The organism is Nocardia sp. CS682 (assembly GCF_004634405.1).
Classification (GTDB): Bacteria; Actinomycetota; Actinomycetes; order Mycobacteriales; family Mycobacteriaceae; genus Nocardia; species Nocardia ninae.
The window spans coordinates 8,591,854-8,822,539 of sequence record NZ_CP029710.1 but is presented as its reverse complement, the minus strand read 5'-3'; the positions used below and the strand labels follow the sequence as shown (position 1 = coordinate 8,822,539).

General features: G+C 66.8%; 199 protein-coding genes, 3 rRNA genes, 3 pseudogenes and 1 riboswitch (2 of these 206 running past the window's edge). Of the genes and pseudogenes, 112 read left to right on the top strand and 93 right to left on the bottom strand.

Annotated features, from left to right (window positions below):
• The 6 genes from DMB37_RS39900 to DMB37_RS39875 form a co-directional block, all read right to left on the bottom strand.
• Positions 1 to 656, bottom strand: partial view of a hypothetical protein gene (locus tag DMB37_RS39900; RefSeq protein WP_135237162.1) — the 5' portion only. The gene continues 241 nt to the left of window position 1, outside the view; 656 of the gene's 897 nt are visible here — the first part of the coding sequence; its start codon is at positions 654 to 656; its stop codon lies beyond the left edge, outside the window.
• A 253-nt stretch (positions 657 to 909) separates the two neighbouring features.
• Positions 910 to 2,037, bottom strand: coding sequence for a glycosyltransferase (locus tag DMB37_RS39895; RefSeq protein ID WP_135237161.1), 1,128 nt, complete (start codon positions 2,035 to 2,037; stop codon positions 910 to 912).
• On the bottom strand, positions 2,034 to 2,855 hold the full coding sequence (locus tag DMB37_RS39890) for an alpha/beta fold hydrolase (protein ID WP_135237160.1): 822 nt from the start codon (positions 2,853 to 2,855) through the stop codon (positions 2,034 to 2,036). The genes DMB37_RS39895 and DMB37_RS39890 overlap by 4 nt, the downstream gene beginning before the upstream one ends.
• Positions 2,855 to 4,312, bottom strand: coding sequence for an NAD(P)/FAD-dependent oxidoreductase (locus tag DMB37_RS39885; RefSeq protein WP_135237159.1), 1,458 nt, complete (start codon positions 4,310 to 4,312; stop codon positions 2,855 to 2,857). Before DMB37_RS39885 ends, DMB37_RS39890 begins: the two co-directional genes overlap by 1 nt.
• Before the next feature lie 151 nt (positions 4,313 to 4,463).
• Positions 4,464 to 5,258, bottom strand: a complete 795-nt coding sequence (locus DMB37_RS39880; RefSeq protein WP_135237158.1) for an alpha/beta fold hydrolase — start codon at positions 5,256 to 5,258, stop codon at positions 4,464 to 4,466.
• Between the two features lie 49 nt (positions 5,259 to 5,307).
• Complete coding sequence (locus tag DMB37_RS39875; protein WP_135237157.1) at positions 5,308 to 6,132, bottom strand: alpha/beta fold hydrolase; 825 nt, start codon at positions 6,130 to 6,132, stop codon at positions 5,308 to 5,310.
• Between the two features lie 117 nt (positions 6,133 to 6,249).
• On the opposite strand from DMB37_RS39875, the gene DMB37_RS41840 reads away from it, so the two are divergent.
• The 3 genes from DMB37_RS41840 to DMB37_RS41650 all read left to right on the top strand — a co-directional run bounded on the left by DMB37_RS41840 (position 6,250) and on the right by DMB37_RS41650 (position 11,148).
• Entirely contained in the window at positions 6,250 to 9,039 is a 2,790-nt protein-coding gene (locus DMB37_RS41840) for an AAA family ATPase (protein WP_135237156.1), read from the top strand.
• A 199-nt stretch (positions 9,040 to 9,238) separates the two neighbouring features.
• Positions 9,239 to 9,868, top strand: a complete 630-nt coding sequence (locus DMB37_RS39865) for a LysE family translocator (protein ID WP_135237155.1) — start codon at positions 9,239 to 9,241, stop codon at positions 9,866 to 9,868.
• Between the two features lie 548 nt (positions 9,869 to 10,416).
• The gene (locus DMB37_RS41650) at positions 10,417 to 11,148 is read left to right on the top strand and encodes a hypothetical protein (protein ID WP_135237154.1); all 732 of its coding nucleotides are present in this window, start codon (positions 10,417 to 10,419) and stop codon (positions 11,146 to 11,148) included.
• 231 nt (positions 11,149 to 11,379) lie between these two features.
• On the opposite strand, the pseudogene DMB37_RS41645 reads toward DMB37_RS41650, so the two are convergent.
• Both DMB37_RS41645 and DMB37_RS39850 read right to left on the bottom strand, forming a co-directional pair.
• Positions 11,380 to 11,502, bottom strand: a pseudogene (locus tag DMB37_RS41645) (response regulator transcription factor); the annotation flags it as partial.
• Positions 11,503 to 11,827: 325 nt separating this feature from the next.
• Positions 11,828 to 13,186, bottom strand: coding sequence for a wax ester/triacylglycerol synthase family O-acyltransferase (locus DMB37_RS39850; RefSeq protein ID WP_135237153.1), 1,359 nt, complete (start codon positions 13,184 to 13,186; stop codon positions 11,828 to 11,830).
• Positions 13,187 to 13,560: 374 nt separating this feature from the next.
• Here DMB37_RS39850 and DMB37_RS39845 point away from each other — a divergent pair, with 374 nt between their 5' ends.
• The gene (locus DMB37_RS39845; RefSeq protein ID WP_206055136.1) at positions 13,561 to 14,559 is read left to right on the top strand and encodes a hypothetical protein; all 999 of its coding nucleotides are present in this window, start codon (positions 13,561 to 13,563) and stop codon (positions 14,557 to 14,559) included.
• Between the two features lie 41 nt (positions 14,560 to 14,600).
• On the opposite strand, the gene DMB37_RS39840 is transcribed toward DMB37_RS39845, so the two are convergent.
• Together DMB37_RS39840 and DMB37_RS39835 are read right to left on the bottom strand one after the other, a co-directional pair.
• Positions 14,601 to 15,056: a pyridoxamine 5'-phosphate oxidase family protein gene (locus DMB37_RS39840; RefSeq protein ID WP_135237152.1), complete on the bottom strand. Its 456-nt coding sequence runs from the start codon at positions 15,054 to 15,056 to the stop codon at positions 14,601 to 14,603.
• The gene (locus DMB37_RS39835; protein ID WP_240772151.1) at positions 15,053 to 15,925 is read right to left on the bottom strand and encodes a sigma 54 modulation/S30EA ribosomal C-terminal domain-containing protein; all 873 of its coding nucleotides are present in this window, start codon (positions 15,923 to 15,925) and stop codon (positions 15,053 to 15,055) included. The genes DMB37_RS39840 and DMB37_RS39835 overlap by 4 nt, the downstream gene beginning before the upstream one ends.
• A 282-nt stretch (positions 15,926 to 16,207) precedes the next feature.
• Here DMB37_RS39835 and DMB37_RS39830 point away from each other — a divergent pair, with 282 nt between their 5' ends.
• Positions 16,208 to 18,256, top strand: a complete 2,049-nt coding sequence (locus DMB37_RS39830) for an erythromycin esterase family protein (protein WP_135237151.1) — start codon at positions 16,208 to 16,210, stop codon at positions 18,254 to 18,256.
• 109 nt (positions 18,257 to 18,365) lie between these two features.
• On the opposite strand, the gene DMB37_RS41640 is transcribed toward DMB37_RS39830, so the two are convergent.
• The gene (locus DMB37_RS41640; RefSeq protein WP_240772150.1) at positions 18,366 to 19,445 is read right to left on the bottom strand and encodes a hypothetical protein; all 1,080 of its coding nucleotides are present in this window, start codon (positions 19,443 to 19,445) and stop codon (positions 18,366 to 18,368) included.
• A gap of 262 nt (positions 19,446 to 19,707) precedes the next feature.
• Here DMB37_RS41640 and DMB37_RS39820 point away from each other — a divergent pair, with 262 nt between their 5' ends.
• The 8 genes from DMB37_RS39820 to DMB37_RS39785 all read left to right on the top strand — a co-directional run bounded on the left by DMB37_RS39820 (position 19,708) and on the right by DMB37_RS39785 (position 31,321).
• Entirely contained in the window at positions 19,708 to 20,418 is a 711-nt protein-coding gene (locus DMB37_RS39820) for a phosphatase PAP2 family protein (protein WP_135237150.1), read from the top strand.
• Positions 20,419 to 20,516: 98 nt separating this feature from the next.
• Positions 20,517 to 22,814 (top strand): lysylphosphatidylglycerol synthase domain-containing protein, encoded by a 2,298-nt coding sequence (locus DMB37_RS39815; protein ID WP_240772149.1) that lies wholly within the window; start codon positions 20,517 to 20,519, stop codon positions 22,812 to 22,814.
• Positions 22,815 to 22,886: 72 nt separating this feature from the next.
• Positions 22,887 to 25,517 (top strand): cation-transporting P-type ATPase, encoded by a 2,631-nt coding sequence (locus DMB37_RS39810; RefSeq protein ID WP_135237148.1) that lies wholly within the window; start codon positions 22,887 to 22,889, stop codon positions 25,515 to 25,517.
• Between the two features lie 4 nt (positions 25,518 to 25,521).
• Positions 25,522 to 26,076 carry a flavodoxin domain-containing protein gene (locus DMB37_RS39805; RefSeq protein ID WP_135237147.1) on the top strand — a complete coding sequence of 185 codons (555 nt, stop codon included), beginning with the start codon at positions 25,522 to 25,524 and terminating at the stop codon, positions 26,074 to 26,076.
• 28 nt (positions 26,077 to 26,104) lie between these two features.
• Positions 26,105 to 28,390, top strand: coding sequence for a phosphoenolpyruvate synthase (ppsA, locus tag DMB37_RS39800; RefSeq protein ID WP_135237146.1), 2,286 nt, complete (start codon positions 26,105 to 26,107; stop codon positions 28,388 to 28,390).
• A 21-nt stretch (positions 28,391 to 28,411) separates the two neighbouring features.
• A complete protein-coding gene (locus DMB37_RS39795) occupies positions 28,412 to 29,752 on the top strand; it encodes a wax ester/triacylglycerol synthase domain-containing protein (protein ID WP_135237145.1) in 1,341 nt (446 codons plus the stop codon).
• A 79-nt stretch (positions 29,753 to 29,831) separates the two neighbouring features.
• Complete coding sequence (locus tag DMB37_RS39790; RefSeq protein WP_206055135.1) at positions 29,832 to 30,968, top strand: hypothetical protein; 1,137 nt, start codon at positions 29,832 to 29,834, stop codon at positions 30,966 to 30,968.
• Positions 30,969 to 31,030: 62 nt separating this feature from the next.
• Entirely contained in the window at positions 31,031 to 31,321 is a 291-nt protein-coding gene (locus DMB37_RS39785) for a hypothetical protein (protein WP_135237144.1), read from the top strand.
• Positions 31,322 to 31,392: 71 nt separating this feature from the next.
• Here the strand turns inward: DMB37_RS39785 and DMB37_RS39780 are convergent, their stop codons facing one another.
• The 4 genes from DMB37_RS39780 to DMB37_RS39765 form a co-directional block, all read right to left on the bottom strand.
• Positions 31,393 to 32,817, bottom strand: a complete 1,425-nt coding sequence (locus DMB37_RS39780; protein WP_135237143.1) for a serine hydrolase — start codon at positions 32,815 to 32,817, stop codon at positions 31,393 to 31,395.
• Between the two features lie 221 nt (positions 32,818 to 33,038).
• Positions 33,039 to 33,938 (bottom strand): universal stress protein, encoded by a 900-nt coding sequence (locus DMB37_RS39775; RefSeq protein ID WP_135237142.1) that lies wholly within the window; start codon positions 33,936 to 33,938, stop codon positions 33,039 to 33,041.
• Between the two features lie 26 nt (positions 33,939 to 33,964).
• Entirely contained in the window at positions 33,965 to 34,195 is a 231-nt protein-coding gene (locus DMB37_RS39770; RefSeq protein WP_206055134.1) for a hypothetical protein, read from the bottom strand.
• A gap of 56 nt (positions 34,196 to 34,251) precedes the next feature.
• Complete coding sequence (locus DMB37_RS39765) at positions 34,252 to 34,854, bottom strand: hypothetical protein (RefSeq protein ID WP_135237140.1); 603 nt, start codon at positions 34,852 to 34,854, stop codon at positions 34,252 to 34,254.
• A gap of 228 nt (positions 34,855 to 35,082) precedes the next feature.
• Between DMB37_RS39765 and DMB37_RS39760 the strand changes: the two genes are divergently transcribed.
• The 4 genes and pseudogenes from DMB37_RS39760 (at position 35,083) to DMB37_RS41630 (ending at position 37,043) form a co-directional block, all read left to right on the top strand.
• Positions 35,083 to 35,496, top strand: coding sequence for a hypothetical protein (locus DMB37_RS39760; RefSeq protein ID WP_135237139.1), 414 nt, complete (start codon positions 35,083 to 35,085; stop codon positions 35,494 to 35,496).
• Positions 35,497 to 35,622: 126 nt separating this feature from the next.
• The gene (locus DMB37_RS39755; protein ID WP_135237138.1) at positions 35,623 to 36,150 is read left to right on the top strand and encodes a flavodoxin domain-containing protein; all 528 of its coding nucleotides are present in this window, start codon (positions 35,623 to 35,625) and stop codon (positions 36,148 to 36,150) included.
• A 17-nt stretch (positions 36,151 to 36,167) separates the two neighbouring features.
• Positions 36,168 to 36,623 (top strand): annotated as a pseudogene (locus DMB37_RS41635) (GyrI-like domain-containing protein); the annotation flags it as partial.
• Positions 36,624 to 36,632: 9 nt separating this feature from the next.
• The gene (locus DMB37_RS41630; RefSeq protein WP_135238104.1) at positions 36,633 to 37,043 is read left to right on the top strand and encodes a DUF302 domain-containing protein; all 411 of its coding nucleotides are present in this window, start codon (positions 36,633 to 36,635) and stop codon (positions 37,041 to 37,043) included.
• A gap of 68 nt (positions 37,044 to 37,111) precedes the next feature.
• Here the strand turns inward: DMB37_RS41630 and DMB37_RS39745 are convergent, their stop codons facing one another.
• On the bottom strand, positions 37,112 to 37,594 hold the full coding sequence (locus DMB37_RS39745) for a nitroreductase family deazaflavin-dependent oxidoreductase (protein ID WP_135237137.1): 483 nt from the start codon (positions 37,592 to 37,594) through the stop codon (positions 37,112 to 37,114).
• 20 nt (positions 37,595 to 37,614) lie between these two features.
• The gene (locus DMB37_RS39740; protein ID WP_135237136.1) at positions 37,615 to 38,604 is read right to left on the bottom strand and encodes an NAD(P)H nitroreductase; all 990 of its coding nucleotides are present in this window, start codon (positions 38,602 to 38,604) and stop codon (positions 37,615 to 37,617) included.
• Between the two features lie 229 nt (positions 38,605 to 38,833).
• Between DMB37_RS39740 and DMB37_RS39735 the strand changes: the two genes are divergently transcribed.
• The 6 genes from DMB37_RS39735 to DMB37_RS39710 all read left to right on the top strand — a co-directional run bounded on the left by DMB37_RS39735 (position 38,834) and on the right by DMB37_RS39710 (position 45,595).
• A complete protein-coding gene (locus DMB37_RS39735; RefSeq protein ID WP_135237135.1) occupies positions 38,834 to 39,577 on the top strand; it encodes an SDR family NAD(P)-dependent oxidoreductase in 744 nt (247 codons plus the stop codon).
• A 14-nt stretch (positions 39,578 to 39,591) separates the two neighbouring features.
• Positions 39,592 to 41,169, top strand: coding sequence for an AAA family ATPase (locus tag DMB37_RS39730; RefSeq protein WP_135237134.1), 1,578 nt, complete (start codon positions 39,592 to 39,594; stop codon positions 41,167 to 41,169).
• Positions 41,170 to 41,193: 24 nt separating this feature from the next.
• The gene (locus DMB37_RS39725) at positions 41,194 to 41,847 is read left to right on the top strand and encodes a response regulator transcription factor (protein WP_135237133.1); all 654 of its coding nucleotides are present in this window, start codon (positions 41,194 to 41,196) and stop codon (positions 41,845 to 41,847) included.
• A 63-nt stretch (positions 41,848 to 41,910) separates the two neighbouring features.
• The gene (locus tag DMB37_RS39720) at positions 41,911 to 43,665 is read left to right on the top strand and encodes a GAF domain-containing sensor histidine kinase (protein WP_370465286.1); all 1,755 of its coding nucleotides are present in this window, start codon (positions 41,911 to 41,913) and stop codon (positions 43,663 to 43,665) included.
• A gap of 94 nt (positions 43,666 to 43,759) precedes the next feature.
• Positions 43,760 to 44,677: a universal stress protein gene (locus tag DMB37_RS39715; protein WP_135237131.1), complete on the top strand. Its 918-nt coding sequence runs from the start codon at positions 43,760 to 43,762 to the stop codon at positions 44,675 to 44,677.
• A 39-nt stretch (positions 44,678 to 44,716) separates the two neighbouring features.
• The gene (locus DMB37_RS39710) at positions 44,717 to 45,595 is read left to right on the top strand and encodes a universal stress protein (RefSeq protein WP_135237130.1); all 879 of its coding nucleotides are present in this window, start codon (positions 44,717 to 44,719) and stop codon (positions 45,593 to 45,595) included.
• A gap of 57 nt (positions 45,596 to 45,652) precedes the next feature.
• Here the strand turns inward: DMB37_RS39710 and DMB37_RS39705 are convergent, their stop codons facing one another.
• Positions 45,653 to 46,639 carry a CHAD domain-containing protein gene (locus DMB37_RS39705; RefSeq protein WP_135237129.1) on the bottom strand — a complete coding sequence of 329 codons (987 nt, stop codon included), beginning with the start codon at positions 46,637 to 46,639 and terminating at the stop codon, positions 45,653 to 45,655.
• A gap of 270 nt (positions 46,640 to 46,909) precedes the next feature.
• Here DMB37_RS39705 and DMB37_RS39700 point away from each other — a divergent pair, with 270 nt between their 5' ends.
• Together DMB37_RS39700 and DMB37_RS39695 are read left to right on the top strand one after the other, a co-directional pair.
• Positions 46,910 to 47,830, top strand: a complete 921-nt coding sequence (locus DMB37_RS39700; protein ID WP_135237128.1) for a universal stress protein — start codon at positions 46,910 to 46,912, stop codon at positions 47,828 to 47,830.
• Between the two features lie 26 nt (positions 47,831 to 47,856).
• Positions 47,857 to 48,555, top strand: coding sequence for an SRPBCC family protein (locus DMB37_RS39695; protein WP_240772148.1), 699 nt, complete (start codon positions 47,857 to 47,859; stop codon positions 48,553 to 48,555).
• Positions 48,556 to 48,935: 380 nt separating this feature from the next.
• Here DMB37_RS39695 and DMB37_RS39690 read toward each other — a convergent pair whose 3' ends face one another.
• From DMB37_RS39690 to DMB37_RS39670, 5 genes are all read right to left on the bottom strand, one after another.
• Positions 48,936 to 49,643 carry a universal stress protein gene (locus DMB37_RS39690; protein ID WP_167769088.1) on the bottom strand — a complete coding sequence of 236 codons (708 nt, stop codon included), beginning with the start codon at positions 49,641 to 49,643 and terminating at the stop codon, positions 48,936 to 48,938.
• Positions 49,636 to 51,636 (bottom strand): glycoside hydrolase family 65 protein, encoded by a 2,001-nt coding sequence (locus DMB37_RS39685; protein WP_167769087.1) that lies wholly within the window; start codon positions 51,634 to 51,636, stop codon positions 49,636 to 49,638. The genes DMB37_RS39690 and DMB37_RS39685 overlap by 8 nt, the downstream gene beginning before the upstream one ends.
• Positions 51,637 to 52,060: 424 nt before the next feature.
• Entirely contained in the window at positions 52,061 to 53,683 is a 1,623-nt protein-coding gene (locus tag DMB37_RS39680; protein ID WP_135237125.1) for an ABC transporter permease, read from the bottom strand.
• A complete protein-coding gene (locus DMB37_RS39675) occupies positions 53,680 to 54,597 on the bottom strand; it encodes an ABC transporter ATP-binding protein (protein WP_135237124.1) in 918 nt (305 codons plus the stop codon). The genes DMB37_RS39680 and DMB37_RS39675 overlap by 4 nt, the downstream gene beginning before the upstream one ends.
• 160 nt (positions 54,598 to 54,757) lie before the next feature.
• Positions 54,758 to 57,382 carry a cation-translocating P-type ATPase gene (locus DMB37_RS39670; protein WP_135237123.1) on the bottom strand — a complete coding sequence of 875 codons (2,625 nt, stop codon included), beginning with the start codon at positions 57,380 to 57,382 and terminating at the stop codon, positions 54,758 to 54,760.
• 324 nt (positions 57,383 to 57,706) lie between these two features.
• Here DMB37_RS39670 and DMB37_RS39665 point away from each other — a divergent pair, with 324 nt between their 5' ends.
• Genes DMB37_RS39665 through DMB37_RS39655 form a run of 3 tightly spaced genes read left to right on the top strand, consistent with a single transcriptional unit; the run spans position 57,707 to position 60,114 of the window.
• Positions 57,707 to 58,372, top strand: coding sequence for a DUF2267 domain-containing protein (locus tag DMB37_RS39665; RefSeq protein ID WP_135237122.1), 666 nt, complete (start codon positions 57,707 to 57,709; stop codon positions 58,370 to 58,372).
• A 1-nt stretch (position 58,373) separates the two neighbouring features.
• Positions 58,374 to 59,570 carry a site-2 protease family protein gene (locus DMB37_RS39660; protein ID WP_135237121.1) on the top strand — a complete coding sequence of 399 codons (1,197 nt, stop codon included), beginning with the start codon at positions 58,374 to 58,376 and terminating at the stop codon, positions 59,568 to 59,570.
• On the top strand, positions 59,563 to 60,114 hold the full coding sequence (locus DMB37_RS39655; RefSeq protein ID WP_135237120.1) for a flavodoxin domain-containing protein: 552 nt from the start codon (positions 59,563 to 59,565) through the stop codon (positions 60,112 to 60,114). Before DMB37_RS39660 ends, DMB37_RS39655 begins: the two co-directional genes overlap by 8 nt.
• A 59-nt stretch (positions 60,115 to 60,173) precedes the next feature.
• Here the strand turns inward: DMB37_RS39655 and DMB37_RS39650 are convergent, their stop codons facing one another.
• The 3 genes from DMB37_RS39650 to DMB37_RS39640 form a co-directional block, all read right to left on the bottom strand.
• Positions 60,174 to 61,214, bottom strand: a complete 1,041-nt coding sequence (locus tag DMB37_RS39650; protein WP_135237119.1) for a zinc-dependent alcohol dehydrogenase family protein — start codon at positions 61,212 to 61,214, stop codon at positions 60,174 to 60,176.
• A 30-nt stretch (positions 61,215 to 61,244) separates the two neighbouring features.
• Positions 61,245 to 62,243, bottom strand: a complete 999-nt coding sequence (locus tag DMB37_RS39645) for a 1-phosphofructokinase family hexose kinase (protein WP_135237118.1) — start codon at positions 62,241 to 62,243, stop codon at positions 61,245 to 61,247.
• A 109-nt stretch (positions 62,244 to 62,352) separates the two neighbouring features.
• Entirely contained in the window at positions 62,353 to 62,814 is a 462-nt protein-coding gene (locus tag DMB37_RS39640) for a DUF2267 domain-containing protein (protein WP_135237117.1), read from the bottom strand.
• A gap of 468 nt (positions 62,815 to 63,282) precedes the next feature.
• On the opposite strand from DMB37_RS39640, the gene DMB37_RS39635 reads away from it, so the two are divergent.
• From DMB37_RS39635 to DMB37_RS39595, 9 genes are all read left to right on the top strand, one after another.
• Positions 63,283 to 63,627: a sporulation protein gene (locus DMB37_RS39635; protein ID WP_135237116.1), complete on the top strand. Its 345-nt coding sequence runs from the start codon at positions 63,283 to 63,285 to the stop codon at positions 63,625 to 63,627.
• Positions 63,628 to 63,725: 98 nt separating this feature from the next.
• A complete protein-coding gene (locus DMB37_RS39630; RefSeq protein WP_135237115.1) occupies positions 63,726 to 64,643 on the top strand; it encodes a universal stress protein in 918 nt (305 codons plus the stop codon).
• Positions 64,644 to 65,461: 818 nt separating this feature from the next.
• A complete protein-coding gene (locus DMB37_RS39625) occupies positions 65,462 to 65,800 on the top strand; it encodes a metalloregulator ArsR/SmtB family transcription factor (protein WP_135237114.1) in 339 nt (112 codons plus the stop codon).
• Positions 65,797 to 66,555: a DUF2071 domain-containing protein gene (locus DMB37_RS39620; protein WP_135237113.1), complete on the top strand. Its 759-nt coding sequence runs from the start codon at positions 65,797 to 65,799 to the stop codon at positions 66,553 to 66,555. Before DMB37_RS39625 ends, DMB37_RS39620 begins: the two co-directional genes overlap by 4 nt.
• A 221-nt stretch (positions 66,556 to 66,776) precedes the next feature.
• A complete protein-coding gene (locus DMB37_RS39615; RefSeq protein WP_135237112.1) occupies positions 66,777 to 67,172 on the top strand; it encodes a MerR family transcriptional regulator in 396 nt (131 codons plus the stop codon).
• 106 nt (positions 67,173 to 67,278) lie between these two features.
• Positions 67,279 to 68,202: an NADP-dependent oxidoreductase gene (locus tag DMB37_RS39610; protein WP_135237111.1), complete on the top strand. Its 924-nt coding sequence runs from the start codon at positions 67,279 to 67,281 to the stop codon at positions 68,200 to 68,202.
• A 242-nt stretch (positions 68,203 to 68,444) separates the two neighbouring features.
• The gene (locus tag DMB37_RS39605) at positions 68,445 to 68,951 is read left to right on the top strand and encodes a LysR family transcriptional regulator (protein ID WP_240772132.1); all 507 of its coding nucleotides are present in this window, start codon (positions 68,445 to 68,447) and stop codon (positions 68,949 to 68,951) included.
• Between the two features lie 234 nt (positions 68,952 to 69,185).
• Positions 69,186 to 69,398, top strand: coding sequence for a hypothetical protein (locus tag DMB37_RS39600; protein WP_135237110.1), 213 nt, complete (start codon positions 69,186 to 69,188; stop codon positions 69,396 to 69,398).
• 698 nt (positions 69,399 to 70,096) lie between these two features.
• Positions 70,097 to 70,381: a transposase gene (locus DMB37_RS39595; RefSeq protein ID WP_135237109.1), complete on the top strand. Its 285-nt coding sequence runs from the start codon at positions 70,097 to 70,099 to the stop codon at positions 70,379 to 70,381.
• A gap of 156 nt (positions 70,382 to 70,537) precedes the next feature.
• On the opposite strand, the gene DMB37_RS39590 is transcribed toward DMB37_RS39595, so the two are convergent.
• Positions 70,538 to 71,149, bottom strand: coding sequence for a TetR/AcrR family transcriptional regulator (locus DMB37_RS39590; RefSeq protein ID WP_135237108.1), 612 nt, complete (start codon positions 71,147 to 71,149; stop codon positions 70,538 to 70,540).
• A 105-nt stretch (positions 71,150 to 71,254) separates the two neighbouring features.
• Here DMB37_RS39590 and DMB37_RS39585 point away from each other — a divergent pair, with 105 nt between their 5' ends.
• On the top strand, positions 71,255 to 71,446 hold the full coding sequence (locus DMB37_RS39585) for a hypothetical protein (RefSeq protein WP_135237107.1): 192 nt from the start codon (positions 71,255 to 71,257) through the stop codon (positions 71,444 to 71,446).
• 310 nt (positions 71,447 to 71,756) lie between these two features.
• Here DMB37_RS39585 and DMB37_RS39580 read toward each other — a convergent pair whose 3' ends face one another.
• Complete coding sequence (locus DMB37_RS39580) at positions 71,757 to 72,062, bottom strand: hypothetical protein (protein ID WP_135237106.1); 306 nt, start codon at positions 72,060 to 72,062, stop codon at positions 71,757 to 71,759.
• A 349-nt stretch (positions 72,063 to 72,411) separates the two neighbouring features.
• Here DMB37_RS39580 and DMB37_RS39575 point away from each other — a divergent pair, with 349 nt between their 5' ends.
• The 8 genes from DMB37_RS39575 to DMB37_RS39540 all read left to right on the top strand — a co-directional run bounded on the left by DMB37_RS39575 (position 72,412) and on the right by DMB37_RS39540 (position 81,334).
• Complete coding sequence (locus tag DMB37_RS39575; RefSeq protein WP_135237105.1) at positions 72,412 to 72,810, top strand: hypothetical protein; 399 nt, start codon at positions 72,412 to 72,414, stop codon at positions 72,808 to 72,810.
• Between the two features lie 590 nt (positions 72,811 to 73,400).
• Positions 73,401 to 73,667 carry a hypothetical protein gene (locus tag DMB37_RS39570; protein WP_135237104.1) on the top strand — a complete coding sequence of 89 codons (267 nt, stop codon included), beginning with the start codon at positions 73,401 to 73,403 and terminating at the stop codon, positions 73,665 to 73,667.
• A 180-nt stretch (positions 73,668 to 73,847) separates the two neighbouring features.
• Entirely contained in the window at positions 73,848 to 75,143 is a 1,296-nt protein-coding gene (locus DMB37_RS39565) for an oxygenase MpaB family protein (protein ID WP_135237103.1), read from the top strand.
• Positions 75,140 to 75,775: a TetR/AcrR family transcriptional regulator gene (locus DMB37_RS39560; protein ID WP_135237102.1), complete on the top strand. Its 636-nt coding sequence runs from the start codon at positions 75,140 to 75,142 to the stop codon at positions 75,773 to 75,775. Before DMB37_RS39565 ends, DMB37_RS39560 begins: the two co-directional genes overlap by 4 nt.
• Positions 75,776 to 75,882: 107 nt before the next feature.
• Positions 75,883 to 77,109 carry a CdaR family transcriptional regulator gene (locus DMB37_RS39555; protein WP_135237101.1) on the top strand — a complete coding sequence of 409 codons (1,227 nt, stop codon included), beginning with the start codon at positions 75,883 to 75,885 and terminating at the stop codon, positions 77,107 to 77,109.
• 512 nt (positions 77,110 to 77,621) lie between these two features.
• Positions 77,622 to 78,845 (top strand): CdaR family transcriptional regulator, encoded by a 1,224-nt coding sequence (locus tag DMB37_RS39550; RefSeq protein WP_135237100.1) that lies wholly within the window; start codon positions 77,622 to 77,624, stop codon positions 78,843 to 78,845.
• Between the two features lie 133 nt (positions 78,846 to 78,978).
• Positions 78,979 to 79,908, top strand: a complete 930-nt coding sequence (locus tag DMB37_RS39545) for a triacylglycerol lipase (protein ID WP_135237099.1) — start codon at positions 78,979 to 78,981, stop codon at positions 79,906 to 79,908.
• A gap of 82 nt (positions 79,909 to 79,990) precedes the next feature.
• Positions 79,991 to 81,334 (top strand): lipase family protein, encoded by a 1,344-nt coding sequence (locus tag DMB37_RS39540; protein WP_135238103.1) that lies wholly within the window; start codon positions 79,991 to 79,993, stop codon positions 81,332 to 81,334.
• Between the two features lie 280 nt (positions 81,335 to 81,614).
• On the opposite strand, the gene DMB37_RS39535 is transcribed toward DMB37_RS39540, so the two are convergent.
• Positions 81,615 to 81,818 carry a hypothetical protein gene (locus tag DMB37_RS39535; RefSeq protein ID WP_135237098.1) on the bottom strand — a complete coding sequence of 68 codons (204 nt, stop codon included), beginning with the start codon at positions 81,816 to 81,818 and terminating at the stop codon, positions 81,615 to 81,617.
• 692 nt (positions 81,819 to 82,510) lie between these two features.
• On the opposite strand from DMB37_RS39535, the gene DMB37_RS39530 reads away from it, so the two are divergent.
• Positions 82,511 to 82,711: a hypothetical protein gene (locus DMB37_RS39530; RefSeq protein WP_135237097.1), complete on the top strand. Its 201-nt coding sequence runs from the start codon at positions 82,511 to 82,513 to the stop codon at positions 82,709 to 82,711.
• Between the two features lie 287 nt (positions 82,712 to 82,998).
• Here the strand turns inward: DMB37_RS39530 and DMB37_RS39525 are convergent, their stop codons facing one another.
• From DMB37_RS39525 to DMB37_RS39505, 5 genes are all read right to left on the bottom strand, one after another.
• The gene (locus DMB37_RS39525; RefSeq protein ID WP_135237096.1) at positions 82,999 to 83,217 is read right to left on the bottom strand and encodes a hypothetical protein; all 219 of its coding nucleotides are present in this window, start codon (positions 83,215 to 83,217) and stop codon (positions 82,999 to 83,001) included.
• Between the two features lie 1,274 nt (positions 83,218 to 84,491).
• Positions 84,492 to 85,127: a hypothetical protein gene (locus tag DMB37_RS39520; protein ID WP_135237095.1), complete on the bottom strand. Its 636-nt coding sequence runs from the start codon at positions 85,125 to 85,127 to the stop codon at positions 84,492 to 84,494.
• A gap of 436 nt (positions 85,128 to 85,563) precedes the next feature.
• Positions 85,564 to 86,310 carry a GAF and ANTAR domain-containing protein gene (locus DMB37_RS39515; RefSeq protein ID WP_167769086.1) on the bottom strand — a complete coding sequence of 249 codons (747 nt, stop codon included), beginning with the start codon at positions 86,308 to 86,310 and terminating at the stop codon, positions 85,564 to 85,566.
• A gap of 46 nt (positions 86,311 to 86,356) precedes the next feature.
• Entirely contained in the window at positions 86,357 to 87,166 is an 810-nt protein-coding gene (locus DMB37_RS39510; protein ID WP_135237093.1) for an ANTAR domain-containing protein, read from the bottom strand.
• Entirely contained in the window at positions 87,166 to 87,555 is a 390-nt protein-coding gene (locus DMB37_RS39505) for a hypothetical protein (protein WP_135237092.1), read from the bottom strand. The genes DMB37_RS39510 and DMB37_RS39505 overlap by 1 nt, the downstream gene beginning before the upstream one ends.
• 460 nt (positions 87,556 to 88,015) lie before the next feature.
• Here DMB37_RS39505 and DMB37_RS39500 point away from each other — a divergent pair, with 460 nt between their 5' ends.
• Positions 88,016 to 88,648 (top strand): HEAT repeat domain-containing protein, encoded by a 633-nt coding sequence (locus tag DMB37_RS39500; protein ID WP_135235307.1) that lies wholly within the window; start codon positions 88,016 to 88,018, stop codon positions 88,646 to 88,648.
• A 120-nt stretch (positions 88,649 to 88,768) separates the two neighbouring features.
• A complete protein-coding gene (locus DMB37_RS39495; RefSeq protein WP_135235308.1) occupies positions 88,769 to 89,116 on the top strand; it encodes a hypothetical protein in 348 nt (115 codons plus the stop codon).
• Positions 89,117 to 89,209: 93 nt separating this feature from the next.
• Here the strand turns inward: DMB37_RS39495 and DMB37_RS39490 are convergent, their stop codons facing one another.
• From DMB37_RS39490 to DMB37_RS39480, 3 genes and pseudogenes are all read right to left on the bottom strand, one after another.
• Entirely contained in the window at positions 89,210 to 89,569 is a 360-nt protein-coding gene (locus DMB37_RS39490) for an ADP-ribosylation/crystallin J1 (protein ID WP_240771694.1), read from the bottom strand.
• 252 nt (positions 89,570 to 89,821) lie between these two features.
• Positions 89,822 to 90,030: pseudogene (locus DMB37_RS39485) on the bottom strand (transposase); the annotation flags it as partial.
• 914 nt (positions 90,031 to 90,944) lie between these two features.
• Positions 90,945 to 92,387, bottom strand: a complete 1,443-nt coding sequence (locus DMB37_RS39480) for an alpha/beta fold hydrolase (RefSeq protein WP_135237091.1) — start codon at positions 92,385 to 92,387, stop codon at positions 90,945 to 90,947.
• A 326-nt stretch (positions 92,388 to 92,713) separates the two neighbouring features.
• On the opposite strand from DMB37_RS39480, the gene DMB37_RS39475 reads away from it, so the two are divergent.
• Positions 92,714 to 93,283 carry a hypothetical protein gene (locus DMB37_RS39475; RefSeq protein WP_135237090.1) on the top strand — a complete coding sequence of 190 codons (570 nt, stop codon included), beginning with the start codon at positions 92,714 to 92,716 and terminating at the stop codon, positions 93,281 to 93,283.
• Positions 93,284 to 94,363: 1,080 nt separating this feature from the next.
• Here the strand turns inward: DMB37_RS39475 and DMB37_RS39470 are convergent.
• Positions 94,364 to 94,753, bottom strand: a complete 390-nt coding sequence (locus DMB37_RS39470) for a hypothetical protein (RefSeq protein ID WP_167768657.1) — start codon at positions 94,751 to 94,753, stop codon at positions 94,364 to 94,366.
• Between the two features lie 180 nt (positions 94,754 to 94,933).
• Between DMB37_RS39470 and DMB37_RS39465 the strand changes: the two genes are divergently transcribed.
• From DMB37_RS39465 to DMB37_RS39455, 3 genes are all read left to right on the top strand, one after another.
• Positions 94,934 to 95,428: a hypothetical protein gene (locus DMB37_RS39465; RefSeq protein WP_135237088.1), complete on the top strand. Its 495-nt coding sequence runs from the start codon at positions 94,934 to 94,936 to the stop codon at positions 95,426 to 95,428.
• Between the two features lie 229 nt (positions 95,429 to 95,657).
• Complete coding sequence (locus DMB37_RS39460) at positions 95,658 to 96,056, top strand: hypothetical protein (RefSeq protein WP_135237087.1); 399 nt, start codon at positions 95,658 to 95,660, stop codon at positions 96,054 to 96,056.
• 756 nt (positions 96,057 to 96,812) lie between these two features.
• A complete protein-coding gene (locus tag DMB37_RS39455) occupies positions 96,813 to 97,685 on the top strand; it encodes a hypothetical protein (RefSeq protein WP_135237086.1) in 873 nt (290 codons plus the stop codon).
• A gap of 204 nt (positions 97,686 to 97,889) precedes the next feature.
• Here the strand turns inward: DMB37_RS39455 and DMB37_RS39450 are convergent, their stop codons facing one another.
• The 3 genes from DMB37_RS39450 to DMB37_RS40885 form a co-directional block, all read right to left on the bottom strand.
• A complete protein-coding gene (locus tag DMB37_RS39450) occupies positions 97,890 to 98,180 on the bottom strand; it encodes a hypothetical protein (protein ID WP_135237085.1) in 291 nt (96 codons plus the stop codon).
• Positions 98,181 to 98,972: 792 nt separating this feature from the next.
• Positions 98,973 to 99,587, bottom strand: a complete 615-nt coding sequence (locus tag DMB37_RS39445; protein ID WP_135237084.1) for a dihydrofolate reductase family protein — start codon at positions 99,585 to 99,587, stop codon at positions 98,973 to 98,975.
• A 142-nt stretch (positions 99,588 to 99,729) separates the two neighbouring features.
• A complete protein-coding gene (locus DMB37_RS40885; protein ID WP_167769085.1) occupies positions 99,730 to 100,011 on the bottom strand; it encodes a hypothetical protein in 282 nt (93 codons plus the stop codon).
• Positions 100,012 to 100,525: 514 nt separating this feature from the next.
• Between DMB37_RS40885 and DMB37_RS39435 the strand changes: the two genes are divergently transcribed.
• Entirely contained in the window at positions 100,526 to 100,888 is a 363-nt protein-coding gene (locus DMB37_RS39435) for a hypothetical protein (RefSeq protein WP_135237083.1), read from the top strand.
• A 36-nt stretch (positions 100,889 to 100,924) separates the two neighbouring features.
• On the opposite strand, the gene DMB37_RS39430 is transcribed toward DMB37_RS39435, so the two are convergent.
• The 3 genes from DMB37_RS39430 to DMB37_RS39420 form a co-directional block, all read right to left on the bottom strand.
• A complete protein-coding gene (locus DMB37_RS39430) occupies positions 100,925 to 101,233 on the bottom strand; it encodes a hypothetical protein (protein WP_135237082.1) in 309 nt (102 codons plus the stop codon).
• A gap of 160 nt (positions 101,234 to 101,393) precedes the next feature.
• The gene (locus tag DMB37_RS39425) at positions 101,394 to 101,804 is read right to left on the bottom strand and encodes a hypothetical protein (RefSeq protein WP_167769084.1); all 411 of its coding nucleotides are present in this window, start codon (positions 101,802 to 101,804) and stop codon (positions 101,394 to 101,396) included.
• A gap of 547 nt (positions 101,805 to 102,351) precedes the next feature.
• On the bottom strand, positions 102,352 to 104,529 hold the full coding sequence (locus tag DMB37_RS39420; protein WP_135237080.1) for a malate synthase G: 2,178 nt from the start codon (positions 104,527 to 104,529) through the stop codon (positions 102,352 to 102,354).
• Between the two features lie 247 nt (positions 104,530 to 104,776).
• Between DMB37_RS39420 and DMB37_RS39415 the strand changes: the two genes are divergently transcribed.
• From DMB37_RS39415 to DMB37_RS39400, 4 genes are all read left to right on the top strand, one after another.
• Positions 104,777 to 105,517: an SDR family NAD(P)-dependent oxidoreductase gene (locus tag DMB37_RS39415; RefSeq protein WP_135237079.1), complete on the top strand. Its 741-nt coding sequence runs from the start codon at positions 104,777 to 104,779 to the stop codon at positions 105,515 to 105,517.
• The gene (locus DMB37_RS39410; protein WP_135237078.1) at positions 105,514 to 106,563 is read left to right on the top strand and encodes an alcohol dehydrogenase catalytic domain-containing protein; all 1,050 of its coding nucleotides are present in this window, start codon (positions 105,514 to 105,516) and stop codon (positions 106,561 to 106,563) included. Before DMB37_RS39415 ends, DMB37_RS39410 begins: the two co-directional genes overlap by 4 nt.
• A gap of 94 nt (positions 106,564 to 106,657) precedes the next feature.
• Positions 106,658 to 107,302, top strand: a complete 645-nt coding sequence (locus DMB37_RS39405; protein WP_370465441.1) for a TetR/AcrR family transcriptional regulator — start codon at positions 106,658 to 106,660, stop codon at positions 107,300 to 107,302.
• Positions 107,303 to 107,304: 2 nt separating this feature from the next.
• Positions 107,305 to 108,594, top strand: a complete 1,290-nt coding sequence (locus tag DMB37_RS39400; protein ID WP_135237076.1) for an acyl-CoA dehydrogenase family protein — start codon at positions 107,305 to 107,307, stop codon at positions 108,592 to 108,594.
• A 3-nt stretch (positions 108,595 to 108,597) separates the two neighbouring features.
• Here the strand turns inward: DMB37_RS39400 and DMB37_RS41790 are convergent, their stop codons facing one another.
• Positions 108,598 to 108,720 (bottom strand): hypothetical protein, encoded by a 123-nt coding sequence (locus DMB37_RS41790; RefSeq protein ID WP_255508354.1) that lies wholly within the window; start codon positions 108,718 to 108,720, stop codon positions 108,598 to 108,600.
• 128 nt (positions 108,721 to 108,848) lie between these two features.
• Here DMB37_RS41790 and DMB37_RS39395 point away from each other — a divergent pair, with 128 nt between their 5' ends.
• From DMB37_RS39395 to DMB37_RS39380, 4 genes are all read left to right on the top strand, one after another.
• Entirely contained in the window at positions 108,849 to 109,382 is a 534-nt protein-coding gene (locus DMB37_RS39395; protein ID WP_135237075.1) for a DM13 domain-containing protein, read from the top strand.
• A gap of 287 nt (positions 109,383 to 109,669) precedes the next feature.
• Positions 109,670 to 110,215 (top strand): HNH endonuclease, encoded by a 546-nt coding sequence (locus DMB37_RS39390; protein ID WP_135237074.1) that lies wholly within the window; start codon positions 109,670 to 109,672, stop codon positions 110,213 to 110,215.
• A gap of 23 nt (positions 110,216 to 110,238) precedes the next feature.
• Positions 110,239 to 110,514: a WhiB family transcriptional regulator gene (locus DMB37_RS39385; RefSeq protein WP_135237073.1), complete on the top strand. Its 276-nt coding sequence runs from the start codon at positions 110,239 to 110,241 to the stop codon at positions 110,512 to 110,514.
• A 101-nt stretch (positions 110,515 to 110,615) separates the two neighbouring features.
• The gene (locus tag DMB37_RS39380; RefSeq protein WP_206055130.1) at positions 110,616 to 112,283 is read left to right on the top strand and encodes a VWA domain-containing protein; all 1,668 of its coding nucleotides are present in this window, start codon (positions 110,616 to 110,618) and stop codon (positions 112,281 to 112,283) included.
• 176 nt (positions 112,284 to 112,459) lie between these two features.
• On the opposite strand, the gene gcvP is transcribed toward DMB37_RS39380, so the two are convergent.
• From gcvP to DMB37_RS39345, 7 genes are all read right to left on the bottom strand, one after another.
• Positions 112,460 to 115,282, bottom strand: a complete 2,823-nt coding sequence (gene gcvP, locus DMB37_RS39375) for an aminomethyl-transferring glycine dehydrogenase (protein ID WP_135237072.1) — start codon at positions 115,280 to 115,282, stop codon at positions 112,460 to 112,462.
• Between the two features lie 149 nt (positions 115,283 to 115,431).
• A riboswitch (glycine riboswitch) is annotated at positions 115,432 to 115,531 on the bottom strand.
• 266 nt (positions 115,532 to 115,797) lie between these two features.
• Positions 115,798 to 116,391, bottom strand: a complete 594-nt coding sequence (locus tag DMB37_RS39370) for a MerR family transcriptional regulator (RefSeq protein ID WP_135237071.1) — start codon at positions 116,389 to 116,391, stop codon at positions 115,798 to 115,800.
• Positions 116,392 to 116,592: 201 nt separating this feature from the next.
• On the bottom strand, positions 116,593 to 117,066 hold the full coding sequence (locus DMB37_RS39365; protein ID WP_069160942.1) for a bifunctional nuclease family protein: 474 nt from the start codon (positions 117,064 to 117,066) through the stop codon (positions 116,593 to 116,595).
• Positions 117,067 to 117,396: 330 nt separating this feature from the next.
• Positions 117,397 to 118,191: a MerR family transcriptional regulator gene (locus tag DMB37_RS39360; protein ID WP_135237070.1), complete on the bottom strand. Its 795-nt coding sequence runs from the start codon at positions 118,189 to 118,191 to the stop codon at positions 117,397 to 117,399.
• A 112-nt stretch (positions 118,192 to 118,303) separates the two neighbouring features.
• Positions 118,304 to 118,789 carry an FHA domain-containing protein gene (locus DMB37_RS39355; RefSeq protein WP_040734653.1) on the bottom strand — a complete coding sequence of 162 codons (486 nt, stop codon included), beginning with the start codon at positions 118,787 to 118,789 and terminating at the stop codon, positions 118,304 to 118,306.
• Positions 118,790 to 118,957: 168 nt separating this feature from the next.
• Positions 118,958 to 119,356, bottom strand: a complete 399-nt coding sequence (gene gcvH, locus DMB37_RS39350) for a glycine cleavage system protein GcvH (RefSeq protein WP_135237069.1) — start codon at positions 119,354 to 119,356, stop codon at positions 118,958 to 118,960.
• A gap of 82 nt (positions 119,357 to 119,438) precedes the next feature.
• The gene (locus DMB37_RS39345; protein ID WP_135238101.1) at positions 119,439 to 120,023 is read right to left on the bottom strand and encodes a CDP-alcohol phosphatidyltransferase family protein; all 585 of its coding nucleotides are present in this window, start codon (positions 120,021 to 120,023) and stop codon (positions 119,439 to 119,441) included.
• 245 nt (positions 120,024 to 120,268) lie between these two features.
• Between DMB37_RS39345 and DMB37_RS39340 the strand changes: the two genes are divergently transcribed.
• From DMB37_RS39340 to DMB37_RS39330, 3 genes are all read left to right on the top strand, one after another.
• Complete coding sequence (locus DMB37_RS39340) at positions 120,269 to 121,963, top strand: GMC oxidoreductase (RefSeq protein ID WP_135237068.1); 1,695 nt, start codon at positions 120,269 to 120,271, stop codon at positions 121,961 to 121,963.
• Positions 121,964 to 122,060: 97 nt separating this feature from the next.
• The gene (locus tag DMB37_RS39335) at positions 122,061 to 123,458 is read left to right on the top strand and encodes a DUF2252 domain-containing protein (protein ID WP_135237067.1); all 1,398 of its coding nucleotides are present in this window, start codon (positions 122,061 to 122,063) and stop codon (positions 123,456 to 123,458) included.
• Between the two features lie 102 nt (positions 123,459 to 123,560).
• Positions 123,561 to 124,454 carry a nuclease-related domain-containing protein gene (locus DMB37_RS39330; RefSeq protein ID WP_135237066.1) on the top strand — a complete coding sequence of 298 codons (894 nt, stop codon included), beginning with the start codon at positions 123,561 to 123,563 and terminating at the stop codon, positions 124,452 to 124,454.
• 69 nt (positions 124,455 to 124,523) lie between these two features.
• Here the strand turns inward: DMB37_RS39330 and DMB37_RS39325 are convergent, their stop codons facing one another.
• Entirely contained in the window at positions 124,524 to 126,926 is a 2,403-nt protein-coding gene (locus tag DMB37_RS39325; RefSeq protein WP_135237065.1) for a LuxR C-terminal-related transcriptional regulator, read from the bottom strand.
• Positions 126,927 to 127,215: 289 nt separating this feature from the next.
• On the opposite strand from DMB37_RS39325, the gene DMB37_RS39320 reads away from it, so the two are divergent.
• Both DMB37_RS39320 and DMB37_RS39315 read left to right on the top strand, forming a co-directional pair.
• Positions 127,216 to 127,839 carry a phosphatase PAP2 family protein gene (locus DMB37_RS39320; RefSeq protein ID WP_240772116.1) on the top strand — a complete coding sequence of 208 codons (624 nt, stop codon included), beginning with the start codon at positions 127,216 to 127,218 and terminating at the stop codon, positions 127,837 to 127,839.
• Between the two features lie 35 nt (positions 127,840 to 127,874).
• Positions 127,875 to 128,720 carry a TIGR03619 family F420-dependent LLM class oxidoreductase gene (locus DMB37_RS39315; RefSeq protein WP_135237064.1) on the top strand — a complete coding sequence of 282 codons (846 nt, stop codon included), beginning with the start codon at positions 127,875 to 127,877 and terminating at the stop codon, positions 128,718 to 128,720.
• 178 nt (positions 128,721 to 128,898) lie between these two features.
• Here the strand turns inward: DMB37_RS39315 and DMB37_RS39310 are convergent, their stop codons facing one another.
• From DMB37_RS39310 to DMB37_RS39300, 3 genes are read right to left on the bottom strand one after another with little or no spacing between them, the layout of a single operon-like run.
• The gene (locus DMB37_RS39310; protein ID WP_135237063.1) at positions 128,899 to 130,533 is read right to left on the bottom strand and encodes an ABC transporter permease; all 1,635 of its coding nucleotides are present in this window, start codon (positions 130,531 to 130,533) and stop codon (positions 128,899 to 128,901) included.
• The gene (locus DMB37_RS39305; RefSeq protein WP_135237062.1) at positions 130,530 to 131,462 is read right to left on the bottom strand and encodes an ABC transporter ATP-binding protein; all 933 of its coding nucleotides are present in this window, start codon (positions 131,460 to 131,462) and stop codon (positions 130,530 to 130,532) included. The genes DMB37_RS39310 and DMB37_RS39305 overlap by 4 nt, the downstream gene beginning before the upstream one ends.
• Positions 131,462 to 132,115, bottom strand: coding sequence for a TetR/AcrR family transcriptional regulator (locus DMB37_RS39300; RefSeq protein ID WP_135237061.1), 654 nt, complete (start codon positions 132,113 to 132,115; stop codon positions 131,462 to 131,464). The genes DMB37_RS39305 and DMB37_RS39300 overlap by 1 nt, the downstream gene beginning before the upstream one ends.
• A 106-nt stretch (positions 132,116 to 132,221) precedes the next feature.
• Between DMB37_RS39300 and DMB37_RS39295 the strand changes: the two genes are divergently transcribed.
• A complete protein-coding gene (locus tag DMB37_RS39295; RefSeq protein WP_135237060.1) occupies positions 132,222 to 134,153 on the top strand; it encodes an acyl-CoA dehydrogenase in 1,932 nt (643 codons plus the stop codon).
• Positions 134,154 to 134,254: 101 nt separating this feature from the next.
• Here DMB37_RS39295 and DMB37_RS39290 read toward each other — a convergent pair whose 3' ends face one another.
• Positions 134,255 to 135,610 (bottom strand): MFS transporter, encoded by a 1,356-nt coding sequence (locus DMB37_RS39290; protein ID WP_167769083.1) that lies wholly within the window; start codon positions 135,608 to 135,610, stop codon positions 134,255 to 134,257.
• A gap of 86 nt (positions 135,611 to 135,696) precedes the next feature.
• Positions 135,697 to 137,157 carry an ABC transporter substrate-binding protein gene (locus tag DMB37_RS39285; protein ID WP_167769082.1) on the bottom strand — a complete coding sequence of 487 codons (1,461 nt, stop codon included), beginning with the start codon at positions 137,155 to 137,157 and terminating at the stop codon, positions 135,697 to 135,699.
• A 252-nt stretch (positions 137,158 to 137,409) separates the two neighbouring features.
• Here DMB37_RS39285 and DMB37_RS39280 point away from each other — a divergent pair, with 252 nt between their 5' ends.
• The 3 genes from DMB37_RS39280 to DMB37_RS39270 all read left to right on the top strand — a co-directional run bounded on the left by DMB37_RS39280 (position 137,410) and on the right by DMB37_RS39270 (position 141,341).
• The gene (locus DMB37_RS39280) at positions 137,410 to 138,759 is read left to right on the top strand and encodes an LVIVD repeat-containing protein (protein ID WP_206055129.1); all 1,350 of its coding nucleotides are present in this window, start codon (positions 137,410 to 137,412) and stop codon (positions 138,757 to 138,759) included.
• Positions 138,760 to 139,118: 359 nt separating this feature from the next.
• Entirely contained in the window at positions 139,119 to 140,558 is a 1,440-nt protein-coding gene (locus DMB37_RS39275) for a threonine/serine exporter ThrE family protein (RefSeq protein ID WP_199856990.1), read from the top strand.
• A 126-nt stretch (positions 140,559 to 140,684) separates the two neighbouring features.
• Complete coding sequence (locus tag DMB37_RS39270) at positions 140,685 to 141,341, top strand: heme oxygenase (biliverdin-producing) (RefSeq protein WP_135237058.1); 657 nt, start codon at positions 140,685 to 140,687, stop codon at positions 141,339 to 141,341.
• On the opposite strand, the gene DMB37_RS39265 is transcribed toward DMB37_RS39270, so the two are convergent.
• Positions 141,335 to 142,846, bottom strand: coding sequence for a sugar transferase (locus DMB37_RS39265; protein ID WP_135237057.1), 1,512 nt, complete (start codon positions 142,844 to 142,846; stop codon positions 141,335 to 141,337). The genes DMB37_RS39270 and DMB37_RS39265 overlap by 7 nt on opposite strands.
• A 490-nt stretch (positions 142,847 to 143,336) precedes the next feature.
• On the opposite strand from DMB37_RS39265, the gene DMB37_RS39260 reads away from it, so the two are divergent.
• From DMB37_RS39260 to DMB37_RS39235, 6 genes are all read left to right on the top strand, one after another.
• Positions 143,337 to 144,623: a class I SAM-dependent methyltransferase gene (locus DMB37_RS39260; protein ID WP_135237056.1), complete on the top strand. Its 1,287-nt coding sequence runs from the start codon at positions 143,337 to 143,339 to the stop codon at positions 144,621 to 144,623.
• On the top strand, positions 144,620 to 145,396 hold the full coding sequence (locus DMB37_RS39255; RefSeq protein WP_135237055.1) for a glucose-1-phosphate cytidylyltransferase: 777 nt from the start codon (positions 144,620 to 144,622) through the stop codon (positions 145,394 to 145,396). The genes DMB37_RS39260 and DMB37_RS39255 overlap by 4 nt, the downstream gene beginning before the upstream one ends.
• Positions 145,393 to 146,043 carry a PIG-L deacetylase family protein gene (locus tag DMB37_RS39250; RefSeq protein WP_135237054.1) on the top strand — a complete coding sequence of 217 codons (651 nt, stop codon included), beginning with the start codon at positions 145,393 to 145,395 and terminating at the stop codon, positions 146,041 to 146,043. The genes DMB37_RS39255 and DMB37_RS39250 overlap by 4 nt, the downstream gene beginning before the upstream one ends.
• 3 nt (positions 146,044 to 146,046) lie before the next feature.
• Positions 146,047 to 147,093, top strand: a complete 1,047-nt coding sequence (locus DMB37_RS39245) for an NAD(P)-dependent oxidoreductase (RefSeq protein ID WP_107656367.1) — start codon at positions 146,047 to 146,049, stop codon at positions 147,091 to 147,093.
• Positions 147,094 to 147,180: 87 nt separating this feature from the next.
• Positions 147,181 to 148,293, top strand: coding sequence for a methyltransferase domain-containing protein (locus DMB37_RS39240; RefSeq protein ID WP_135237053.1), 1,113 nt, complete (start codon positions 147,181 to 147,183; stop codon positions 148,291 to 148,293).
• 233 nt (positions 148,294 to 148,526) lie between these two features.
• Positions 148,527 to 149,123: an MspA family porin gene (locus DMB37_RS39235; protein WP_240772109.1), complete on the top strand. Its 597-nt coding sequence runs from the start codon at positions 148,527 to 148,529 to the stop codon at positions 149,121 to 149,123.
• A gap of 69 nt (positions 149,124 to 149,192) precedes the next feature.
• Here the strand turns inward: DMB37_RS39235 and DMB37_RS39230 are convergent, their stop codons facing one another.
• From DMB37_RS39230 to DMB37_RS39220, 3 genes are all read right to left on the bottom strand, one after another.
• Positions 149,193 to 150,032, bottom strand: a complete 840-nt coding sequence (locus DMB37_RS39230; protein WP_206055128.1) for a glycosyltransferase — start codon at positions 150,030 to 150,032, stop codon at positions 149,193 to 149,195.
• 3 nt (positions 150,033 to 150,035) lie between these two features.
• The gene (locus tag DMB37_RS39225) at positions 150,036 to 151,415 is read right to left on the bottom strand and encodes a polysaccharide pyruvyl transferase family protein (protein WP_135237050.1); all 1,380 of its coding nucleotides are present in this window, start codon (positions 151,413 to 151,415) and stop codon (positions 150,036 to 150,038) included.
• 125 nt (positions 151,416 to 151,540) lie between these two features.
• Positions 151,541 to 152,236: a TetR/AcrR family transcriptional regulator gene (locus DMB37_RS39220; protein ID WP_135237049.1), complete on the bottom strand. Its 696-nt coding sequence runs from the start codon at positions 152,234 to 152,236 to the stop codon at positions 151,541 to 151,543.
• Positions 152,237 to 152,337: 101 nt separating this feature from the next.
• Here DMB37_RS39220 and DMB37_RS39215 point away from each other — a divergent pair, with 101 nt between their 5' ends.
• The 12 genes from DMB37_RS39215 to DMB37_RS39160 all read left to right on the top strand — a co-directional run bounded on the left by DMB37_RS39215 (position 152,338) and on the right by DMB37_RS39160 (position 167,703).
• On the top strand, positions 152,338 to 154,143 hold the full coding sequence (locus DMB37_RS39215) for an FAD-dependent oxidoreductase (RefSeq protein WP_240772107.1): 1,806 nt from the start codon (positions 152,338 to 152,340) through the stop codon (positions 154,141 to 154,143).
• Between the two features lie 149 nt (positions 154,144 to 154,292).
• Positions 154,293 to 155,354 (top strand): glycosyltransferase family 4 protein, encoded by a 1,062-nt coding sequence (locus tag DMB37_RS39210; protein ID WP_135238096.1) that lies wholly within the window; start codon positions 154,293 to 154,295, stop codon positions 155,352 to 155,354.
• The gene (locus DMB37_RS39205; RefSeq protein WP_135237048.1) at positions 155,351 to 156,532 is read left to right on the top strand and encodes a glycosyltransferase family 4 protein; all 1,182 of its coding nucleotides are present in this window, start codon (positions 155,351 to 155,353) and stop codon (positions 156,530 to 156,532) included. Before DMB37_RS39210 ends, DMB37_RS39205 begins: the two co-directional genes overlap by 4 nt.
• Positions 156,525 to 157,889: a lipopolysaccharide biosynthesis protein gene (locus DMB37_RS39200; RefSeq protein WP_135237047.1), complete on the top strand. Its 1,365-nt coding sequence runs from the start codon at positions 156,525 to 156,527 to the stop codon at positions 157,887 to 157,889. Before DMB37_RS39205 ends, DMB37_RS39200 begins: the two co-directional genes overlap by 8 nt.
• Positions 157,886 to 158,899 (top strand): glycosyltransferase, encoded by a 1,014-nt coding sequence (locus DMB37_RS39195; RefSeq protein WP_135237046.1) that lies wholly within the window; start codon positions 157,886 to 157,888, stop codon positions 158,897 to 158,899. Before DMB37_RS39200 ends, DMB37_RS39195 begins: the two co-directional genes overlap by 4 nt.
• On the top strand, positions 158,896 to 160,296 hold the full coding sequence (locus tag DMB37_RS39190) for a hypothetical protein (protein ID WP_135237045.1): 1,401 nt from the start codon (positions 158,896 to 158,898) through the stop codon (positions 160,294 to 160,296). Before DMB37_RS39195 ends, DMB37_RS39190 begins: the two co-directional genes overlap by 4 nt.
• A complete protein-coding gene (locus tag DMB37_RS39185; RefSeq protein WP_135237044.1) occupies positions 160,287 to 161,570 on the top strand; it encodes a GNVR domain-containing protein in 1,284 nt (427 codons plus the stop codon). Before DMB37_RS39190 ends, DMB37_RS39185 begins: the two co-directional genes overlap by 10 nt.
• On the top strand, positions 161,567 to 162,937 hold the full coding sequence (locus DMB37_RS39180; protein ID WP_135237043.1) for a glycosyl hydrolase family 28-related protein: 1,371 nt from the start codon (positions 161,567 to 161,569) through the stop codon (positions 162,935 to 162,937). Before DMB37_RS39185 ends, DMB37_RS39180 begins: the two co-directional genes overlap by 4 nt.
• A gap of 5 nt (positions 162,938 to 162,942) precedes the next feature.
• Positions 162,943 to 164,328, top strand: coding sequence for a GNAT family N-acetyltransferase (locus DMB37_RS39175; RefSeq protein ID WP_135237042.1), 1,386 nt, complete (start codon positions 162,943 to 162,945; stop codon positions 164,326 to 164,328).
• A gap of 29 nt (positions 164,329 to 164,357) precedes the next feature.
• Positions 164,358 to 165,725, top strand: coding sequence for a glutamate-1-semialdehyde 2,1-aminomutase (locus DMB37_RS39170; protein WP_135237041.1), 1,368 nt, complete (start codon positions 164,358 to 164,360; stop codon positions 165,723 to 165,725).
• Entirely contained in the window at positions 165,722 to 166,831 is a 1,110-nt protein-coding gene (locus DMB37_RS39165) for a glycosyltransferase (RefSeq protein WP_135237040.1), read from the top strand. Before DMB37_RS39170 ends, DMB37_RS39165 begins: the two co-directional genes overlap by 4 nt.
• Before the next feature lie 98 nt (positions 166,832 to 166,929).
• A complete protein-coding gene (locus tag DMB37_RS39160) occupies positions 166,930 to 167,703 on the top strand; it encodes an SDR family oxidoreductase (protein ID WP_135237039.1) in 774 nt (257 codons plus the stop codon).
• A gap of 62 nt (positions 167,704 to 167,765) precedes the next feature.
• Here the strand turns inward: DMB37_RS39160 and DMB37_RS39155 are convergent, their stop codons facing one another.
• Complete coding sequence (locus DMB37_RS39155) at positions 167,766 to 168,818, bottom strand: endonuclease/exonuclease/phosphatase family protein (protein WP_240772105.1); 1,053 nt, start codon at positions 168,816 to 168,818, stop codon at positions 167,766 to 167,768.
• 217 nt (positions 168,819 to 169,035) lie between these two features.
• Here DMB37_RS39155 and DMB37_RS39150 point away from each other — a divergent pair, with 217 nt between their 5' ends.
• Both DMB37_RS39150 and DMB37_RS39145 read left to right on the top strand, forming a co-directional pair.
• Complete coding sequence (locus DMB37_RS39150) at positions 169,036 to 170,697, top strand: bifunctional UDP-sugar hydrolase/5'-nucleotidase (protein ID WP_135237038.1); 1,662 nt, start codon at positions 169,036 to 169,038, stop codon at positions 170,695 to 170,697.
• A gap of 268 nt (positions 170,698 to 170,965) precedes the next feature.
• On the top strand, positions 170,966 to 172,978 hold the full coding sequence (locus DMB37_RS39145; RefSeq protein WP_135237037.1) for an SDR family oxidoreductase: 2,013 nt from the start codon (positions 170,966 to 170,968) through the stop codon (positions 172,976 to 172,978).
• A gap of 172 nt (positions 172,979 to 173,150) precedes the next feature.
• On the opposite strand, the gene DMB37_RS39140 is transcribed toward DMB37_RS39145, so the two are convergent.
• From DMB37_RS39140 to DMB37_RS39130, 3 genes are all read right to left on the bottom strand, one after another.
• Positions 173,151 to 173,369: a hypothetical protein gene (locus DMB37_RS39140; RefSeq protein ID WP_135237036.1), complete on the bottom strand. Its 219-nt coding sequence runs from the start codon at positions 173,367 to 173,369 to the stop codon at positions 173,151 to 173,153.
• Positions 173,370 to 173,595: 226 nt separating this feature from the next.
• Positions 173,596 to 174,252 (bottom strand): cutinase family protein, encoded by a 657-nt coding sequence (locus tag DMB37_RS39135; protein WP_167769079.1) that lies wholly within the window; start codon positions 174,250 to 174,252, stop codon positions 173,596 to 173,598.
• Between the two features lie 163 nt (positions 174,253 to 174,415).
• The gene (locus tag DMB37_RS39130) at positions 174,416 to 175,444 is read right to left on the bottom strand and encodes a zinc-binding alcohol dehydrogenase family protein (RefSeq protein ID WP_135238093.1); all 1,029 of its coding nucleotides are present in this window, start codon (positions 175,442 to 175,444) and stop codon (positions 174,416 to 174,418) included.
• 193 nt (positions 175,445 to 175,637) lie between these two features.
• On the opposite strand from DMB37_RS39130, the gene DMB37_RS39125 reads away from it, so the two are divergent.
• Both DMB37_RS39125 and DMB37_RS39120 read left to right on the top strand, forming a co-directional pair.
• Positions 175,638 to 176,273, top strand: a complete 636-nt coding sequence (locus DMB37_RS39125) for a TetR/AcrR family transcriptional regulator (RefSeq protein WP_135237035.1) — start codon at positions 175,638 to 175,640, stop codon at positions 176,271 to 176,273.
• Entirely contained in the window at positions 176,270 to 177,955 is a 1,686-nt protein-coding gene (locus tag DMB37_RS39120; RefSeq protein WP_135237034.1) for an FAD-binding dehydrogenase, read from the top strand. The genes DMB37_RS39125 and DMB37_RS39120 overlap by 4 nt, the downstream gene beginning before the upstream one ends.
• A gap of 14 nt (positions 177,956 to 177,969) precedes the next feature.
• On the opposite strand, the gene DMB37_RS39115 is transcribed toward DMB37_RS39120, so the two are convergent.
• The 3 genes from DMB37_RS39115 to DMB37_RS39105 form a co-directional block, all read right to left on the bottom strand.
• Complete coding sequence (locus tag DMB37_RS39115; protein WP_167769078.1) at positions 177,970 to 178,827, bottom strand: expansin EXLX1 family cellulose-binding protein; 858 nt, start codon at positions 178,825 to 178,827, stop codon at positions 177,970 to 177,972.
• A gap of 325 nt (positions 178,828 to 179,152) precedes the next feature.
• Positions 179,153 to 179,773: a PadR family transcriptional regulator gene (locus DMB37_RS39110; protein ID WP_206055127.1), complete on the bottom strand. Its 621-nt coding sequence runs from the start codon at positions 179,771 to 179,773 to the stop codon at positions 179,153 to 179,155.
• A 35-nt stretch (positions 179,774 to 179,808) separates the two neighbouring features.
• The gene (locus tag DMB37_RS39105) at positions 179,809 to 180,951 is read right to left on the bottom strand and encodes an acyl-CoA dehydrogenase family protein (RefSeq protein ID WP_135237032.1); all 1,143 of its coding nucleotides are present in this window, start codon (positions 180,949 to 180,951) and stop codon (positions 179,809 to 179,811) included.
• Between DMB37_RS39105 and hemC the strand changes: the two genes are divergently transcribed.
• Complete coding sequence (gene hemC, locus DMB37_RS39100; protein ID WP_370465281.1) at positions 180,950 to 181,978, top strand: hydroxymethylbilane synthase; 1,029 nt, start codon at positions 180,950 to 180,952, stop codon at positions 181,976 to 181,978. The two genes, DMB37_RS39105 and hemC, sit on opposite strands and share 2 nt — an antisense overlap.
• A gap of 9 nt (positions 181,979 to 181,987) precedes the next feature.
• Here hemC and DMB37_RS39095 read toward each other — a convergent pair whose 3' ends face one another.
• Together DMB37_RS39095 and DMB37_RS39090 are read right to left on the bottom strand one after the other, a co-directional pair.
• A complete protein-coding gene (locus tag DMB37_RS39095; RefSeq protein ID WP_135237030.1) occupies positions 181,988 to 182,830 on the bottom strand; it encodes an IclR family transcriptional regulator in 843 nt (280 codons plus the stop codon).
• A 138-nt stretch (positions 182,831 to 182,968) separates the two neighbouring features.
• The gene (locus DMB37_RS39090; protein ID WP_135237029.1) at positions 182,969 to 183,268 is read right to left on the bottom strand and encodes a three-helix bundle dimerization domain-containing protein; all 300 of its coding nucleotides are present in this window, start codon (positions 183,266 to 183,268) and stop codon (positions 182,969 to 182,971) included.
• 172 nt (positions 183,269 to 183,440) lie between these two features.
• On the opposite strand from DMB37_RS39090, the gene DMB37_RS39085 reads away from it, so the two are divergent.
• From DMB37_RS39085 to DMB37_RS39075, 3 genes are all read left to right on the top strand, one after another.
• Positions 183,441 to 183,923 (top strand): nuclear transport factor 2 family protein, encoded by a 483-nt coding sequence (locus DMB37_RS39085; protein WP_135237028.1) that lies wholly within the window; start codon positions 183,441 to 183,443, stop codon positions 183,921 to 183,923.
• A 30-nt stretch (positions 183,924 to 183,953) separates the two neighbouring features.
• Complete coding sequence (locus DMB37_RS39080; protein ID WP_135237027.1) at positions 183,954 to 187,046, top strand: AAA family ATPase; 3,093 nt, start codon at positions 183,954 to 183,956, stop codon at positions 187,044 to 187,046.
• A gap of 64 nt (positions 187,047 to 187,110) precedes the next feature.
• Positions 187,111 to 187,755 carry an MBL fold metallo-hydrolase gene (locus DMB37_RS39075; RefSeq protein ID WP_135237026.1) on the top strand — a complete coding sequence of 215 codons (645 nt, stop codon included), beginning with the start codon at positions 187,111 to 187,113 and terminating at the stop codon, positions 187,753 to 187,755.
• Positions 187,756 to 187,811: 56 nt separating this feature from the next.
• On the opposite strand, the gene DMB37_RS39070 is transcribed toward DMB37_RS39075, so the two are convergent.
• Complete coding sequence (locus DMB37_RS39070) at positions 187,812 to 188,282, bottom strand: hypothetical protein (protein ID WP_135237025.1); 471 nt, start codon at positions 188,280 to 188,282, stop codon at positions 187,812 to 187,814.
• A 299-nt stretch (positions 188,283 to 188,581) separates the two neighbouring features.
• On the opposite strand from DMB37_RS39070, the gene DMB37_RS39065 reads away from it, so the two are divergent.
• Positions 188,582 to 189,631 carry an aminotransferase class V-fold PLP-dependent enzyme gene (locus DMB37_RS39065; RefSeq protein ID WP_135237024.1) on the top strand — a complete coding sequence of 350 codons (1,050 nt, stop codon included), beginning with the start codon at positions 188,582 to 188,584 and terminating at the stop codon, positions 189,629 to 189,631.
• A 10-nt stretch (positions 189,632 to 189,641) separates the two neighbouring features.
• Here DMB37_RS39065 and DMB37_RS39060 read toward each other — a convergent pair whose 3' ends face one another.
• Entirely contained in the window at positions 189,642 to 190,526 is an 885-nt protein-coding gene (locus DMB37_RS39060) for a fumarylacetoacetate hydrolase family protein (RefSeq protein ID WP_135237023.1), read from the bottom strand.
• Entirely contained in the window at positions 190,523 to 191,404 is an 882-nt protein-coding gene (locus tag DMB37_RS39055; RefSeq protein ID WP_135237022.1) for an amidohydrolase, read from the bottom strand. The genes DMB37_RS39060 and DMB37_RS39055 overlap by 4 nt, the downstream gene beginning before the upstream one ends.
• A 40-nt stretch (positions 191,405 to 191,444) precedes the next feature.
• Between DMB37_RS39055 and DMB37_RS39050 the strand changes: the two genes are divergently transcribed.
• The gene (locus DMB37_RS39050; RefSeq protein ID WP_135237021.1) at positions 191,445 to 192,113 is read left to right on the top strand and encodes a FadR/GntR family transcriptional regulator; all 669 of its coding nucleotides are present in this window, start codon (positions 191,445 to 191,447) and stop codon (positions 192,111 to 192,113) included.
• A gap of 14 nt (positions 192,114 to 192,127) precedes the next feature.
• Here DMB37_RS39050 and DMB37_RS39045 read toward each other — a convergent pair whose 3' ends face one another.
• The 6 genes from DMB37_RS39045 to DMB37_RS39020 are packed head-to-tail and all read right to left on the bottom strand — an operon-like array spanning position 192,128 to position 198,325.
• Positions 192,128 to 193,042, bottom strand: a complete 915-nt coding sequence (locus DMB37_RS39045) for an aldo/keto reductase (protein WP_135237020.1) — start codon at positions 193,040 to 193,042, stop codon at positions 192,128 to 192,130.
• On the bottom strand, positions 193,035 to 193,370 hold the full coding sequence (locus tag DMB37_RS39040) for an L-rhamnose mutarotase (RefSeq protein WP_135237019.1): 336 nt from the start codon (positions 193,368 to 193,370) through the stop codon (positions 193,035 to 193,037). Before DMB37_RS39040 ends, DMB37_RS39045 begins: the two co-directional genes overlap by 8 nt.
• Positions 193,371 to 193,372: 2 nt before the next feature.
• On the bottom strand, positions 193,373 to 194,404 hold the full coding sequence (locus DMB37_RS39035) for an ABC transporter permease (protein WP_135237018.1): 1,032 nt from the start codon (positions 194,402 to 194,404) through the stop codon (positions 193,373 to 193,375).
• Positions 194,401 to 195,897, bottom strand: coding sequence for a sugar ABC transporter ATP-binding protein (locus tag DMB37_RS39030; protein WP_135237017.1), 1,497 nt, complete (start codon positions 195,895 to 195,897; stop codon positions 194,401 to 194,403). The genes DMB37_RS39035 and DMB37_RS39030 overlap by 4 nt, the downstream gene beginning before the upstream one ends.
• Positions 195,894 to 196,991 carry a sugar ABC transporter substrate-binding protein gene (locus DMB37_RS39025; protein ID WP_135237016.1) on the bottom strand — a complete coding sequence of 366 codons (1,098 nt, stop codon included), beginning with the start codon at positions 196,989 to 196,991 and terminating at the stop codon, positions 195,894 to 195,896. Before DMB37_RS39025 ends, DMB37_RS39030 begins: the two co-directional genes overlap by 4 nt.
• Positions 196,988 to 198,325, bottom strand: a complete 1,338-nt coding sequence (locus tag DMB37_RS39020) for an L-fuconate dehydratase (RefSeq protein ID WP_135237015.1) — start codon at positions 198,323 to 198,325, stop codon at positions 196,988 to 196,990. Before DMB37_RS39020 ends, DMB37_RS39025 begins: the two co-directional genes overlap by 4 nt.
• A 210-nt stretch (positions 198,326 to 198,535) precedes the next feature.
• Here DMB37_RS39020 and DMB37_RS39015 point away from each other — a divergent pair, with 210 nt between their 5' ends.
• On the top strand, positions 198,536 to 199,312 hold the full coding sequence (locus DMB37_RS39015; protein ID WP_135237014.1) for an SDR family NAD(P)-dependent oxidoreductase: 777 nt from the start codon (positions 198,536 to 198,538) through the stop codon (positions 199,310 to 199,312).
• Positions 199,309 to 200,547 (top strand): alpha-hydroxy acid oxidase, encoded by a 1,239-nt coding sequence (locus tag DMB37_RS39010; protein ID WP_135237013.1) that lies wholly within the window; start codon positions 199,309 to 199,311, stop codon positions 200,545 to 200,547. Before DMB37_RS39015 ends, DMB37_RS39010 begins: the two co-directional genes overlap by 4 nt.
• Here the strand turns inward: DMB37_RS39010 and DMB37_RS39005 are convergent.
• Both DMB37_RS39005 and DMB37_RS39000 read right to left on the bottom strand, forming a co-directional pair.
• Positions 200,544 to 201,611 (bottom strand): diacylglycerol kinase, encoded by a 1,068-nt coding sequence (locus DMB37_RS39005; RefSeq protein WP_135237012.1) that lies wholly within the window; start codon positions 201,609 to 201,611, stop codon positions 200,544 to 200,546. The two genes, DMB37_RS39010 and DMB37_RS39005, sit on opposite strands and share 4 nt — an antisense overlap.
• A 1-nt stretch (position 201,612) precedes the next feature.
• On the bottom strand, positions 201,613 to 202,404 hold the full coding sequence (locus tag DMB37_RS39000; protein WP_135237011.1) for an SDR family oxidoreductase: 792 nt from the start codon (positions 202,402 to 202,404) through the stop codon (positions 201,613 to 201,615).
• Positions 202,405 to 202,534: 130 nt separating this feature from the next.
• On the opposite strand from DMB37_RS39000, the gene DMB37_RS38995 reads away from it, so the two are divergent.
• The 3 genes from DMB37_RS38995 to DMB37_RS38990 all read left to right on the top strand — a co-directional run bounded on the left by DMB37_RS38995 (position 202,535) and on the right by DMB37_RS38990 (position 204,790).
• Positions 202,535 to 203,413, top strand: a complete 879-nt coding sequence (locus DMB37_RS38995) for a helix-turn-helix domain-containing protein (protein ID WP_135237010.1) — start codon at positions 202,535 to 202,537, stop codon at positions 203,411 to 203,413.
• A 165-nt stretch (positions 203,414 to 203,578) separates the two neighbouring features.
• The gene (locus DMB37_RS41125; protein WP_206055126.1) at positions 203,579 to 203,770 is read left to right on the top strand and encodes a hypothetical protein; all 192 of its coding nucleotides are present in this window, start codon (positions 203,579 to 203,581) and stop codon (positions 203,768 to 203,770) included.
• A gap of 12 nt (positions 203,771 to 203,782) precedes the next feature.
• Complete coding sequence (locus DMB37_RS38990; protein WP_206055125.1) at positions 203,783 to 204,790, top strand: DUF2786 domain-containing protein; 1,008 nt, start codon at positions 203,783 to 203,785, stop codon at positions 204,788 to 204,790.
• A gap of 91 nt (positions 204,791 to 204,881) precedes the next feature.
• On the opposite strand, the gene rrf is transcribed toward DMB37_RS38990, so the two are convergent.
• The 7 genes from rrf to DMB37_RS38955 all read right to left on the bottom strand — a co-directional run bounded on the left by rrf (position 204,882) and on the right by DMB37_RS38955 (position 215,948).
• A 5S ribosomal RNA gene (gene rrf, locus DMB37_RS38985) occupies positions 204,882 to 204,998 on the bottom strand.
• A 140-nt stretch (positions 204,999 to 205,138) separates the two neighbouring features.
• Positions 205,139 to 208,275 (bottom strand): 23S ribosomal RNA (locus tag DMB37_RS38980).
• Positions 208,276 to 208,611: 336 nt separating this feature from the next.
• Positions 208,612 to 210,130: ribosomal RNA gene (locus DMB37_RS38975) — 16S ribosomal RNA — on the bottom strand.
• The 16S, 23S and 5S rRNA genes sit together here, the layout of an rRNA operon.
• Before the next feature lie 574 nt (positions 210,131 to 210,704).
• A complete protein-coding gene (locus DMB37_RS38970; protein WP_135237009.1) occupies positions 210,705 to 211,700 on the bottom strand; it encodes a TAXI family TRAP transporter solute-binding subunit in 996 nt (331 codons plus the stop codon).
• Positions 211,701 to 211,844: 144 nt separating this feature from the next.
• Entirely contained in the window at positions 211,845 to 212,840 is a 996-nt protein-coding gene (locus DMB37_RS38965; protein ID WP_135237008.1) for a TAXI family TRAP transporter solute-binding subunit, read from the bottom strand.
• Positions 212,837 to 214,864, bottom strand: a complete 2,028-nt coding sequence (locus DMB37_RS38960) for a TRAP transporter fused permease subunit (RefSeq protein ID WP_135237007.1) — start codon at positions 214,862 to 214,864, stop codon at positions 212,837 to 212,839. Before DMB37_RS38960 ends, DMB37_RS38965 begins: the two co-directional genes overlap by 4 nt.
• A 100-nt stretch (positions 214,865 to 214,964) precedes the next feature.
• Complete coding sequence (locus DMB37_RS38955; RefSeq protein ID WP_135237006.1) at positions 214,965 to 215,948, bottom strand: YafY family protein; 984 nt, start codon at positions 215,946 to 215,948, stop codon at positions 214,965 to 214,967.
• Positions 215,949 to 216,010: 62 nt separating this feature from the next.
• On the opposite strand from DMB37_RS38955, the gene DMB37_RS38950 reads away from it, so the two are divergent.
• Positions 216,011 to 218,296: an excinuclease ABC subunit UvrA gene (locus tag DMB37_RS38950; protein WP_135237005.1), complete on the top strand. Its 2,286-nt coding sequence runs from the start codon at positions 216,011 to 216,013 to the stop codon at positions 218,294 to 218,296.
• A 33-nt stretch (positions 218,297 to 218,329) separates the two neighbouring features.
• On the opposite strand, the gene DMB37_RS38945 is transcribed toward DMB37_RS38950, so the two are convergent.
• The gene (locus tag DMB37_RS38945) at positions 218,330 to 219,094 is read right to left on the bottom strand and encodes a tyrosine-protein phosphatase (RefSeq protein WP_135237004.1); all 765 of its coding nucleotides are present in this window, start codon (positions 219,092 to 219,094) and stop codon (positions 218,330 to 218,332) included.
• 159 nt (positions 219,095 to 219,253) lie between these two features.
• Here DMB37_RS38945 and DMB37_RS38940 point away from each other — a divergent pair, with 159 nt between their 5' ends.
• Entirely contained in the window at positions 219,254 to 220,426 is a 1,173-nt protein-coding gene (locus tag DMB37_RS38940; RefSeq protein ID WP_370465440.1) for an MFS transporter, read from the top strand.
• A gap of 59 nt (positions 220,427 to 220,485) precedes the next feature.
• On the top strand, positions 220,486 to 221,373 hold the full coding sequence (locus tag DMB37_RS38935) for a glycosyl hydrolase family 32 (protein ID WP_240772063.1): 888 nt from the start codon (positions 220,486 to 220,488) through the stop codon (positions 221,371 to 221,373).
• 10 nt (positions 221,374 to 221,383) lie between these two features.
• On the opposite strand, the gene DMB37_RS38930 is transcribed toward DMB37_RS38935, so the two are convergent.
• Together DMB37_RS38930 and DMB37_RS38925 are read right to left on the bottom strand one after the other, a co-directional pair.
• Positions 221,384 to 223,540: a trehalose-6-phosphate synthase gene (locus DMB37_RS38930; RefSeq protein WP_206055124.1), complete on the bottom strand. Its 2,157-nt coding sequence runs from the start codon at positions 223,538 to 223,540 to the stop codon at positions 221,384 to 221,386.
• A gap of 45 nt (positions 223,541 to 223,585) precedes the next feature.
• Entirely contained in the window at positions 223,586 to 224,560 is a 975-nt protein-coding gene (locus DMB37_RS38925) for a carbohydrate kinase family protein (protein WP_135237002.1), read from the bottom strand.
• Between the two features lie 139 nt (positions 224,561 to 224,699).
• Here DMB37_RS38925 and DMB37_RS38920 point away from each other — a divergent pair, with 139 nt between their 5' ends.
• The 4 genes from DMB37_RS38920 to DMB37_RS38905 are packed head-to-tail and all read left to right on the top strand — an operon-like array spanning position 224,700 to position 229,144.
• The gene (locus DMB37_RS38920) at positions 224,700 to 226,112 is read left to right on the top strand and encodes an L-fucose/L-arabinose isomerase family protein (protein ID WP_135237001.1); all 1,413 of its coding nucleotides are present in this window, start codon (positions 224,700 to 224,702) and stop codon (positions 226,110 to 226,112) included.
• On the top strand, positions 226,112 to 227,596 hold the full coding sequence (locus DMB37_RS38915; protein WP_135238089.1) for an FGGY-family carbohydrate kinase: 1,485 nt from the start codon (positions 226,112 to 226,114) through the stop codon (positions 227,594 to 227,596). Before DMB37_RS38920 ends, DMB37_RS38915 begins: the two co-directional genes overlap by 1 nt.
• A 58-nt stretch (positions 227,597 to 227,654) precedes the next feature.
• Positions 227,655 to 228,122, top strand: coding sequence for a co-chaperone YbbN (locus DMB37_RS38910; RefSeq protein ID WP_135237000.1), 468 nt, complete (start codon positions 227,655 to 227,657; stop codon positions 228,120 to 228,122).
• Entirely contained in the window at positions 228,119 to 229,144 is a 1,026-nt protein-coding gene (locus DMB37_RS38905) for a glycoside hydrolase family 172 protein (RefSeq protein ID WP_135236999.1), read from the top strand. Before DMB37_RS38910 ends, DMB37_RS38905 begins: the two co-directional genes overlap by 4 nt.
• On the opposite strand, the gene DMB37_RS38900 is transcribed toward DMB37_RS38905, so the two are convergent.
• Entirely contained in the window at positions 229,123 to 229,638 is a 516-nt protein-coding gene (locus DMB37_RS38900; protein ID WP_135236998.1) for a hypothetical protein, read from the bottom strand. The two genes, DMB37_RS38905 and DMB37_RS38900, sit on opposite strands and share 22 nt — an antisense overlap.
• A gap of 77 nt (positions 229,639 to 229,715) precedes the next feature.
• On the opposite strand from DMB37_RS38900, the gene xylB reads away from it, so the two are divergent.
• Positions 229,716 to 230,686, top strand: partial view of a xylulokinase gene (gene xylB, locus DMB37_RS38895; protein ID WP_135236997.1) — the 5' portion only. 493 nt of this gene lie beyond the right edge of the window; only the first 971 of its 1,464 coding nucleotides appear in the window; the start codon lies at positions 229,716 to 229,718; its stop codon lies off the right edge, out of view.

Below are 230,686 nucleotides of genomic sequence, written 5' to 3'. Positions count from 1 at the left end.
GGCGCACCGGAGATCTTGGCGAAACTCTCGTACGCTTCCGCCGGCTCGCTGACCCCGTCTTCGGTGCCGTTGACGTACATCACCGGAATCCCGCCCACATCGACCGCCTCGACCTCGGTGCCGACGCTGGTGTTCGTCCCGTATCCGACAAACGCCTTCAGCTCCGGTGGACGTCGGTAGTCGGCAGCGGAGCAGAACGGCGGGCGGCAGCGGTCTGTAGTGGCGAACAGCGCCGCGGCGCCACCGTAGGAGTGCCCGGCCACTACCAGCGCGGTGGGGTCGATGCGGGCACCCACCGCCGAGGCCGGGTCCCCCGCCTGCTCGCGCGCCCAGGTGAGCGCCTCGACAAGCCCGTATCCGCGCGGCGCGTTATCGGCCGAGGTCAGGTCGCGCTCCGGCACCAGGACAACGAAACCGTATTCGGCGATCGCCGCGGCGAATCGGGAATAGTACCCCCGCCCAACATTCGCCCCGGGCAGTATCAGCGCCAGCGGAAGCCGGCGAGCGGACCGAGCCGGGTACCAGATCGTGGCCGCCTCCCTCGCGACCACCGTGTCCGCACGCCGGATCTGGTCCTCGGCGGCAGCGGTGGAACCGGGGACGACAAGCAGGGACAAGGCAACCGTCAGCAGGGTTTTCGTTCCGAACTGAGACAACCGGCGGAACATATCCGAAAACTCCTTCTAGCCAACCGATCCCGAACCGCTGGGCGGCGGATCACCCTATCGCGCCTGCGCTGACGGACTTCGCGCCGGTGCACGTCACCAGCGACGACCACGAACATCCGCGGCAGAACTCGTCGCCCGCTGCGACGAACGCCTGCCCACGTCGCTCGACGGCACAGCGAACAACACCACCGCAGGAACCGCCCCGTACCCGCACCGGTCGCTACCGGGCCGACCACCGACCTCAGGCCATCCGGTCCAGCAATAACGCAAGAACCTCATCGGCCGGCGTCATAGCGGCGATCCTGTCCGCTATCTCGGACGCGGCCACCGCGAACGACGGGTTACCCAGAATTCGCACAACGGCGGCGCCCGCCTGCCGGGGATCGTGGATGACCGCTGCGGCCCCCACCGCCGCGGCGCGTTCGGCATTGAGCGGCTTGTCCAAGCCCAGCGGCAGGATGACCATCGGAACGGCCGCACCCAACACCGAAAGCACCGTGCCCGCACCGCCGGAGCTGACCACCACGTCGACCCCGTCCAGCAGGTGCCGCATGGGCACGAAACCCGTCACGTGCACCCGGCTCGCGTCGACGACGAGATCCCGCGGATCCGACGCCGGGTGCACGGCCACAACGACATTCACCTCCTGCGCTAGCAGTGACTCGACAATCGCCGTGAGCGTGCCCGGCTCGTCGACGATCGTGCCGAGTGTCACCAGCACCCTCGGCAATTCCCTCCGCTCGGGAAAAGAAGGCGCGGTCCACGGCGCATCCAGTTCGGACTCCGGCGCTTCCGGCCGGATGTCGATGCGATCGAGGGAGGGCTCCCAGGTGTCGGATTGCAGCGAGTCGGGCCACGGGTCCACCGCCGCGATCGGGGGCGCCAACTCGATGTCTCGTTCCTTCATCCGCTGGGCAGCCACCGCGACCACCGCCTCGGCAATCGCCGCATCGACAGCGATGCCCACCGCGTGCGAAACCCACGGCACGCCGAGCTCGGACGCGACGAGCGGGCCCAGGAAATCGGCGGCCTCCGCGACAATCAGGTCCGGCGCGAAAGCCGCTGCCACAGCCAGCGACTCGTCGGCCCCGAGGTCGATCCGGACACCGCCGAAGAACTCCGCCACCGTCGCCGGACTCATGTCGGTGGTGGCGTCGGCTCCAGTACGGCGGTGCACCTCGGCCAGGGTCTCCCCCAGTGTCGCTCCGGCCGAGAGCACCTCGGCCGGAGCGACGACGTCAGCGACGGATCCGTTGGTCAGAAATGCGGTGACGTGCCCGGCCCGGCGGGCCGCCCTTTCGAGCGGCACCATCGGCAGCAGATGACCGTGAGCGGGCGTGCTGGAGAACAGAATTCGCAGCTGCGTCACTGCGTCGGTTCCGGTAGGAAGTCCAGGAGCAACTCGTTGACCTGGTTCGGTGCCTCGAGTTGCATCCAGTGTCCGATGCCGTCGAGCCGTTCATACCGCCACGACCCTTCGACGTACTTCTCGTTGCCGAGCATCGACTCCTCGGTGAGGTACGCATCGTCGCTGCTCCACACGCCCATCATCGGCGCGAGCACCGGTGGCAGCACGGGCGGATCGACGAGGAACTCCGGGCCCGCTCCGGTGCGGTACAGCCCAAGGCTGGTGCTGAGCGCCCGCGGGTCCCGCATCCGTTCGATGACCTCGAGCAAATCCGGGTGACTGGCCAGCCATCGCCTGGTGTTGGCGAAATCGTCCTGGGAGAGCCAGCGTTCGGCGATGCCCAGGGACTGGAACAGCAGGAAGTACCAGGACTTCTCGCGCTGCGGCAGGCCCGCGTCCACGACTGCCGCCGCAGTTCCGACCGACAGGGTGGTGAGGCTGTCGACCCGATCGGGGTGCAGCCCGGCGAGCAGTACCGACAGCGAGGCGCCCCAGTCGTGTCCGATGACGTGGGCGTGCTGCACGTCGAGGTCGTCCAGCACGCCCACCAGATCGGCGACGTACTCGGCGAGTTCGTACTGCGCCAGATCCGTGGGTTTGTCCGAGGCGCCGAAACCGCGCAGATCGGGTGCAATCGTGCGGTAACCGGCGGCGTTCAACGCAGGCACCTGGTGGCGCCACACGGCGTGGGTGTCCGGATAGCCGTGCACCAGCAGCACATCCGGGCCGGACCCGCTGACCTGGACCTGCAGTTCGATGCCGTTGGTTTCGATACGCATTACTTCGCTCCGATCACAGTGAGCAGTTCGGCACGGGAGGGGCCCGGTTCCGGGTATCCCGTTGCGCCGCCGCCGAGTTCGTTGATTCGATCGAGGACACCGGGGCGGCCCAGCGCTTCCTCGGGGCCGACCAGTCCGGAACCGACATCGCCGAACGCCCGCAGCACGTCGGGATCCCGCAGCTTCGCGGCCTCCACCGCTTGCCGCAGATTCCACTCCGGATCCTCGGTGCGGTAGGCGACGCTCTGCTGGTAGGGAATGGCCTCGATTTCCAGGTCGATCTGTGCGAGCCGGTGCAGATCCCAGGCGGCCGAGGCCTGCTGGGTGGGTCCGAGCGTGCCGTTGGTGAGCTCGTCGAAACGGCGCGCGAGCTTTTCCCGATCGTCGAAGCCGCTCTCGCGCAACACATCCCGCAGCAGCAGCGCGTGGGACATTCCCATGGTGAGGCCGAACCCGAAGGTGGGATTGGTTGTCGCCCAGGCATCTCCGATGCTGAGCAGCCCGGTCGCCACCGGCTTGCCACCGACGACGAAACTCCGATGCCGGGACTCCATCCCGGCCATCGCCAACACCCCGGTGATCGGCTCACCGTAGGAGGCCCAGTGCGCCATATTCGGATACAGCGCCGCGACCCGCTGCCAGACCTGCGCATCGCTCAGTGCCCGCATAGCGCGGTCCTCGGCCGAGACGAACAGGGCTATGGCCCAGGTGCCCGCATCGCCGGGCACGGTGGTCAGCCCCAGACTGTCGTGGTGTTCCAGCGGCCACGCCACCTGTTCGGGATAGGAACCGTCGGCCGAGCGGAAGTAGCGGCTGTAGGCCAGGAACCCGGTCTCGTGCTTGTCCAATACTGGTGCGGCCGCGCCGATGTCGGTGAGCATCTTGCTCGCGGGAGAATTGCGGCCCATGGCATCGATGACCAGATCGGCGGAGATATCCTCGCCCTGCGCGGTCCGCACGCCGGTGATGTGCGGGATCGCGGCCACCGCCTCGGTCAGCAACCCCGTGACCGGGGCGTCTCGGCGCACGGTGACCCCGGCCTTCGCCGCGGCGTTGCCGAGGCCCTGCTCGATGACGGGCCTGCGGGCGGAGAGGGTGTCGAACCGTTCGTCGCCCGGCCTGCGGCCGCCGATCGCGGGGAGTTCGAAGGCGGCGTCGAGCATGTTGTGTTCGCGCGCGCCCAGCGCCCGTAGTTCGGTGAGCACATCGGGTAGTTCGCGAGCGAGCACCTGATACCCGCCGGGCAGCAGGATGTGCGGATGCCGGAACTGATTGACACCCGGTCGGCGCCACTGGTCCCAGGCCTGCTCGGCCTCGGCGCCGGGCCCACCGGAATCCTTGTCCAGCAGGGTGACTCGATGACCTTCAGCGGCCAGCAGCAGCGCCGCGGTCGTGCCGGTCGGCCCGCCGCCGAGCACTACCACGTGCATCGGCCGGCCTTCCTTGGTGGTTCGCATGATGGATCCTTTCGACTTCGGAGCGGGTCTTGGTGCAACTCTCGGTGGGAACGGCGCTCACTTCCCAGACCGGAAACTGCTCAATCTCGCGAATGTCCGGCGGTGCCGCGTGGTCGTGCCCGCGGCACCGCATCGACTTCGCCCGGGGTGATCAGGAAACGGCGCTCGCGGCGTCGACGATGACCTTCGCCACGGCGTCGGGCTGGGAGACCGTGAGCGCGTGCGAGGCGCCCGGGATCTCCACGGTCGCGCGGGCCTTGGCGCGTTCGGCCATGAACCGATGCGCGGCGACCGGGATGTTGTTGTCGGCGTCGGGGTAGACGAACCAGGACGGCAGGTTCTTCCAGCTGGGTGCACCGGACTTGCCGTTGAGCGCGCGGTCGTTGAGCGGGCGCTGGGTGCGGGCGTCGAGTGCGGCTTGCGCGTTGGGGACGTCGGCGGCGAACTGCTTCTGGTACTTCTCGGGCTGGATGTAGAGGTCGGTACTGCCGTCGGCGAGGGGGACCTTGTCGAGGGTCTCGCCGAGGGTGCTGCCCGGGAACTTGCCGGAGAGTTCGCCGATGGTCTCGCCATCCTCGGGAGCGAACGCCGCGACGTAGACCAGTCCCTTGACCTTGGGGTCGTTGATCTGCGAAATGATTTGCCCGCCATAGGAATGCCCGACCAGCACGACCGGCCCGTCGATGGCGGCGACGACACTGCGGACGGTGTCGGCGTCGCCCTGGACGCTGCGCAGCGGGTTGCCCACCGCGATGTTGGCCAGGCCCTGCTGGTTCAGCCGGTCGATGACGCCGTTCCAGCTGGCGGATTCGGCGAAGGCGCCGTGCACCAGGACGATGGTCGGCTGTACCGCAGCGGGTTCGGCGGAGGCGCAGCCGGAGCCGGCGAGGGTGGCGGTCACTCCGAGCGCGGCGGCGGCGAGTTTGGCGGATTTGGCGATACGCATGACGGTTTCCTTTGCTGTGCAGTGTGTTCGGTGAGGTTTGGGAACTGGGTCAGTTCTTCAGGAACTCGAGCAGATCCGCTTCGAAGGCGGTCCGGAATTCGCCGTGCAGCCCGTGCGCGGCTCCGGGGTAGATGCGCAAGGTCGAGTTCTTGATCAGCGCAGCGGATTTCACCGCCGAGTCGTGTAGGGGGACGATCTGGTCGTCGTCGCCGTGGGCGACGAGCACCGGGACATCGATGCGCCGCAGATCGTCGGTGAAGTCGGTCTCGGAGAACTGGGTGATGCACTCGTAGGCGGCACGGACGCCGGCCTGCATGCTCAGCCGCCAGAACGCGCGGCGCATCCCCTCCGAAGCGGCCGCACCGGGCCGGTTGAAGCCGTAGAAGGTTTCGCTCAGCTCCCAATAGAACTGCGAGCGATCGGTGCTGACCCCGTGGCGAATGCCGTCGAACACCTCCATCGGGGTGCCCTCGGGATTGCTCGCCGACTTGACCATGACCGGCGGCACGGCGCCGAGCAGCACCGCCTTGGCGACCCGGCCGCTGCCGTGGCGGCTGAGGTAGCGGGCGACCTCGCCGCCGCCGGTGGAATGTCCGACGAGCACGGCGTCGCGCAGGTCGAGCGTTTCGATCAGCTCGGCCAGATCGTCGGCGTAGCGGTCCATGTGGTTGCCGTCCCAGGTTTGGGTGGATCGGCCGTGCCCGCGGCGGTCGTGGGCAATCGCGCGGTAACCGTGCTCGGCGACCAGGCGGGCCTGGTCGTCCCAGGCGTCGGCGTTGAGCGGCCAGCCGTGGCTGAAGACGACCGGCTGTCCGGTGCCCCAGTCCTTGAAGAAGATCTCGGCGCCGTCTGTGGTGGTGAATGTCGATGTCATGGCTATGAAATTACGAAGCGGGACACCCCCGCCGAATCCGTCGAGCGACTGCATCGGTGACTGAGTCGACGACTGAGTCACGTTGTCGAACCGCGCCGGTTCTGCCAGTCTTCGGGGATGGGAAGCGAGATTGCGGCACCGGCGTTCTTCACCAGAGATGTGCTGGCGACCACGCCTGCGGGTGGTCGCGGGCTGATCGGACGCGAGCAGTACCTGGCGGCGCTGGCGGACCTGCTCGACCGGGCGGCGGCGGGAAACGGCTCGGCGCTGGTGTTGCGCGGCGCGGCCGGTATCGGCAAGTCGGCGCTGCTGGCGGCGGTCCGGGACGCGGCGCTGGAACGGGATCTGACGGTTCTGTCGGCGGTCGGCGTGGAGAACGAAGCAGGTTTGTGTTTCGCCGCATTGCACCAGCTGCTGCATCCGCTGCTGCCCGAAGCCGTGAAACTGCCGCTGGCGCAACAGCGCACGCTGCGCGCGGCGTTCGGGCAGGAGGAGGGCGGCCCGGATCTGTTCAGTGTGGCGCTGGCAGCCTTGCAACTGATCGGCGAGGCGGCGGCGCAGCAGCCGATCGTGCTGATCATCGACGATCTGCACTGGCTCGACTCGGCCAGCGCCGACGCGCTGAGCTTCCTGGCGCGCCGCATCGGCAAGGACGCGGTCTTCGTGCTGGCCGCCACCCGCGCCGACCAGGGCGATCCGGCGGATCGCGCCGGACTGCCGGAGCTGGTGGTCGAACCGCTCGCCGAGGACGCCGCCGCCGAACTGCTGCAGACCCGAGCTCCGGCGTTGACGACCACCGCGCGCCAGCGGCTGCTCGCGCAAGCGTCCGGAAATCCCTTGGCACTGACCGAACTTCCCCGCGCACTGCGGCACAGCGGAGCCGATCGGGTGGCCGAGGAGTTCCCGCTCACCGCTCGGCTGGAGGTCGCGTTCGCGGCCCGATCCGCCGAACTCTGCCCCGCCGCGCGCACGCTGCTCGTCGTGCTCGCCGCCGATGTCGGTTGCGAGCTGCGTCGGCTACTGGCCGCGGCCACCGAACTCGCAGGCACCCCGGTGACCGCCGATCATCTGCAGGACGCACTCGACATCGGCCTGGTCGAATTGTCCGGCGCGGGAATGCGATTCCGGCATCCGATGATGCGCACGGCCATCTACGCGCGCGCACCGCTGACCCAGCGCCTCGGCGCACACTCCTGTCTGGCCGCGGCACTGGCGGATTTCCCGGACAAGCAGCTCTGGCATCGCGCCGCCGCGACCCTCGGCACCGACGACACCCTCGCCGCGGAGCTGGCGGAGTTCGCCGAACGGTCCCGTCGCCGCGGCGCGATCATGACGGCAGTGCACGCGCTGCACCGCGCCGCCGAACTCGCCGAACGCCCGGACCGCACCACCACGCTGTTGCTCAGCGCGGCGGAATTGGCCAGCGAAATCGGAGCCCGGCGGGAAGCGCAGGATCTCGTGGACCGCGCCAACCCGACCGCACTGGGACCCATCGATCGCGCCCGGCTCGCCACGGTGCAGGAGGTCATCGCCTTCAGCCAGTACGACCCGGAGCATCGGATGCTCGAACTGGTCGACCTCGCGGGGAACGCCCACGCGGCGGGCAATACCGATCTCGCGGCTGAGCTGTTGTGGCGGGCCGCCTCTCGCTGCTTCTTCCAGGATGCCTCCGCGCCGGCCCGGACCGCGATCGCCGAGCAACTCGACACCCTCGACCTGTCCGCGCACGATCCACGCCGCCTCGCCATCGAGGCGTACACGGTGCCCTGGGATCGCGGTCCCGCGGTGCTCGACCAGCTCGCCCGACTGGCCCCGGACCGCTCCGACGCCGACACCATGCGCTACCTCGGCTACGCCGCGCTCTTCCTCGGTGATCTCCGGCGCGGCTCGGCCTACATCGACGCCGCCGCGGGCGTCGGCCGCAATCAGGGGCGGCTCGGCCTGCTCGCGGGCATTCTGGGGGCGGGCAACTGGAGCCGCATCTGGCTCGGCGAGTGGGACACGGTGCGCACCGAAACCGAGGAATCCCGGGCCTTCGCCGCGGAGACCGGCGAGGAGTTCTACGCGGTCGCCGGACGCACCAACCTGGCCATGATCGCCGCCCTGCGCGGGGAAACCGAACTCGCCGAGGATCACTTGCGCGAGATCCACGCCAGCCCGATGGCGGTCGGCATGCGCTGCATTCAAGTCACCGCTCAGCAAACCCGCGGCATGATCCAGTTGCTGGCGGGCCGCGCCGAAGACGCCTTCGCGACATTGCGGCGCGTCTACGACCCGGCCGACCCGGTCAGTCATCCGATGCGGCGCTGGTGGATCGCGGCCGAACTCGCCGATGCCGCCGTCGCGGCCGGAAAGGTCGAGCAGGCAAGGCATTTGCTGGCCGAGCTGCCCGCGCTGGCGACCCGGCTACCGGCGCCCATGCTGCTGGTCGTCGACGAATACAGCCGTGCGGTCCTCGCCGCCGACGACGACGCGGAGGCTGGCTACGCCGCCGCGCTGGCCGGCCATGTCGGCAGCTGGCCGCTCTACCGGGCCCGGCTGCAGTTGCACCACGGCCGCCGCCTGCGCCGCCAGCGCCGGATGGCCGAGGCCCGCGAACCCCTGCGCGCGGCCCGCGACAGCTTCGATGCCCTCGGCGCCGCCCCCTGGGCCGAGTCCGCACGCCTCGAGTTGCGCGCCGCGGGCGAGACCAGCGCCCGCCGCGCCGCGAACGCTCGCGACCACCTCACCGCGCAGGAACTCCAGATCGCCACGCTGGCCGCCGAAGGACTCACCAACCGCCAGATCGCCGAGAAGCTCTATCTTTCGCACCGTACTGTCGGCTCGCATCTGTACCGGATCTTCCCGCGCCTGGGCATCACCGGCCGAGCCGAGTTGGCCGCGGCCCTGGAGGGTGCCGCAGCCTGACGCCCGAGTCGAACTCCACCACCGCGGATTCGAGCACTGCCCGACATCCGAATGGGCTGGCAAGTGAGCAGCTTTCACCGTGATCATCGGCTCCTACCCAGCGTGCGGAGTACGACGGCGCCGGACACGGAGATACCGAGATGATGTCCGATCCCGTACGTTCCTCCGGCCCCGCACAGCCTCGGAACGGAGCACAACTATGCATGCGATCAACTGGGTCGGATTCCTCCCGACCGCGCTACTCGTCTCACTCATCCCCGGCGCCAGCCAGATCCTGGGCCTGAACAACGCTGTGCGCCACGGCATTCCCTATGCCTTGGCGGGTGTAGGCGGACGACTCGCCGCCTTTGTCGTGCTGGTCGCGCTGGTGGTGGCCGGCCTCGGCGCGGCGCTCGCGGCCTCGGTGACCGCGCTCACCGTGATCAAGTGGGCGGGTGTGGCCTACCTCGCCTGGATCGGCATCCAGGCTTTACGGCGGGCCTGGCGACCAGCGGCCATCGAGGCGCCGACACAGTCTGCGAGCACCGTTCGGTGGCGGATCGTCGGGAACGAATTCGCGGTAGGGATCAGCAATCCGAAGGCGCTGCTGCTTTTCGCCGCGCTGCTACCCCAGTTCGCCGCGGCGTCGGCCGGCGGGTTCGGCACCCAGATCGCGCTGCTCGGCGCCGCGTACGCGGGTATCGAATTCGTGGTGGGCCTCGGCTATGTCGTCGTGGGTGGTCTGATCGGTGCGACCGGCTTCTCGGCCAGGACCTCGCGCCGAATCGATCTCGGCACCGCAGTGTGCTTCCTCGGCCTGGCCGGACTGCTCGCCGCGGACGGCGCCTGATCCGAAGTGGGGTCAGAGCAGCTCAGGTCGCGGCGGAGTGGTTCATCGCGATCCGTGACCGACAGTGGCAGCCTGAGCCGTAGAGTGCGGGAGGCCGATGGCGGTGGCTGCGGGGAAGGCCGCGGTGAGCCCAACCCAAACGGTGCATCAGGAGGAAGACGGCACCGCCGTCATAGTGATACCGATGCACACCACTGCGGCGTTGTTCGCATTCGGTCAGGAACAGCCAGCCCGAACCGGCACACATGCAATGAGTCCACCTACCGGTCATCGCCACATCTCGACAACGGTTGCGCCAGTTCACCATTCATCCGGATCAGGCGTCGGCTCGGACTGCCCCGACCGGCTCACCCTCAGTGAGGACGAACTGGCCGCATGCATGTTCGACGCGAGCTGGCCGACTGTGCTGGTCGCACTGACGGGCCTCGGATTCGGCGAGTTATGTTCTGCGAGTGCAGGTCACCACTGTATGGCCGGAGTTCGGGGTCGCCCATAGGGTCGTGGTACCACCATGTCGGCTCGGCTCGGGTGGCGAGACGCTGGCAAGCATGGTGGATGCAGGGTCGACCGAAGAGGTTGCGGCACAACGGTTCTTCTTGAAGTTGTCCGGGGTGTGCGCCCTGGTCGGCAGTATCGGTTTCGTTCTCGTGGGTACCGCGCACGGGGATCTGCCCGATGACGATGTGGCGGCCGCGCTGCGGTTCGTCGCCGATCATCCGCATTGGTATCTCACTCATTTCGCCGGGATAGTGTGCGTGCTGTTGTGGGTCGTGGCGCTGATGGGTTTAGCCTATTCGCTGGAGGGGATAGCCGCGTTCGCACTGGGCCGAACGGCGGTGGCGGCCATGGGGATCGGGGCGGCCGTTTTCGTCGTCGACTACACCATCGACGGTTACGCGTTCAAACGGATCGCCGACCAGTGGGCGGCCGCAGGACCAGGGGACGCGGAACAATTACCAGTGGCCGAAACCTTGTTCGCCATGCTGTACGGCACAGTCACGGCGTCGGCGACGTGGACCTTCGGATTGCCCTTCCTGCTCATCGGACTGGCGGTGGCGGTCGGCCGCGGCTATCCGCGGTGGCTCGGGTGGGTGGTCACCGTGACCGGCAGCGGCAGCGTGATCGGTGGCGTCGCCACCTATCTGGCTTGGCATCCGAGCGCCGGGTTCGTCGCCGCGCTGGGGTTCAACGCCGCGTCGACCATGTGGCTGGCGGTAATGGGAGTTCTCATGCTGCGCCGGGCGCGGCGCATGCTGCGATACGACGCGTCGATTTCCTGACCGCGCGGGTCTGAGTGACTCAGTGCTCCTCCCCCGCACGGATTTGCCATACATGCATGGGCGCCGCGAGCGAAGACTGACACTGCTGGCCAGGATCGGCTCAGGGCAGCTCGTGGGTAGCCCGGAGCCGCCAATGGCTTTCTGGATCTCGATCTGCGACGAGCGTCGTCGTCGAAATGCTTGTGCGACAACAGCTATGGAGCACCCAGCAATTGGCCTACGTCTTGCCGAGGTGATGAGCCCGGTCTCGTAGGCGACGACGACGGCTTGGGCTCGGCTGGTGAGGCCGAGATTGCTCATGACGCGGTAGAGGTGGGTTTTGACGGTGCCGTCACTGAGGAACAGGCGGGCGGCGAAGATTCCGGTGCCGACTTCTATTTGTTCGCTGATTACGTCGGCCCCTCGGTGGCCGAGAAGAAGCGTTTGAGCGGCTTATACGACACCAACCTCGACGATATTCTCCGCGCGGCCCCGCATCGCGGCAGCCGAGAGCATGTCGATCTCCGATCGTTGCAGAACATCTGGGGTTGCACGCTGCCCATTCCGGACAACTCGAACAGGGAGGGTGTGCGTGGAGTTGCGCGGTGTCCGCTCCACTGATACGTGGCGAACCGCTGGTGGCCCCAGGGAGTCCGCCAAAATTTTAATGGGCGCCGTTCACTATTCGCGGTGGGAGCGATCAAGAAAGGCACGCGGCGTCTCTGGCGCGCGCAAGCAGCTCATCGATGGCGTCCTGGATCCACCCTGCGACCAGGTGCAGATCGGGCGTACTGTCGAAATCCCCGGTGATGCCCAACGTCAACTGGTCGCTGTAGCTGAGGATGGCGATCCCCGTGCGTACCCGCATCGCGATCGGAGCATAGGCCAGGATTTCCAGTACCTCGTGGCCGTGTAGGTACAGCCGACGCCGCGGGCCGGGCACATTCGTTGCCAGGCCGGATATTCCGTGCTGCGGGAAGCGCGACACCAGCCGGACAGTCCACGCGATCGACGCGAACGGTAGTAAACGAGCCAGCGACAGCATCGAATTCGCGGCCGAAGCCTCGCCGCTCGCCTTGTGTGCGGACATCCTGGAGTGCACGATGCCCAATTGTTGGACCAGATCCGCCGATTCGATCGGCAGTAACGGCAATGTCGCCGAAACCCGATTGTCCAGAACGTATTTCGCATCCGCAGGTCGTACCGATACCGGCGCCAGGATTCGGACTTTGTCCGCTGTCGGCTCCTCGCCGCGCGCGAGCAGCAAGGCACGAAAGGCGGCGGCGACTGCCGCGAGTACGACGTCGTTGACCGTCGCCCCGAACACCGCGCCGATTTCCCGAACGGCAGGCAGCGATGCACGCGCCACCGCGTAGCGTCGTTGCCTGCCGATCGGGCCGTTGAGTGAGGACCCTGGCGCGGGCAACACCGCCGACAATGCCATGGGCACCACCGCGCGCAGCGTATCCACCGCCAACCGTGGACCGTCGATGGGGAGCCGCAGGCCCTTCATAACAAGGCTGCGCACACCAGAAGTTCCCTCGTCTCGGACTGGCTTCCAGACGGCAGGTTGCGGCACCGCCGCCTCGACGGCCGGGTCACAGAGCCGCTCGAACAGCGTAATCCCGGAGACACCGTCGACCATGCTGTGGTGCGCCTTCACGATCATCGCCCAGCGATCGTGCACGAGTCGCTCGACCACGACGCATTGCCACAGCGGATGATCGCGGTCGAGACGTTCCTCCATCACCTCGGCCACCAGTTCGTACAGCATGGACTCGTCCGCGGGTTCAGGCAATGCCATCCATCGAAGATGATGTGCCAGATCGAAATCGGGGTCGTCGACCCAGGCCGGTGCAGCGAGATCCCAAGGCGTCCTGCGTACTTTCTGCCGAAGCCGGTCGTCCACGGTGAGCCGCCGCGTCAGTTCGGCGGCGAACTGCGCACGTGGCGGCGGTGACCCGGCCACCACCGCGATGGCGCCGATCCCGACACTCACGTGTCGATCGCTGTCTTCCAATTCGATGAATCCCGAGTCCAGCGGGCTCAGTTCGGTCATCGCGGGCATCCATCTCGTCTAGGTTCCGACGAACTTCAGGGTGCTGCCTCGTTGGCAGCCACCGCATCTACCAGTACCCGCGGGGGTGGAATCCGCTCCCGGACACCGAGGATGCGGCTGAGATGCCATTCGGCGCCGCAGCTGTGACAACGAACGGAGCTGGCCTGCTGCCCATGTGCGGTACCGATATCGTCCGACCCGCAACTCGGGCAAGTCTGGGCCGGGCCGAAGATTCTGCTGAAATCGAGGGTGGCCGGGTAAGTCATGGTTTCAGGAAACCGTGTTGGACGTGCAGGCACCAGGGCCGGAGGTCCCCGCAGGAGCTGCGAAAAGGCCATATCGGTGCCGACGCCACACGGATCACACTCGGTGATATGAACGCCACAGAGCTTCCCACACCCGAGGTGCCGGATCACCCGACGATGCTGGCGGCGTTGCGACTCGCTTGCCGCGCGCCGTCGGTGCACAACACCCAGCCGTGGCGCTGGGTGTTCGACGGCACCCGCCTACACCTCTACAGCGACACAGACCGTCAGCTGCTGTCCGCGGATCCCCTCGGCCGCCAGCTGACGATCAGCTGCGGTGCCGCGTTGCATCGTGCCCGCACCGCCTTCGCAGCCCACAACTGGCACACCGACACAGTGCGTCTTCCCGATGCGCACAACCCACAGCACTTGGCGGCCATCGAATTCCGGCTATGGCCCGACCCGCCCGCCGGAGTCCGCACGCGCACCGACGCCATCGAGCATCGCTACACCGATCGGCTGCCGATGCTGGAACCGGTCGGCTGGGATGCGGTCGCGCACTTCCTCCGCATGCTGGTTTCGCCGCATGACATCGAGCTCGACGTGCTCGACGAGAGCGCGCGGGCGAGGCTCGCCGCTGCCTCCGCACAGACGGCCTCGATTCGGCGCTACGACATGCACTATCAGACCGAAATACATTGGTGGGCCGGCCATACCGAAATGCCGGAAGGGGTGCCGCCGTCCGCGATGACCTCCGCCGCCGAGTTCGCCCGCGTCGGTGTCGGGCGCACCTTCCCCTCGGTGCCGCATTCGATGCGCCGAGCCGACGTCGAAGACCGGTCTCGCCTCGTGGTACTCAGCTCGGCCGCCGACACCGCCCACCAATGGCTGCATACGGGCGAGGCACTGTCGGCAGTGCTGCTCGAGTGCACTGCCGCCGGGCTGAGCACCTGTGCCCTCACCCATATCACCGAACTGCCGGCCGGGCGCAAACTGCTCACCGGCCTGGTACCCCGCGTCGGTCTGCCGCAGGTAGTGCTTCGCGTCGGCACCGCACCCGAGCAGAACGAAACGCCGCCGACGCCGCGTCGACCGCTCACCGACGTCTTCACCGAGCAACGGGGGTAGGAGCTGGCGCGCCGGCGATCATCAACCCTGCTACACCGGAATCACCCGTCCCGGCGCGGCTTTCGCTTCTCGACGAGCCTGATGCCGGTGACCATCTCCGGTTCGATCGATATGACGCTGTCCATCACTCCGTCGACCCAGGGATGCAGCAGTTGCTCATAGCGGGCAACGAGCTCGGGGGTGGTGACGGTGCGCGCCAATCCGGTCACCGAGACCGACCAGCCAGTCCGCCGGACCGGGTCGATGTCGTCGGCCGCGTAGGTCACCACGACCGGGGAATTGCCACGCACGGCGCCGGTGAACTGAGCGCCGAGCCGAGTGCGGACCACGATGAATCCGTCATCGACCAGATGATTGACCGGGCGGATCGCGGGTAGCGCGTTGCGGGTGAACACAACTCGTCCGAGCGGAGTGCTCGCCAGCAGGCGCAACGCTTCGGCGCGGTCCAGTGCTACTACGTCGCGCTGTTCATCACCCCGAGTGCTGGGATCGATCATGCCGACACGCCGCCGAATGTCGCCTCGTCGGGCAGCACAATCGCAAGATCACCGTCGTGCCGCCGGTACAGTAGACGCCCACGCCCGCTGCGTGGTTCGGTGAAGAACACGAACGGCAGACCGTATCGGCACAACCTAGCCGCGGCCTCGCGATCGGTCAGCAAGGGAGCCGGCCGGGGATCGACCGTGAGCGGCACCGTTTGTGCCGGTTCCGATTGCGGCGGCGCCAGATGTTGACGCGCGAGACGCACTCCGAGTGGGCCCGCCCAGAAGATCACAGCATCGTGACCGGTCTGCGCATCTATGAACAGGTGTGCGTCGTAATCCATCGCGTCCATAGCCCGGGTCGCCGCAGCCGGGTCGCCGACCGCCAACGCGCACGCTTTGCGACGAACGATCGGTCGTTCCTCGGTTACCGCTGCTAACGGCGGCCGTGCCGGATCAGGCCAGTATCGCGGCTCCCCCGTGCCCGTTAGTCGGGCCAACTGTCGGTCGAGCCGTTCGGCCGTGAAGGTGGCCACGAATCCTCGCGGGCCCGCGACCTGCACTCTGGCCTGCGCACCACGGAACCGAATGTTGGCCTGTACCAACACCTGACCATCGCCGCATGGCGGCGCGGACACCCGGACCTGCGCCGCGCACGCGACATGATGCCGACGTAACACCCGAGTGATCGCCCGTTCCAGCCGCGTGACCTCCCTGTCCATCACCTCTCCTCGGGTGACGACGAGCATCGTCGGATCGGTGTCCGACGGCCACGGCTCTATCATTTTCACGGCGACGACCTCGCTTTCTGCATGCCCGGATGTCGCCCCCCATGCCACCAAGCACGCCCTTGCCGCAGACAGGGCCGAAAGTCCCATGATCATTGGACTCAACTCCTGAAAACGGCCCTACCGGATGCCGGCTACCCCGTTGGACAGTGGCGCGACCGGTGACCCGTGGAGTGCGTGACCATCGGCCCGCTGGGCACCGCCTTTCGGCTCTTGGGGTGGCGCCACAAGTGCCGAATGCTGAGTAGCGGCACATGGACCGGCTGCCTGAAGGCCGCACAGCAGTACGTACTGGCCTGCGACAGCTCCGCCCACCTGCAACGGCGGTCCCTTCGCAGGCCAAGCCTGTTCTGCGACAATGCAATCAGGAGATGCGTGATGAGCACAACGCAAGGCAAGCCGCTGACGCCCCCTCGGGTCTTCCGCGACCGGCACGAAGCCGGGCGAGTCCTGGCCGGGCTGCTCGAGCACTATCGCGGCGAGCCGGATGTGCTGGTGCTCGGCTTGCCCCGCGGTGGTATCCCGGTCGCCTGGGAGGTCGCGGCAGCGCTCGGCGCACCGCTGGACGCACTGGTCGTACGCAAGCTCGGCGCGCCGGGGCATCCCGAGTACGCCATCGGGGCATTGGCTACCGGCGGCCGCATCGTGCTCAACGACGACGTGGTACGCGCCCTCGACCTGTCCGCGGACCAGGTGCGCACCATCGCCCGCGCCGAGGCTGTCGAGCTGCATCGCCGCGAGGCCGCTTATCGCGGCCATCGTGGCCCACTCGAGGTGACCGGGCGGACCGTGATCGTGGTAGACGACGGATTGGCTACCGGCGCAAGCATGTTCGCGGCCATCGAGGCCGTTCGGGCGGGCGACCCGAGACGGATCGTGGTCGCCGTCCCCGCCGCACCGCAATCAACCTGCGCCGAGCTCGGTGCCGCCGTCGACGAAATGGTGTGCGCGACAATACCTGCACCGTTCCGCGCGGTCGGTGAGTCCTTCTGGGACTTCACCCAGGTGGCCGATGAGCAGGTACAGGTGCTGCTGGCCACCTCGACCACCGGCACCGCGGTACCGCCGATCAATGCCGCGGCAATAATCCGGGCTGCGGCCATCGACGCACCCGGCGGTGTCCCACCCGAGCAGGTGCTCGAAGACCTGATCGGCAACGCCCGAATCGTGCTGATCGGCGAAAGCTCGCACGGCACAGCCGAGTTCTACACGGCACGCGCGCAGATCACCCGATGGCTGATCGAGCAGAAGGGCTTCACCGCGATCGCCGTCGAGGCCGATTGGCCCGACGCCTTCCGGGTGAATCGCTACCTGCACGGGCACGGCACCGATGCCACGGTCGAAGAGGCCTTGCGCGGATTCCAGCGGTTCCCCGCCTGGATGTGGCGCAACACCGCGGTCCGCGATTTCCTCACCTGGCTGCGGGCGCACAACGCCGGGCAACTACGCGATGGCAAACCCCGCACCGGCTTCTATGGGCTGGACCTGTACAGCCTGCACCGATCGATGCAGGAGGTGGTGCGTTACCTCGAACGCATCGATCCGGTCGCGGCGCGGCGAGCCAGGGCACGCTACGGCTGTTTCGACCACACCGTCGGCGAGGACGACGGCCAGGCCTACGGTTTCGCCGCAGCCTTCGGCGCGGGTAAATCCTGTGAGACACAAGCCATCCGCCAACTGCTCGAACTGCAACGCGGTGCCATCGACAGCCGAGAGCTGACACGTTACGACGCGGACCGGCAATTCGACGCGCTGCGCAACGCCTGGTCGGTGCGCGACGCGGAGGCCTACTACCGCGCTATGTTCGACGATCTAGTGTCCTCGTGGAACCTGCGCGACCGGCACATGGCCGATACTCTCGACGCACTGGACAGCCACCTGTATCGCTACGGTGAGCAATCGGCCCTGGGCGCGGGTCCGGAGGCTCGAATCGTGGTGTGGGCCCACAACTCTCATATCGGCGATGCCCGCGCCACCGAACTGGGCGCGACCGGCCAGCTCACCCTCGGCCAGCTCGTCCGCGAACGCCACGGCGGACACTGCCGATCCATCGGGTTCAGCACCCACTCGGGCACGGTTACCGCCGCCGAGGAGTGGGGCGGGGCCGTCATCCGCGAAACCGTCCGTCCCGCACTGTCGTCCAGCACGGAGGAGCTCCTGCACGACACCGGCAATCCGGAATTCCTCCTTCGCCTCGACATTCCGAACGACGCCGTCGATATCCTCCGCCGACCACGCCTGCAACGCGCCATCGGCGTGATCTACCGCCCGGGCACCGAACGCCAGAGCCATTACTTCCACGCCCGGCCCGCCGACCAATTCGACGCCCTCATCCACATCGACCGGACCACCGCCCTGGAACCACTCGACCCGGTGAGCCGCTCGATCCCGGGCACCGTACCGGAGGCCTACCCGACCGGTCTCTAGCCGAGTCCCAGCGCGAACGTCAGCCCCGATACCGGGGCTGGCGTTCTTTGGATCGTGGGTACTCCGCGGACGATTCGGGGGCGGCCGAAGACGGACCGATATCCGGCGCTCAGCCGACTCTCGACTGCACCGAGTCCATCGGTGCGCGCAGAATACGCACGAGGAACGTGCCGGTGACGGCGGCCATCACCGCGGCCATCAGCAATCCACCCAACACCCCGATCAGCACCATCAGCACGGCGGATTGCCCTTCCTGCCACAGCGGGCTGGTGAACGCGGTGAAGGCGAGCAGTCCTGCCAGCCAGGCGAGAGCCGTAGCCCAAATCCACTGTCCTGCACCGGCTATCAGCCGCCGCAACACCAACCACTGGGCGACACCGATCGACAACAGCACGATCAGACCGCCACCCACCACCGCGGGCCAGAGCACGGCGGGCGACCATCGACCGATCCCCTCGGACGACGCGACCGGCACCACACCCACCGACCACGCGACCAAGGCTCCCAGCATGGTCGCGAAAACCCAAGTACGCGAACGAAACCCGGGCACGACCGGCCGAAGCACGCGTGCCTGGAACAGGCCGAGCACGCTCCCCTCGACCCCGCCCGCGATCAGCAGCGCTACTACCGCCGCCACCGGTGCGGCGTCGCGCACCAGCACGCCGGTGACGGCGGGCACCGCGAAGCCGAACAACTCCCCCACCGTGACGAACGCGAACCAGCGCCGCCACAATCCGTGCCGCCCGGTCGTGCCGGGCCGCTCGTGCAGCCCGAGCGGCGAGTGCGCGGTCGCCAATTCGATCACCACGAACGGGTCCGTCACCGACAGCTCCGCGCGCGGATGATCTGCCTGATAGATCGCCGCCACCTCTTCGTGTTCCAGCGATCCGACGGGTGCCACATGTCCCGTACCGATACGCCACCGACCGTCGATCCACAGGGATACGAGGCGGGGGGTCCGGAAGTTGCGCCACCACGTCTTTGTGTCGGCGCGAGCTACATAGACGACAACGTTGTCGCCCGTGCGGGAGTAGGACACCGGCAGCGCGATATGTCGACCGGAGCGCCTGGCTTGGTAGCGCAGTTCGCTCAGGTTGTGCCGCAGCCCGCGGCCGATCGGCGAATGCAATGCCGTCAGTACCGCTGATGCGCCGAGGCCTGCGGTTTCGTATCGAGTCGTGCCTGTCATGACTTCTATCGTGGTCCGCGTCACACCGGTAGCGGGAGGATCGAAAGCCCCCATTCGGGAGGACCTCCCGGCCCTACGGTCGGTGACCCACCGGCAGGGCGAGCCGCGCGCACCGAGGGGCTACGACCACCTCGCCAACTGACCGAAGGCCTCCGCCGCGGGGCACCAATTCCCCTACCCCCGGCGACCGCGCTGCGGCAATGGTGAGTGGCACCGGCACGGCCGGCGAGAAGGGTGGACATCGGTGAGCACGAGGAGAACGGTGACTGTGCGGCGGCGAGCCCTCGACGGATGGCTGGTCGTCGGCGGCGCGGTGGGCACCGGGCTGTGCGCCGTGGCCGCCGCGGCAGCGCTGACCGATCAGGGGGATCGCACTCTGTTCCTGCACATCAATGCACTGCCCGATGCGCTGTACCGACCGCTGTGGATCGTCCAGTTGATCGGCGTACTCGGCGCGCCGATAGCGGTCGCCGCACTCGCGGTCGGCACTCGGCGATTCCGCCTTGCCGCCGGACTGGTGCTGCTGGTGCCGACGAAACTCGTGGTGGAGCGGGATGTTTTGAAGCAACTCGTGCACCGGCCCCGGCCAGGAGCAATGGTTCCGGAGGCGATCCTGCGGGACGTGCCCACCGCCGGATCCGCGTTTCCGTCGGGTCACGCGATGATCGTGTTCGCGATGGTGGTTCTGCTGAGTCCATATGTGAACCGTCGCGCGCAACTGGCGCTCGCCGCGGCCGCACTGCTGGCCGCCGTCGCACGCATCTACCTGGGTGCGCACACGCCGCTCGACGTGCTGGGCGGGGCGGCTGCGGGTATCACCCTGGGAGCACTGCTCAATCTCGCTGTCGGCGTCGGGCCCGCAGCCTCCGGTCCGCGTGACGATGGACCCCCGCATCCGAGCCGAAGTCCCCTGCCCGGACGCGGCCGCCGTTGGGAGAGTACAGATTCGCCGACGAAAGACGAGAGACGATGACGGCCCAGGCAGCATGCACCGCAAGCCCGCAGACAACCGGGACCCCTGAACCATCCGCCCGCCCGGTCGTTCAACGCCACGTAGGTGACGCCGTTCGAGTGGCTCTCGGCATTGTGGCACTGACTATTTCGGCGCTCGTGGCCCGGCACACCGAAGTCCCCCGGCTGGAAATCGACCTGTTCCGGTTGATCAACGACTTGCCGTCGTGGGTCACCCCGGTCCTGTACGTCATCATGCAACTGGGCACGATCGGTGCCGTCGGCGCCGTCGCCGCCGGCGCATTGCTGGCACGGCAGGTCCGGCTCGCCCGCGACGTCGCGGCCGCGGGAGCCATCTCGTATTTCCTTGCCATAGAAGTGAAGTCGCTGATCGGCCGAGCACGACCCGACGCCCTGCTCGAGGAGTTGAACCTGCGGACCCAGCAGGGCGGGCTCGGTTTCGTCTCCGGGCACGCAGCGGTAGCGGCCGCCATGGCCGCGGCGGCCGCGCCGTGGCTGCCTCGGCCATGGCGCCGGGTCGTCTGGGCAGTTGCCGGAGTCGTCGCCTTGTCCCGGGTCTTCGTCGGCGCACATCTCGTCCTGGATGTTTTCGGCGGCGCGGCCCTGGGCTGGACGGTTGCCGCCGCCCTACACCTGCTGTGGGGCGCACCCGTGCACCGGACCGAGGCCCCGGCACTACAGCGAGCGCTGGCCGCCGCAGGGCTACGTCCGCTGCTGGTCACCCCGGTCGCCCTCGATGCGCGCGGTTCCCGGCCGTTCCTCGTCACCACCGACGGCGGCCCCGGCGACCTGTTCGTCAAAGTGATCGGCTACCACGAACGCAACGCCGACGTGCTCTTCAAGCTGTTCCGCCACCTCATCTTCCGCGAGGTAGAGGATGAAACACCGTTCACCACACCGAAACAGGAGGCCGAGCACGAAGCGTTCATCGCACTGCTGGCACAGCGAGCCGGCGTGCGTACCCCGCCGATAGTCTCGGTCGGTGTCGCCGAGAGCGGTGATGCGTGGCTCGCCGAAACCCGCGTACCCGGCCGCAATTTCGCCCGCTCGATGCCGGAGCCCATCTCCGATGAGTTGCTCTGCGACATCTGGTGCCAGCTCGCACTGCTGCGCGCGGCCCGAATCGCCCACCGCGATCTGCGCTTGGCCAACATCCTGATCGATGAGCAGGGCGCGCCATGGATCGTCGATTTCGGTTTCGGGGAATCCAGTGCTTCCGATCACCGGCTCGACGCCGATGTGGCCGAGTTGCTCACCTCGATGAGTCTGAAAGTCGGTGCGAAACGCGCGGTCGACAGCGCCCTACGCGTGCTCGGCGCCGATGCGCTGACCGGCGCGGCACCCCTGCTGCAGCCGCTGGCGCTCGCCTCGGCCACCCGCAGTGCGGCTCGGCAGCACCGCGGGCTCCTGAACCAATTGCGCACCGCCGTCGGCGATGTCACCGCAACGTCACCGGCACAACCGGAGGTCCTGTTGCGGTTCCGCTGGCGCACTCTCGGCTGGATCGCGGCGACAGTATTCGCGACCTATGTTTTGCTACCCCAGATCGGCCAGCTCGGCCAGACCATCACCGCGCTCGACGACGCGCAATGGCAATGGCTGGCGGGCACGCTCGCGATGTCGGCCGCGACCTACGCCGCGGCGGCGCTCGCCCTGATGGGTGCCAGTCCGCGCCCGCTGGCCTTCGGCCGCACCATGAATGTGCAGCTGGCGACCTCGTTCGCCAATCGGCTGATGCCGTACGGCATCGGCGGAACCGCCGTCAACGAGCGGTATCTGGAACGGTCGGGACTGCCCCGGGCCACTGCCGTCGCGGCCGTCGCGCTGACGATTACCTCTGGTGCGGTCATGCATCTGATCGAGCTCGCCGGTGCCGGGATCTGGCTCGGCCAGACCCGATTGCTGCTGGCCTCGGCACTGCCCTCCGCATGGAGTCTGCTCATCGGCTTCGTCGCCGCGATGACCGCACTCGGTGTCGCGATCACAGTACTGCTACGCCGCCCCGACTGGCTGGCCGCGATACGCACCGCCGCAAGTGCGATGGCCGATATTCTGCACCAACCGCGACGCGCCGCCATGTTGATCGGCGGACATGTCCTCACCAACGTCGGCTACATTGCGGCACTGGGCTTTTCGATCCACGCGTTCGGCGGGCACGCCTCGGCGGCCTTGGTGACCGCCGTCTTCCTCGGCGGGGCGGCACTGGGTGCGGCGAGCCCGACTCCAGCGGGCCTCGGCGTTGTCGAGGCCGCGCTGGTAGCCGGTCTGATGGTCGGCGGTGTGGCGAGCGCACCTGCCGTCGCAGGCGTACTCGCCTACCGGCTCGCCACCTTCTGGATCCCGGCCGCCGCGGGCTTCATCTCCTTCAAGTCCCTGCAACGCCAGCGGATTCTCTGAAAGGTCGTTGGTCCCACATCCCTGAGTACGACGACTCTGATCGGTACGACGGGGCACAGGCAGGCTGAAAACATGGATTCGTCACCCACTGAACTCGTGGCAGGCCGTCGCGGTCTCTCGCACCCCACGGCGGCCGAGCGCAGTCACCGCGACGGACCGAACACCCTGCCCACCCCGCCCAGAACGAATCCGGCCCTACTGCTGGTAGCTCAGCTGACCCACTTCTTCGCGGTGATGCTCTGGGTCGCAGCGGCATTGGCATTGCTCGCAGGCATGCCCGCGCTGGCGATAGCCATCGCGGTCGTGGTTGTGCTCAACGGGGTATTCGCGTTCGCCCAGGAGTATCAGGCCGATCGTGCCGCCGAGCGGTTGCGCGATCTGCTCCCGGTGCGCGCGCGGGTGCGCCGCGACGGTCGAATCGTCATGGTGGACTCCACCGACCTGGTCGTCGACGACCTCGTTGTGCTCGAGGCCGGAGACCGCGTGTGCGCCGACGCCGTGGTACTCGACGCGCAGCGCCTCGATGTCGACGAATCGATGCTGACCGGTGAGAGCAAGCCGGTGACCGTCGAGCCGGGGTGCGGCGTGCTCGCGGGCACCTATGTCGTTGCCGGACACGCAGAGGCCCGAGTGCGTGCGATCGGCGGGCAGACCAGGCTGGCCGGACTCGCGGCGGTGACTGTCCACGCCACCCGTCCGCCGAGTCCGCTGACCAGGCAGTTGCATCGCGTCGTCCGCATGGTGGCGATGATCGCGGTGGCCGTCGGTGGACTCTCGTTCGCCGTGTTCGCGCTGCTCGGCCGCGACACCACGCCGTCCCTGCTGTTTTCGATCGGCGTCACCGTCGCCCTGGTACCCGAGGGTCTGTTGCCCACGGTCACGTTGTCACTGGCGCGGGCCGCGCAACGGATGGCCGGTGCGAACGCCTTGGTGCGCAAGCTGGAGTCGGTCGAGACACTGGGCGCCACCACGTTCATCTGCACCGATAAGACAGGCACCCTCACCCGCAACGAGATGCAGGCCGTCGAAGTGTGGACTCCGCAGGGCACCACAACTGTTGAGGGCGCCGGGTACGGCCCCGCGGGCACCCTGATCGGCACCGAACAGGCGGTCGCCGAGGCGCGCGCTGTCGCGGATTCGGCCGCGCGCTGTTCACCGGATGCCCACGCGCGCGAACATCAAGGCCGATGGCTGGCGGTCGGCGACCCGATGGAGGTGGCTGTGCACGTGTTGGCCACCCGTGCGGGTGCCGCGGTGGCACCGGTCCCCCGGCATCGGGAACCGTTCGACACCCACACCCGCCGGGCTTCGGTCACCGATGTCGACGGCGTCCACATCACTGGTGCGTCCGAGGCCGTGTTTGCCCTGTGCGACAAAGGCGATCCCGGGACGGCCGAGGCCATTGCGGTCGCCACCACGCAGGTCGATGCCATGGCGGCTCGTGGTCTGCGCGTGATCGCGGTGGCCATGGCCGAGCACGCTGCCGGACCGGCGCGGCTACTCGGGCTGATCGGGCTGGAGGATCCGCCGCGTCCCGATGTCGCCGACGCGATCGCCGCCTGTCGCCGCGCCGGCATCAAGATTGCCATGGTCACCGGCGACCATCCGGGCACCGCAGCCGCGATCGCCGCCGAGGTCGGCTTGTTCGGCACCGACCGAATCGTAGTGGAGGGCAAGGATCTGCCGGCTGACGACGCTGAATTGGCGGCCCTGCTGGCGCGCGACGGCGTAGTCGTCGCCCGGGTGGCACCGGAGGAGAAATTGCGGATCGCGGTGGCCTTGCAGCGGCACGGGCATGTGGTCGCCATGACCGGCGACGGTGTCAACGACGGCCCGGCGCTGCGCACGGCCGACATCGGGATCGCCATGGGCGCGTCCGGCACCGATGTCGCCCGCGAGGCGGCGGATCTGGTGCTACTGGACGACCATTTCGGCACCATAGTGGCCGCCATCCAGCTCGGCCGTGCGACCTTCGCCAACATCCGCCGCTTCCTGACCTACCACCTCACCGACAATGTCGCCGAACTCGCGCCGTTCGCCGTGTGGGGCGCCTCCGGTGGCGCGATTCCCTTGGGATTCACCGTTTTACAGGTACTCGCCCTCGATATCGGTACCGATCTGCTGCCCGCGCTCGCCCTCGGTGCCGAGCCGCCCAACCCGCGCACGATGTCCGGGCCCGCCCGCACCGGCAACCTGCTGGACGCAAGACTGCTGCGCCGCGTTTTCGGTGTATTGGGGCCCGTCGAAGCCGGGGTGGGCATGGTCGCGTTCCTCACTGTCCTCTACGCCGGGGGTTGGCGAGTCGGGGCCGCCGCCGACCCTGGACTGGTCGCGGCGGCCTCCGGCGCGCTGTTCGCTGCCGTCGTGCTCGGGCAGTTGACCAACGCGTTCGCCTGCCGCAGCGAAACCCGCTGGTTCGGCGTGACCGGCTGGCGTGGCAATCCGCTGCTGCTGCTCGCGGTAGCCGCCGAACTCGTACTGCTTGTCCTCGCTTTGTGGCTGCCCCCGTTGCCGGGACTGCTCGGTGGCTCCGCACCGACCCTGCTGGGTTGGTCGATTGCCGCCGCGGCGATTCCCGCGCTGTTGTTGGCCGATACCGGATACAAGGTATATCGCCGCCGTCGCGTCCTGGCTGAGGCCGTTGGTCACCCCACAACGGGCATCACGGCTCTGACCGGCGCGGGCAGTCCTGGGTCACGCTGAAGACATGAATGCGAACACACCTCACATCGCTGTCGTCTACGCGACAGAACAGGGATCGACCCGCGATATCGCGGAATTCATCGCTGCCACACTGACCGAGCGTGGCGCCGTCGTAGAGTTGGCCGACGTCGAGCACGCACCCGACCTTTCCCGCTTCGGCACTGTCGTGCTCGGCAGTGCGATCCATAATATGGAATTGCTGCCCGCGGCCGCCGAATACGTGCGCACGCACCGCGCCGAACTTCGCAACACCGACGTGTGGTTGTTCAGCGTCGGCCTCGGCCCGGCACTGCGCGGGCCGATCGGGCGGTGGGTCGGCCGCACGGTGCCGAAGAAGATCGCCGCACTGCGTGATTCGATCGCGCCGCACGACTACCACGCCTTCGCCGGGCATTACGACCGCGCCGGTGTCTCGCTGAAAGCGCGAACGATATACCGCCTGATGGGCGGCGGCCGATATGGCGACCTGCGTGATTGGGCCGACATCCGCGCCTGGTCGGCGACCATCGCGCAATCGCTCGGCTTGCCGCAACCGCGTTCGACCACGGTCCACCCGTAGGCAAAACAAGAAAGCGATAGGAATCGACATGGGCGACTATCTGGCCGACTTCGGTGAGCTGCGGCTCGCCGATGCGGATCGAGCCGGTGGCAAAGGCGCGAACCTGGGTGAGCTGGTAGCGGCGAAGCTACCGGTACCACCGGGTTTCGTGATCCTGCGGTCGTGCTATGAGGAGGTGATCACCAACGGCCCCTACGGCGCCGAGCTCGACCAGCTGCACACCCAGGCCATCGACGCGAGCGACGACGGCCCGCGCGTAGCCGAATTGTGCCGCCGGATGCGCGAACTCGTCCACAAGTCCACCCTCGACGGCACGCTCCGCGACGCGATACTGGCCGCCTACCATGCCCTCGGCGACCAGGTTCCGGTCGCCGTCCGCTCCTCGGCGATCGGCGAGGACAGCGCTACCTCCTCGTTCGCGGGCATGAACGTCTCGCGCACCAACGTGCACGGCGACGACAAGCTGCTCACCACCGTCATCGACTGCTGGGCTTCACTTTTCACCCCGCGCGTGGTGACCTACCGCGCCCGGCGCGGCATGCGGCAGCGGCCGTTGATGGCCGTGGTGGTGCAGCGCATGGTGACCGCAAGACAGTCCGGAGTCGCGTTCACCGCCGATCCGGCGACCGGTCGCCGGGACCGCGTCGTGATCGACGCCGCCCGCGGACAGGGTGAGGTGGTGGTGTCCGGCGCGACCGAACCCGACACCTACCTGTTCGACGCGGCCGGACCTACGCTGCTGGAAAGCCGCCGGGGCAGACAGAGTTTCGAGATCGTGGCCGGCGCCGACGGAGACCGGAAAGTTGACCTGACCGGCACCGACACCCCCGTTTTGGCTGAGGCGCAAGCGCTGGCGGTCGCTCGGCTCGCGCTGGCCGTGCAACGGCACCATGGCGGCACACCGCAAGACGTCGAGTGGACCTTCGACGACGAGACCCTCTGGCTCGTCCAAGCCCGCCCCATCACTATGCTCCCCGACAATCCGGTCGAGCAGCACAGCGCCGCTCCCGCTTCCCGAATCCTGGTGCGCGGCTTGGCCGCCGCGCCCGGCCGGGCGAGCGGTGCCGTGCGCGTGCTCACCTCACCCGACCAGGGTCAATCACTGCGCGACGGCGAGGTACTCGTCGCGCCGATGACCAATCCTGATTGGCTGCCCACCCTCACCCGCGCGGTCGCCGTCGTCACCGACAGCGGCGGCATGACCTGCCACGCGGCGATCGTCGCGCGGGAACTCGGTATCCCCTGCATCGTCGGTGCTCGTATCGCAACCACCGCGCTGACCGACGGCCTCCTCGTCACCGTCGACGGCGCCGCCGGCGAAGTCCGTTCCGGGCGAACGGAATCGAGCACCACCGCCATAGCGGCCGAATCTCCCGCAGCGGTCGGAGTCGCGGCCGAGGTCACCGCCACCCGGATCTACGTCAACCTCGCGCTGCCCGAGGCCGCCGAGCGGGTGGCGCAGACCCAGGTCGACGGCGTCGGCCTGCTGCGCGCGGAAACCCTGCTGACCCAGGCACTGGACGGCCGTCATCCCCGCGATCTGATCGCCAGGGGCGAGCAGCACCTCTTCGTCGATCGGATGGCCGAGTCGCTGCACCGGATCACCGCGGCATTCCAGCCCCGGCCGGTCGTCTATCGGGCAACGGACCTGCGCAGCAACGAATTCCGCGCCCTCACCGGCGGAGATCGGTACGAGCCCGTCGAACACAACCCGATGATCGGTTATCGCGGCTGCTACCGCTACGTCCGCGAGCCCGAGACCTTCGCGCTCGAACTGGCTGCCCTGGCCCGGGTCCGCGAACAAACTCCCAACTTGCACTTGATGATTCCGTTCGTGCGCACTCGCTGGGAGCTGGAGGCATGCCTCGAACTCATCGATGCCAGCGCGCTCGGCCGCCAGCGCGGCCTGCACCGCTGGGTCATGGCCGAAGTACCGTCGGTGGTGCACTGGCTGCCCGAGTACGTCGGCCTCGGCATCGACGGTGTCTCCATCGGCAGCAACGATCTCACGCAACTGATGCTCGGTGTCGACCGCGATTCCGAAGAATGCGCCGAGCTGTTCGACGAATCCGACCCGGCCGTCCTCGACGCCATCACCCGCATCGTCGGCACCGCGCGCCGCCTCGGCATCACCTCCTCACTGTGCGGACAGGCCCCCTCGAATCACCCCGAGTTCGCCGAACACCTTGTCCGCATGGGTATTACGTCGATTTCGGTCACGCCGGACGCCGTGCCCGCGGCACGCCGTGCCGTGGCCGCCGCAGAACGGCGGTTGCTGCTCGACAGTGCACTGTCCGATGCCGTTTCGACCTGACCACGTCCCGGGCGTAAGAGCATGGTCAACCATCGGCACCCGAGCAGCACCAGGCCGCGTCCGGTCGTCATCGACCGGGCCGGCCCGATGGATCTCACGGTACTGGCCGCCGACCATGCACCGGTCCCGATGAACATGGGCGCGATACTGATGTTCCAGGACGGCATCGCGCCCAGCGCAATCCGGGAGCTGCTAACCGAGCGGCTGCCCCGGATCCCTCGGTTACGACAAGCATTGCGCCGCACGCCTTTCGGTTGCGGACGTCCCGTGTGGCTCGACGATCCCGACTTCGACCTGGACCGGCATATGGATGTCGTGTCCTGGGCGGAACCAGGCAGCCGGGAGCTGCTCGATACCGCAGCCGAGCTGCTGTGCCGTCCGCTGCGCACCGATCGCCCGCTGTGGCGGGCGACCCTCGTGACCGCTACCAGCCATGCGGCGCTGGTCGTCGTCGTGCATCACGTCCTCGCGGACGGCCTCGGCGGTTTGGCCGTCCTCGCCGCGCTGGCCGACGAGGGACCGGAGCAACCGGTCCCGGACTTTCCGCGACCGCCACCGGACTCTCGAACATTGCTTGCCGATGCGATGCGCGAGCGACTCCGCGCGGTCCGCGCGCTACCCACTGCGCTGCGACAGGGGATCGCGGGCTTGCGCGAACTCGGCTTCGGGTGGACGCGGATTCATCTGGTCGAGCCGACTTCGCTGAACCAGCCCACCTCGCCGCGCAGGCGCCTCACCAGAATCACTACCCCGTTGGACGAGATCGCCGCCGCGGCGCATCGGCACGGCGGCACGGTCAACGATGTTGTCCTCGCCGCTGTTACTGGTGCACTGCTCGAAATAATGAGTGAACGCGGCGAGCACCCACCCCGGTTGGTTGTTTCGGTGCCCATCTCCGGACGCCGCAGCACCACCGCGAACGAATTGGGCAACAACACCGGCGTGCGCCCCATCTCGGTGCCCGCGACCCTCGACGACTCTGCCAGGCTCACCGAAATCATCACCCGCACAAGGGATGCGAGCAGATCGACCGTCCGGGCGTCCTCGTCGGGCCCGTTGGGCGCCCTCTTCCGGATCCTGCACCGCACCGGCCTGTTTCAGCGGTTCATCGATCATCAACGCTTGGTGCACACCTTCGAAACGAATCTGCGCGGCCCCGCTGTGGCATTACACCTCGCCGGACACCGCGTCGACGCCCTGATTCCGTTGGTGGTAACTCCGGGAAACGTCGGCGTGACCTTCGCTGTTCTGTCGTATGCAGGCACCCTCGGGGTCACCGTGATCGCCGACCCCGATCTCGTGCCGGATCAGGACATTTTGACCAGCGCCATCCACACAAGGTTCATTCGTCTCGTTCATTAGGCCAGAAATGGCCTCAGGGGTCGCCATATAGGGCCGAAGGCCCTTTCGCGTTTTCGCCGGTCTCTGTTGTCATGGGGACTTGCACCCAACGGTTATTCACAAACCGGCGCCGTGCTACCCGTTTCAATCTTTGAACGACGATGACGAAAGGCGGTACCGGACCATGATAATCGCTGCGTCCGAAGCAGTTTCCGGAAATCCTGCTCCATTCACCTGGGTGACGGCCGTCTCCATGGCCGTGTTCTGTGCGATCCTGTGGGCGATCGTCGGCTATATGCAAACCCACCCGCGAGCATCCATGTGGGTGTGGGGTCTGTCGATGCTCACCTTCCCCTTGTGGATCTGGGGGCCGGGCCGCGATATCGGCCTGATCAACTGGTTTTCCTGGGCGAAGATCCTCTCGGTGCTCATCCCCCTCGTCATTGTCGGCGCCATGCGCGTCGCGGTGTCCGAACATCGGGACGGCCCGGTATGGCGCTTGTTGCGGAACCCGGAGTTCCTCTGGTTTCCCTACGCCATCCTGTTCCTGAACATCGCCGAGGCGACCCTGCGCGATGCACAGATCGGAAATTATTTGAATGCGGCGGTGGGCCTTGGCCTTTGCCTGACGATTCCCTACAGCCCCCGGTTCTGGGCCTTCACCGGTGGCCGCAACGCGGAGTTGGTCGCCTACACCACGGTCGCGTGGAATTTCCTCTACACATCATGGAATCTGTGCTTCACCTTCGGTGGCTACCCCAGCCAGGAGGAGCATTTCGCGGGCAGTATCTGCATTCTCGCGGTCGCCGAAATCTATCCGTTGATCAAGCGCAGGCCCGAGCTCTACATCATGGCGCGGATCTACACCCTGCCGGTGTTGATGCTGGTGATCGGGGTCTACAACATCTTCCCGACGGTCATGCCCTCCGACGGCTGGTTCGACAACACAGTCTGGATCGTCTGGGGCGCCGCCAATTTCGTCCTCATGGTCCCCTACCTGTTCTGGCACACCTGGCAGCTACAGACCGGCAAAGCCTTCACCAGCTTCCGCCGCGGCACGGCACGGCAGGAGTTCATCGACCGACACGGCGCTGCCGTCGAACAGTTCGTCGACCTCGGACGCTCGCTCGAACCGGGCGGCGGACGCGAGCGTGCCCGCCGCCTCCGAGACGACCTTGGTCCGGTCCCCGCAGGACCAAGGACCCTGACCGCGACCGCCGCTGACCAGGCATTGTGAACGAGCGGGCCGCGGCAACCGTCCAACCGCGGCCCGTTCGAACCGACAGCAAAGGAAACAGCATGAGCGCATCGACATCCGGCCAGCGCTACCACAGCAAGCCCGGCGAGAGCCTCGCCGACACCTACAACATCCCCGGTATCGTGCTCTTCCTCGCCGGGATCGTCGGCCTCGCCTGCACGCTGACCGCCGCAGGCTACGGATTCGCCGGGTGGGCCGCGCTCGGCGCGGGAGCCACCGCGCTGTCCTTCCTCGTCAGCGTCACGCTGTTCCTCCTCGAGCACGAACGCCTGCGCCGACTCGCCGAGCGGCGTCCGGTGCCGACTACCGGGCAGCCACCCGTACAGCGCTGATCCGAGCGTGCGGCAACCGCTCACCGGAGGTCGGCGGCGGATGACACCGTCGCCGACGCCCGAGCGGTAATCTACCGTCGCCTGTGCAGCGTCATCGGCAACAGATCGAGATGCATTGTCGGACAACCGGTTCCAGTGTCAGCGCCGAAAACGACACGGGCCGAGGCGATGCCGAACTCGGACAGATCGATACGGAAAACGTACGGGTCCTTGTCGTCGTCGGGGTGCAGCGGCAGACCTCGCAGCAGACCCGGCACCGGAGTCAATACCCGCAGTATCGGCCTGCCGTGACGTATCCGAACTTCGGCGCCGGCGCCGATCATCAACCGCGCGCGGACATCGGCGAGTGAGCCGAGGATGCGGTAACGACCGCAGATCTCGCGCCAGATTTCCGGGCGGTGCGGTATATCAGTGCGAATCGCGGCCTCCGGCACGCCGAGCACGGTGCCGAGCAGTCCGGACGTTTCGGCGGGTAGCCACAACATCGCACGGTGTGCGCCGTTGGTGAAGGCCATGACACCGACACCGTCATCGGGGGCCAGCCAGATCTGGGAGTTGAAGCCCGGCAGAATGCCTTGATGCTCGACGACCCGACGGCCCCCCAGTTCGGCGCGGAAAAAGGCCAATCCCATGCCGGGCAGTCGCGGATCAGGCTGGTAGTGCGGCGCGAACATCGCTGCGAGCGTGGCCGATTCGAGTACCCGGCCGTAGTCGTTGGCTCCGCCGGCCAGCAGCGCGGACATATAGCGTGCCATGTCGTGAGGTGTGGAGTACGCCGAGGAAGCGCCGGCAGTCACCATGTCCCGCTGGACCACGACTCGGGCGCCACGCGCCCCGAACGTGTAGCCGGTGGCCAGTCGTGACCGTGCGATGCCCGACGGGTCGAGATCGGTGTCGGCCATGCCGAGGGGCCGGAAGACGTGCTCGCGCAGATATGACGCCAGCGGCATCCCGCTGACATCCTCGACGATCTGTCCGACGGTCGCGAATCCGTGGTCGGTGTAGATCCACCGCGTACCAGGGTCGGCTTGAACGCGCAGCGCGCCCCCGTAGAACTCGGCCAGCGTGGGTAACGGCTGCCCCGGTGCGACACTCTCGCCGAAGTCGGGGCGCAGAAGCTGTGCGGGACGCACGGTCTCGCCGACACCAGCGGTGTGGGTCAGCAGGTGCCGCACCGTGACGGGGCCGAATTCGGGGTCGGCGGGCACCAGCTGATAGGCGCGCAAGTACTGGTTCACAGACGTGTCCAGGTCGATCCGCCCGCGCTCCCATAGCTGCATGACCGCAATGGCGGTGCAGGTCTTGGTGATCGAGGCGATGCGGAAGACCGTGTCCTCGGTGACGGGCCGATGCGACTCGATGTCGGCGACGCCGTCACCGGCGAAGAACTCGAGAGAACCGCCGCGCACCACACCAACGGCCAACCCGACCGCCGGCCACCGGTTCCGTATTCCGTCGATCCGCTCTGTTAATGCAATCTGATCAATTTCAGCCATGCTGCCTCCATCCGCTCGGCCGGCGATGGGAGGTTCACCGGCTCCTGCCGAACAGACTGCGCGACAACCACACTCGAGTGATGGAGCAGATCGGACGGATTCCGATGGACTTTGGTCCCAACTACGAAGCGGGCGGCTCGGCGCCGAGCTATCGGTGACCCGGTCAGCGCACGACTGCGGCGCGGGGCCGAGTGTTCTCGGCCCCGCGCCCGGCGGTGCGGTCAGCGTTCGCGCACGACGATCATCGGCACCTCGACCGAGTGCAGCAGTGCGTTGCTGGTCGAGCCCAAAACCATGCTGGTGAATCCCCCGCGACCGTGGCTGCCGACGACAACCAGTTGGGCGTTCGACGATTCGTCGAGCAACGATCGAACAGGCCGATCCGCCACCACGATTCGGCGCACCGCGACATCGGGATAACGATCCGCGTAACCCGCCAGGCTCTCCGCCAGCACCGCCTCCGCGGACTGCTGCGCGCCATCCCAGCCCGCGACCGGCAGATCGAAACCACTGGTGTCACTCCAGGCATGCAACGCGGTCAGCCCCACCTTCCGACGCGACGCCTCCTCGAACGCGAGCTCCACCGCAGCCACACTGTTATCGGTGCCATCCACACCCACCAGCACCGGCTGAGTCGCCGACACGGCATCGATCGCCGCACTCCCGTGGATGACCGCGACCGGACAATGCGCATGATGAGTGGTAGCGGTACTGACCGAACCCAACAACCCACGCTGGAACGCACCCATCCCCCGGCTACCGACCACCAGCATCCGCACCCGCGCCGAACGCTCGATCAACATCGGGATCACCAACTCGAACGACACCTCACTGGTGATGCGCGCCGCCGCACCCGGCGCCGCCGTGCGGGCCACCCTGCTGGCCTCGGTCAGGACTCGCTCCCCGTCGACACGCAACCATTCCAGATCCGTCTCCCCCAACCCCAGCCCCGGCCCGTACCCAGGCCGGATCGCCATCGAGGTGAGCAGGTGCAGTCGGCAGTTGTGCAGTACGGCTTCGACCGCCGCCCACGCCGCCGCCTGATACGAGCTCGCCGACCCGTCGACAGCGACCAGAATCGTCGGTTCTCGTGTTGCGTTCGAGGGACTTTCGGCTGCCATGATCCTATTTCCTTTCGGCACAGAGCTTACTGGTGGGGCTGGGTTGGGTTGCTCGGCCTCGACTTAGCAACATTCGGGTGCAGCACCGAAAGCCGGTGCAGGTATTCGGTCTCGTCGACGTCGCCACTGGCGAAGCGTTCGGCGAGCAAGGCTTCCGGCGAGAGCCGGACCGGTTCGCCCGGCGTCCTTTCATCGCGGCGATCGAGCCTGAGCACCGCGACGGCCGCCACAGCTACGCCGACCCACAGCGGGATCATGAACAAAATCGTGAGAACCAGCATCCACCAATGTGGTCCGCTCCCATGCCAATACATCATTGTCTGTCCTCTCTGATCGGGCGGCTGAGCTGCCGCCACTCGGTGTCCCATCGGGCACCGCGGTGCCGGTCCAATAGCCATCCGGTGCCGCGCACCAGACACCAGCCGCAGAGCCAGGTGCTGACGAGCACCACGACTCCGACCCCGATGCCGGTCATCGCGGCTTCGTCCGAGCGACGCGGTTCCGTGGTCGGCACGCCGTCGGGCCCCAGCCAGACTGTGACGTGATCACCGATCTGCGCGTTCCGGCGTACCGGCACCATCGCGGTGCCGGATCGGCCGTTCTCGCTCCACTGCGCCCGCGCCTCGAGCCGGTACGCGGAGGACTCCGTAGGTTCGGCCGTGATCACCGCACTGACACTCGATTTCGTTGCGTTCTGGATGCGGATATCCGCGGCCGCATCGATGTATGCCTCGGTGCCGAGCGCCCCGGCGACCGGCACCACTACCAGCACGGCGACCACGGCAAGGAGCCGGAGCAGCGCTTCGAATCGATCCGAGGGGCGCATCAGCGGACTCGGGCTCCATGGCTGTATCGACCACAGGTGCGCCAGCCGGGCTTGCCACCCGCGGATCGGAATCGTCGTACTCTGGGCCATCGCCAGTCACCTTCTTTCGGCGGCATCTGCCATCGAGCATCTCGCGTTACCCGATGTGGTGGCAGAGAAGAAGGTCACCCATCGGATGGGCCGAGAGGCCCCCGTCGCGATGCACACGCCACAGGGTCCGGCGAGACGGGCGACAGGCGCCGCTCGCGACTTCCGGCCCGAGCACAAAGGCCGTCGTGCCCTGCCGCGCACCTGTGTCCGTACGAGACAGTCGGGGACATGGTGTTAACAACGTATGCACGAAAGGTCGGCACCCGACAGGGCATGTTGTGTCTGCTGTCCGGTTTCCTCGCGATCTGGGCCTTCGCCGGAGCACTCGGCCTGATGACGGGGGTGCTCAGCCTCGGCGCGGCCATCGACGACCGAATTCCCTTCCACAGCGCCGTTTTCGGTGGTCTCATGCTCGCCGTGATTGTCGGGCTGCCGATGGCGGTTGCCGGAATGCTGGCCGCACGAGACGATGCACGGACGCCGCTCGTCGCGATGGCCGCCGGTGCTGCGCTCGTCGGCTGGATCGTGGTGCAGGTCTTGCTCATTCGCGAGTTCAGCTGGCTGCAACCGATCTGCGTCGTACTCGGCCTGGCCGTCCTTTTCCTTGGCGCCACCGCCCGCCGCGGCGACATACGGCGGTAGCACCGCCACGCGGCCGAGGCCGAAGGTCACTCGTCCTGCGTAGGTTCGGCACTGGTCGCCGCCCACCGTTCAACCGTACCGTCGAAGTATTGATACCGCAGGTAGAGAGCGTAGTAGGAGACCGAGATGCGGGCACGAGTCGTCTATGAATCGATGTTCGGCAACACCGCCGCCATCGCCGAGGCCATCGCTGAAGTGCTCGGCAAACACGGCACCGTCGAGGTGTTGAACGTCGACGCGGCCGCGAGCGTCGCCGCCCCCACGGTCGATCTGCTGGTCGTCGGCGGGCCTACCCACGCCTTCGGACTCAGCAGGGAACGCACTCGGCGAGATGCTGCCGAACACACCGAGAGTCCGATCGCGCTGGACATCGGCATCCGCGAATGGCTCGACGCCGCTCTGCCGGTACCTGCGGGCCGCCGCGCCGCGGCATTCGGCACCAAGGTCGCCAAACCGCCGTGGCTGCCGGGATCCGCCGCCCGCGGCGCCGCTAAACGGTTGCGGCGCTTGGGTTACGAGCTCGCCGACGATCCGGTGGACTTCCTCGTCGAGGGTATGACCGGCCCGCTGACCGAAGGCGAACTCGACCGCGCCCGCGCCTGGGCCGAGCTGCTCGCGCACACCGAACTCGACCGCATCGCCCACCGGGCCTGACACCGAAGGAACGCGAGATGACCTACCGAGTCACCGTCGAACGATCGACCCCGCAAACAGTCCTCGAACTGCGCCGTACCGTGCGCGCCGATTACGCGGGTGACGACATCGGCAGCGGGATGCAAGCGCTCTACGACGTGGCCGCCAAGACCGGTCTCGCACCGGTCGGGCCGCCATCTACGACCTACCTCGGCGAATTCGGTGCCGGCACAACGAGCGAGGTCGACTTCGGATTGCCGGTCACGGCTGGGCCGATCGACAACGCCACCGAACAGCTCACGGTGCGACGCACCGAACCCGGTCTCTTCGCGCACATCACCCATCACGGCGACTACCACCACATCGGCGACGCCTATCGCGCGCTCGACGACTGGGTAAGCACCTCCGACTTCCAACCGGTCGGACCGCCCACCGAGGTCTACTTGATCGCCCCCGACGAGGCGACGAACCCCGACGATCTATGCACCGAGATCCGGATTCCCGTGGCGCCCGCCGAGCTCGTGGTGCGTGTCCGCGCCCCGTTCGCCGACACCGTCGCTCTGGTACGAAAGGCGTTGGCTGAACAAGGATTCGGCGTACTGACCGAAATCGACGTATCCGCGACGCTGCAGGCGAAGCTCGGTGTGGCGATGGAGGACTATCTCATCCTGGGCGCATGCAATCCGAATCTCGCGCACCGCGCGCTGCAGATCGTCCGGCAGATCGGACTTCTACTGCCCTGCAATGTCGTGGTGCGCACCGACGGCGACGCCACCGTGGTCGAAGCAGTGGACCCGGATCTGCTGGTGCGCCACGCTCGGCGGCCGGGCATGGAACCGATCGCCAGGGAAGCCAGGGCGCTCTTGGCCACAGCCCTCGGTACTGTGGAAAAGACCTCTGCGCCAACGGAATAGGCCCCCCTGAGCGATCACTGCTTCCGGAGATATGTCGCAACACTGATCGGCGAAATTCACCCCGCCGATCAGTGTTGCGCTACCGGTCGGTCGTCGATCCGGAACACCGGGTAGTCCGGGGCAATGCGCTGGAACTCCTCGACAGTGCCGTCCGGCCCGACCGGTATGTGCGGACGCGCGCCGGGTGCCACCCGCAGGTAGCGCTGGAGAATCGGACCTCGATCGGCCGGGTCGACCTCGGTCAGCTGGATCTCCTCCCGCCGACCATGGCGCAGCACCGCCCTGCCCTCGGCAGCGGCGAGGTTGCGCACCCAGTTGGTGTCCTTACCCAGCATCGAAACCACATACCGCCGACCGTCGAGCTCGGCCACCGCCATCGGAAACCAGATCACGCGCCCGCTGCGCCGCCCCCGGATTCCGAGGGCGGCGACCCGGCGCGGTGCGACACCGGTGGCGAACAACCAGGCCGACATCCGATTCTGCAGCCGGGCAAACGCATTGGGCCGCCCGGTGCGATACAGCCAACGCAAATAGCTGTCGAAACCTCTCATGGCGTGTTCCTGAGTACGGCTCAACGACCGTCGGACGGGTCGAACGGGTCGAGGACGTCCTCGATTGCGCGGCGCGGCGTCGCGGGCAGCGGCGGGGCGCTGGTCGGGGCCCAGCCGATGCGAATGATCGCCTGCGGGAAGGCATTGTCGTCGAACACGCCGATGCGGACATCGCGGCGCAGGTCGGGGATTTCGAGGGGTTCGGTGAGCACGCAGGTGGCCAGGCCCACGTTGGTGGCGGTCAGCAGGACCGCGCTCATCGCCTCGCCGGCCCGTAGCCGGGACAACCGATCGTCGCCGGAGGTGCCGATGACCAACAGCTGAGCGGAATCGGGTTCCTGTGCCGTGTCGATCAATTGCGGGGCGACAAAGGTCCGGGCGGGTAGCTCATCGTCGGTTCGTGGGTCAGGAGTGCTCTTGGCCGGAATGCCGTCCGCTGAGCTGTGCCGACCACTCCAGCTCGCCAGTTCGAAGCGGTACTCGGGATCCATGGCATGCCGGACCGCAGCGGCACGGGTCGCCTCGATCAGATGTTCCCGCGATCGATCGGACACATGACACACGACCGCACCGAGTGCCGCGGCACGTTCTGTGGCCAGGCTCAGGTAGCCCGGCGGTATCTCCCAGGAGGTGAAGTGCCTGCGATCGGTGTGCCGATGCGAAATGGCCGCGCTCAGCGCGACTTCCACCGGAGTGGGCCGATGCCGCAACAATTCGACCGACGCCAGGTGAGTCGGGTCCGCCGGATTCGGCAGCCGATGCACCACCGCCGACCAGCCGAGGGCGGCGAGCGCTATCCGCAGATGATGCAGTGCAGCACCGCAACTCAGCACCAGGTCACGCTGATCAGGGTCGGTGAACGGCAGGGCTCGCTCGGGATCGAGGTACAGGTGAATGGAGCGGGGGCCGATTCGCCACCGCCACGGTTGGGTGTTGTGCACCGACGGCGCCCGCACCGCGAGCGCCAATGCTGTCTTGACGGTGTTGTCGTCGGGCAGTCCGTGGTCCATGATGTCGTACCTTCCTTTCGTTTCGATCCACAGTCGCACCGGGTGTGCGGCTCCGGTAAGAGCCGGACGGCCTCTGCCTGCGGGACTTCGGGGCATCTGGACAAGCTCCGGAATGGACCGTCGAGGTCGGACCGGATGGCCCTGCGGATCGAGGACCTTCGGCCATCACCTCGGGCCCGCTCATGCGCGACGCTGGGAGCATCCACCCCAGCGAAAGGATCTGGTCACCATGACCGATTTGCACGGACGCAGCGCCATCGTCACCGGTGGCGCCCGCGGTATCGGCGCGGCCATCGCGCGCACCCTCGTCAAGTCCGGTGTCGGTGTCGTCGTGGCCGACATCCTCGATGACACGGGCGAGGCGACTGCCGAATCCCTCGGTCCGACCGCGCTTTTCCGGCATCTCGACGTCACCGACGACGATCAGTGGCGTCGCGTGCTCGACGATGCCGAGGCAAACTTCGGACCGCTCGCAGTATTGGTCAACAACGCGGGCATCCTCGATTTCGGCAGCGTCGAGTCCGAGTCGCCCGCGATGTTCCGCCACGTCGTCGATGTCAACCTTTTCGGTGCCTGGCTCGGCATGCATCTGGCGGCACCGCGCCTGCGCGCCAACGGCGATGGCGTGATCGTCAATATCTCCTCGACCGCAGGGCTGATGGGCTACTCCGGGATCGCCGGTTATGTCGCCAGCAAGTGGGGGCTGCGCGGGTTGACCAAGGCCGCGGCGATCGAACTCGGCCCGGCAGGCGTGCGCGTGTGCTCGGTACATCCTGGCCCGATCCACACCCCGATGACCGTCGGCTTCGATGCGAGTATCGCTGCGGGACAGCCACTTCCGCGGTTCGGCGAACCGGAGGAAGTTGCCTCGATGGTCGGCTTCATCGTGACCGAGGCGACGTTCTCGACCGGTTCGGAGTTCATCATCGACGGCGGCGCTACGGCCGGCATGTCACTGACCGATCTCTCTTGATGGGTCCGCAAAACATGATTACAGCGCCACCTCAGCCCACCGCCGCACCCGCCCAGCTGCGCGAGACCCACACTGGGGTCGTCGTGCTGTGCGGGGATCGCGCGTACAAGACGAAAAAGCCGATTGCCACCGATTTCCTCGACTTCAGCACCGTTGATCTCCGCGAGCAGGCCTGTGCACGGGAGCTCGAGCTCAACCGGCGGATGGCGCCGGATGTATATCTCGGCGTTGCCCATTTGAGCGATCCCACCGGCGGCCCTGCCGAACCGGTTCTCGTCATGCACCGGATGCCGGAGAACCGCAGGTTGTCCAACGTGCTCGGTGACCCGGCTGCCGGCAGGTCGGAACTGTCGGCGCTTGTCCAGGTATTGGCGCTGTTTCATTTCGCGGCGGACCGCGGGCCCGACATCGACCGGGCCGGGTCGCCGGAAGCACTGCGCCGACGGTGGAACGCGCTGCTGGAGACCCTGCGCGAGCAGCCGTCGGATCTGGTCGAGCCCAGTCGACTCGACCAGATCGAGACACTGGCGACGCGCTACATCGACGGCCGTAACAGCCTGCTGGCCAACAGGATCGCCGAAGGACGCATCGTCGACGGGCACGGAGATCTGCTCGCCGAGGACATCTTCGATCTGCCCGACGGCTTCCGGGTGCTGGACTGCCTGGACTTCGACGACCAGTTGCGCTACGTCGACTGCATCGACGATATCGCCTTCCTGGCAATGGATCTCGAGTTCCTCGGACACCACGACCTGGGCGACCGTCTGCTCGACGACTATCAGCAGGCCACCGAGGACTCGGCGCCGATGTCACTGCGCGACCACTACATCGCCTACCGCGCCATGGTCCGGGCGAAGGTCGACGTCATTCGCTACCGGCAGGGCGACGCAGCGGCTCGCGAGCACGCACACCGGCATCTGCAGATCGCCCTGCGCCATGTGGAGCGGGGAGCGGTTCGCCTCGTGCTGATCGGCGGTCTGCCCGGAACCGGGAAATCCACTGTCGCCGCCCGTCTTTCGGCGGCCACGGGAGCGGTTGTCCTTTCCAGCGACCATACCCGCAAGCAACTGTCCGCAACCGGAGACGTCAGCGGTGCGGCCGGTGAGTACGGCACCGGAATGTACTCCCCCGCCGGCAAAGCACGGGTCTACGCTGAGCTGCTGGCCAGGGCCCGATCTCTGCTCGAATCCGGGGTTTCGGTGATCCTCGATGCGAGCTGGATCGACGCGGACGAACGACACCGCGCCGCAGCGCTCGCCGACCAGCTCGCCGCCGACCTGGTGCAGCTTCGGTGCGCCTGCTCGCAGGCCCTTGCCACCAGTCGGATACGCCAGCGCCGTGCCTGCGAGTCCGAAGCGACTCCGGCGATCGCCGAGGCGATGTCCGCCGCGGCGTCGTCCTGGCCGGACGCGGCGTCGTTGGATACCGGTCAGCCGCTCGACGACACGGTGGCCGAGGCCTACCGCGCCTGGCAAAGACGCGGAGAATGGGAGAAGCATTCAGAATCGGGCGACACGGGCTCGTCAAGGGACTTCGGTCACCAAACCGGGGTCCAACTCCGGCGCGTTCTGCCCCACCACTCCGTAGGCTGAGGAGATCGAAGAGGAGGTTCAGCCATGGTCAAGGTGTTCTTGGTCGACGACCACGAGATCGTCCGCCGCGGTATCGGCGACCTCATCGGCCTCGAGCCCGACCTCGAAGTCGTCGGCGAAGCAGGCAGCTACGCTCAGGCACTCGCCCGCATCCCCGCCCTACGCCCCGACGTCGCCGTACTCGATGTCCGACTACCCGATGGCAACGGCATCGAACTGTGCCGCGAACTGCTCACGGCCAACACCGGCCTGCGCTGCCTGATCCTCACCTCGTTCACCGACGAACAGGCCATGCTCAACGCCATCCTCGCCGGAGCCAGCGGATACGTCGTCAAAGACATCAAAAGCCTCGAACTCATCGAAGCCATCCGCGAGGTCGGCGCCGGTAAATCCCTGCTGGACAACCGAGCCGCCGCCGCGCTGATGGCCAAACTCCGCTCCGAAGCCGAGGCCAAGACCGGCCCGCTGGCCAGTCTGACCGACCAGGAACGCGTACTGCTCGCCTTGCTCGGCGAGGGCCTGACCAACCGGCAGATCGCAGGCCGGATGTTCCTGGCCGAGAAAACGGTCAAGAACTACGTCTCCCGATTGCTGACCAAGCTCGGCGTCGAACGACGCACCCAAGCCGCCGTCCTGGCCTCCAAACTCAACCCGTCGGAGCAAGAGAACGAGTCGTAGGCCGAACATCCAGTCGGTTTATTTACCCAGCGAAACGAGTCTGAAACCTCCGAGCATGGAAGAATGCTCGGTATGGGTATCCCGCCATCGGCTGCAACGTCGAGCGGCCGGACGCCGGTGACCGAGACGCTGTCGCAGCTACGGCTACGAGAGTTACTCATCGAAGTCCAGGACCGGATCGCCCAGATCGTGGACGTCCGCGACCGTATGGACCGGCTCATCGAGGCGATGCTGGTGGTCACGGCGGGTCTGGACCTCGACAACACCCTGCGCACGATCGTGCACGCCGCCATCGAGTTGGTCGACGCCGGCTACGGCGCGCTCGGCGTGCGCGAAACCGACAAGGCCAGCTTGCAGCTGTCGGAGTTCGTCTACGAGGGCATTGATGATCGCACCCGCGTCATGATCGGCGATCTGCCCCGGGGCCACGGCGTCCTCGGGCTGCTGATCCAACAGCCCAAACCCATTCGGCTGACCAAACTGTCCGACCACCCGTCGTCGGTCGGATTCCCGCCGCACCATCCGCCGATGAACACCTTCCTCGGCGTCCCGGTCCAGGTCCGCAACGAGGTCTTCGGCAACCTCTACCTCACCGAGAAGGCGGGCGGTCTCGAGTTCACCGAGGACGACGAGGTCGTCGTGCAGGCGTTGGCCGCGGCCGCGGGTATCGCCATCGAAAACGCGAGGCTCTATGAGCAGTCCCGGCTCCGCCAGCAGTGGCTGGAAGCCACCCGGGACGTGGCGACCGAGCTGCTGGCCGGCGGCGAGCCGAACGAAGTCCTGACGCTGGTCGCCGAACGTGCCTTGACCCTGACCGAGTCCGCCTGCACCTTCCTCGCACTCCCCGAGGATCCGGACGTTCCACCCGAGGAAGTGACCGAGTTGGTCGTGGTCACGGCCAAGGGTGTCGACGCCCAAGACCTCGCCGGCCAACGGATTCCGCTGGGAGAATCCCATTTCGGTGCGGCGTTTCAGCATGGCCGCGTGGTTGCGGTCGAGAAGCTGGTGCACAACGAATTGTTCGACTCCGACGCCGAGTTCGGTCCGGCGCTGATCCTTCCGCTGCGCGCGGGTCGTTCCGTCATCGGGGTACTCACCACGTTGCGTCCCGCAGGCAAACTCGCTCTGGACACCGCGGCGCAGTCGATGATGGCCGCCATCGCCGACCAAGCCGCACTCGCCCTGCAACTGTCGGACAACCAACGCCAACGCCGCGAACTCGACGTGCTCTCCGACCGCGACCGCATCGCCCGCGGCCTGCACGACCACGTCATCCAACGCCTCTTCGCCGTCGGTCTGTCGTTGCAAGGCACGATGCAACGCGCGCGGATGCCCGAGGTCAAATCACGTCTCGCCGAGACGATCGACGACGTGCAAGCGATCGTGCAGGATATCCGGCACTCGATCTTCGACCTGCAGAGCAACACCACCGCCGACTCCTCGAAATACCGAAAACACTTGCACGGCATCATCGTCGACATGACCGCCGACACCGGCCTGCGCACCACCGTCCGCCTGGCCGGCCCGGTCACCGTCCTCGCCCCACCCCTGTCCGACGACGTCGAAGCCGTCCTGCGCGAAGCGGTCAGCAACGTCGTCCGGCACGCCTCCGCCACCACCGTCGCGGTCGAACTCAAGATCCGCGACGACGTCACCATCGAGGTCACCGACGACGGCACCGGCGTCCCCGCCGACAGCACCCGCCGCAGCGGCCTGGCCAACCTCGCCGCCCGCGCCGAACAGGCAGGCGGCACCTTCAGCATCGACAACAACCCCGGCGGCGGCACCGTGCTGCGCTGGTCCGCCCCGCTGCCTTAAGACCTCCCGGTTCGGGACCAACGACAGCAGAGCCGGCGTGCGCTGAATTCCTAACCTACGAGTACCGCAACAACGGACTCGAAGGGCTAGGCGCATGACCACTCAGCACAACGATGACCCGCACCGACTGGCGTCGGCAGCAGTGGTGGTCGGCACCGACGGCTCCGAAGCCGCCGATCTCGCCGTCCGCTGGGCCGCCGAGACCGCGTCCCAGCGCCATCGCAGGCTACGCATCGTGTACGGCCTCGACCTCGCCGCGGCCCAGGCCGTCATGGGCAGCTACAACCTGATGGTGCCCGCGGTGATCGACGCCATGCGTGACCAAGGCGCGCACGCGGTCCGCACCGCCCGCAGACTCGCGCACGACATCGATCCCGGCCTCACGGTGGAAACCGAAGTGTCCGAAGAAAGTCCCGCCGCGCTGCTGATCAGACACTCGAAGTCGGCCTACCTGGTGGCGATCGGCGCTGCGGGCGAGGGCGGCACGATCAGCCACCTCGGCTCCACCCTGCTCGCGGTGGCCAGCCATGGCCATGGGGCCGTCGTGGTCGTCCGCGACACCGGCACCGAGCAGCAAACCCGGCATCTCGGTCCGGTCGTGGTCGGCGTCGATGGTAGTCCGGTGAGCGAGGCCGCGGTCGGTGCCGCGTTCGCCGAAGCGAGCGACCGTAAGACCCAACTCGTCGCCGTGCACGCGTGGAGTGACCTGCACTTCGATCGCTTCGCCGGTATGCCGAACGCTATTCCGGATCGCGACGTGGCGGCTCAGGCGGAGCAGACCTTGGCCGAGCAGCTCGCAGGCTGGCAGGAGAAGTATCCGGACGTCAAGGTGATCCGCAAGGTGTATCTATCCGGTCCGAGCCACCACCTGCTCGAGTGGTCGAGGTCGGCACAGTTGCTCGTCGTCGGCAGCCGCGGCCGCGGCGGTTTCCGCGGATTGCTGCTCGGCTCCACCAGCAACGGACTGGTCCAGTATGCGCATTGCCCAGTCATGGTCGTCCACTCGCACTGAGCCCACCCGGCTCCCCCACCCCAGAAAGACGTGATTCGTATGTCCGCCAACACCATTAATCTCCCCGTCCTGGTCGGCACCGACGGCTCCGCCTGCGGAACCGATGCCGTACGCTGGGCCGCCGTCGATGCGGCCAGGCACGGCGCGCCCTTGCACATCGTTTACGCCATCGGTGCGCCGGTGGACTTCGGTCCGGGCCTCGCCTTCAATCAATTCGACTACGACGGCTATCGGAAGGCCGGTGCCGCCGCGGTCGCCGCGGCGAAGGACATCGCAACAGCCGCAGCGGAACCCATCCATCCCATCGACATCACCACTTTCGTTGTCGAGGCACCACCGATCCCCGTACTGCGCGATCGATCCAAGGACGCGCGGCTGCTCGTGGTCGGCAGCCGCGGGCTCGGTGCCTTCCGCCGCGGCCTGCTCGGCTCGGTGAGCACCTCGCTGGCGCGGCACGCACACTGCCCGGTCGCCGTCATCCCCGAAAGCGAAGACACCGCACCGGACCGGGCACAGGGCGCGGTCGTGGTCGGCGTCGACGGCTCACCGGCCGGCGCTCGCGCCGTCGAGATCGCCTTCGATGAGGCATCTCGCCGCGGCGCCACGGTCCTCGCGGTGCTCACCTGGTCCGAATTCAATCGCTACATCCCCCGCTCCGACATGCAGAAGGAAGCCGAAGAACTGCTTGCCGAAAGCTTGGCGGGTTACGCGGAGAAGTATCCCGAGGTCCGCGTGTCACGGCTGGTTGTCGAGGAAAGGCCCGCCAAATGCCTTCTCGGCGCCGCCAAGCTCGCCCAGCTCATCGTCGTGGGCAGCCACGGTAGCGGCGGTTTCGCGGGCATGACCCTCGGATCGGTCAGCCAGGCCGTCCTGCACGGCGCCGACTGTCCCGTCATCATCGCCCGATCCGCAAGCTGACGAACCAGTGCCCTCGGAGATCAGCTCGTCTCCGAGGGCACTGATTCGTCGGGTAGCTCAATCGCCGACCTTTTCGGTCGATGCGCCGATCCCCTCGTCGGCGATGAACCGGACACTCCGTAGCGCGCGGCTGCATGCACCGGGGAGCACGTGTGTACAGCGGTCGGCGATGTCGAGTTCGCGCACGTAGAGCACACCGTAGGTGAACGTGGTTTCCTCGGCATCCTCTGCTTCCCTGGTCAACTCCAGCAAATGGTGTTTCGCGCCGACCGCGTCGTGATGCTCACCGAGGACATCCTGCAGTGCGGTCAGTTCGACGAGGGCACCGTCGCAGTGCCGCAGCGAGAGTTGCCGGATGGACTCGAGGTAGTAGCGCATGCGCCTGGCCGCCTTGCGCACCGCGTGCACGGCGGCGTCATGGGCGTCCTCGTCGGTGGCGGCGTCTACCGCGCGGATGCGGGCACGGACTCGGGTCAGCAGATCACGCAGGATCGCATCGACTCGTTCGGTCGCCGCAAAGGGGCTCGATCCGTCCCGCAGCGACGCTGCACACACTTCGAGATCGTCGAGGATCGTCAGATAGCGGGCAGAGCCGAGGAAATCCTTGGCCTCGGCCGCCGCCAGTTGAATTCGGGTGTCGAAATAGTCCGCGATCCGTGTGCGAACCGGCCCTCGGATGTATCGAGGGCCCAGCGCATCCACAGCGGCTGTGATCCGGGTTCGCTGCGTCTCGAGGTCGTGCGCCAAGTCCAGGCCGACGCCGAGCCACCGTAGTTCCTCGATCAACCGGCGCGTCTCGGCATGTCGGCCGGCCGCGGATCGGTGCGCGGCGAGCGCGCTACGAGCCCGGCGAGCGGCGATGATGATCGCGGCGACCGCACCGGGTTCACCCCGGCGGGCCGCTGTCTCTCCCTCCGTGATTGCCGTGCGCTGCTTGTCCAGGTAGTGGGCGAGCAGCATGTTCGGCGAATTACCTGGCGCTTCAGCAATATTCGCGGCTTGCACAGTCTCGGAAGCGGCGTCGGTAAGTGTTTCGGCGTTCATCGGGCCTGCCTCGGGTAGGAGTTCGCGTGGTGATCTCTCCACCCTGTCCCGGTTGCGATAACACCTGGTAGAGCCGTTCGGCCTCGATGCGCCCCCTCCCGCCGGGACCAAAGACACTTACCACCGTGCTGCTGGACAGGCACACAGAAATGTCCACGGCGCAGCCATCTTTCGGCCCGTCGATCGGTGACCAACGCCAGCAGTCGAACCGGTCCGCGAATTCGTACCGTACGAATAACCCACTAAGCGAGCGCTCGAAGGACAACCGACATGGACACCTATCAGAACGACAATCCGCACCAGTTGGCATCGGCGGCGGTGGTGGTCGGAGTCGACGGCTCCGAGGGCAGCGACCTCGCCGTCCGGTGGGCCGCGGAAACCGCGGCACGGCGCGAGCGCCCACTGCGAATCGTGCACGGCCTCGACATCACCGCGACACGCTCACTGCTCGGCAGCTACGACGTGATGGTGCCTTCGGTCATCGATGCCATCCGCACCCGCGGTATGAAGGTCGTTGCCGACGCGCGCCGACTGGCCCACGAAGTCGCGCCGAGTCTGGACATCGCCACCGAGATCTCCGAAACCAGCGCGGCGCGGGTACTGATCCACCACTCCAAGACCGCGAACCTGGTAGCGCTGGGCGCCACCGGCACTGCGGGAACCATCGCACACCTCGGCTCCACCCTGCTCGCGGTCGCCAGCCACGGTCACGGCAACGTCGTGGTAGTCCGCACGGCGGGCACCGAACAGCCCCTTCGACACGACGGACCCGTCGTCGTCGGCATCGACGGCAGCCCGGTGAGCGAAACTGCGATTGCCGCCGCCTTCGCCGAAGCGTCGAACCGCAAGACCGACCTGATCGCCGTCCACTCCTGGAGCGATTGGCATTTCGGGGAGTTCGCCGGCCACCTCAACGTAGGCCTCGTGGGGCCGGACCAGGAAACCGCGGAAGACGCCATCCTGGCCGAACGGCTCGCCGGTTGGTCGGAAAAGTACCCCGATGTCACAGTCACACCCGAGGTATGCGCGCCCAGTCCGCGCGACCAGTTGATGAGTCGGTCGAAATCCGCCCAGCTCATCGTGGTCGGCAGTCGCGGACGCGGCGGATTCACCGGCCTGCTGCTCGGCTCGACCAGCAATTTCCTTGTCCAGCATGCCCATTGCCCGGTCATGGTCACCCACCCGGCGTAGCCGACTTCCCTTCGAACGAGACATCGATGAACAAAACCACAACGGCCGCAACCGGATTGGCGACATTGTTGGCCGCCTATCCGCTGTTCCTGCGCAAGCAATGCCTGACTTGGGGCGCCGACGCCGACGAAGTGGCGCGCGCCATGCCCGGCGACGAACTGCTCCCCGCACCCGACATCCAGTCCACCAGGGCCATCACCATCGCTACCGGACCCGAAGCGATCTGGCCATGGCTGGTGCAACTCGGCCCTGGCCGCGGTGGGGCATACACCTACGACTGGATCGAGAATCTATTCGGCCTGAACATGCACAGCGCCGACACCATCCTGTCGCAGTTCCAGAACCTCACGCCAGGAGACACTCTCGCGCTCGGGCCCAACGGCCCACAGATGCGCGTAGCGATCATGGAACCTCCGCAAGTACTGGTTTTCGCCGCCCAGGACGGCAGCTGGGTCTGGGCGTTCGGCCTGTATCCGACCGACCACGGCACCCGGCTGGTCAGCCGCAATCGCATCGCCACCCCGAACGCACCACTTCCCGTCCGGCTGTTCAACACCCTCGTCATGGAGCCGGGCAGCTGGGTGATGGAACGTAAAATGCTGCTCGGCATCAAAGCACGCGCCGAACACTGGGCTGTGTCCACACGAGCCGACGAGCAGGATAGGACAGGCCGCGCAGCGCAAGCTGTCGAGCAGAGCTCGGCAGGCACGACAAACGTCACCTGATCCGAACGCGCGCGGAGTGCGGCGACAAGCGGGCCCCGCCCCTGAAAGGGACGGGGCCCGGTTGACGATGCTGGGCAGCAGACGACGGCATTCTAGATGTCACCGTGCTGCCGGAGCGTCGACAACCACATCCTCGGGTGTGTGCGGCGCCGAAAAACGCTCGCCGAGGACGGGGTATCGAACAAGGTGCAATTCGGAACCGCAACTGCGGCAACTAAACGATATATCGCGATCCGATTCCGAAATACCGATATCAGCGGACCCACAAGCCGGGCAGGCCTGTGCCGCACCGAAAATGGAATCGAAGTCGAGCTTGGCGGAGTAAGTCATACTTCAAGGAAACCGCGTAAGTGGTGTTGTGCCTTAGGGCCACAAGCCCTCTACTTCGAGGCCATCGGTATGAACAGCACTGGTACCGCGAGGTCGGTCATGGCCCGCCGGACGACTTCCGCATGTCCCGGCGGCATGCACTGCGACCAGCCGAGGATGACCAGATCCGCCTCATTGTCGGCGATCTCGACAACACTCTCGGCGGGTACACCATTGCGCAATGTCAATGCCGGGCCTGGACTGCCGAAATACGGTGTGCAGTACCGCGACAGGAATTCTTCCTCCCACGCAACGCGCTCATGTGCCGCTTGATCCCAATATGCCGGAACAGTCCGCCGATCGAACACATGCAACACGATCACCTCGACGTCGGCCGCGCGGAACAACTGCGCTGTCTCGGCGACGGCCGCAGCCGCTTCCACCGTCCCGTCCAACGGCACCAGCACTCTCTGGATGGTCGCACACCGAAATCCACTGGGCACCGCAACGATCGGAGTCCGAGAGTCCCGAGCGATCCGCCAGGCCTGCTCGCCGCGTCCGAATACCCCGAGCACGACATCCGGCTCCGCGAGCGACCGCAGGTACTCAGCGGTGGACTCAAACGGCTCGGCACGGACTAAGGCGCCGAACACCACTGCCAGGGCACCGGCGACGGAGTCGACCGACGCACCGCCCGCACTCAGCACGTATCGCGCAGGCCCGGCCGGGTCCGCCCGGACGGCCGGATTCTCGTGGGGTGCTCCATGACTCTTATTCATGACCGCTCTCCTCCCGTGGGAACCACAGTGCGCCGCCCAGCTCGATGGGCGCCCGGTCGTACACGCCGACCGCGATAGCGCCGTCCGCGCGGACAGCGATTCCATCGCCGGTGATGTCGAGCCGTACACACACGCCGAGGCAGCGGAACGAAAGCCCAAGCCGGTACCATCCGGCAGGCAGTACCGGGCGTACACGCAGCACCCCGCCGCGCACGCGGACCCCTGCGAAACCCGTGAGCATCGCCTGCCAGACTCCAGCCAGGGTCGCCAGATGCAGGCCGGCGGCGGTGGTCCCGGTGCGATCGTCGAGATCAAGGCGTAACGCGATGCGCAGCATCGCCAGCGCTTCGTCCGGCCGACCGGCCCGGGCCAGCAGGGCCGCCATAATCGCCGGAGACAGCGACGAACCATGTGTCGTGCGCGGGCCGTAGAAATCGAGATTCGGGATCAGTGAACCCGGTGCGACCTCGTCGGGCACCAGGTGATGCAACATGAGTACGTCCGGCTGCTTGATCAATTGGGAACCGGCGACCCGCGCCGGTCCGAGCAGCACATCCGCCGCGACGGGTGGCCGCGCGACATCCGCAGCCACTAGTGGTTCCAATCCGAAGTACCCGGTGAACTGCTCGTAGCGCCCGTCCGGCTGTCGTTGGTCCACGATCCGGTCGGCCAGCCACCGCCACGCCGCGAACTCACTCGCCTCGGCGGCATCGCGTGGTTGGAGCCGCGCCGCGCGGCGCAGATTCCACCGGGCCATCACATTGGTGTACGCGTTGTCGTCGACGGCCTCGTGGTATTCGTCGGGCCCGATCACCCGGTCGAGGTGGGCGCGGCCGGTCGGGTCGAGCCTGCACCGCGACACCCAGTACGCGGCGGTATCGGTCAACAACTCGCGCACCGTTTCACCGGTGAACTCGGGTTGGCCTGTCCACTCCGCGTAATAGTCTGCCGCCCAGGCGACATCGGCGGTGATGTGCTCCTCCATACGTCCGGTCAGGATGGTCACCGGCGTGCCGCCGAGGTGGCCGGCCGTCGGAGTAACATCGGTCCCGTCGGCAGCGGACTCCCACGGAAATCGCGCGCCTCGGCAATCGTTCGCGCGGGCGCGCTGCCGTGCGGCGGGCAAACGGCGCATCCGATAGGCCACCATCGCCGCCGCGGCGGCGGGATCGATGCTGACCATCGCGGGCAACACGAAGACATCGCTGTCCCAGAAGACGTGGCCGCGGTAGCCGGAACCGGAGACACCGCGAGCACCCACCGCCGATTCGCCGTGCGCATTCGCGTTGCACCACAGTTGGAACAGTGCGAACCGCACGGCAAGTTCGACATCCGGAGCGTCGGGCAAGTCGATGCCCACGGCGGACCACCGTTGTGCCCAGGCGGCTTCCTGGTCACGTAGTAACCGATCGACGCCGCGTGCGCGGACCTCCGAAAGCTCCCCCATCGCACGATGAGCCGTCCGTTCGCCGGGCTTCTCGGCGATGTAGACGGCTATCCGATCCACGGTGCGATGGCCGCCGTCGTTCACGATTCGTTGTGTCGCCGCGGCGACGACCGCACCCGCGACGTCGGATGTCGTCCGGATGCTTCGTGTCTCGTCGTGCGAGGACTCGGCCTCGCACCCTGAGGACGCGGCATCGCGCAGCGCGGCACCGGGTTCGAGCCGCGACTCCGCGGCCTCGGCGCGCAACACGAACACCCCTGGCCGATCCGCGCAAGCGAACCGGAAACTCCGGAAGTCCTTGTCCATCGTTGTTTCTCGGCGATGCAGCACACCGGTGCGCAGATCGAGAATGCGTTCGTCGGCGGCGATCGGCGGGTCGATGGACAGGCCGGTCCATTGTGGACACCCGAGTAGCTGTTGCTCCGGCCCGGAACCGGTATATATTCCGGCCACATAGACTGCGGGCACCGCATCTTGGCCGTCCTCCTCAACCGATCCCCGGGTCCCGATCCCACCCTCGCCCACCATGAACACCGACTCGGACACCCTGCGCCGCAACACATTTCCCGATATTTCTCGAATCGACCAGGAAGATTCGAGACCTCGGGCCGCCCCGTCGGGTATCCGAAGCTGCGGTGCAGCCGTCACATCGGCATGATCATCGGCGGCAGCATCCCCCACTTGTGGTGCAGGCAGATCATCAGCATGTGCAGCAAACCACCCGGATGTGTATCCATTCCCATCATCGTTCATCTCCCGACGTCCGTTCGACCGACATATTCACTCGCTGACGTCCTCCGACTGTGACATCGATGCGGGCCTCGGCAGGAGAGCCGAAAGTCTTTGCTCCGGGGTCTAATTCCCCTAAATCATGCATAGTCACTCGACGCCGCACAGGGCAGCGAAACCCCGTGCGGCGTCCGTCGATCGCCAACGGCGATCCCGTCCCGATTACCGAGCCAGGATCGCGTCACGATCCGAGATCACGACGGCGCAGGCCGGCGAACCCGACGGCCGACACCGCTGCTGCAATGCCGAGCAGGGCCAGCATCGGTGCTGCCGCAATGGTTTCGAGCGGAACCTGCGGGATATGTTCGAACGGGGCGGCGTCATCGAACCACGCCGGTAAATCGAAGGAATCAGCGAACAACAGGGCCACCGCGCAGTAGGCGAACGCCGTCCACGCTACCGCGACGGCAATCCGGGGAAACCAGCCGACGGCCAGTACGGCGACGGCCACGATGACCCACACCGCCGGCAGGTACCCGAGCGCCGCGCCGGTCATCCGCAACACCTGGCTCGGCTCGCCGACCTGAACCGCGTGTGCCAGTCCTTCACCTGAGCCACCGGCCGCCAAAATTATCGCGCTACCGGCGAGGGCAACCGTGAGATGGCTCGCCAGCCAGGAAGATCGGCTGATCGGTGCAGCCAGCAGCGGCTCGGCTCGACCGGCGATCTCCTCGCTGCGGGCCCGCAGCACGCTGGCGATGCCGTACGCGGACGTCAGCAAGGCCACCATCATGATGGTCAGCGCCAGGTAGGCGTCGACCGCCTCCGCCGCGCCGCCGGGCAGAAATGCGGCGATATCCGGATTATCTGCGATGAACTCCGCGATGCTGTCGGCGAACGATCCGTACGCGGCCCCCAGGCCGAAAATGCCTACGCCCCAGCCGAATAGCGAACCACGCTGCAATCGCCAGGCCAGGCCGAGGGGTGAGCCCAGAGCCCAGGACGCAGTCGCCCGACCGGATCCGTACGGCATCAGGCCCGCCCCGAAGTCGCGTTGCTCGAGCAACGCGAACGCCACCGCGATCAGCACCGCGCTCGCGGCGAAGAACAGCAAGATCGGCCACCACCGGTCGACGACGTAAGGGTAGGTCCGCTGTCCCCACCCGAGGGGTGAGGCCCACGCCGCGGCTCCGTTGCCGACGTCGCCGACCGCACGCAGCACGTAGGCGCCGGCCAGGGCGAGCGCGACGGAACCGTATACGCTGCGGGGGTTCTCGAACACTTGCGCCGCCACCGTGGTCAGCGCCGCGAACGTGAGACCGACACCCGAGATCGCCGCCCCGAGCAGCAGCGACCCGCCCACCGGCAGCCCGGTACCGACCGCCGTTGCGAATACCACCAGTGCGACGGCGACGTCCGCGAGCACGGCCAAGGCCAGCGCGGCCACCGCAGGGGCCCGCCTGCCCACCCGTGCGGAGCGGACCAGCTCGGCCCGCCCGGCCTCTTCGTCCGTGCGGGTATGCCTGCCGATCAGGAACATGTTCAGCAACGCGACCACGATCGCAAGATAGGCGAAGATCTCGAACAAGATCTCGCCACCGATCGTGTCCAGCAACCGGGTGGGTCCGCCCATTGCCACGGCCGCCGCATTGCTGCCCATCGTTTCGCGCAACTGCGCGAGCTTCACCGGCGAACTGTAGAAACGCTGGCTGCTCACCGACTGGAACGCCAGCAACAGCCCCACCCCGAGCAACCACCACGGCAGCCAGAACCGTTCGCGGCGCAACGCGAATCGCAGCAGTTCACCCGCCGCCGAGATGTTGTCCCGCAATGGAGGCCGCGCTCCGACGATGCCGCCGTTCATGAGGGCACCTCGACCTTCGACGCCGATCCGGCACCGTAGTGCCGTAGGAAGATGTCCTCCAACGTCGGCGGCGTGCTGCTGAGGCTGCGCACGCCGAGCGCCGCGACCATCGTCAGCACGCTGTCCAAATGCGAGCTCTCGACGTCGAATCGGGCACGGGAGCCGTCCACGACCAGGTTGTGCACACCGGTCTGTGCGCCGAGGGTCGTCGCCGGCTGGACGGTTTCCACGGTGATCGTGGTGTGGGTCAGATGGCGCAGTTCGGTGAGCGTGCCACTTTCCACGGTTCGCCCGTGCCGGATGATGGTCACCCGATCACACAACGCCTCGACCTCGGCGAGAATATGACTGGACAACAGCACCGTTCGGCCCTGCCGCTTCATTTCCTCGACGCAACGCTGAAATTCGGCTTCCATCAACGGGTCGAGGCCGACCGTCGGTTCATCGAACAGCAGCAGCTCGGCATCGGTGGCCAGTGCAGCGACCAGGGCAACCTTCTGCCGGTTGCCTTTCGAGTACGCGCGGGCTTTGACGCGGGGATCCAAGTCGAATCGTTCCAGCAGTTCGTCGCGGCGCCGCCGATCCACCCCGCCGCGCAGTTTGCCCAGCAGATCGATGACCTCGCCGCCGGTAATGCCTGGCCAGAGCGTCACCTCGCCCGGCACATACGCCAGCCGGGCGTGCAATGCGACCGCATCGAGCCACGGGTCGCCGCCGAGTAACCGCACCGTGCCCGCGTCCGCGCGCAGCAGTCCGAGCAGGACGCGGATGGTCGTAGTCTTCCCTGAGCCGTTGGGCCCGAGAAAGCCGTGTACCTCTCCGATGCGCACGGACAGGTCGAGCCCGTCCAGTGCCTTGCTCCGGCCGAACGATTTCGTCAGGCCGGCAATTGAAATCGCCAGGTCAGCCATCATCTGTCCATCGTCGCTAGCTCGCAGGCCCCCCGGGAGGGCCGAAAGACCCGACCGCGCGGGCGAATCGACACCCGCCTCGCGGCCGCGACTCCGGCGGCCGGCACTGCGATGATCCGACCTACTGCGTCCGATCGGTTCCGGCAGTGCAGACTCGGCCGCATCATCGACGGTCCTTACCGATATCGCGAGGGGTGTCGCCTGTCGGGTCGGGCTCGGCGAGCGTGGTGCGGCTGGGGTGCAGTATCCGATCGAGCCGTACGGCCGCGTAGCCGAGCACGGACAGACTCGCCACGATGAGCAGATCGCCCAGTCCGAGCGGTTCGGTGCCGAGCAGTGCGCGCAGCGGCGGTAGGTAGAGTCCGGCCAGTTGCAGCGTGAACGCGGCGGCAACGGCGGCGAGCAGCAGCGGGTTGGCCAGCGATCCCGGGCGCGAGCGGGAACCGAGCGCGACCCCGAGTTGCGTTGCGCCCAAAGCGAAGAAGGCCATGCTCTGCCAGGGACGGTCGGTGTGGTACGCCCATACGGCTACCCCCAGCGTGACGACGGTCAGCACCACCGCGATGCGCAGCACCCGCTGCCACAGTCCCGCACCGAGAATGCTCTCGGTGGGTCGGCGAGGCACTCGTCGCATGGTGTTCGGTTCCACGGGCTCGCCGCCGAGGGCGACGCCGGGTAGACCATGGGTCAGTAGATTTATCCAGAGGATCTGCGCCGGGAGCAGTGGCAGTGCCAGCCCGAAGAACGGCCCGCAGAGCATGACGGCGATCTCCGCGGCGCCCCCGGACAGCCCGTAGATGAGGAAGCGGCGGATGTTGGCGTACACCCGCCTGCCCTCCTCCACGGCGGCGACCACCGTGTCGAGGTCGTCGTCGGCCAGCACAAGGTCGGCAGCCTGACGAGCGACTTCGGTGCCTCGCCCGCCCATCGCCACTCCGATATCGGCGCGCCGCAGGGCGGGCCCGTCGTTGACGCCGTCGCCGTTCATTGCCACGACCTGACCGTCGTCGCGCAGGGCCTGAATGATGTCGAGCTTCTGCCCTGGCGTGGCGCGAGCGAACACGGTTCCTTCGGTCAGGTCAGGCTTGCGCAACTCCCGGCAGTCGATCACGCGATCACCCGCACCAATGATGCCGAGTTCGGTGGCGATCGCGCGGGCGGTGCCGGCATGGTCTCCGGTGATGAGTACCGGGCGGATCCCGGCCCGGCGGCTCGCCGCGATGGTCGCGGCAGCCGCGGTGCGGGGTGGGTCCACGATCGCGATCAGGCCGAGCAGCCGCAGGCCACGTTCGGGGTCTTCGGCGGGGGACGGTTCGGTCACCACATCGGCCCGCGCCACGGCCAGCACCCGGTATCCGGCGTGCGCCCAACGATCCGCTTGCGCTGTCGCCCTGCGCAGTAACGTCGGATCATCCTCTAGGACAACGTGGTTGAGCACAGCCTCCGGGGCACCCTTACAGATCACCCGATAGCCGCCGGTGCGGAGCCGGTGAATCGTCGTCATCCGCTTACGGTCGCTGTCGAAGGGCCGTTCCCCGGTACGCGGCATCTCGGCTGCTAATTCATGGCGGTCCATTCCGAGCTTCACGGCGGCGCACAGCAGTGCCGTCTCGGTCGGGTCGCCCAACGCTGTCCATTCCCCGTCGCCGGTGTCCCGCGCGGACAACCGTGCGTCGTTACACAACGCCGCCGCCGCGAGTAGTTCAGTGACAGCGGGCACATCGGATTGGTGCAGTATTCGATCTCCGGCGCGTACCTGTCCATCGGAGGGCTGCGCGGTCCCGGTGATCGTGGCTTCGGCAGCAGGTGTCCAGATCTCGCGGGCGACCATCCGGCCTTCGGTGAGTGTTCCGGTCTTATCGGTGGCCAGTACCGTCACCGATCCCAGCGTCTCCACTGCGGGAAGCTTGCGCACCAACGCATTGCGCTCCGCCATGCGACGCGCACCGAGCGCGAGGCTCAATGTCACTACCGCGGGCAGCGATTCGGGAACTGCGGCCACGGCCAGACTCAGCGCGGTCACCACCATCAACTCGACTGGCTGACCACGCAGCAGGCCGAGCGCGAGAACAACCACACACAGCGCGACCGTGACCCCGGCGATCAGCCTGCCGATATCCACCAATCGCCGTTGCAACGGCGTCGCACCGGAACCCTGATCGAGCAGTTGCGCGATCCGCCCGGTAGCGCTCGCCGCTCCGATCGCCGTAACCTCGGCACGCCCACGGCCTTTCACCACGACGGTGCCTGCCGACACTGCGGTGTCGCCGGATACCGACTTGTCCACCGGCACCGACTCCCCCGTCAGCGCGGATTCGTCCACCATGAGCGCCGCCGCTTCGGTCACCGTCGCGTCGGCAGGCACGATATCGCCTTCGGTCAGCACCAGCAGGTCACCGACCACGGTCTCAGCGACAGGCACCTGCCGCTGGATCCCGTCTCGGATCACTCGCGCCGCCGGGGCGGTGAGCTGCGACAGCGCGGAGATCGCGTGCTCGGCGCGCACCTCCTGCCCGACCCCCACACTGGTATTCACCACGATGACCAGCAGGATCACTGTCATATCGGTCCAGTCACCCGTCACCGCCGTCAGGACCGCCGCCACCTGCAGCACGATGATCAGCGGGTCCCGCAGCTGAGCGATCACCCGTCGCCAGAGCCGGACGGGCGAACGCTGCGGCAGAATGTTCGGACCATCGCGGCGCAACCGAGCGGCGGCTTCCTCCGATGACAGCCCCACAGCAGGAGATCCGGGTCCTGCCGCTACCTCCGAGGTGGAGTACTCCATCCGAACTCCCAACCTTTCGATAGAACAACGACCTCACTCCCAGTGCAACAGCGGACTGCTCCCATCGGAAAGGGAACAAAGTCCCCGGCGGTGCCGTCGCAAAGCCATCTGGGTGTCGCATCCGCTGCTGTTTCGCTCGCCACGACATCGACCGGATTCGCCTGTCCCATCTGGGATGACGCCGCCGGTCAGTGCGCACCGAGCGCGGGACCATCGCCCTATCGGACGGCAACCTTCGGCCCTTGGACTCGGCGGTATGCACCACGCAGGCTGAGCGGTGCGACATCCCGATTCGCACCGGGTGATCCACCAAGGAGGAACACCATGCCGCATCACGACGATCTCTTCGCGTCCGCCGTGCAGACAGCCCATGACTGGGTCCGCGCTATCGCCGACGGGCTCGATACCGACGACACCGCCTTCGCCTACCGTGCCTTGCGCGCGTGGATGCATACCGTGCGCGACCGCATCGGCGTTGCCAACTCCGCCCACCTGGCCGCACAACTGCCCGAGCTGTTGCGCGGCACCTACTACGAGGGTTGGGTACCCAGCCACGTGCCGGTCCGGCACGGCACCGCCGAATTCGTCACCCAATTCGCCAGGGAGGCGGGTATCGAGCGCAGTGAGGTCGGATTCATCACCGGATCCATCACCGCCGTGCTCTCGGAACTCTTCTCCCCCGGTCAGCTCGACAGAGTCTTCGCAGTCCTGCCGACGCACCTCTACGGCATACTGTGCGGCACGTCGCCCGTCACAGACCGTGATGTCGCCGAACCTGCCCCCGTTGCCGACGCTCCCGACACCGATCGGTTCGCGGGTCTCGAATACCGGATCAGAGCGCTCAGCGACGCCGTCGCCGTGCTCGCGCGCGGTCTCGAACAACTCCCTGTCGACGAATCCGACAGCGCGCGAACAACTTCGGCAGCTCAGCAGGCACACCGGATACTGCTTGCCGAGGGCCTCGTCGGCGCCTACGCACAGGAGCGCTGACATGCTACGCGGCATCATTCCACTCGGTCACGTCGCGGGCGTCCGGGTCGGCGCACACTGGTCCGTGCTGGCCACGCTGGGACTGTTCACGCTGCTGCTCGGGCAGTCGCTGGCCGATGCCAACGGGAGTTCAATAGCCGGATGGTTCATCGCCGCCCTCGGCGCGGCCGGGTTGCTCGCCGCGCTACTCGCCCATGAGCTGGCTCACTCGATTGTCGCGCGCCGCAACGGAGTACGCGTCGAGCGAGTTGTCCTGTGGCTGCTCGGTGGGGTATCCGAACTCGGTGCGGAGCCGAAGGATCCACGTTCGGATCTGCGGATCGCACTCGCCGGCCCGCTGACCAGTCTCGCGCTGGCGGTCGGCTTCTTCGGCGTCGCGGTCGTGCTCGGGACCGCGGGCGGGCAGTCGGTAACGTACGTGCTCGTCTGGCTTGCCGCGATGAATCTCGTACTGGCACTGTTCAATCTGCTGCCCGGAGCACCGTTGGATGGCGGGCGGGTACTGCGCGCGATCATCTGGCGGCGCACCGGCGACCAACTGCACGCGGCCGCGACGGCTGCCCGCAGCGGGCGCGGCGTCGGAATCGGCTTGCTCGTGCTGGGTGGGGCGGAGCTGGTTCTCATCGGCAACACCGGCGGTATCTGGTTGATGCTGCTCGGCTGGTTCGTCACGTCGACGGCCAACGCCGAGCTAGCAGTGGCTGGCCTCCGTCATCGACTGGGCGACATCACAATCCGCGATGCGATGACCCAAGAACCGGTCACCGTCCCGGCGACCTGGTCGGTCGCCGAGCTGCTCCGTTCACCGGTCGCCCGCACCTCCCACCACGCGTACCCTGTCGTGGACCCGATCGGGCGGCCTGTCGGCGTGTTGTCCTTGGCGGATCTCGCGGCCCTGCCGCAGTCCATGCGAGCCACCGCGATGGTGTCTGCGGTCGCCCGCCCACTGCCGGAGGGGGCCCGAGCGAACGAGGACGAATTGCTCAGCGCCGCCGCCACGCGCGCAGTACTGCGCCCCGACGCGGATCTCCTCGTCGCGGTGGATTCGCTGGGGCGCTCGACCGGTGTGATCACCGCAGCGGACTTGGTGCTCGCGTGCCATCGCAGCGCGCTCGGCCTGCCGCCACGTCCGGCGGATCCGGACGCGCGACCGGCACCCAATCCCCGACGAGCCGATCAAGAGGTGCGCTATGCCTAGCGTGCAGGCTGCTCGGGTGGCCGTAATCTACGCGGCGGCATCGGGAACGACCCGCGACGTCGCGGAGTTGATCGCGACGGATCTCACCGAGCACGGGGCAGTTGTCGAACTGAGCGACATCGAGCACGCGCCCGACCTCTCCCGGTTCGATGGCATCGTGCTGGGTAGTGCAGTGCGCGGTAGCGCCTTCCTGCCCGATGCCGCGACTTTCCTTCGGACACACCGCGATGAACTGCGCAGATCCGATGTCTGGATGTTCAGCGTCGGCCCGGCCCCACACGGGCCGATCGGCCGGCGTATCGGCCGTACCGTACCGAAACGTATTGCCGCCCTGTGCGAATCGATCAACCCCTGGGACTTCCGCGCCTTCGCGGGGCACTGCACACCTGCCGAGCTGCCGTGGCAGGCCAGGATAATCAACCGTCTGCTCGGCGACGCCGACTACGGCGACCAGCAGGACTCGTACACGATTCGCACCTGGTCGTCGATGATCGCGCAGGCGCTCGGCCTGGCTCCAGCGAAGAACACGCCGATCCACCGGTAGCGCAAACGAGGTTATGCGACACCCGCCGGGGTGCGAAGCACCAACGGCGGGTGTCGACTTCAGCGATTGAGCACCACCTTGAGCGCTCCGGTCTCGCCCGACCGGCTGAAAACATCGTAGGCGAGCTCGAATTCGTCGAGACCGAACCGATGGGTGACGATCTCGCTCGGCTGCAACCTGCCACCGCGCACGAGCTCGATCAGCGTCGGGGTGGAATGAGTGTCGACCAGACCGGTGGTGATCGTGAGGTTGCGAATCCAGATACGTTCCAGGTGCAGCATCGCGGGAGTGCCGTGCACGCCGATATTCGCGACGTGACCGCCCGCGCGTACCAGATCGACGGCGAGCTCGAAGGTTTCGGGTCGCCCGACCGCCTCCATGGTCACGTCCGCGCCCAGACCACCGGTCAGCTCGGCGACGACCACACGCACATCGGCGTTGCGACTGTCCACCACGACATCGGCACCGAGTTGCCGGGCTGCCACCAATCGCGACTCGACGACGTCGACCACGATGATTTTGCTCGGACTGTACAGGCGGGCGGTCATGATGGCCGCGAGGCCGATCGGGCCGGCGCCGATGATGACGACAACGTCACCGGGCCGGACCCGGCCGTTCCTGACCCCCACCTCATAGCTGGTCGGCAGGATATCGGCCAGCATCAGCATCTGTTCATCGCTGAGCCCGTCCGGGATCCGGTGGGTGGAGGTGTCGGCGAACGGCACGCGCACCAGCTCGGCCTGCGTGCCGTCGATCGTGTGCCCGAGAATCCAACCGCCGCCACCGAGACACTGCCCATACGCGCCTTCACGGCAGAACCGGCACACCCCGCATGCGGAGATGCAAGAAGTCAGCACCCGGTCACCGGATTTCAGGGTGTGCACGCCGCTGCCGACCTCCGTAACCGTACCGACAGCTTCGTGCCCCAGAATCCGACCCGAAGCCACTTCGGGCACATCACCTTTCAGAATGTGCAGGTCGGTGCCGCAGATGGTGACCGCGTCCACCCGCACGATCGCATCCGTGCTCTCGACCAGTGCCGGATCGGGCACCTGCTCCCAAGCGCTCTTACCGGGTCCGTGAAAAACCATCGCGTGCATGAGGTCTCCTTGTCCGACCGCGCGGTGCGGTCAATCGAGCTGAAATCTGCTGGCCGAAGCGGCGTCCGCGGTGATGCCGCGCGCAATGCTGTCCGTGTGCACCTCATCGAGAAGTGCGTCGACGGTTGTGGCTTCGAACACGTCGGTTCCTGGTCGCGAGACGGTGGCGGCAGCCGCCGCGACGCCGTACTCGCAGGCATGCAGCCCGTCCCCGCTCGCGGCGAGCCGATAGGTGAATGCACCGACCAGGCTGTCCCCCGCGCAGGCGTCGCTACGAAATGGCGAACTCGGTGCGCAAATACGATGGTGGAAAGCGGCATTCGAGTACACGGCACCCAGCGCGCCGACGGTTGTTATCGCGATCTCGGTGGCACCCGCAGCGAGCAGGAGATCGTTGACGGCTTGGGCGTTCTCGAAGCGTTCGATCGGCCGACCGAGCAGCCCCGCGGCCGCGCAGCGGTCGAGCCGGATGGCGAATGCCTTCTCCCGCAACACCTCCCGCAATTGGGGTCCGGCTATGTCGAGCACGACCCGCGTCCTGGACGAATCGATGTTTCGCAGGAGCCGGGCACAGAAGTCATCGGGCAGCCCCGGCGGCACGCTGCCGGTCAGCACCAGATACGGAAACTGGTGCGCAGCAGCGAGGATTGCGTCGAACAAGCACGCCCGATCGGTCGCGGCCAGTTCGGCCCCGGGCGGCACGATATGAAAGCTGTGACCCGAGCTCAACTCGGCGATCACTACGGCTTCTCTTGTCTCAGCGCCGATCTCGATGCCGCGGTGCACCAGACCTTCCTCCGCGAGGAGGCGCTCCAACCGCAGGCCTGTCTCACCTCCGTACGTGTGCAATGCGAGTGCCGAACCGCCGAGTCTGGCTACGCAGCGCGCGACGTTGATTCCGCCACCACCGCCCTGCACAGACCGCACATGGGCACGGTTCTTGCCTTCGCCGTGTAGGTGATCTACTTCCAGGCAGATGTCCACGGTCGGGTTCATCGTGACCGTAAGAATCGTCGGCGGTTTGGGCATCGGGGTTCTCCTCAGGGCTTCGGCAGATTCAGGCTCCCGTGCCCGAGTGCGGTCGCCACAGTGCCGAAAGACCCGGACGCATGGCCATTGGTCGACAGGATGGCGCCCTTCAGACTGCGCCGAACTCTTCCTCGTCCGACGGGCCGACGGATACCCCGAACAACAGGTCGCGCAGCTGATTCGGCAAGCGGTGGAATACCGTTTCCAACTCACCCGGAGAGAACAGGTCACGCAGCGCGTCTGTCACCAGCCACGCCAATCCGACCGCCTCGTCCTCGGTCACTCCCGCCGCCACGGCGAAATCGGCGACGAAGCTCGAGACCTGATGCGCGACAGGGACTTTCTCAGGAACCCAGCCCTCGAAGTAGATACCGCGCAGCACGACGGGCAGCTGAGCGCTGAGATGCGCGGCTCCGGTGACGTCGAGCCGGTCACGGACCGTGTGCAACCAGGCGCGGGTCACCCGGTAGGCGAATGCGCGGTCCCGCGTGGCGAGGTCGTCGGTGATGCGACGCAACCACACGTGCGCGGTGTGCTCGGCATGGGCGAACGGATCGTCATGATGGGTCATGCTTCAACCGTATGAATGCCGCGATCCCTGAGCTGCTGGACATCGTCACCAACGGTGAGGCCGAATGACACCACCAGGGTCGGCACTACCATCGCCCTCTCGGAAAAGGCCCAAATGCCATATCCGGCGGTGCAGCGCACTGACCACACTCGAAGACATCACCGTCCAGCTCGCCTCCGTCCCGTACCGAAGGACGAGCGGGTTGGACACTTCCTTCGACCCCGAGGAGTCGTCATGAACTGGCCAGTCGCCGCCGTCATCATCGCCATCATCTTCGCGATGATGGTCATTGTCACGACCTATCTGTCCACGAAGAAGCCCTGATCCGTGCATGGTGGCGCCGTCGAAAGCTGCCGTTGCGCCCATCGGCATGGGACCAACGGCCCTGCATAACTTCCTCGATCCGCGAGAACCTGAAAGCAGGCCGGGAAGAACAGCTTCCGGAGCGAAACTACAAAGGGACAACCCATGAAGGTCGCAGACGTGCTCGCCACAGCGAAAGACTCGATGACGGTATCGCGGGTGTTCGGCGAACCGATCGAACGTGACGGCATCACGGTGATCGCCGCCGCCACGATCTCCGGCGGTGGCGGCGCCGGCGAAGGCGGCGATGACGCGGGGCAAGGATCCGGTGGCGGATTCGGTCTCGGCGCGAAACCGGTCGGCGCCTTCGTCATCAAGGACGGTCAGGTGCGTTGGCAACCATCCGTTGATGTCAACCGCGTGGTGCTGGTGGCGGGCGTTGTTGTGGTGACCGCGTTGGTCGTCGGTGCCCGTATCGCACGGCTCTATACGCACAGTGCTCCGTCCTGAAGCGGTCAGCTCACCACCGCTGGCGTCGGCACACGCGGTTCGGCTCGGCGAAATCGCACTGCGGCAAAATCCTCGAACTATGAAGGACAACAACGAATATGGCTACACCATCCGGCAACCCGCACCAACTCGCTACAGCGCCGGTCGTCGTCGGCGTCGACGGGTCACCGGGCAGTGACCTGGCCCTGCGATGGGCCGCCGAGCTCGCCGCGCAACGTGGCCGCACACTGCTCATCGCGCACGGCCTCGACCTAGCGGCCATGAAATCGGTGGTCGGCGGCTACGACGCGACGGTGTCCTCGATCATCGAAACCGCCCGTGCCCGGGCAGCGAAGATCGTTGCCGATGCACGCCGACTGGCCACCGAGGTCGCCCCGAACCTCGACATCACCTCCGATACAGCCGACGGGTCAGCCGCCGAGCTGCTGATCCAGCACTCGCGCACCGCGTATCTCGTCGCGGTCGGCGCCACCGGCAACCTAGGCAGCCTGGCTCACCTCGGCTCCACGCTGCTCGCCGTGGTCAGCCACGGGCACGGTTCGATCGTGGTGGTTCGCAGCACCGGTGCCGAACAGCTCATCCGAACCGACGGGCCGGTGGTGGTCGGCATCGACGGCGGGCCGGTCAGCGAGGCCGCGATCGCGGCGGCTTTCGCCGAGGCGAGCGCCCGCGGGGCCGAACTCATCGCCATGCACTCCTGGAGCTACTGGCACCTGGGCGATTTCGCGGGTGAACCTTACGTCCTCGTGGACGGAGAACAGATCGAGTCCACTGAAGACGCGATCCTCACCGAACGCCTCGCCGGTTGGCAGGAGAAGTATCCCGACGTCACCGTCACCCGCAAGGTCTACCGGACCGAGGCCACCGAACAACTCGCCGAATGGTCCAACGAGGCCCAGCTGATCGTCGTCGGCAGCCGCGGCCGCGGCGGTTTCACCGGCATGCTGCTCGGCTCCACCAGCCACTTCCTCGTCCAGCACGCCCACTGCCCAGTGCTGGTCGCACATCAGGGGTAAACAGATCGGGACGGTCCGCATGCGACGAAGCACGCGGACCGTTTCGGGCTCAGGCGGTGCCCGTCTGATGCGGTAGTGCTGTTTTCGGTTGTAGCCGCCGCCACGTCATGTATGTCGACGCCCACGGGTCCAACGCCCGAGTTCACCGGCTCAACGGCCCGCGTATCCGGGGCTCCTATCAGCGCAGGACCAGCAGACGGTTTCCTACCGCGATACTCTGCGCCCGCTGGACCCGTGTGGTTACCTCGACGACGCGGCACTAAATCGAATCGGGACACCGGCCCACGTCGGTGCCCTGCACGGTTTCAACGCGTGCACGGCGTCGTTCAAGTCCCCCGACGGTGCTCTGCTCTGCTCGGCTCGATCCAAAGCCACAACCCGGGACTCGCCACCAACCAGACCAACCCCGGCCTGCGAATCGTGTCTTGACACGAAGAGCCCGACCGCCTGGACGCGGTGGGCCCTGCGGTCGGCAAAGACCTGGGAATGACAATGGGCAGCTAGCCGCGTGTCACGATGATCGTGCGGGACACCTCCGCGCTTGTCCCACCTGCCGTGGTTTGAGTCGCCACGAGTCTCGATTGCCCGATCGGCAGGGGCTCGGCGAACCGCACAACCCAGACATCGGCGGTAATTCCCTCCGGAGGTGTACCGACGCTGGTGCCGAGTCCCAGCAACGGGAGGTTTCGGACCGTCACGGTGGCGCCGGGGATGCCGGTGCCGCTGATGGTGGGTCGCTGGCCTACGACAGCTCCCTCAGCGGGGCTTGCCTGTCGCGGCGCTTGTTCGCTATTTAGCTAGAGTGCTAAATTGAAAGCATGACCGAGATCGACCCTGCCGACGAAGCGGGAGTATTCCGCGCACTGGCCGATTCGACGCGCCGCCAGATCCTGGAAGACCTCCGCTCCGGCGAGTTGACCGCGGGTGACATCGCCGCGAGATTCCCGATCAGTGGCCCCTCGATCTCCCGGCATCTGAGCGTGCTCAAGGCCGCCGGGCTGGTCCGGGAGCGCCGAGACGCCAATCGAATCTTCTACTCGCTGGTCGAGGAGCGACTGGCGTTGTGCGTCGGCAGATTTCTGAGCACGATCTGCCCCGAGCAGGTCATCGTCAGGCAGCGCAGAGCCCGCAACACCAAGAACGAGGAACACGGATGAGACCACCGCGAATGTCCAGCGTCATAGAACGACGCCTGCTTGTGAACTACCGAGTCGACCCCGCGATCGCCACCACCCTGATGCCACCGACAATGCGACCGCAATTGGTCAACGGCTGGGCAGTCGCCGGCATCTGCCTGATCCGCCTCGGACAGTTCCGGCCCAGTGCACTACCCGGCTGGGCCGGACTGCGTACCGAGAACGCGGCACATCGCATCGCTGTCGAATGGGATGGCCCGCAGGGACACTCGACCGGCGTGTATATCGCACGCCGCGACAGCGGCTCGCTGATCAACGTCCTGGCCGGTGGGCGACTCTTTCCCGGCGAGCACAACGCCGCGCGATTCGACGTCCGCGAAACAGCGCGGGACCTGCACGTCGCCTACCGCACCCGCGACGAAACCATCTCCGTCAGTGTCGACGTCCGGACCGCCGAGGGATTCCAAAGCAGCGAATTGTTCGCCGATCTCGCGCAGGCGTCGGAGTTCTTCAGGCAGGGCTCGGCCGGATTCTCGGCCACCCGAGGCGGGCAACGGCTGGACGGGCTCGAGCTCCGAACAGACGCATGGCAGGTCGAGCCCGTCGACATCCGATCGGTTCGGTCCACGATCTTCGACGACCCGGACCGGTTCCCGCCGGGCAGCGCGAAACTCGACTGTGCGCTACTGATGCGCCAGGTACCGGCGACCTGGCAGCCCCTGCCACCCCAGCAACTCGTTGCCGACTATTCCACCGAAACGTACAGCGCCCGCTGAGAAGCACTGTTCGCCATTCGGTTTGGGCATTCGACCAGCGTCCGCCGCGCGGCACTACCGTGCGTTCGCCGACGTGCTCCCCACAGCATCTCCGGATGTCGGGATCTCGCACGCTTTGGGTGCTTGCGCCGGTTGTTCGCCTGCCACAACATGGTCCGCCCGTGTCGCCACCGTCGTCGGCGGTCCGGATCCAGGAAGCGTACGGGACGTAGGCTTTCAGGATGCGGATCGGTGAGCTGTCCAAACGCACGGGCGTGAGTCCGCGCTCGTTGCGGTACTACGAGGAGCAGGGTCTGCTGACCAGCTCGCGCTCCGACGCCGGGCAGCGTCACTATTCCGAGGCCGAGGTCGAGCGCGTGTCGCTCATCCAACAGCTCTATGACGCGGGCATGTCCAGCCGAGTGATAGCGACCGTGCTGCCGTGCGTGGAAACCCCCTCCGAGCCGGACATCATCGAGCAGGCGTACGAGACGATGACGCGTGAGCGCGACCGGATCGACGCCGATATCGCGCACCTGATCGAGACCCGCACGGCCCTCGACGCGCTGATCAGGATAAACGCCCGGCACCAGGCGGAGCTGGCGGTCGCCACTGAGCCGACGGCTCGCTCTGCCTGACTGTGTGACCCGGCTCTCAACCGGTTGCCCCTTACATCCATGTGAGGGATGAGGATTGCCTCATCGCCCGGAACAACCGGGCCGGTCGCACGAGAGGCAGCAGAAAATGGGGCAGGCATGGGGTTTCAGCAGGTATGGCGGGCCCGAGGTGCAGGAGTTCTTCGATCGTCCCGATCCCGTTCCCGGTCGCGGCGAGGTTCTGATCCGGGTCGACGTCGCCGGCGTGAACCCTCTCGATCACGCGCTGCGCTCGGGTCTGGTCCCTGGGCTCGACGGCGGCCGTGGGTTTCCGCTCGTGCTGGGCATGGAGGCCGCGGGAACTGTTCTCGCCTTGGGTGAGGAGGTCGACGGGCTCGAGGCGGGTGACGCGGTCTTCGGCCTCGCGCTCACCGGCGGTGGCACCTACGCCGAGACGACCGTTCTGTCCGCACCGAACACCGCGCGCATCCCGACCGGTCTGTCCGCGACGGTGGCGGCAACGCTGCCGGTGGCCGGGACGACCGCGGTGGATGTGCTCGACCAGCTAGGCCTCCCAGCCGGCGCCACAATCCTGGTCAACGGCGTCGGAGGTGGAGTCGGTCTCGCCGTCGCCCAGCTGGCTCTCGCACTCGAGCTGAGTGTGATCGGCACCGGAAGTGCCGCCAAACGCGAGCATGCCGACGCCATCGGGGTGCGGTTCATCGACTACGCCGCCGGAGACGTCGCCGCCGCAACGCGCGATCTCGCTCCCGACGGCGTCGACGGAATCGTCGACCTGGTCGGAGGCGCCGCACTGCGGACGGTCGCTCCGCTGGCTCGGGACCCCCGAAACGTCATCGCCGTGGGTGATGCGTCCGTAATCGATCTCGGCGGGCGTTTCGTCGAACGCCGCCTCGACCGCGAGAACCTGGAGCGATCGGCCCGGCTGGCCCTCGACGGAATCCTCGCACCTGTGATCACCGCAGTCCATCCGCTCTCCGACGCCCCGGCCGCCCTCGCTGCCGTCGAGAACGGCCACGTCTCGGGCAAGGTCGTCATAAAGGTGACCTGAGATGCGCCCGGTCGGCTGACGTCAAGAGCGGATTGCACACCGACCACGTCCGCACACCATCACAAAGCACTCGAAGAAGTGTGGCGTAGACCGCCTGAACCCGCAGGCACGATCGGAGTTCGTTCAGGTGAAACGGGCAGACAGGTGTGGAGTAAACGCGCCGCCTCCGACGTTGTAGCACTCGTTGTTACAGCGATCACTACAGGTTGGGCGATGGTCCGTCCGGGAAAGGACAGGAGCCGATGAGCCTTCGTCAGTTCGAGTACGCGCTGGCCGTGGCCGAGGCGGGCTCGGTGACGGCTGCGGCGGAGTTGCTGCATGTCGCTCAGCCATCGATGTCGCAGCAGATCCGCAACTTGGAGCGGGAACTGGGTGCGACGCTGTTCGCCCGGACACCGACCGGGCTGGTGCCCACCGTGGTGGGTCGTGCGTTCCTGCGGGAGGCGCAGGTCGCGGTGAGCGCGGCGCGGCGGGCGCGGGCGACGGCGCGCGACGGTGCCGAGGAGCTGGTGGGCGAGTTGGTGGTCGCGGCGCAGATGGGCTTCGGTACACGGCAGCTGCCGGTCGTGCTGAGCGCGCTGCGCCGCCGCTTCCCACGGCTGGAAGTCACCGTCTTCGAGGAGCCGAGTTCGGCCGAGCTGGAGCGGCTGTGTCGTCAGGGCGTGTTGGACCTCGCCTTGATCCCGGATAGGGTGAAGGCTCGAGGCGAGCGTCTCGAAGAGCAATTTCAGGCGATCCATGATCAGTGACAAGAGCATTCAGGAACGCCATTTCCCGACCACCACCTGTTTCGGATGCGGACCGGCCAACCCGTCCGGCATGCATGTTCGCAGCTATCGGGCAGACGACGACACTGTGGTGGGATCGTTCACCCCAGGCCCGGACCACAACAACGGACTCGGCTTGGTCCACGGCGGGGTGATCTCCACTGTGCTGGACTGTCATTCGGGTGCGGTCGTGTTCCAAGCAGCCATCGATCGCGGGTGGATCAGCGAACACAGCATGATGGCCCGTTCGTTACCGCCGGATTCGACGTCAGCTTCCTGCGCCCGACTCCGCTGGGCCCGAGCCTCGATCTTTGGGCGCAAATCGAACAGCTGACCGAGCAGCAAGCCGTCACCAATGCCGAACTGCGCTTCAACGGTAAGACGAGAGTCTCGATGCGCTCCATCTGGAAACGGCTCAATCCTCGCTGAGAATCATTGGCGCGTTCTTTCACTACATCGATCCCCCGCCATCACCGCGCCGGACAGCTCGAGTGCGATGCTCCCCCTTCACCGGTAGGACGGCAGGTTGTCAAAGGTGATCGTCCATGTTGCGGGATCCGACCAGGACGGAGGGTCGCCTCTACAGGAATGGGCACGGCACACTGCATTCGGCTACTTAGCATTGGCGCTAGGGCTTGATCCCGGCCAGGATCGGGTCCAGGTGTCCGGTGAGAAGCTCTCAAATCGGCTGCCCACCTGTGTCATTGGTGCGGCTCTCATCTGGCTTGCGTCTCACCGGTCACCGTGCCGGGAATGGCTGAAGAGGGCGTGCCCAGCTCGAAGTAGCGGTGTCTTTCCACACGGACACCACGATGTCGGATACGGGAAGGACTCACTGGTGACAGTCATCATCGGAATGGACCCGTACAAACGCTCAGCCACGATCGAGATCATCGACCCCACCGGCACCGTGCTGGACACGGGCCGATACGGCACCGACAACACCGGATACACCGAAATGCCCACCGCCGCAACGCGATACACCGAGCGAGTATGGGCGATCGAAGGGTGCAACGGTATCGGCCGCCATACCGCACACCGGCTGGTCTACGACGGTGAGATCGTGATCGACGTGCCGGCGAAACTCTCGGCACAGATTCAAGTGTTCGCGACCGGCAACGCACCGCTTGACCGACCCCGTCGACGCGCATTCGGTGGCATCGGCGGCGTTGCGATCACCGAACCTGCGCCGGGTCCAGGCCGATCCGGAACTGATCGCGTTGGACATGCTGGCCGATCGCCATGACGAGCTCGGCCGCGCCCGCACCGACACCGTCAACCGCCTGCACCGGCTGCTGCTGGAACTACTGCCCGGCGGGGCCAAGAAGTTCCTCTCCGCAATGGAAGCACGCAAGCTCGGCCTGACGATGGCTCGTCAGGCAATCGAGCACCGAGGGTCCGCCGGTAGCTGAGCAGGTCTCCGGGCGATGAAAGCTGCTCGGTCATCGGCATACCGGATGTTCTGAGCCGCGATGGCCTGGTCCCTGACTACTGCGGTGTGGCCGCTGCGCCTGGCGCTTGAGAGGCATGAGACTCTCCGCCGCGAGACCCCGAGCTCAGCCTTGTCCTCAGCAACCACCGTTCACAAATGAATCCAGCCGAACGAAAACTATGTGTTCGGCTTGATCCGCTGTGATGTTGCCGGTCACGGTCAGTCCGGCAAGGCCCGTGGACAGAGCGAGGAGTTCCCGTGCGGCCACGCCAACGTCGAGACCGGTTGTGACCCTGCGGCCCAGGAGAAGTGCGATCAGGTCGATCAGCCCGCCGTAGCCCTGGGTCACCTGCACGGCCAGGCTCGGGCGCGGCAGCGCGTGTGTCTCGAACGCCTGCATGATTCGGAACAGTCGGCGCTCTTCGGCTGTTCGCGGAATAGTCTCGGCAAGTATCGCGCGCAGCACCGCGATCGGGTCGTCGGTGCCCGCTGCCGCGACTTGCTCGCGAACTCGGCTGCCACCGACCTCGACGATGCTGGTGAACGCCGCCGCGAGCAGATCGTCCTTGGTAGGAAAGTAATGCTGGACTCGGCCGATGGAGACGCCGGCCTGCTGGGCGACATTCCGGATGCTCATCCCTTCGACGCCTTCGGTATCCACGATCGTGAACACCGCCTGCAGAATTGACTGCCGTCGCTCATCGTGCGCGGCACCCACACCGCGCACTGCCGCGCCCTTGCCGCCCACCACCAACACCTTTCCGTATCGATCGTATTGGTTTGACTCTGGCCAAGGTCAAGGTTACCCTTGCGACATCAAAGCAATACGAATGTATTGATAAAGGGAGAGTTGATGCTCGAAACACTAGGGTTGCTGCTGCTCATTCAGGGCGTCGGCGGGCTGATCAACAACTTCGCCGGGGGTTCGAGGAGTTGGTTCGCACTGAACTATCTCGGCCTCCCGGACTGGGCGCGGCTGGTCGGTTACCTGATCCTGATCGCAGTCGGCGCTGCTATCCTGCTGTGGCGCAAAGCGTTCCGCTGACCGAGCGGCATCGGCTATCCGATTCCCAGCTGCGAACCCCTGAAGCGCTCGACTGACCAAGGCGCGATATTCGGCATGAGCGCGGTCAAGAAGCTTTGCCAGCCAACCTTTCTGGACCGTTGACCACACGCGCCATGCGGGATCATGGTGCGTTGCCGCACGCTGAGATGGACTCTGCCCGTTGATCTCCCGCACATCCGCGCTGAGCGCCTTGGTTCCGCGCGGTCGCCGCATGGGAGCGCATTGTGCTCAAGCTCGTCCTTCGCCGCGGAGCGATACTCGGCAGTTCGCATAGTTAGTGAGCAGTAGATTAGATTTTCAGGGCAGGAGACGGGTTCGGCCGGGTCACGGCGCTGGGCCGGGCATCACAGACGGAGCTCGACAAGGTGTCTAGCCGACCATCCGTCTTGTAGACAACAGGGACAGTCCCGGGCACGATCGCGTACGAAATATTGTTCTCCACCAGGTACTCCCGTACTCCGATGCGGAAAACGTATAACTCATCGTTCTCTGTGATCTGCCGATCATCGATGCAGAATGTACCGAAGTCATCGGGCCAGTTCGGTTCGTACTTGGCTCGAACGATCTCACGGGCCTGCTCGTAGCTGACCGTCATTTCCCACCCTCTAAACGGACCCCGCGATGCTCTCGCGCAGGTACACCGACGATGCCCACGCGCATTGCTTGGCCTCCACTTCCACCGACATCCGAAGCATCCTTGACGAACCCGGCGCACGCAATGCGGCAGTTGAGTGCGTTCGTCGGCCCGGCACCCGCGACCCCAAACGATCGCGCGCGCAGCGGCATTCCAGGACGTTGGGGCACGGCATGCGAGCTCAGCTCTTGATGGTTTCTGCGATCCGAACGGCGGTCTGGCCGGGTGTCATAAGCGCGCTTTGCTGGTGCAGTGCAACCGTCGGCCTTGGTAGGCTCCGGCTGTGAGCGTAGGTGGGGCGGGATCGCCTGTGTCAGCACGGCGGAAGAAGCGCTATACACAAATCATCTGGGTTGCGACGCTGGTCGCCATCGGCCTGTACTTGGCTGCGTCGACCAGGTTGGTTGGCAGCGGAGACTGGAACGATCATGTGGCGACTCGCCTGAGTGCCTTCGCGATGATCGGCACTGCCCTGGTGATGTTTCTTTCGATTTTCGGGCAGGAACCGGCTGCGACACGTGGCCCGCGGAAACGCTGGACAAACCGCCGCATAGTTGTCCGTCTCGCCATCGCCTGCCCGCTGCTGGCCGGGGCTATTTGGTCGATGATCAACTCGGGCACGCTCATGGGTCAGCTGATGTGCCAAATGACCGCCATCGCCGTCTTGCTCATCCTCGCATGGAGCTCGACCGCCCCCCAGCGGCAATGATGCATTTGCCCTTCGACGTGCTCCGAAATGCTCTCGGGCCGTTGATCTTCGGGCTGGTCGCGCGGCCGCTTCGGACCGCACGGCATTCGGCATGATGGTGCCTCGCCGACGCTGAGATAATCTCTGCCCGCTGACCTTCCGCAGTCCCCGCGCTGGCCACCTCGGACCGCCCGGCTCGCGGCATCATCGCTCACTCTTCCCGACTGAAGTCAGAGCTGCCGGCTGCCGATTCAGCGTCTTCCGGAAGGACTCGATGGCGTCGGTCGAAAGCCGCCATTGAGCCTCTTCTCTTACGTGAGGCAAGAACTTGCGCCCCGGACGACGGACTGATAGTGATGCGCAGCCACTTGCTGGTACTACCTGACGAACGGCAAGTTTCGACTTACTGAGGGCTTACGTCGAATTCCGCCGTGGGTGGTCGGGGTCAGGGCTGCCACGATACGTTCACGAATCCGTCGCTACCGCTGCCACCGGACGGGGTGACCAGATTCCCAGCAGCTCCACCAATACCCTGTTCAGCCGAAAGGCCGACACAGATACTGCGGGGGACGCCGGCTTCACCACGGCTCGACAGCAAGAAAACCGCGTCGTTGCAGTACCGTTACAAGGGTTCCCCGTCACGGCTGACCGAGATCGTCGATCCGGTGTCGGGACGCTCGCACACCCTGCACTACAACACCGACGGCAGCAACAGTTGCTACGGCGGGGTGTCGCTACCGTCGGGGGCCAATTCCGCCCCCGCACAACAGTTGTGCCGCATCACTTATTGGGACGGCACCGAAACCCGGTTGTGGTACCTGCTGAACGTACTTGCTCGGATCGAGAACCCGGGCGCGGCTATGCAGGACTTCAGCTAATCGTCCGAGGCGGACGCCATGGCGTCCAGGACGCGCCGGTGACAATTCGCGCCACGAAACCTCAGTTCTCACGAACATCGGCATTGGTGGAGTCGCGTAACTCGTAGCGGAGTTGTAGTGGCGCAGGCTACGTCATCGGGGCCGTGGTCCTCGCAGAAGCGAAGTGACGGCGGTGTCGCGGTGGACGACCGAAAAACAGCAGATCATCGACTATCTGTAGACACATCGCAGTCAAGTGTCTACAGTTCGATCATGGCTGAAAGCACAGGAATTTTCGAGACCGAGCTACTACCCGATGACGACAGAGAGGCCAGGCTCGCCGCGATCGGCCAGGGCGTTCCCGATCAGGTGCGGAAACGTTTTCTGCACGGGATGTTCTGGACCGACGGGCTGGTGGACACAGTCGTCGAAGACTTCGCCGACATGGATCGTGGTCGAGGTTGGCGTCTACTCGACGAGGCATTGAACTCGGTCACCCCGTTCGTGGCCGGCGCCCCAGCATCGCTGCGCGAATTGCTCGGGCCTCTGATGGAGCCGCCGAGTTGGTTCGATGCGGACAAGGTGCGCTGGGGAGCCGCGGTGTGGTGGCGGTTCGAACCGGCCGTGGTGATCGGTATGACCGGGGCCTTGCGTCTCAGTTATCAGTGGGGCGATCTGAACAAACCCCAGGCCATGAACGGCCGCTCCGTGAAGATGGCGGCCCGCCGCTATGAGGAAACAGCTCGGTGGGTGCTGTCCGCGACGGATCCGGGCACAGTGGTGCCGGGGGGCTCCGGCTTCAACGACACCGTCAAGATTCGGTTGGTACATGCAATGGTGCGCCGCCGATTGCGCCGCGCCCCCGCATGGAACACCGGAGCTTGGGGCGAACCCATTCATGGCACCGGGATGGCGCTGACCAACAACGCGTTTCTCTTACTCCCCATGTCGATGTTCCAATTGCTCGGGGCCGAGTTCACCGACGACGAATTGGAGGCGGTACGCGCGCTGTGGCAGTGGATCGGCTACCTCATGGGCGTGCCCGATGAGCTGCTGCCCGTCGAGATCGAGGAGGCTCGACAACTCGCGGCGGCAGCACCGAAAATCTTCGCCCCGCCGGATCAGGACTCCGCCGATCTCGACCGAGCGCTGGCTGTGGCAGGTGTCCGAGCCGAACGGATCTTCCCGAACCGGCTGCGTCCCGTCCTCGCCCCCATCGCCCGTCCACTAGCCTCGCGTATCGTCTGGGGCACGTCCAACACCATTCTGAATCGACTCGTGGAGCATCAAGATGATCCCACGCGGGTGCGACATCCACTTATGACTACCCTGCGCCCGATCGTCGCGCGCTACGAACGCTTGCGTCGCAGCGGACGACTGGGCACAGATTTCGACATCGCTTCTCGCCAACGCGGTTATCTCGAAAGGTCGCTGGCACTTATCGACGCAGCTCCGCACGCGCTGCACCCGCGACAAGCCGCACACTCTGTCGCATGAACAGTCGCCGAGCGGACGACGGCGCGCCCTCAGCGCAACTCCATTCCGCCCCGATCAGTACTCCGTGGGGTATCCTGAGCGGGGACGACCTCCCCGTGTCGGATCGTCAGATCCGCGACCACATCCTTGATGTCGCGGCGAAATGCTTTGCGGCTCAGGGGATCACCGCGACATCCATGGCAGAGCTAGCGAAGCGGGCCGAGATCTCCAGAGCCTGGTTGTATCGCAATTTTGCTAGCCGAGACGCCATCGTACGAGGCTTGCTCGTGCGGGAGTCCCAACGCTTCACTGCCATGCTTCTCGCGGCCGATCGGCCTGACCGCAGCACCGAGGAAACCGTAACCGAGACCTTCATCTACATCGTGCGCCGATGCCGCACAGACCGTTTGGTGCAGCAGGTCGCAGATCAGGACACCGGGCCCCTGGCACTAGCGACGGTCAACGCATTGGAAACATACTTGATCGAGCAGCGACACCTCGCACCGGTCCACGCGCGCATTGCTGCCGAAACGATCGTCCGCCTCATCATCTCTATCCTGACAACACCCAGCGCGGCGATAGATTTCGGCAACGACGAGGAACTGCGATCCTTTGCCTACCGGGTCATTCCACCGCTCGTAGCCGTCGAGTGACTGAAATGGTCGCGACATACGCGACATAAACTAATTATCCATCCGGTCGCCGATCCGCCGCCATCCGGCCGACCGATATAGTAACTCGCTGGTTGAGGATTTGAGAAATGGCCGGTAAACCGTTGCATACATCATTCGACATGAACGACGACCACAGGTCATGTCGATCTCGCGAAGAAGTCGTCAACAGTTTGCGTGTCAGAGCGGTGGCAGCAGTAGACAGTTATAGTGACCGACGAGGCGACGGGCAGTTGCCGGTGTCGATGGTGGAGGCTGAATTTGCAGCGGGCGCACTGCTCAACCTGGACCTGTTCTTCCGATTCTTTCGCACTGGCGTCGAGCCGACCGAGGATGAAACCCAACCGCTGATCCGCCGGGCGATGGACCTTGTAAAAGGCGGTATGCCTCTGGCCGACATTCTCTACAACTACCGCGTTACCACCCGCCTGATCTGGTCGGCTCTACTAGAGCATTCCTCAGAACAGGCGCGCACGGCGCTGCTCGACATGGCACTGCCGCTGATGCAATACCTGTCCATTACAACCAGTCGCATCGCTATCGCGTGCGTCGAGTATGCCAACGATTCGAGGTCGGACCTCATCGAACAGCGGCGGCGGGTCGGGAGCGCGCTGCTCACCGGCCGCGATCCGTGGGATTGGGCATCCGACATCGAGGTCGCGATCGCGGACCGTTTTCTCGTAGCCGTCTGCCGGTCAGTGAACACCGGCTGTGAAGCCGCGATGCGTGTCCGAACCCGTATTCGCCTCATGCCGAACACATTCCTTGTCCGAGAAGGCGACGGATGGACAGCGCTTATCCCGATCGAAGAGCACGATGAGGACGGGACGGCCCCGATCGATGAGATGCAAGCAGTGCTGTCTGCGACCGTGGACGACTGCCTTGCTCCGTCGTTGTGGGTGGGCGTTTCACCGGCGCAGACACGATTGGACATTCCGATGCGCGCGGCGGAAGCGCGGGTCCTCAGCGAGATCGGCCGGTCGCTCGGCCACCGTGAAATGATCTGTCGTAAGGATGAATTGCGCCTCGAGTACATCGTCGCCTCCAGCAGTGACGATGCGCGCCAGTGGATGGCGAAAGCCCTGGACCCGTTGGACAACCACCCCCAGTTGCAATCCACGGTAGCGGCTTTCGTCGACTGCGCGTTCAACCAGGCTGCCGCTGCCAGGACGCTGCACCTCCATCGCAATTCCATAGCATACCGGTTGTCGCGGATACATGATCTGACCGGGTTCGACCCGATGCTGCCGTCCGATGCAATCGCACTGGCTGCCGCGCAGACGGCACGCCGGCTGCGCTCGAGCGCTGCGACATAACGCTTTGCGGCGTCGCGCCGATGGACTCGACTCGCTGCCGCAACAGTCGATATGCCCAGCGCGTCAACCAGCTTTTCGTGCTTGCGCCCATTATGTCTTTACGAACTCCATGTTTGACTCCAAATTTGCGGAGTGGAACCGGCCTAGTCGGCGCAACCCTATCCGTCGATGTGCACTATCCGGAACGGAATTTGCCGTCGATTTGACGACGATATCAAGAGCTCTTGTGAGCGCTGTCGCGGTAAGGGTAACTTCGATGACATCTCAGCGAGACGCAATTGTCTCAGCATGCGCATAGTCGATGACGAGAGGTGATTGTGGTCGAAGGTTCCATTCGAGCCAGCCTTCATGCTCGACGTCACGGCTGTTTCTTCGCCCTTCATGTGATCACTCCTACCGCCATTGATTCAGCGCTCTCACCCGAGTTGGCGTATCCCGTCGGCGCGAAATCGACCGCGTTGCGTGGCCGGACAGGTGAGGTCGATACACAGATGGCAGAACGGGGCGTGTAGATGGTTGGTGATTCCCAGATGTACTCGCGAGCCGAGGCCGATTCCCGAGCCTTCCACAAGAGCCGGGCGGAGTTGGTCAACGGTTTACACGGCAGAGCGTTGACAGTGATCGACTTCTTTGCCGCCCGGCAGAGTGGGGAATATTTCGCGGCACCATCACCGGACCTAGAATTCACGTTCGGTGCACAGGTGAATCTCGACCTGTTCTTCCGGTACTTCCGGAGCGGGATCGAGCCGACCGAAAACGAATCTCGACCGCTGACGCGGCGAGCCATAACGATGATCGAAAGCGGCGTCACGCTGCAGGACATCCTCGACAACTATCGTTTTGTGGTCTCCTCGCTGTGGTCGTCGCTCCTCGGGTCTGCGACCGACCAAGTTCGAGCCGTGATGCTGGACATGGCTTTGCCGTTGATGCAGTACCTCTTGATCACGTCCAGCCGTATCGCCGTGGCCTGCACGGAGCACATCGGCAATTCGAGATGGGATCTGATCGAACAGCGGCGGCGGATCGGCAGCGCCTTGCTGGCCGGGACCGAACCCTTGGAACGAGGGCCGGACACCGACTTCCCAATCGCTGATCGGTTCCTGGTCGCCGTGTGCCGGGCCGGCAGCGAACGGTTCGAGGCGGCGATGCGCATCCGAGCCCGAGTAAGCAGAATGGGCAACTCCTTCGTCATCAGAGACGAGAAGGGCTGGACGGCACTGGTACCGCTCGGAGAGCATGACGACACCGGGACAGACAAGATCGAGGAGTTGCAGTCGCTGCTGTCCACGACAGCCGGAGATGCTCCCGGCCCGGGGCTATGGGTGGGGGTCTCCGCTGCCCACAACCGGTCGGAAATTCCTGCGCGAGCAGCAGAGGCGCGCGTGCTCGCCGAACTCGGTAGCTCGCTGCGCCTGGACACAATGATCTGCCGCAAAGACGCGTTGCGGTTCGAATACATAGTGGCCTCCAGCAGTCCGGACGCCCGGCTGTGGATGGCCCAGTTATTGGAACCTTTGGACTCTCACCCGGTGTTACAGTCCACCGTCGAAGCCTTCGTAAGCTGCGCCTTCAATCAAGCGGCCGCTGCAAGAATACTCCATATTCATAGGAATTCGATGGCCTACCGGTTGCTGCGCATACGCGAACTCACAGGTCTGGACCCCACGGTTCCGCCCGATGCCATAGCGCTCGCAGCTGCGCACACGGCTCGAAGAATCAAACTTGCACTACCGTAATTGCATCGAGCGACCTCCCCCTTTCGGCGATGAGCACAATCGCGCCGGCGTTGATTCGAGGAAAAACCAGTAGCCCTGGGGACGATAGTTGGGCCATTCTGTAGTCGTGGCACATCGAAATCACGAGGTTATAATGAAACGGACACTGTGTACTGTATTGGCCTTCGGGCTGATCGGCTTGACTACCTCTCAGCAGGCCTCGACCGCCGCGGCGGATGAGCTTCCCGTCATATACGGCAACGGCCAAATGCTTCACATCGCGATGACAGGATGGGATAGCCCGGTCCCCGGCGCCGACGATTACAGCTGCAAACCCTCCGCGGAGCACCCGAGACCGGTAGTGCTCACCGGATCGACCTTTCTCTCGGCGGCGGTAAATTGGACCGCTCTCGCACCTTCCCTCCACAATCACGGATTCTGCGTCTTCACAGTAGATTACGGCCGTCAGCTCTACAACATTCCACCCGGCCTCAACGGAATGGACCCGATTCCTCTATCTGCGGAACAGGTACGCAACACCGTCGATCAGATCTTGTCAGCCACTGGTGCCGAGAAGGTCGATCTCGTGGGTCATTCCCAGGGCGGCGTTGTCGACCGATACTATTTGAACGAACTCGGTGGCGCCGCCAAAGCCCGACAGATGGTACTTCTCTCTTCGCCGTATCGAGCTACCGGACTTCCTGTCGACATGGCCGCCGTTGCGCGAGACATGATTCCGGAGCCGTTGTACCGAGCAATCCTGTACAACGGTCGCATACCACCGTTGTACTTGAATTTCCTGGACCCCTGGACGTTCGGAAAAGCTCAAGTCCTGAGACCCGAAATCACGTACACAGTGGTCACCGATATCGCTGATGAGGTAGGCCTACTTGGCGGAATGATCGCCCCAGCCGGGGCCGCCAACGCAGCCACCGAGTACATAAACGATAGGTGCCCTTTCGACTTCTCACAGCATTTCGCTCAACCCTACTCTCCTACTGCCGTCGCCATGATAACCGAGATATTGGACCCGGGTTATCACGCCACCCCTCCATGCACACCCATCCTCGGTTACGCATTGTGATCTGAACACCTTCGTCGAGAAAGACTATTATCACGTGAGCATCCTACGTAGTTCGAAGATTGCATTGGCAGCGGCAATCCTGATGGCAAACGTCACCATTGCGGCTGCCGAGCCGGCCGAGACCACAGTACCGGTACAGCCGGCATTGCCGTTTCCCGTCCCGCCGCTACCGCCTGAATTCGATCCGAGCTTCTATCAACCGGCGCAGTACATCATCGATAGCAAGCAGCCGGGCGACATCATCGCCGCACGGCAGGTGCACCTGGCCGGCCTCTCGGTATTGCCGATCAACATCGAGAGTTGGCAGCTGTCGTACCGCTCGAACAATGGTCGAGGGGAAGCCATTGCTGCGGTCACCACGGTGATGAGGCCCACCGGGGACAACCACGGCAAACCGCGAAACCTCCTGTCGTACCAATTCCCTATCGATTCACTCGCTCACTACTGCGATCCGTCCTACGCGCTGCAGTTGGCCTCGGTACCGACCGTTACCGGCCAACTGGACGTACCCGCCGAGGCCGCGTTTCCCCTGGCAGCCGCACAGATGGGCTGGGCAGTGAGCATGCCCGACCATCAGGGCCCGCGCTCGGCGTACGCCGCGGGACCGCTGTCCGGGCACATCACTCTCGACGGTATCCGGGCCGCGGAGAACTTCGCTCCGCTGGGGCTGAACGGTTCGGCGACCAGAGTGGGATTGTCCGGCTATTCAGGCGGGGCCATCCCCACTGGACATGCCGCCGAATTGCGTGCCACCTACGCGCCCGAGTTGAATATCGTAGGGGCAGCGGAGGGCGGCATTGCTGCCCGGCCAGGCGCCGTCATAGACATGGCGAGCAGCAATGCTCCTGCTGGACTCATACTGGCGGCGGCGATCGGAGTGAGCAGAGACTACCCCGAACTCGCCCAGTATCTGGACCAGCATATGACGCCCCTGGGGAAGGATCTCGTCGCTGCGAAAAGCAACGTGTGCATGCTCTATCAAGCATTGATGATTCCGTTCGCGGACATCAGAGCGATGTTCGACACGCCTGACGGCCTGCACAGTCCGACCGTCCTTCGGATCCTGGACGAGACCAACATGGGCCGCCGTGTTCCAGATGTTCCCATGTTCATGTACCAATCGAATCCGGACTGGATCATCCCGGTCGGCCCGGTCAACGATCTCGTGGACAGGTACTGCCACGATCCGAAGGCCAGCATCGAGTACACCCGCGACCATTTCAGTGAACACATCAGCCTGGCAGTCATCGCTGCTCCTCGCACCCTGTTGTGGCTTGCTGATCGCTTCGCCGGTATCCCACCGATAGAAGGCTGCCGGGCCACCGACGTCGGAAGCATGGCCCTCGACCCGGCGACTTGGCCGAAATGGGCGGACATACTCGGTGGCACGATCGCAGGCCTGCTCGGCCTACCAGTGGGCAGCTGAACGTCGGCAGGACCGACCCTCGGGTGCCGACTTTGGCAACGATCGCCCACAGCGACGGCACGTCGGCACCGGACACCTCGGCGACGGGCCGATCAGGCCACAAGGGGGTCCCCGCGTGGCGGTGCATGGTTCGGTGGCATCTCGGGCCTCGGCCCGCACGTGGATGCACGCGCGGGCCTCGCAGTGGAAATCGCGGTGTTGCCAGTATGTCGACACCTCAACTCACTACACCGCCGAGTCCGGCCCGATCAGGTACACCCGGCGTCGGGCCGGATCGAACTCACATGTTGTGCCAGTTCGGAGCGGGCGGGTGCGCGTCGGGGCAGACCGTCTCCAGCGGAAACCACATGGGCACCTGGGTCGACTCCTCGAGATTCCAGCACATCACACCCGGCTCAAGCGGCTCCGCGTAAGCAATACCGGCGCCACTGATCACGACCCCCGCAAGAATCGCGACCCTTGCGGCCCATCGATTGACACTCATATTCGTACTCCCCTTCGAATCGAACACGAAGTGGATGAAACGGCAGCTGATCGACGGAATTCGCTGGCGGACAAGGGTCGGGGCGCGCCCGTCCGTACCGCTGCTGTGGCGGTGGAATGTCTTCGAACGCACCGACCCGGACGCCGAGGGCGAGTGGGCGCGGGACGAGTTGGCGTATTTGCGGGCCGCAGCGCCCGCCTGCAACGCCCTTTTTCAAGGTCAGTCCCTCAGCCACGGAACCTTTCTTGCGGATTTAGAGAAACGCACCACACCTTGCCGCCGATTAGCTGAGTGACGCTGTAACCCTGCAGCGGCGCAAGGAAGGTGAAGAAAATGGTCATCGCAACTGTTCTGGTACTGGCACAACATCTGCTGAATCACCTCATCATCGGGGGAGGTGTGTAGGTAAGCCCTCACCCGAGATCGAATATCCCCCGTCGGCGTCCTTTGCTGAGTGGCGCAGCTATACGCAGCCGACAGCCCTCGAACGGATCCACCAGCGTGTCCACCAGCATCGGCCCGCTCGACGATTACAGGTACGGCTTTGACGAACACACGCACATCGGTTAGAAGAGGATGTCCCAGAAGCATTGGTGGCCGACCGGTTCGAGGCCGGCCACCGATCGCTCACAACGCGCGCTCCGCGACGTGTCAGGATGTTGGCTGAGACGGTCCCGGCGACAATGAGCACCATGGGTGCTGATCACGCGGCGCTATCGGCCAGCTGGAAGCGGGCGGCTGGCCACCTCAATGCCGCTGAGGCTCACCTGGCTAACCTGCCGGGTGACGGCCTCTCACCGCCCCGCGAATTCCTCGAACACAATGAACTCGGCCTTGCCTTCGACTGCCTGGTCCACCTCGGCCACATCCTTGATCTGCCCCTTTCCTATTAACAGCACCTGGACCATGCAGCCCAGGAAATGCGGCTGTACAGTTCCGAGGCCGACACGGACCACCGGGCTTCTGCTCAGGTCTGCCGACTTCATCTGCAAGTCGAATCCGGCTTGGAGTAGTGCTCAAGATAGCTCGTGCGCTGATCGTAGAACCGCGCGCCATGCTGATTATCGCCCACTCGTTCCGACCGACGTCAGCGTGGATGAACGCGACACAGAACGTCTTATGCTGATGTGCGGATGTTGAATGCAGCGGTCCGCCGTGCCGAACCTGTGCCAGTTGGTGATCAGTGCTGTCGTTGGCTGGTATCGGTCGTATAGGTAACCGGCCAACACATCACTCCGGGTGAATGCTCGTGACCGGGCCCGCGTTCGATGGTGGCGGGCAACTGCCCGGGTCTGGCCAGGGCCGATTCGACGTTGAGACGGATCACGGCATCGAGGGTCGCGGGCGCCATCGCCTTCGGAAGGAACACATTCATCTGTTCGGTGCCCGGTTCGGTCATAGACCCGATTCTGGTCCGGAGGGTGCAGTCACGCCCGACATCCGCTGCATTCCATTCGGCCTTCTGCGTTGCCGACACCGAGACTGAACTCCGCGCATTGATCTTCAGCGTGTGTGCGGCCGATTCCGAAGCGCGCGCCCCGCGCGGCATGTTGCGGGAACGTTTGGTCCGGTGTCTCCGGCAGTCTGACTGAGGTCTAGGGGTCCGGGACTAAGCGACCTGCCGGTTCGACACTCCCATCCGGAATGCTCGCTGGCCCGAATACGTGGAATCACCCCGTGGCACACCGCCGCCGAGCCGATGATCCTCCCGGCTGCTGAGATTTAAGGCCGAGACACCCATCTTTGGGCAGCGCAACTACGAACTACTTCTGGCTTCGCGAATCCCAAGCAAATCTGACTCCTATGAGGAGAACTATGCGTCGGAAATCGGTAAGTGTCGTGGTCGCTGGGCTCACTGTTGCATCGCTGGTAGGCGTTGTACAGGCCGGTAGCGCCACCGCCGCAAACGACATTGCGGTGGACTGTGCAAAGAATGTGCACGTAATAAAATTCGAGGATTACAAGGACTGCGTTGCGAAAGGTGATGTCAAGAAGTGGGAGAAAGAGCACTTGGCTGATAGCGGCGACGACTAGGTAGTCGCGACTCTTCATGGTTCGGTAGGCGAGCGGTCCTGCGTTCGCTTTGTTCGCCCGCCTACCGAACTGGGCTATACTCCGCGATCTGGGCGCATTGGTCGAGGTCGACACCCTTGGCGAACTCAGCAATCTGAGCCACGGTGAGCAGAGCGTTGGGTGGTGCCACCGTCGAGAACCCGCGATCTTCGAAACACGGCGATCGCCACTATCGGATGTTCTGAGCCGCAGCACCTTCGGGGTGCCTGGCCGTCGAGGCGTGGCCGCTTCGCTCAGCACGCACAGCGGCAGTACCGGACGGTATGCGCCGCATTCGATCTCGCCGCGCAGAACGCCCGCCCCGCGGCATGCCAGTGCGTTGGTTCGCACACCTTGCCATCGAGCCCATGACTGGTCGCCAGCGGGTGTCTTGATCGCTTGATCGCGGGCCGGTGGATCCGAAGATCACCCCGAATCTTTAAGGTCTTCGGGGACTCGCCAATCCGAGCGGGTCACGGGTCTTGGATAGCTCGTGGAAGGGTGACCATGGCGGCGACACCGACGCGAACGGTCTGCCTATGCGTTCACTGATTACCCAGCGGCGCGGTGCACGCACCACTGGGTTAGGCCGGATAATCACCATCCGAGCTAGTCGCTCGGCTACATCAGCCCAGCTTCCCTCATTGCACTTTCCATATCTTCCAACTTTTTATCGTACAGCTCGCGAATCTTTTCATCGTCGTCGTAGCCGGGTTGCAAAGTCTTTCCATACATTTCCGTGAAGACCGAGAGGGCGTCATTATATTGCGACTTGAAATCCGAGACACTGCAAAACAGAAACCAGAAATAGCGGAGAGTATCCCCTTGCGTGAATCCGGTGGGCGGTGTGAAGTCCACTTTCCTCTTGGTGTACGACCGATTCTCTTTTTTGCCGTGCGCTTCCGTTATGGTAAGAACAGTCATTACATCGGCACGGGCGGCATCAACCGGATCTGTGGAAAACTTCAGCGGGCTCAATCGATACCCCTGGTCATACTTTTCGATCACGTCGTCTTCGAGGCGTTCTCTCGCCGCGTTCTTTTCGGACTCACCCTTTGATGGATTGATAATGCCGTCGCAGAGTGCACCCACCACCTTCGCCCATCGGCCAATGTTTGCCTTGAACTCTTCTTGCTCCAATACTTGAACTCTGCTGGCCACACTCTCCTCAGCATGTGCCATGCGAGGCGTAGCGATGCCAGAGACCAGCAGCGCGGACAGGCAAGCCATAGTCAGCGCGGACGCGCGTATCCTCACGGTTCTCCTTGAAAGGTCGTGCTACCGGCCCGGCTCGACATGGCAGCTGCCATGTATTCGGCACCGCCGAGCCTTTGGATGTGCCACCGATTTCAGCTCCGCCGGGCCACGGTGGCACCGTCCGATCATTCGCGTGCGACGCACGCGGTCCGCAAGCGGATAGCCCGGCCCAGCCTGTGTGAAATCGTGCGATATGGGTCGTCGTCGCTACCTTGAAATCGGCATGAGCGCGCATTGGGAAGCCATGTTGGCCAGCAGATTTGGGCGGCGGACCAACGCGCGGGATGCGGCACTACCGGATGTCTCGATCCGTGGTACCGCGGCGGGATTTCGTGAAGGGGCGACGATTGGAGCTCTGGTGGGTGGAGGGATCTTGAGCCGGTCGAAGTGCTGGATCCAAATCGGTTGCGGGCGAGTCCGATTGCCCTGGCGCCCGCTAGGGGTGTGGTTGGGGGATGTGGGCGAGGATGGCGTCGGTGTCGGCGGTGCGGTCGGTGACGGCGCGGGCTAGATGAACCAGGCGGGTGCCGGTGGCGCGGGCGTAGGCGCGTAACGCGGCGAAGGTGGTGTCCATGTCGAGATGGGTTTGTTCGCTGAGCATGCCTTTGGCTTGCTCGATGAGGATGCGGCTGTTGAGCGCCCGGTGTAGTTGCGCCGAGACGGTCAGGGTGTCGGCGAGCACGCGCGCGTGCAGCATGCCGATGGTCGCGACGTCGGCCAGTGCCTGGGTGGCGGCGATGTCGTCGTCGTTGAGCCCCTCCGGGGTCGGGCAGAACACCTTGACCACGCCGACGCGCTCGTCGCGTAATCGCATCGGCAGCACATACGCCGAGGCCCAACCGCGAGCGCGGGCGCGGGCGGCGAATCCGGGCCAGCGTTGGGGATCGGCGGCAAGATCGGGCAACAGGACCTGGCGGCCCTCGGCGAAGGCGGTGCGGCTCGGCCCGATTTCAGTGGGCGGGACGGGCAGCAACTCGAGCAGGTCGTCTTGTTCGCTGGTGGCGGCCAGCAGCTGCAGCTGGTTCAGGTGGTCGGCCACAAGCACGCCGGCGGCGGTGCAGGGCAGAACGTCGGCGAGGGTCTCGACCATGTCCTGAGCTATTTCGACCGGATCGTAGTCGGCGATCAGGGAATCAGACAGATGCACGAACGCCTTGATCAGAACCCGCTCTCGCGTGGGCATGGCCGCCCCACCTCCACGCAGCCGCGTATCCAGTGTCCCTTCGATTCTAGGTTTGCGACCGGCCCGGCTCAACCGTGTCATCGGGGCTGAACGAAACCCGGTGCGCCACAACGTCGGTAGCGAGCTCGGCGATCGGGCGCCCGGCGGTGAGCGCATGCCCGATCAGCCGGGCGTAGGCGGTCGCGATGTCGACACCCAGCTGGATCGCCACTATCCCGGTGGCCTGATGGATCTCACGTGTCGAAACCGCTGTCTCCCACCACTGTCCGAGCCCGTTGAGATCGTTGCCGTGGTTGTTCTCGAGGCCGCCGAGTGCGGTCTCCAACCGCACATGCGGGGTGCGGATCGCGGCCAGCAACACCACCGTGATCAGATCCGCCAATTCGACCGCGGCGGCGAACCCGGTGCCGCGCAACACAGTCGGGGCATCGGCGTAGAGGTCGAGAGTCCCGACCCGGATAGCGCCGCGGTGCAGCGGGAACGCGAACACCCCGCCCCTGCGCTGCCCCTGCCCGGACGCCGCCAGCAGCGGCCACCGGCCCGCGGCGAGCGTGGCCCCGAGATCGGGGACCAGCATCGGCCCGTCGAGTTCGAAAGCAGCCGGGCCAGGGCCTTCCCCCGCGGCGGCCTGTATCTGCGCCCAGCCCAGCGCGTCCGGGTCCGACGCGCCCAGCATCTCCCACCCCTCCCCGCCGTCGGGGTTGCCCGTGCTGACCATGATCGCCGCGTGCTCGACCGGCAGCAGCCGCACACACGCCGCGCACAGCAAACCCGCGCCGCGACGATCACCCGGCTCGGCCTCGACCTCGTGCAACGCCGTCATGAACCGCACCGCGAGCATGTCTGTCTCGCCCATTACCTCGACTCCATCGTCTGCTCGTCGGCGACGGTCCAGCGGCCGTGAATCACCGCTCCAGTACTGGGCTCGCAGCTCAGCGGCGCCACCAACTGCGCCGCGGTTCCCGGTCTCGGCTTCCCCGCGCCCGCGGTGTCACGCGTGGCGAGCAGATACCAGCCGCCGTGGCCGATCAAGTCCGGGTCGAGGTGCGCGCACATCTGCTCGGCCGCCAACTCCAGATCCGCGGCCACCACCGCCCCCGCCGAAGCGGGGGTATCCCGCTCGCCGCTTATCACGACCGATACCGTCCACACCCGCACCTGGTGCTCACGCCGTTCGGCTCGCACCCGGCTCGCGTCCGCCTCTGCGTCGAGCCCCGTCAGTACCCATCCGAATCCGATCCACATCCTCTGGTCACCACCCACCCGCGTGGTCGTACAGCGCTGTATCGACCCGACCGCTCCGTCACCGGAGCTACCGCATCGGTCGATCACTGCACACACCGTCGAACTCGAGTAGGCAACGGACCGACCGGGGGCCAGGGAACGGGCCGATGCCACGGAAAACGGACCCACCTCAACGGAATCCATTCACTCACATTCTACGGCCGAGACCGACGCCGCAGAAGTACCCGCCGTCCACACCGCCCCAAAACCACGAACAGCACATAATCGGCATGTGCGGGCATTGCCGACGCTGAGATGATCTCTGCCCGTTGATCTTCCGCACGCCCGCGCTGGTCCTCGTCGAACCGCGCGGGTCGCGGCATGTGCGGATGTCCGCATTGGAAGTTGAACGCGTCCCTGTCATCCGGTGTGGAACTATGCGATGGATCAACGATGTGGGAACACGGTTAGGCAGAGCTGGATGACGCTGTCGCGAGATGAGGCATTGGCGCTACTGACGGACTCGCTCTCGGCGCGGCGGCGACGAGGAGCCAAACGGCTGCGCGTGCTCGCGGACCCGACGACAGCGACCGAAGTTCGCACCGCGGTCGAACGTGAAGTGCTGGACAAGCGCACCTGGGAGACCCAGTACCAATTGATCATGGCACTGGGGATGACTGGTGGCCGTGGCGATGTCGAACTGTTGAAAGGACTGGCGCTGCAACCTCGCTCGGCAACTGTGGTCAACGTTGCCCTTGGCGACGCCATTGTCCGCCTGGGTCGTGAGGTCGACAACGACCCGGCTCCTGCCTTGTGGTGCCTGCAGCAAGATGTCGAACTTCTCGCTGACGGCGCGCTGCGCGCGGTGGCGATGCTGCGACTGAACTTCCCCGACACCGCGGTCGACGACGTCCTCGACTACGCCGAGGCAAACTTCCGCGATCTCAACCATAAGTCCCTGCCTTACTGGCCGGCGGTCGCGGCAGCTGGTTGGTCCGGGCCTCGCGTGCGTGGGTTTCTCAGCCGATGCTCGAAAGACAGCCGCCAGATCATCGCCGACGCCGCAAAGGACGCTCTGAACGGTCATTACGGAAACCATGTGAGCGTTCTCTGACCGAGGTAAAGCACAGCACACGGCAGTATCCCGTCCTGCCCTTGCCTATGGACCGCGACGATACGAACTGAACAGCCGAATTGCTTGGATGTCGGGCATGATTGGCAGATGGAGTTCCGATTGGCTGTCACAGCCCCACTCGACAGCCATCAATTCTCGATCATCGTCGAGCCGGAAGCGATGACGTATGAGTTCCCGGCGGCGGGCAAGATTGGCCTGACGTTCCGCGGGCCGGATTCCATGCTGGCCGAACTGACTCACTATCCCGACACGGTGGTCATCTGGCGTCCCGCCGACACCGAGGTCTGGGCCACGACAGCGGACGGCCAGAGCGAGCAGATCGGTGGGTTCGCCGACAATCCGGCACCAGGATTCGACACCGGCGGGAGGCCGTTGGATCGACCACTCCGAGAGACGCTCGAGCGGATTTTCTACGACCAGCCACCGACGGACAATTCCTCCATATAAGCCGGCGGCCCCGCAATCACACGCACATCGCCATGAGCGCGCGCCGCTGCATCAAACATGATGCAGGCCAGCCGATCTGGAGATGAGTCTCCATCACCGGAACTCGTGTACGACCTCGATCGGGCCGACCAGGTGAGCGTTGAACTCCTCCAACTCTTCGGCTGGCACCCATAGCTCCAGAATGGTCTTCCCGCCCACTTGCTGAACCGGATAGCGCCCGAGGAAGTCCTTGGCAACCCGGAAGCGAGTCACATAGCCCACTCCGTGGTGGGCGACATTCCAGTCACGCGCGATGTTAATCGCGTAGTCCTCGTTGAGGACCGGATAAAAGATCGGCTGTTCAGGGAGTCTGGGAGGCCAAGCGCGCCAGCCGGACTGGCGAACCAGCGCGAGCTCCTCCGGACCGGTCGGGCGCCACAGCACGGTGACCGGCACCTCTTCATCCCGAACCACTGCGCACCTCACCACGATCACCAACAGAACCAGCGCACCTTATCCGGCAGTTGGACCCCACCGCCACACCATTTGAGACGCACCGGCGAGGGATATTCCGGAGCGGTCGTGCGACATCGCGCGATAGGCGGCATTACCGCTCATTCGCCCTAGCTGAAGCCAGCTTGGATAGCTGAGGTCCTATGTGTTGCGGATCCAGGCAGCGACGACTTCTCCGGCCTGCCGTGGACCCATCCAAGCAATGTTGCTGCAGCGTTTGGGGCGGTGCAGGTTGCCGCTGATAGGGCCGGAATCGCGTGGCACGGGCACCAGCCCGGCGTAGGACGCCAGCAGGCCCGCGGTGGCGAACTCGGCGATGGCGTCGCCGCCGGTGCTCACCAGGAATTCAGTCCCCAGATGAGGCCCCATGCCGGGCAGGGACTCGATGATCCCGACGCCGACGGGTGCTTGCGGAAACGTCTTTTGATCACCGACTCGGTCGCCTTCTGATCGTTGCCGAACTTACCCGACCAGCACACTTTGCCGGTCTCGTCCATTACGCAGGCGTGATGGGTGGCCTCACCGACATCGATGCCGATCCAGATCCGTTGGCGCAAAGCCACTCTCACACTCCTGTCAACACAGCACAGGCCCGTGGACAACCCCGCCATCAGGTCCCTAACCAGCGACGACTCACATCAGATCTCGATAAGTGGCCGGAGCGCCCAGCGCTGCGGGGCAGCCATTCCTCCGAAGCCACAACAGCTGCAACGAACCATCAGCTACACCCCACCGCTCTGGGCATCCAGGGCACCAACCCCAGACACCTACAAACTTAGGGACGTTCCATGAGCAACGGTGGCGGTGTGTCCCGGGGTGATCGCAACCGCAACACGCGGATGAGCAGCCTTCGGGCGTTGGTGCCGGTCCGGAATGCGATAGTCGGGATCGCTCTGGCCGCCCGCAAACAGATGGTCGAGGTCTGTGACCACGACCCGAAAGTCCTGGCCCGCAAGACGTTCCGGTGCCGAGCCTTGGATATGGGTGTCGCGTTGGACTGGGCTGGGCAACGCGACGCCGCGGCGGGGTTCGCTGGTGTGACGGTGGCGTGTGAGCCGACCGGGCATCGGTGGCGAGTGCTCGGACAGCTGGCCGCGGATCGAGGCATGTTGTTCGTGTGTGTGCAGCCGGCGGATGACTGCGCAATTAGTGAGTCCCCGCAGCTGCGGTCAGCTGGTGCTGGGTGTCGGACTGGTACACCGACAATGGCTGCAGGCCGGAGAATTGCAGCGGAACATTCGGCGAGCTCTTCCCACCCGGAACGCGCGGAGAGAACTCGGATTTCCAGTCGGTGCGATTCGGACGCCCCATCTGACCAGTTGAGCGGTAGTTGCGCCTACCGCTGGGTCGGATCGACGAGGTATGCGATCGCGCGGCGGGTGGTGTCGGGGTCGTTGAGCAGGGCGGTGTGGCCGTAGCCGTCCCAGGTCACGAGGAAGGAGCCGTGGATCTGGCGGTTCAGGGCCTCGCCCCACGGCAGCGGGGTGGCGGGGTCGTGTTTGCCTGCCACGATCATGATCGGCGGAGCGCCGCGCACCTCGAACGGGGCGGGTGGATAGGCGGCGGCGATGGGCCAGCCGAGGCAACCGGCTTGCACGTCCGCGCCCTCGACGTAGCCGCGGGTGTTGGGGGCGGCACGCCTCGCGGTGTCGAGACGGGCGGCCAGGTCGTTGAAATCGCTTGTGCTGCTGGGGAAGTCATGGCAGATGATCGTGCGGTAAGCGGGCTTGGCGCTTTCGTCGCCCTTGAAGCCTGCGGCGTCCGGTGTCGGCGCGGTGGCGTCGGCGATCGCCTGCGCCAGTCCGGGCCACGCGGCGCGGATGGTCAGCATGCCGTAGGCGCCCATGCCGATCTGTTCGGCGGTCATCCCGGCGGGGTCGTCCTTGGCCGGCACCGGCTGTTGGGCGGCGCGGTCGAGCAGCCCTCGGTAGTCGGCGGCGACGTCCCGCCCGGTCAGCGGGCAGGTGGCGTCGGTGCGGCACCATTCGGCGAAACCGGTGAAGGAGTCTTCGGCGCTGCGGGATTCGTCGAGGAAGAACTGGCCGGCGGAGGTCGTGTGATCGACCGGTCCGTCCAGGACAGCGGCCCGCAACTGGTCCGGGTACAGGTGCGCGTAGGTCGCGCCGAGCAGAGTTCCGTAGGACAGGCCGAGCCAGTTGAGCTTTTCGCCGCCGAGTGCGCGGCGGACCGCCTCGATGTCACGCGCGGTACTGACGGAGTCGACGTGCTCGGCCAGCGAACCGGTGGCCTCGCGGCAGGCGGTGCCGACGGTGCGGTTGTAGGCGAACAAGGCATCGAATTCATCGGCGCTGGAAGGGAATTGGGTCACCTTCTGACTGACCGGCGGGATCGGACAGGTGATCGCCGGACGGCTCTCGCCCACGCCGCGCGGATCCATGCTGATGATGTCGAATCGGTCGCGCAGTTCGGCTGGAAGAAGGTGGGCGTAGTCCCGAGCCAAAGCCACTGGCGCGCCGCCGGGGCCGCCCGGATTGAAGAACACCGAACCGACGCGCTGGTCCGCGTTCCGCGCACGCAAGCGGGCCAAGGCGAGGGTGATCCGCTCGCCGTTCGGCGCCGCCCAATCCAGCGGCACCGGCAGCGAGGCGCATTCGGCGCCGTTTTGGCCGCACGGCTGCCAGTTCGGCGTCTCCAGTTGCACACCCGCGACCGGGTCGGCCGGGATGTCCGAGCGCTGCTCGGCACAGGCACCGGCGAACACACTGCCTGTGATCAGTAGCACTCCCGCGCTCATTCGCGCCCAACCCCGTACGGTCATTCCCGCAGACTATCGGTCCCGAGCGCTTCGACGGACCCGACAGGTCCAACGGTGGGGAACCGCTATTCACTCCGCCGCCGCAGGTCACGCACGGTCACCGCGATCACCGCCTCCAGCTTCCGAGGCATCCGCACCGACCGCACCATCACCGAAGTGGGCTGGCCCAAATGACGGCTCGAGGTCAGTGAGGCCGATGCGCATGGACGAGTTCAGTCCCGAAACACGTGCACCACAACTGTTGCGAGTTGCCAGAGTCACCGCGAAAGTCACTGAGCTGCACAAACTTCTAACAGAACCGCGATGGGCACTGGGCCACCCCAAGAGCAGTGGCCGCCGACTACGCACCCGACCTGGATTTGCGCGCAACGATCGCCTACGCCCCGGCCAATCATTTCACCGAACAACTGCTCGCCTTCGGCAATCCCGCCACTCCCGCATCATTGACCCCCGGCGAGGTCACCGCCTACGCCGCCTACGGCCTCCGCGCGCTGACCGTGGCTCGCCCGGACTTCGATCTGGACAGCTACCTCACCCCCATCGGCAAGCAGGTCCTCGCCGACACCGCACGCCTGTGCCTGGACCCGATGGCCGAGCGGGTCGGCACTATCGGTTTCGGGCAGATGCTCACCAAACCCTTGGCAGTCGGCGATTTCCCCACCGTCGCCGCCACCACCTTCGAGATCCCGCTGACCGGCTACCAGCGCCCGGTATTCGTCGCCCAAGGCTTGGCCGACACCGCCGTGTTCCCGGTCACCACCGACCTACTCGCCGCCGAACTCACCGCCCACGCCAACCCCCTCACCTACCGCCACTACCCGGACCAAGACCACATGAGCATCCTCGCCACAGCCACCGAGGACGGCCTCGCCTTCGCCGAGACCCACCTCCGCCGATAGAGCCCTGCACTCCTGGACCGACGCGGTCATAGCGTTCGGTGCGGGAGTGTCTGATTGACCTGCCCACCACCTGGATCGGCTCGGCGGTGCGCAGATCGGCGGGCGGATCCAATCACCGCACCGCTGACAACCCGAGCGGGAAGCGTCCTCAGCTCCCGCACCTGCGCCCAATGCTCGACGACCGACAGAGTTATCCCGCCGACCACGCGCTCAGTGGCTACCGCGTGTCCGCGGCACAGTCAGTCACCCCGGTCGACGGCCAACCCCTCCCGCCGATCAACCCCGCCGGGTTCTTGACCCGAGACACGGGTGTGCGCGCCATGACAGGCGGATTCTCGATTTTCACATTACATTTTCAGAAATAGGCAGGATAGCGCTTCCGGCGTCAGCGATTTCGTTGGGGACGGCAACGGGCCCAGACCACTTCTACCCCGAGGTCCCTTTAGTCGGTCACGCAGGCCATCGACCCCGGCGTCGTAGCGCTGCACCCACGTGTCGTAAACCTGGCCGATCTGGAAATACCAGCAGGTCATCGCCAGGTTGTCGCAGACTCCCTTGGCATGTTGTACGGCCGCCGGACATCGACGCACCTCACGCTCAACGGTAGGTCGACTCACCCGGATCTCCTTACGGCTCAGGAGATCTCGGTGTCAAGCATCTCTCTGAGTCCCACTTCGACAAGCCATCGGAATCGTCCATCCGCACGCAGACCCGCACGCCGAGCCGGAGCCCATGAGCTACCCCGCCATTTTCTTCGGGCAGCATCGCGGCCGTTCTCCGCGCGATTTCGATCGCCGGTAACGCTTCGGCGCTGTTATTCAATAACTCGTAACAAGGCGGGATTCGCGGTCGACGTTCATAGTGACGGCACAAAATCCACCCGCTCGGCTACCACCGAGACGCCAAGAGGCAATTCGCCAACTCCGGCACCGGTTAGCGTGGAACTGTAAGGTATTGCCGCACAACAGATTCGGTGCCCCATCAGCATTGCGGGTACAGAGTCTCAACTACTCGTCGGACAGTCAGAACGACTCGGTCCAGAATTCATAGGAAGAACAGTCCAATGATGCCCAAATCGGGTCAGGAGAACAATTGTGAGCCCGCAGTGCGGGCTTCCAGAACGGCGGAAATCTCCGCAAACCCGACCCTGAAGGGCATCGTCGGCCGACGCACAGTGCGACATACCACGATCATCGCATTGATCGTTGCCGCCGAACTCGCCGTCGCGGGATTCGCGGTCAGCGTGGCAACCGCCGGGCCCGGCATGAACACCGCGATCTCGATCGAGGGCACCACCGGCACGTGGGCACCCACCGCTATCCAATCCACCACCGCGGCACCGACGGCGACCACACCGATCCAGACGACCACAACATCGCCTGTCCCGACCACTCCGGAAACGACGACCACCATTTCGCCCATCACGACAACACCAGCCACGCCGGTAACGACGACGACCACGCCGGTCACGACCGCCACCACACCCGAGGTGGAGCCATCCAGCGTCAGCGAGCCGAAACCCCCGACCAGTCCCTGACGGCCGAGCACACCCGGCCCACTGCCACCGCCAGGCTCCTCAACCGGAACCACTACCCATCAACCTGCTGCCGACCGGCCGCACGATTTCCACCCGCTAGAAGGAGAATCTCCATGCGTATCACCAACAGAATCAAAGCCCTCGCCGCCGTCACCGCTATCGGCGCAATGTTGGGCGTGGCCGGCATCGCCTTCGCCGCGTTCGTCCAAGACAGCAGCTCCGGCGGCGTCGGAGGCTCGGCCGAAGCCATGGCACCCGCCACGGTGACCGGCGCGCAAACCGGGGTCCTCCTGCCCGGTGAAAAGGCCTACGTCACCCTGACACTGTCCAACCCGAACACCAACGTCAAGGTCAAACTGGTGTCCATCGCCGCGGGCGAAGTCGTCGTCGACTCCGTCGCCAACTCCGCGGACATGAGCTACTGCCGCGACCAGATCACCCTGTCCGCCGCCGGCGCGGACCCGCTCCTGCCCACCCTCGCGGTCAGCGAAGCCAACTTCCCCTACAAACTGACCGACGCCGTAATGCTGAAGGACGACACCGACATCCGCTGCCAGGCCATGACCTACCACACCACCTGGACCGCACAATTCCAGGCCGTCCGCTAATCACCGACCACGACAACCCCGCGGCCTCGGCCTCGGGGTTGTCGTACCCAAGCGGCCCGGCCCACCGAACGGGCACGGCTTACCCCCCGTTTGGCCCCCGCCGCACGACGCACCCGATGAAAGAACCGCCATGGGTATCCCTGGGAAAATCAGACGCACAGTCGGCACCACAGCGGCCGGCGCAATCTTCGGTATCGCTGGCATCGCAGGCTTCGCTCTCGCGGCGTCTGTGCAGAGCAGCGCCGCGGGCGGCGGGTCGGACCCCGCCGAGTCGCACGCCACCGTGGTCGGCGCACATATCGGCGTCCTGCTACCCGGCGAAAAAGCGTATATCACCCTCAGCCTGTCCAACCCGAACGCCGACGTACAAGCCAAACTGCTGCCCATCCGCGCAAACGACGTCGTGATCGACACCGTCGCCGACCCCGCCGACAAGCCCTACTGCCACGACCAAATCGAACTGTCCACCGTCGGCGCCGACCCCCACCTACCGACACTCGCCAAGAACGAAACCAATTACCAATACCGAATGATCGACGCCGTGATCCTGAAGGCCGACACCGACGCCCGCTGCCAGGGCATGACCTTCTACACCACCTGGACCGCCCAATTCGAGAACGTTCCCTGACAACGCCTTTCCTCAGGCTGGAGCCCGTTTGGAGAACGGCTCCGTCCCGGACGGGAGTCGCAGCCAGGATAAGCGCTGCTCTTTCGATGCGGCGTACATGTCGCGAGTGAGTCTAGGCCTCTAGTCTTCGACATCGCCGAGAATCGAATTACCTGATGCAATCGAGGAATATGAACATCATACTTTTGGTCATCTTTGTGTGGTCTGCTGTGTCGATCCTTATTACCGCAGTTCTGATCCTTCTGATCCATCGTGGAAAACATAATAGGCAACGTGACGTTTCCGACCAGCGCGTCTGGGAGCCCGAGTTGCGACGACGCCTCCACCAGACCGGGAAGAGTCTTTGACCGAGACCGGAGCGAAGGGACTTCGGTCAGGTTTGCCGAGCGAAGGTGTCTTAAAGCCAGGGAAGCGCTGGGAGGGCATGTCGGGTTCGGCGAGCGGCCGCAGAAACGTTCGAACCGCGCGCCACGCGGCATTGCCGCTCACTCTCGCTGACTGAAGTCAGCACGTTGAGTGCAAGTCATCGTCGACAATCTCAGGTGCCCAAAGCCCTACCCGGCCAGTAACTGACAATCGGACCGACAGGTTCCTGATCTCGATACAGCACCATGGGCGAGCGCCGATCCATCAGCTGAACCTATGCGAGCCCACCTGGCCCAGGCAGGCAGCTGAAGCCTCTGACCGGAGGCGCGGTACGATTCACTTGGGGTGCATTGGGATCCGCGACCGTCGCGTCGTGTTGTCTATCTCCCGATGTCGATGATGATCGCGAAATCCGTTGCTGCGGAATTGGTCTACGGCTCTGTCGAGTCATGGGAGTACGGCTGCTGCGGAGAAGTCCCGGCCGAAGGCGGTTCGCTTCGCGCGGGTGTAACGGCGTTGCCGGACGAGGCGGGTGGGCGGTTTCTCGCGCCGCCCATACTGGACTGGGATCGCGACTTGGAGTTGGTGCGATTCACCAACTTCTCCGCTCGGTGGGACCCGAAGTACGGGGAACCTCGTGGGCTGCCGCTCCGGCTGGGCGTGTCGTGGCACAATCAGGGCTCTGTGGTTCCGGCGATCGTGGCAGACATCGTCACCGTGTACCAGGAGTCGATGCTCTATCAGCTCTCCGGCCCGGCCCTGATCCCAATGCGCGGCACAATGGAATATACGAGAATGACTGCCGTCGAACGATTCCCGGACACCGGCGCATTTGAACAGGAACAGGCAGTCGGCGCCCCGGTGCGAAACATATGTGGTGCTCTGATGGGGATCCGGTTACGGTCATGCGAGGAACCATCGGCCGAGGTTCTCACTGCGTATCGTGACGGACTCGAGCGGGCCTCCCGAACAGTTGACCTCATCGGGCCGCCGACCATATTCGGGCCTGTGGTGCCCGGACGTGGCGATCGACTGACGGTCGACCTATCGGATTCGCGGCTCACACTGCTGGGCAAACGCACCGAACTTTCCGGAGTAGTACACGGGCAGGCTGGTCAGGTCAGCATCGTCAACAACCCCGGGCAAGGATGGATCGACCTCGGCGACATCACCCCAGGCACGCCAACGGACACGATTGACGCACCGCTGTACGTGACACTGACGATCGACCCCAGCCGTCGGCCCGACCTCCGAGGCAATTGAGGACGTTCGTTCGAATACTCCGGCTTGACCTTGCCCGTCCTGTTTTCGACATGAGCGCGCATGCTCAGCGGCCGGAAGTCGCATGGCCCGTTGATCTTCCACGGGTTCGCGCTGGCCGGGTTCAGACGCGCGGGTCGCGGCAGATGCGGACATTCTGAGGGATGGCCGGACCGGCGCTCCAGCAATCTGCCACTCAGGGGGACCTCACGAATCGCTGATGAGAACCAGCACCACGACAATGCAGCAGGTGAACGAGGCGAGGGTGAGGATGAACACCAGCAGCCAACCTGGCGTCACCTGCTTCCATCGGGGGACAACGTTGGCGATGAGACCAACGATCGAGCCTGCGATAGCGAAAACCAGGACCACGAGCGGACCTGAGTCCGACGGAAGAAGATACCCGACACAAACGACCAAGACCCCATACAGCGTGGCGGCCACAATCGCCGAGCGCTCCCGCCGGATCACCCTGGACACCGTCGATTTCGGTAGCATCCGTCATCTTCCCTTCGGCAGAGCCGCGACCATCATGTTCTCCACCGAGGGGACGGGCGGCCAAGTGATCGAACACTTTTCGAACGGGCGATGCCAACGGGGCGCCGATGCCGACCACCATGCGCTGCCGTTTCTTCATGGCCCTTCGCCTGGCATATCGCCAAGTACTGGTCCTCATTACAGATGCTCGCTCGTCGGCAGTAGCGCGCGTTCACGTGAACGCGCGCTTCTCGGCTACTGGGTGCATTGGATCGCCGAGCCGGACGCCATTGTCGGACAACCGATCTGGATCCGGTCCTGCCGCCGGACAAGATCCGTCGAATCCTCATGCCCCCAGGACAGGCGATATACCGTCGAACGCGCGCTTCTCGCGCATTACCGGATATTCATTCTGGCGCGCACGATGTGTGCGACAAGGGTGTCGAAGCCGCCACCATGACATCGCTGATTCGGTACGCGTTGCGCACGGCAGCGTCGATGCCCCCTTTCCGAACCGGTACTGGCCCATCGCAATACGGTGATGGTGCGCGCCGCCCAGCCGGGTGCGGCGCGGTTCTGCACCGTTTTTACGGGCAGTTCAGCCTCACGGGTTCCTCGGCTCACAGTCACCATCGCCTCAGGCGGCCATCCCCCAACACCGACGAGGGGTATCACGGCGAAGCCGCGCTGCTCGAATTCGCGCGCGGTGTGGCCCCGGTGTCGGCTACCGACACGGCCAGTACGGTGCGAGAGCTGCTCGATTCGCTGGGTCCCGGAGTCACCGACGACGCGGCGATCCTGGCTCTGCATCGCCTAGCTTCCTGAGCGGATGCGGAAGCGCAGGTGGGTCACCGTCGGCGAGGCGATGGTTTCGACCGGTTCCATGTCGATGCCCGACAGCCCTTCCAGAAGCCGTTCACCGGAGCCCATGACCACAGGCACCAGGTGCAGCACCAGTTCGTCGAGCAACCCGGCGGCGAGGTACTGCCGGACCGCGGCCGCGCCGCCGGCAATCTCGATGTCCTTGTCCCCCGCGGCGGCACGAGCCTGAGCCAGTGCGGATTCGATGCCGTCGTTGACGAAGAAGAAGGTGGTGCCACCATCCATCGGCAAGGGGTCCCGCTGGTGGTGGGTGAGGACGAAAACCGGTGAATGGTACGGCGGTTCCGGACCCCACCAGCCGGTCCAGTCCAGATCCCACTCCCCGCGGCCTGGCCCGAACATGTTGCGGCCCATGATGTGTGCGCCCGTCCCGCTGTGCAGGTCGGCCAGGAGCTTGGCGTCCTGCTCCCGCCCCGGCTGTTCGGTCTCGAACATCCACGCCGTCAGCGCCTCCGCGCCTGTTCCGAATGGTTGCTCGGCGGTCTGCCCCGGCCCGGCGGTGAAGCCGTCGAGCGAGATGGCCAAGTTCGCAGTCACTATTCCCATACGCAAGTAGACGACACCGGGCCGCGAAACTCATCGGTTAGATCATTTGGCGGCGATCGCGGTGATCAGGGTGCGGCCGCCGAGGTGGTCGAGCCGAGGATGGCCCGCGCCCTCGCTCGATCAGATAGAGAGGACTATCCCTCTAATGGACGTAAACACCGCGATCTTCTCTACCGGCTTCGTCGGAACCATCAGCGGCACAACCATCTTCATTTATGCGCTGAAGGGCGTGCCAGCCGAACATCGGGTCCACATCATCCGCGAACTGCGCCGCTTCTTCCGCCGCGGAGGTGACGATAAGCCGCGACTTCCTCCGAGTGGTGGGTTGTAGCTGAATCGCGTGCGCGCGCCGGCGCACGGCGATGCCGCGCTCGCAGGAGTCGGGGTCGGCGTCGGGCGACAACGCAGTGACCACGTGGTACATGCCCGACTGCTCAGCCAGTCCTGGGAGGCCATCGGCCGGGCCGCGGGGATGACCCGCTAGTCCGCCCATGAACGCTGGTGCAAGACAACAGACGACCGAAGCGAACCTGTCACCGGCGAAGGCGCCAACCTTGAACCTCCGACATCCCGACCCTCTCCATCGGTAGCCATGCCAACCGTCACCCGCGCGTACACGCTGCTGAACACGAAACCCGACCTCTACCAACGGGCTACGCAACACCGGTGTCGACGCGCGCTCCTCGGCCGCGTGCGTCAACCGCGAATGCCGTAGCCGGTGCAGCGTCAAGAGATAACCCGTTCGGCGGTCTGTACCAGCATGGTTGAGCGGTGACGGCAGGAACCCTGAAGCTCCGGCGAAGTGCCACATGTCGATTCATACTCAGGGTTGAAAGTGTTTCTCAACAACTGTTTTGAAAAACATGGGGGTTATCTTGAGTACACGTAACCTACGGACATCAAAGAGAGCGACTGCGGTCCTGGCTACGCTCGCGGGTTTGACTCTGACTGGGGCGCCCAACGCCGCTGCCGACGATCAGGCCTCGTTCGACCTCACCTTCGGTGCGACCTACTTCCGTGGCACGGTCGAGTTCTACAACCGGTCGGCCATCGTCGCCGGCAACCTCCGAGGCCTGAGCACCGGTTGCCGCCGGGGATGGGCTAGCACGCACGATACCTCCGGCGCGCGTTTGGACGTCAACAGTATGAGCGCCACGTGCACGGGGCCCGTTCATCGGGAGATCCCGCTCAAGGCAGACGTGGCAGGTGGAGCCGCGCGGGTGCAGGTCAGGCTCTTGGAGGCCAACGGCAACGTCCTTACGTCCTGCTGGGTCACGCGCGGAGAGGAGAGGTGCGGCTAGAGCGCGTCTCCCAATTGATGGTGTAGGGGTGGGTGCCTAGCGGTTTGCGAATCGCCCAGCCAAGAGATCGGCGCGCTCCTCTTCGTTGAGGTTGATGATCGCCAGCGCTTGCCAGGGGCCGTAGCGGTTGTCGATCCAGGCGCCGGCGAGCAACTCACGCAGCAGAACCTTCCGCCACCAATCCTTCTCGGCGCTGCGCATCTGCATGGTTTCGAACTCGCGCACCTTGTTCGCGCGGGCAGTGGTGGCCCAGCCGAGCTGCTTGTCGGTTCCGGTGAGTTCCGGCCATCCAGCGGTGCGTGCCGCTTCGGCGTTGGCCGCGTTGATGGTGTCGTGCGCATCCATGGACCCCATGGTGCGCCGGGGTACCGACACAGTCCCCACCCCGAACAGGAAGCTGACTGTGAGGGAGGCTTTTTCACCCGCGCCGGATCGGTGGATTGCATCAATAGATTGTGTAGAACGTCCTATGCCGGAGCTAAGACTGCGGACGTTGCGTTCATGCTCACCGTCCACGGCGGGACCACAGCAGACCTTCGGTTCGCCGCGCGATGCGTTTGTCGAGTTCGGCCATCGTGATCGGTTGCTCGTCGAATCCCAGCAAGACCAGTTTCCACTTTTCCGACGCCGCGACAACGACTTCCGCGATAAGCCATTCCGACGCACCGTTCGAGGAGCCGTGCAGCATAACCCGGTAACATGGCTCCGATCCAAGCAGCCGCTCGACCACGTCGAAGTGACTCATTCGTCCGGGAACGGCAGGCAGGATGTCGATCCAGACGACGGAGTCACCTCGCTGCATTACGACATCCCAGTAAACGTCGTCCCGCTCTCCGCCGAGTCCCGCCACGAGTTGCCGGAACTGCTCGGGATCGAAGTCGCCACCGAACGTCAGCTCCGCGATGGACTTCACCATGTACATCTCCACGCCCGGTCGCTACTCCCTGACACCCTCGATTGAGCTTATCCAACCGGCATCCATCGACCCCGTGCCGATTTACCACCCATGGGAGCGGAACGCCTGCTTCCCAAGTGGGTCAACGTCGGAACGGAAGCGACGGGTTCGCGATTGGGCCGAGGTTGGCAGCTGGCAGGCGACGGCCTCGAACGCTGGCCCGCCTCACCAACTCGAGCTCGCATCCATCCGGGATGAGGTACGGCTGGCTTCGTTGATTCTGAACCACCAGCGGACGCGCCTGCTGCCGCTGGTAAAGGCCGATGAGATGCGCCACGGGAGACGAGGTCGGTCAGGACACCGATGGACTTGCTGTTGCGGAGCAAAGTGGGCGGTCGTGGTGGATTCGAGTATCCGGCCAGGGCATCTGGCGCCGTTTCTCCACCGTATGTGTTACCGCCCTACCTGTTTGCGCCGCATTGAAGAGGCCCCGCGCCGGACGTTTCCGGTGCGGGGCCTCGAGACGAAAAGAGCTGATACGAGCTACTTTTCAATCACTGAACATCACTCACTTACAAGCTTCCTTGGCCTCCCGCCGACGCCGATGCAGAATCGGCTCGGTGTACCCGTTGGGCTGCTTGGTGCCCTCGAGGATCAGTTCCTTGGCCGCCTGGAAGGCGATGCTGCCCGCGAAGTCCGGCGACAGCGGACGGTAGTTCGGATCGCCGTCGTTCTGCCGGTCCACCACCGGTGCCATCCGCTCCAGGCTGGCCACCACCTCGTCGGCGGTGACGATGCCGTGGCGCAGCCAGTTCGCCATCAGCTGGCTCGAAATGCGCAGGGTGGCACGGTCTTCCATGAGGGCGACGTCTTCGATGTCGGGGACCTTGGAGCAGCCGACGCCCTGGTCGATCCAGCGCACCACGTAGCCGAGGATGGACTGGGAGTTGTTGTCGAGTTCCTGCTGCTTCTCCTCGGCGGACCAGTTCGGCGCCGCGGCCAGCGGGATCTCCAGGATCTGGTCGACGCTCGCGCGCGGGCCGCCCTTGATGATCTCCTGCTGCCGCTCCAGCACGTTCACCTGGTGGTAGTGCGTGACGTGCAGGGTGGCGGCGGTGGGCGAGGGCACCCACGCGGTGTTGGCGCCCGCCTTCGGGTGGCCGATCTTCTGCTCGAGCATGTCGTGCATCAGATCCGGCATCGCCCACATGCCCTTGCCGATCTGCGCCTTGCCGGGCAGCCCGGTGGCCAGGCCGGTGTCGACGTTCCAGTCCTCGTAGGACTTGATCCACTGCTGGGCCTTCATGTCGGCCTTGCGGACCATCGGCCCGGCCTCCATGGAGGTGTGGATCTCGTCGCCGGTGCGGTCGAGGAAGCCGGTGTTGATGAACACGACGCGGTCGGCGGCGGCCTGGATGCAGGCCTTGAGGTTCACCGTGGTGCGGCGTTCCTCGTCCATGATGCCGACCTTGAGGGTGTGGCGCGGCAGGCCGAGCACGTCCTCGATCCGGCCGAACAGTTCGTTGGTGAACGCGACCTCGTCAGGGCCGTGCATCTTCGGCTTCACGATGTAGACCGAGCCGGTGCGGCTGTTCTTCAGCTCGGTGTCGCCACGCAGCGAGTGGGTGGCGACGAGCGAGGTGACCAGGCCGTCCATGATGCCTTCGGGCACCTCGTTGCCCTCGGCGTCGAGGATGGCGTCGCTGGTCATCAGGTGACCGACGTTGCGCACGAACAGCAGCGAACGACCGTGCAGCACGAGCTCGCTGCCGTCGAGCGCGGTGTAGACGCGGTCGGGGTTCATGGTGCGGGTGAAGGTCTTGTCGCCCTTGCTCACCTGCTCGGCGAGATCGCCCTTCATCAGGCCGAGCCAGTTGCGGTAGCAGAGGACCTTGTCCTCGGCGTCCACCGCCGCCACCGAGTCCTCGAAGTCCATGATCGTGGTGATCGCGGACTCGAGCACCAGATCCTTGACGCCCGCGGTGTCGGTGCTGCCGACGGGCGACTCGGGATCGATCTGGATCTCGATGTGCAAACCGTTGTGCTTCAACAACACTGCGGTCGGCGCGGCCGGGTCGCCGAGGTAGCCGACGAGCTGCGACGGATCGGCGAGGCCGATCTCGGTGCCGTCTTCCAGGCCGACCTCGAGCTCACCGTCGACGATCTTGTAGGAGGTCGAGCCGACGTGCGAGCCGGTGATCAGGGTCGCGGAGTCGTCGAGGAAGTTGCGGGCCCACTCGATGACCTTGTCGCCGCGAACCTTGTTGTAGCTCTTGCCCTTCTCCGCGCCGTTGGCCTCGGAGATGGCGTCGGTGCCGTAGAGCGCGTCGTAGAGCGAGCCCCAGCGCGCGTTGGCGGCGTTGATCGCGAAGCGGGCGTTCATCACCGGCACCACGAGCTGCGGGCCCGCGGTGGTGGCGATCTCGGTGTCCACGTTCTGGGTGGCGATCTGGAAATCGGCGGGTTCGGGGCGCAGGTAGCCGATTTCGCTCAGGAAGCTCTTGTAGGCGGCCTTGTCGTAGTTCGCGCCGGGGTGCTCGGCGTGCCAGGCGTCGACCTTGCCTTGGATCTCGTCGCGTTCGGCGAGCAGCGCGCGATTGCGCGGTGCGAGATCGTTGATGACCTGCTCGGCTCCGGCCCAGAACGCGGCGGAATCTACGCCGGTTCCGGGGAGCGCCTGGTTCTCGATGAACTCGTGGAGAACGCTGGCCACCTGAAGCCCGCCGACCTGAATCCGCTCTGTCATCTACTGCCTCACTTCTGAGAAAGCCGGGTGGGAAAGACGCATCCATGTTACCCGTGGGTAGTGATAACACCCCGTACCGGGTCGAACACGGCCTCTCGCCGTGGGAATTTCGGCACGCCGATCGTGAGGGGATCGATCAGTCGGCGCGTCGTGGGGTGTCGGCGGTCGGCCGGACAGCCCCTTGATTGTATCGCCGCCGGGATTTAATGTACTGATCGGAACATTTTCTGATCTGGCGGGAGTGTGCGTGTCGCTCAGGGACAAGGTCGTCGTGGTGACCGGCGGGAGTCGTGGCCTCGGCAAAGAGATGGTGCTGGCGTTCGCCGCGGCGGGTGCGGACGTGGTGATCGCCAGCCGGAAACTCGACAGTTGTGTGGCACTGGCCGAGGAGGTCCGCACCACCCACGGACGGCGTGCGCTGCCGGTGGCGTGCAATGTCAGCGACTGGGCGCAGTGCGACGCACTGGTGGAGACGGTGTACGCCGAATTCGGCCGGGTCGACGTGCTGGTGAACAACGCGGGCCTCTCCCCCCTCTACCCGAGCCTGGATCAGGTCTCGGAGGCGCTGTTCGACAAGGTGATCGGTGTGAACCTCAAAGGGCCGTTCCGGCTCTCCTCGCTCATCGGCACCCGAATGGCGGCCGACGGCGGCGGGTCGATCATCAACATCTCCTCGATCGAGGCGGTCCGGCCTGCACCGTTCGCGCTGCCCTATGCCGCCGCGAAGGCCGGATTGAACACGCTCACCGCGGGTCTCGCGCAGAGCTTCGGACCGACCGTGCGGGTCAACACGATTCAGTGCGGCGCCTTCGCCACGGACATCTCGAAGGCCTGGACCGACGAGATGCGCACGCACCTCGACACTCTCAACGCCCAGCAACGAGTCGGTCAACCACACGAGATCGTGGGCGCCGCAATATTCTTCGCCACGGACGCCGCTGCCTTCTGCACCGGCGCCACCCTCGCACTGGACGGCGGTTGGCGATGAAAGCACTGACTTACCAAGGCCCGCGGCAGATCTCGTACTCCGACGTGCCCGACCCCACCCTCACCGCGCCGGACAGCGCGATCATCCGGGTCACCGCGACCGGCATCTGCGGCAGCGACCTGCACATCTACGGCGGGCACGGCTTCACCGACACGACCGGTTACACCGTCGGCCACGAAGCCGTCGGCGAGATCGTCGAACTCGGCCCTGAGGTGCGTCGTCTCTCGGTCGGCGACCGGGTGCTGGTGGCCGCGTCAGCCGGATGCGACCGCTGCGCCAAGTGCCGGGTCGGCATCGTGGCCGCCTGCGAGCGCACGCCTTTGGCGATCGATGCCTGCTACGGGCTCGGTGGCGCGCTGCCCGGCGGACAGGCCGAGCTGCTCGCCGTCCCGCACGCCGACGGAAACCTGGTGCGGCTGCCCGAGGAAGTCAGCGACGCCGCCGCGGTGGTGCTCACCGACAACGCGCCCACCGCGTGGTACGGGGCCCGGCGTGCGCGCATCGCGCCCGGCGAGACCGTCGTGGTGATCGGCCTCGGCCCGGTCGGGTTGATGGCGATCCAGTCGGCGTTCGCGATGGGTGCCTCGCGGGTGCTCGGCGTCGATCTGATCCCCGAGCGCCGCAAGCAGGCCGCCGAACTCGGCGCCGAGCCGATCGAGGCCGAGGACCCCAAGCTCGCGATCCGCGACATGCTCGACGGCGGCGCCGATGTCGCGATCGAAGCCGTCGGCGCCGACGCCACCATCAAGCTGGCCACCAGCGCGGTCGGCCATCGCGGCCGGGTCAGCGTCATCGGTGTCAGCCAGAACCGGGCCTACCCCTTCCATATGCCGCTGGCCCAGGTCAAGGAGCTCGAGTTCCATATCGGCCTGTGCTCGATCCAGTACGAGCTACCCACCTTGCTGAAGCTCACTGCGGCGGGCCGGTTGCGCCCGGAAGCCGTTGTCACCCATCCGCTTCCGATGTCCGAGGGCGCGGACGCCTACCGCTTGTTCGCCGAGCGCGCGGACGGAGTGAGCAAGGTCGTGCTGGACCCTGCCCGATGACCACCGCATCGCGCTCCACGCGGGGGAATGCGATGCCCCTGTCCTCGCGCCGGCAGCGGACGCGACCGAGCGCGGTGGCGAGCCCATGACCCGGATACCCGATGTCGCGCCGACCCGCCGTCGCGGCCGCCCGCCCGCGGCCGAATCGACGGCGGGTGACACCCGTCAACGCATCGTGCGTGCCGCAGTAGAACTGTTTGCGGAGAAGGGATTCCACGGCACCGGGGTCGCCGAGATCGGCGACCGCGCCGACGTGCAGCGCGGCGCGCTGTACTACCACATCGGCTCCAAAGAGGAACTGCTCTGGCAGATCCTGCACGACTACATTCAGCTGATGCTGGTCGACGCCGAACGCATCACCGCGAGCGCCGACGACCCGATCACCAAGCTGCGCAAGCTGATCCACAGCCACGTCGGCCTGATCATCGATCACCGCCGCGAGGTCGCGATCCAGCTGCGCGATGTCACCGCGCTGAGCGGTGAACGCGGTGCGCAGCTACAAGAACTCCGCGACCGGGTACAGCACTGCTGGCAGCGGGTGATCGACGCGGGCCACGCCGCCGGACTGTTGCGCACCGACGACCACGTGGTCACCAACAGCGTGCTCGGCATGCTGAACATGGTGACCTTCTGGTATCGGCCGCACGGCGAGCACTCCCCCGCCGAGATCGCCGAGATTCTCGCGACCACCTTCCTCGACGGCGTGGTGAGCACGTCCGACAACCACACGAAAGGCTGACCATGGCTTGGGATTTCGAGACCGACCCGGACTTCCAGCAGAAGCTGGACTGGGCGGCGGAGTTCGTCCGCACCGAGGTGGAGCCGCTCGACCTGCTCTACCCGAACCCCTACGACCGCACCGACAAAGAGGCGATGGCGCTGATGCGCCCGCTCAAGGAACAGGTCAAGGAACAGGGACTGTGGGCCTGCCACCTCGGCCCTGAGCTCGGCGGCCAGGGCTACGGGCAGATGAAACTAGCGCTGCTCAACGAGGTACTCGGCACGTCGTTCTGGGCGCCGTCGGTATTCGGTTGCCAGGCACCGGATTCCGGTAACGCCGAGATTCTCGCGCACTACGGCACCGCGGAGCAGAAGGCGAAATACCTGGAGCCGCTGCTGGCCGGCGAGATCGGCTCCTGTTATGTCATGACCGAACCCACCGGCGGCTCGGACCCGACGACGTTCAAGACGCGCGCCGTGCGCGACGGCGACCACTGGGTGATCAACGGCGAGAAGTGGTTCAACTCCAACGCCCAGTTCGCCAGCTTCCACATCGTCATGGTGGTCACCAACACCGAAGTCAGCCCGTACCAGGGCATGTCGATGTTCATCGTGCCCGCCGACACCCCCGGCCTGGAGATCGTCAAGAACTTCCACGTGCACGGGTTCAGCGAGCACGAGGGCCACCTGCGCTTCACCGATGTCCGGGTCCCCGCCGACCATCTACTCGGCGCCGAAGGCCAGGGCTTCATCGTCGCGCAGACCCGCCTCGGCGGCGGCCGCGTGCACCACGCCATGCGCACGGTCGCGTTGGTGCGCAAGGCCTTCGACATGATGGCCGAACGCGCCGTCTCCCGCCCGATGCGCAAGGGCCCGCTGGCCGGCCTGCAGATGACCCAGGAACGCATCGCGGACAGCTGGATCGAGATGGAGCAGTTCCGCCTGCTGGTCCTGCGCACCGCGTGGCGGATCGACAAGGAACAGGACTATCTGAAGGTGCGCAAGGACATTGCCGCCATCAAGGTGGCCATGCCCAAGGTGATGCACGACATCGCCCAGCGCGCACTGCATCTGCACGGCGCGATCGGCGTCAGCACCGACCTGCCCTTCGTGGACATGATGAACTACGCCGAGGTGATGGCGATCGCCGACGGCCCCACCGAGGTGCACAAGATCACCCTCGCCAAGGAGGTTCTCAAGGACTACGCGCCCGGCGATCCCGTCTACCCCAGCGGCTACCGCCCGGCGCTGCGCGAGAAGGCCCGCGAGCTCGTCGCCCAGCGCCTCGAACACATCGTCGGCAACCTGTAGGACCTACCGCAGGCCCTCGGCGGACGCGCCGTCGAGGGCCGGGTCGGCCAAGCCGTTGACCAGGCACTTCAGCACGCCCGGCAGCGCTGTGGTCTCGCTGCTTCGCCCGCGTCGTCGACCGACCATCACCGTTCGACCTGCTCCGACCCACCCCATCGGTTAACAACGCCGCTGCCTGCCCCCATGACCAAGTGGGGGCAATAACCCCGGCGGCGGTGTTGAATGAGATGAGACGGTCGTCCGAAGGAGGAGCCATGGTGTCCACACGCAAGATCGCGCGTTCTCCGATCACGTGGACCCTGGCCGTTCTGCTGGTGATCGGGCTCGGCGTCGGACTGGCGCTGACCCAACCGTGGCGACTGTTCACCAACACCACCGTCAACGAGGCCGCGCCCTCGGTCGCCGCTCCGGCGGCGCCGGGTGAATCCGCCCAGCCACGGACGCTCGCGCGCGGCAGCCTCATCTCGCACGAGCATCAGACCTCCGGCTCCGTGGTGATCCTGCAACTGCCCGACGGCAGCCGGGTGCTGCGGCTCGAGGACCTCGACACCTCCGACGGCCCCGACCTGCACGTCTGGCTCACCGACGCCGAGGTGCTCGAAGGTAAAGCGGGCTGGTTCGTCTTCGACGACGGCGCCCACACCGATCTCGGCAGCCTGAAAGGCAACAAGGGCAGCCAGAACTATCCCATCGCCGCCGACACCGACCTGTCGGCACTGACCAGTGTCACGATCTGGTGCGAGCGATTCCGTGTCTCCTTCGGCGCCGCCCAGCTCCAGAGCGCCTGACCCTGAGCCCGTCCCGAAATAAATGACCCGACAGCGGTAGGTCCGTTATGTCACCATGGGATTCGACGATGATCACCAGGTAGCGGTGATCCACGAGCGTATGGAGAGGAGGAGGTGGCGATGATTCCGATGAAGGCGAATGACGCTGCGGTGCAACGATTGTCGACCGGCAAACCCGCATTCGACCGCCAGCTGAGCTGCGGACATGAAGACGGCCACCTCCCGGCCGATAGCTGACCGCCCTCCTCGCCCGCCCGCTCGACCTCTCCCGAAACATGGTGATTCCCATGCCATTTCGCCATGCCGCTGACCCTGCGGCGCTCACCCCCGACAACTGGATACGCACCGGGGTGCTGGTGCTGAACGCCTCCTACGAGGCGCTCGACATGATCAGCGCCGACCGGGCCGTCGTGCTGCTGCTGGCGGGCGCCGCGGAGTCGATCGCCGACCGGGCGCCGCACTTCCCGATCCGCTCGAAGCACTGCGAAGTGCTCCTACCGGAGACCATCCGGCTGCTGCGCTACGTGTACATCGAGCACAGCGCGCGAGTACACGACGAGAGCCGGGCCACCTTGGCCGGCGTCCTGCGCCGCGACCGGAACCGGTGCGGCTACTGCGCCGCCTGGGCCCGCACCGTCGACCACATCCGGCCGCGCAGCCGGGGCGGCCCCAACACCTGGAGCAACCTCGTCGCCTGCTGCGGGCCGTGCAACACGACCAAGGCCGACCGCACCCCGGAGGAAGCGGGCATGCGGCTGCTGTGGCAACCCAAGGCACCCAACCACCACCTCAAGCAACAGCGGCAGATCTGGAAGCAGCTCGCCGCCACCTGACCACCGAGAAAGGAGTAATCGCGATGACCGTTCGTAACCAGAACGCCGCGGTCGTGGACCTGACCCTGGCCGAGCTGCTCCCGCTCTCGGACTCCCGAGAGTGGCATCGGGCGGCCTGCCGGGGTGATCCGCATCACGAGGCGTGGTTCCCGTACCCCTCGCAGGATTTCGACTACGCCCGCGGCGTCTGCGCGGGCTGCCCCATTCGCGCGGCCTGTGCCGAATTCGCTGCCCGCACCGGACAGTCCGGCGTGTGGGGTGGTCACGAGTTCGACCGCGGCCAGCTGATCCGCCCCTGAACACCGCCGCCGTGCCCGCCGTTGGCACGGCGGCGGGCGTTTCGCGGCGGCTCGCCGACTCGGCGAGCCCGCAAACCGCAGGTGAACATACACTGTGCAGCGTGGGCACTCATCGCAGCGGAGCCAGATCCCGAGGCATCAGCAAAGGTCCGGTTATCGCAGTGGTCGCCGTCGTGCTGCTGGTCGCCGGGGTCTTCGCGTGGTTCCAATTACGGGATAGGGCGGCCGACGAGGACAGCGCCGCGGCGGCGGAGTGCGTGTCCGGCCCCTCGACGCTGTATGTGACCGCCGATCCGGACATCGCCACGCTGGTGCGCGCCGCCGCGGACCGGTACAACGCGACCAAACCTCGGGTGCGCGACCACTGCGCCCAGGTCGCGGTGACCGCACAGCCCTCGGCCGCCGTCGTCGCCGCCTTCACCAGCGGTAAGCCGTGGGACCAGTCCCTCGGCCCGCAACCAGTGCTGTGGATCCCCGATTCGTCGCGCTCGATCGAGGCCATGCGGGTGCCCGGGCTGATCGAAGGCACGCCCGCGCCGATCGCGGTGAGCCCGATCGTGCTCGCGGTGCCCGACGAATTGCGTGGCGCGCTCGACCAAGCCAAGACCACCTGGGCGGATCTGCCACGCCTGCAACAGGGTTCGCTCAACGACATCGGCCTGTCCGGGTGGGGTGGCCTACGCATGGCGCTGCCGCCCGGGGATGCCTCGCTGGCCGCGGCTGTCGCCGTCGGGTCCGCCATATCCGGCGCCGAGCCGCTGACCGAGCAGGCCGCGCAGTCCGGTCAGGCCGTGTCCGCGGTCTCCGGACTCGCCGCCGGCGCACCCGAGGCACCGGACACCGCGGCGGCATTCGGCATCATCGCGACTGCTCCGCAGACCGCCACCGTGCACGCCGTAGCCACTACCGAACAGCAGGCCAAAACCCAACCGGGACTTACCGTCTACCAGCCGACCGGTGCCGCACCGGTCGCCGACCACCCCGCCGCGCTGATGTCCGGGCCGTGGGTGGACAAGACGCAGAACCTCATCGGCGGCCTCTTCGCCGACTTCCTGCGCGCCCCCGAACAAGCCCGGACGTTCACCGCCGCAGGGTTCACCACCGCGCCGGCGACCACTCCGGTGCCGGCCCGCGCCGCGCTCGACAAAGTGCGCGACACCATGGCCAATCCGGTGCTCGGCGTGCAATCCACCGTCCTGGTCGATGTCTCGGCGTCCATGACCACCACCGACGGTTCGATGACCCGGCTCGCGAATGTCCTTGCCGCCCTGAACTCCACGATGACCGTGATGCCACCCGACTTCGGCCTCGGCGTCTGGACGTTCGGCAAAAACCTCGACGGCACCACGCCGTACAAGGTGCAGGCCGCCACCGCTCCCCTCACCAACGAGCAGCGCACCAAGCTCAGCACCGCGTTGAATGCCGTGCGCGCCAGCGATGTTCGCGCGGATCAGGCCTACCCGACACTGATCGCCGCGTACAAGAACGCAATCAAGGAGTACACCGCGGGCCGCACCAATTCGGTGCTGCTCATCACCGACGGACCCGAGGACGACTCGACGGTCACCGGCGCGAAACTCGCCAGTGATATGGCGGCCGCGATCGACCGGGCCCATCCGGTTCGCGTCGACATCATCGTGATCGGCGGGCAAGGCACGCAGACGCTGAAGAGCATCTCCGAGCAGTCCGGCGGCACCTACACCCGCGTGGCGACCTCGGACGATCTCAAATTCGCGTCCGCCGTCGTGCAGTCGCTCACCACGCCGTAGCGACTTCTTCCGCAACGGCTTTCGGAGGCGATGGCGCGTGCGGGAGATAGGCAGACTTACGCCGATGCACCGGCGCAGAATTCACCGCCGCAGACGCTCAACCCACCGCCAAGGCGAAGGCGCCCTCCAGCTGAAATCAGCTGGAGGGCGCCTTCGCTACATAGTCGGCATCCCTGTCACTCGGCGTACGCCTCGAGCGGCGGGCACGAGCACACCAGGTTACGGTCGCCATAAGCCCCGTCGATCCGGCGCACCGGCGGCCACACCTTCGCCCGCGCATGCCCGAGACCCCTTGGGTAAACAGCGGTTTCGCGGCTGTACGGGTGCTCCCACTCCCCGACCAGGCTGGCCGCGGTATGCGGCGCACCGCGCAACGGGTTGTCGGTAACCGGCCACACCCCGGCCGCCACCTGATCGATCTCCTTACGAATCGCGATCATCGCCTCGATGAAATCGTCCAGCTCGGCAAGGTTCTCGCTCTCGGTGGGCTCCACCATCAACGTGCCCGCCACCGGGAAGCTCATGGTCGGCGCGTGGAATCCGTAGTCCGCCAGCCGCTTCGCCACATCATCGACGGTGACACCGGTCTGCTTGGTGATCTCCCGCAGGTCCAGGATGCACTCGTGCGCGACCATGCCGTGCTCGCCGGTGTAGAGCACCGGGAAGTACTCGTCGAGCCTGCGCGCGATGTAGTTGGCCGACGCGATCGCCGTCAAGGTGGCGCTGCGCAGCCCGTCCGCGCCCATCATCCGAATGTAGGCCCAGGTGATCGGCAGGATCGAGGCGGAGCCGTAGTTCGCGGCCGACACCGCGTGCGAGTCGGTCACCAGTGGGTCGCCCGGCAGGTATTGCGCGAGGTGCGAGCGGACCGCCACCGGACCGACGCCCGGACCGCCACCGCCGTGCGGGATGCAGAACGTCTTGTGCAGGTTCAGGTGGCTCACGTCGCCGCCGAACTTACCCGGACGGGCGAGCCCGACAAGAGCATTCAGGTTCGCGCCGTCGACGTACACCTGACCGCCCGCGTCGTGCACCAGCTCGCACAGCTCGGCGACCTCGTGCTCGTACACGCCGTGCGTGGACGGGTAGGTGATCATGATGCAGGCCAGCCGGGCGGCGTGGTCGGCGATCTTGGCCCGCAGGTCGTCCAGGTCGATATCGCCGTTCTCGCGGCACTTGACCACCTCGACGCGCAGCCCGGCCATCGCCGCCGAGGCCGCGTTGGTGCCGTGCGCGCTGGACGGGATCAGGCAGGTATCCCGGTGTGTGTCACCGCGATCCAGGTGGTAGCGCCGGATCGCCAGCAGGCCCGCGTACTCGCCCTGGCTGCCCGCGTTGGGCTGCAAGCTCACCGAGTCGTAGCCGGTAATGGCGCACAGCCACTGCTCCAGATCGGTGATCACCTGGAGCAGGCCGGGGGCGTCCTCGACCGGCGCGTATGGGTGCACGCGGGCGAAGCCGGGCCAGGTGATGGCCTCCATCTCGGCGGTCGCGTTGAGCTTCATGGTGCAGGAGCCGAGCGGAATCATGCTGCGGTCCAAGGCAATATCCTTGTCCGACAGCGACCGCAGGTAGCGCAGCATGGCGGTTTCGGTGTGGTACTTGGTGAAGGCCGGGTGGTCGAGGAACCCGGAGGTGCGGTTCTCGATCGCGGCGACCGGGGCCGGCTCGCTCTGCTCGGCCGACAGTGTGGTGCCGAAGGATTCGAGCACCGCCGCGACATGCGCCTCGATGGTCGCTTCGTCGCAGGCGATCCCGACATGATCGGCGTCGACCAGGCGCAGGTTGATCCCGCGCGACTTCGCCTTCGCCACAACGGCTTCCGCCCCACCGGGCACGTGCGCGAGCACGGTGTCGAAGAAGGTGTCGTGCACGACCGCGCCGTCGAGACCGGCGGCGATGGTGGCCGCGTGCCGGTGCACCCGGCGGGCGATCTCGCGCAGCCCGTCGGCACCGTGGTAGCTCGCGTACATCGCCGCGACGATGGCCAGCAGCACCTGCGCGGTACAGATGTTGGAGGTGGCCTTCTCGCGCCGGATGTGCTGTTCCCGGGTCTGCAACGCCAGCCGGTAGGCCACGTCACCGTCGGCGTCCACCGAGACGCCTACCAGCCGGCCCGGCAGCTGCCTGGCATACGCCGTGCGCACTGCCAGATACCCCGCGTGCGGCCCGCCGAAGCCGAGCGGCACGCCGAAACGCTGGGTGGTACCGAAGCAGACGTCCGCGCCCTGGTCGCCGGGCGAGGCGATCAGCGTCATCGCCAGCAGGTCCGCGCCGACCGCGACCAGCGCGCCACGCTCGTGCGCCGCGCTGATCAGCGACGTCCAGTCCACTACACGGCCCGACGCGCCGGGAGCCTGCACCAGCACGCCGAAGAACTCACCCTCGGGCAGCTCGCCACCGGCCAGATCGGCCGGAACGAGTTCGATACCCAGCGGCTGTGCCCGGGTGGTCAGCACGGTTTTGGTCTGCGGGAAGAGATCGGTGTCGATGACCAGGCGCGCCGACTTGGACCGGCTCGCCCGGTGCAGCAGGGTCATCGCCTCGGCGGCCGCGGTGGCCTCGTCGAGCATGGACGCGTTGGCCACGTCCATGCCGGTCAGCTCCGACACCATGGTCTGGAAGTTGAGCAGCGCCTCTAGCCTGCCCTGGCTGATCTCCGGCTGGTACGGCGTGTAGGCGGTGTACCAGGCCGGGTTCTCCAGCAGGTTGCGAACGAGCACCGGCGGAGTCAGCGTGTCGTAGTAGCCGAGCCCGATCATCGAGGTGGCCACGGTGTTCGAGTGGGCGAGCCCGGCGAGTTCGGTGAGCACCTCGTGTTCGGTTGCCGCGGGCGGCAATCCGGAAAGTCCGGACCCGTCCAGGATGGTGGCGGGCAAGGCCTTCGTGGCGAGCTCGTCGAGCGAGCCGACGCCGACGACGTCCAGGATCCGGGCGAGTTCGCCCCGGTCGGGTCCGATGTGGCGGTCGGCGAATGAGCGAGTCACGGCAGCTCCCATTGGGTCGGGCGGGTCGACGGCGGTCGACGGGTACCAGCCCTCCCCCTCTGTTTTGTTGCCTGAGAGATTCGGACGCCGCGGCCTACTCGTAGGCCGAGCCCCTTTCCCCATCGGCGGGCAGCCCGAAGCCACCGCTTTCCAGAGGCGCCCAAGCCCGCACGGTCCCTGTTGCCTGAGAGATTGACGGGGAGGTGCTGCTCCTTCGGCGCCCGGACTCTGACGAACCCGGGACTCTCCCGCACGGCGTTGGCGCGCCACCAGTTTAAGCCGATGACACGCCGGAACGTGGCACTGGTCCCGTCCCGGCGGTGTCGCGCTCGTCACGTGCAGGTCAAGGACTGTTCCAGCAGGAACATAGTTAGATGCGCATATCTACTTAACGACATGTTTTTCGGAACCTTATAGGCCGCGTCCGGGTCCCCGTCCCCTGCACCAAAAATCAAGTGCCACACAGCACAACACCCCGCTACCCTCGATTCGTCGGGGAGGCGGGGTGTTGTTTCGGTTGGCTACTTTTAACCGGTCTTGCGGCTCATCCGTGCCTTGCGCCGGTAGGACAGCTCGTCCTCCGGACGCTCCGACACCGCGGACGCGCGTTCCGCGGGGAAGTTGGCAATGGCGCCGGTGAGTTCATGCATGGCTCCGCTGATGGCGATGCCGAAGACGCCTTGCCCGCCCTGCAGTAAATCAACTACCTCCTCGGCCGAGGTGCACTCGTACACCGAGGTACCGTCGGAGAACAGGGTGATGCCCGCGAGGTCCTGCACTCCCCTGCTGCGTAGGTGGTCGACCGCGATCCGAATGTTTTGTAGCGAGATGCCCGCGTCGAGCAGCCGCTTCACGATCTTGAGGACGAGAATGTCCTTGAACGAATATAGGCGCTGGCTCCCCGAGCCTGCGGCGCTGCGGATGGAGGGCACCACCAATCCGGTGCGCGCCCAGTAGTCGAGCTGCCGGTAGGTGATCCCGGCTACCTGGCATGCACTGGGTACCCGGTAGCCGACCAGATCGTCGGGAACCGAGTCGTCCGGGAACAGGCCTGGCTGTACCACATCCTGCGATTGCTCTGCCACTGACCACTCCCTTGCTTCGCCGACGGCTAGCCTCATCGATGACCCGGCTCCGTTTCGACCACTGCTTGTACTGACGACCTGGCCAAAACGGACGTGGCCCAACTATCGAGATTACTCCCCTTGATTGTCCAGGGAGCACCATCGTCGAGCCAAACGCGACGCGCGGTTAAAGTCTCGACCTCTGGTTCAGCTCCGCGCGTCGTCGGCGCGGCGGCACCGGGGCGGCGGATGGGCCGGTCAGCTGTCGGTGGCCTTGAAGTCGTCCGGTGAGACGGATTCGAGAAATTCCTTGAACTTCTCGACCTCGTCCTCGCGCTCGTCCGGCATGACCAGCCCGGCTTCCTCGAGCACCGGCTCCTCGGCGTAGATCGGGCAACCGACCCGCAAGGCGATCGCTACCGAATCCGACGGCCTGGCCGAGATGTGCAGATCGTTCTCGAACACCAGGTCCGCGTAGAAGGTGCCTTCCTGCAGGTCGACGATGCGCACCTCTTTGAGGGTGTGCCCGAGCTCGGTGATCAGAATCTTGATCAGATCGTGGGTCAGCGGGCGGATCGGGGTCACCCCCTCCTGCTCCAGCACGATCGCGGTCGCCTCGGCCTGCCCGATCCAAATCGGTAGGTACCGATCCCCCGACACCTCACGGAGCAACAGCACGGGTTGGTTCTGTGGCTGCTCGACACGAATGCCGATTACCCGCATCTCACTCATGCCTGCACCTCGCTGCCGCCCGGCTCCGGTATGAGCGAAGCACGCTGTGACATGACTCGTTCGCTGCGCTCACTCATACCTGCACCTCGCTCACGAAATTTCGCCCCGGCACGCGCGACACACGCTGTGACATGATTCGTTCGCTACGCTCACTCATCGCACTGCCTCCCAATACTCGCCGGCCGCCCGGCACGACCACCGCCCAGCTCGCCGTACCAACGAGTCTAGGCGAACCCGCGCGGGTGCAGTGATCGGTGTGCACAGCCGAAATCGGCGTGTTGGATGACCGAAACATGACACGGATCGCGCCTCGGCGGTCGAACGGGATGTTCAGCCGCCCAGCGACGTCCGCACCGACGACTTCACCAGACAGGTGTGCAACGTCAGCGACAGCGCCGCAAGTTCGCGCACTGTTTCCTCGGCACGGGCGCGGGCACCGGCGTCCCGGCTCTTCGCGATGGGGGCGGCGATCTGTGCGACCAGCGCGGCCTCCCGATCGGCGGCCAGCTTGAACGCACGCAAATGCCGTGCCTCCAAACCGAATTCGGCCATCGCCTTGGCGGTCCTGGCGAGCGTCACATCGTCGCCGTCGAAGAATCCGGCCGGGCCGGGCGTGATCAGGTTCGCGCGAACCAGATCGTTGAGGAAGGTCTCATCGATGTCGGCCTGCGCGAGCAGATCCGCGCGGGTGAGCCGTATTTCGTGATCGAAACGCAGATCATCGGGGGAAATCTCGCTGGGCACCACGCCGAGCCTCCTCGGCGCCGCGGCGCCGTTCCGATTCCCGCCGGTGGTGGCCGGGTGCTCGGAGTCGGACGCTGCCGACTCCGACGCACCCGCACGGCCGGAGTGCGCCCGGGCGCGGGCTTCCCGCACGCCGAGCGTCGCCGCACCGCTGTCGATCGCTTCGAGTTGTTCCTTGATCACCTTCAGCGGCAGGTACTGATCGCGTTGCGCGGTCAGCACGAACCGAAGCCGTTCACAATCGGCGACGGAGAATCTGCGGTAGCCCGAGGGCGTGCGCTCCGGCCGGATCAGGCCTTCCGCTTCCAGGAAGCGGATCTTGGAGATGGTGACGTCCGGAAAATCCGGGCGCAGCAGGTCGAGCACGGAGCCGATCGACATGCCTCCGCGGGCCCACTGCGCCGCGCCCGTCACTGCGCCGAATCCGTCACGACACCGAGTTCCTTCATGACCCCGAGCCCTTCACGTCTCGAAAGAACCCAGCGTCGCGTGCTCATAGGCTGCCTGCACCCGCAGACGGCTCGTTCACCTGAGCCCGCGGTCCGGTGAGGAACACGAGACGGAACTTGCCGATCTGTACCTCGTCGCCGTTCTGGAGTTCCGAGGAGTCCACCGGCTCCCGATTCACATAGGTGCCGTTCAGGCTGCCCACGTCGACAACCTGGAACGAATCGTCGTCCTGGCGGAACTCGGCATGCCGACGGCTGACGGTGACGTCGTCGAGAAAGATGTCACTGTCGGGGTGGCGGCCCGCCGACGTCGTCGGCTGATCCAGCAGGAACCGCGAGCCCGCGTTCGGGCCGCGCTTGACGACCAGGAGGGCCGCACCAACGGGCAGACCCTCGACCCCTTGGACCGGCTGTTCACCGGTCGGCTCTCCGGAGCGCGACGCGTCGACCTCGTTCAGGAAATCCGCGCGGAAGACCGACGTCGTCTCGGCCGCGGTCTCCCCGTAACCCGGGTCTTTGTTCTCGCTCACCGTTTCTCTCCTCCTCGAACCTGATTATCCATGCAAGCAGGTGATACCTGTGGCACCACGACCTGCCGTCGAGTCCCTAGATTCCCGACAATGACTGTCGGCGCATCTGTTGGCATTGACCGTACCCTGCCAGGGCGTGCCCGTGCAGGTAGAACCGGGAAGGCTGATTCAGCCCCCGATAACTCCTTGATAACCTGCCGCATCCAGCAGTTCACCGAGGGTGGTGTCGAGGCCTGCGGCGTCCGCGACCTCGAGTTCGAACAGCCATCCGTCGCCGTACGGATCGGTGTTCAGCGTTTCCGGCTGTTGCACCAGATCCTCGTTCACCGCAACAACTTTCGCGGCGATCGGGGCGTAGATGTCGGACACGCTCTTGGTCGACTCGACCTCGGCGATGCTGTCCGCAACGGCGACGTCCTTGTCCGTTTCGGGCAGCTGCACGAACACAACGTCACCGAGTTGAGACTGTGCGTAATCGGTGATGCCTACCCGAACCCGGGTCGGGCTGATCCGCTGCACCCACTCGTGCTCCTCGGTGTAGCGCAGATCTTCGGGGGTCTGGGTCACAGGCCGTCCGTCCTTTCCGTTGTGATCGTGTGGGCGCAACTCTATGCGAGGGTCGAGACAATGTTCGACCCGACGCCGTCGGTCAGGTCGAGCGGTGTGGCACAGCCGGTATCGCGCGGGCGACGGCGATCGCCTTACCGGTGTAGAGCAAGCCGGTCCATACATACACCGCCGTGCCCCAGACCAGTAATGCCCCACCGAAGGCGCGCCCGAAACCGTCCAGCGCCCAATCCATCTCCCCGGCCAGCAGCCAGGGCAACGCCGACATCAACGCGAAGGTGGCCGCCTTGCCGAGATAGATGACATCGGGTGGGGGCAGATCGCGGCGTTTGTAGACCGAGAGCGTCAGGGTGAGCACCAGATCGCGACCGACCAGGATGACCGCCACCCACCAGGGGATCAACCCGCGGATCACGAACGCCGCCAGGGTCGTCACGAGGTACAGCCGGTCCACGAACGGGTCGAGCAGGGCGCCGAGGCGCGAAGACTGATCGAGCAGCCGGGCCAGCTTGCCGTCCAGGAAGTCGGTCACCCCGCTGGCGATCAGCAGAACGAACGCCCAGCCGTCGGCGTGCTCGACCAGCAACAGCCACAAGAACAGCGGAACACCCAGCAGCCGCACCACACTCAGGACATTCGGGACGGTGAGGATGCGGTCGTCGAACACACCGCCTGCCGCGCCGTCGGTGTCGGCGCGCTCCCCCGGTTCCGTGGTGCCCGATTCGGTTGTCACGCCCCGTGCTTACCGCACCGGACCCGTTCGACGCCATCCGGGCACGCCGGATTCGGCGATATCGCCGGGTAAGGATGGTTTCCGCCACAGCCCGCGCAGTGACAGAATGAGTATGAAATCGTCTCATCTGCCGGTACGGTGAGTGACCGGCCCGATGGGCCGGTGAACGAGAGGAAGTCATGCCCGCATTCGACTACGACGTGGTGGTGATCGGCTCCGGATTCGGCGGCAGCGTGAGCGCGCTCCGGCTGACCGAGAAGGGGTATCGGGTCGGCGTGCTCGAGGCGGGCAGACGCTGGCCCGCCGAGGACATCCCGAAGTCGAATTGGAATGTGCGCAAATCGATTTGGGCGCCGCGACTGGGCCTGACCGGTCCGCAGCGGATCAGCGTGCTCGGCAAGTGCGCGGTATTCTCCGGCGCGGGCGTCGGCGGCGGCTCCCTCATCTACGGCAACACCCTGTACGAACCGCTGTCGAACTTCTATACCGACAAACAGTGGGCACACATCACCGACTGGCGGGCCGAACTCGCGCCGTACTACGACCAGGCCCAGCGAATGCTCGGCGTGGCGCCGAATCCGCGGCTGACCCCGGCCGACGAGGTGATCCGCGAGATCGCCGAGGACCTCGGTGTGCCCGAGACCTTCCACCCGACCAATGTGGGTGTGTTCTTCAACGAAAGCGACCCGGGCACCGAGGTCGACGACCCCTATTTCGGCGGCGTCGGCCCCCGCAGGCGCGGCTGCGTGCACTGCGCGCAATGTTTCACCGGCTGCCCGCACAACGCCAAGAACACCACCACCACGAACTACCTCTACCTGGCCGAACAGGCGGGCGCCGAGGTGCATCCGCTGACCACCGCCACCGAGGTCCGGCCGCTGCCCGAGGGTGGCTACGCCGTGCAGACCGAGCGCTCGGACCGCTGGGTGCGCAAGGAGCGCAAGACCTTCACCGCCGAGCAGGTGGTCTTCGCCGGCGCCGCGCTCGGCACGCAGAAGCTGCTGCACAAGATGCGCGACGAGGCGGTGCTGCCGCATCTCTCGCCGCGCCTGGGCGAGCTGACCCGCAGCAACTCCGAGGCAATCCTCAACGTGGTGAGCCGCTCGCGCCGCGACTTCGCCGAGGGCATCGCGATCACCTCGTCGATCCATCCGGCCGAGGACACCCACATCGAGGTGTGCCACTACGGCAAGGGCCAGAACGCGCTGTTCCCGATGTCGGTGCCGATCGTGGACGGCGGCGCGTTCCGGTTCCTGCGCTTCCTGCTCGCCATCCTGGTGCATCCGCTGGTGTTCCTGCGCAGTCTCAATGCCAGGCGGGCCTCGGAGAAGTCGGTGATCCTGCTGGTCATGCAGTCGCTGGACAACTCGCTGACCTCCTTCCGCAGGCGCGGGCTGCTCAAGACGAAGCAGGGCACCGGCGAACCCAACCCGACCTGGATCCCGATGGCGCACGACATCGGCCGCCGCTTCGGCGAGAAGGTGCACGGTGACACGCACGGGCTGGTGATGGACGTATTCAACATCCCGGCGACCGCGCACTACATCGGCGGCTGCGTCATCGGCGACACCCCGGAAACCGGCGTCGTCGACCCGTATCAACGGGTGTACGGCCACCCCGGCCTGCATGTCGCGGACGGCTCCGCGGTGACCGCCAACCTGGGCGTCAACCCGTCGCTCACCATCACCGCGCAGGCGGAGCGGGCGATGGCGTTCTGGCCCAACAAGAACGAGGCCGACCCCCGTCCGGAACTCGGGGCGGCATATCAGCGGATCGCCCCGGTGGCGCCGAAGCAGCCCGTGGTGCCCGAGTCCGCCCCCGGCGCGTTGCGGCTGCCGATCACTCCGGTCGATCGGACGGTGCCCGCCAACTGAGACCGGTGGTGTCACAGCCGACAGCTGGGGTTATAGCCGTCCGAACGTGGTGAAACCGACACCCGCACAGGCTCCGGCAACCGCTAGCGTCAGCAGCGTGTCAGACAGTCGGATCGATCTACGCTCCTACGTTCCCGCGGCGGAGGTGCGCGCCCGCGGCCAGGCCGTGCGCGAGCGCGTGCCCGTCGACGCCAGGGATCGGGCCGCCGAGGGCGCTCGGCGGCCCGACGTGCTGGAGTTCATCGCCGCGAGCAATGCGGGCCGCCTCACCCACCTGGTGCCGCTGCGGATCGGCCGGATGATGGCGTCCCCGTTCACCTTCTACCGCGGCGCGGCCGGGCTCATGGCCGCCGATCTCGCGGACGGACCCGATACCGGGCTCAACGCACAGCTCTGCGGCGACGCGCACGCCGCGAACTTCGGCCTGTACGGCACGCCACGCGGCGAAATCATCATGGACATCAATGATTTCGACGAAACCATCGTCGGCCCGTGGGAGTGGGATCTGGAGCGCCTCGCGGCCAGCCTGGTGCTGGCGGGCCGGGACAGCGGTGCGGGCGAAGACGACTGCCGCACGGCGGCCCACGACGCGGCCCGCGCCTACCGCCTCGTGGTGGCCCAGCTGGCCGAGCAGCCGTTCCTGGAGTCGTGGAGCGCGCTGCCCGACGAATCGGTACTGGATCAAGCCGCCGCGCACGACCTGATCGACGACTTCAAGAAGGCCGCGAAGAAGGCGCGCAAGAACACCAGCGCGAAGGTGGTGGCCAAGTGGACCGAACGCCTCGACGATCACCGAACCGGCATCACCAAGCACCGATTCATCAGCGACCCACCGGTTCTCACCGCGGTAGACGATCGGCTCGCGGCCGCCGTCACCGACGGCCTGGAGCGTTACGCCGACACGCTGCGCGAGTCCCGGCGCAACCTGCTCGCCCGATTCGCGGTGTCCGACATCGCCTTCCGCATCGTCGGCACCGGCAGCGTCGGCCTGCACACCTATGTCGCGTTGCTCCACGGCAACGAGGGCGAAGACCTGGTGTTGCAGCTCAAGCAGGCCAATCCGTCCTCGCTCGCCCCGTTCCTGCCCGCGCCCCGGCCGAAACACGAGGGCAAGCGAATCGTGCAGGGCGCCAGGCTGGTTCAGTCCGAGACCGATATCCTGCTCGGCTGGACCAGTGTCGACCCGACCGGCGACGGCACCGAAATGCCGTTCATCGTCCGGCAATTCCGCAATCTCAAGGGCAGCATCGACCCGGCCGGGCTGTCCGCGTCGGACCTCGACGACTACGGCAGGCTGGCCGGCGCGCTGCTGGCCCGCGCGCATGCGCGCTCGCTCGATCCGCGGCTGCTGGCGGGCTACCTCGGTGACGACGAGCGGTTCGAGAACGCGGTCGCGAATTTCGCGGTCCGCTACGCCGACCGCACCGAATCCGACCATGCCGCACTGGTCGAGGCGGTAAAGGCGGGCAAGTTCGCGGCCGAACTGCCGCAGTGAGCGCGGCACCAACACGCCGACTGTTGCCATGAGGGCGGCGAACTCGCCCGCGCACCTCGTATCCTGTGCACTGTCGAGTGTCGACGTGAAGGGCGGTCGTCAATGCTGGTGCGAGTGCAGAACGCGGCGGGCACCAATGCCGAGCGGGCGCTGATCGATTGGCTGCGCACCTGGAAGGACCCGGACAGTCCGCACGGCGTCGCCACCATCAACTGCAGTCTGTTCCACCGGGATCGGCTGCACCAGTTCGACGCGGTGGTGTGGACGCCGACCAGCTGCGTGGTGATCGAGGCCGAGGCGCTGGTGGCCCGGCAGGACGGCGTGCTGGAGATCCCGCTCAACGGTCAGTGGACGATCAACGGCGACCCGGCCGCCATGGAGGGCCGGGATCGGCGCACGCCGCTGGAGAAGTCGCGCGAGCACACCTTCGCGTTGCAGAGCTGGCTGGCCGACCGCGGCCTCGGTCAGCGCGCGGTGCACGGTCTCGCGATAGTCGTGCCGCTGCGCGGGGCCGAGCTGACGATCAAGCAGGCCTGGAGCGACCCGAGCTTCGACGTGATCCTCGGCGACGATCCAGGCAGGCTGCGGCACTACTTCGACTCGCTCGCCGAGCAGGAGAAGCACCTGTGGACGGCCAACGATGTCGCCATCGCCTTCCGCGGCCTCGGCATCCTGCCCTACCTGCCCGCCCCGCAAGAGCTGTTGAACGAGGGCTTCCTCGGCCCGATCGACATCACGCTGTGGCACGGCGGGCCGAATCAGGCGCAGGCCGAGGCCTACGCGGAGGAGCTGGCGCAGGCCGAGCGGGAGGCGCACAAGCCGGTGTACGCGGTCGCGGCGCCGTGGTACAGCCCGTGGAAGCTGTATCCGCGCGAGACCCGCGACATGGATTTCGGCCGGGCTTTCATGCGGATCACGCTGGCGGTGGGCATGGTGATCGCCTTCGCGTGGGTGCTGTGGTTCGTGATCAGCGTGGTGCTGACCTACGGGCCGTAGTCCGGCTCGGGGCCGTGCGTACCGGCACTCGCTCGTGCCTGCCTACATTCGGACGGCGCCCAGCGGTCGCTATGTCTTGCGCGCCACCGTCATTCGTGGAAGCTCACCAGTACGCTCGTCGACCACGGGTTCGCCGCGGCCCGCTCCCTCGGTGGCGGACTGCGAATCCCGTTCCACCACCAGCGCGACGTGCAGCCGTGACGGACAGTCGAGCTTGATCATCACCTGGCGCACGTGATTGACGACGGTCCACTCCGAAATCCCCAGCTGAGTGGCGATCATCCGGTTGGTCAGGCCGGTGGCGACCAGCCTGGCGATCTCGCGCTGCCGGTTGGTCAGCGCGGCCAGCGGGGATCCGTCCGGATCGGGCAGCGTCGGGCCTGCACAGGCATAGGCCACCGCGTCCGCCAGGCTCATCTCCCCCGCCTTACGCATGATCTCCCGGAACCGGCTCTCGCCCAACGCGTTTCGATGTTCGACCTCTCTCGGTGCCGGATCGCCCGCGCCCAGCTGCGGTATGCCGTGCGTGGCTCGCAGCTGCCTGGCCGCGAGCATCAGCGTCACCGTCGGTTCGGCGTACTCGACACCGGCCGCGTCGTAGGCCATGGCGCAGCCCTCCAGCGCGACGATCGCCTGCAGCGCATGCGTTTGCAGATCGTCGTCGGCTAAATTCTCGCGATAGAGCGACTGTGCCCGAGCCGCGGTCAGCTCGCCGATCTGCGTGCGCGCCAGCGTGTTCAGGCCGATGAGCCGCGCCGTGCTGTCCAGACGGCGGGCCCGGCCGCACAGTCCGGCCAAGACCTCGGTGTCGCGCGCGGGCGGGACCGGAATTCGCAGCAGCATGGCCGAGCCCCTGAGCCGGGACGGCCACGGACCATCGAGTTCGTCGGCATACTGCGACGCCACGGCCACTTGTGCTTTGGCGGCCGCCCGCTCCCCGAGCCCGATCAGCACCGCGATCAGCACCACGGTGACCCGGGCCGCGTCGACGTGCTTGTCGAAACGGCGGTACGCGGCAGCCGAATTCGTCAGCAGCTCGACCGCCCGCCGTAACCGCCCGGATCGGCCGGCCCAGGTGCCGAGCACCTCGAGGCACAGCGGCGCGGTCACGCCGGGGTCCACCGTGCTGCGATCGCTCATCTCCAGCGCCTCGGCCAGAACCGACTCCAGCTCGGACTGATAGCCGTGCTGGATCCACGCCGATTCCAGCTGGGCCGCCAGGTGCACGGCGCGTTCCGGACGCCCGGTGTCGATCAGATAGTGCACCGCGGCGAGAAAGTCCACGATCTGCTTGCCCGCGGCGTCCAACGCGTCCGCCCGATGCTCGTGCTGGTCGAATCGGGGTCCGATGAGCTCCGCGAGCCGGCACAGCCGGTCCACATGGTCCTCACGGATCGCGGTGGCGTGCAACGGATCAGCGGCGAGCACCTGGCGGCAGTAGGACCGCACGGTGGCGAAGAGCCGATAGCCGTGCCCGTGCGGCCCGCTGGACAGATGGTCCAGCAAGCTGCGCTGGACCAGCTCCGCCATCGCGACGGTGGTCTCCTCCTCCGGCTTGCCCGCCACCAGGCAGGCCATGTCGGTATCGATCACCGACCGGTACAGCGAGAGGCGCAGCAACAGGTCGAGCACCTCCGGGGTGACGCCGTCGAGGCCCCATTCGACCGCGCCGTGCAAGGTCCGGTGCCGCGCAGGCACGTCGACGAACGACGGCGACCGCAGGTCCGCACCCGCCTCGATGCGGTGCAGGGTGCGCACCGGGCCGATCCGGGCGATCGAGCCTGCGGCGAGTTCGATGGCCAGCGGTACGCCGTCGAGCTCGCGCACGATCTCGTCGAGGACCAGCCGATCGGCCACCGCGGCCGTGCCACGGTAGTGGCTGTCGATGCTGTCGAGCAACAGCTGGGCGGCGGGCGCGGAGCCCGGGTAGTAGTCGACGGTGTCGCAGCCGGTGCGCAACGGGCGCACACACAACACGCATTCGCGGTACAGGTTGAACGGGACGCGGCTGGTCGCCACGAGGACCAGGTTCGGGCAGTGTTCCAGCAGGCGCGCCACATCGGTGGAGATCTGCTCGACCACCCGATCGCAGTTGTCCAGCAACAGGATTGCCCGGCAGGTGCCGATCCTGGAGGCCAGCACGGCCAGCGCCGCGTCCGGCTCGAGGTCTTGCGGTGCGCAGGCCAGCGAGCGACGACTCGCCTTCGCCAGCACCGCGTTCCACGTGCTCGCGCGGTCGGCACACTCGCCGAGATCGACCATCGCGTCGAGGCAGCCATGGAACGCGCTGTCCGAGAGCGCCTCTCGGGCCAGCCGGGATTTGCCCACACCGGCGGTCCCGGTGAGGGTGAGCAGCCGGACTCGGGGATCAACGAGCAGTCGACCGACCTCGGCGAGCTCGGCGGCCCGCCCGATGATGGTCGGAAGCCGATATGTGCCTGCCAGCGTAGGCCGGACCTCATCGCCCACCATGGGTACCTCTCAGTCACCTGCCACGGACCGGACGACCGCGCGAAATACGCCCGAGCCACATTGCATCCAGGTCGACCGAGCCGAGATTTCGATCGGCGAACCGGAATGTTCACTGATCGAATACGACCATACCAAGACCTCGCAGCACCGCGAGGTGTTCAATACATCTCCGAGTTGACCTGGGGCTGCGGCGGTTTCGACGGCCAGACGAGTTCGGTCGAACGACCATCGACTTCTCGCACAACCCTCGGTCGGGTAGCAAGAACCTGTCTGTAGTTATGGTCGACCGGTGTTCGGACTACGGCAAGACGTCAGCGCCGGGGGCGCGCTCCGGCTCGGCGGCATCGCACTGGGCGGCACCGTCACCGCCGTCCTGCCCGCGACCTTCCCGCCGGACGGCGGCCCGACGCCGCTCGATCGCGATCTCGCCGCCCCGATCCATTCGGCACTGGACACCCGGCCGGGCCTGTACCAGGCCTTGGTGATTCCCAGCAATGCCTACATTCTCGTGCCACTGTTGCTGATCGCCGCAGCCTGGTTCGGTTACCGCGGCCGATGGCGGCACGCCGCGATCATGGTGGTGGTGCCCGAACTCGCGCTCGGCCTGAATACCTGGCTCTGGAAACCGCTCTGGGATCGGCAGTTACACGACTACCTCGCCTATCCCAGCGGGCACACCGTGCATCTGGTCGCCATCGCGACAACGTTCATCGTGCTGATCGACTCGATCCGGGCCCGGCTCAGGACGCTCGCGGTGGCGGTGCCGGCGCTACTCGCGGTGGCCGTCGGGATGGTCGGGCTCGATTACCACCTGCCGACCGACATCATCGGCGGCACGGCGGCGGCCGTCGCCATGGCGCTCGCGCTGTGCCTGCTCGCGCAAACCCTTGGTGCCGATCGAGAAAGATGGTAGAACTTGTTCTAGTTCAGCCGATGGGAGCGTGTGCGGTGCGGTACGGAATTGTGTTGTTCACCAGCGATCGAGGCATTACGCCCTCGGCGGCGGCGGCCGCCGCCGAGGATTCCGGTTTCGACACCTTCTACGTGCCGGAGCACACGCATATCCCGGTGGTGCGGGCCGCCGCGCATCCGCAAACGGGCGATGCGAGCCTGCCGGACGATCGGTATCTACGCACCCTCGATCCCTGGGTGGCGCTGGCTACCGCGGCCGCCGTGACCAGCCGGATCGGCTTGTCCACGGCGGTGGCGCTACCCGCCGAGCACCACCCGATCACGCTGGCCAAGACCATCGCCTCGCTGGACCACCTGTCCGGCGGCCGGGTCAGCCTCGGCGTCGGATTCGGTTGGAACACCGACGAACTCGCCCACCACGGGGTTCCGCCGGGCAAGCGCAGGACGGTACTGCGCGAGCACTTGGACGCCATGCGGACCATCTGGACCGAGGAGGAGGCCAGCTTCGCGGGCGATTTCGTGAACTTCGGCGCGAGCTGGTCGTGGCCGAAGCCGGTGCAGAAGCGGATACCGGTGCATCTCGGCGCCGCGGGCACCGAGAAGTCGTTCACCTGGCTGGCCAAGCACGCGGACGGGTGGATCACCACCCCGACCGAAGACGGGGTGGACACCAAGATCGCCCTGCTGCATCGGATCTGGCGCGAACACGACCGGGCGGGTACGCCGGAGGTCATCGCGCTGGCCGGTCGGCCGGACCCGGCGCAGCTGGCGCAGTGGGCCGAATTCGGCGTGACCGAGGTTGTTTTCGGGGTGCCGGATCGTTCGGCGGATGAGGTACTCGCCTATCTGGGCCGGCTCGCCGGGAAACTCGGGATCGGCTGACAGAGCCACCCGGACCGCGGCACGCCGTGCTGTGCTGACGGCGGGCCGCACCATGGTGTTCTCGTCCGCAACGGTCGCTCCGGTGATGCGGTTCCGGGCGCACCAGCTGTCGATAACCCTCGTTGCGATGCCGACGGCCCGCGCACCCTGTCGAGTGCGCGGGCCGGGCGATATGGAGTCAGCGCAGATCGCGCCTGCGGAAGGCGACGATGCCGACCGCGAGCAACGCCGCGGCGACGCCGAGCAGCCAGAGCACCGGGGCGGCCTGGAACTCCGCGCCGGGCAGCTTCGGCGGATGGACGAAGGGCACGAGATCGACCAACCACTGCGGCAGCCCGTCCAGCGAGCCGATGAAGAAGATCACGATCAACACGCTCAGCACACCCCAGGCAATCGGCGTGAAGCGCGGAGCGATCCCGTAGATCGCCACCGCGATACCCGTGAACACCCACACCGCGGGCACCTGGACGGCCGCGGCACCCACCGCGTCGGTCAGCTTGCCCGCCATATCGCCGTCGGTCGCGCCGTAGACCACGCCGATCGCCAGCGCGGCCACCAGCAGGAGCAGCGCGGGACCCAGTAGCGCGAAACCGATGTGGCTCAGCGCGTATCGCTCCCGGCTCACCGCTCCGGCCAGGGTGGATTCGGCCCGCTGACTGGATTCCTCGTCGTGCAGCCGCAGCACGGCCGAGACGGAATAGGCGGCCGCGCCCGCGGCGAGCAGGGTGAGCGCGAGGGTGATGAACGAGTTCTGCAGCATGTCCGAACCGCCCATCCGGGTGACCAGGTCCTGCACCGTCGAGTTGTCGTTGACCATGTTGCCGACGCTGCGCACCGCCCCGCCCATCAGCAGTCCGTACAGCAGGAAGCCGATGGTCCAGGCCAGCAGCGAGCCACGCTGCAGCCGCCAGGCCAGCCCGGCCGGGCCGGACAGCGCGGGCGCCGCCGCCGGTGGGCCCGGTCGCTCGGCGAGCAGGCCGGAACCGGTATCGCGCCGACTCAGCAGTACATAGGCCGCCGCGGTGGTGAGCGCGGCCAGCACGAGCAGCGGGATCAGGACCCACCAGCGTTCCTGCGCGAAGGCCCGCAGCTGAATACACCAGCCGACGGGCGAGAACCAGGACAGCACACCGTTGCCCGCGTCACCGATGGCCCGAAGGGCGAAGGCCGCGGCGAGCGCGCCGAGCGCCACACCGCGGGCGATCCGCGCGCCGGTACTCACCTGCGCGGCCACCGCGGCGACGCCGGCCCAGGCCAGGCCGGAGCAGGCCAGCGTCACCGAGAACGCCGCCGATCCGGTGAGGGGCAGGTCGTTGCTGTACAGCATTGCGGTGGACAGGATTCCGACGACCACACAGCCGAACGTGGTCATCAGCAGCACCGCGGTGAGCCCGGCGAAGCGGCCGATGCTGGTGGCGCCGACCAGTTCGGCGCGGCCGGTCTCCTCCTCGACCCGGGTGTGCCGGATGACGGTGAGGATGGTCGCGATTCCGATCATCGCGAAGTAGGGCCCCGCTTTCCACAGCGCCAAGGAGCCGATATCGGTGCTGAACACCGGGCCGTACATGGCGACGAGCGCCGGGCTGTCGGTGATGGTCTTCGCGTAGTTGTCGAGATCGGCTTGCGTGCTGTAGACGCTCTTGGTGCTCGCGACATAGAAAGCCGGTAGCAGACCGAACGCGATCACCCACAGCGGCAACACGATTCGGTCGCGGCGCAGGAACAGGCGCAGCAGTTGGCCGGTGCCCGCCAAGTCGGCCGAGCCACGCACCGTGGGGGCGGCATAGTGCCTGCCCGCGGTTGCCGTAGTCATGCGCCCACCTTCTCCCCGCTCTTCGTCGCGTGCGCCGAGGCGTCGCCGTCGACGTGGTAATGCCGCATGAACAGCTCTTCCAGGGTCGGCGGTGCGCTGGTCAGGCTGCGCACGCCGGCGTCGCCGAGCACCCGGATCAGTTCGCCCAGATGCTCACCGTCCACCTGGCAGCGCAGGGTCGAGCCGTCCCGCTCGATGTCCTCCACGCCGTCGATGCGGCTGAGATCACCTGGGTCGCCCAGCAATTCGGCGGTGATCGAGGTGCGGGAGAGGTGCCGCAGCTCCTGCAGCGAGCCGCTTTCCACGGTGCGTCCGGCGCGAATGATGGTCACCCGATCGCAGAGCGCCTCCACCTCGGACAGGATGTGGCTGGACAGCAGTACGGTGGTGCCGCGCTGCTTGGCCTCGTCGACGCATTCGCGAAACACCTGTTCCATCAACGGATCCAGGCCCGAGGTCGGTTCGTCGAGCAGCAGCAGTCGCACGTCGGACGCGAGCGCGGAGATCAGCGCGACCTTCTGCCGGTTGCCTTTGGAGTAGGTGCGCGCCTTCTTGCGCGGATCCAGATCGAACCGCTGGATCAGTTCTTCGCGCCGGCCGGCGTTGATGCCGCCGCGCATGCGGGCGAGCAGGTCGATCGTCTCGCCGCCGGACAGCGACGGCCACAGCGTGACATCGCCTGGCACATAGGCGAGTTCGTGGTGCAGCGCGACCGCGTCGGACCACGGGTCACGCCCGAGCAGTTCGGCGCGGCCGGAGGTGGCGCGCAGAATGCCGAGCAGGACGCGGATCGTCGTCGACTTACCCGCGCCGTTGGGACCCAGGAACCCGTGGATCTCGCCCTCGCTGACCGTGAGGTCGAGGCCGTCCAGAGCGGCGACATGACCGAAAGTCTTACGGAGATTGTTGATTTGGATGACTTCGGACATCAATGCTCCTCGATGAAAGTGTCCAATAGCGTGGGGTCGGTCAGGATGCCCTGGGTGTAGAACTCCAGAGCGGGGGGTGTGAGCTCTTCGGTCAGCTCGCGAATCGCCTTGCGGAAGTCGAGCTTCTCGCCGGGCTGCTGGTGCATCTGCACCCACAGCAGGGTTGCGCCGACGTTGAGTGTCATCAGATATCTGGCACGCGCCGCCGGGTCGCGGCTCGGTTTGAGCACGCCCGCATCGACGCCTTGCTGGATGTAGACCTCGGCATCGGCGACCATGTGCTCGAAAAGCGACTGAGCCATCGGCCCACCCGCCTGCAGGCTGCGCACCATGTAGGCGACCAGTGGTCCGTATACCTCGATCTCGGCGAGCGCGGACAGCATGCCCTTCGCCACACTCTGCGCGGTGATCGCCTTGATCTTCTCGTCGCGAATCAGCTGGAGCACCCGCTCGTCGCAGGCGGCGCGCAGGCCGTCCTTGGAGCCGAAGTGATGGTTCACCAGGCCGGGCGAGACGCCTGCCGCCTGGGCGATCACGCGCACGCCGACCTGGAAGCCCTGGTCGCCGAAGATCTCGATCGCGGCGTCACGTATTCGGGCCGCCGTGGTCAGATCCGCGGCGGGTCCTTGCGGTAAGGGCTGTTCGTTAAACACATGTTCAATATATTAAACACTCGTTCAATCCGCCACAAGAGCCCTGCCCGGAATGTCGTGTCAACAGTCACGGTTTGCTCGGCGCGGCGCGGGCTAATGTCGAGTTATGACAACCGGCACCGCAACGACGGCGGATCACCTACGCGCAGCACTGGACGGACCGTGGGGCGAGATCCGGGAGCAGGCCCGAATCCAGCTCGCGGACGACAAATTCGCCGGAGACCCTTACCTCGACTACAAGGCCGCTCGGGCCCGGGTGCTCGAGCAGATGCGGGTCATCGCCACGATGGGTTACGCCGAGCGCGGTTTCCGCCGGGAGAACGGCGGCACCAGCGAGCCGGGCGCCGCGGTCACGGGGCTGGAGATGCTGGCCTACACGGATCTGTCGCTGTGGGTCAAAGCCGGCGTGCAGTGGGGGCTGTTCGGCGGGGCGGTGGAGAACCTCGGCACCGAACGGCACCGCGAGTACATCAAGCGGCTGATCTCGCTCGATCTGCTCGGTTGTTTCGCGATGACCGAGTCCGGGCACGGCAGCGACGTGGCCCACCTGGAGACCACCGCGACCTACGATCCGGACACCGAGGAGTTCGTGATCCACTCGCCGACGCCCTCGGCGCGCAAGGACTACATCGGCGGTGCCGCCGAACACGCAAGAATGGCAGCGGTTTTCGCCCAGCTGGTCACCCAGGGCGAGGGTCGCGGCGTGCACTGCCTGCTGGTGCCGATCCGCGACGAGAACGGCGCCGATCTGCCGGGCGTGACCACCATCGACGATGGACTCAAGGGCGGCCTGCCGGGTGTCGACAACGGACGCATCGTGTTCGACCACGTACGCATTCCGCGGGAGAACCTGCTCAACCGGTACGCAGACGTCGAGCCGGACGGCACCTACACCTCCGAGATCGAGAATCCGAGCCGTCGCTTCTTCACCACCCTGGGCACACTGGTGCGCGGGCGGGTCAGCGTCGGCGGTGCGGCGGCGGCAGGCACCCGGGTCGCGCTGAGCATCGCGCTGCGTTATGCGTTGAAGCGCAGGCAGTTCTCCGATCCGGACAGCGGGCAGGAGACGGTGCTGCTGGACTACCGCAGCCACCAGCGGCGCTTGCTGCCGCTGGTCGCCAAGACCTACGCCTTGGCGTTCGCGCAGAACGATCTCGTGCGCCGCATGCATCTCGTGCAGACCGGTCAGGATCTCAACCCGAGCTCGCAGCGGGCGCTGGAGAAGCGGGCCGCCGGTTTGAAGGTCGCGCAGACCCGGCACGCCACCCGCGCGATCCAGGAGTGCCGCGAAGCTTGCGGTGGCGCAGGCTATTTGACCGAGAACCGCCTCGTCGGGTTGAAGGCGGACACCGACGTGTTCACCACCTTCGAGGGCGACAATGTGGTGCTCACCCAGCTGGTGGCCAAGGAGCTGCTCACCGCGTACTCCGACGAGGTGCGCGACCTGGACGCGCTGGGCTGGGTGAAGTTCGCCGCCACCATGGCCGGTGACGAAGTGCGCAAGGTGACCGGTGTGCGGCAGTTGATCCAGCGCCTGCGCGACGGTTCCAACGACTCCATCGACGACGGCGATCTCGCCCGGCGCGCGGTACAGCTCCAGCTGTTCGCCGACCGCGAGGAATACCTGGTGCGCACCGCGGGTCACCGTCTGCGCGCCCGGGCCAAGGACACCACACCGTTCGAAGCTTTCAACAACGCCCAGGACCACATCCTCGCGGCGGGCACCGCCCACATCGATCGCCTGGTGCTGGAGGCCTTCATCGAGGGCATCGAAGACATCCAAGACCCGGACGCACGCGCCCTCGCGGAAACGGTCTGCGATCTCTTCGTCTACTCGACACTGGAAGAGAACCAGGCGTGGTACATCATGCACCGGTTCATGTCCGTCGAGCGGGCCAAGGCGGTGCGCCGGGGCGTCAACGAACTCGTCGACCGGCTCCGCCCGGAAGCGCTCACCCTCGTCGAGGGCATGGGCGTGCCGGAATCAATGCTGCACGCCGCCATGCTGGACGACGCGAGCGTGTTCGAGCGGGGCTGAAACACCTCGACTACCCGCGCGATCACACACTCTTCTCGCGCGGGTAGTCGATGATCTCGTTGCCGCCGAAGGTCCGGCAGTCCCCGACATCGGCTGCGCTGTCAGGAGGGGGCGGTCGACCGGTGGGAGCCGGTCGATGCAGCGGTCTCCCCCGCGACGTCGCGCAGATCGCGGCCGCGGGTCTCGCCGGCCCAAAGGAACGCGCTCGCGGTGCAGGCCAGTGTCGCGCACAGCAGCAGGGTGATGGGGACGGTCGACGGAAAGCGGTGCAGCAGGGCCACACCGATGATCGGAATGAGCGAACCACCGATGATCGTCGCGAGTTGGTAGCCCAATGACGCTCCGGTGTAACGCACCTCGCTCGGGAACAGCTCCGCGAAGAAGGGCGCCTGTGCGCCCGTCAGCAGGCCGTGCAGGGTCAAGCCGACAGTGATGACCACGGTGATCCGGACCGCACTTCCGCTGTCCACCATGGGCAGCGCGCTGAGCGCCCACCCCGCGACCAGCACGGCGAGCAGCACGCTGGATACCCGTCGCCCGAACCGGTCGCCGAGCGCCCCACCCAGCACGATCGCGGTCGCCTGAAAGACCGAGGCGATGGTAATCGCGGTCAGCGCAGTGGATTTCGGCACATGCACCACTTGGGTCAGATAGGCGAGCAAGAAGATGCTGAAGGTGTAATACGTCGCCTTCTCACCGACGTCGGCCAGCGCCGCCATCAGCACCTGCTTGCGATAGCGACCCAGCACGATCCGCAGCGGCGCGTGCCCCTGCCGCGTCGCCCCGCGTCGCTGTGCCGCCACGAAGATCGGCGACTCCTCTACCGCGTGCCGCAACCAAAGGCCCACCGCGACAAGGACTATCGACAGCAGGAACGGTATCCGCCAGCCCCACGCCTCGAATTCCGCGTTGGAGACGCCTAGACCGAGCGCCGCGAGCACCCCGGTGGCCAGCAGATTCCCCAGTGGCCCGCCGGTCTGCGGCCAGCTGCTCCAGAACCCTCGGTGCGCCGCCGACCCGTGCTCGGCCACCAGCAGCACCGCGCCGCCCCATTCGCCACCCAGCGCCAACCCCTGCACCAGCCGCAACAGCACCAGCAGAATCGGCGCCGCGACCCCGATCGTCGCGTAGGACGGAATGAGCCCGATCGCCACCGTCGCCGCACCCATCAGCATCAACGTGATGGACAGGGTGCGCCGCCGCCCGACCCGGTCGCCGAGGTGCCCGAACAGCACCCCACCGAGCGGCCGCGCGAGAAACCCCACCGCATAGGTCCCCATCGCCAGCAGCACCCCGACCAATGGATCACCGGCCGGAAAGAACACCTTGTTGAAGACCAGCGCCGCCGCCAGGCCGTAGAGGAAGAAGTCGTAGAACTCGATCGTCGTGCCCGCCACGCTGGCCGCGACCACCCGCGCGAATCGCGCCCCCGAAGTCGCCGCCGGCTCACTCATCATCTCAGGCCCCTCGCTCGTGCCGAATCACCTTGTACGACTATGACTTAGCACTCAGCGTCGGGCCTGGTATTCGCCACGGCAACCGCTCATAGCGAGATCGAGGCGAGCTCAATGCCGCGCAACGGTGTGGCAACAACCTGGTGTACCCGCGGCGTCCAGACCGCGTGGCCGTGGCCGGACCACAGTGGGGCTATCGGCAGGTCGCGCAGCAGGTGGTTTTCGACGAGGCGGTAGCGCTGACCACTCTCCGCTGCGGTGGCCGCCGTATCGGCAGCAGCCAACAGCTGGGTGAACCCTTCGTCGGGCATGCCTGTGGTTTTCGCCAGGGCGGTGAGGAGTTCATGGGGGCTGGCGGTGCTCGGTGCATAGGTCAGCAGAAAGGGTGCGTCGGACGGTTGGGGCGCCTGGTCGCCGCGCGGTCGGGCGGTCACCTCCAACGCGAAGGCGGTGCGCAGCTGCTCGGCGAGCGGCTGCGCCCATTGCTCCTGCGCGGCACCGAAATACAGCGTGACCGGACCGGTGAAGGTGACCTGGCCGAGCAGTGACTTCGCCGCGGGCTGGTCGTGCGTGCACGGCCGACAGGTGGCGGAGCGTTCGCCCGGAGCTATGCCGGGTGGCAGTAGGGCGCGGGCCGGATCGACCTGGTTCGCAAGCGGGCCCGCCGCCAAGGCCGCGCGGTCCAGCGCCATCGCGAACGCATGGCGCGCGGCCGCGTCCTCGAATCGCTTGTCGGACATGGGGAATGCTAGATAACTGGCCTCCGGCAGCGGCCACATCGCGTGCCGGTCGGCGAAATCCTGGTGCATGGCGTCGTGCCGCGCGCCGGGCACCTCGGTGGCCAGGTCGAGCGAGCCCGCCCGCACCTGGGCGTACTGCGCGACGGAATCGCCCACCCTGAGCTGGATCTCGCGCACGTTGCCCGCGGCCTCCCCGACCCGCACGAGCCGACCACCCGAATTCGGCTGCCATGGTTCGGTCAGCCGGAACGGCCCGTTACCAACCGGGTTGAGCGCGAAGCCCGCCCAATCCCGGGAGGCCAGCACCGACGCGGGCAGCGGCAGCAACGCGGGAGCGGCCAGCACGGCGGGCACCTGACCGAACGGCCGGTCGAGCACGATCCGCACTGTGTGCTCGTCCGGCGCGCTGATCTCGTTAGCGCGCAACACTTCGGTGAGCGCCACCGAGCCGGCCCACCGCTCGGCGGCCACAGTTCGCCAGGTGTCGACATAAGACTTCGCGGTGACCGGCGTCCCGTCGTGGAACTGGTTTCCGTTGCGTAGCTTGACCTCCCAGGTCACCTGGTCCGTGCTGGAGACCGCCTCCGCGGCCCGCAGAGTGGTCGTCCCGGTCGCCGCGTCATAGTCGACCAGCGGTGTCCACAGCGCGCCGACGATCATCCGGCCCGTCTGATCTCGCAGATCGGCGGGCAGCAGGCCAGCCGATTCTCGGACACCGACCGTGAGCACACCCGGCTCCGCCTGCTCCACCGACGCGGCGCAGCCGGCGACGCCGAGCAGGAGAACGACGAACACGGCGACAAGGCGCACGGCACGAGCAGCCCACCGGCTATTGCGAGCAGCGACCCGGTTCGGGCATGGATCACCTGGCATACCAACATCATTCACCGAGCAACGCTCGAAACACACCGCCGAACCGGTCAGCACGCCGACTACCACGCGAAAGTTGCTCCCCAGTTCCCGATCTGGCGATATGGGTATCGCGTGCGGCCCCGCCGACATTTACAGTGAGGCATCTCGGCGACCAGGAATCCCCTGGTCACGCCTCGCTGGGAGGTAGTTGTGCGCCGCTTGTTCTTCCGGTCGTCCCTGCTGTTGATCGCCGTGACGGCGACCCTCACCGCCACCGCGCTGCCCGCCGTGGCCTGCGGGGAGGAGGACGGTCCACCGGCCGCGGCACCGTCGGCAACGAATGCGCCCGCCGCGGAGAAGAATGTCAAAGCCGTCGGCAGCGTCCCCGACGCACAGGGCGCGATCTCGCTGCAATTCCTGCAGTACGGCGCCAGGGACGTCATGGTCGTGGCCGGCGAGTTCGGGGTGAAGACCTACGACCTCACCGCCAACCCGGCGGCTCCGAAGCTCATCGGGCAGCTCAACATGCCTGGCATGTGGGAGACCGAGGACACCGAGGTCGACCCGGTGCGCAAACGCGTCTTCCTAGCCAGGGACCCGCGCGCCTTCGGCGGCAACGTCCGCACCGGCGAGTCCGGGATCTACGTGGTCGACCTCGCCGATCCGGCGAAACCGTCCGTGATGAGCTACGTCAAGGTGCCCGCAGGCCACACCACCACCTGCATCAACGACTGCCAGTATCTCTGGACCGGCGGCCCGGCCAAGGCCGACAGCATGCCCACCGAGTGGGGCGGTCGCCCGATCTGGGTCACCGACATCAGGAACCCGCGCAAGCCGAAGGTCTTCCCCAACCCGATCGAACTGGCGCGCAACGACGGCAAGACCGACTACGTGCACGACGTCCAGGTCGACCAGACCGGTGTCGCCTGGGCGTCGGGCCGCGGCGGTGTGCGCGGGTACTGGACCGAGGGCATGCACAAGGACCCGGTGACCGGCAAGGTCCGGCTGGCCTCGCCGAACGACCCGGTCCCTTACGCAGGCGGCGGCATCAAGGAGACGGCCGCGCCGTCCAAGTTCATGCACAACAGCTACCGCCCGATCGGCAACCGCGCGAAGGACGGCGGCGGCACCGGCCCCTGGGGCAACGGAAACCTGATCTACGCCACCGAAGAGAGCTTCGTCGACGGCTGCGCCGGAGACGGCGTGCTGGTGATCGCGTCCCTCGAAGGGTCCTACAACGGCGAAGGCTGGCGCTCCACCCCGCAAAAACCGTACCGCCTCAACACCATCGGCACCTGGAGCGTCGCCGGCCAAGAAGGCAGCAACCCCGCCTCCGCCGACTGCTCCGCCCACTACTTCGACGTCCAGGACAAGGTCCTCGTCCAATCCTTCTACGCCCAGGGCACGCGGTTCTTGGACGTCAGCGACCCCACCAACCCCAAACAGATCGCCTACTACCGCCCCGGCGACGCGGCCGCCTGGGCACCCTACTGGCACCGCGGCTACGCCTACGTCGCCGACAACAACCGAGGCGTGGACATCCTCCAACTCACCCGCTGAAGTGGAGCTGTCACTCAGCCTGCGAGTGGGGCCTGGATGCTCAGCACGCGCCCGTCGGGGTCGCGAACCGGTCGCGAAGTCCAGCTCGAAGCCGAGTGCCTCGTAGAACTTGGCCGCCCTGCCCCAGTTGTGGGCGCGGTCCCCGCGCCGCAGACTGCAGACTGCGCCCGCGGCGGCGGATGATCATCTCCGGCGCGCGACACGCGGTCGGCGGGCCGTTGTGCCAGCCCGGATGCGAAGGTCGCCGGGAGGTGACTACGTTCGCGTGCATGGATTCAGACACGCTGCCGGGAGGCGACAGCACGGAGACGCGGGTCGATCATCTCGGTCGGCGGCGGCTGTTCCGGCGCGGGCGGCGGATGCCGGTGGTGAGTCAGGCGGTCGGGAAACTGGTCGCCGATCGGCCGGCTACCGCGGACACGATCGTCGCGGCGCCTTCGCCGCTGCAACCGATCGACCTCACCGACGACGCACGGGTCGCGGAGGTGCTGGATCTCGCGGTGCGCGTCGGCGAGGTGGTGCTGGCCTCGGGGACGGGCGTGATCGATACGACCACCCAGGTCCGCTTCATCGCCGCCACCTACGGGCTGGCGCGCTGCGATGTGGACGTCACCTACGACTCCATCAGGATCTGGGCCGATCGGGGCCCGCGGCTGCCGCCGGCCAGTTCCATGCGGATCGTGACCTACCGGTCGCTGGACTTCACCAGGCTGGCCGCGGTCGACCGGCTGACCCGCCGCATCCGCAACGAGGTGGTCGCGCCGGAGGACGCGCGCGCCGCGCTCGACACGATCACCACGGCGCCGCACCCCTACCACCGCTGGACGGCTACGTTCGGCTGGTCGCTGCTGGCCGCGGCGATCGCCGCGCTGCTCGGCGGTGGCATCGTCGTCGCGGCAGTCAGTTTCGTCACCACGCTGGCCATCGACCGGTCCAACCGCGTGCTCAACCGCTACGGCCTGCCGTTCTTCTTCCAGCACATGGTGGGTGGTGCGATCGCCGCCACGCCCGCCGTCGTGCTCGCCACCCTGGCCGAGCCGCTCGGCATCCAGGTGGATCCGGCGCTGATCATCGCGGCCGGAATCACCGTGCTGCTCAGTGGATTACAACTGGTCGGCGCGGTGCAGGACGGCATAACCGGTGCGCCGATCACCTCGACGGCCCGCATGCTCGAGGTGATGATGATGACCGGCGGCATCATCGCGGGCATCGCGCTCACGCTGCGTATCGGCTGGCTCTTCGGCGCCACGGTGCCGCCGATCCTGACCACACCGGCGGGCGGCATCATCGACCTGCCGGTGCAGATCGTGGCCGGTGCGGTCGCCTCGCTCGCCTTCGCGCTCGCCTGCTATGCCGAGAAACGCGCGCTCACCGCCGCGGCGGGCAGTGGCGCGGCGGGCACCATCTGCTATCTGGTGGTGCAGGAGATCGGGTTCGGCCCGGTGCTGTCCTCGGGCGTCGCCGCGACCGTGATCGGCATGGCCGGTGGTCTGATGGCGCGTCGCGCGCTGACTCCCCCGCTGGTAGTCGCCATCGCGGGCATCACCCCGCTGCTGCCCGGCCTCAAGCTCTACCGCGGACTGTATGCGGTGCTCAACGACGAGCTGGTGCTCGGCGCGAACCAGCTGCTGCTCGCCTTCGGCGTCGGCTGCGCGCTGGCCGCAGGCGTCACCCTCGGCGAGTGGTTCGACCGTACCGTTCGACGGCCGCGCATCCTGCGCCGCTTCGGTTCGCTGCGCCGCCCGATCGTGCGCCGGATCCGGCCGCGCGGGCGCCGCAGGCCGCCGCCTATCCAATGACGCGCCGCCCATTGAGTGAGGCATGTCCGTGCGCGGCGCACGTGAACCCGGTATGGTCGAACGGAGTTAGTTAGGGTAGCCATACTAGAAGGTGACCCACAGGTGCTCGAGTGAGGTGGTTCGGATATGTCAGAGGCAACGCCGTTCTCGAAACAGATCCGTAGCGCCACCGAGCAGCAGCACGCGGCGGCCGAGAACTCACGGTTCATGAGCGACATGCTCGGTGGCGCGCTCGGGGTCGACTCGTATCACCGCTACACCGGCCAACTCTGGTTCATCTACCGCGCACTCGAGCGCCGCTGGGACACCCTGAGCGAGGACCCGATCGCCGGTCCGTTCATCCGGCCCGAACTGGCCCGCACCGCCGAGCTCGAACGCGATCTCGCCCACCTCATCGGCCCGGACTGGCGCGCCGGACTCGAACCACTACCCGCCACCGCGGCTTACGCCGCGCGCATCGACGAGTGCGCCCGTGACTGGCCCGCGGGCTACATCGCCCACCACTACACCCGCTACCTCGGCGACCTCTCCGGCGGACAGGTCATCCGTGGTACCGCGGAGAAGCTGTGGAACCTGCCGCACCGCGGCGACGGCGTCCGCTTCTACGTCTTCGACGGCGTCGGCAACCCGGCCGCGTTCAAGCGCGAATACCGCAGCCTGCTCGACCAGCTGCCGCTCGACGATCTCGAGCGCCGCCGCGTCCTCGACGAGGGACAGCGCGCGTTCGCGATGAACACCGCGCTGTTCCAGGAACTCGCGCAGGAGTTTCCGGCCGCTCAGTAGGCGCCCGCGCCGCGGGTCACCGCGCCGATCGTCCTGGCGATGAGCAGCAGGTCCAGCACCATGGACCAGTTCTCCACGTACGAAAGGTCCAGCCGCACCGAGTCTTCCAGCGACAGGTCCGATCGGCCACTGACCTGCCACAGCCCGGTGACCCCCGGCTTGACCAGCAGCCTGCGCCGCATCTCGCCGTCGTAGCTGTCCACCTCACGCTGCACCTGCGGGCGCGGCCCGACCACGCTCATCTCACCGCGCAGCACGTTGAAGAACTGCGGCAGCTCGTCCAGGCTGAACTTGCGAATGATCTTGCCCACCGGCGTGATCCGCGGGTCGTCCTTGATCTTGAAGAAGACCGGATTGCCCCCGTGGCGCGCGATGAGCGCGTCCACGCCCGCCTCCGCCTCGACGTACATGCTGCGGAACTTGATCATCCGGAACGGCTTGCCGCCCCGCCCGATTCGCTCGGACAGATAGAACACCGGGCCGGGGCTGGTCAGTTTCACCGCCAGCGCGATGGCCAGCATGGTCGGCGCGATCAGCACCAGCACCGCGGCCGCGAAGCACATGTCGAACACCGCCTTGCCGGTCGACTTGGCGCGATCGTACTGCGGTTTGGCGATGTGCAGCATCGGCACACCCGCGACGAAACGATTGGTCAGCCGGGTACCCGCGATATCGACGACGCCGGGCGCGACGATGAGCTCGACGCCGAGGGGGTCGAGTTCCCAGGCCATCCGCCGCAATTCGACCGGGCCGAGGTGATCGGTCGCGGTGACCGCCACGGTATCGGCACCACTGCGACGCACCGCGTCGAGCACTGTGCGGTCGCTGCCCACCACGGAGAACGTGTGCCCCGATGGCTCCCTGATGTATTCGGTGATCTCGTTGAGCCCGTTCGGAATACACACACCGACCACCCGGTATCCCGAGGCCGGGTCACGGGCGAAGGCATTCGCCATCGCCTGCGCCGCCTCCGCGCAGCCGACGACGAGCACCGAGGTCCGGTACTCCCCGCGGGCGCGCAGCTGTCGCGCGTGGATGCGCCATAGCAATCTGTTCAGCATCAGCCCGAACAGACCGAGCGGTAGGGCGATCGCCAAATAGCCACGAGCGAACTCGATCTGGAACACCAGCGACACGATCGCGAGCACACCGAACAGTCGCAGCGTCGCGGCGACCAAGCGCCGATACTCCTCAGTGCCGCTGCCCACCACCTGGGGCGAGCGGGTATTGCCTACCGCGAGGAAGCCTGCCCAGCTCAGCGCGAGCACGCCGGAGACGACCGTGTACCCCACTTCATAGGGCAGGTGCCAGGCCAGCGGCGGCGCGGCGGGCCCGCCGAACCGGATGATCTGCGCCAGCGCCACCGCGACCACGATAACGCCGAAATCTGTTGCGCCTATCCGCTTTACATACTCAGCCTGCCAGCGTTCGCGCTCGGAGCGCGGCAGGCTGTGCGGCGACCGACGATAGTCCAGATCGTCGTCGCCGGTGAGCTCGAAGCTCATGAAACGCACCTCCCCCTGGGAGAGAAGAAAGAAGCCCCCCGATCTGCGTTGACCGGTCCCCGCGACATCATCCTGACGCCTCGGTGTCCCGTCCTTCGGCGGCCAGAAGCCGATTGTTACAGAACACAATCCGTTTCACATGTCGAATCATCAGGGCCGCAAAGTGTTCCACGCAGTAGCCGACAGAGTAACGGTCGGTTTTCCGCCCCGGTATGTTTCGGGCGTTCGGGGGCACAGCAGGCCAGGTCGCGAACCTTCGCTATCCGCAGGCGAATTCATGCGATGGGGGCGGAACCACCAAGCCGCCCGGTAGCCACCCGGAAGCTACTCGTCGGAAACAGGCCAAAATTACCGGAAATTACTTTCAGACCAGTCGATTTCACCTACGACACGCGGGGCATTCGTTGTAACGTCTCACTGGATCGGGTCGACTTCAGGGGTGCGCCGGCAATGCGCCGGAGGTACGGCTCTCGGCAGAAGGTGGGCTTCGTTGTTATGTCGACTGTGTGATTCCGGGCGCTTGACGAGCGTGCTCGATTTGGGTGCGACACCGCCGTGCGAGAAATTTCTCGCGCCGGACGAACTCGACCTTCCGGAACCAACCTACCCGCTGCACCTTCGGCTGTGCACGAACTGTCTGTTGTTGCAGATTCCCGCCTTGATCACCCCGGCGGAGACGTTCACCGAGTACGCGTATTTCTCGTCGTACTCCGACAGCTGGGTGCGGCACGCGCAATCCTTTGTCGCACAGGCGATCGAGCGACTCGGCCTGACTGCGCAATCCTTCGTCGTCGAGGTGGCGAGCAACGACGGTTACCTGCTGCGGCACGCGGTGGCCGCGGGCATCCCCTGCCTCGGTGTGGAACCCTCGGTGAACGTCGGCGACGCCGCGCGGGCGGCGGGCGTCCCTACCGAGACCACCTTCCTGGACGAGGACTCGGCCGCGAAGATCCGTGCGGCACATCGTCCCGCGGACCTGGTGATCGCCAACAACGTGTACGCGCACGTGCCCGATCTGCGCGGCTTCACCAGGTCGCTGCGCGAGCTGATGGCCGACGACGGCTGGCTCTCGATCGAGGTGCACCACGCGCTGAACCTGCTGCGGCTGGGCCAGTTCGACACGATCTACCACGAGCACTTCCAGTACTACACCGTGCATTCGGCGCAGCGGGCGCTGGCGACGGCCGGTCTGTCGGTCGTCGATGTCGAACTGCTCGACACCCACGGCGGCTCGCTACGCCTATGGGCCCGCCCTACCCCGCTCGGCGCCACCCCGACCAGCCGGGTAGCCGACGTGCTTCGCCTGGAACGGGATGCGGGCCTGCACCAGGTCGACGGCTACACCCAGCTGCGCCCGCGCACCGAGGCGGTCCGCCACGACCTGCTGCGCTTCCTGCTCGACCAGCGCGCCGCGGGCAAGCGCGTCGTCGGCTACGGCGCGCCGGGCAAGGGCAACACCCTGCTCAACTACTGCGGCATCCGCACCGACCTGCTCGAATACACCGTCGACCGCAACCCCTACAAGCACGGACGCTTCACCCCCGGGACCCGGATCCCGATCTACGCACCCGATCGGATCGAGCTCGATCGACCGGACGTCGTGCTGGTGCTGCCGTGGAATCTCGAAACCGAGATCACCGCGCAACTGCGCCATATCGCCTCGTGGGGAGCCGAATTGGTCTACCCGCTTCCGGCACTGCATCGTGCCGATCTCACCAGTCACAACGAAGTGAACAGCGCTACACATTCAGGAAAGACAGGGAGGGGAGCACGATGAAGGTTGTGCTGTTCTGCGGCGGGTACGGCATGCGGATGCGGGACGGGACCGACGACATGATTCCGAAACCCATGCAACTCGTCGGCCCACGACCACTGCTGTGGCATGTGATGCGTTACTACGCGCACTACGGGCACAAGGAATTCATCCTGTGCCTCGGCTACGGCGGTCTGCACATCAAGAATTTCTTTCTGACCTACCAGGAATCGGTGTCCAACGACTTCGTCATGCGGGACGGCCGGGTGGAAATGCTGCGCTCCGATATCAGCGACTGGCAGATCACCTTTGTCGACACCGGCCTGGAATCGCCCATCGGCGAGCGGCTGCGCCGGGTCCGTGACCACGTCGGTGCCGACGAGCGATTCCTGGCGAACTACGCCGACGTGCTCACCGACGCACCGCTGGACGACATGATCGAGAAGTTCACCGAGTCCGGCGCGGCCGCCTCGATGATGGTGGTGCCGCCGCAGTCGTCGTTCCACTGCGTGGACATGAAGCCAACCGGTGAGGTCAAGGAGATCATGCCGGTGTCGCGAATGCCGTTGTGGGAGAACGGCGGTTACTTCGTGCTGAATCAGGAGATCTTCGATCTGCTGCCGCCGGGCGGCGATCTGGTCGCGGACGCGTGCGGCACGCTGGCCGGGCAGGGACGGCTGTACGGCTATCAGCATCTCGGCTTCTGGAAGCCGGCCGACACGTTCAAGGAGCGCGCCGAACTCGACGCGGGCTACCGCAGCGGCGCGCGGCCCTGGATGGTCTGGGAGCACGCGTGATCCGACTCGGCGTCGGAGCGGTCGCCGAGATCGCGGTGCTCGGTGCGCACTGCGACGACATCGCCATCGGCATGGGCGCGACGCTGCTGACACTGGCTCGCGCGCACCCGGGACTGCGGGTGCGCGCCCTGGTCATGTCCGGCGGCGGAACGGCGCGGGCGGACGAGGAACGCCTGGCGCTGGCGGCGTTCTGCCCGGGGGCTGAGGTCGACCTCACCGTGCTCGACCTACCCGACGGCCGAGCCCCGGCGCACTGGGACCGTATCAAGGACGCGCTCAGCACTTTTCGTGGCAGCACCGAGCCCGACCTGGTCTTCGCCACGCAACGCGGCGACGCGCATCAGGATCATCGGCTGCTGGCCGAGTTGGTGCCGACCGAGTTCCGCGATCACCTCGTGCTCGGCTACGAGATCCTCAAGTGGGAGAGCGACACTCCCAGTCCCAGCGTCTACCACCGGCTCACCGCGGCGCTCGCCGAGGAGAAGGCCCGGCTGCTACTGAAGCACTATCCGTCCCAGGCCCACCGGGACTGGTTCGACGAGCAGGCGTTCACCGGCCTGACCCGGCTGCGCGGCGTGCAATGCCACGCCGGGCACGCCGAAGCGTTCGTGCTCGACAAGGCCGTCATCGATTTCGGAGGTTCGTAAGTCATGCGGGTACTCGTCACCGGACACCAGGGGTATCTCGGCACCGTCATGGTGCCGGTCCTGCGCGCCAACGCGCACGAGGTGGTCGGTCTGGACGCCGGCTTCTTCGCCGACTGCGTCCTCGGCGACCTGCCGGGCGACCCGCCCGGCCTGGCCGTGGACCTGCGCGACGTGACCGTCGACCAGCTGCGCGGCTTCGACGCGGTCATCCATCTCGCCGCGCTGTCCAATGATCCGCTCGGCGCGCTGGCGCCCGAGATCACCTACGCCATCAACCATCACGCGTCGGTGCGGCTGGCCCGGCTCGCGAAGGAGGCCGGGGTGCGGCGGTTCCTGTACGCCTCCACCTGTTCGGTCTACGGCGCCGCGGGCGCGGACCTGGTCACCGAGGACGCGCCGCTGCGCCCGATCACCCCGTACGCGGAGAGCAAGGTGCGGGTCGAAGACGACGTCGCCGCGCTCGCGGACTCCGGCTTCTCCCCCGTATTCCTGCGCAACGCAACGGCATTCGGCTTCTCGCCACGGTTGCGGGCCGACATCGTGCTCAACAATCTGGTCGGGTACGCCACGCTGACCGGCGAGGTGAAGGTGCTCTCCGACGGCACTCCGTGGCGACCGCTGGTGCATGCCCGCGACATCGCGTGGGCCTTCGCCAACTGTCTCACCGCTCCACCGGCGGCAATCCACTGCCGCGCCTTCAACATCGGCACCGAGGCCAACAACCTCACCGTCGCCGATATCGCGCAGGCGGTGGTGGCGGCGGTGCCCGGGTCGCGACTGAACATCACCGGCGAGAGCGGCGCCGACCCGCGCTCCTATCGCGTCGACTTCTCGGCTGCCCGCGCCGCCATCGGGTTTCGCGCGCTGTGGACCGTGCAGGCCGGGGCGGACGAGCTGTTCCAGGAGTACACCGCGCGTGGCCTCACCTACGACGACTTCTTCCAGAAGTTCACCCGGCTGCCGCACCTGGAGAAGCTACGCGACAGCGGGGTGCTCGACGGGTCGATGCGCCGGATACAGCCCGGGCCCGCTCGTGTTCCAGCCACTTAGGCCGGGCGAGACCGGCACAGCGTCGACGACGGTCGGCCACGGTGCCATGCGTGCGGCCCGCGCCGGCGCACAGCGAAAGGGCCGGTGATGGTTCCCCTCGATAGCGGGCGACCCTGCCGGGGTTGCGGCGGCACCGAACTCACGACGGTGCTCGATCTCGGTATGGTCCCGGCCGCGGACTACTTCCCGCCGCTGGCCGCCCCGGTCGGCCTCGCCGAGACGGCGCATCCGCTGCGCATGGATCTGTGCGCGCGCTGCGCTCTCGCGCAACTGGCCGAGGACGACACCCGCACGCAGGAACCACGCGGCATCGAGCCCGCGGCGTTGCGCGAGCAGGCGGCCGAGGCTGTCGCACGTGTCGCCGAATCCGGTCTGCTGCAAGGGAACACCGTGCGCGAGTTCGGCAGCCCGCACGGGGGCACCTGGGTGCCCCTGCTGACCGAGCGCGGCTACACCCAGACCGAGGGTGTCGCCGATGTGGTGCTCGACTGTTTCGGCCTCATGCACGAACCCGACCAGCGCGCGGCCTTCGCCGAGCGGGCGGCGGCCACCGCGCCCGACGGCCTGCTGTTGATCCAATTCCATTCGCTGGCCACCATCGTCGCCGCGCGCCAGTGGAACGCATTGCGGCACGGGCACTTTGCCTACTATTCGCTGTCCGCGCTGAGCCGATTGCTGGCCGCCGCGGGCATGAGCGTCACCACCGCGTGGCGATTCGACCTGTACGGCGGCACCGTACTGGTCAGTGCGCGCCACGGCACACATCGTCCCGATGCGGCGGCGCGCGAAATCCTCACCCAGGAGACCACCTACACCGCGGCCACCGCCGTCGGCAGCCTCCAGCAGGCTGCCGACGCACACGCCGAGGCGTTGCGTCGCTGGCTCACCAGGCATGCCGCACAGGGTGATCGGGTGTTCGCCTACGGCGCGGCGTCGCGTGCGGTGGCGCTGTTCAGCTTGGCGGGTGTCGATCGAGGGTTGATCGCCGCCGTCGCCGACGCGTCACCGGCCAAGCAGGGTCGCCGGATGCCGGGCACCGACGTGCCCATCATCGCGCCCGACGAACTGGTCACGGCCCGACCGGATCTCGTGCTGCTGACGCTGCCCGATCTGCTGCCGGAGGTCCGCGCCCGCTACCCGGAACTCGACGGCTGCTGGATCGTCGACGACCCGGCCGACACCACCGTCCGAGGAGGCTGAGTTGCTCCGAATTCGCTGTCCCCCAGCGCATTCTCGCCCGTTTGCTCGATGCGCTTGATCTGACATGATTCGATTTACCGAACACCTGATCGCCACAGATGATCGATGAGTTCTTCGCTCCCGCGTGTCGGGGAGCGGGCGTCGAGCGAACGACCACGCTCGGCCAGGTGTGTGTGCAGAGGGGACAAAACCTGATGAGGGATATCACGCAACAATGCAGCCGTTGCGTCCGAATGTTCGCGTTCGCCACCGTGGTGGCGTCGGGGCTGGCTTTGGGAATAGGCACCGCGGGAGCGGTCGTCGACAGCAGTAACCAGATCGTCGATCAGAAGGATCGTTCGATCGAGGCGATCCAGTCCGACACGCGGATCGACTTCGTGCCGCCGCTGGACGGAAACGCGTTGACCCGCGAGTGGTTTCACAATGGCGAGGCGGCCTACAAGATTGCCGGGCCGAACGCCGAGGACTGGCGCGGGCACATCACCATCGGCTACCAGGTCGGCTATCCGGCGACCCTGACCGGGCGGTTGAAGTTCAACTACTCGACGCCGGGTCTCGGGGTGGACCTCGGCAGCGACGGCGCGACCTTGAAGCTGGAGGGGCTGATCCCCCGGGCCGGCGTCGAACTCGAGGTCGGCTTCGGACCGGGGATCCAGACGGTGGAGTGCGCCGGCGGCGATGTTTCCGGCGCGGCAGGGTTCCTGCGGATGTCCGGCTTCCACGGCACCGTGACCGGGGTGGTCGGGCAGACCACGATCCGGCCGTTCGTCAAGGTGGTCAGTTCCAGTGGTGACGCCGTGTACACCTATGGGCGGCTCTGGTCGATCTGAGACGATCGCGGTGAGGTGATCATTATGAATGCCGAAACCGCCCCGCGGTGCGGGGCGGTTTCGGCGTTTTCAGACCAGTAGGTCCGGCCGGTTCCGCACGGTGGCCACCGTGCGAACCCGCAAGCGGTACAACGCCGCCCGCGCCAAGCGGGTATCCCCCGCCAGCACGTCGCCGCGGCTCACCAGGTGCGGATAGTCGCCCGCGATGCGGTGATGGAACCGGTACATGTCGGTCAGCTTGCTCACCGTCGAGGTGCGGCTGCACAGGTTGAACGACGAATTACGCCAGGCCGCAAGGGTTTCCGACATCCCGAAGAACGCGCCGAACGAGGACACCCTGGCGAACAGGTCGACGTCCATCGGGAACACCAGATCGCCACGCAATCCGCCGACCAGGTCGAAGTGCTTGCGGTAGAACATCGCCGCCGCCGTCGGCCCGAAATCGGCCGGACCGCGCCGCACGATGACCTTGGCCAGGGCCCGCGCGGTCTGCTTGCCGAGCAAACCGGCCAGTCCCAGCCCGGTTTCGAGCACCTCACCCGCCTCGTCGATCACCTCGAAGCGACTCGACGAGATGGCGAGCGAGGGATCGTCGGCCATCACCGCGAGCTGCGCGGCCAGCGCACCGGGCCGTAGCACATCGTCGGCACAGACCACCTTGACCAGTTGCCCGGTCGACGCGGTGATCGCCTTGTTCCAGTTGTCCCCGATCGGCAGCACGGTGTCGTTGCGCAGCACCCGAATTCGCGGATCGTCGATCGAATGCGCGATGTCACCCGTCTCGTCGGTACTGGCGTTGTCCAGCACCAGGAGTTCGAGGTCCACGTCCTGGTCGAGCACCGAGCGCAATGTCGTGGCCAGCGTGCGTCCTGAGTTGTAGGCAGGCACGCAAACCGACAAACTAGCCATGATCTATCCCCCTAGCTGATGGCCCGGCCGCACCGGTCCGCTTTCCACCAGCCGGCAGACCCGTTCGAGCCCGGCCCGGCTGGCGTCGATCTGCTGGACGGCCTTCTGCTGCAACGTATCCCGCACCGTCGGCGCCTCGGACCACGACTCCGTCACGGCCGTGGTCAGCGTCCGGTCCAGCGCGGGGTCGTCGAGGTGCACGATCCGCAGTCCGGTGCCGAACATCTGGCGTAGCCCGTGGAACTTGTCGTCGTAGTACTCCGAGGCGGTGATGCCGACGGCCGGAATGCCTTGGGACAGCGCGAAAACCGCGAGATGGTAAGCACTGGTGACCAGCACCCGGCAGCCCGCGACCTGACGCGCCACATCCTCGGGAGTGCCGCCACGACCGATGGCAGGCCTGGCGCACTCCGCTCCGGCGAGCAGCGGCAGGGTCGATAGTCGATCCTCGGAGGCGTATTCGGAGATGATCAGGGGCACCACCCCGGCCTCGAGCTGGCCGGCGCAGGCTCGTACCACCCGGCCCAGCGTGGCCTGCGCGGCCGCGCTGACCCGCGAATAGTCGGCCACCCGCAGGCACAGTCCGATATCCGTGCCGATCTTGGCCTGCCGCAGGCGGTAGCCGAACTCGATCGCGTCGTCACCGGTGACCAGTACCCGTTCCGGTGCGACGCCGAAGCGCGACAACAGTTCCGGGCCACGCCTGGCTTCACGCAGCGCCAGGAAATCGACGCCGGGCAACACCTCGGCCGCGCGCCGGACCAGCGCCGGATCACGCAGCGGTCCGAGGCCCTGGCCGACCAGGGCCGTCGGAATGCCCCGCGACCGCGCGTGTTCGAGCAGGTTCAGCGTCCGGTGCGCCTGATAGCGGTCGACGTCGGTCATGTAGCCACCACCGAGGGCGAGCACCAGCGATGCCTGCTCGACGGCGGCCGGGATCTCCACCGGGAACTCAGTCTGCTCCGGTGTCGCGACGTGTTCGGTACGGCCGGGGCCGTCGGCGCGGCGCCGGGCGGCCGAGCGCAGCGCCCGCAGCCGGTCCTTCGGTCCGTCGGTCGCGGCCCGCCAGCGCAGCGCCGCCGGGCCGACCAATCGTGTTCCGGCCGTACGGGTTAGGCGGCCGGGCCACCCGTCGCGGCCCCAGCTCCAGTCCGGCCCGCACAGCGGTTCCGCCTCGGGCAGCAGCGCCTGCAGGATGCCGGGTTGATGGGTGAGCACGCCGATCCGCGCGCGCGGCCAGCGCGCCCGCAGCCGCTCGACGGTCACCGCCATCATCGCGATGTCGCCGCGGTTACGCAGCCAGTACTCACCGTTCTCGACCAGCACTCGGATATCGCCCTCGGCGATAGCGGCGCGCTCGGCCTCGGAACCTACGGTCCCCACTGTCCATGTCCTCCCGCCAGTCCCCCGCGGGTCGGTCCGTGCCGAGCACGAACTCGTTGTGAAATCTACCTCACGCTATGCATCGCGGCTACCGGACCGAGGGTTACCCGCCAGCGCCGAGCTACTTACTCCGTTGCGCGCGAAGCTGCTTCGTGCCGACCGGATTGTTTGGTTATCCGCCCGGCGTACAGCGAGCCGAGCGACGCACCGGCGAATGCCGTGCAATAGTCCACCAGCTCGTCCATCGGCACGGTTACCCGCCCGCCCTGCTTCTCGACGAGGACGCGCTCGAGCATGCCGACGACCGAGAGCGCGTAGATGTCGACCAGTTCGGCCGGTGGCCGCGCTTCGGGTCTGGCCTCGGTCGCGGTCGCGGCCACCAATCGCGCGAAGCGCCAAAGTGCCGCACGCATGCGGTGTTCCGCGCCCGCCCCGGTGGGCTCCACGAAGACGATGCGGAGTTTGCGCGGGTCCTCGGCCAACGCGGTGAGGTAGGTGCCGATGCCCGCGCGCAACTTGCGGGTCCCCTCGGCGGGCACGGCACCCACGGCGCGGGCGACCGCGTCGAACAGCTCGTCGATGACGCGATCGAAGACCGCGGCGAACAACTCCTTGGTGCCGCCGAATGATTCGTAGAAGTACCGGTCGGTGAGCCCGGCGGCCCGGCACAGGTCTTTGACGCCGGTCGCCGCGTAACCCTGGGTGCCGAACAGTTCCAGGCCGGCGTCGAGCAGTTTGCCGCGCCGCGCGGCGACCCGGTCCGCCGCGCCGACGCCGCCGTAGGGCCGCACGGGTCGTCGCTGTTTGGCGTCGCCACTCATCGCTGGGCGTTTCTCGTCATCTCCGCATTGTCTCCCATGACGAGCGACCATCTGCTAAATATGACGATCAGGATAGTCAGAATTGCGAACGGGGTCGTGCAGTGACAGCTCACAATCGGGACAGCGCGGTCAGCAGGCGATCGGTGCTGCGTGGCGCGGCGGGTCTGGCAGGCGCGGCCGGGTTGGCAGCGACGGCGGGTCCGGCGACGGCACAGGGGTCACGCAGGCGAAACGGCCCGCCGCGCAATACGGTTGCGGTCTTGGGTGCGGGCATCGGCGGACTCACCGCCGCGCACGAGCTCGCCGAGCGCGGCTTCCAGGTGACGGTGTTCGACCGCAAGGAGCTGGGCGGCAAGTCGCGCACCATCCCGCTGCCCGGCACCGGCGGCGGCGGTCGCGCGCCGCTACCGGGCGAGCACGGCGCCCGCGGCTTCACCTCGTTCTATCACCACGTGCACGACACGATGCGCCGCATTCCCCTGCCGGGTACGCGGAACACGGTGCACGACAACCTGGTTCCGTTCTCGGTCAACGACCCGCGCTACCCGCGCGCCGGAAATCTGCCGGACGGCTTCCCGCTCATGTTCGGCTTCTACTTCGATCCACGGCAGGCCCTCACCCCGGACGGGTTGCAGCGCATCCTGGTCGAGGTCTTTCTGAAGAACAACCTCATCCCGCTCCCCGAGGCGATCCACATGGCCGGCCGGGTCGTCACCTACCTGACCTCCAGCGAGGAGCGCAGGTTCGGCCAGTGGGAGCACGTGAGCTGGTGGGATTTCGTCGACGCAGGCAGCCGGTCGGCCCAGTTCCAGGCGCTCGCCGCAACGGGTTTGACGCGTGCGCTGGTCGCCGCGAAGGAGTACGTCGCCAGCACCAGGACGATGGGCAACATGATGGAGGGTTTCTTCATCGCCCTGCTCCAGGAGCTCACCGGCGGCCCCAAGGTCTACGAGGTGCTCAACGGCCCGACCAACGAGGCGTGGCTGGATCCGTGGATCACGCTGCTGCGCGAGATGGGTGTCGAGTTCCGGCCCGGCCATGCCCTCGACGGCTTCGAGGTGGCGGGCGACCAGATCGCCGGCGCGCGAATCCGGCTGCCGGACGGCGCAACTCGACTACACAGTGCCGACTGGTATGTCTGCGCGGTGCCGACGGACCGCGCGCGGCGATTGTGGTCGCCCGAGATCCGGAGCCTGGACCCGGATCTCGCGCGGATGGACGAGCTCACCCTCGACTGGATGACCGGCTTGCAGATGTTCGTCAGTGAAAAGCTGGAACTCGGCGCGGGTTACAACATCTACCTCGACGCGCCGTGGCGCTTGACCTCGTACTCCCAGCGCGCGTTCTGGGAGGTGGACTACGCCGCGAAGTACGGCGACGGCACCGTCCGCGACGGCCTCACCATCGACATCGCCGACTGGGACACCCCCGGCATCCTGTTCGGCAAAACCGCCAAACACTGCACCCGCGAAGAGATTTACCAGGAGACCTGGGCACAGCTCACCGCCGCGCTCAACGACGACGGCCGAATTCAGCTGAAGGACGGCATCGTCCGGGACTGGCTGCTCGATCCAGGCATCAGCTGGCAGGACGGCCGGAACCACAATGATGAACCGTTGCTGGTCAACACGATCGGCTCCTGGGCGGCGCGGCCCAACGCGTACACGAAGATCCCGAACCTGTTTCTCGCCGCCGACTATGTGCGGACCAATTTCGACCTCGCGACGATGGAGGGCGCCAACGAGGCGGGTCGCACCGCGGTGAACGCGCTGCTCGACGCCGCGGGATCCACCGCGCAACGGGCCACGCTGTTCACCCGCGACTCGATTCCCGCCTTCGAACCGCTGCGGCAGCTGGATGCCGCTCGCTACCGCGCGGGGCAGCCGAATCTGTTCGATCTCGGTTGACTTTTCGGTTGCTCGCCGACTGCCCGCCAGAAAAGCCTCGGTCCCCTAGACTTTTGCGGGAGAGACGGGTTCACCGACAGCGACTCGTCCGCCATCACCGCCAGTAGGGGGCATGGGTGACGGAAAGTACCGAGATCGTCCGGGTGCATATGACGGGATCCGAGTGGTTCGCGTCCGCGCCGGGTGGGCTCAACCGGTACTTCACCGAGCTGTTCCACGCGCTCGCCAGGCAACCCGGTGCGGAGGTATCCGCCGCGGCTTTCGGCACACCCGCCCCCGGTGCCCGATCATGGGGCGGGCTGGGCGGTTCCACGGTGCGCCGGGCCCGCACCGCCTTCCTCGATCGCGACGGCCTGCACCCCGGCACGGTGCTCGACCGGCACTTCTGCCTCTACGGGCCGGCCGCCGTGGCCCGGCACGGACGGCTGCCGCTGGTCGTGCATTTCCATGGGCCGTGGGCGGCCGAGAGCCTGCTCACCGGGCAGAGCGCGGCGGCGGCGCGCGCGAAGTACCTGATCGAACGCCTCCGCTACCTCGGCGCGGACCGATTCGTGGTGCTGTCCAACCACTTTCGCGAGGTACTACATAACGACTACCGGGTTTCCCTCGACCGCATCGCGGTGATTCCGCCCGGCGTCGACCTAACCCGCTTCCATGCCTCCCCCATCCGCCCCGAGACGCCGGCCCGGACCGTGCTGTGCGTGCGCAGGCTCGAACGCCGGATGGGAATCGATACCCTGCTGCGCGCCTGGCCCGATGTGCTCGACGAGCATCCGACGGCGCGCCTGGTAATCGTCGGCACCGGCACGGCCGAGGCCGAATTGCGCGCCGCCGCAGCATCACTCGGTGACACCGTCGAGTTCGCCGGGCACGTCGACGATCAGCGGCTCACCGAGCTCTACGAGCAGGCGCAGCTGACCGTCGTGCCCACCACCGCGTTGGAAGGCTTCGGCCTGATCGCCCTCGAATCGCTGGCGGCGGGCCGCGCGCCGATCGTCACCGACTGTGGCGGACTACCGGATTCGGTGCGCGGGCTCGATCCGTCGCTCATCGTGCCCGCCGGTGACGCCGACGCGCTCGCGGCCCGCCTGGCCGCCGGCTTGCACGGCGCGGTCCCAACACCCGCGCAATGCCGAGCCCACGCGGAGACCTTCTCCTGGGATGTCACAGCCGAGCGACATCTCGCGATGTACCGGGCAATCAGGCGATGACCACGGCACTGTTCGTGGCCCACACCGCGGCGCCCTCCGGCGCCGAGCTCGCCACGCTGCGGCTGGTGTCGGCGCTCCGCGACCAGGGGCGGCTCGGCGTCGCCATGGTCTACACCGAGGACGGCCCCATGGTCGAACGGATGCGTGCACGCGGGATCGAAACCCGCGTGCTGCGTGGCCGATTCGACAGCCGGGCGATGACCATCGGTTCCGGCCCGCTCCGCCTGGTCGCCGGGTTCGCGGGTCTGCTGCGGCTCGGCTGGTCGCTCGGCGCGACCGCCAGGGAGCTCGGCGCGCACGTGGTGGTGGCGGAGAGCAGCAAGGCGCTGGTGATGGGTGCGGTGGCCGCGCGGCGCGCCCGCGTGCCGCTGGTCTGGCAGGTGCACGATCGCCTCGCCCGCGACTACTTCGGGCGGCTGCCCACCCTCGTACTGCGGCTGCTCGGGCGGCTGTTCAGCCGTGGCTATCTCGCCAACAGCCGCACCACCCTGGCTACCCTGCCGGTCGGACGCAGGCCCGCACTGGTGGCCTATCCCGGGGTCGAACTCGGCCCTGATCTCCCCCGTCCGGATCAGCGTCCGCCCGCCGACACCGTGGTCGCCGTGGTCGGCCGGTTGTCACCCTGGAAGGGTCAGGACGTACTGCTGCGTGCCCTCGCCGCCACGAAAGTCCGTCCGCGACAAGTATTTCTGATCGGCGGCACGTTCTTCGACGAAGAGCCGTACCGGGCCGAACTCGAACGTCTTGCCCGCGACCTCCGGTTGCCGGTGACTTTCACCGGCCACGTCGACGATCCCGCCGAATACCTGCGTGACACCGACATTCTCGTGCACAGCTCGATCCTTCCCGAGCCGTTCGGCCAGGTCGTGCTGGAGGGCATGCACGCGGGCTGCGCCGTCATCGCCAGCACGCCGGGTGGCCCCGCCGAGATCGTCCAGCCCGGTGTCGACGGGCTACTCGTACCGGGCGGCGACGAAGGACGACTCACCACCGCACTCGATACCCTCATCGGCGACCCGGCACTGCGCACCAGGCTGGCCACGGCCGCCCGCACCCGCGCCGAGGACTTCGACATCACCGAAACGGCGCGCACGGTCGCCGCCTTCCTCTACGACATCGCACAACGCAACGGCGCGGCGGGCACCCCCCATTCAGCAGAGAGAGCCCCGCATGGCTGAACACGCGGACCAGGACGATCCGGACCGTTCACCCGCTCCGCACGGAGCACACCGCCGAAATATCAAGCGCGGCCACGGCTTTCTCGGGATCGTTCGCGACATCGGCTATGTCAGCTTCGGCAAGTACGGGCAGTACGTCGTCACCATCGTGACGGTGCCGCTGATCGCCCGCGTGCTGGGCGCGCACGGTCTCGGCCTGCTCGCGATCGGTATGTCGGCCTATTTCATCGGCTCGCTGCTGGTCGATCTCGGCATCACCTCGTATCTGGCCGCGCGGGTGCACGACGCGGGCCTCGGCGACGACCGGCTGGCCCACATCAATCAGCTGCGCGGCGACTACCTGGCCATCCGTATGAGCACCCTCGGCGTCCTCGGGGTCGCCTTGCTGCTCAGCTACGCGCTCGGCGCACCGGTGCATCTGGAGATGATCCTGCTCGGGCTGTTCGCGGGCGGCTTCTGGTCGGTGTCGGAGGACTGGCTGCTCATCGGGCAGGGGCGCTTCGGCGCCTCCACCGCCTATCAGGCCGTCGGCCGCATCGGGTACCTCGTGCTGCTCGTGGCGGTGCTCCCCCGCGTGCCCAATGCCCAGGTCGCGGTGCTGTGCCTGCTCGTCTCGTCCATTCCGACCGTGCTGCTGACCTGGTGGGATTCGCTGCGCACCTTCGGGCTGCCGTCGCGGCCGCGCGCCGTACGGACCGTGTTACGCACCGGCGCACCGGTTTTCACTTCTCGCCTCTTGGTGACCACCTATGGACAGGGTGCGGCGGCGGTGTACTCGGGGGTGCTGGACGCCGTGTCACTCGGGCTCTACTCGGCGGGCGACCGGTTGGTCCGCGCCATCCAATCCACCCTGGACCCCATCGGTTTCGCCCTGCTACCGCGGATGGCGCGCAAGAGCGCCGACGACAACTTCTGGCGGCACGCACTCCAGGCACTTGCCGCCTGCGTCTGCACCGCGACGGTGGCGGCCGCCGCGGTATGGCTGGCCGCGCCGATGCTGATCCATCTGGTGTTCGGCAAGGATTTCACCGCCGCGATCGACCTGCTGCGGGTGGAGACGTTCGTGCTGCCCGCGACGGCGATCACCTCGTTCGTCACCACCGCCGTGCTCCCGGTGCGCCAGGACACCACCGGCGTACTCATCGGGGCGGTGCTCGGCACCTGCGTGGCGGCCACGGCCCTGGCCATCGCGTTCCGCACTCACTCGGTGTGGACGCTGGTCTACGGCACCGTCATCGTCGAATTCACCGTCGCCGCTTGGTATCTGCTCAGAATCCGCACACTCGTCCGCCGTGAGCGGGTAACGCCCGCTCCGGATCCCGCGATTGTGCTGATGCGGGAGGACGGCGGGACATGAGAATTCTCTATCTTGGCGACGATTGGGTCGGCAGCAACGCCCACTCACTGGCCGACGGCTTCCGGCAGGCCGGGCACGACGTGGTGGTCATCGACACCACCCGCGTCACCTTGCCGACCAGACTCTCGCCGCCCTGGGTGTATTCGAAGCTGGCCCGCAGGCGCGCGCCGTGGATCGTGGCCGGGTTGCACGCCGACATCGACCGCGCCGCCGCCGCGTTCCGGCCGGACATGGTGTTCGCGTTCAAGAGCATTCACCTCGACCAGCGCAGGCTGCTGGACGTACCGGCGCGACTGCACGTGCACTACAGCCCCGACGACGTCGCGAACCCCGAGAATGTCAGCACGGAATACCTTGCGCACGAGGCCGACTGGGACCACATCGTCACCACCAAGCGCCACAATGTCGCCGAACTGCGCGACCGCGGCGCCCGCGCCGTCACCTTCGTGCGCAGCGCCTACGACCCGGCCTGGCACCGCCCCACCGCACGGCGCGGCACCCGGCAGTTCCTCGTCGGCTTCATCGGCGTGTGCCGCCCGGACCGCCGGGCCGAGCTGGTCGGGCTCGCCCGTACGCACGGCTCCCGCATGCTGGTGCGCGGGCCGGGCTGGCGCCGGGTGCCCGAATTGCGCGCCACCGGAGCCGAAGTCGGCGGCGCCGTGTACGGCGAACGCTACTCGGAGGTGGTCGCGAGCGTTACCGCCAACCTGGTCCTGCTCAACTCCGACAACCGCGATACGCACACCTGCCGCACCTTCGAAGTGCCCGCCGCCGGTGGGCTTTTCGTCGGCGAACGCACCGACGAGCACGCCGAACTACTCCAGGACACCAGCGAGTGCTTCCTGTTCGGCGAGGCCGACGAGCTGAACTCCATCCTGGACTGGTGCGCCGCGCATCCCGACAAAGCGGCCGCGGTGGCCGAGGCCGGCTACCAGCGCATCGTCGCGAGCGAGCACCGCTACGTCGACCGGGCCCGCGAGATCGTGCGCGCGGTCAGTGACTGCTCATGACAGCCACCCCCGAGGTCCTCCTGATCGCGCTCGCGCTGGCCACGATCGTGGCGGCCGCCAGCACGATTCCCGGTGTCGCGCGGGTGTTTCTCATCGCGCAGGCGGCGTTCTGGTCGTTGTCGTATCTGGCGCGCCCGCTGGCGCTGCTGTGGGTGCAGCCCGAACCGCACTTCGGTGACAATGTGGCCGACCCGCGGCTGGCCCAGTTCGGCTACGACCGCGGCATCGCGCTGGTGCTCGAGCATGTCGCCTTCGGCCTATGGGTCTACGCGGGACTCGTTGTCGCCTATGCGTTCTGGGCTCGCCGGCATCCGCCCGTCAAGCTGCCCGCACTGACCGGCGATCCGAATTTCGTGCCGACCCTGGTGGCCACCTACGGCGTCGGGCTGTTCGGCCGGGCCGCCTCCGTCGCCTCCGGTTCGGTCGGCGGCGCGGGCGAGATCGGCAGCGCCAATCCGATCCTGTCCTTCGTCGCCATCCTGGCCACCATCTCCGCCCTCGGGCTGATCATTTTCGTCCGCCCCGCCCGCCCGCAGCTGACCGCCCTGATCATCGGCGGGTTGCTCATGGGTGAGCTGGCCTGGACGGCCGTTGTCGAGTCGAAGACGCCGATCATCGGTGCCGCACTTGCCATCGCAATCCGTTTCGCGATCCTCGGGTGGACCAAGACCAAGGCGATCTCCGTCGGTGCCATTGCGGTGCTCGGCGTCGGCGGGTTCGGCTGGTTGCAGTCACTGAAGCAAACCGAGTACGCGAAAGCCGAAGCAGCGCTGGTCGATTCGAGTTACCCGTCGGTTGTCCAGCCCTTCTTGAGCATTCTGCGACGGTTCGATCTGCTCGAGGCCGCGACCGACGCCTACTTCCACCAACCGGGCCTGTGGCTCTCGCCCGTCGAGGCGCTGCGGCATGCCTCGGCCAGCCTGGTCCCCAGCCAGCTGCTGGGCACGGCCAAGTTCCAGTCCGGCACCGCGTGGGCGCAGGATGTGCGCGGCGCGTCGGTCGACATGACCAGGGTGTCGGTGTCGCTGGCCGAGGGCAATCTCAACGAAGGCTATGTGCTGGGCGGCTATCCGGGCGTGGTCATCTGCGCCGTGTTCACCTTCCTGTTGCTGCTCGCCTGGGCCAGGGCGCTGTATTCGCGCGTGTTCCCGATCGTGGTGCTCGGGCTCGCGATGACCGGCTCCTCTGCCCTGTTCGAACGCGGGATTCTCGGCAGCATGGAGAATCTCGGCAAATTCCTGCAAGCCGCCGTGCTCGCCTGGCTCATCTCGCTGGTCGTCCGCGAGTACCGCAGGCGCACACAGACTGATCTACCGTCCGCGGAGCCACCACCTGCCGCGGAACCTGTTGTCGTCGGGGCTGTCACTACCGAAAAGAGAGAATCCCCATGGGATTGAGCGATTATTGGCATATCGCGCGCCGACGCTGGGTCATCATCGTCGCGGTGCTGGTGCTGTGTTTCGGCGCGTCGGCCGGATATCTCAGCACCCTCCCGACCACCTACGTCGCCACCAGCAGCATGTATGTGTCGATGGCGACCGGCACCTCGGTCAACGACTCCTATCAGGGCGGACTGGCCGCCCAGCAGCGGGTCCGCTCGTATCTGGACCTGGCCACCAGCGCCACCGTCGCCAAACGCGTCATCGACGACCTGGGCCTGAAGATGTCGGTCAGCGAGGTGCAGGGCAACATCAAGGCGTTCTCGCCGCCCGCGACGACGAACATCATCCTCACCGTGCAGTCCTCGTCCGCCGAGGGCGCGCGCGATCTCGCCAATTCGGTGGTTGCCCAATTCCGGCGCCTGGTAGACGAATTGGAGACCATCGAGCGTGACGCGGCGCCGGCCGCACGGGTCACCGTGGTCGACCGCGCCGAGGTGCCCGCCGCACCGAGCGGACCGCAGTCGACCCGCATCCTGGCGCTCGGCCTGCTCGCCGGCGTCGCGCTCGGCTGCGCGGCGGCCTTCGTCCGCGATCGCACCGACCGCACCCTGCGCACGTCCAACGATCTCGCGGCCGTGCTGCCGGTGCCGATCCTGGGCATCATCGACGCGGATCGGCCCGGCGCCCCCGACGAGACACGCAGGCTACGGACCCGGCTGCTCCGCGAAGGCGAGAGCCGAAGCACGCTGCTGACCAGCTTTTCGTCGCGGTCCGAGCCGGAAGTAGCGGTGGCACTGGCGAAGTCGTTCGCCGATACCGGCAGCAAGGTGGTGCTGATCGACGCCGACACCTCGGGCCATGGCAGCTCCCGCGCCTCGGCCGAGCAGCCGAGCGTCGGTCTGGCAACGGTGTTGCAGGGCACCGCGCCGATCTCGGAGGCACTGACCGCATGTCCGGAGACCGGCCTCACCGTGCTGCCGCTCGGCGCGGCCGACGAGCGGACACCCGATCTGCTCGCCTCGGACCGGTTCGCGGCCGTCGTCGCGAAACTCACCACCGACTACGACCATGTCGTGGTGCAGGCCGCGCCCGTCGCGCACGCCGCCGACGCCATCGCCGTGGCCCCGCTCTGCGATCACACCATCGCGGTCGTGTTGCTCGGCCAGACCAGCGCGCCGGAATTGCGCGGTGCGCTGGCCACATTCGGCGACAACAAGCTCACCGGCGCGGTAGCGTACAGCAAGCCGGGCAACCGGCTGCAGCGACTCAGTGGGAGGCTGCGGCGATGAACGACGATGCGGTCGGCCGACGGAGCATGCTCGCCGCGGCGCTCGGCGCGGCGGGTGCCGTCCCGATGCTCGCGGCCTGTAGCACAGGCTCCAGCACCTCGGGAACTCCGCACGTCGAGTTCCGTTCCCCGCACGTCTCCGACGCACCCGCGGCACGCAATGTTCGCGACTTCGGCGCGGTCGGTGACGGCATCGCCGACGACACGGCCGCGATCGCCGCGGCCGCCGCGGTGCGCGATGTTCCGCTGGTGATGTACCTACCCGCGGGCCACTACCGGGTGACGGCGTGGCCCGAACTCGGCGATTACGCCACGATTCTCGGCGACGGCGCGGATATCACCATCGTGGTCTGCGAAACCGATACCACCCTCGTCGCGCTGCGCCGGCGCAGCCGGGTGCGGTTCGCGCGGCTCGGCTTCTACCTGACCGGGCCGAAGGCCACCGCCGTGCTGCTCTCGGAGTGCTTCCGCTGCTCGTTCGACTCGGTGGTGATCCGCGGCAACCACATCGCCGAGAACCATCCGCGCTATCTCGGGCAACGCGGGGTGGTGCTGGAGGGCAATACCGGCGGCACCGCATTCCTGAACTGCGACATCAACAATTTCGGCTACGGCATCGTCACCTCCTGCATCCAGAACTACGTGACCTCCTCCAAGCTCACCAGCAACTTCATCGGTGTGCTCGGCACCGGCAACAACCACAACGCCGGATTGGCGCTGACCAACGTCGAATTCGTCTCCGACGCCGACCCGCGGACCACCGACAAGCACATCCTCGTCGACGGTGCGGCCAACGACTGGTGGCTCACCAACGTCTGGTTCGAGGGCGCCGACATCGCGCTGTCCATCGGCCGGGCCGATCGCGGCGGGCCCGCGCAGTTCGGCATGACCAACTGCAAGGTCGCCGCGCGCACCGTCGCCGTAGATCTGATCTACTGCCGCCAGCCCTATCTCGCGAACGTCCAATTCGACCGGGATCTGGACCAGCCGCCCATCGAATTGCGGATCGATCCGGCCGGCTGCCCTGAAGGGACCGCGGTGAACCTGATCTCCACGGCGGCAGAGGATCTCAATCCGACACTATTTCCGCCACGATGGCATGTGCTCGGCCGCACCAGCACGCACGCACCATCGTTCACCGGGACCATCGTCGCCAAGGCCGGACGCGGCGACGCCGACGTCTTTCAGGCGCAGTCGCCCGACGGCGCCCTGCGTTCGGCCGTATTGGCGAGCGGGACTTGGCTTTCCGAGCAGACCGAAGGCGGCATCGTACTCAAAGACGCTACCGGGACATACTGGCGGCTGTCCGTCTCCACCGAGGGCGTGCTGAAGACGATGTCGCTGGGCAAAACGCGACCGCGCGAGTAGCCGCCATGACGACAACTCCCAGCTCGTTGGCGCACATCACTCTCGGTCCGGTCCTGCTGCACGGAAACAGTGTCGTGGTCCGACCGCCGCGGATCGCGGATTACCCGCACTGGCGGCGCATCCGACTGCGAGATCGGCACTACATCGAGCCGTTCTGGTACAGCTCCACCTTGGACTGGGCGGCCCGGCATTGCGGAACCCATTGGGTGCGTGAGTGTTTGACCAGCCGCGCGGAAGCGCGGACCGGTCGCAGGCTGGCGTCGGTGATCGAGGTCGACGGCCGGTTCGCCGGGCAGGTCGAGCTCGGCTCGATCGACGCCGCCGCCGCGTCGGCCGAACTGGGCATCTGGGTCGACGCCGAGGTCGCCAGGCATGGGATCGGCGGCATGGCGGCCGCGATGCTGATGGACTACGGCGTCGAACACCTCGGCCTGCAGCGGATCACCGCGCCGATCTCACCGGCGAATGTCGCCGCCGCGCGCGGCGCCGCCGGGCTCGGCTTCCGCCGGGAAGCCTTGATGGGTCGGTACTTCGATGTCGGCGGTGCACGCCGCGACCACGAGTTGTGGGGGCTCACCAAGGCCGATGTTCCGCCACGGGGCTTCGTGGCGCACTGGATCGACCGCTACGACGCCCACCCCACCTCGCCGCCGCCCACCGCCGCCGGCGAGGCGACCGAGGCGCCGTTGCCGAGAATCACGGTGCTCGCCGCGACCTCGCGCCACTACGCCGGGCGGGTGCTGCATCTGCTCGACCCGCTGCGCACCCCACGGCGGGTCCGGCTCGCCGATCCAGGCAGGCAGGAGGTGGTCATCCGGAACCGGCGCGTGACCGACTGGAGCCGGTGGCGCGCGACCCGGCTGCGCAGTCGTGCGGTGCTCGACCCCGATCTGGCGACGCCGGCGCAAACCTGGGCCCGCGGGCACACCTGGTTCCGGTGGCTACGCGAATTCCTCTATGCGCGGCCAGGCTTGCGGTCCGCACGCGGACTCGTGCTGGCGATCGAGGTCAACGGCGACTATGTCGGCGAGGCCAGGTTGTTCGACCTCGACATGTTCGACCGCAATGCCCGCATGTTCGTCTGGACCGATCCCGCGCACGGCGACGATATCCGGACGGCCGCCACCCGGCTGCTGCTCACCCACGCGTTCGGCCCGCTCGGCCTGTGCCGGGTCGCGACGGCCGTCGAACCCGACGATGCCCGCTCCGCCGATATCGCCGCGCGCGTCGGCATGACCCGCGAGGGGCGCATGCGCGGCTATGTCGGCGCCACCGGCCGTCGCGGCGACCACGACCTGTGGGCCGTCACCATGGGCACGGCCGCCGACGCGGAGCCGGAGACCCCCGCGCCCTCCGCCAGGCGGACGCTGGGCCCGACCGACCCGCAGTGACCACAACCCGACCCTCCAGGAGCCCGACCATGGAGCCGATTTCCGACGATCCGGCGGCACCCCGCCGCTTCACCCGCAGCAACGAGCTCCAAGCCCGGCTGCACGAGCTGATCCCCGGTGGCGCACACACCTATGCCAGAGGCCCCGACCAGTACCCCGAGCACATGGCACCGATCCTGGTGCGCGGCAGGGGCTGCCACGTCTGGGACGCGGACGGCAACCGCTATATCGAATACGGCATGGGACTGCGCTCGGTCACCCTGGGTCACGCCTTCCAACCGGTCCTCGACGCCGTGCACCGCGCCATCGCCGACGGCATCAGCTTCAGTCGGCCGACCGAACTGGAACTACTTGCCGCGCAGGATTTCCTGAGCCTTGTACCGGGCGCCGACATGGTGAAGTTCGCCAAGAACGGCTCCGACGCGACCACCGCCGCGGTCCGGCTGGCCAGAGCCGCCACCGGCCGGACGGCCATCGCCGTCTGCGATCAACCGTTCTTCTCGGTGGACGACTGGTTCATCGGCACCACCGCGATGAACAGCGGCATCCCGGCCGAAACCTCGGCGAGCACAGTGCGATTCCGCTACAACGATCTGCCCTCGCTGGCGGCCGTGCTGGATTCCGGGGCGATCGCGGCGGTCGTCCTGGAGGCCGCCACCGCGCTGGCCGAACCGGAGCCCGGCTTCCTGGCCGGTGTTCGGGCGCTCTGCGACCGTTACGGCGCCCTGCTCGTTTTCGACGAGATGATCACCGGCTTCCGCTGGTCCGCGGGCGGCGCGCAGGCGGTGTACGGCGTGCGGCCCGACCTTTCCTGCTGGGGGAAGGCCATGGGCAACGGATTTCCGCTCTCGGCCCTCGCGGGCCGGCGCGAATTCATGGAACTCGGCGGCCTGCGCACCGATCGGGACCGGGTCTTCCTGTTGTCCACCACGCACGGACCGGAAACCGGTGCGCTGGCCGCGTTCCGTGCCGTGGTGCACGAGTACCGGACCAGCGATCCCATCGAGCGAATGGAGCGCGCGGGCCGCAGGCTCGCCGACGGTGTCAACGCCGTGGCCGCCGATCTCGGTATCGCCGAGTATCTTCAGGTGCTCGGGCGCCCGTCCTGCCTCATCTTCGTCACCCGCGACCCGGACCGTCAGCCTTCTCAGGAGTTCCGCACCTTGTTCCTCCAGGAGCTGCTGCACCGCGGTGTGCTCGGGCAGTCCTTCGTCACCTCGGGCGCGCACACCGACGCCGATATCGACGAGACGATCGCGGCCTGCCGGGAAGCGGCGGCCGTCTATCGCAAGGCGATCGAGCAGGGTGGCGTCGGCGGTCTGCTCGAGGGCCGTGCCGTCGCCCCCGCTATCCGTCGTCACGCGGCGCCGCGGCGCATCTCGTCCGAGCTCGCATGACGCAGCCGCGCATCGCCATCGTGCACGAACGGTTCACCGAGTTCGGCGGCTCCGAGGCGGTCGTCGGTGCGCTCGCCGAAACCTGGCCGGAGACCGAGGTTTTCGCGCCGATCGTCGATCCCGCGGGCGTGCGGGCACCGCTCGCCACGGTGCACGACACTTGGCTGAGCCGCGCCTACGCCGTCTCGGGTGGCCGGTCGCACGCGCCGTTGCTGCCGTTCGTCCCCCGCGCCTTGCGCCGCCTGCCCCTGCGGGACCGATACGACGCCGTCGTCGTCAGCCATCACGCCTTCGCGACGCAAGCCGCCTTCGCCACCGACGCGCCGGTTATCGCCTATGTGCACAGCCCGGCACGGTGGGCCTGGGACAAGGACTTTCGTGCGCAGGAGGCCGGTGGCCGGGCGGGTCAGCTCGCGCTCACCGCACTGGGGTCGCTGGCTCGCCGGTCCGAATTGCGTGCTGCGCCCAGGCTTTCGCACGTTATCGCGAATTCCCGAGCCGTCGCCGACCGGGTCAACGACTGGTGGGGGTTGCCCGCCACAGTCACCTATCCGCCGGTCCAGATCGATCGCTTCACGCCGCAGCCTGCGATTCCCCGCGAGGACTTCTTCCTCTTCGCGGGCAGGCTGGTCCCGTACAAACGCCCGGACCTGGCCATCCGCGCCGCACAGCGCGCGGGCTGCCGCCTGGTCATCCTCGGTGATGGACGGTTCCGCGCCCACCTCGACACGCTCGCCGGACCGGAGACGACCTTTCTCGGCGCCACCTCCCATGACGTGCTGCTCGACACCTATCGTCGGTGCCGCGCGCTGCTCATGCCCGGTGTGGAGGACTTCGGCATCGTCCCGGTCGAGGCAATGGCTTGTGGCACACCGATTCTCGCGGTCGGCCACGGTGGCGCGCTGGACACCGTCGTCCCCGGGGTGACCGGCGAGCACATACCACACGGCCCCGACGCGGCGGTCGTCGATCACCTGGCCAAGACGATGGTCGACTTCGACCCCGCCTGCTATCGACCAACCGTTATCCGTGCCCACGCCGAGACGTTCTCCCCTGCCGCGTTCCGCGCCGAGGTGGCCGCCACCGTCGCCCGGTTCGTGCGCTGACCCACACCGTGCCCCGAGGATGGCGCGGGAATAGGTCGGGTCGCCGGCTGGTTGCGGCCGATGGTCGAGTAAGCAGCGTGCGCGAAGGAGGCAGCAGTATGTCGCAGGTCAGGGTCGACACCACCGCCGACGGTTCCGGCGCACCGAACGATGCCGGGGATCTGCGCGGGCGGACGGTGGTGCTGATCGGCGGCGGCTCCGGCATCGGGTTGCGGGTTGCGCACCGGGTGGTCGCGGCAGGCGGGCGAGTCGTCCTGGGCGGTCGCACCGCCGCCCGGTTGACCGCAGCGGCCGCCGAACTCGGCGACGCGGCCAGGTGGCAGACCGTCGACACCGGCGATACCGCTTCGCTCGCCGCCTTCTTCGACGGCATCGAGCGCGTCGACCATCTGTTCACCACGGCGGCGTCCTACCAGGTCGGGCCGATGCGTGAGCTGAGCGCGGCGGACGCGGCGTCACCGTTCGAGTCCAAGTTCTGGGGCCAGTACCACGCGATCCGGTTGGCCGCGCCCAAGCTCGCTGCGGACGGATCGGTGGTCTTGATGTCCGGTGCCGCGTCGACCCGTCCGGCCGGACTCGCCCCCGCATACGTCGCGTGCAATGCCGCCATCGAAGGACTGGGCCGCGGGCTCGCCGTCGAACTCGCGCCGGTCCGCGTCAATGTCGTCTCGCCGGGCACGGTGGACGGGCATCTGTGGTCGAACCGGCCGGATCTCGCCCGGGCGGCCGCGTTCGATCAGTATCGCCGCGACACGTTGCTCGGCCGCCCCGCGACCGAGGACGAGATCGCGCACTCGGTCGTCTACCTGTTCACCAATACCTTCACCACCGGATCTACTCTCTACCCCGATGGCGGCTACACACTGCGCTGACCGGACGCGACGATCACTCGTCCACGGCACCCCGCACCCGTCGGCGCAGGTGCCGTGGACGCTCAGCCGAGCCGGTAGGTCGCCAGCACGGCTTTGTGGTCGGTCACCCACTTCGGCGGCGAGGCGATGAAATTGTCCTGCGTGTTCTCGTCCTGGCGGGTGTTGCGCACAATCGAGCCGCGGGGGCCGACGATTCCGGCGCCGGTCAAAGTCAGCGCGGAGCCGGGGCCCGCGAAGATGTAGTCGATCCGGTCGCGCTCGTCGGCCTCGGGTGTCCAGGTAAGCTGGTCGACCGGTGCGTCCGGGTTGGCGGCGGGCCAGGTGAATCCGGGGTGGGTCACCGGGTTCGGGTAGGTCGTGCGGTAGGCGTCCGCGAAACCGGCCTGTTGCAGGCGCCGCGTGCTCTCCCACGGCAGCACCACGCCGTGGTGGTCGAACAGGTTCGCCGTCGCCGGCGTCCAGTCCAGTGCGGACGGTTCATTGAAGTCACCGCCCAGCAGTACCGAACTGCCCGCTGCCGCTTCGGCTTTCGCATCGTCGATGAAGGCGCTGAGCACATCGGGGCGACCCGAGGCGAGGTTGACCCGCTGCACCGCCACCGGATCGGTCACCGGCCCGCCCGGCATCTTGTTCCAGCCGAACTCGGAGTACTCCCCCGGCGCGGGCACGCCCGCACCGTAGCCGCGCGGCAGATAGGTCGCGTACCAACGGTATTCGAGGTGGGCGGCGTAGGCGGTCACCCGCTTTCCGCCGATGTTCAACCGCGCCTTGACCATCCACCGCTGATCGGCGCTGTCCTCGACCGGGAACTCCGTGAGCAGGCCCGTGTCGCCGGAAGACACCGCGGTGAACTTTCGCCCCTTCTTTTCCAGCGCGGCCGCGATCGCGTTCGTGGCCTTGTTCGCCTCGGACAGCAGCACGATCGAGGCCTGCGTATCGATGATCAGATCGGCGACCAGATTTATCCCGTTGGCGATCTTGCTACCGCCCAGCCAGATATTGATCGCCAGCACGCGGATCTCCCCCGGGGCCGCGGCGGCCACCGGCACTCCGGCACCCGCGGCCAGCACACCGCCCGCCACCCCGAACACCTTCATCGCATCGCGTCGCGTCATCGAACTCGTCATGGTGACCTCACTCCGATCGTCTGCACAGCGGGATCTGGTTCTGCCTTCGTGCCTAGCCAGCCGATCGGAATACCCGGTGAACTGAGCGAGAGCACCGCGCGAACACCGGCGTGGACAGCCGTGTGCGGTGGCAGCGACCGGCCGCACATGGGACAGTCTGAGAATGTACGCGCGCCGTCGCTTTGCCGCGGTTTTCTCCGGGTTCGTGAGCATCGTCTTGATAGCGGGATGCGGCACCGCTGACGACAAGGGCGGTGCGCCGACCACGTCGCCCACACCGGTCGCCGTCCCCTTGGTCTCGACGAACGATCTGCCCGCGGCGAAATCCGACGAGGTGCATCTGTTCGGGTTCAACGACCTGCACGGGAACTTGCAGCCACCGGCCGGTTCGACCGGCAAGATCGCCAACTACGACGCGGGTGGTGCCGCCTACCTGGCGACACATCTGACGCGGTTGCAGGCGGCCTACCCGGCGAGCGCGGTGGTCGCGGCGGGCGACGACATCGGGGCCAGCCCGCTGGTGTCCGGGCTCTTCCGCGACGAGCCGACCATCACGTTCATGAACAACATCGGCGTTGCCGCCTCCTCGGTCGGCAATCACGAATTCGACGACGGCGTACTGGAATTGGCCCGGCTCCAGCAGGGCGGCTGCGCGCCGGACGGGTGTTCACCGGGCGAACCGTTCACCGGAGCAAAGTTTCCCTACCTGGCCGCGAACGTCACCGACGCCGAGGGCAAGCTGCCGCCCGCGCTGACACCGTGGACCATCCTGCAGGTCGGCGGGCACAAGGTCGGCGTGGTCGGCACGGTCACCCCCGACACCGTGAATCTCGTTTTCCCCGAAGGCATTCGGGGATACCGGTTCGGCGACGGGGTGGACGCCATCAACAAGTATGTGCCGGAGATGCGGGCGGCGGGCGCCGAGACCGTCGTGGCGCTCATGCACGACGGCGGCAGTCAGCGTGCCGAGAAAGACGCCCCGATCGACTACAACGGATGCGCCGACCTCACCCCGAATGTCGTCGGGCTCGCCAAGCGCGTCGATCCCGTGGTGAAGGCGCTGTTCACCGCGCACAGCCACCAGTCCTACGTGTGCACGATCGACGGCAAGGTGGTCACCCAGGCGGCCTCCTTCGGCAGGCTCATCACCGATCTCACGTTGCGTTTCGCACCCGAGGGCGTGCAGGCGTCGGCCGTGAACCGGGTGGTGACCCGGGACGTGACACCAGACGCGGCCACCACCGCGCTGGTCGACTTCTACGCCGAGCAGGCCCGCCCGCGCGCGGCTCGGGTGGTCGGTGCGGCCGCCGACGTGCTGCCGCGCGAACCGGACGCGTCGGGCGCCTCACCGCTGGGCAATATCATTGCCGACTCAATGCTCTCGGCGACCGCGGGACCGGCCGGTGCCGTCGCGGCGTTCATGAATCCGGGCGGCGTCCGCGCCGACCTGAAGGCGGGGCCGGTGACCTATGGCGACATCTACACCGTCCAACCGTTCGGCAATCAGGTCGTCACCGTGACCCTCACCGGGCAGCATGTCCTGCGCCTGCTCGAGCAGCAGTGGGACAACACCAGCAAGCCCGCGGTACTCTCCCTCGCCGGCCTCACCTATGCCTACGCCGACTCGGCCCCCAAGGGCCGCAAGGTGATCGGCGACAGCGTCCGGATCGCGGGACAGCCGCTCAACCCGGCCGCTGCCTATCGGATCGCCACCAACAGCTTCCTCGCCGGTGGCGGCGACGGCTTCACGGTCTTCACCGAGGGCATCGACAAGGTCCCCGGCCCAACCGATCTCGACGCTCTCGAAGCGCTCTTTCGCGACAAGCCCGCCGTCCAGGCGCCGCCCGCCCGGATCGAGAAGCGGTAGCCGGTCGGTAGCCGCGCCCTACTGGACGATTGACCAGTTAAGCGATACCTGGAAATTGTTGTAACACTTACCCTTTGACCTGCACCGATGGGTGACCAGTCCCACATAGTGATCCGGCCCGGAAGGCTTGCCGGAAATGATCAGGATCATTACTGTTTCCTATAAGTCAGGACGAAGGGGTTCCTGCTTTCCAAAATCTCCGCATTCACCGTTGCATGCCGGATGACTTGTGCGACAACACGGTTCGAATGAACAGCAGGAGAGGGCGATGGCTACCTACATCGTGACGGGCGGTACCGGATTCTTGGGACGGCGGGTCGTTCAGGAACTCCTGGACAATGACCCCGAGGCCGTCATCCACGTGCTGGTGCGCGAGGAGTCGCTGCAGAAGTTCGCCGACCTCGCCACCGGATGGAACGGCGGCGAGCGGGTGTTCTCGCTGGTCGGCGATCTCACCGCCGAGGGACTCGGACTCACCAGGGAGGCGCCCGCGGCGGATCACCTGATCCATCTCGGCGCCGTCTACGACATGACCGCCGACGAGGACACCGCGCACGCGGCCAATGTCGCGGGCACCCGGTCGGTGCTCGACCTGGCCCGCGCGAGCGGCGCTGTGCTGCATCATGTTTCGTCGGTCGCGGTGGCGGGCGACCACAAGGGCAAGTTCTTCGAGGAGGATTTCGACCTCGGCCAGCGGCTGACCTCGCCCTATCACCGGACCAAGTTCGCGGCGGAGAAACTCGTCCGCGAATCGCACGGGGTGCGCTGGCGGGTGTACCGGCCCGCGATCGTGGTCGGCGACTCGCGGACCGGTGCGATGGACAAGATCGACGGTCCGTACTACTTCTTCTCGGCGATCGCCAAGCTGGCCGCGCTGCCGTCGGAACTGCCGCTGCCGCTGCCCGATCTCGGCGCGACCAATATCGTGCCGGTCGATTACGTGGCCGCCGCGATGGCCGCCCTGGTGCACAAGCCCGGCTTGGACGGGCGCACATTCCACCTGGTCAATCCCGAGCCGCAGCCGTTCAGCGAGGTGTACAGCGCGCTCGCCGCGGCGGCGGGTGCGCCGTCGGGGATCGGCGTCGTGCCGCTCAGCGCTCGGGCACTGAGCGGGCTCTCCCAGCTGCCCGGCGTGCCCGCGGTGCGCGATTTCCTGTTGGAGCAGTTGGGGATTCCGGCCGCCGTCGCGCCGCACACCTCCTTCTCCGCGGAGTTCATCTCCGACTCCACCCGGGCGCAGCTGCGCGGCACCGGGCTGTCCGTGCCGCCTTTCGCCAGCTATGCCGACCGGCTCTGGCAGTACTGGCGGGAAAACCTCGACCCGCATCGCGGGCAGCCCGCCGTGGCCAACGAGCCGCTCAACGGCCGGATCGTGCTCATCACCGGCGCGTCGTCGGGCATCGGCCTGGCCACCGCGCACGCGGTCGCCCGCCGCGGCGCCACCGTCCTGATGGTGGCCCGCGGCAAGGACGACCTCGCCGACGCGGCCGACTCCGTGCGTGCGGAAGGTGGTGTGGCCTATGACTATCCGTGCGACATCACCGACGCCGACGCGGTCGCGACGCTGGTGCAGGTCGTGCTCACCGAGCACGGCCACGTCGACTACCTGGTGAACAACGCGGGCCGCTCGATCCGCCGGTCGGTGCTCAACTCCACCGACCGCATGCACGATTTCGAGCGGACGATGGCGGTCAACTACTTCGGCGCGGTCCGGCTGATCCTGGCGCTGCTGCCCGCCATGCGGGCAAGGCGTTTCGGCCACATCGTCAACATCTCCTCGATCGCCGTCCAGACCAAGGTGCCCCGGTTCGCGGCCTACGTCGCGAGCAAGTCGGCGCTGGACAACTTCAGCGAGATCGCGGCCGTCGAAAACCGGGATGCGGGAATCACTTTCACCTCGGTGCGGATGCCGCTGGTGCGCACCCCGATGATCGCCCCCACCGACCTCTACAAGTCGCTGCCCGTCCCGGACCCCGACCAGGCGGCCGCCATCGTGGTCCGCGCACTCGAGGATCGCCCGCACCGCATCGACACCCCTGTCGGCACCTTCGCCCAGGCCGTTGACCTCCTGATGCCGTCGGTGAAGCAGACCATCCTGCACCAGGGCTTCCGCCTCTTCGGGGAATCCCCTGCGGCACAGGGCAAGAAGAAGACGGCGGCGAAGAAGGCCGACGCCGGGCGCAGCCCGCTGCAGGTCCTCTCGCCAGTCCTCATGCCCTTCATGGCACTCCCCGGCCCGGCCGCGCGCGTGGCCCGGGTGGTGCCCGGGCTGCAGTGGTAGTCCCGAGCTGATCGACGGATCGCACCGGATCCGCTGACCCACAGCGCACCCCACGCTTTTGTTCGAGCCGCACACCCCCATAGCGGGTGTGCGGCCTGCACAAGCGGTGTGCGCCTTCGTTTCACAACCCGTGCCTGATTTCGCAAATTGTGAGCGATCGAGGCGGAATCGCTCAGATTCGGGCGCGGTTCGGTGGGGTGATATGGGGGTAGCGGTAGTGGATTCGGGCGATGCAGTGGCGCACTGTGTGCAGCTCCGCGTGTAGGTCGCGCAGTCGCTGTGTTTGGAATGTCCTTTCGGCGGTATTGATGGCGCGCACGAGGGTGCGGGCGTGTGCGGCGAGCAAGTCCAGAAAGACCCGGGCTTGTGCGATGTCGGAATCATCGGACATTCGCTGTTCCTATCACGCCTTCCTCGGGCCGCACCACCGGAACTCCCCGCGTTCCACCGGATTTCGCCGCAGCGTGTCCGAATCGAAAAGGACCACCGGCGTTTCAGAGAATTTGCTGCGCATGGCGAACAAAGGACCGTCGGTGGTACCGACGCACCTACCGCGAACAGCCGACAGCGGGGCCGACCCTCCGGTCGGCCCCGCCGCGGATTCCCCGGTAGAGGACTCAGACTCGCGAAGCGGCGAACTCGGCCGCAGGCCACATGGCCCACCCGTAGTTGCCGTGCGCCCCGAAGTCGAAGCCGGCACCGCACACCGGATCGCCACCGGTGCAGTAGTTCGCGGTGCGCCAGCCGTACAGATCCGGCACGTTCCAGCCGACCAGCCGGACCGGATCACCGAACAGCAGCACCGCCGCCACCCGCCATTCCATGTCGAACGGGAGGGTGTGCATGCCACCGAGCGCGGTCACGATGCCGGTACCGAGCACGCCGTGGGTGACCACCGCGCCCTGCGAGTAGCCGACCAGGATGAACCGCTGATCAGGGCAGATCGAGGACTGCCACATGATGTGCGCGGTCATGTCCTGGGTGCCCCTGCTGATCGAGGTCGGATCCAGCAGGTCCGCAGGATAATTGACGCGGTACGCGCTGGAGCTCACCGGAAGCGTCTGCCGCAGCGTGTCATACAGTGGATCGCCGACCCCCGAACCCAGATATCCGGGTTCGTTGGTACCTCGTGCGACCACCACCTCGACCGCTGTACAGGGCGACGCCCACGCACTCGATCCTGTCGTCGTTCCGAATCCCGCGACGAGCAGTAGCACAATGAATGCCTGCACCACCCGCCACTTTTCGAAATGAATTACCTTCCGGTTTGCCATCGTGATCACCCGCTCACGCCGTTGTGAGAAGCCGAGTGACACTTGTCATAGACAAGTGCCACTCGGCTATATCTGCGAAGGTAAGAACGGCGGAGCGGGCCGTCAAGCAAAAGGACCCGAACGATGCGTACTCAGCACCGAATCGTGTCCTGCGGGGCTTTTTCTATGGCACGAGAACCGCTGCGCCCGTGAATCGTCCGTGCGCGAGGTCGGCGAGGGCCTGATTTGCCGCTCCCAAGGAGTACCCACGGGTGGTCACTTCTATGCGGTGTTCGCTTGCGAGGGAGAGAAATTCGCGGGCGTCGGCGCGGGTGTTGGCGGTGACCGAGCGAATTTCCCGCTCCTGGAACAGGTGCCGCTGGTAATTCAGCGCCGGGATGTCGCTGAGGTGAATGCCCGCGATGGCGAGGATGCCGCCGCGATCCAGCGCTTCGAGGGCAGGCGGCACCAGGCTGCCGACCGGCGCGAACATGATCGCCGAATCCAGTTGCACCGGAGGCGGCTCCGCGGCGCCCTGCGCGGAGGCGGCGCCGAGCGCCAGGGCTAGTTCCCGTGCGGCCGGGTCGCGGGTCATCACATGCAGCTCCGCGCCACGGGACAGCGCTACCTGAGCGGCGATATGCGCACTGCCGCCGAAGCCGTAGAGACCGAGGCGGCCACCGGGTGGCAGTGCGGCGCGTTCCAGTGCGCGGTAACCGATGATGCCCGCGCACAGCAGCGGGGCCAGTTCGGTATCGGCGTAGCCGTCCGGTAGACGCAGCGCGTAATCGGCTGGCACAGTAGCGAATTCGGCATAGCCGCCGTCGGCATCCCAGCCGGTGTAAGTCGAACGGGGGCAGAGGTTTTCGGCGCCGCGCAGACAGTACTTACAGGCGCCGCAGGTATGCCGCAGCCAGGCGATGCCGACCCGATCACCCACGGCGAAGGTCTGGGTGAACCGCGACTCTTCGGCCACCGCGCCGACCCCCGGCCCGACGGCCACCACCTCCCCGACCACCTCGTGCCCGGGTACCACCCCTACTCGATGCACCGGCAGGTCGCCCTCGGCCACGTGCAGGTCCGTCCGGCACACACCGCACGCCAGCACGCGCACGAGTAGCTCGTCGGCGGCGGGTTCGGGCATCGGCTCCCACACCTGTTCCAACGGTGCCTCGTCGATAGGCCCGGGGCGTCGCACGCGCCAGCCGGTCATGGATGCGGGCCGGTCGACCTCGTTCATACCGATCTCTCCTTTGCCACCAGGATGCACGGTCGTATCGAGTAGCGATCACGCTACCCGTCCGATTTCACCACGTCACAGCACCAAATCTGATACATTTATGTATTGAATACATTTCTGTATCCATTCGGCCGGTTCGCACCGGTCCCGCCCCAGGAGGTGCCCGTTGTCGCCCACCGACGCGAGAACCTCGGCGACCCGCGTCACCCGCCGCCGCGCCGAGACCAGGGAGCGGTTGCTCACCGCCGCCTACGAAGCCTTCGCCGAGGAAGGCTTCGGCAAGGCCACCGTGGAACGCGTCTGTGAGCGCGCCGGGTTCACCCGCGGCGCCTTCTACTCGAACTTCGGCTCGCTCGACGAGTTGTTCCTGGCCATGTGGGAGCAGCGCTCGGCCGCCATGCTCGCCGGCGTGCAGCGCCTGCTCGACGATATCCCGGTCGGCGGCACCGATGTCCGCACGTCGATCGAGCAGTTGGAGCGGGCGGTACCGATCGACGAGGGCTGGTATCGCATCACCGCGGAGTTCACCACGCATGCGCTGCGCAATCCCGAGCTGCGGCGGGTGATGGCCGCGCGCGAAGAGGCGATCGTCGGCGCCCTGATGCCGACCGTCGTCGCGGGCCTGGCCAAGATCGGCCGCACCGTGCCCGACCCGGAAGCGCTGGGCCAAGCCCTCGTCGCGGTGCACGACGGCACCAGCGTGCAGGTGCTGATGGAACCACGTAGCCGCGTCGTCCGACGCAGGCGCACCGACCTCTTCTACCACGTCGTGCTGGCCTACAGCACCGAGACCGAAGGATGAACATGTCCGATTCCACATTCGCCACCGAGGCAGATGTCATTGTCGTCGGCGCCGGGCTGGCCGGCCTGGTCGCGACGCACGAGCTGGTCAAGGCGGGCCGCAAGGTGCACGTGCTCGACCAGGAGAACCGCAACAACCTCGGCGGGCAAGCGTTCTGGTCGCTCGGCGGCCTGTTCATGGTGGACACCCCGGAGCAGCGGCGACTCGGCATCAAGGACTCCTACGACCTGGCGCTGCAGGATTGGCTCGGCTCGGCCGGTTTCGACCGCGACGACGAGGACTTCTGGGGCAAGCAGTGGGCGCAGGCCTATGTGCGGTTCGCGGCCACCGAGAAGCGCGACTATCTGCACGAGCTCGGGCTGCGGATCACCCCGGTGATCGGGTGGGCCGAGCGCGGCGGGAGTTTCGCCGACGGGCACGGCAATTCGGTGCCGCGCTTCCACCTCACCTGGGGCACCGGGCCGGAGGTGGTGCGGGTCTTCGCGGAGCCGGTCCTGGAAGGCGAACGAAAAGGGTTGGTCGGCTTCAGTTTCCGGCACCGAGTCGACGAGCTGATCATCGAGGACGGCGCCGCGGTCGGCGTGCGCGGCAGCGTGCTGGCGGAGACCGACCTCGACCGCGGCAAGGCCTCGTCGCGAGAGGTGGTCGGCGAGTTCGAGTTCCGGGCGAAGGCGGTGATCGTCACCTCCGGCGGCATCGGGCACAACCACGAGATGATCCGGCGCAACTGGCCCACCGAACGGCTCGGCAAGTGCCCGGAGACGATGATCTCCGGCGTGCCCGCGTACGTGGACGGGCGGATGCTCGCCATCGCCGAGTCCGCGGGCGGCGCCCTGGTCAACCGGGATCGGATGTGGCACTACACCGAGGGCATCAAGAACTGGGATTCGATCTGGCCCGACCACGGCATCCGGATCATTCCCGGGCCTTCCTCGCTGTGGTTCGACGCGAACGGAACACGTTTGCCCGCACCGTGTTTCCCTGGCTTCGACACCATCAGCACGATGAAGGCGATCCTGGCCACCGGCTACGACTACTCCTGGTTCGTGCTCACCCAGTCGATCATCGAGAAGGAGTTCGCGCTGTCGGGTTCGGAGCAGAACCCCGACATCACCAGCAAGGACTGGAAATTCACGCTCAAGAGCCGCCTCGCCAAGGGCGCGCCGGGGCCGGTGGAGGCGTTCAAGCAGCACGGCGTCGACTTCGTGGTCGCGGACAACCTGCGCGAGCTGGTCGCCGGGATGAACAAGATCGCGCGTGGGCCGCAGCTCGACTACGACGCGCTGGAAGGCCAGATCGTCGCCAGGGACCGGGAAGTGGCCAACAAGTACACCAAGGACAGCCAGCTGATGGCGATCACCAACGCCCGCCAGTACCTCGGCGACAAGGTGAGCCGGGTCGCCAAGCCGCACCGGATCCTCGACCCGGCGGCAGGCCCGCTCATCGCGGTCCGGCTCAACATCATCACGCGGAAAACGCTGGGCGGCTTGCAAACCAACCTCGATTCGCAGGTGATGCGCCAGGACGGCACCGCATTCCCCGGCCTCTACGCGGCGGGTGAGGTGGCCGGGTTCGGCGGCGGCGGGGTGCACGGATACAACGCGCTGGAGGGCACCTTCCTCGGTGGGTGCATTTTCTCCGGGCGCGCGGCGGGTAAGGCGCTGGCCGCGAAACTCGGCTAGGCCCTGTCGAGGGCCTAGCGCCGGCAGGCTGCGGAGACCAGGCTCGACGGCGGTTGCGGCGCGGCGGCCAGCGTGGTCGGCGAGGTGATCGGCGGTGGCGTGGTCACGGGCGCGGCGACCGGCGGTGTCCCGCTGTAGAGCCGGGTACCGGTCGGATGCACGCCCGGCTCCAGGTCGATGTCGTAGATCTCGGCCTGGTTGCCGTGCACGTCGGTGACCCGCGCGACGAAGGGGCCCGCTCCGGCGCCGGAGATGGTCCAGTAGTTGTCCATGCCGCGGGTGAGAGGCCGCCAATCGCCGCCGAGAACATGACGAATAGCGATGTCCCGCAACGGGTTCCCGGCTCCGCTGACCAGCATGGCGAACCACGCGCTGCTGGAATCCGGTTTCACCTGATAGGACAGTTCCGGCGGCGGCTCCGGGTTGTGCACCACGCTGTAGCGGATCGGCACCACGCCGTCGGACAGGTCGGCGAGCTGAGCGAAGGCGGCGACGCTCAGATCCAGTTGTCCCGGAGCACATGCCGGGCAACGGTCGACGATGAGGGCCCGCACGTCGCCGCGCGGCCCCTGGATATCGAGGTACGCACCGCACGGATCGGCCCTGCCGAACTCCGGCGTCGACATCCCCACATAGAAACCGTCCAGCGGCAGACCGGCGAACGAGCACGAGACACCCTGGCTGAACGAGTAGAACCGCGCCTCACCGGCGACCACCGGCTGCGGGTCCGCCGCAGGGGCGGTGATCGGCGTGAAACCGCTGCTGTCCACCGGCATTCGGACCGTCGACGACTGGGTGAGCGCGCTCGGCGTCTCACAGTGCAGCGGGTCAGGGCGGGTAAGCCAGACCGCCGCACCCGCGATCGCGACCACACCGATTGCAGACCACAGCCACCCCGAACGGACGTGTCGTTGATTGATAGGTATCCGGTGCATCGCTCCCCGACTACGGTTCACCTGCACATGACGGCCTCGCGAGCGCTCGGCTGCGTCACGCGCCGGACGCGCTGCAAGATGGTTCGCTCGCTGCGCTCCTTCACGGACTGTCCATCCTGACGTCCATCAGGAAAGCAGTCGGACGGCCCGCCCATATGGGGAACGAAAATTCTTCGCAGTGAAAGGCTCACGCTTCAGCAAGCGTGGGGCAAACGCCCAGCATACTGTTGGACACTCCAGCAGCCCACCGGAAATCATCCGGTCAGGAGGCGCGGCGCTTCGCTTTCGGCACGGCCTTGGTGGCGATCTTGTCGACATCGGCGAGCAGTTCCCGGCCGAATTCGGCCTCGGCCTCGTAATGGCGCACGCACCAGCGCAATACGGCGGCCGGATAGGGCTGGGCCGGATCGTCCCCCGCGCCCGCCACGTCCGCCTCGGCCAGCCCCCGCATGCGGTCGGCGTAACCGATGTGCTCGGTGAGGATTTCGCGCAGCCGGTCCGGCTCCGCCAGGTGGCCGAGCCAGGCGCGCAGCATCACGCTGTGCTTGAGCACCGGCGCCTCCACCGGCGCGTGATTCACCCAATATGCCGCTGCCGCACGGCCGTTCGCGGTGATGGCATACATCCGCTTGCCGCGCACGCCGTCCTCCTGCGGCACCGTGCGCGAGGTCGCGTAGCCGTATTTCTCCAGCCGTTTCAGCTCGGCGTAGATCTGGCTGAACGACGGGCTCCAGTAGAAGAACTGCAAGCTGCCGTCGGCCCACTTCTTCAGGTCGTAGCCGGATAGTTCGTCCGCGTGCGAGAGCATTCCGAGCACGGCCCAGCTGGTCGTGGGAAGGTCGGGTACCTCGGATTTCGCCGAAACAGCCTGCGCGTCGGTCACCAGCAGAACTATATCGCTCAGGCATATTTCGGGGGTCAGGTGAAACCGTCCATCAGGGAAAGAACGCGCAGCATGACCTCGTCCGCGCCGCCGCCGATGCTCAGCAGACGACTGTCCCGGTACGCGCGCGAGGTCCAGGTCTCGGCCATGTAGCCCATGCCGCCGTGCACCTGCAGGCACCAGTCGGCGACCTGACGCGACAGCCTGCCCGCCTCCAGTTTGGCGATCGTGGCCATCCGGGTCACGTCACCGCCTTCGTGATAGGACTGGGCGACGGCCTCGGTATAGACGCGCAGCAAGTCGACCTTGGCGGCGAGCTCGGCGTAGGTGTACTGCAAGTACTGGTTCGCGGACAGCGGCTGACCGAACACCTTGCGCTGCCGCGCATAGTCCCGCGTCATCTCCAGTTCCATCGCGCAGCTGACCGGCACACCGTAGGCGGCGAACATCCGCTCCATCACGAACTGCGACATTTGCTGCTGGAAGCCCCGCCCGATCTCACCGATGGTGTTGCGCACCGGAACTCGCACGTCCTCGAAGGTGAGCAGGCCGGTGTCGGAGGCCCACATGCCCAGTTTGTCGAGCTTGCGATCGACCCGGAAGCCGGGGGCGTCGGTGGGCACGATGATCTGGCTGATGCCCCGATACCCGCCCTCCGGCGACGTGCGGACCAGGGTGCACAGCCAATCCGCCTGCACGGCGTTGGTGATGAACATCTTCGAGCCGTTGATCACCCAGTCGTCGCCGTCGCGGCGGGCGCTGGTCCGGATGCCCGCCACGTCGGAACCGGCCTCCGGCTCGGTAACCGCTACGCCGCAGACTGTTTCACCGCGCATCGCCGGCGCCAGATACTCCTGCTTCAGTTCCTCGCTGCCGTGCGCGTGCAGCGACGGCGTGGCCATCGCGACGTGCACGCCCAGCGCCATCGGGAACGACCCGTGCGCGACCCGGCCCAATTCCTGACACAGCACCACGGTGAACAGATGGTCGGCGCCCTGCCCCGCGTAGGCCGGATCGTACTCGAGCCCCAGCATGCCGAGCTCGGCCATATCGGCGAAAATCTCGTGCAGCGGCATCATCTCGGCCCGCTCCCACTCGTCGACGTGCGGGTTGATCTTCTGCTCGACGTAGCGCCGGACCATCGCCCGGAATTCCTGATGTTGGTCGCTGTACATCATGCGTTGCTCCTCGTCCCGGCCACCCTCATTGTCACCGCGGCCCCCGCACCGCGTCCCCGTTCCGGCCAACCATCAGGACAGGGGTAGGGTCCCCGACATGTCGCGTGCGCGCATTATTCGGATCGCTACTCGGTCCAGTCCTATGGCGGTGGCTCAGGCAGAGCAGGTTGCCGGGTTGCTTGCGGGGCTCGGGGTGGCGAGCGAGCTGGTCAAGGTCACCACCGCCGGGGATCGGTGGATGGGTGATCTGTCCAAGCTCGGCGGCAAGGGCGCCTTCGTCAAGGAGATCGACCACGCGCTGCTGGTGGACGAGGCAGACCTGGCGGTGCACTGCCTCAAGGACATTCCCGGCGATATCCCGGTGCCGGAGGGGCTGGCGTTCGCCGGATATCTGACGCGCGACGACGTGCACGACGCGGTGATCACCGGTAACGGAGCACCGCTCGCCGAACAGCCGGAGGGCACTGTGGTCGGCACCAGCTCGGTGCGCCGGACCGCGCAGCTGCTCCTGCACTATCCGCACCTGACGGTGAAACCGTTGCGCGGCAACGTGAATACCCGGCTGGCCCGGCTCGAAGAGGGGCACGTCGATGTGCTGATCGCGGCCGTCTCCGGGCTGCACCGGGTCGAGCAGGCTCATCGGATCACCGAGACCCTCGATCTCGACACCATGTGCCCGCCGATCGGCGCGGGCATCATCGCGCTGGAGTGCCGGACCACCGACACCGAACTGCTCGAACTCGGCGCCCGCCTGGACGACCCGGACACGCACCGTCAGGCCGATGCCGAACGCGCCATGCTGCACGCCCTGCAGGGGCACTGCAACTCCCCCATCGCCGGCTTCGCCACCACCGACCGCACCGGCCGACTCACCCTGCACGGCAAGGTGTTCAGCCCGGACGGCGCCCAGTGGCTGGACTCCCGCCAGTGGGGTGTCCCGGAAGATCCGCAGGCGCTCGGCTTCTTCGTCGGCGCGGATCTGCTGCGCCAAGGCGCGCGCGCCATCATCGACGCCATCCCGCACTGAGCCGCAGGCTCAGCGCCAGCGGGCGTGCCGCGGGAAGAGCGAACGGCCGGCCTCGTGCGCGACCTCGACCAGCACCCGAGCCAGCCGGGCGGTGTCCAGAACTGTTCGCTCGCCGCCGATTTGACCGGACAACGACAGCGCGGCCACCGCGGCCCCGCGACCGCGGAGAGGGACGGCCACACAGGCGATGCCCGCCACCGACTCCTCGTTGTCCACGGCGACGCCCTGCCGCTGCCGGACGCGGGCGAGCTCGCGATGCAATTCGGCTCTGTCGCAGATGGTTCGGGCCGTCAGCTGTGGCAGATGATCCCGGAACGAGGTCTCGACGATGCTCGGTTCGAGGGAGGCAAGCAGCGCCTTGCCCAGCGCGGTGCTGTGCGCGGGCATCCGGCCGCCGAGGCGCGTCGGGATGCTGGCGGCGAACCGGCCGCCCGCCTTGTCCAGGTAGAGCACCTCGCGACCGTCCAGCACACCGAGGTGTCCGACCATGCCGGTGCGTTGACAGAGGTCGTGCAGCAGCGGGCTCACCACGTCGCGAATCTCGTTGTGGTCAGCGGCAAGTCCGCCCAGTTCGAGCGTGCGCATGCCGAGCCGATAGCCGCCGGGGGCGTGCGCGAGCCAGCGCAGCCGGATCATCTGATCCAGGATGCGATGCACCGTCGAGCGGGGTAGGCCGGTGCGCTCGGACAGTCCAAGCAGGGTGAGCGTCGGCGTCGCGCCGTCGAAAGCGTCCAGTATCAGCGTCATTCGCTCGATCATCGACACCGGTGGCTGCGACGGCCGAGCCGGCACCGGAGCCGATCCCGCCCACAACTCTCCGGATTCGGGAGGGGTCACCGCCTCGACCGCCATGGCTCACCTCCACTGTGTGCTCGCCTAGAGCTTAGAAGTATTTCTAATAGGCATGTATGTTTCCGGCGCACTCCTTTGTGTGCCCCATCACAGTGCCTCGGCGGGCGCGAAGTGGAATCCCGGAAACTACGGAGACCACTACGGATCTTCTCGGTAGCCGGGAGCGAAGCTTGACAGTTTTGCGCGGCTGCCTTGCTGGTCGACCATGGCGGACAACCACTCTCGGGTGTAGCGCTCGGCGAGCAGCGGGAGGAAGTTGTCGATGGTCGCGTGGTCGGCGACGTGCTCATAGGCCGAGTGCAGGAACTGCTCGATGGCCTCGTCGGCGATGAGACCGTCGAATTCTTCCTCCAGCCGGAGCGCGGCCGCGTGCAGGGCGACCGCCTGATCGAGGGACGGATCGTGCGGATTGGGCGTGGTAACAGGGCTGTCGTTCACTGCGGACTCCCGATCGTGACGAGACTTTTGGTGCGGTGAGCGCATGTACTGGCTGCGACATGCCTCGGTGAGTCGAGTACCCAACGGTCGGCTCGGAACACATTCCCGGCCGCCAGCGGACAAACTAGAACAGGTTATTGTTTACTGAGCGATGGCGTGCCACGCTGGTCGGATGGATCTCGCCGCCATCGAAGCCGTCCGTCAGCTCAAGTACCGGTACTTCCGGACGCTCGACCTCAAACAGTGGGACGCGTTCGGCGACACCCTCGCCGTCGACGCCGCCGGCCGTTACGGCACGCACGCGCTCGGCGAACCGCTCACGCTGGACGGCCGCGACGCCATCACCGCGTTCATGCGCGAGAACCTCGGACCCACGGTCGTCACGGTCCATATCGCGAACCATCCAGAGATCACCGTGGACGGCGACACCGCCACTGGCTCATGGGCTTTCGAGGACACGGTGATCGCCACCGAATACAACGTGCTGATCCGCGGCGCGGGGTACTACACCGACAGTTACCGGCTCGACGCCGACGGCAGCTGGCGCATCGCCTCCACCACTTACCAGCGGATCTACGAATCGATGCAGTCGCTCGCCGACACCCCCAGCCATCAACTGCTGACGAACATGTGGGCGGCGCCCACAGCGAAATAGCCGCCTCGGCGCGGCGATTAAGCTGAGTGCGTGGCGGAGACGCGGCTGATCGGCCGAGACCACCCGGCGGCGCTGCTGCGGGAGGCGCTGCGCCGCACGGTGTCCAGTCACGGTGGGCTGGTGCTGGTGTCCGGTGAGGCGGGCATCGGGAAGACGGCGCTGGTCACCGAGGTCGTCGGCGAGTTCGACGATCGCGAGGTGCTGGTGCTCACCGCGACGGCCTGGAGCGGCGACGGCACCCCCGGATTCTGGCCGTGGGTGCAGGTGCTGCGCGGACTCCGGCGCGCCGCCACCCCTGAGCAGTGGGCCGCCGTCGACGACGCGCTGTCGTTCCTGATCGGCGAGGCGGAACAGCCGGACCCCGCGACCGGCTCGCTGTTCCGGATCGGTGACGCGGTGACCGAGGCGCTCGTCACCGCCAGCGCGCTGCGGCCGGTGTTCGTGGTGATCGACGATCTGCACCGGGCCGATCCGGCATCGATCAGGGTGCTGGCTTTCGTCGCCCGGCATTCGTGGTTCGAGCGGTTGGCGATTGTCGGCACCGTGCGCGACACCGATATCGACGCCGCACTGCGAAAGGTGTTCGCGGAGTTACTGACCGCCGCTAGGACCATCGAGTTGACGGGTCTGCCGGTCGACGGGGTCGCGGCGCTGGTCGGTAGCGTGACGGGTGCGCACGCCGACGACGACGTCGTGCACACGCTGCACAGTTTGTCCGGCGGTAACCCCTTCCTCATCGAGCAGGCCGCGCGCCTGTGGCAGGCGGGCAGTCCGCTCGACACCCTGGCTCCTGGTGTGCGGGAAACCCTCGACGCGCGACTCGAACCGCTGCCTGCGACCGCGATCGATATCTTGACGACCGCCGCACTGGTCGGGCGCGAGTTCGCCGCGGCGGTGGTGGCGGCCAGTACCGGGAGCGAAACCGCCGTCGTGCCAGAACAATTGGCCGCGGCCGTGCGCGCCAGGCTGGTGACCCCACTCCCCAGCGACCGATTCACCTTCGTGCACGATCTGGTTCGCGAGACACTGCGAGCCCGGATCGGCGAGGCGGAGGCCCGCAAACGCCACGCCGCCATCCTCGCCGCGCTCGAGCAGCTGCCACGGGAGGTCTCCGGGGCGACCCCGAGCGACCTGGCGCAGCATGCCTACGACGCCGCCGACGCGATCGACGATGCCCGGACGCTGCGGTATCTGCTCGACGCGGCGGCCGACGCGTGCGGGCGGCTGGCCGCAGGCGAGGTCGCCGAGCACTATCGGCACGCGCTCACCCGCATTCCGGAGGATCAGGCCGATCTGCGCGGCACCGTCGGCCTCGGCTTGGCTGCGGCACAGAGCGATTCGGGAGACCTGGCCGCCGCGCGCCACACCTACGAGGCGTTGCTGACCGCCGCCAAAGCACGCTCGGCGCCGGAGCTGTTCGCCAGGGCCGCGCTCGGGCTGCACGTGCTCGGCATGCCCGACCCGGAACGGGAAGCGCAGCGTGAGATCGAGATCATGGACCAGGCGCACCGGCTGCTACTGGCCGAACGCCCACCCGCCGATCCCCTCGCTGTGCAGGTGCTTGCCGCCGCGACGCGCGTGCGGGTGCATACCGGGCATGCGCTGCGACACGATGCCACCGACCGGGCGAGTGCCGAAACACTGCGCCTGGCCAGGGAATCCGGGGACGATGACGCGCTCGCGGCGAGCCTGCTGGCCCGGCATGACGCGATCTGGCGGCCCGGTGCCGCCGGCGACCGGCTGCCGCTGGCCGACGAACTCGCCGGGGTCGGCCGCCGCATGCACCGCGACGAGCTCGAATTGCAGGGCCGCCTGCTGCGATTCGCCGCGCTGCTGGAGCTCGGGGACCCGCGAGTGCACACCGAGTTGGCCGCGTTCCGCGCGCTGGCGGACCGGGCCCGCCATCCGCGGTTCCGATTCATCGCGTTGTCGCGAACGGGTGCCGTCGCCATGGTGAGCGGCCGATTCGCCGACGCACGCACGGCCATCGATGACGCGTACGCCCTCGCGGAACGACTCGGCGAAGTCGATCGGGTGCCGCTCTGGCTCGAACAGCGTTGGGCCCTGGCCCTGTTCACGGGCGATCTCGCCGAGGCCGATGCCTTCGTCGACCGCTATCGCGAGATGGCGGGCGAGTACACGGCGATCGTGGACGTGATCACGGCGGCCCGGCGTGGTGATGTCGAGCGGGTTCGACGCGGCATCGGCGAGCTTCCGGCGCTGTACGAGTTCTATCCCCGGCACTTCCACCCCGCCATCCTGATCGCGCAGGTGTATGCCGCGCTCGTCCTCGATGACGCGGAGCTGCGAGCGGCGTTGCGCGCCAGGCTGACTCCGCTGGCCGGATGGTGGGCGGTCGTCGCCGGGGGCGGCGCGGTCTACGGCCCGTACGCCTACTGGCTCGGGCGGTTGGCGGCGGCGGACGGTGACCTCGACGCCGCGGCCGAACATCTGACGGCCGCAGCGGATTCGGCACATCGGATGCGAGCGCAGCCGTGGGGCGAGGCCGCGCGGCACCACCTGCGGCTGATTTCGCATCGGGAGCCACCGACGGCCCGAGCCCCGGAACCACCGCCGGACAACGAGTTCCGGTTCGACGGCGCGGTGTGGACGCTGCGGTTCGCCGAGCGCACCGTCCATCTGCCCGACGCCAAAGGAATCCGGGATCTGCACGTGCTGCTCGCGCATCCGGGACACGACATCCCGTCGCTCGAACTGTTCGGTGCGCCCGATGCCGGAATCCAGCACGCGGCACAGTCTTTCGGCAGCGATCCGGTGCTCGACGATCGCGCCAAAGCCGAGTATCAGCGGCGACTCAGTACCCTCGACGCCGAGATCGATCGGGCCGTCGCGGTCGGAAACGACGGTCGCGCTGTCGAACTCGACCAGGAACGCGCGGCGCTGCTCGACGAGCTACGCCGCACCGCGGGCCTGGCCGGACGCACCCGGCAGCTCGGCGACGACGCGGAACGCGCTCGCAAAACCGTCTCCGCCCGGGTCCGCGACACGTTGCGCCGGATCGACCGGCTGCACCCCGAACTCGCCGAACACCTGCGCGCCGCGATCTCCTTGGGCCTGCTCTGCCGGTACCAGCCGCACCGCGAGATCCGCTGGCGGCTCTGATCTAGCGTCGCGAGATCCGATCTAGCGCCTTCCCAGTAGAGACATCACGCGGAAGGAGCACACCATGCACCAGATCGTCCCCAACCTCTGGGAGACCGAGACCCTCAGCCCGTTCCCCGGTCTGAACACCCACGCCTACCTATGGACAACCCCCGAGGGAAACGTGTTGTTCTACAACACCACCTTCACCGAGGACTTCGACAAGATGGCCGAACTCGGCGGTGTCGCCCACCACTACCTGAGCCATCGCGACGAGATCGCCTCGTCCCTGGCCACCGTCCGTGCACGCTTCGATGCAAAGCTGCACATCCACAAAGCAGACGCGGTCATGGTCACCGACACCCCCGTCGACGACGCCTTCGACACCCGCCACACCGCGATCGCCGGCCTCGAGGTGATCCCCACCCCCGGCCACACCCCCGGCAGCGCCTGCTACCTCGCCACGATCGACGGCAAACGCTACCTCTTCACCGGCGACACCCTCGTCCTCGGCGAGAACGGCAAGTGGTGGGCCGGATACATCGAGGGCCACAGCGACCGTGACACCCTCCTCGCCACCCTCGACGCCCTCGCCCAACTCGAGCCGGACGTCATCGTCTCCAGCGCCTTCATGAGCGACAAGGGCGTCATCGAACTCGGCGACCGCCCCTGGTCCGAATGCGTCGCGGAGGCCCGCAGCGGTCTGCTCGCCGATCCGCCGAAGGAGTAGATGCACGCGGCGGCCCCGCCGAAGCTTGCAGGGCCGCCGTCTAGTACGAAGATGGTCTACTCGTAGCGGCACCAGCCTTCTGGACGGCTCTCTTCGCCCACCTCGGCGACTTCGACGTCATCGCGTGCGAAGGCGTACAGGCCGGTCCCCTCCTCGCGTTCCAGCGTCACCGACACTTCAGCCTTGCCAGCAGAAAAGTTGCCAGCCCTGTCCTGCCAGCACCATTTGGCGTCCTTACCGGACGCTGGACAGGACTCCCGGATATCCCGGATGTAACTCTCACGTCCCTGTTCGATCTTCAGGTACAGAACGACATCCTTGAAGGTGGCTTGGCCACAGTTGAACGTGCCCGCCACCACGAAGTCTCGGTACGGCTTACCCAACGTGTGACTGACTACCAGCTTGATCTGGTCCTTGACGATGATCTCGCCGCGTACGTTCGCGTGGGCGGGCGCGACCGCCACGAGAGCACTCAGCAGCGCGGCGGATGTCAACATCAGCACGCGCGAAAGACTTCGGTTACGCACGATCGCTCCTCTACGTTGTGACGACTGTCCGGGTGGATCCGATGGCGAACTCCGTGCCGAGGTTGATGCGTTGCCCGCTACCAGGCGTCTCAGCGCGTCGCTAGTATCTTCGGCGCGGCCAACGTGCTGGATGGCAACCGAAACCTGGTGTGGCGATTCCGAAACCAAAGCCCCGTCGCGATTACTCGAACTACTCGGCAGACGCGCCTGACACCGACTGCCGGCTCGGCGGCACATTTCGGTCCAGTTTCGGGGTGCTGGCGCTGTACTGGTGCGGCGCGGCGGCGGATGCTCCTCCTATGTCCTCCCTTGCGCCCAATGAGTTCTCGACCGACGTCACCTATCTCAATACCGCCTCGTTCGGGCTGCCGTCCGCGCGTTCGCTGGCCGCCGTGCAGGAAGCGAGTGAGCGGTGGGCGGCGGGGCGGGGCGGTCCGATGTCGAACGACGTGCTGGTACCGAGGCTGCGGGAGGGGTTCGCACGGCTGCTGGCGGGTGCTACCCCGGACGACATCGCGCTCGGTGGCGCCGCTTCGCAGTTGATCGGGCCGATCGCGGTCGCGCTGCCGCCGGGGGCCGAGGTGCTGGTGGCCGAGGGTGAATTCGCCTCGGTCACCATGCCGTTCCTGCACCGGGGCGATCTCACGGTGCGGGTGGTGCCGCTGGAGCGGCTGGCCGAGGAGGTGCGGCCGGAGACCGCGCTGGTCGCGGTGAGCGTGGTGCAGTCGGCGGACGGGCGGATCACCGATCTGCCGACGCTGCGCGCCGCCACCCGAGCACACAATGCCCGGCTGCTGGTGGATGCCACGCAGGCGGCGAGCTGGCTGCCGCTCACCTTCGCCGACGCCGACTACTGGGTGTGCGCGACGTTCAAGTGGCTGATCGGCGCGCGCAGCGTGTCGTTCTTCGCGGCGGGACCCGAGGCGCTGGAGTCGATCCGGCCGGTCGGGCCCGGCTGGTACGCGGCGGCAGACCCGTGGGCGGAGCTGTACAACCCGGTCGAGCTGCCGAAGACCACCCGGCGCTTCGATTCGACCCCCGATTGGCTGGGCGTGACCGCGGCGAGCGCGGGGCTCTCGCTGATCGAGGAGTTGACGGTCGACAAGATCAACGCGCACAACCTCGCGCTGGCCGACCGCTTCCGCGCCGGACTGACCGACCTCGGCCTGCCGATGGTGCCCACCCGTTCGCCGATCGTCAACGTTCCCGGTGCGGGCGATGCGGCAGAGCGCCTGGAACAGGCCGACGTCATCACCTCCGCGCGCAATGGCGGGCTGCGGTTCGCCTTCCACCTGTACAACACCGCTGAGGAGGTCGACCGGGCGCTGGCGGTCCTTGCCGCGAAGTGACCGAGCAACCTCAGGCCTGCACCGGCGCGGGCGCTGCCGCAGCTGCCGACACCGCGTCGCGGCAGCGCTGCCTCGCCCGGCCGATCCCCTCGATCTCGACCTCCACCACGTCACCGTCGCGCAGGTACGGATAACGACCGGAAAGTGCCACGCCCGCAGGGGTTCCGGTGTTGACGATGTCGCCGGGTTCGAGCACCGCGTACTGGGACAGATGCCAGACCAGGTAGTCGACGCCGAAGATGAGGTCGGCGGTACTGGAGTCCTGGCGGGGTTCGCCGTTCACGAAAGAACGCAAGCGCAGGTTGCCCGCGTCGAGCCGGTCGCGCGGCACCAGCGCGGGGCCGAGCGGGTTGAAGGTCTCGCAGCACTTGCCTTTCGACCACTGCCCGCCCGATTGTTCGAGCTGGAACGCACGCTCGGAGACGTCGTTCGAGATGGTGTACCCCGCAATGTGATTCGGGGCATCTTCGATCGAGCCGAGATAGCGGGCCCGCCCGCCGATCACCACGGCGAGTTCCACCTCCCAGTCGGTCTTGCTTGAGTCGCGCGGGATCAGCACGTCGTCATACGGGCCGACCACCGTGTTCGGCGTCTTGAAGAACACGACGGGCGTCTGCGGCGGCGCCGACCCCGATTCGGCGGCGTGCGCGGCGTAGTTCATGCCGACGCACCACACCGCCTGCGGCCGCGCGATCGGGGCGCCGATGCGCTGTCCGGTGATGTCGATGCGGGGAAGCCGTTCCGCCGCAAGCGCTTCGGCGACGGCCTCGATGCCGCCCGCCGCGAGGAAGTCGCCGTCGATGTCGCCGGTGAGCGCGCGCAGGTCGTAGGCGTGCTCGCCGTCGACCACGATCGGCCGCTCCGCGCCCACTTCGCCGATGCGCTGCAACTTCATTCGGGTTCTCCTTCGGTCATCCAGGTCGGTGCGAGAGGTAGTTGGTAAGTGCGCCAGGCGACTTCGGTCAGCACCTGAACGCGGTCGGCGGGGGCGAGGTGGGCGAGGGTGTCCAGCGTGGTCCGCCACACGGTCCGGTACGACGCGGCGGTGAGCGTGAACGGCCAGTCGCCGCCGACCATCAGTCGCCGGGGACCGAAGACCGCGAGCGCGTGGTCGACGTAGGGCTGCCACGCCTCGGCGCTGATCTCCGGGCCGGAGACCGTGGCCAGGCCGGAGATCTTGGCGACCACGTTCGGCTGCGCGGCCGCTTCGGCGAGCAGATCGGCCCAGGGCTGCCAGGCGCCGGTCGCGATCGGCGGTTTGCCCAAATGGTCCAGGACGATGGTCAGTTCGGGGTGTGCGCGCGCGATCACCGGCACCTGCGCGAGCAGATCGGGTCGTTCGGCGACCGCATCGAAGACGAGGCCCGCGTCGGCCAGTTGAGCGAGGCCGTCCGAAACCTCGGGCCGCAGCAGCCATTTCGGGTCCGGATCGCGGTGGATCATGTGCCGGACGCCGACGAACTCGGGATGGGCGCGCAGCGCGGGCAGTTCGACGGCGACGACCTCGGGCCGGTGCAGTGGCAGCCAGCCGACCACGGCCGCAGGGTGCGGCGTCGCCGTCGCGGCGGCCAGCAGCGCGCGATTCTCGGCCAGCGAATCGGCGGCCTGCACCAGCACGACCGCGCCGACCCCGTGCGCCGACAGCTCCGGCTCGATATCCGGCAGCGCGTAGTTTCGACACAAAACATCCGATGTTTCGCTCAGCCAGTCGTACTCGACGCCGAATTCTCCGCCGTCTACCCGCCAAACATGAACATGTGAGTCTACAGTCATCGGAGGCATACGTTCACATCCTCGAGGGCGAAGGAAACAGGTGTCGGTTACCGACGACGCGATAGCGAAGATCAAGGCGATGATCATCTCGGGTGATCTCGAGCCGGGTGCGCGACTGCCCAGGGAAGCGGACCTCGCCGCGCAGCTCGGCGTTTCGCGCAACTCGCTGCGGGAGGCGGTCCGCGCGCTCTCGCTGGTCCGGATTCTGGACGTGCGGCAGGGCGACGGCACCTACGTGGCCAGCCTGGAGCCGAAGTCGCTGCTCGACGCGATGAGCTTCCTGCTCGAATTCCACCAGGACGACTCGGTTCTCGACATTCTCGCCATCCGGCGCATCCTCGAACCCGCCGCCACCGCACTCGCCGCCCGCGCGATGCCGGAGGACGAGATCGCCCATCTGCGCACCCTGGTCGAGCCCGAGACGTCGTCGGTGACCGAGCTCGTGACGCTGGACCTCGAGTTCCACGCCGCCATCGCCGCCGCCTCCGGCAACAAAGTGCTTGCCTCCCTGCTGGAGTCGCTGTCGCTGCCGACGATGCGGGCCAGGATCTGGCGCGGTATCACCGAGGAGCGGGCCTTCGAGCGCACCGTCGCCGAGCACCGTGGCATCTGCGACGCGATCGCCGCGCACGACCCCGAACTCGCGCACGCCAGGGCGCTGGCCCATGTCGCGGGTGTCATGGAGTGGCTGCGCCGCGCCGCGGGCTGAGCGCTGACGGCCGCTCACAGGCACCGGTCCAGTTCGTGCCAGAGGTCCTGCGGCACTGTCGCATTCAGCATCGCGATGGTGTCCGCGACCTCCGCGGCGGTGCCCGCGCCGATGACGGTGGCGGCGACCGCCGGGTTGCGCCGGGCGAACTGCAATGCCGCCGCCCGCAGCGCGACATCGTATTTCGCGCAGAGCCGCGCCATCGCCTGTGCCCGTTCGATGACGTGCTGCTGCGCGGGCCGATAGTCGAAAGTCGTTCTGTGCCACGGGTCGGCCAGAATTCCGCTGTTCAGCACACCGGCGACCAGCACGCGCACGCCCCGGCGGGCGCACTCGGGGAGTAACTCGGCTTCGGCTTGCCGGTCCAGCAAGGTATAGCGGCCTGCGATCAGCACGTGGTCGATGCCGGCCTCCCGCACGAAGCGCAGTGCGACATCCGCATCGTTGACGCCGACGCCGATCGCCGAGACGATTCCTGCCGCGCGCATCCGCTCCAGTTCCGGCACTGCCTCGGCAAGGGCTTGCTCCTGGTAGTCGTCCGGGTCGTGGATCAGCAGCAGATCGATCCGATCCAGGCCGAGGCGCTCGAGCGAGTCCTCCAGTGAACGCCGTACGCCCGCAGCCGAATAGTCGCGGCGGCGTGCACGTTTCGGGGCGCCGTAGAAGTCATCGACACCATCGGGTGCGAGCGGGTCCTCGTAGAGCAGCCGCCCCACTTTTGTCGACACCGTGTACTCCGACCGCGACCGTAGGAACCGGCCGAGACGTTCCTCGCTGCTGCCCGCGCCGTAGTGCGGCGCGGTGTCGAAGGCGCGAATGCCCGCGTCCCACGCGGCCGCGATGCCCGCCTGGGCTTCGGCCTCGCCGACCGCGCGGAACAGGCCCGCGTAACCCGCGCCACCGAGGACGATGTCGGCTACCTCATTCATCGGCGCCACCCGCCGGATTCAGCTCCCACACCACCGGCAGGGCCGCGGCGGCGCCCGTCCCCGAATAGTCGTGTGTTCCTTCGAGATACTCGTTGATCTGCAACTGCCAGGACACATTGACGGGTAGCTCAGCCAACCGGCTGAGCAGCAGATCGTAGGCGGCACAGTCGATCACGTGGAACAGATCGGTGCCACTGCGCCAAATCGTCCAGGAGGTGGCCCCGGCCGCCTTGATGGCCGCGACCAGATCCGCGGGCACCGCCCGGTGCGCCACCTCGTATGCTGCCTCGGCGCCGGGTTTCAGCTTGGTGTGCAACGCGATTCGCACGCTCACTCCTGCCGTCGTCCGCTGGCGATACGCGTGATCACCAGGGCCACCAGGATCAGCGCGCCGTTGATGAACTTGAGCGAGTCGGCGCTGACACCACCGTAGGACAGCAGCTTCTGGATGAGCGTCAGGATCAGCACACCGAAGAACGCGCCGAGCACCGAACCACGCCCGCCGTTGAGCGCCACCCCTCCGATGACGCAGGCGGCGAACACCTGGAAAATCATCCCGTCACCCTGGCTGACCTGCACGCTGGCGAACTGCCCCGAGTAGATGAGCCCACCGACCGCGGCGAGCCCACCCGCGACGACCAGCACGGCGATGACGACGTGATCGGTGCGGATACCGGCGGCCCGCGCGGCGGCCTCGTTGCCACCGACGGCATAGAGGGCACGCCCGGCCGTCGTATAGGTGAGGACGAAGTAGCCGAGGAGGAACAGGGCCAGACAGACCGCCACGTCCACCGGCACGCCGAATACGTCGGTGTTGCCGAGCCATTCGACCGACGGCGGGATCTTGGTCAGCGTGAATCCTTCCGTGAGGAAGGTCAGCAGTCCGCGCAGGGCGATGAGCATCGCCAGGGTCACGATGAAGCCGTTCAAGCCGAACCGGACGATCAGCACGCCGTTGAGCGCGCCGACGGCGAGGCCGACGAGCAGCGCGATCGGAATGGCCATCCACGGCGAGGTCCAGGTGTAGGCGCCCACCTTCGCGGTGCCCATGGTCGCCCAGATGGCGACGCCGGGGGCGAGCCCGAAGGTCGATTCGAGCGACAGGTCCATCCGGCCGACCACCAGCACCAGCACCTCGGCCAGCACGATGAGCGCGATTCCGCTCATCGCGGTCAGCACATTGGCGAGGTTGGCCGAGGAGACGAAGTTGCTGTTGATGAAGTAGCCGACCACCAGCACCAGCAGGATCGGCGGCACGAGCAGGAAGTCGCGTAGGGCACCCCAGCGCACCGTCCCCGGCCACCGCCGGGTCGCGGGGGACGCGCTGGTCGCGGGTTCGCGCCCGGTAGCGATCGGGGTCATGACAGTCCTTCCATCGCGGCGACGAGTTCTTTGTCGCCCCAGCCTTTCTCGAATTCCCGCACGATCCGGCCCTGCACCATCACCAGTACCCGGTCGCAGTCGCGCAGATCGTCGAGTTCGTCCGACACCACCAGGACGGCGGTGCCGCGGTCGGCGGCGTCGCGCACGACACCGCGCAGGGTCTCCTTCGACCGCACATCGACACCAGCCGTCGGCGTGATCAGCACCAGCACGGCGGGGTCGGTGGCCAGCGCGCGAGCGAAGACCACCTTCTGCTGGTTGCCACCCGACAGCTCGGCGACGCTCTGGTCCGGGCCCTCGGTCTTGATGCCCAGCTCGCCGATGGCCTTGCCCGCCACCGTGTTCCGGGTGCGCCGGGACAGCAGACCGAGGCGCCCCAGCCTGCGCGGCACGGTCAGCGTGGCGTTGTCGGCGACGCTCATCTCGGGGATCAACCCCTCCTCGTGCCGATCCCGCGGCACGAAGCCGATACCGGCGTCGAGCGCGGCACGAACACCGTTGCGGCGCAGCCGAATACCGGAAATGAAGACGGATCCGGTGGCCGCCTTGCGCAGTCCGACAATGGTTTCGGCGACCTCGATCCGGCCGCTGCTGCCGCCACCCGCGAGGCCGGCGATCTCCCCCGGCTTGACCGACAACGTCACGTCCGCGAATTCGCCTGCCCGCGAGAGCCCGTCGACCCGCAGCGTCGGCGTCGCCGCGGCCGCGGGATCGCGCCGCGGGATCGGCGTCGCGAGTTCGACCGAATCGCCGGTCATCGCCGCGACGAGCGCCTTCTTGCCGAGCTCGGCGACCGGCGCGGTCACCACGTGCCTGGCGTCCCGGAAAACGGTGATGTCCTGGCAGATTTCGTAGGTCTCGTCGAGATGATGGGAGATGAACAGGAAGGTGACGCCCTGCTTCTGCAGGTCGGTGATCCTGCTGAACAATCGTTTGATCGCGGGTCCGTCGAGCTGGGCGGTCGGTTCGTCCAGGATGATGAAACGCGCACCGTGCGAGAGGGAACGCGCGATCTCCACCAGCTGCCGATGCTCGACGGACAGGTCGCGGGCGACGGTGTCGACATCGACCGGCACCGACCAGGTGTCGAGCAGCTCGCGCGCCCGGCCACGTACTGTGCGCCAGTTGATGATTCGGCCGCCGAACCCCTGACTGTTGACGAACAGGTTCTCCGCCACCGACAGATCAGGGATGATCGTCGACTTCTGATACACGCACGCCACCCTGGAGCGCCACGCGTCCCGGTCGGCGGGCGAGGGCGCTGGAACTCCGTTGAACCGCACCTCCCCCGCGTCGGGCGTGGTGAGTCCGGTCAGGATCGACACCAGGGTCGATTTCCCGGCGCCGTTGCGGCCGACCAGCGCGTGCGTCCGGCCCGCCGCCACCCGCAGCCCCACCTTGTCGAGCGCGATCACATTGCGGCCGAAGCGTTTCGACACGTCGATCGCCTCGGCGATCGGTTCGCCGGTCATCCGCCGTGACCCCACAGGCCGGGCGCGGAGGTACTCAACGTGTCGAGTTCGCCTACCTTGCCGCCGGTTCGAGTGACCACCGGGGCGGGCAGCTGATCTTCGAGGGTCCCGCCGACGCCGGTGTCGATGATCGTGGACCCGTGGTCGGTGGGTCCGGGGGTGAACTTGCGGCCGTCGACGGCGGCCTTGGCATAGAAGGTCGCGTACTGCGCGTACAGGTCGGCGGGCTGGGAAATGGTGGCGTCGATCTCGCCGGCTTCGATGGCGTCCAGCTCGGCCTTGATGCCGTCGTTGGACACGATCGTGATGTGGCCCGGCGTACCAGCTTTCACCAGTTTGTCGCTGCGCCGCAGCAGGGCCAGCGTCGACTGCAGGAACACGCCGCCCGCCTGCATGTAGATGCCGTTGATGTCGGGATCGGTGAGTAGTTTGTCCTGTAGGCCCGAGACGGCCCGATCGCCCTTCCAGTCGGTCGGGATCTCGATCACCTTGATGCCGGGATACCGCGTTTTCATGCACTCGGCGAACGCTTCCGACCGATCGCGTCCGTTGATCGAACTCAGGTCACCCTGGAATTCGACGACTTTGCCGGTGCCCTTCAGGGTTTCGCCGAGGTAGATACACGACTTGGTGCCGTAAGCCCGGTTGTCCGCCCGCACCACCATGTACACCCCGCCGCTGTCGGGCCGGGTGTCGACGCTGACCACCGGCACATTCTTCGCGGCCGCCGCGGCGAGGGCCGGCTTGACCGCGGCGGTGTCCTGCGGGGCCATGATGAGCGCTTTGACGTTCTTGGACAGCAGGGTGTCGACGTTCGACTTGAGCCGGTTGGCGTCGTTGTCGGAGGAGGTGTTCTCCAGCTTCACCCCCGCGGCAGCGGCTTTCGGTCCCAGATAACCCGCGTAGGCGCTCCAGAAGTCGGAGTCCGAGCGGGGTTGATCGGCACCGACGAGGACGCCGTTGTCCGCGCCGCTACCAACGGTGACGGCGGGTGCGCTGTCACCGGCGCCGGTGGGTTCCCTGGTACACGCGGCGCCCGCGGAAATGATCAGGGTCGCGCCGAGGGCTACGCCGATGATGCTGGCGGTTTTCATGAGTTCTCCTGCGGTTGGAACGAGCGGGCTTGCGGATCCGCCTGCCACGCGGCGCCGGACGGATAGGTGTAGTCGCGCAGCGACGCGGGTAGCATCTCGGCGCTGAAACCGGGCTCACGCGGTGCCAGATAGCGGCCGCCGACCACGCGCACGGGATGGCGGAAATGCTCGTGCAGATGGTCCACGAACTCGATCGCGCGGTCCTCGGTGGTGCCGGTGACCGCCACGTAGTCGATCATTGCGAGATGCTGGACCAGCTCACAGAGTCCGACGCCGCCCGCGTGCGGCACCACCGGCACACCGAACTTGGCCGCCAGCAACAGGATTGCCAGGTTCTCGTTGACACCGGCGACCCTGGCCGCGTCGATCTGCACGAGATCGACGGCGCCGGCCTGCAACAGCTGCTTGAACAGGATCCGGTTCTGGCCGTGCTCGCCGGTCGAGATGCGCACCGGCGCGACGCGGCGGCGGATCGCGGCGTGGCCGAGGATGTCGTCCGGGCTGGTCGGCTCCTCGATCCAGGCCGGATTCGCCGACGCGAGCCGGGAGATCCAGTCCACCGCGACGTCGACATCCCAGCGCTGGTTCGCGTCGACCGCCAGTCCGATGTCGGGTCCGATCGCCTCCCTGGCGACCTTGACCCGGCGCACGTCCTCGTCCACATCGCGGCCGACCTTGATCTTGATGGTGCCGAAACCGTCGGCCACCGCCTGCCTGGCCAGCCGGGCGAGCTTCTCGTCGGAGTAGCCGAGCCAGCCCGGCGAGGTCGTGTATGCCGGATACCCGGTGTCGAGTAGCCGAGCGATGCGCTCCTGCCTGCCCGGCTCGGCACGGCGCAGGATCGCCAGCGCCTCGGCGGGGGTGAGCGCATCGGTGAGGTAGCGGAAGTCGATGAGGTCGACGATCTCCTCGGGGGACATCTCGGCGACCAACTGCCACACCGGTTTTCCGGCGAGTTTCGCTGCGAGATCCCAAGCGGCGTTGATCACCGCACCGACCGCCATGTGCATGACGCCCTTTTCGGGACCGAGCCAGCGCAGCTGGGAATCCGCGGTGAGAGATTGAGCGAATCCTCCGAGGTTCCCGGCGATTTCGGCCACCGATCGGCCGACCACCAAGTGGGCGAGCGATTCGATGGCGACGCGCTGAACATCGTTGCCGCGGCCGATGGTGAACGCGAAGCCGTGGCCCTGCGGGCCCGCCGGATCGTCGGTGCGCAGGATCACGTAGGCCGCCGAATAATCGGGGTCGGGATTCATCGCGTCCGAGCCGTCCAGCTCGCGCGAGGTCGGGAACCGGACGTCCAGCGTGTCCAGCGCCGTGAGGTGCGCCATGGGTGATCCTCGTTCCAGATAGTGATCTGGGTCACGACTATACATCGGATGTCTGCTTGCGCAATGCGAGATGGAAAATCCGTCAATCCTGGTTGCGCAGTGGCAATCTCGCGCGAGCACCCGCGATCGGTGTTATGTTCGCCCGAGTTAAACATCGGATCTGTCCGGGTCGAGCTATCGCACCGGAACCGAGGTGAGAAGGTGGGCGGTATGTCGGTACAAAGCACGTTCGACGGGCTGGTAGCAGTGGTCACCGGTGGTGCGTCCGGCATCGGAATGGCCGTCACCGAGACCTTGGCGGCGGCGGGCGCGCGGGTGGCGGTGCTCGATCTGCACCCTGGCAACACCCCGGGGATCGCGCTGCGCTGCGATGTCGCCGATGACGAATCGGTCCGCAGTGCCATCGCGGGCGTCGTCGACAAGTACGGCAGGCTCGACATCCTCGTCAACAACGCGGGCATCGGCGCACAGGGCACCATCGCCGACCACACCGACGACGAGTGGCGGCGGGTGTTCGAGGTCAACGTCCTGGGCACCGTGCGCGTTTCCCGCGCCGCGCTCCCCCACCTGCGCCGGTCACCGGCCGCCGCCATCGTGAACATCTGCTCGATCGCGGCCACCACCGGACTGCCCGACCGCGCTGTCTACAGCGCGAGCAAAGGGGCGATCCTGTCGCTCACCCGCGCGATGGCCGCCGACCACCTCCGCGACGGCATCCGAGTGAACTGTGTCAATCCGGGGACCGTCGACACGCCCTGGGTGCAGCGGCTTCTGGCGAGCAGCGCGGATCCCGGCGCGGAAATGGCCGCGCTGCAAGCACGTCAGCCGCACGGGCGCCTCGTTACCGCCGCCGAAGTCGCGAGCGCGGTCGCGTATCTGGCCGGACCGGCGGCGGCGTCCATCACCGCGACGATGCTGGAGGTCGACGGCGGCATGCATTCACTACGCCTGCGGGCGGCGGCACAGGTCGCGGGGGCGCCCCGATGACCGCGCGCAGGGTGCCCCGACCACGCGACCTCGCACCGCTGGTCAAATTCGAGCGCCCGTTCGGCGGCCGGGAGCGCAGACTCGCTCGGGCACAGACGATCTGGGAGCTGCGTGAGCTGGCCCGGAAACGCACGCCCAAGGTCGCGTTCGATTACACCGACGGCGCGGCCGATGCGGAGATCAGCCTCGCTCGGGCCCGGGAAGCGTTCGCCGACATCGAGTTCCGGCCCGCGATCCTGCGCGACGTCAGCACCGCCGACACCACGGTTCAGGTACTCGGTAAGACGTCCGCGCTGCCCTTCGGCATCGCGCCGACCGGGTTCACCAGGATGATGCACACGGCAGGCGAGCTGGCGGGGGCGCGCGCCGCCGAGCGTGCGGGCATCCCGTTCACGCTGTCCACCATGGGGACCACCGCCATCGAGGATGTCGCCGCGGGCACCGGACCTGACGCGCGCAATTGGTTTCAGCTGTACATGTGGACCGATCGCGACCGTTCCCTGGCGCTGGTCGAGCGCGCCGCACGAACCGGCTTCGACACGCTCGTCGTCACGGTCGACGTGCCGGTAGCGGGGGCCCGGCTGCGCGACGTCCGCAACGGCATGACGGTGCCGCCCTCGATCACGCTGAGCGGCGCCGTCGATGCGTTGCGCAGGCCATGGTGGTGGTGGGATTTCCTTACCACCGAACCGTTGGCCTTCGCTTCGCTGGACCGTTGGCCGGGGACGGTCGCCGAGCTGCTCGATGCCATGTTCGACCCGACCGTCGGCTTCGACGATCTGGCCTGGATCAGGGCGCAATGGCGGGGCAAACTGCTGGTGAAGGGCGTGCAGACGGTCGACGACGCCAAGCGCCTGGCCGGGCTCGGCGTCGACGGCATCATCCTGTCGAATCACGGTGGGCGGCAACTGGATCGCGCACCGGTACCGCTCCACCTGCTGCCCGCGGTGGTGCGCGAGGTGGGCGACGACCTGGAAGTCCACCTCGACACCGGCATCATGCACGGCGCCGATATCGTCGCCGCCCTCGCGCACGGCGCGCGGTTCACCCTCGTCGGCCGGGCCTACCTGTACGGGCTGATGGCCGGCGGCGAGGCGGGCGTGGACCGCACGATCGACATTCTCCGTACCCAGATCGTGCGGACGATGAAGCTGCTCGGCGTCGGCTCGGTCGAGGAGCTCGAGCCGGGGCATGTGCGCCTGCTCGAGCGGTACCGCCCGCGGGAACAGGGTTAGCGCTGTGCGGGTTTCGTGATCAGCGGCAGATCCAAGGCGGTCAGGATGCCTGCGGGCGCTCGGACTACGGCGGGGATCGCGTTGACGATGCGCATGGCGGTGGCGAGTAGGGTGGCGTGGTTGTGGTCGCCGTTGCCGCTCGACGTGACCAGATCCATTGCGTAACTGGGTTCGCCGGTGATCTCGACCCGATACGAGCCCTCGCGGTGGGCCGGTTGCGGCCAGTCCGGGCAGAGATCGGGGTGCAGCCGGGTGATGTGCTCCAGGACCGTGACGGGCTCGTCGCCGACCATGCCGCGCACCTCGAAACGCAGGGCGGCCGCGGTGCCCTCGGCGATGTGGCCGGTGGCGATGTCGAAAGAGTGGTCGGCCGGGATCCGCTGGTAGGTCTCGGTGACCGCGTCGAGGGTGACGCCGATGCCCGCGGCGAGTTGGCGCACGGTGCCGCCCCAGGCGAGCGACAGTACACCGGGCTGGAGCAGCATCGGGATGTCGTCGAGTGGTTTGCCGAAACCCATGATGTCGAACATGACTTCGCGGTTGTCGTAGCTGGCATAGTCCACGATCTCTATGCAGCGCAGCTGATCGATGCGCAGGCAGGTGCCCGCAAGTGCCAGTGGCAGGAGATCATTGGCGAAACCGGGATCGATGCCGTTCACCCACAGCGACGCATTGCCCTGTGCCGCAGCCTCTTGCACCGGCTTCAGCAGATCGTCGGGCAGGACGCCGTAGGGGTACTGGAAGAACACCGGGGCGCACGCGACGACATTGATTCCGGCGCTGAGGATTCGCCGCAGGTCGGCGAGGGCCTCCATCAGGCGGTTGTCGGTCATCGAGCAGTAGACGACACAATCGGGTCGGGCCGCGAGGATCGCCCCGGTATCCATGGACGCGGATACCCCTACCGGATGATTTAGTCCCGCAAGGGTTCCCGCGTCGATACCGTCCTTGGCCGAACCCGATACCCAGACGCCGGCCAGCTCGAGGTCGGGGTTGGCGATAACACCGGCCAGGGCGTGCTTGCCGACATTGCCGGTGCCCCACTGCACTACGCGATAGGTCATGTCACAGGTCCCCGATCGGGAGGTCGAGATTGGGAGCGATCAGGCCGCCGTCGGGTTCGAGCACCTTGCCGGTGAGGTACTTGCCCGCCGGGGAGACCAGGTAGAGCGCGGCCGCGGCGATGTCCTCGGGTTCACCGAGGCGGTGTAGCGGTGTCTTGGTTTCCAGTTCGGTACGCATCGCGTCGTTACCCGCGACGATCTCCAGCGCGGAAGTAAGGATGGAGCCGGGGGCAATGGCATTCACCCGGATGCGCGGGTTCAGGTCCAGTGCGGCGAGTTTGGTGTAGTGCGCCAGCGCGGCTTTGGCGGTGCCGTACGCCGCGAACGCGCGGCCCGGCAACCGGCCCATCGTCGAGGTGATGTTGAGAATCGAACCGCCACCGGCGGTTTCGAGGATGTGCGGCACCGCGGCGCGGACGAGTGCGTGCGCGTTGGTGACGTTGAAGTTGAACGCGTCCACCAGGGCCTGCGGGGTGGTGTCGAGCAGCGGGCACGGCATTGCGCCGCCGACATTGTTCACCACGATGTCCAACCGGCCGAAGCGCTCCACCGCGATATTCGCGAGTGCCGCGGTCGCCTCGATATCGCTCAGGTCCGCCGGGACCACATGCGCCTGGCGTCCCGCTGCGGTCACCTTTTCGGCTACCTCGTCCAATTGGCTCTTGGTACGTGACGCTATGACGACGTCCGCGCCCGCCTCCGCGAAGGCCACCGCGATCGCCGCACCCAGGCCGCGGCCGGCGCCGGTCACCACGGCGACCTGACCATCTATGCGGAATCGATCCAGAATCATTCGCGCTCCATCCGCGCCGCAGACGACTCCCGCCGATCCCCATCGAGTCGGTGTCGAATATTCGACGACTAGTGCTCTAATATTCGACACATCGTAGGTCGCCCATCCGAGCAGAACAAGGGGTTCCGCCATGCCGGATCGCTCAGCGTCACCGCCGACGCGCCGCGTCATCGAGATCGTTTCGCTGCTCGCGACGTCCACCGAGCCGATCAGCGTGGCCGGGATCGCCGAACGCCTCGAGATCGCCCGCGCCACGGCGACCGCGATCCTCACCGAGCTCGACGCGGCCGGCTGGGTCGGCCGGGATCCGCATCGTGGCTACGCGATCGGCCCGGCCCTGGCCGGCCTGCACGGCGCGGCGCTCCCCTCCGCTGTCGGTACGGTGCTTGCGGAACTGGCCGAACGGACCGGATCGGGCGCGACATTCAGTCGCATCGAGCCCGATCGCCTGACCGTTCTCGACATCCGCCACGGCACCGACCGAGTGGTCCCCGGGATTCCGGTCGGGCATCGCATTCCGTTGCAATTCCCGGCCGGGGCGAGCGTGATGCCGTGGCGCTCGGCGAGCGAACAGAACGCCTGGACCGCGACCGCCGCCGGTGCGGACCGGCGCACCGCGAGCACGTTGCTCGCCGTCGTCCGGGAACGCGGCGTCGCCGTCTTCCGGCCGCGCGCCGATGACGCGGGCTTGGTCGACCTGCTGGCCGATCTACTCGGCGCCATGGGATCCGAACTCCTGCAACCACATCTGCGCACGCGCGCACTTCGCCAGCTGGCGGCCCTGACGTCACGGCCGTTCACCAGGAGCGAATTGGATTCCGATGACGCACTGGCGTTGAGTTATCTGGCGGCTCCAGTCTTCGATGCCACCGGTACCGCCGCCTACGAGGTGCAGCTCGGCCCACTACGCGCTGAGGTAGCCAAACCTGAACGAGACGAATACATTTCGGCCACCCTCGATGCCGCGCGGCAACTGACGGCGGCTCTTTCCGGTGCTCCACACCGCTGACCCACGCGGCGATGGTGTCCGTGGATTGCCCTATCGTTGCAGGACAGACACTGGGACGGAGGTGACGGCATCGGTAAACAGAATCGGCGCAAGCGGTCGGGTCGCCGTCCGGAGAGTGGTTCGTCCGGCGACGCCGGACTCGGGTCTGCGCACTATGGATCTGCCGTGCCGGCGGATGCGGAGCAGATCGCCAACGCGGTGATGGCTGCCGCTATGGAGTACGCGCAAGGCGTTGGCACGGCGGCGCGGCGTTGTGCGACCGTGGTGGTCGGGCGTGCGGCGCTGACGCCGCAGGCGGAACACGGTGCGCACCTTGCGGGACAGCACATCATTTCGCGGATCTTTCAGTACGGCTAGCTGCCCGAGGATGTGCACCAGGCTGCGCGGCGGCATCTCGACGAGTATGCGGTGGCGCTGCTGACCGATGTGATCGCCGCGTATATGCGCCCGTTCGCCGCCGCGTCGGTAGACGAGACGTGGCGTGCGCAGCTCGACGAGCTCGATGCTGTCGTGTGGTGGTCGGAGTCCGCTCCGCACCTCGGCCAATGGGCGGTGAAGCATCTGCTGACTGCGGAGGAAGCGCTCACCACCGTGGTCGAGGCGTTGGCGCTGTTGATCCGGCTGCCGCAGTTGGAGCTCATCCGCCCGCTGCCCGGGACCGCGCGACCGAGTGCCGCGGGTCATCACCATGTGGACGAGAAGATACTGAGCCGGGTGCGGGGGTTGCTGGCGAAAGCCGAGTCGACGTCGTTTCCGGAGGAGGCCGAGACGCTGTCGGCAAAAGCACAGGAATTGATGACCAAGTACGCGGTGGACCGCGTACTGGTCGACGCGGACACCTCCGTGCCGGATCTGCCTGGTGCCCGCAGGATTTGGCTGGATACGCCGTACGTCGATGCCAAGGCGTTGTTGGTCGATGTGGCCACCAAAGCCAACCGTTGCCGGGCGATCTTTTCGTCCGCGTGGGGGTTCATGACGGTCGTCGGCGACGAGAACGATCTGGATGTCGTGGAGCTGTTGACGACTTCATTGCTCGTGCAAGCGACCAGGGCAATGATCGCCAGCGGCAATCAGGCTGAGCGCAGTGCAGACTCACGCAGCCGTTCGTATCGAAAGTCGTTCCTCATCGCCTACGCCACGCGGATCGGTGAGCGATTGGCGGCGGCAAACGAGAGCACTATCGCCAACTCAATGGACTCTGCGCGGTTGCTGCCGGTGCTCGCTTCCCGTCAGTTGCAGGTGGACAAAGCATTCGATTCGCTATTCCCGGAGGTCCGGAATCGCGGTGTCTCCATTCCCAATGCGAACGGTTGGGATGACGGTCGCGCGGCGGCCGAGACCGCCGAACTCGGCGCCCGCCGCCCCCTTCGCAAGTAGCCCCGAGCCGAGGTTCGCCGCTGTTCAGTAGCGGATTGGTCTGGGAACGACGAAAGCCCCCAGCTGGGCTGGGGGGCTTTCGTGAATGATGTTCCGGCGGTGTCCTACTCTCCCACACCCTGTCGAGTGCAGTACCATCGGCGCTGGCAGGCTTAGCTTCCGGGTTCGGAATGGGACCGGGCGTTTCCCTGCCGCTATGGCCGCCGTAACTCTATGAAACTATCCACACAGCAGCGCTGACACGATCCATCAGCGAAACCCCCGGGTAGGGGGTTCGCAGACAGTGTGTGTCTGCTGCAGTGTCTGTGTGTTGTTTCAGATACTGCACAGTGGACGCGTAGCTTCTTTGTTGGTAAGTCCTCGGCCGATTAGTACCAGTCACCTGCACCCGTTACCGGGCTTCCAGTTCTGGCCTATCAACCCCATGGTCTGTGGGGGGCCTTAACCACTCGAAGGTGGTGAGAAACCTCATCTTGGAACAGGCTTCCCGCTTAGATGCTTTCAGCGGTTATCCCTTCCGAACGTAGCTAACCAGCGGTGCTCCTGGCGGAACAACTGGCACACCAGAGGTTCGTCCGTCCCGGTCCTCTCGTACTAGGGACAGCCTTCCTCAAGTTTCTGACGCGCGCGGCGGATAGAGACCGAACTGTCTCACGACGTTCTAAACCCAGCTCGCGTGCCGCTTTAATGGGCGAACAGCCCAACCCTTGGGACCTACTCCAGCCCCAGGATGCGACGAGCCGACATCGAGGTGCCAAACCATCCCGTCGATATGGACTCTTGGGGAAGATCAGCCTGTTATCCCCGGGGTACCTTTTATCCGTTGAGCGACACCGCTTCCACTTGCCGGTGCCGGATCACTAGTCCCGACTTTCGTCCCTGCTCGAGCTGTCGCTCTCACAGTCAAGCTCCCTTGTGCACTTGCACTCGACACCTGATTGCCAACCAGGCTGAGGGAACCTTTGGGCGCCTCCGTTACATTTTAGGAGGCAACCGCCCCAGTTAAACTACCCACCAGGCACTGTCCCTGAACCAGATCATGGTCCGAGGTTAGAAGTCCAATACGATCAGAGTGGTATTTCAACGATGACTCCACGAACACTGGCGTGCCCGCTTCACAGTCTCCCACCTATCCTACACAAACCGTACCGAACACCAATACCAAGCTATAGTGAAGGTCCCGGGGTCTTTTCGTCCTGCCGCGCGTAACGAGCATCTTTACTCGTAATGCAATTTCGCCGAGTCTGTGGTTGAGACAGCTGAGAAGTCGTTACGCCATTCGTGCAGGTCGGAACTTACCCGACAAGGAATTTCGCTACCTTAGGATGGTTATAGTTACCACCGCCGTTTACCGGGGCTTAAATTCTCAGCTTCGCACCCGAAGGCGCTAACCGGTCCTCTTAACCTTCCGGCACCGGGCAGGCGTCAGTCCGTATACATCGTCTTACGACTTCGCACGGACCTGTGTTTTTAGTAAACAGTCGCTTCTCACTGGTCTCTGCGACCACCCCCAGCTCAGGAAGTAAATTCCGTCACCAGAAATGGTCCCCCTTCTCCCGAAGTTACGGGGGCATTTTGCCGAGTTCCTTAACCACAGTTCTCTCGATCGCCTTAGTATTCTCTACCTGACCACCTGTGTCGGTTTGGGGTACGGGCCGTGTACCAACTCACTAGAGGCTTTTCTCGGCAGCATAGGATCACTGAATTCGCCTCAATCGGCTACGCATCACCTCTCAGGCTATATGCGGTGCGGATTTGCCTACACCACGCCCTACAGGCTTACACCAGTACAACCACTGACTGGCCCAGCTACCTTCCTGCGTCACCCCATCGCTTGACTACTACCAGCCGGGGTCATGTGCAGCCCCTCACTCGAGACCCGAAGGTCTTCTCGGAGGATTTGGACACTTAGCACAACTGATTCATCATGGGCGCGGATACACGGGTACGGGAATATCAACCCGTTGTCCATCGACTACGCCTGTCGGCCTCGCCTTAGGTCCCGACTCACCCTGGGCGGATTAACCTGGCCCAGGAACCCTTGGTCATTCGGCGGACGAGTTTCTCACTCGTCTTTCGCTACTCATGCCTGCATTCTCACTCCCATAGCCTCCACAACTAGGTCACCCTGCTGCTTCCATGGCTATAGGACGCTCCCCTACCCACCCCAACCACTGCACACCGTCCCGTAGAACGATGCGGATGTATTGTTGGAGTGCCGCGGCTTCGGCGGTGTACTTGAGCCCCGCTACATTGTCGGCGCAAAATCACTTGACCAGTGAGCTATTACGCACTCTTTCAAGGGTGGCTGCTTCTAAGCCAACCTCCTGGTTGTCTTCGCGACTTCACATCCTTTTCCACTTAGTACACGCTTAGGGGCCTTAGCCGGCGATCTGGGCTGTTTCCCTCTCGACTACGAAGCTTATCCCCCGCAGTCTCACTGCCACGCTCTCACACACCGGCATTCGGAGTTTGGCTGATTTCGGTAAGCTTGTAGGCCCCCTAGACCATCCAGTAGCTCTACCTCCGGCGTGAAACACGTGACGCTGCACCTAAATGCATTTCGGGGAGAACCAGCTATCACGGAGTTTGATTGGCCTTTCACCCCTACCCACAGCTCATCCCCTCAGTTTTCAACCTAAGTGGGTTCGGGCCTCCACGACGTCTTACCGTCGCTTCACCCTGGCCATGGGTAGATCACTCCGCTTCGGGTCTAGAACATGCGACTGTATCGCCCTATTCGGACTCGCTTTCGCTACGGCTACCCCACACGGGTTAACCTCGCCACATGCCACTAACTCGCAGGCTCATTCTTCAAAAGGCACGCCATCACCCACAGTGCACTAAAGCACTCGCAGGCTTTGACGGATTGTAAGCGCACGGTTTCAGGTACTATTTCACTCCCCTCCCGGGGTACTTTTCACCTTTCCCTCACGGTACTAGTCCGCTATCGGTCACCAGGGAGTATTCAGGCTTACCGGGTGGTCCCGGCAGATTCACAGCAGATTTCACGGGCCCGCTGCTACTCGGGTACTCACTACAAGAGCCGTTGAGTTTTCGTCTACGGGATTCTCACCCTCTACGACAGGCCGTTCCAGACCACTTCGACTAACACAACGGTTTCTGACTCCCGCTCCATCCGGCAGAATGAAGAAAGTGAGCCCCACTACCCCACATACACAACCCCTGCCGGGTATCACATGTACATGGTTTAGCCTCATCCGCTTTCGCTCGCCACTACTCACGGAATCACAATTGTTTTCTCTTCCTGTGGGTACTGAGATGTTTCACTTCCCCACGTTCCCTCCACACACCCTATATATTCAGATGCGGGTAACACGACATCACTCGTGCTGGGTTTCCCCATTCGGAAATCCTCGGATCTCAGCTCGGTTGACAGCTCCCCGAGGCTTATCGCAGCCTCCTACGTCCTTCATCGGCTCCTGGTGCCAAGGCATCCACCGTACGCTCTTAAACACTTACTAACAAAGATGCTCGCGTCCACTGTGCAGTTCTCAAACAACACACAAGATCCGATCTCGACTCGGCACCAGCCAGAGGAAAACCCCTGCGGTATGACCGAAGACCCGATCCTGTCGTTATCTTGCCCAGAGAAACACTCGCGTGTTCTCTCAGGACCCAACAGTGTGCCGATATATCCCCTCACCGACCAGTCATGACGACCGATCGATACGTGAGAAGAGTCAGTCAGTGTTCCACCCATGAGCGTCCGCCGGATGACGTATGCATCCGAAACGGTCTCTGCCACAAGACGTTTAACATCCCACCTGTGTGGGTGTCCGTGGAGAAGTGCTCCTTAGAAAGGAGGTGATCCAGCCGCACCTTCCGGTACGGCTACCTTGTTACGACTTCGTCCCAATCGCCAATCCCACCTTCGACGGCTCCCTCCCACAAGGGGTTAGGCCACCGGCTTCGGGTGTTACCGACTTTCATGACGTGACGGGCGGTGTGTACAAGGCCCGGGAACGTATTCACCGCAGCGTTGCTGATCTGCGATTACTAGCGACTCCAACTTCACGGGGTCGAGTTGCAGACCCCGATCCGAACTGAGACCGGCTTTAAGGGATTCGCTCCACCTCACGGTATCGCAGCCCTCTGTACCGGCCATTGTAGCATGTGTGAAGCCCTGGACATAAGGGGCATGATGACTTGACGTCGTCCCCACCTTCCTCCGAGTTGACCCCGGCAGTCTCCTGCGAGTCCCCGCCATTACGCGCTGGCAACACAGGACAAGGGTTGCGCTCGTTGCGGGACTTAACCCAACATCTCACGACACGAGCTGACGACAGCCATGCACCACCTGTACACCGACCACAAGGGGGCCTACATCTCTGCAGGTTTCCGGTGTATGTCAAACCCAGGTAAGGTTCTTCGCGTTGCATCGAATTAATCCACATGCTCCGCCGCTTGTGCGGGCCCCCGTCAATTCCTTTGAGTTTTAGCCTTGCGGCCGTACTCCCCAGGCGGGGTACTTAATGCGTTAGCTACGGCACGGATCCCGTGGAAGGAAACCCACACCTAGTACCCACCGTTTACGGCGTGGACTACCAGGGTATCTAATCCTGTTCGCTACCCACGCTTTCGCTTCTCAGCGTCAGTTACTTCCCAGAGACCCGCCTTCGCCACCGGTGTTCCTCCTGATATCTGCGCATTTCACCGCTACACCAGGAATTCCAGTCTCCCCTGAAGTACTCTAGTCTGCCCGTATCGCCTGCAAGCTTAAGGTTGAGCCCCAAGTTTTCACAGAAGACGCGACAGACCGCCTACAAGCTCTTTACGCCCAGTAATTCCGGACAACGCTCGCACCCTACGTATTACCGCGGCTGCTGGCACGTAGTTGGCCGGTGCTTCTTCTACAGGTACCGTCACTTGCGCTTCGTCCCTGTCGAAAGAGGTTTACAACCCGAAGGCCGTCATCCCTCACGCGGCGTCGCTGCATCAGGCTTTCGCCCATTGTGCAATATTCCCCACTGCTGCCTCCCGTAGGAGTCTGGGCCGTGTCTCAGTCCCAGTGTGGCCGGTCACCCTCTCAGGTCGGCTACCCGTCGTCGCCTTGGTGGGCCGTTACCCCGCCAACAAGCTGATAGGCCGCGGGCCCATCTCGCACCGATAAATCTTTCCACCACGAAACATGCATCCCATGGTCATATCCGGTATTAGACCCAGTTTCCCAGGCTTATCCCGAAGTGCGAGGCAGATCACCCACGTGTTACTCACCCGTTCGCCGCTCGTGTACCCCGAAGGGCCTTACCGCTCGACTTGCATGTGTTAAGCACGCCGCCAGCGTTCGTCCTGAGCCAGGATCAAACTCTCCGTTGAAGACTCTCAACCAACCTCCGAAGAGGTCAATCAGAAGAATAACTAGAGTCCGAAAACCTAGCAAAACAAAACGCCAGCAAAAAAATTTGCTGACTAAATGTCCGACCTCTCAACCGGGGGGTATGAGAAGCCGGAACCAATTAAATAATTGGCACTGACATTCATCGACACACTATTGAGTTCTCAAAGAACACACGCACACACCATCTCGCGGGGCTGGCCCGGTCGATCGGTGAGGCAACTTTTCAAGCTTAGCTCAGCCATGAACCCGACGTGAAATCGGGGTACCGGTAGAGCTAGTGTGAGTGTCAGGCGCTCCTCGTCCTACCTCGTTTCCCGGTCCATCCGCGCAGCGTCTCCGCTGTGCTTCTCGGCTCCGGGTCGGTGTCCGTGTCGCTCTGACTTGGATAAAGTTACGCGGCGGAGAACGCCACGTCAAATCGCCTGCGCAGCCCGAGAATTCGCAGGTCAAGGCCCCTGACATCGGCCGGCGATCGGCCTGAATCACGCGAATGTGACTCAGACCACCGCAACTTCATCCGAAAGCGGCCATCAGGCCTCCCCACGGCCCCTGTCAGTTGGCCAGTGCGTGCTCTGCCCCGCGGTGCAGCGGCACGGGGTTCGTCTCGCGCGCATGGTCCCGGACGATCCCCTTGGCCGCGGAGTTCGCCTGCTCCAGCTGAGCCTTCCGATCGAACAGCGCCTTGGTGAGCACACAGGCCACGTCCGCATCCAAGTTGTCGCGCACCAACAGCACATTCGGCACGACGATGGACGGCACGTCTTCCGGCAGTCCATAGACAGCGGCGGGAATAGCGCCCACCTCGTACACCGGGCTCAGGATGCGCATCCCGGCCAGCAGATCGGACGTATCGAGGAAGCGGAACCTGTCCCCGCCCGAGCTGAACAGCTCGACCAGGCCCGGCGTCGGCAGGCCCCCGGTGAAGAACAGCGCATCGAGCGACCCGTCCTTCATCCCGGCGACTGCCTTCGTGAGATCCAGGCGATGGACCGCGATATCGCTGTCCGGGTTCAACCCGGCCGCCCGCAGCTGCCGACGTGCCAGCATCTCGGTGCCGGATTTCGGCGAGCCGGTCGACACCCGCTTACCGCGCAACTCCGAAACAGAGGTGATGCCGGAGTCGGCCCGCACGACCACCGCCGCATAGCTCGGGTACAACCGCGCCAACGCCTGCACCGGCTGCTTCGCCCCGTCGAACGTGCCGATGCCAAGCACCGCGTCGGCGGCCGTATCGGTCTGCGCGAACGCCACCTGGTACTTCCCCGCCACCAACTGCTGAATGTTCTGCACCGACGCCATCGTCTCCGCGGCCGTCGCCGTCACCTTGCCGCCGGTGGCCAGCGTGATCTGGTCCGCGTAGGCATTACCCAGCGCCGAGTACACACCGGTCGCGTTGCCGGTGGCGATGCCGAGCTCGGTCTCCTCCTGCACCGTGCAGGTGACCGGCGCACCCGAGTCGGTGGGTGTTCCCTCCTGACTCTTCGTGCATCCGGTGACGAACCCGGCCGACACCGACACCACGGCGACAACGATCGCCACTTTCCTCATCTCATCCTCCCTGGCGTGCGCCGGCGACCACAGCGGCCGCGGACCCACTCCGCACCTGCACCGTGTGCTCCGCATCGTCGACCACCACCGGCGGCCGGCTCGCCACGGACTCGAGCCGGCCGCCTTCGCGAGGTGGTCGAGTTCCTACTTGGTCAGTGCGTGATCTGCGCCGCGGTGCAGCGGAACCGGGTCGGTGTTGCGCGCGGTGTCGCGAGTGATGCCCTTGGCCGCGGAGTTCGCCTGTTCCAGTTGCGCCTTGCGGTCGAACAGCGACTTGGTCAGGACACAGGCCAGATCGGCGTCGAGGTCGTCGCGGACCAGCAGGACGTTCGGGACGACGATGGTTTTGGCGTCGGCCGGCAGGCCATAGGTGGCGGCGGGGATCGTGCCTGCCTCGTAGACGGGGCTCACCTTGCGCATCGCGTCGAGCTGACTCGAGAGATCGAGAAAGCGGACCTTGTCCCGCGAGGAGGTGAAGAGGTCGGTGATGCCTGGTGTCGGCAGACCACCGGAGAAGAACATGGCGTCGATGGAGCCGTCCTTCATACCGTCGACGGTCTTGGTGAGATCCAGCCGCTGGGCGGAGACATCGCTGTCCGGGTTCAGGCCCGCGGCTTGCAGCACGCGCTGGGCGATCACCTCGGTGCCGGACTTCGGTGAGCCGGTGGACACGCGCTTGCCACGCAGGTCGGCGACGGAGTTGATGCCGGCGTCGGCGCGGACCACCACCTGGGTGTAGTTCGGGTAGAGGCGGGTGAGCGCCTGCACCGGTTGCTTCTTGCCGTCGAAGCTGCCGGTGCCGAGCACGGCGTCCGCGGCGGTGTCGGCGAGCGAGAACGCCACCTGGTAGTTGCCCGCGACCAGCTGCTGGATGTTCTGCACGGACGCACCCGTTTCCGAGGCGGTCGCCTTCACCTTGCCGTTGGTCGCCTGCGCGACCTGGTCGGCGTAGGCGTTGCCCAGCGCGAAGTACACGCCGGTCGCGTTGCCGGTCGCGATGCCGACCCTGGTCTCCTGTTTCACCTCGCAGGTGATGGCGCCCCCTGCGTCGTTTTGCGGCGCGTCCCGGCGGCCACCGCATCCGGTGAGCAGACCGGCCGATACCGCGGCAACAGCGAAAATTACGGCGACTCTTCTCATGTCGTCCTCCTTCGAGTGAGCAGAGTGATCCCGATGGCCGCGCTCAGCGCGACCAGTCCGGCGATGAGCGCGCCGGTCTCCAGGTACAGCAGCAGCAGACCGCCGACGCCGGCCAGCGCCCTGGCGACCGGCCGGGCGGGGCCGACCCCGAGGATCCAGCCGCCGGTGGCGATCGCGAGGCCCGCGACACCGAGGCAGGCGACTGCCGTGGCCCACAGGATGCCCAGCAGCGGGCCGCGGCCGAGCAGATATTCGCCCGGCTCGGTGAGCACGAAAACAACCGGCACCAGGAACGCGGGCAGCGCGTACTTCAGCGCCTGCCACATGGTCGGCACGGTGCGCGCGCCGGTGACCGCGGCGGCGCCCACCGCAGCCAGCGCCGTCGGCGGCGTCACCTCCGACAGCACCGAGTAGTAGAAGACGAACATGGCGGCCGCCGGGGGTGGCACGTCGAGCGCGAGCAGCGCGGGTCCGATGATCGCCCAGCCGATGATGAACGACGCGGTCACCGGCACCGCGAGGCCGAGCAGTGCGAGCGCGATGGCGGCGAGCACGACGGTGCAGGCCAGCACCACGGTGTGGTTGTCGGACAACGCTCGCGCCGCGCGGACCAGCAGGGCGGCCAGCTGCGCGCCGAGACCCGTCTTGGTCGTCATCGCGGTGATCACGCCCGCCGAGGCACACACCGCGACCACCGGCAACGCGGCGCGCACACCGCTGCCGATCGCGTAGAACACCCGCCGCGGCGAGCGCGCGTTGGCGCGGGTACGTGGGTCGAGGAAGGAGAGTACGAAAGCCAGCACGGTCGCGTAGACGACGGCGCGGGTGGCGCTCACGTCGATCAGCAGCAGCACGACGATCGCGATGAGCGACAAGAAGTGGTAACCGAAGCGCAGCAGCAGCCGCCACGCCGAAACACCGTCCGTCTCCACCGGTTTGGTGCCCAATCGGCGCGCGTCGATCTCCACGGCCAGCAGGATGCCGAGGTAGTAGAGGACCGTCGGGATCAGCGCCCAGCCGAGCACCGTGACGTAGGAGACCTCCAGGTACTCGGCGACGATGAACGCCGCGACCCCGAGGGTGGGCGGCGAAAGGATCGCGCCGACACCGGCGGCCGCGAGCATGCCGCCCGCCTGCTCCGGTGGATAGCCCGCCCGCTTCAGGATCGGCCAGGTAACCGCGCCGACCGTCACGGCCGTCGCGGTACCGGAGCCCGACACCGTGCCGAGCAGGAAGCCCGACGCGACGGCGGTCCGCCCGGCGGCGCCGCGCGAGCGCCGGAACGCGGCCACCGAGAGGTCAACGAAAAACTGTGCCGCGCCGGAGAATTCGAGGACGGCCCCGTACAGCGTGAACAGCACGATATAGGTGGCCGCGACATCCAGTGGCGTGCCGTAGAACCCGCTGCCGGAGTTGAACAGCGCGTCGACGATCTGCCCGAAGTCCAAGCCCGCGTGCGCGATCGTCCAGTCCTGCGGCAGGAAACCGCCGTAATACCCGTACGCCACGAACACCAGGCAGACCGCGACGAGCACCCATCCGGTCGTGCGCCTGCACGCCTCCAGCACGAGGATCAGCAGCACCGCGCCCATGCCGACGTCGACCGGATCGAGCAGTCCTTGCCGATCCAGGAAGGCGTTGTATCCACCACCGCCGGAGCCGATCGTGAACGGCAGCACCGGATACAGGCACACCACCACGGCGACGACGGCGAGTAACCAATCGAAGACGCCGGGTCCGTCGGCTCGATCGAGCACCCGCACGCCGGACCGGTACGCCAGGAACACCACCGGCAAGGTCGCCGCCAGGAACACCACCAGGTAGTACTGGCTGCCCTGGGGCAACGGCCGAAATACCTGCCACACCACCAACATCGCGACAACGAACGACGTCACCGCGACTATCCGCTCGGCCCAGCCGGTCAGTACCCGGGCGGGCTTCTCCTCATCATCGACCTCCAGCAAGGAGGGCCGATCTTCCACGGGCGCCTCGGCATCCAAACGCTCGCCCGCCGTGTTCGACATGGCGGAACGATAGCAACGCACGCCCGGTTGTATACGGGTATTGAAAACAGGGGTACCGGTCGCCTTTCAGTTTGCGGCAGGCTCGGGCAACTTGCGGGCGTCATCTCGGCTCGTCGTCCTGCGGATCTCCCGCCGCCCGAAGGAGTTTGGCGCCGAGATCGCGCAGCATGGTCTGCATCTGCGGCGGTTCCCGCACCTCGAACTCCACGCCGAGGTGGGCGATCCGCAGGGCGGTCCACTCCAGCGAGTCGGCGCTGGTGCGGATCAGGCAGCTGCGATCGTCGATCGGCTCGACCTCTTCGGGTCGCACGCGGAAAATCTCGGCTAATTGCTCGGCCGAGGCGTGCACCAGGATGACCACGCGGCGGGCCGGCCGGGAGTGGGCGAGCTGAGCGGTGACGAAGGCCGCGGCATCGGCGGCGGGTAATTCCCTTGGCGCGCACCGCACTCCGGTCGGAAAGGGGGCCTCGATCCGATCGACACGGAAGGTCCGCCAATCGGCCCGATCGACATCCCAGGCGACCAGATACCAGCGGCGGCCCGCGGAGACGAGGCTGTGCGGCTCGGCGAATCGCTTGGTCTGCGCGTCGCCCTTGTCCCGATAGCGGAAGCGGATCCGCTCGCCGTCGCGGGCCGCGGCGGCCAGGACGACCAGGGTCTGCGGGTCGACCCGCGGCCCGGTGGCCGGGCCACCCAGCGAGACCGTCGCCGAGTCGATGGCGTCCACCCGGCCGCGCAGCCGGGACGGCAGCACTTGCTGGAGTTTGACCAGGGCCCGCGCCGCCGACTCCTCGATGCCCGCGACCGAGCCCTGTGCGGCGCTGCGCAGGCCGAGGGTGATCGCCACCGCCTCCTCGTCGTCGAGCAGCAACGGCGGCAAGGCGGTCCCCGCTTCCAGGCGATAGCCGCCGACCGCGCCGAGGCTGGCGTGCACCGGATACTCCAGTTCCCGCAGCCGCTCGATATCGCGGCGCACCGTGCGTACGGTCACGCCGAGGCGTTCGGCCAGCTCAGGGCCCGTCCATTCCCGGCGGGTCTGCAACAGTGACAGCAATTGCAGCAGTCGCGCGGCGGTCTCGGTCACTGTTTCAGTATGGCGCGCAATGAGGACCGAATCCGACCTCATTGCCACCTACCGTGGCGATCGTGAATGCAGAGCGAGACACCATCCAGATCGTCGGAGCCCGCGAGAACAACCTGCGCAACATCTCGCTGGAGATCCCGAAGGGCAAGATCGTGGTCTTCACCGGCGTGTCCGGGTCCGGCAAATCGTCGATCGTGTTCGGCACCGTCGCGGTCGAGTCGCAGCGCCAATTGAACGAGACCTACACCTGGTTCATCCGCAATCGGCTACCGAAGTACGAGCGCCCGGAGGCCGACGCGATCGACAATCTGGCGCCCGCGGTGGTGGTCGACCAGCGGCCGATCGGCGGCAACTCCCGCTCCACCGTCGGCACCATGACCGACATCCAGTCGATCATCCGGGTGTTGTTCTCCCGGCACAGCACGCCGAGTGCCGGTGAGGCGACCAGCTATTCGTTCAACGACCCGCTCGGCATGTGCCAGGAATGCGGTGGGCTCGGCCATGTGGTGCGGCCGGACCTGGACAAGCTGCTCGACACCGACAAGTCGCTCAATGAAGGAGCGATCACCTTCCGGCCGTTCGCCATCGGCACCTTTCAATGGCAGTTGTACGCCGAGTCGGGGCTTTTCGATCCGGACAAGCCGTTACGCGACTTCACGGCCGAAGAGTGGCAACTGTTCCTGCGCGGCAGCGGTTTTCGGGTACCGCGGCCGAACAGGACCGGAAGTATGGGCAACAACGCCTACGAGGGTCTGCTCGAACGGTTCGATCGCCTCTACATCAAGCGCGATCTCGACGCGCTGTCGGACAAGAATCGGGCGGCGGCACGTGCAGTGGTCACCGAGGAGGTCTGCCCGGCCTGCGGCGGTGCGCGGCTCAACGCCGCCGCCCTGGCCAGCCGGATCGACGGGCTCGGCATCGCCGACTACGGCAGGCTCGAGGTGACGGACCTGATCGAGGTGCTCGGCGCCATCGGCGATCCGATCGCCCGGCCGATCGCCGAGGCCGCGATCGCCCGGCTGCGCCGGATCGAGGAGGTGGGTCTGGGCTACCTGTCGCTGGATCGGGAGACCTCGTCGCTGTCCGGTGGTGAGGCGCAACGACTCAAAGTCGTCCGGCACCTGGGATCCAGCCTCACCGGCATGACCTACATTTTCGACGAGCCGAGCGTCGGCATGCACCCGCGCGACGTGGGCCGGTTGAACAACCTGCTGATCCAGTTGCGCGACAAGGGCAATACCGTGCTGGTGGTCGAGCACTCCCCCGACGTCATCGCGGTCGCCGATCATGTGGTGGACATGGGCCCCGGTGCGGGCGGGCACGGCGGGCAGGTCATGTTCCAGGGCACGGTCGAAAAGCTGCGTGCCTCGGGAACTTTGACGGGTGAGCGGCTGCGCCGGGTGCAGCAGGTCAAGGACGAAACCAGAGCCCCGATCGGGTGGTTGAGTGTCACCGATGTCGTGTTGCACAACTTGAAGAACGTCACCGCGCGGTTCCCGACCGGTGTGCTGACCGCGATCACCGGTGTCGCGGGCTCGGGTAAGAGCACGCTGGTCTCCGGCGCGTTTCTGGCCGCGCACCCGGACGCGATCGCGGTGAACCAGTCGGCGATCCATGCGTCCCGGCGTTCCAGCCCGGCCACCTATATCGGCATCATGGATCCGCTGCGGCAGTTGTTCGCCAGGGAGCACGGGGTGAAGCCGGGGCTGTTCAGCTTCAACTCCGACGGCGCGTGTGCCGAATGCGGCGGCGCGGGAGTCATTTTCACCGATCTGGCGTACATGGATCCGATCACCACCGTGTGCCAGACCTGCCACGGCAGGCGATTCCGCCCCGAGGTGCTGCGGTACACGGTGCGCGGTGCGTCCATCGCCGACGTGCTGGACCTGACCGCCGAGCAGGCCCTCGAGTTCTGGGACGGGCACGCGGACAGCAAGATTCGTAAGCCGCTGCGGTCGCTGAACGAGGTCGGGCTCGGCTACCTCACGCTGGGCCGTTCGCTCAGTTCACTGTCGGGCGGGGAACGCCAGCGCATCAAGCTGGCCGACCATCTGCACCGCAGCGGCGGCATCTACGTCCTCGACGAGCCGACCACCGGCTTGCACATGGCCGACGTCGACACACTGATGGGATTGCTCGACCGCCTGGTGGACGCGGGCAATACGGTGATCGTCATCGAGCACGACCTCGATGTCGTCAAACGGGCGGATTGGGTGATCGATCTCGGCCCGGACGGCGGTAAGCACGGCGGCGAGATCGTGTTCACCGGCACGCCCGCCGCGCTGCTCGCCGCCGAGAACTCGATTACCGCCGATTACCTGCGGCGGAGCCTGGTCGATGCCGCATAGGAGCTGCTGGTCGTAGCGCCGGATTCGCGCCGATCAGGACTGCTCGACCATCGCGCGGCGCAGCGCGGCCAGTTCGAGGTCGGTGAGGCCGTTCGCCCGCAGCCAGCGGGCGGCACCACCGTGGTCGGCGTGCAGGTCGCGCAGGAAGCGGCGCATCGGGGCCGGGTCGACGTCGAGGATTCCGGTCCGCACCGGCGGGAGACCACGGTAGGAATGCATGGCGTCGAGTCGGGCGCGGATGCGGACGATGCGTTCCGCGGTGAGCGCATAGTCCGCGACAATGGCTTCGGCCTGCACGCCGACCGCGTCGAGCAGCACGGCGGCCAGGATGCCGGTGCGATCTTTGCCTGCGGCGCAATGGAAGACGACCGAATGCCGACGCGCATCACCGATCAATCGTGCGGCGGACACCACGGAGTCGGCACTGCCGGAGAGCAGTTCGTGGTAGAGCTGCCGTAGATCGAACCGCTGCGCGTCCGGCACCAATGCGCTGGGGGCCGCCGTACTCGCCACCCTGCAGACCGGCAGATTGACCAGCCGCACGGCGCTTTCGGCGAGCCTGCCGTACCCCTCCTGCGTAACCTCCGGTGGCGTCCGCAGATCCACGAGGGTCCGCAGACCCACCGGCCCGAGGAGATGGGCCAGGTCGGATTCGGACAACTGCTGGGGTGTGCTGGATCGATAGACAACACCGAAACGAGTTGCGCCGCCGCCCTGCACGGGCAGACCGCCGAGATCGCGCGCATTGTCGATCTCGGCGAATTTCACCCACCGGCGCGAGGTGAGGTCGCTATCCATGACTGACTCTCTGCAAGCCCGGATCAACGCTCGCCGGGGTCGCAACACCAGTCTACGGCGCGCAGCACGTAAAGATGTTGCCGGGCGCTGGCTTTCGTGCTTCGCTGGCCGCTTCGTGACCCCGTGCGGGTCTGCTGAGAGGAGCACGCGCCGGTGCCGATGCTGACTTCGGGCCCATCCACCACCGACATCCGGTCGGCACTGTGGTCGGTCCGGTTGGTCTTCTTTCTCACCGGGTCCCTGTTCGCCACCTGGGTTGCACGCACGCCGACCATCAAGGACGAGCTCGGGCTCGACGAAGCCGGGCTGGCAACAGCATTCGCGGGATTGAACATCGGGGCCGTACTCGGCCTGCAACTCGGCAAGTTCGTCACGCTGCGGTTCGGTAGCCGCGCCACGCTGCGCCTCGCGGTACCACCGTTCGCGCTGTCGCTGTCCGGGCTACTGGTCGCCGGGAACTTGGCCGGGCTGACGGCAGCACTGCTCGTGTTCGCGGTCCTCAACAGTGTGGTGGACGTCGCGATGAACGCGCACGGGGTGGCCGTGGAGCAGGCCAGTGGGCGGCCGCTGCTGTCGGGCATCCACGCCTGTCACAGCCTGGGGATGATCGGCGGTTCGCTGGTCGGTGCGGCGGTCGAGCGGGCGCAGGTGACGCTGGCAGGGCACTTCCTCGGCGTCAGCGTGCTGGTCGCCGCCGCGGCCGTGCTCGGCGCGCGCGGGCTGTTGCCGTCGGCCACCGACCGCACTGTGCGTGGCGCGGAGGTCGCCGGTGGGGGCAGGCGGCGTTGGCCGACCAGGTTGATCGTCCTCGGCGTACTGGCGTTCTGCGTGGCGTTGGCCGAAGGCGCGGCCAATGATTGGACCGCGGTCTACCTGCACGACGAGACGCACGCCAGCACCACGGTCGCGGCCATGGGCTTCGCGCTGTTCGCCGGGTCGATGTGTGCAGGACGGCTGCTCGGCGATCGGCTCGTCGCCTGGTCCGGCCCGGTGCGGCCATTCCTGATCGGCACCCTCGCGGCCGGACTCGGCCTGGGCACGGCACTGCTGATCGGGGACACCACCGCGGCACTGCTCGGGTTGGCGGTGTTCGGCCTCGGCATCTCGTGCACGCTGCCGCTGGCTTTCGCCGCGAGCGGCACCGTGGCGGGCGTCGCACCCGCCCGTGCCATCGCCAACGTGTCGTTCGTCGGCTATCTCGGCTTCTTCACCGGACCCGTGCTGATCGGCTACGTCGCCCAAAGCCACGGTCTGACGGTCGGTCTCGCGATTCCGGTGCTGTTCGTCCTGGCGGCAGCGGCGGGCGCGGGAGCGCTGCGGATCCGGCACTGAACCGCATCGGTGCGGTAGATCAGCGCAGCGGCGCGACCATGACGAGGATGATGGTGGGCATGGCGATTCGCGATGTGGTGCGTGCGGGCGCCTTCACCCGGATCTACGATCCCGGTCTCGGCGAGTCCGTGCCGTGGTACATCAATGATCACACCATCGTTCGGGCCACGGGTGGGCGGTGGCATCTGTTCGGGATCACGCATCCGGAGCCTGCGGATCCCTTCGACGAGACCGAGTTCGCGCACGCGACCGCGGACGACCTGTTCGGACCGTGGACCAAGCAACCGTCCGCGCTGCACGCCGACCCGGACTACGGGGAGACGCAGCTGTGGGCACCGTTCGTCATCGCGGCGCACCGGCGGTACTACATGTTCTATGCGGGCGGCGGCACGGACCGGACCGCCGCCGCGATCAACCTGGCCGCCTCCACCGATCTGTTCCATTGGGCGCGTAGGCGTTCCGGCCCGCTGTTCCGCGACGGCTACGACGCACGCGACCCGATGGTGGCCCGGGTCGGTGACCAGTGGGTGATGTATTACTGCGCGACCAGCACACCCGCGGGCGGCCACCATGTGGTCGCGTACCGCACCAGCACCGACCTCGTGCACTGGGGCGAACGGCACATCGCCTACACCGACCCGACCAAGGGCACCGAGGCGGGAAATACCGAGTCCCCCTTCGTCGTCCAGCACAACGGCTGGTGGTACCTGTTCATCGGCCCGCGCCCGCGCTACGTCGGTACCGATGTGTTCCGTAGTGACAGCCCCTTTCGCTTCCGCATCGGCGACAAGATCGGTCATATCGCCGCGCACGCCGCCGAAGTGGTGCACGACGACCTCCGCTGGTGGGTGACCAGCGCGGGGTGGGGGCAGGGCGGGGTCCACCTCGCTCGGCTCAGCTTCCCGCAGCCCCGCGACCCGCATGCTGTGAATGCCGTACCGAGGTAACCGATTCGGCTCAGGCAGCCCGGCCGGTGGACTCGGTGCGCCGGGCATTTTGGATGGCGGCGATGATCTCGGCGGCCCACTCGATCGGATTGTGCTGCCCGAGTAGTTCACTCAGGCAGGCCAGTCGCTCTCGGCGTTGCGTGGGCGGCAGATTCAGCGCATGCAGCAGCGTGTCGACCAGATCCGTCGGCGAATTCGGTTCGGTGAGTAAGGCTCCGGCTGCCAACTGTGCGGCAGCGCCGGTGTGCCGCGAGAGCACCAGCACACCGCAACCGCCGACGGCTGCCTGCGCCGCGATGAACTCCTTGGCGGTCAGGTTCATCCCGTCCTGTAGCGAGGTCACCCAGAACACGTCCGCGGCGAGATAGTGGTCGACGACCTCGGGAAAGCTCAGGAACTCCGGGAAGTATTCGATGGGTTGCCAGCCGCCGATCGCCCAGGCGCTGTTGATCTCGGCGATACGGCGCTCGAGCAGTTGCCTGGTCGCGTCGTAGGCGGTGAGGCCGGGCTCCGGTGGCGGGCAGACGAGCCGGAACCGGAGCGCGCCGCGCAGTTCGGGATGGCGGGTCAACAGGCCGGCGATCGCGTCGACCTTCTGCACCGGGGCTTTGATGTAATCCAGGCGTTCGACCGAGAGCACCACGTGCCCATCGTGTTTCCGGCAGCCGAGCGGGCGGCTGCGGGCCAGCTGCTCGATCGCGGCGCGGTCGATGCCCAGTGGGTGGACGCCGACCATGGGTCGGCGGGCGTGGTCGGTGAGTGACCCGAGGAAGCGGTCGGCGAAGACCTCAGTGTGGAAGCCGGCCCAGTCCAGCGCGCCGAGGGACGTGCGGATCTCGGCGGCAGGCGGCAGCGCGGCGAAGACGTCCGGTTCGGGAAAGGGTGTGTGGTGGAACAGGCCGACCCGCAGGTCCGGTCGCGTCTCGCGCAGCCGGCCCGGCACCAGCCACATGTTGTAGTCGTGCAGCCACACGGTCGCGCCCGGCGCCGCGTGCACGCTGATGTGATCGGCGAAGCGCCGGTTCACCGCGCGATACTCGGCCCAGGCGGTGGGATCGAAACGCGCACGGTGCGGTTGCGACATCAGCACCGGCCACAGCGCTTCCTTGCAGGCCCGGTGGAAGTATCCGCTCCATTCGGCCGAGGTCAGTGGCAGAAAGGCCAGGGGCAGGCCGGTGTCGTGATCGTCGAGGTGCGCGGCGGATTGGTGGGGTTCGATGACGACGCCCGCTGCCCACACGGCCCGCAGATCTCCGGTGAACACGCTGTGCAGGGTCGGCAGGATGCCATTGGGACTCGATGGGCTGCGCCAGCCGTCAGGCGTCCAGGTGATCGGCGCGCGGTGGTAGCCAACCACCAGCGGGAAGTCGGGCTCGATCCAACCGAGATCCTCTAGGGCGGCAAGGATTCCGGCGGCGCCGGGCAGATCCGGCCGATGTGCCGCGTCGGCGGCGGGCACCGCGCTCAGCAGGCCACTCTCGGCGTTGCCGACGATCACACCGTGGGCGCCGCGGCCGAACATCGAGCGGTCGTTGGCCGAGTCGCCCGCGACCAGCACCGCGTCCATCGACCAGCCCTGTTGCGTGGCGAGGGCGACGAGCGCGTTGCCCTTACTGGCGTGGGCGGGCAGCACGTCGAAGTAGGTGTCGGCCGAGTATTGCCACGAGCAACCCAGCGCGTGCACGGCGTCGATCAGTGCCGGCGTCAGGCCCGCGGGCGACAGGTGGAACGAGCAGCGTCCGTCCTGCGGCACACCGTGCTGGTAGGTCAGCGCTGGAAAGTGGCGCAGGGCAGCGCGAACGCGCTCGGCGCCGGGCCAGCCCGCGCGCAGCGCCGTTTGCAGCGCGGTGACCGGGGTGAGGTCCGCGCCGGCGATGAGGCTGGCGCCGACGTCGGCGATGATCCATCGTGGCTGCGGGACAACAGGATCGCGCAGGACCTCACGGATCGACTCGAGGCCGCGCCCGGTCGCGAAGACCACCGTCACCTCGGGATGCCGGATCAGCGCGTTGCGCAGTCGCAGCCGATCGGTGGGGGTGCCGCCCAGTAGGGTGCCGTCGAGATCGGTGACCAGGATCTTTCCGGCGGCCCCGGTTACCCCGCGGCACCGCATGCCGGGTGAACTCGCTTCCGGCTCAACAGATTTGGAACCCTCGCCGGTTGCCATCTACGCAACGATAGCAGGAACGCATCATGAAACCGTGCGGAATTTTCAGACCCGACGGGCGCGCGGCACCCGGGCGACCCAGCCGGGAAGCTCGCTCAGGTCCGGCGCGGCACTGGATCCGAGCGCCGTCGTCGCGGCCGCACCGCAGGCCACGGCGGTGGCGAGACAGTCCGGCAGCGGGCGACCGGCCAGGTGCGCGTGCAGGAAGCCGGCGTTGAAGCAGTCACCCGCTGCGGTGGTGTCGACGACTTCGACAGCGACGGCGTCGATCTCGCACCGCGCACCGTCCCGGACCGCGATGGCGCCGCAGCTCCCCCGTTTGACGACGAGCGTATTCGCCAGGTCGGCAAGGACATCGATGGCAGCGTCGAGGGTCGGCGCGCCGGTCAGCCGCAAGGCCTCGTCGGCGTTCGGCGCGAAAATGTCTACCTCGGCGAGGATCTCACGCACGGTCGGCGTGTCGAGCGTGCACGGGACGTCCTGACAATCCATGAAAACTTGGGTCCCGAGCCGATGCGCGACGTCGAGGGCGGCGTGCACGGTCTCGCCGTACCGCAGCTGCGGCAGGATCACCACCCGTGCCCGATGTTCGCGCAGCAGCGTCGCGAGCGGAAGGGCGGTCACCGGGTCCTGGTAGCTCACCATCGCCCGGTCCGCGGGGAACGACAACGCCGCGGTGACGCTGCGTACCGGCATCGCGTGCAAGCGAAAGCCGCTGTCGTCCAGGCCCTCCGCGCGCGCCGCCGCCAAGACCTGTTCGCTGAACAGGTCGGTGCCGAAGTCGGTGGACCACACCACCTCGTGCCCGAGCCTGCGCATCGCCATCGCGGGCGTGAACGCACCGCCGGGCAGTATCGCGAAGCCGCTGGCAAACACCTCGGTACCGGGCTGAACGGGCCGAGTCAGGCCGTGAAAAACGAGATCGGCGAAGTAGGCGCCGACAACGAGCACCTCGGTGCGGTGATGCCGGCTGTTCGATGAGGTCGCGGCATCGACCCGCCCCGCCGGGTCCGTTCCCATCCGGCGACCCTAGCAAACCGCACGCCATCCATCGGCCTGGTCGCGCGATTTCGCGAATCGCCCCGAACGCACTGTTCAGCCTGGTATTTCTGGAGTGGAACCGTCTATCCGACCCACCCACCCGCGCGGAGGGACCGGCATGGCCCGTATCGGTGTAATCAGCATGTCCGACGGTCGCGACTATGTGCACGCGGGGATCGCGGACTTCATCGGAACCACCGAGGATCACCTGGTGGCGGCGCTGACCCGGGCCGGGCATGAGGTGGTGTGCGGCGCGGCCGCCGTCAGCGACAACGCGCTGGCCACCTCGGTGGCGCGCAGTGTGGCGGGGGCCGACGTCGATCTGACCGTATTCCACTACGCCGTCTGGGCTTTCCCGCATTTCACCATGCTCGCGGCGGGCGCGACGCCCGGTCCGCTGCTGCTGTTGTCGAATATCGACCCCGTGCAGCCGGGCATGGTCGGCATGCTGGCCGCCGGCGGCGCACTCGACCAGATCGGGCGCAGCCATGCCCGATTATGGGGCGACCCGGACGATCCCGCGCTGATCGAGGAGATCGGCGTGCGGGCCCGTGCGGCCGCGGCGGTGGCGAGCCTGCGCGGCAGTACGTTCGGGCGGTTCGGCGGGCGACCGATGGGGATGAACACGGCGGTCGCCAATACCGATCAGTGGCAACGGCTTTTCGGCATCGACGTCGAGGAGATCGACCAGTGGGAGATCGTGCGGCGCGCCGAACTGGCCGACGCGGGCGAGGCGAAGGCGGCCCGCGAGTGGCTGGAACGCCATGCCGCGGGCGTGCATTACGACGGCGCGAAGCTGACACCGGACATACTGGAACGCCAGATTCGTTCGTATCTGGCGGTGCGTGAGCTGATCGCCGAACGGCGCCTGGACTTCTCGGGGATCAAGGGCCAGCCGGAACTCACCCAGTATTTCGCCACGATGGACATCACCGAGGCCTTCCTCAACGACCCGTACGACTGGAACGGGCCGAAGGAAACACACGTGTGCGCCACCGAGGCGGACATGGACGGTGCGCTCACCATGCAGCTGCTCAAGCACATCGCGGGCACCCCCGCGCTTTTCGCCGATGTGCGGCACTATCACGCCGACCGCGACATCTGGGATCTGTGCAATTCGGGCCAGCACGCGACCTGGTTCGCGGCTCGCAGCGCGGACCCGGCGGAGAACCTCGCCAAGGTGCACCTGTATCCGGAGGTGTTCTTCTTCCCGGCGGGCGGTGCCTCGGTGCATCACCTCGCCGCACCGGGCGCCATGACACTGGCCCGGCTGACGCGCAAGGACGGCGACTATCGAATGCAGTTGATGCTGGGCGACTTCGAGACCTACGACGACCAGACCAACGAGGCGCTGATGAAGCAGTCGACCTGGGAATGGCCGCACGCGTTCGCCCGGCTGGATGCCCGGTCCGAGGATTTCCTGTCCCGCTTCGGCGCCAACCACATTCATGCGGTGCCCGGCGACCACCTGGCTGCGCTGCGGGCGGTCTGCGACCTGCTCGGCGTCACCCTCGACGAGTTCACCCGGTGATGCGGTTCCTCGGCGTCGACATCGGCACCGCCAGCTCGAAGGGCGTGCTGACCGACGAACACGGTGTGGTGCTCGCCAGAGCCGAACGGGCGCACGGCGTTTCGACGCCGCGACCGGGCTGGGTGGAACACGATGCGGAGCAGGTGTGGTGGACCGACTTCGTCGCGATCATCGGCGAGCTCGTCGCGGCGGCGGACGGCGCGACCCTCGACGGGCTCGCGGTCTCGGGTATCGGCCCGTGCCTGCTGCCTGCCGACGCGCACGGCCGTCCGCTGCGGCCCGCCATCCTCTACGGGGTCGACACCAGGGCGACCACCGAAATCGCAGAGCTCACCGCCGAATTCGGCGCCGAGGACGTGTTGGCGCGGGCGGGGTCACCGATCACCAGCCAAGCCGTCGGGCCGAAGCTGCGCTGGCTCGCCCGCCACGAGCCACAGGTCGCCGCGGACACCGGCATGCTGTTGATGGCGAGTTCCTTTCTGGTGCACCGGCTCACCGGCCGGTACGTGCTCGATCACCAATCGGCCAGCCAGTGCGTGCCGATGTACGACCTGCGGCGGCGCGAATGGGCCACCGACTGGGCCGACCGGGTGGCACCCGGCCTGCGGCTGCCCGAACTCGCCTGGCCGACCGAGGTGGTCGGGCGGGTCGGGACGCGAGCGGCGGCGAGTACCGGTCTGCCCGTCGGCCTTCCGGTCACCACCGGCACCATCGACGCCTGGGCCGAGGCGGCCAGCGTCGGTGTGCGTGCGCCGGGCGACGCGATGATCATGTACGGCACCACCATGTTCCTGGTCCAGGTGCTGAAGGATCCACGCCCGCATCCCGGCCTGTGGGGTACCTGCGGAACCTGGCCGGGCACATACACTCTCGCCGCGGGCATGGCGACCTCGGGCGCGGTGACCGACTGGCTGCGCAAGCTGGTCGGTGGCGAGTTCGCCGACCTCGTCACGGAAGCGGCCCAGGTGCCGCCCGGCAGCCGGGGACTGCTGGTGCTGCCCTATTTCGCCGGCGAGCGCACTCCCCTGTTCGATCCGGCTGCCCGCGGCATCATCGCGGGCCTGACCCTCGGCCACGGGCGCGCCGAGCTGTACCGGGCGGTGCTGGAGGGCATCGCCTACGGCGTGCGGCACAACCTCGCGGCCATGACCGAGGCCGGTGGCGGGGCCGGGCGGCTGGTCGCGGTCGGCGGCGGCACCAAGGGCGGGTTGTGGACGCAGATCGTCTCCGACGTGACCGGGCTGCCGCAGCAACTCCCGGCCGAGACGATCGGCGCGTGTCTCGGCGATGCTCTGCTGGCGGCCGAGGCGGCGGGTGTCGACACCGCGAATTGGAATCCGGTGATCAGCACCGTCGAGCCCTATCCTGGACGTACCGGAGAATACGATTCGTATTATCGGCACTACCGCGAACTGTATGAATGCAGCACTGCTATTACGCATTTCCTGGCGGCCGAGCAGCACCGCAAGGGGGTGTTTTCCTGATCCTCGTTGATCATGCGAGGATGCAGGGTTGCTCTGTCGGACATCAAACGAGGATTTCATGCCCACTGTCACACTGACCCCGCACAATTTCGATGCTGTCATCGCCCGCCACCCCATCGTGCTCGTCGATTGGTGGGCCGACTGGTGCGGCTGGTGTACGCGATTCGCCCCGGTCTACGAATCCTCGGCGGAACGACATCCCGACGTCGTGCACGGCATGGTCGACGCCGTCGCGGAGGAGGCGATGAAGGTCTCGGCACAGATCAGCGCCTTCCCCACGCTGATGGCGTACCGGGAGGGCCTGCTGGTGTACAACGAGTCGGGCTATCTCGAGCCCGAGGCACTCGAAGAACTGGTCCAGAACATCAAGTGGCTGGATATGGAGAAGCTCCGCCGTGAAGTAGCCCAGCAAATGGACGCCCCGCAATATCCGGCCAACGCACCCGCACCGGCCGCTTCCGGGCCGGGCTCGCGGCAGGCGGGTCTGGCGGCCACCGCGCATCGATACGGCTGGCCCGGGTTATGACCCCCGAGCGCCCGGCGGAACTATGGCGGCTGGACCGCACGCGCACGCGGTCGATCAGCGCGGAGAATCCGACGGGCGCTCCCGGCGGCGGCGCCCGCGCGACCACCGGCACCGGCGCGCACGCGGCACGGCTGCTCGGCATCGGCTGGAAGATATCGCCCTCGATCTTGCTCACGGATGGCGAGACCGCCACGCTGGCAGACATTTCCGGCCCCGGCGTGCTCCGCCACTGCTGGCTGACCACCGACCGCACCGCCCTGCGGGCCATCACGCTACGGATGTACTGGGACGGGGCCGCCGAACCCGCGATCGAGGCGCCGCTCGGCGACTTGTTCTGCAACGGCTGGGACGAACTGGCCCTGATCGATTCGGAGATGATCGTGGTCGCCCCGGCGGGCGGCCTGAACAGCTACTGGCCCATGCCGTTTCGCGGGCACGCCAGGGTCACGCTGGAAAACAACTGCGGCCGAACGGTTCCGGTGTACTACCAGATCACCTACGGCGAGGAGGAGGTGCCCGCGGACGCGGGCTACCTGCACGCCCGCTGGTCGCGCAGCGCGCCGGTGGGCAGCCCCGCCATCCACACCGTCCTGGACACGGTGCCCGGCCCTGGGCGTTACGTCGGTACCTACCAGGCGATTCGGCCCAACGCCCCGCGCTGGTGGGGCGAGGGCGAGTTCAAGTTCTATCTGGACGGCGATACCGAGTTCCCGACACTGTGCGGCACCGGCACCGAGGATTACTTCGGCGGCGCCTGGAATTTCGACATCAACGGGGCGTATCGGCCGTACTGCACGCAGTACCTCGGATTGCCGCAGGTGCTGCCCGCCGACGAGATCTACCAACCGCACCAGCGCTACGGCATGTACCGCTGGCATGTGCGCGACCCCATCTGCTTCGACCGGGACCTGCGCGTCACCGTGCAGGCGCTCGGCTGGCGGGACTCCGAAACCTATCTGCCGCTGGAGGATGCGGAGATCGCCACCACCGCGTGGTGGTATCAGGCCGTGTCGTCGCGCTGATCGGCGGGCCCCGGCGGCAACTCGTCGAAGTCCATGGCGAGCAGTTCGTCCGCGCGGGCCATCGCGTCGTCCATCGAGGCCTGAATGCCGTCGAGCACCGACATGCCGCCCAGTAGGTCCTCGAAGTCGTGCAGCACCGACTGCACCTCGGCGACGGCCGGATCGACCCGGTACCAGGCGACCGAATCACGCCACCACGGGTCTTCGTCCACCCACGCCCACATCACGTCACGCACCAGGCGGGCGTCGGAGGTGTACACCTGGAACAACTCGTCCGACCCGCCGGCGCGATGCTCGATCTCGTAGACACCGTCGGGGAGCAGGCGGGTCTGGATGTAGTCGTGGTCGCCGCGGTTGATCACGATGAACGGGCACTCCGGATCGGGTGGCTCGTCGAGCATTTCGGAGAGCACATCGTCGGTCAGCTCCGGCACCGGGGTTCCGGCGCCGGTCCGGACATGCACGTCGGCAGGTCGGTCCGGATCGTCGGTCACCGGGCCAGTGTGCCCGATCCGGCCGTCGATTGCCCGAAATGCGCCGAGGGTGGCCGCTTCGGGTGCAAGGTGGAGCTATGTGCGCGGCGAAGGTGGCCGGGGTGGACAGCTCCACCCAGTCCTGCAAAGTGGTGGTCTGCGACGCGGACACCGGCGAGATCCTGCACCAGGCGCACGCGCCGCACCCGGACGGCACCGAAGTGGCGCCGGAGGCCTGGTGGGACGCCCTACGCGCGGCTGGCGACGGATTGCTGGACCAGGTCGACGCGATCGCCGTGGCCGGCCAGCAACACGGCTTGGTCGCCCTCGATGCCGAGGGCCGTCCGGTGCGCGACGCACTGCTGTGGAACGACATCCGCTCCGCGGCGGCGGCCGACGAGCTGATTCTCGAGCTCGGCGGCGCGCAGGCGTGGGCCGACGCGGTCGGCAGCGTACCGGTCGCCGCCTTCACGGTGGCCAAGCTGCGCTGGCTGGCCGATCACGAGCCCGAACTCGCCGACCGCACCGCCCGGATCATGCTGCCGCACGACTACCTGACCTGGCGGTTGCGCGGCGGCGGGCCCGGGACGCCCGAGCCCGAACCGACCACCGATCGCGGCGACGCCTCGGGCACCGGCTACTGGTCGCCTGCCGACTGTGAATATCGCAAAGACCTACTCGCCCTTGGCTTCCGCGGGCGCACGCCGGAACCGCCGCGGGTGCTCGCGCCCGCCGAGGCCGCAGGGCGCACTCCCGCCGGCGTGCTGGTGGCGGCCGGGACCGGCGACAATGCCGGTGCCGCACTGGGTCTCGGCATCGGCGACGGTGACGTGGTGGTGTCGCTCGGCACCAGCGGCACCGTCTTCGCCCGCAGCGCCGTGCCCAGCGCCGACGCGACCGCCGCGGTGGCCGGATTCGCGGACGCGACCGGGGCATTCCTGCCGCTCGTGTGCACGTTGAACGCCGCACGCGTGCTGGAGTACGCCGCCGATCTGCTCGGCGTCGACCTGGTCACGCTGGAATCGCTTGCCGCGCAAGCGCCCCCGGGCGCCGACGGGCTCGTGCTGCT

What these genes read in the sequence shown, in the direction of transcription:
- DMB37_RS39830 (WP_135237151.1), top strand. Translation starts at nt 16,208, where the DNA reads ATGAGCACAACGCAAGGCAAGCCGCTGACGCCCCCTCGGGTCTTCCGC.
- DMB37_RS39055 (WP_135237022.1), bottom strand. Translation starts at nt 191,404, where the DNA reads ATGACTGTAGACTCACATGTTCATGTTTGGCGGGTAGACGGCGGAGAA.
- DMB37_RS39270 (WP_135237058.1), top strand. Translation starts at nt 140,685, where the DNA reads ATGTCAGAGGCAACGCCGTTCTCGAAACAGATCCGTAGCGCCACCGAG.
- DMB37_RS39330 (WP_135237066.1), top strand. Translation starts at nt 123,561, where the DNA reads ATGCTGGTGCGAGTGCAGAACGCGGCGGGCACCAATGCCGAGCGGGCG.
- DMB37_RS39400 (WP_135237076.1), top strand. Translation starts at nt 107,305, where the DNA reads ATGGCTTGGGATTTCGAGACCGACCCGGACTTCCAGCAGAAGCTGGAC.
- DMB37_RS39275 (WP_199856990.1), top strand. Translation starts at nt 139,119, where the DNA reads ATGCCGGTGGTGAGTCAGGCGGTCGGGAAACTGGTCGCCGATCGGCCG.
- DMB37_RS39145 (WP_135237037.1), top strand. Translation starts at nt 170,966, where the DNA reads ATGGCTACCTACATCGTGACGGGCGGTACCGGATTCTTGGGACGGCGG.
- DMB37_RS39410 (WP_135237078.1), top strand. Translation starts at nt 105,514, where the DNA reads ATGAAAGCACTGACTTACCAAGGCCCGCGGCAGATCTCGTACTCCGAC.
- DMB37_RS39165 (WP_135237040.1), top strand. Translation starts at nt 165,722, where the DNA reads ATGACGCAGCCGCGCATCGCCATCGTGCACGAACGGTTCACCGAGTTC.
- DMB37_RS39880 (WP_135237158.1), bottom strand. Translation starts at nt 5,258, where the DNA reads ATGCGTATCGCCAAATCCGCCAAACTCGCCGCCGCCGCGCTCGGAGTG.
- DMB37_RS41790 (WP_255508354.1), bottom strand. Translation starts at nt 108,720, where the DNA reads ATGGTCGGTCGACGACGCGGGCGAAGCAGCGAGACCACAGCGCTGCCG.
- DMB37_RS39620 (WP_135237113.1), top strand. Translation starts at nt 65,797, where the DNA reads ATGAGACCACCGCGAATGTCCAGCGTCATAGAACGACGCCTGCTTGTG.
- DMB37_RS38920 (WP_135237001.1), top strand. Translation starts at nt 224,700, where the DNA reads ATGGCCCGTATCGGTGTAATCAGCATGTCCGACGGTCGCGACTATGTG.
- DMB37_RS39510 (WP_135237093.1), bottom strand. Translation starts at nt 87,166, where the DNA reads ATGGGCGAGACAGACATGCTCGCGGTGCGGTTCATGACGGCGTTGCAC.
- DMB37_RS39835 (WP_240772151.1), bottom strand. Translation starts at nt 15,925, where the DNA reads ATGATCATGGGACTTTCGGCCCTGTCTGCGGCAAGGGCGTGCTTGGTG.
- DMB37_RS39735 (WP_135237135.1), top strand. Translation starts at nt 38,834, where the DNA reads ATGACCGATTTGCACGGACGCAGCGCCATCGTCACCGGTGGCGCCCGC.
- DMB37_RS39605 (WP_240772132.1), top strand. Translation starts at nt 68,445, where the DNA reads ATGAGCCTTCGTCAGTTCGAGTACGCGCTGGCCGTGGCCGAGGCGGGC.
- DMB37_RS39385 (WP_135237073.1), top strand. Translation starts at nt 110,239, where the DNA reads ATGACCGTTCGTAACCAGAACGCCGCGGTCGTGGACCTGACCCTGGCC.
- DMB37_RS39875 (WP_135237157.1), bottom strand. Translation starts at nt 6,132, where the DNA reads ATGACATCGACATTCACCACCACAGACGGCGCCGAGATCTTCTTCAAG.
- DMB37_RS39425 (WP_167769084.1), bottom strand. Translation starts at nt 101,804, where the DNA reads ATGGTGAAGTCCATCGCGGAGCTGACGTTCGGTGGCGACTTCGATCCC.
- DMB37_RS39235 (WP_240772109.1), top strand. Translation starts at nt 148,527, where the DNA reads ATGTTCGCGTTCGCCACCGTGGTGGCGTCGGGGCTGGCTTTGGGAATA.
- DMB37_RS39730 (WP_135237134.1), top strand. Translation starts at nt 39,592, where the DNA reads ATGATTACAGCGCCACCTCAGCCCACCGCCGCACCCGCCCAGCTGCGC.
- DMB37_RS39155 (WP_240772105.1), bottom strand. Translation starts at nt 168,818, where the DNA reads ATGACGCGACGCGATGCGATGAAGGTGTTCGGGGTGGCGGGCGGTGTG.
- DMB37_RS39210 (WP_135238096.1), top strand. Translation starts at nt 154,293, where the DNA reads ATGACGGGATCCGAGTGGTTCGCGTCCGCGCCGGGTGGGCTCAACCGG.
- DMB37_RS39725 (WP_135237133.1), top strand. Translation starts at nt 41,194, where the DNA reads ATGGTCAAGGTGTTCTTGGTCGACGACCACGAGATCGTCCGCCGCGGT.
- DMB37_RS39530 (WP_135237097.1), top strand. Translation starts at nt 82,511, where the DNA reads ATGGGTGCTGATCACGCGGCGCTATCGGCCAGCTGGAAGCGGGCGGCT.
- DMB37_RS39465 (WP_135237088.1), top strand. Translation starts at nt 94,934, where the DNA reads ATGCGTATCACCAACAGAATCAAAGCCCTCGCCGCCGTCACCGCTATC.
- DMB37_RS39630 (WP_135237115.1), top strand. Translation starts at nt 63,726, where the DNA reads ATGGCTACACCATCCGGCAACCCGCACCAACTCGCTACAGCGCCGGTC.
- DMB37_RS39650 (WP_135237119.1), bottom strand. Translation starts at nt 61,214, where the DNA reads ATGCACGCGATGGTTTTTCACGGACCCGGTAAGAGCGCTTGGGAGCAG.
- DMB37_RS39170 (WP_135237041.1), top strand. Translation starts at nt 164,358, where the DNA reads ATGGAGCCGATTTCCGACGATCCGGCGGCACCCCGCCGCTTCACCCGC.
- DMB37_RS39395 (WP_135237075.1), top strand. Translation starts at nt 108,849, where the DNA reads ATGGTGTCCACACGCAAGATCGCGCGTTCTCCGATCACGTGGACCCTG.
- DMB37_RS39755 (WP_135237138.1), top strand. Translation starts at nt 35,623, where the DNA reads ATGCGGGCACGAGTCGTCTATGAATCGATGTTCGGCAACACCGCCGCC.
- DMB37_RS41650 (WP_135237154.1), top strand. Translation starts at nt 10,417, where the DNA reads ATGGTGGATGCAGGGTCGACCGAAGAGGTTGCGGCACAACGGTTCTTC.
- DMB37_RS39310 (WP_135237063.1), bottom strand. Translation starts at nt 130,533, where the DNA reads ATGACTACGGCAACCGCGGGCAGGCACTATGCCGCCCCCACGGTGCGT.
- DMB37_RS39245 (WP_107656367.1), top strand. Translation starts at nt 146,047, where the DNA reads ATGCGGGTACTCGTCACCGGACACCAGGGGTATCTCGGCACCGTCATG.
- DMB37_RS39560 (WP_135237102.1), top strand. Translation starts at nt 75,140, where the DNA reads ATGAACAGTCGCCGAGCGGACGACGGCGCGCCCTCAGCGCAACTCCAT.
- DMB37_RS39580 (WP_135237106.1), bottom strand. Translation starts at nt 72,062, where the DNA reads ATGACGGTCAGCTACGAGCAGGCCCGTGAGATCGTTCGAGCCAAGTAC.
- DMB37_RS39770 (WP_206055134.1), bottom strand. Translation starts at nt 34,195, where the DNA reads ATGATCCCGCTGTGGGTCGGCGTAGCTGTGGCGGCCGTCGCGGTGCTC.
- DMB37_RS39660 (WP_135237121.1), top strand. Translation starts at nt 58,374, where the DNA reads ATGCTACGCGGCATCATTCCACTCGGTCACGTCGCGGGCGTCCGGGTC.
- DMB37_RS39190 (WP_135237045.1), top strand. Translation starts at nt 158,896, where the DNA reads ATGACAGCCACCCCCGAGGTCCTCCTGATCGCGCTCGCGCTGGCCACG.
- DMB37_RS41840 (WP_135237156.1), top strand. Translation starts at nt 6,250, where the DNA reads ATGGGAAGCGAGATTGCGGCACCGGCGTTCTTCACCAGAGATGTGCTG.
- DMB37_RS39890 (WP_135237160.1), bottom strand. Translation starts at nt 2,855, where the DNA reads ATGCGTATCGAAACCAACGGCATCGAACTGCAGGTCCAGGTCAGCGGG.
- DMB37_RS39545 (WP_135237099.1), top strand. Translation starts at nt 78,979, where the DNA reads ATGAAACGGACACTGTGTACTGTATTGGCCTTCGGGCTGATCGGCTTG.
- DMB37_RS39795 (WP_135237145.1), top strand. Translation starts at nt 28,412, where the DNA reads ATGGTCAACCATCGGCACCCGAGCAGCACCAGGCCGCGTCCGGTCGTC.
- DMB37_RS41640 (WP_240772150.1), bottom strand. Translation starts at nt 19,445, where the DNA reads ATGACAGGCACGACTCGATACGAAACCGCAGGCCTCGGCGCATCAGCG.
- DMB37_RS39305 (WP_135237062.1), bottom strand. Translation starts at nt 131,462, where the DNA reads ATGTCCGAAGTCATCCAAATCAACAATCTCCGTAAGACTTTCGGTCAT.
- DMB37_RS39705 (WP_135237129.1), bottom strand. Translation starts at nt 46,639, where the DNA reads ATGAACGCCGAAACACTTACCGACGCCGCTTCCGAGACTGTGCAAGCC.
- DMB37_RS39780 (WP_135237143.1), bottom strand. Translation starts at nt 32,817, where the DNA reads ATGGCTGAAATTGATCAGATTGCATTAACAGAGCGGATCGACGGAATA.
- DMB37_RS39360 (WP_135237070.1), bottom strand. Translation starts at nt 118,191, where the DNA reads ATGTCGATCGGCTCCGTGCTCGACCTGCTGCGCCCGGATTTTCCGGAC.
- DMB37_RS39665 (WP_135237122.1), top strand. Translation starts at nt 57,707, where the DNA reads ATGCCGCATCACGACGATCTCTTCGCGTCCGCCGTGCAGACAGCCCAT.
- DMB37_RS39230 (WP_206055128.1), bottom strand. Translation starts at nt 150,032, where the DNA reads ATGGCTAGTTTGTCGGTTTGCGTGCCTGCCTACAACTCAGGACGCACG.
- DMB37_RS38970 (WP_135237009.1), bottom strand. Translation starts at nt 211,700, where the DNA reads ATGAGGAAAGTGGCGATCGTTGTCGCCGTGGTGTCGGTGTCGGCCGGG.
- DMB37_RS39370 (WP_135237071.1), bottom strand. Translation starts at nt 116,391, where the DNA reads ATGAGGCTAGCCGTCGGCGAAGCAAGGGAGTGGTCAGTGGCAGAGCAA.
- DMB37_RS39480 (WP_135237091.1), bottom strand. Translation starts at nt 92,387, where the DNA reads ATGACCGTACGGGGTTGGGCGCGAATGAGCGCGGGAGTGCTACTGATC.
- DMB37_RS38930 (WP_206055124.1), bottom strand. Translation starts at nt 223,540, where the DNA reads ATGGCAACCGGCGAGGGTTCCAAATCTGTTGAGCCGGAAGCGAGTTCA.
- DMB37_RS38910 (WP_135237000.1), top strand. Translation starts at nt 227,655, where the DNA reads ATGCCCACTGTCACACTGACCCCGCACAATTTCGATGCTGTCATCGCC.
- DMB37_RS38945 (WP_135237004.1), bottom strand. Translation starts at nt 219,094, where the DNA reads ATGGATAGCGACCTCACCTCGCGCCGGTGGGTGAAATTCGCCGAGATC.
- DMB37_RS39095 (WP_135237030.1), bottom strand. Translation starts at nt 182,830, where the DNA reads ATGGCGGTCGAGGCGGTGACCCCTCCCGAATCCGGAGAGTTGTGGGCG.
- DMB37_RS39845 (WP_206055136.1), top strand. Translation starts at nt 13,561, where the DNA reads ATGAACGCCACAGAGCTTCCCACACCCGAGGTGCCGGATCACCCGACG.
- DMB37_RS39615 (WP_135237112.1), top strand. Translation starts at nt 66,777, where the DNA reads ATGCGGATCGGTGAGCTGTCCAAACGCACGGGCGTGAGTCCGCGCTCG.
- DMB37_RS39045 (WP_135237020.1), bottom strand. Translation starts at nt 193,042, where the DNA reads ATGAATGAGGTAGCCGACATCGTCCTCGGTGGCGCGGGTTACGCGGGC.
- DMB37_RS39035 (WP_135237018.1), bottom strand. Translation starts at nt 194,404, where the DNA reads ATGACCCCGATCGCTACCGGGCGCGAACCCGCGACCAGCGCGTCCCCC.
- DMB37_RS39760 (WP_135237139.1), top strand. Translation starts at nt 35,083, where the DNA reads ATGGTGTTAACAACGTATGCACGAAAGGTCGGCACCCGACAGGGCATG.
- DMB37_RS39865 (WP_135237155.1), top strand. Translation starts at nt 9,239, where the DNA reads ATGCATGCGATCAACTGGGTCGGATTCCTCCCGACCGCGCTACTCGTC.
- DMB37_RS38905 (WP_135236999.1), top strand. Translation starts at nt 228,119, where the DNA reads ATGACCCCCGAGCGCCCGGCGGAACTATGGCGGCTGGACCGCACGCGC.
- DMB37_RS39550 (WP_135237100.1), top strand. Translation starts at nt 77,622, where the DNA reads ATGGTTGGTGATTCCCAGATGTACTCGCGAGCCGAGGCCGATTCCCGA.
- DMB37_RS39200 (WP_135237047.1), top strand. Translation starts at nt 156,525, where the DNA reads ATGGCTGAACACGCGGACCAGGACGATCCGGACCGTTCACCCGCTCCG.
- DMB37_RS38915 (WP_135238089.1), top strand. Translation starts at nt 226,112, where the DNA reads ATGCGGTTCCTCGGCGTCGACATCGGCACCGCCAGCTCGAAGGGCGTG.
- DMB37_RS39610 (WP_135237111.1), top strand. Translation starts at nt 67,279, where the DNA reads ATGGGGCAGGCATGGGGTTTCAGCAGGTATGGCGGGCCCGAGGTGCAG.
- DMB37_RS39840 (WP_135237152.1), bottom strand. Translation starts at nt 15,056, where the DNA reads ATGATCGATCCCAGCACTCGGGGTGATGAACAGCGCGACGTAGTAGCA.
- DMB37_RS39805 (WP_135237147.1), top strand. Translation starts at nt 25,522, where the DNA reads ATGAATGCGAACACACCTCACATCGCTGTCGTCTACGCGACAGAACAG.
- DMB37_RS39785 (WP_135237144.1), top strand. Translation starts at nt 31,031, where the DNA reads ATGAGCGCATCGACATCCGGCCAGCGCTACCACAGCAAGCCCGGCGAG.
- DMB37_RS39010 (WP_135237013.1), top strand. Translation starts at nt 199,309, where the DNA reads ATGACCGCGCGCAGGGTGCCCCGACCACGCGACCTCGCACCGCTGGTC.
- gcvP (WP_135237072.1), bottom strand. Translation starts at nt 115,282, where the DNA reads ATGGGAGCTGCCGTGACTCGCTCATTCGCCGACCGCCACATCGGACCC.
- DMB37_RS39240 (WP_135237053.1), top strand. Translation starts at nt 147,181, where the DNA reads ATGGTTCCCCTCGATAGCGGGCGACCCTGCCGGGGTTGCGGCGGCACC.
- DMB37_RS39340 (WP_135237068.1), top strand. Translation starts at nt 120,269, where the DNA reads ATGCCCGCATTCGACTACGACGTGGTGGTGATCGGCTCCGGATTCGGC.
- ppsA (WP_135237146.1), top strand. Translation starts at nt 26,105, where the DNA reads ATGGGCGACTATCTGGCCGACTTCGGTGAGCTGCGGCTCGCCGATGCG.
- DMB37_RS39030 (WP_135237017.1), bottom strand. Translation starts at nt 195,897, where the DNA reads ATGACCGGCGAACCGATCGCCGAGGCGATCGACGTGTCGAAACGCTTC.
- DMB37_RS39005 (WP_135237012.1), bottom strand. Translation starts at nt 201,611, where the DNA reads ATGACCTATCGCGTAGTGCAGTGGGGCACCGGCAATGTCGGCAAGCAC.
- DMB37_RS39715 (WP_135237131.1), top strand. Translation starts at nt 43,760, where the DNA reads ATGACCACTCAGCACAACGATGACCCGCACCGACTGGCGTCGGCAGCA.
- DMB37_RS39445 (WP_135237084.1), bottom strand. Translation starts at nt 99,587, where the DNA reads ATGGGAATAGTGACTGCGAACTTGGCCATCTCGCTCGACGGCTTCACC.
- DMB37_RS39290 (WP_167769083.1), bottom strand. Translation starts at nt 135,610, where the DNA reads ATGATGAGTGAGCCGGCGGCGACTTCGGGGGCGCGATTCGCGCGGGTG.
- DMB37_RS39655 (WP_135237120.1), top strand. Translation starts at nt 59,563, where the DNA reads ATGCCTAGCGTGCAGGCTGCTCGGGTGGCCGTAATCTACGCGGCGGCA.
- DMB37_RS39390 (WP_135237074.1), top strand. Translation starts at nt 109,670, where the DNA reads ATGCCATTTCGCCATGCCGCTGACCCTGCGGCGCTCACCCCCGACAAC.
- DMB37_RS39120 (WP_135237034.1), top strand. Translation starts at nt 176,270, where the DNA reads ATGAACATGTCCGATTCCACATTCGCCACCGAGGCAGATGTCATTGTC.
- DMB37_RS39710 (WP_135237130.1), top strand. Translation starts at nt 44,717, where the DNA reads ATGTCCGCCAACACCATTAATCTCCCCGTCCTGGTCGGCACCGACGGC.
- DMB37_RS39505 (WP_135237092.1), bottom strand. Translation starts at nt 87,555, where the DNA reads ATGTGGATCGGATTCGGATGGGTACTGACGGGGCTCGACGCAGAGGCG.
- DMB37_RS39295 (WP_135237060.1), top strand. Translation starts at nt 132,222, where the DNA reads ATGACAACCGGCACCGCAACGACGGCGGATCACCTACGCGCAGCACTG.
- DMB37_RS39745 (WP_135237137.1), bottom strand. Translation starts at nt 37,594, where the DNA reads ATGAGAGGTTTCGACAGCTATTTGCGTTGGCTGTATCGCACCGGGCGG.
- DMB37_RS39265 (WP_135237057.1), bottom strand. Translation starts at nt 142,846, where the DNA reads ATGAGCTTCGAGCTCACCGGCGACGACGATCTGGACTATCGTCGGTCG.
- DMB37_RS39255 (WP_135237055.1), top strand. Translation starts at nt 144,620, where the DNA reads ATGAAGGTTGTGCTGTTCTGCGGCGGGTACGGCATGCGGATGCGGGAC.
- DMB37_RS39700 (WP_135237128.1), top strand. Translation starts at nt 46,910, where the DNA reads ATGGACACCTATCAGAACGACAATCCGCACCAGTTGGCATCGGCGGCG.
- DMB37_RS39885 (WP_135237159.1), bottom strand. Translation starts at nt 4,312, where the DNA reads ATGCGAACCACCAAGGAAGGCCGGCCGATGCACGTGGTAGTGCTCGGC.
- DMB37_RS39060 (WP_135237023.1), bottom strand. Translation starts at nt 190,526, where the DNA reads ATGAAGTTGCAGCGCATCGGCGAAGTGGGCGCGGAGCGGCCGATCGTG.
- DMB37_RS38940 (WP_370465440.1), top strand. Translation starts at nt 219,254, where the DNA reads ATGCTGACTTCGGGCCCATCCACCACCGACATCCGGTCGGCACTGTGG.
- DMB37_RS39720 (WP_370465286.1), top strand. Translation starts at nt 41,911, where the DNA reads ATGCTCGGTATGGGTATCCCGCCATCGGCTGCAACGTCGAGCGGCCGG.
- DMB37_RS39195 (WP_135237046.1), top strand. Translation starts at nt 157,886, where the DNA reads ATGAGAATTCTCTATCTTGGCGACGATTGGGTCGGCAGCAACGCCCAC.
- DMB37_RS38965 (WP_135237008.1), bottom strand. Translation starts at nt 212,840, where the DNA reads ATGAGAAGAGTCGCCGTAATTTTCGCTGTTGCCGCGGTATCGGCCGGT.
- DMB37_RS39135 (WP_167769079.1), bottom strand. Translation starts at nt 174,252, where the DNA reads ATGGCAAACCGGAAGGTAATTCATTTCGAAAAGTGGCGGGTGGTGCAG.
- DMB37_RS39065 (WP_135237024.1), top strand. Translation starts at nt 188,582, where the DNA reads ATGTCCTCCCTTGCGCCCAATGAGTTCTCGACCGACGTCACCTATCTC.
- DMB37_RS38995 (WP_135237010.1), top strand. Translation starts at nt 202,535, where the DNA reads ATGCCGGATCGCTCAGCGTCACCGCCGACGCGCCGCGTCATCGAGATC.
- DMB37_RS39015 (WP_135237014.1), top strand. Translation starts at nt 198,536, where the DNA reads ATGTCGGTACAAAGCACGTTCGACGGGCTGGTAGCAGTGGTCACCGGT.
- DMB37_RS40885 (WP_167769085.1), bottom strand. Translation starts at nt 100,011, where the DNA reads ATGTACCACGTGGTCACTGCGTTGTCGCCCGACGCCGACCCCGACTCC.
- DMB37_RS39020 (WP_135237015.1), bottom strand. Translation starts at nt 198,325, where the DNA reads ATGGCGCACCTCACGGCGCTGGACACGCTGGACGTCCGGTTCCCGACC.
- DMB37_RS39850 (WP_135237153.1), bottom strand. Translation starts at nt 13,186, where the DNA reads ATGACCGAACTGAGCCCGCTGGACTCGGGATTCATCGAATTGGAAGAC.
- DMB37_RS39025 (WP_135237016.1), bottom strand. Translation starts at nt 196,991, where the DNA reads ATGAAAACCGCCAGCATCATCGGCGTAGCCCTCGGCGCGACCCTGATC.
- DMB37_RS39635 (WP_135237116.1), top strand. Translation starts at nt 63,283, where the DNA reads ATGAAGGTCGCAGACGTGCTCGCCACAGCGAAAGACTCGATGACGGTA.
- DMB37_RS39430 (WP_135237082.1), bottom strand. Translation starts at nt 101,233, where the DNA reads ATGGATGCGCACGACACCATCAACGCGGCCAACGCCGAAGCGGCACGC.
- DMB37_RS39525 (WP_135237096.1), bottom strand. Translation starts at nt 83,217, where the DNA reads ATGACCGAACCGGGCACCGAACAGATGAATGTGTTCCTTCCGAAGGCG.
- DMB37_RS39205 (WP_135237048.1), top strand. Translation starts at nt 155,351, where the DNA reads ATGACCACGGCACTGTTCGTGGCCCACACCGCGGCGCCCTCCGGCGCC.
- DMB37_RS39625 (WP_135237114.1), top strand. Translation starts at nt 65,462, where the DNA reads ATGACCGAGATCGACCCTGCCGACGAAGCGGGAGTATTCCGCGCACTG.
- DMB37_RS39075 (WP_135237026.1), top strand. Translation starts at nt 187,111, where the DNA reads ATGCACCAGATCGTCCCCAACCTCTGGGAGACCGAGACCCTCAGCCCG.
- DMB37_RS39140 (WP_135237036.1), bottom strand. Translation starts at nt 173,369, where the DNA reads ATGTCCGATGATTCCGACATCGCACAAGCCCGGGTCTTTCTGGACTTG.
- DMB37_RS39455 (WP_135237086.1), top strand. Translation starts at nt 96,813, where the DNA reads ATGTCGATGATGATCGCGAAATCCGTTGCTGCGGAATTGGTCTACGGC.
- DMB37_RS39645 (WP_135237118.1), bottom strand. Translation starts at nt 62,243, where the DNA reads ATGCCCAAACCGCCGACGATTCTTACGGTCACGATGAACCCGACCGTG.
- DMB37_RS39500 (WP_135235307.1), top strand. Translation starts at nt 88,016, where the DNA reads ATGACGCTGTCGCGAGATGAGGCATTGGCGCTACTGACGGACTCGCTC.
- DMB37_RS39105 (WP_135237032.1), bottom strand. Translation starts at nt 180,951, where the DNA reads ATGATGTACAGCGACCAACATCAGGAATTCCGGGCGATGGTCCGGCGC.
- DMB37_RS39670 (WP_135237123.1), bottom strand. Translation starts at nt 57,382, where the DNA reads ATGGAGTACTCCACCTCGGAGGTAGCGGCAGGACCCGGATCTCCTGCT.
- DMB37_RS39695 (WP_240772148.1), top strand. Translation starts at nt 47,857, where the DNA reads ATGAACAAAACCACAACGGCCGCAACCGGATTGGCGACATTGTTGGCC.
- DMB37_RS39765 (WP_135237140.1), bottom strand. Translation starts at nt 34,854, where the DNA reads ATGGCCCAGAGTACGACGATTCCGATCCGCGGGTGGCAAGCCCGGCTG.
- DMB37_RS39175 (WP_135237042.1), top strand. Translation starts at nt 162,943, where the DNA reads ATGACGACAACTCCCAGCTCGTTGGCGCACATCACTCTCGGTCCGGTC.
- DMB37_RS39450 (WP_135237085.1), bottom strand. Translation starts at nt 98,180, where the DNA reads ATGCTACCGAAATCGACGGTGTCCAGGGTGATCCGGCGGGAGCGCTCG.
- DMB37_RS39690 (WP_167769088.1), bottom strand. Translation starts at nt 49,643, where the DNA reads ATGAATAAGAGTCATGGAGCACCCCACGAGAATCCGGCCGTCCGGGCG.
- DMB37_RS39740 (WP_135237136.1), bottom strand. Translation starts at nt 38,604, where the DNA reads ATGGACCACGGACTGCCCGACGACAACACCGTCAAGACAGCATTGGCG.
- DMB37_RS39365 (WP_069160942.1), bottom strand. Translation starts at nt 117,066, where the DNA reads ATGAGTGAGATGCGGGTAATCGGCATTCGTGTCGAGCAGCCACAGAAC.
- DMB37_RS39675 (WP_135237124.1), bottom strand. Translation starts at nt 54,597, where the DNA reads ATGATGGCTGACCTGGCGATTTCAATTGCCGGCCTGACGAAATCGTTC.
- DMB37_RS39775 (WP_135237142.1), bottom strand. Translation starts at nt 33,938, where the DNA reads ATGGCAGCCGAAAGTCCCTCGAACGCAACACGAGAACCGACGATTCTG.
- DMB37_RS39540 (WP_135238103.1), top strand. Translation starts at nt 79,991, where the DNA reads ATGGCAAACGTCACCATTGCGGCTGCCGAGCCGGCCGAGACCACAGTA.
- DMB37_RS39585 (WP_135237107.1), top strand. Translation starts at nt 71,255, where the DNA reads ATGCTCGAAACACTAGGGTTGCTGCTGCTCATTCAGGGCGTCGGCGGG.
- DMB37_RS39180 (WP_135237043.1), top strand. Translation starts at nt 161,567, where the DNA reads ATGAACGACGATGCGGTCGGCCGACGGAGCATGCTCGCCGCGGCGCTC.
- DMB37_RS39085 (WP_135237028.1), top strand. Translation starts at nt 183,441, where the DNA reads ATGGATCTCGCCGCCATCGAAGCCGTCCGTCAGCTCAAGTACCGGTAC.
- DMB37_RS39640 (WP_135237117.1), bottom strand. Translation starts at nt 62,814, where the DNA reads ATGACCCATCATGACGATCCGTTCGCCCATGCCGAGCACACCGCGCAC.
- DMB37_RS39420 (WP_135237080.1), bottom strand. Translation starts at nt 104,529, where the DNA reads ATGACAGAGCGGATTCAGGTCGGCGGGCTTCAGGTGGCCAGCGTTCTC.
- DMB37_RS39000 (WP_135237011.1), bottom strand. Translation starts at nt 202,404, where the DNA reads ATGATTCTGGATCGATTCCGCATAGATGGTCAGGTCGCCGTGGTGACC.
- DMB37_RS39535 (WP_135237098.1), bottom strand. Translation starts at nt 81,818, where the DNA reads ATGAGTGTCAATCGATGGGCCGCAAGGGTCGCGATTCTTGCGGGGGTC.
- DMB37_RS39555 (WP_135237101.1), top strand. Translation starts at nt 75,883, where the DNA reads ATGGCCGGTAAACCGTTGCATACATCATTCGACATGAACGACGACCAC.
- DMB37_RS38925 (WP_135237002.1), bottom strand. Translation starts at nt 224,560, where the DNA reads ATGGGAACGGACCCGGCGGGGCGGGTCGATGCCGCGACCTCATCGAAC.
- DMB37_RS39680 (WP_135237125.1), bottom strand. Translation starts at nt 53,683, where the DNA reads ATGAACGGCGGCATCGTCGGAGCGCGGCCTCCATTGCGGGACAACATC.
- DMB37_RS39810 (WP_135237148.1), top strand. Translation starts at nt 22,887, where the DNA reads ATGGATTCGTCACCCACTGAACTCGTGGCAGGCCGTCGCGGTCTCTCG.
- DMB37_RS39325 (WP_135237065.1), bottom strand. Translation starts at nt 126,926, where the DNA reads ATGGTGGGCGATGAGGTCCGGCCTACGCTGGCAGGCACATATCGGCTT.
- DMB37_RS39220 (WP_135237049.1), bottom strand. Translation starts at nt 152,236, where the DNA reads ATGAGTGGCGACGCCAAACAGCGACGACCCGTGCGGCCCTACGGCGGC.
- DMB37_RS39515 (WP_167769086.1), bottom strand. Translation starts at nt 86,310, where the DNA reads ATGCCCACGCGAGAGCGGGTTCTGATCAAGGCGTTCGTGCATCTGTCT.
- DMB37_RS38960 (WP_135237007.1), bottom strand. Translation starts at nt 214,864, where the DNA reads ATGTCGAACACGGCGGGCGAGCGTTTGGATGCCGAGGCGCCCGTGGAA.
- DMB37_RS38935 (WP_240772063.1), top strand. Translation starts at nt 220,486, where the DNA reads ATGGCGATTCGCGATGTGGTGCGTGCGGGCGCCTTCACCCGGATCTAC.
- DMB37_RS39160 (WP_135237039.1), top strand. Translation starts at nt 166,930, where the DNA reads ATGTCGCAGGTCAGGGTCGACACCACCGCCGACGGTTCCGGCGCACCG.
- DMB37_RS39130 (WP_135238093.1), bottom strand. Translation starts at nt 175,444, where the DNA reads ATGACCGGCTGGCGCGTGCGACGCCCCGGGCCTATCGACGAGGCACCG.
- hemC (WP_370465281.1), top strand. Translation starts at nt 180,950, where the DNA reads ATGCGTTGCTCCTCGTCCCGGCCACCCTCATTGTCACCGCGGCCCCCG.
- DMB37_RS39185 (WP_135237044.1), top strand. Translation starts at nt 160,287, where the DNA reads ATGGGATTGAGCGATTATTGGCATATCGCGCGCCGACGCTGGGTCATC.